General features: G+C 69.5%; 197 protein-coding genes and 9 pseudogenes (2 of these 206 cut by a window edge). 107 read left to right on the top strand and 99 right to left on the bottom strand.

Going from position 1 to position 227,037, the window contains the following annotated elements:
- Together ccrA and ABIE45_RS17545 are read left to right on the top strand one after the other, a co-directional pair.
- Positions 1-1,047: the 3' portion of a crotonyl-CoA carboxylase/reductase gene (ccrA, locus tag ABIE45_RS17550; protein ID WP_192710043.1), read on the top strand. 240 nt of this gene lie to the left of the window's left edge; the window shows 1,047 of its 1,287 coding nt (coding positions 241-1,287); the start codon falls outside the window, past its left edge; the stop codon is at positions 1,045-1,047.
- A 172-nt stretch (positions 1,048-1,219) separates the two neighbouring features.
- The gene (locus tag ABIE45_RS17545; RefSeq protein ID WP_192710042.1) at positions 1,220-1,519 is read left to right on the top strand and encodes an alkylphosphonate utilization protein; all 300 of its coding nucleotides are present in this window, start codon (positions 1,220-1,222) and stop codon (positions 1,517-1,519) included.
- A 36-nt stretch (positions 1,520-1,555) separates the two neighbouring features.
- Here the strand turns inward: ABIE45_RS17545 and ABIE45_RS17540 are convergent, their stop codons facing one another.
- On the bottom strand, positions 1,556-1,732 hold the full coding sequence (locus tag ABIE45_RS17540; protein WP_192710041.1) for a hypothetical protein: 177 nt from the start codon (positions 1,730-1,732) through the stop codon (positions 1,556-1,558).
- A gap of 195 nt (positions 1,733-1,927) precedes the next feature.
- Here ABIE45_RS17540 and ABIE45_RS17535 point away from each other — a divergent pair, with 195 nt between their 5' ends.
- Positions 1,928-3,406 carry a serine protease gene (locus ABIE45_RS17535; protein WP_192710040.1) on the top strand — a complete coding sequence of 493 codons (1,479 nt, stop codon included), beginning with the start codon at positions 1,928-1,930 and terminating at the stop codon, positions 3,404-3,406.
- A gap of 46 nt (positions 3,407-3,452) precedes the next feature.
- On the opposite strand, the gene ABIE45_RS17530 is transcribed toward ABIE45_RS17535, so the two are convergent.
- From ABIE45_RS17530 to ABIE45_RS17500, 7 genes are all read right to left on the bottom strand, one after another.
- Positions 3,453-3,608 (bottom strand): hypothetical protein, encoded by a 156-nt coding sequence (locus ABIE45_RS17530; RefSeq protein ID WP_007563230.1) that lies wholly within the window; start codon positions 3,606-3,608, stop codon positions 3,453-3,455.
- A 120-nt stretch (positions 3,609-3,728) separates the two neighbouring features.
- Complete coding sequence (locus ABIE45_RS17525; protein WP_192710039.1) at positions 3,729-4,778, bottom strand: cysteine synthase A; 1,050 nt, start codon at positions 4,776-4,778, stop codon at positions 3,729-3,731.
- Between the two features lie 39 nt (positions 4,779-4,817).
- Complete coding sequence (locus ABIE45_RS17520) at positions 4,818-5,801, bottom strand: sulfate/molybdate ABC transporter ATP-binding protein (RefSeq protein ID WP_373622890.1); 984 nt, start codon at positions 5,799-5,801, stop codon at positions 4,818-4,820.
- Between the two features lie 58 nt (positions 5,802-5,859).
- A complete protein-coding gene (cysW, locus tag ABIE45_RS17515) occupies positions 5,860-6,741 on the bottom strand; it encodes a sulfate ABC transporter permease subunit CysW (RefSeq protein WP_210331937.1) in 882 nt (293 codons plus the stop codon).
- Complete coding sequence (cysT, locus tag ABIE45_RS17510) at positions 6,734-7,588, bottom strand: sulfate ABC transporter permease subunit CysT (protein WP_192710038.1); 855 nt, start codon at positions 7,586-7,588, stop codon at positions 6,734-6,736. The genes cysW and cysT overlap by 8 nt, the downstream gene beginning before the upstream one ends.
- 11 nt (positions 7,589-7,599) lie before the next feature.
- Positions 7,600-8,637: a sulfate ABC transporter substrate-binding protein gene (locus tag ABIE45_RS17505; protein ID WP_192710037.1), complete on the bottom strand. Its 1,038-nt coding sequence runs from the start codon at positions 8,635-8,637 to the stop codon at positions 7,600-7,602.
- A gap of 412 nt (positions 8,638-9,049) precedes the next feature.
- Positions 9,050-9,235, bottom strand: a complete 186-nt coding sequence (locus tag ABIE45_RS17500) for a hypothetical protein (protein WP_192710036.1) — start codon at positions 9,233-9,235, stop codon at positions 9,050-9,052.
- Between the two features lie 178 nt (positions 9,236-9,413).
- On the opposite strand from ABIE45_RS17500, the gene ABIE45_RS17495 reads away from it, so the two are divergent.
- From ABIE45_RS17495 to fdhE, 5 genes are all read left to right on the top strand, one after another.
- Positions 9,414-9,764 carry a hypothetical protein gene (locus ABIE45_RS17495; RefSeq protein WP_373622422.1) on the top strand — a complete coding sequence of 117 codons (351 nt, stop codon included), beginning with the start codon at positions 9,414-9,416 and terminating at the stop codon, positions 9,762-9,764.
- Positions 9,765-9,917: 153 nt separating this feature from the next.
- Positions 9,918-12,998, top strand: coding sequence for a formate dehydrogenase-N subunit alpha (gene fdnG / locus ABIE45_RS17490; protein ID WP_192710035.1), 3,081 nt, complete (start codon positions 9,918-9,920; stop codon positions 12,996-12,998).
- 15 nt (positions 12,999-13,013) lie between these two features.
- Positions 13,014-13,949 (top strand): formate dehydrogenase subunit beta, encoded by a 936-nt coding sequence (gene fdxH, locus ABIE45_RS17485; protein WP_192710034.1) that lies wholly within the window; start codon positions 13,014-13,016, stop codon positions 13,947-13,949.
- A gap of 157 nt (positions 13,950-14,106) precedes the next feature.
- On the top strand, positions 14,107-14,829 hold the full coding sequence (locus ABIE45_RS17480) for a formate dehydrogenase subunit gamma (RefSeq protein ID WP_192710033.1): 723 nt from the start codon (positions 14,107-14,109) through the stop codon (positions 14,827-14,829).
- A gap of 3 nt (positions 14,830-14,832) precedes the next feature.
- Positions 14,833-15,828, top strand: a complete 996-nt coding sequence (fdhE, locus tag ABIE45_RS17475) for a formate dehydrogenase accessory protein FdhE (protein ID WP_192710032.1) — start codon at positions 14,833-14,835, stop codon at positions 15,826-15,828.
- A 33-nt stretch (positions 15,829-15,861) separates the two neighbouring features.
- Here fdhE and ABIE45_RS17470 read toward each other — a convergent pair.
- Positions 15,862-15,960: pseudogene (locus ABIE45_RS17470) on the bottom strand (flavodoxin family protein); the annotation flags it as partial.
- On the opposite strand from ABIE45_RS17470, the pseudogene ABIE45_RS17465 reads away from it, so the two are divergent.
- A pseudogene (locus ABIE45_RS17465) lies at positions 15,935-16,223 on the top strand (LysR substrate-binding domain-containing protein); the annotation flags it as partial. The pseudogenes ABIE45_RS17470 and ABIE45_RS17465 sit on opposite strands and share 26 nt — an antisense overlap.
- Here ABIE45_RS17465 and ABIE45_RS17460 read toward each other — a convergent pair.
- The 3 genes from ABIE45_RS17460 to ABIE45_RS17450 all read right to left on the bottom strand — a co-directional run bounded on the left by ABIE45_RS17460 (position 16,214) and on the right by ABIE45_RS17450 (position 18,033).
- Complete coding sequence (locus ABIE45_RS17460) at positions 16,214-16,558, bottom strand: hypothetical protein (protein ID WP_192710031.1); 345 nt, start codon at positions 16,556-16,558, stop codon at positions 16,214-16,216. The pseudogene ABIE45_RS17465 and the gene ABIE45_RS17460 sit on opposite strands and share 10 nt — an antisense overlap.
- A 199-nt stretch (positions 16,559-16,757) precedes the next feature.
- Positions 16,758-17,243 (bottom strand): SRPBCC family protein, encoded by a 486-nt coding sequence (locus ABIE45_RS17455; protein ID WP_192710030.1) that lies wholly within the window; start codon positions 17,241-17,243, stop codon positions 16,758-16,760.
- 151 nt (positions 17,244-17,394) lie between these two features.
- Positions 17,395-18,033, bottom strand: a complete 639-nt coding sequence (locus tag ABIE45_RS17450; RefSeq protein ID WP_192710029.1) for a L,D-transpeptidase — start codon at positions 18,031-18,033, stop codon at positions 17,395-17,397.
- A 252-nt stretch (positions 18,034-18,285) separates the two neighbouring features.
- Between ABIE45_RS17450 and ABIE45_RS17445 the strand changes: the two genes are divergently transcribed.
- Positions 18,286-19,578 (top strand): ArgE/DapE family deacylase, encoded by a 1,293-nt coding sequence (locus ABIE45_RS17445; protein ID WP_192710028.1) that lies wholly within the window; start codon positions 18,286-18,288, stop codon positions 19,576-19,578.
- 110 nt (positions 19,579-19,688) lie between these two features.
- Here ABIE45_RS17445 and ABIE45_RS17440 read toward each other — a convergent pair whose 3' ends face one another.
- Both ABIE45_RS17440 and ABIE45_RS17435 read right to left on the bottom strand, forming a co-directional pair.
- Positions 19,689-20,750 carry an SDR family oxidoreductase gene (locus tag ABIE45_RS17440; protein WP_192710027.1) on the bottom strand — a complete coding sequence of 354 codons (1,062 nt, stop codon included), beginning with the start codon at positions 20,748-20,750 and terminating at the stop codon, positions 19,689-19,691.
- Positions 20,751-20,868: 118 nt separating this feature from the next.
- Positions 20,869-22,203, bottom strand: a complete 1,335-nt coding sequence (locus tag ABIE45_RS17435) for an aspartate aminotransferase family protein (RefSeq protein WP_192710026.1) — start codon at positions 22,201-22,203, stop codon at positions 20,869-20,871.
- A 167-nt stretch (positions 22,204-22,370) separates the two neighbouring features.
- Here ABIE45_RS17435 and ABIE45_RS17430 point away from each other — a divergent pair, with 167 nt between their 5' ends.
- The 4 genes from ABIE45_RS17430 to ABIE45_RS17415 all read left to right on the top strand — a co-directional run bounded on the left by ABIE45_RS17430 (position 22,371) and on the right by ABIE45_RS17415 (position 25,202).
- Positions 22,371-22,931 carry a cupin domain-containing protein gene (locus tag ABIE45_RS17430; protein ID WP_012318079.1) on the top strand — a complete coding sequence of 187 codons (561 nt, stop codon included), beginning with the start codon at positions 22,371-22,373 and terminating at the stop codon, positions 22,929-22,931.
- A gap of 13 nt (positions 22,932-22,944) precedes the next feature.
- On the top strand, positions 22,945-23,580 hold the full coding sequence (locus ABIE45_RS17425) for an alpha/beta fold hydrolase (RefSeq protein ID WP_192710025.1): 636 nt from the start codon (positions 22,945-22,947) through the stop codon (positions 23,578-23,580).
- Positions 23,581-23,615: 35 nt separating this feature from the next.
- Positions 23,616-24,935, top strand: coding sequence for an MFS transporter (locus tag ABIE45_RS17420; RefSeq protein ID WP_192710024.1), 1,320 nt, complete (start codon positions 23,616-23,618; stop codon positions 24,933-24,935).
- Positions 24,936-25,004: 69 nt separating this feature from the next.
- Positions 25,005-25,202 (top strand): hypothetical protein, encoded by a 198-nt coding sequence (locus ABIE45_RS17415; RefSeq protein WP_192710023.1) that lies wholly within the window; start codon positions 25,005-25,007, stop codon positions 25,200-25,202.
- A 101-nt stretch (positions 25,203-25,303) separates the two neighbouring features.
- On the opposite strand, the gene ABIE45_RS17410 is transcribed toward ABIE45_RS17415, so the two are convergent.
- The 3 genes from ABIE45_RS17410 to ABIE45_RS17400 all read right to left on the bottom strand — a co-directional run bounded on the left by ABIE45_RS17410 (position 25,304) and on the right by ABIE45_RS17400 (position 28,095).
- Positions 25,304-26,173: an amidohydrolase family protein gene (locus ABIE45_RS17410; protein WP_192710022.1), complete on the bottom strand. Its 870-nt coding sequence runs from the start codon at positions 26,171-26,173 to the stop codon at positions 25,304-25,306.
- 2 nt (positions 26,174-26,175) lie between these two features.
- Positions 26,176-27,480, bottom strand: a complete 1,305-nt coding sequence (locus ABIE45_RS17405) for an MFS transporter (protein ID WP_192710021.1) — start codon at positions 27,478-27,480, stop codon at positions 26,176-26,178.
- A 129-nt stretch (positions 27,481-27,609) separates the two neighbouring features.
- Positions 27,610-28,095, bottom strand: coding sequence for a hypothetical protein (locus tag ABIE45_RS17400; RefSeq protein ID WP_192710102.1), 486 nt, complete (start codon positions 28,093-28,095; stop codon positions 27,610-27,612).
- 201 nt (positions 28,096-28,296) lie between these two features.
- Here ABIE45_RS17400 and ABIE45_RS17395 point away from each other — a divergent pair, with 201 nt between their 5' ends.
- Positions 28,297-29,049, top strand: a complete 753-nt coding sequence (locus tag ABIE45_RS17395) for a phosphodiester glycosidase family protein (RefSeq protein ID WP_192710020.1) — start codon at positions 28,297-28,299, stop codon at positions 29,047-29,049.
- Between the two features lie 203 nt (positions 29,050-29,252).
- On the opposite strand, the gene ABIE45_RS17390 is transcribed toward ABIE45_RS17395, so the two are convergent.
- Complete coding sequence (locus tag ABIE45_RS17390) at positions 29,253-30,371, bottom strand: NADH:flavin oxidoreductase/NADH oxidase (RefSeq protein WP_192710019.1); 1,119 nt, start codon at positions 30,369-30,371, stop codon at positions 29,253-29,255.
- A 187-nt stretch (positions 30,372-30,558) separates the two neighbouring features.
- On the opposite strand from ABIE45_RS17390, the gene ABIE45_RS17385 reads away from it, so the two are divergent.
- On the top strand, positions 30,559-31,029 hold the full coding sequence (locus ABIE45_RS17385; protein ID WP_192710018.1) for a hypothetical protein: 471 nt from the start codon (positions 30,559-30,561) through the stop codon (positions 31,027-31,029).
- A gap of 61 nt (positions 31,030-31,090) precedes the next feature.
- Here ABIE45_RS17385 and ABIE45_RS17380 read toward each other — a convergent pair whose 3' ends face one another.
- The gene (locus ABIE45_RS17380; protein WP_192710017.1) at positions 31,091-33,016 is read right to left on the bottom strand and encodes a propionyl-CoA synthetase; all 1,926 of its coding nucleotides are present in this window, start codon (positions 33,014-33,016) and stop codon (positions 31,091-31,093) included.
- Positions 33,017-33,217: 201 nt separating this feature from the next.
- Positions 33,218-33,400, bottom strand: a complete 183-nt coding sequence (locus ABIE45_RS17375; protein WP_192710016.1) for a YdcH family protein — start codon at positions 33,398-33,400, stop codon at positions 33,218-33,220.
- Positions 33,401-33,573: 173 nt separating this feature from the next.
- Here ABIE45_RS17375 and ABIE45_RS17370 point away from each other — a divergent pair, with 173 nt between their 5' ends.
- From ABIE45_RS17370 to ABIE45_RS17355, 4 genes are all read left to right on the top strand, one after another.
- The gene (locus tag ABIE45_RS17370; protein ID WP_238197202.1) at positions 33,574-33,792 is read left to right on the top strand and encodes a YdcH family protein; all 219 of its coding nucleotides are present in this window, start codon (positions 33,574-33,576) and stop codon (positions 33,790-33,792) included.
- A gap of 78 nt (positions 33,793-33,870) precedes the next feature.
- Complete coding sequence (gene purE / locus ABIE45_RS17365) at positions 33,871-34,368, top strand: 5-(carboxyamino)imidazole ribonucleotide mutase (RefSeq protein ID WP_192710014.1); 498 nt, start codon at positions 33,871-33,873, stop codon at positions 34,366-34,368.
- Positions 34,365-35,477 carry a 5-(carboxyamino)imidazole ribonucleotide synthase gene (locus ABIE45_RS17360; RefSeq protein WP_192710013.1) on the top strand — a complete coding sequence of 371 codons (1,113 nt, stop codon included), beginning with the start codon at positions 34,365-34,367 and terminating at the stop codon, positions 35,475-35,477. The genes purE and ABIE45_RS17360 overlap by 4 nt, the downstream gene beginning before the upstream one ends.
- Positions 35,478-35,809: 332 nt before the next feature.
- Complete coding sequence (locus ABIE45_RS17355) at positions 35,810-36,682, top strand: tetratricopeptide repeat protein (RefSeq protein WP_192710012.1); 873 nt, start codon at positions 35,810-35,812, stop codon at positions 36,680-36,682.
- A gap of 156 nt (positions 36,683-36,838) precedes the next feature.
- On the opposite strand, the gene ABIE45_RS17350 is transcribed toward ABIE45_RS17355, so the two are convergent.
- The 4 genes from ABIE45_RS17350 to ABIE45_RS17335 form a co-directional block, all read right to left on the bottom strand.
- The gene (locus tag ABIE45_RS17350) at positions 36,839-37,993 is read right to left on the bottom strand and encodes an acyl-CoA dehydrogenase (RefSeq protein ID WP_192710011.1); all 1,155 of its coding nucleotides are present in this window, start codon (positions 37,991-37,993) and stop codon (positions 36,839-36,841) included.
- Positions 37,994-38,132: 139 nt separating this feature from the next.
- Positions 38,133-39,329 carry an acyl-CoA dehydrogenase family protein gene (locus ABIE45_RS17345; protein ID WP_192710010.1) on the bottom strand — a complete coding sequence of 399 codons (1,197 nt, stop codon included), beginning with the start codon at positions 39,327-39,329 and terminating at the stop codon, positions 38,133-38,135.
- A 2-nt stretch (positions 39,330-39,331) separates the two neighbouring features.
- Positions 39,332-40,516, bottom strand: a complete 1,185-nt coding sequence (locus ABIE45_RS17340; protein ID WP_192710009.1) for an acetyl-CoA C-acyltransferase — start codon at positions 40,514-40,516, stop codon at positions 39,332-39,334.
- Positions 40,517-40,530: 14 nt separating this feature from the next.
- A complete protein-coding gene (locus ABIE45_RS17335) occupies positions 40,531-42,624 on the bottom strand; it encodes a 3-hydroxyacyl-CoA dehydrogenase NAD-binding domain-containing protein (RefSeq protein ID WP_209578404.1) in 2,094 nt (697 codons plus the stop codon).
- A 313-nt stretch (positions 42,625-42,937) separates the two neighbouring features.
- On the opposite strand from ABIE45_RS17335, the gene ABIE45_RS17330 reads away from it, so the two are divergent.
- Genes ABIE45_RS17330 through ABIE45_RS17315 form a run of 4 tightly spaced genes read left to right on the top strand, consistent with a single transcriptional unit; the run spans position 42,938 to position 46,721 of the window.
- Positions 42,938-43,954 carry a nitronate monooxygenase family protein gene (locus tag ABIE45_RS17330; protein WP_192710007.1) on the top strand — a complete coding sequence of 339 codons (1,017 nt, stop codon included), beginning with the start codon at positions 42,938-42,940 and terminating at the stop codon, positions 43,952-43,954.
- Positions 43,951-44,688 (top strand): enoyl-CoA hydratase-related protein, encoded by a 738-nt coding sequence (locus tag ABIE45_RS17325; protein ID WP_192710006.1) that lies wholly within the window; start codon positions 43,951-43,953, stop codon positions 44,686-44,688. Before ABIE45_RS17330 ends, ABIE45_RS17325 begins: the two co-directional genes overlap by 4 nt.
- Positions 44,689-44,705: 17 nt before the next feature.
- Entirely contained in the window at positions 44,706-45,512 is an 807-nt protein-coding gene (locus tag ABIE45_RS17320; protein WP_373622420.1) for an IclR family transcriptional regulator, read from the top strand.
- Positions 45,513-45,524: 12 nt separating this feature from the next.
- Positions 45,525-46,721, top strand: a complete 1,197-nt coding sequence (locus tag ABIE45_RS17315; RefSeq protein ID WP_192710004.1) for a CoA transferase — start codon at positions 45,525-45,527, stop codon at positions 46,719-46,721.
- 55 nt (positions 46,722-46,776) lie between these two features.
- On the opposite strand, the gene ABIE45_RS17310 is transcribed toward ABIE45_RS17315, so the two are convergent.
- Together ABIE45_RS17310 and ABIE45_RS17305 are read right to left on the bottom strand one after the other, a co-directional pair.
- Positions 46,777-47,736 (bottom strand): GDP-mannose 4,6-dehydratase, encoded by a 960-nt coding sequence (locus ABIE45_RS17310; RefSeq protein ID WP_192710003.1) that lies wholly within the window; start codon positions 47,734-47,736, stop codon positions 46,777-46,779.
- 65 nt (positions 47,737-47,801) lie between these two features.
- Positions 47,802-49,028: a complex I NDUFA9 subunit family protein gene (locus ABIE45_RS17305; RefSeq protein WP_373622419.1), complete on the bottom strand. Its 1,227-nt coding sequence runs from the start codon at positions 49,026-49,028 to the stop codon at positions 47,802-47,804.
- 220 nt (positions 49,029-49,248) lie between these two features.
- Here ABIE45_RS17305 and ABIE45_RS17300 point away from each other — a divergent pair, with 220 nt between their 5' ends.
- Positions 49,249-49,455, top strand: a complete 207-nt coding sequence (locus tag ABIE45_RS17300) for a hypothetical protein (RefSeq protein WP_192710002.1) — start codon at positions 49,249-49,251, stop codon at positions 49,453-49,455.
- Between the two features lie 20 nt (positions 49,456-49,475).
- Here ABIE45_RS17300 and ABIE45_RS17295 read toward each other — a convergent pair whose 3' ends face one another.
- The 3 genes from ABIE45_RS17295 to ABIE45_RS17285 all read right to left on the bottom strand — a co-directional run bounded on the left by ABIE45_RS17295 (position 49,476) and on the right by ABIE45_RS17285 (position 54,494).
- Positions 49,476-50,402, bottom strand: coding sequence for an MBL fold metallo-hydrolase (locus tag ABIE45_RS17295; protein WP_192710001.1), 927 nt, complete (start codon positions 50,400-50,402; stop codon positions 49,476-49,478).
- A gap of 205 nt (positions 50,403-50,607) precedes the next feature.
- The gene (locus tag ABIE45_RS17290) at positions 50,608-51,801 is read right to left on the bottom strand and encodes a murein L,D-transpeptidase family protein (RefSeq protein ID WP_192710000.1); all 1,194 of its coding nucleotides are present in this window, start codon (positions 51,799-51,801) and stop codon (positions 50,608-50,610) included.
- A 113-nt stretch (positions 51,802-51,914) separates the two neighbouring features.
- Positions 51,915-54,494, bottom strand: a complete 2,580-nt coding sequence (locus ABIE45_RS17285; protein WP_192709999.1) for an ABC transporter ATP-binding protein — start codon at positions 54,492-54,494, stop codon at positions 51,915-51,917.
- Between the two features lie 347 nt (positions 54,495-54,841).
- On the opposite strand from ABIE45_RS17285, the gene ABIE45_RS17280 reads away from it, so the two are divergent.
- From ABIE45_RS17280 to ABIE45_RS17215, 14 genes are all read left to right on the top strand, one after another.
- Entirely contained in the window at positions 54,842-55,501 is a 660-nt protein-coding gene (locus ABIE45_RS17280; RefSeq protein WP_192709998.1) for a cytochrome c3 family protein, read from the top strand.
- Complete coding sequence (locus ABIE45_RS17275) at positions 55,498-58,470, top strand: TAT-variant-translocated molybdopterin oxidoreductase (protein ID WP_192709997.1); 2,973 nt, start codon at positions 55,498-55,500, stop codon at positions 58,468-58,470. The genes ABIE45_RS17280 and ABIE45_RS17275 overlap by 4 nt, the downstream gene beginning before the upstream one ends.
- Positions 58,471-58,472: 2 nt before the next feature.
- Positions 58,473-60,470 carry a quinol:electron acceptor oxidoreductase subunit ActD gene (locus ABIE45_RS17270; protein WP_192709996.1) on the top strand — a complete coding sequence of 666 codons (1,998 nt, stop codon included), beginning with the start codon at positions 58,473-58,475 and terminating at the stop codon, positions 60,468-60,470.
- Positions 60,467-61,021, top strand: coding sequence for a cytochrome c (locus tag ABIE45_RS17265; protein WP_192709995.1), 555 nt, complete (start codon positions 60,467-60,469; stop codon positions 61,019-61,021). The genes ABIE45_RS17270 and ABIE45_RS17265 overlap by 4 nt, the downstream gene beginning before the upstream one ends.
- Positions 61,018-62,079 carry a hypothetical protein gene (locus tag ABIE45_RS17260; protein ID WP_192709994.1) on the top strand — a complete coding sequence of 354 codons (1,062 nt, stop codon included), beginning with the start codon at positions 61,018-61,020 and terminating at the stop codon, positions 62,077-62,079. Before ABIE45_RS17265 ends, ABIE45_RS17260 begins: the two co-directional genes overlap by 4 nt.
- The gene (locus tag ABIE45_RS17255) at positions 62,076-62,564 is read left to right on the top strand and encodes a hypothetical protein (RefSeq protein WP_192709993.1); all 489 of its coding nucleotides are present in this window, start codon (positions 62,076-62,078) and stop codon (positions 62,562-62,564) included. The genes ABIE45_RS17260 and ABIE45_RS17255 overlap by 4 nt, the downstream gene beginning before the upstream one ends.
- Entirely contained in the window at positions 62,561-63,550 is a 990-nt protein-coding gene (gene coxB, locus ABIE45_RS17250) for a cytochrome c oxidase subunit II (protein ID WP_192709992.1), read from the top strand. The genes ABIE45_RS17255 and coxB overlap by 4 nt, the downstream gene beginning before the upstream one ends.
- Positions 63,547-65,223, top strand: a complete 1,677-nt coding sequence (locus tag ABIE45_RS17245) for a cbb3-type cytochrome c oxidase subunit I (protein ID WP_192709991.1) — start codon at positions 63,547-63,549, stop codon at positions 65,221-65,223. The genes coxB and ABIE45_RS17245 overlap by 4 nt, the downstream gene beginning before the upstream one ends.
- Positions 65,220-65,879, top strand: coding sequence for a cytochrome c oxidase subunit 3 (locus ABIE45_RS17240; protein ID WP_192709990.1), 660 nt, complete (start codon positions 65,220-65,222; stop codon positions 65,877-65,879). Before ABIE45_RS17245 ends, ABIE45_RS17240 begins: the two co-directional genes overlap by 4 nt.
- A 1-nt stretch (position 65,880) precedes the next feature.
- The gene (locus ABIE45_RS17235) at positions 65,881-66,192 is read left to right on the top strand and encodes an oxidase (RefSeq protein ID WP_192709989.1); all 312 of its coding nucleotides are present in this window, start codon (positions 65,881-65,883) and stop codon (positions 66,190-66,192) included.
- A gap of 79 nt (positions 66,193-66,271) precedes the next feature.
- Positions 66,272-67,057: a class II glutamine amidotransferase gene (locus ABIE45_RS17230; RefSeq protein WP_192709988.1), complete on the top strand. Its 786-nt coding sequence runs from the start codon at positions 66,272-66,274 to the stop codon at positions 67,055-67,057.
- 162 nt (positions 67,058-67,219) lie between these two features.
- Complete coding sequence (locus tag ABIE45_RS17225) at positions 67,220-67,960, top strand: NepR family anti-sigma factor (protein WP_192709987.1); 741 nt, start codon at positions 67,220-67,222, stop codon at positions 67,958-67,960.
- 125 nt (positions 67,961-68,085) lie between these two features.
- Positions 68,086-68,499 carry a DUF1236 domain-containing protein gene (locus ABIE45_RS17220; RefSeq protein WP_192709986.1) on the top strand — a complete coding sequence of 138 codons (414 nt, stop codon included), beginning with the start codon at positions 68,086-68,088 and terminating at the stop codon, positions 68,497-68,499.
- A 134-nt stretch (positions 68,500-68,633) separates the two neighbouring features.
- Positions 68,634-68,909, top strand: coding sequence for a hypothetical protein (locus tag ABIE45_RS17215; RefSeq protein ID WP_192709985.1), 276 nt, complete (start codon positions 68,634-68,636; stop codon positions 68,907-68,909).
- Between the two features lie 4 nt (positions 68,910-68,913).
- Here the strand turns inward: ABIE45_RS17215 and mscL are convergent, their stop codons facing one another.
- The 3 genes from mscL to ABIE45_RS17200 all read right to left on the bottom strand — a co-directional run bounded on the left by mscL (position 68,914) and on the right by ABIE45_RS17200 (position 71,135).
- Positions 68,914-69,333 carry a large conductance mechanosensitive channel protein MscL gene (mscL, locus tag ABIE45_RS17210; protein ID WP_192709984.1) on the bottom strand — a complete coding sequence of 140 codons (420 nt, stop codon included), beginning with the start codon at positions 69,331-69,333 and terminating at the stop codon, positions 68,914-68,916.
- Positions 69,334-69,531: 198 nt separating this feature from the next.
- Complete coding sequence (locus ABIE45_RS17205; RefSeq protein ID WP_192709983.1) at positions 69,532-70,377, bottom strand: phosphatidylcholine/phosphatidylserine synthase; 846 nt, start codon at positions 70,375-70,377, stop codon at positions 69,532-69,534.
- Between the two features lie 8 nt (positions 70,378-70,385).
- Positions 70,386-71,135 (bottom strand): phosphatidylserine decarboxylase, encoded by a 750-nt coding sequence (locus tag ABIE45_RS17200; protein WP_210331941.1) that lies wholly within the window; start codon positions 71,133-71,135, stop codon positions 70,386-70,388.
- A 563-nt stretch (positions 71,136-71,698) separates the two neighbouring features.
- Here ABIE45_RS17200 and ABIE45_RS17195 point away from each other — a divergent pair.
- Positions 71,699-72,604 carry an NAD(P)-dependent oxidoreductase gene (locus ABIE45_RS17195; protein ID WP_192709982.1) on the top strand — a complete coding sequence of 302 codons (906 nt, stop codon included), beginning with the start codon at positions 71,699-71,701 and terminating at the stop codon, positions 72,602-72,604.
- Between the two features lie 123 nt (positions 72,605-72,727).
- Here ABIE45_RS17195 and ABIE45_RS17190 read toward each other — a convergent pair whose 3' ends face one another.
- A complete protein-coding gene (locus ABIE45_RS17190; RefSeq protein WP_192709981.1) occupies positions 72,728-74,656 on the bottom strand; it encodes an ABC transporter ATP-binding protein/permease in 1,929 nt (642 codons plus the stop codon).
- 87 nt (positions 74,657-74,743) lie between these two features.
- Positions 74,744-74,938, bottom strand: coding sequence for a DUF1127 domain-containing protein (locus ABIE45_RS17185; protein WP_192709980.1), 195 nt, complete (start codon positions 74,936-74,938; stop codon positions 74,744-74,746).
- Positions 74,939-75,043: 105 nt separating this feature from the next.
- Between ABIE45_RS17185 and ABIE45_RS17180 the strand changes: the two genes are divergently transcribed.
- Together ABIE45_RS17180 and ABIE45_RS17175 are read left to right on the top strand one after the other, a co-directional pair.
- Entirely contained in the window at positions 75,044-76,378 is a 1,335-nt protein-coding gene (locus tag ABIE45_RS17180) for a PLP-dependent aminotransferase family protein (RefSeq protein WP_192709979.1), read from the top strand.
- A 323-nt stretch (positions 76,379-76,701) separates the two neighbouring features.
- Positions 76,702-77,079 carry a hypothetical protein gene (locus ABIE45_RS17175; protein ID WP_192709978.1) on the top strand — a complete coding sequence of 126 codons (378 nt, stop codon included), beginning with the start codon at positions 76,702-76,704 and terminating at the stop codon, positions 77,077-77,079.
- Between the two features lie 1,128 nt (positions 77,080-78,207).
- On the opposite strand, the gene ABIE45_RS17170 is transcribed toward ABIE45_RS17175, so the two are convergent.
- Positions 78,208-79,413 (bottom strand): HNH endonuclease, encoded by a 1,206-nt coding sequence (locus tag ABIE45_RS17170; RefSeq protein ID WP_192709977.1) that lies wholly within the window; start codon positions 79,411-79,413, stop codon positions 78,208-78,210.
- A gap of 868 nt (positions 79,414-80,281) precedes the next feature.
- On the opposite strand from ABIE45_RS17170, the gene ABIE45_RS17165 reads away from it, so the two are divergent.
- The 4 genes and pseudogenes from ABIE45_RS17165 to ABIE45_RS17150 all read left to right on the top strand — a co-directional run bounded on the left by ABIE45_RS17165 (position 80,282) and on the right by ABIE45_RS17150 (position 85,618).
- Entirely contained in the window at positions 80,282-80,548 is a 267-nt protein-coding gene (locus ABIE45_RS17165) for a transcriptional regulator (protein ID WP_192709976.1), read from the top strand.
- A gap of 481 nt (positions 80,549-81,029) precedes the next feature.
- Entirely contained in the window at positions 81,030-82,343 is a 1,314-nt protein-coding gene (locus ABIE45_RS17160) for a UDP-glucose/GDP-mannose dehydrogenase family protein (protein ID WP_192709975.1), read from the top strand.
- A gap of 186 nt (positions 82,344-82,529) precedes the next feature.
- Entirely contained in the window at positions 82,530-83,552 is a 1,023-nt protein-coding gene (locus ABIE45_RS17155) for an SDR family NAD(P)-dependent oxidoreductase (RefSeq protein ID WP_373622414.1), read from the top strand.
- A 505-nt stretch (positions 83,553-84,057) separates the two neighbouring features.
- Positions 84,058-85,618, top strand: a pseudogene (locus tag ABIE45_RS17150) (ISL3 family transposase).
- A 290-nt stretch (positions 85,619-85,908) separates the two neighbouring features.
- Here the strand turns inward: ABIE45_RS17150 and ABIE45_RS17145 are convergent.
- The gene (locus ABIE45_RS17145) at positions 85,909-87,456 is read right to left on the bottom strand and encodes a hypothetical protein (RefSeq protein WP_192709973.1); all 1,548 of its coding nucleotides are present in this window, start codon (positions 87,454-87,456) and stop codon (positions 85,909-85,911) included.
- A 194-nt stretch (positions 87,457-87,650) separates the two neighbouring features.
- Between ABIE45_RS17145 and ABIE45_RS17140 the strand changes: the two genes are divergently transcribed.
- The 3 genes from ABIE45_RS17140 to ABIE45_RS17130 all read left to right on the top strand — a co-directional run bounded on the left by ABIE45_RS17140 (position 87,651) and on the right by ABIE45_RS17130 (position 90,287).
- Complete coding sequence (locus ABIE45_RS17140; protein WP_192709972.1) at positions 87,651-87,929, top strand: glutathione S-transferase N-terminal domain-containing protein; 279 nt, start codon at positions 87,651-87,653, stop codon at positions 87,927-87,929.
- Between the two features lie 460 nt (positions 87,930-88,389).
- On the top strand, positions 88,390-89,268 hold the full coding sequence (locus ABIE45_RS17135; protein ID WP_192709971.1) for an SDR family oxidoreductase: 879 nt from the start codon (positions 88,390-88,392) through the stop codon (positions 89,266-89,268).
- Entirely contained in the window at positions 89,268-90,287 is a 1,020-nt protein-coding gene (locus tag ABIE45_RS17130) for a polysaccharide biosynthesis protein (RefSeq protein ID WP_192709970.1), read from the top strand. Before ABIE45_RS17135 ends, ABIE45_RS17130 begins: the two co-directional genes overlap by 1 nt.
- 572 nt (positions 90,288-90,859) lie before the next feature.
- On the opposite strand, the gene ABIE45_RS17125 is transcribed toward ABIE45_RS17130, so the two are convergent.
- The 6 genes and pseudogenes from ABIE45_RS17125 to ABIE45_RS17100 form a co-directional block, all read right to left on the bottom strand.
- Positions 90,860-91,543: a hypothetical protein gene (locus tag ABIE45_RS17125; RefSeq protein WP_192709969.1), complete on the bottom strand. Its 684-nt coding sequence runs from the start codon at positions 91,541-91,543 to the stop codon at positions 90,860-90,862.
- A gap of 194 nt (positions 91,544-91,737) precedes the next feature.
- Complete coding sequence (locus ABIE45_RS17120) at positions 91,738-92,616, bottom strand: class I SAM-dependent methyltransferase (RefSeq protein WP_192709968.1); 879 nt, start codon at positions 92,614-92,616, stop codon at positions 91,738-91,740.
- 414 nt (positions 92,617-93,030) lie between these two features.
- Positions 93,031-94,078 (bottom strand): annotated as a pseudogene (locus ABIE45_RS17115) (integrase core domain-containing protein); the annotation flags it as partial.
- Between the two features lie 161 nt (positions 94,079-94,239).
- Positions 94,240-96,066 (bottom strand): glutamine--fructose-6-phosphate transaminase (isomerizing), encoded by a 1,827-nt coding sequence (glmS, locus tag ABIE45_RS17110; RefSeq protein ID WP_373622412.1) that lies wholly within the window; start codon positions 96,064-96,066, stop codon positions 94,240-94,242.
- 442 nt (positions 96,067-96,508) lie between these two features.
- Positions 96,509-96,996: pseudogene (locus ABIE45_RS17105) on the bottom strand (transposase).
- Positions 96,997-97,158: 162 nt separating this feature from the next.
- Positions 97,159-97,860: a hypothetical protein gene (locus tag ABIE45_RS17100; RefSeq protein WP_192711773.1), complete on the bottom strand. Its 702-nt coding sequence runs from the start codon at positions 97,858-97,860 to the stop codon at positions 97,159-97,161.
- 406 nt (positions 97,861-98,266) lie between these two features.
- Between ABIE45_RS17100 and ABIE45_RS17095 the strand changes: the two genes are divergently transcribed.
- On the top strand, positions 98,267-98,608 hold the full coding sequence (locus ABIE45_RS17095; protein WP_373622410.1) for a hypothetical protein: 342 nt from the start codon (positions 98,267-98,269) through the stop codon (positions 98,606-98,608).
- Positions 98,609-98,899: 291 nt separating this feature from the next.
- Here ABIE45_RS17095 and ABIE45_RS17090 read toward each other — a convergent pair whose 3' ends face one another.
- Entirely contained in the window at positions 98,900-99,982 is a 1,083-nt protein-coding gene (locus ABIE45_RS17090) for a class I SAM-dependent methyltransferase (RefSeq protein WP_192711775.1), read from the bottom strand.
- A 352-nt stretch (positions 99,983-100,334) separates the two neighbouring features.
- Here ABIE45_RS17090 and ABIE45_RS17085 point away from each other — a divergent pair, with 352 nt between their 5' ends.
- Positions 100,335-101,090: a hypothetical protein gene (locus ABIE45_RS17085; protein WP_192711776.1), complete on the top strand. Its 756-nt coding sequence runs from the start codon at positions 100,335-100,337 to the stop codon at positions 101,088-101,090.
- Between the two features lie 192 nt (positions 101,091-101,282).
- On the opposite strand, the gene ABIE45_RS17080 is transcribed toward ABIE45_RS17085, so the two are convergent.
- A complete protein-coding gene (locus ABIE45_RS17080) occupies positions 101,283-102,233 on the bottom strand; it encodes an IS481 family transposase (RefSeq protein WP_373622409.1) in 951 nt (316 codons plus the stop codon).
- A 153-nt stretch (positions 102,234-102,386) separates the two neighbouring features.
- Here ABIE45_RS17080 and ABIE45_RS17075 point away from each other — a divergent pair.
- Positions 102,387-102,521, top strand: a pseudogene (locus ABIE45_RS17075) (IS5/IS1182 family transposase); the annotation flags it as partial.
- On the opposite strand, the pseudogene ABIE45_RS17070 reads toward ABIE45_RS17075, so the two are convergent.
- Positions 102,522-102,800: pseudogene (locus ABIE45_RS17070) on the bottom strand (transposase); the annotation flags it as partial. It abuts the pseudogene before it with no gap.
- Positions 102,801-103,430: 630 nt separating this feature from the next.
- Between ABIE45_RS17070 and ABIE45_RS17065 the strand changes: the two are divergent.
- The 5 genes from ABIE45_RS17065 to ABIE45_RS17045 all read left to right on the top strand — a co-directional run bounded on the left by ABIE45_RS17065 (position 103,431) and on the right by ABIE45_RS17045 (position 109,248).
- Positions 103,431-104,732, top strand: a complete 1,302-nt coding sequence (locus tag ABIE45_RS17065) for a methyltransferase domain-containing protein (protein WP_192710238.1) — start codon at positions 103,431-103,433, stop codon at positions 104,730-104,732.
- Positions 104,733-104,836: 104 nt separating this feature from the next.
- Complete coding sequence (locus ABIE45_RS17060; RefSeq protein ID WP_209578408.1) at positions 104,837-106,063, top strand: glycosyltransferase; 1,227 nt, start codon at positions 104,837-104,839, stop codon at positions 106,061-106,063.
- A complete protein-coding gene (locus ABIE45_RS17055; protein WP_192710240.1) occupies positions 106,060-108,585 on the top strand; it encodes a hypothetical protein in 2,526 nt (841 codons plus the stop codon). Before ABIE45_RS17060 ends, ABIE45_RS17055 begins: the two co-directional genes overlap by 4 nt.
- 96 nt (positions 108,586-108,681) lie before the next feature.
- A complete protein-coding gene (locus ABIE45_RS17050) occupies positions 108,682-109,017 on the top strand; it encodes an IS66 family transposase zinc-finger binding domain-containing protein (RefSeq protein WP_373622407.1) in 336 nt (111 codons plus the stop codon).
- Positions 109,018-109,062: 45 nt separating this feature from the next.
- The gene (locus ABIE45_RS17045) at positions 109,063-109,248 is read left to right on the top strand and encodes a hypothetical protein (RefSeq protein ID WP_192710241.1); all 186 of its coding nucleotides are present in this window, start codon (positions 109,063-109,065) and stop codon (positions 109,246-109,248) included.
- Positions 109,249-109,345: 97 nt separating this feature from the next.
- Here the strand turns inward: ABIE45_RS17045 and ABIE45_RS17040 are convergent, their stop codons facing one another.
- From ABIE45_RS17040 to ABIE45_RS17030, 3 genes are all read right to left on the bottom strand, one after another.
- Positions 109,346-111,121 carry a glycosyltransferase family 61 protein gene (locus ABIE45_RS17040; protein WP_192710242.1) on the bottom strand — a complete coding sequence of 592 codons (1,776 nt, stop codon included), beginning with the start codon at positions 111,119-111,121 and terminating at the stop codon, positions 109,346-109,348.
- Between the two features lie 43 nt (positions 111,122-111,164).
- Positions 111,165-112,274, bottom strand: a complete 1,110-nt coding sequence (locus ABIE45_RS17035) for an aminotransferase class I/II-fold pyridoxal phosphate-dependent enzyme (protein ID WP_192710243.1) — start codon at positions 112,272-112,274, stop codon at positions 111,165-111,167.
- 127 nt (positions 112,275-112,401) lie between these two features.
- Positions 112,402-113,046: an acetyltransferase gene (locus ABIE45_RS17030; protein ID WP_192710244.1), complete on the bottom strand. Its 645-nt coding sequence runs from the start codon at positions 113,044-113,046 to the stop codon at positions 112,402-112,404.
- A gap of 270 nt (positions 113,047-113,316) precedes the next feature.
- Here ABIE45_RS17030 and ABIE45_RS17025 point away from each other — a divergent pair, with 270 nt between their 5' ends.
- Both ABIE45_RS17025 and ABIE45_RS17020 read left to right on the top strand, forming a co-directional pair.
- Positions 113,317-115,998, top strand: coding sequence for a DUF563 domain-containing protein (locus ABIE45_RS17025; protein WP_373622405.1), 2,682 nt, complete (start codon positions 113,317-113,319; stop codon positions 115,996-115,998).
- Positions 115,995-117,032 carry an NAD-dependent epimerase/dehydratase family protein gene (locus ABIE45_RS17020; RefSeq protein ID WP_192710245.1) on the top strand — a complete coding sequence of 346 codons (1,038 nt, stop codon included), beginning with the start codon at positions 115,995-115,997 and terminating at the stop codon, positions 117,030-117,032. Before ABIE45_RS17025 ends, ABIE45_RS17020 begins: the two co-directional genes overlap by 4 nt.
- 72 nt (positions 117,033-117,104) lie before the next feature.
- Here the strand turns inward: ABIE45_RS17020 and ABIE45_RS17015 are convergent, their stop codons facing one another.
- Both ABIE45_RS17015 and ABIE45_RS17010 read right to left on the bottom strand, forming a co-directional pair.
- Positions 117,105-117,638, bottom strand: coding sequence for an NUDIX domain-containing protein (locus ABIE45_RS17015; protein ID WP_373622404.1), 534 nt, complete (start codon positions 117,636-117,638; stop codon positions 117,105-117,107).
- 5 nt (positions 117,639-117,643) lie between these two features.
- Positions 117,644-117,916 carry a hypothetical protein gene (locus ABIE45_RS17010; RefSeq protein WP_192710246.1) on the bottom strand — a complete coding sequence of 91 codons (273 nt, stop codon included), beginning with the start codon at positions 117,914-117,916 and terminating at the stop codon, positions 117,644-117,646.
- A 196-nt stretch (positions 117,917-118,112) separates the two neighbouring features.
- On the opposite strand from ABIE45_RS17010, the pseudogene ABIE45_RS17005 reads away from it, so the two are divergent.
- From ABIE45_RS17005 to ABIE45_RS16985, 5 genes and pseudogenes are all read left to right on the top strand, one after another.
- Positions 118,113-118,748 (top strand): annotated as a pseudogene (locus ABIE45_RS17005) (DedA family protein); the annotation flags it as partial.
- A gap of 607 nt (positions 118,749-119,355) precedes the next feature.
- A complete protein-coding gene (locus ABIE45_RS17000) occupies positions 119,356-121,512 on the top strand; it encodes a glycosyltransferase family 4 protein (RefSeq protein WP_192710248.1) in 2,157 nt (718 codons plus the stop codon).
- Between the two features lie 51 nt (positions 121,513-121,563).
- A complete protein-coding gene (locus ABIE45_RS16995; RefSeq protein WP_192710249.1) occupies positions 121,564-122,619 on the top strand; it encodes a glycosyltransferase in 1,056 nt (351 codons plus the stop codon).
- 357 nt (positions 122,620-122,976) lie between these two features.
- The gene (locus ABIE45_RS16990) at positions 122,977-123,393 is read left to right on the top strand and encodes a hypothetical protein (RefSeq protein WP_192710250.1); all 417 of its coding nucleotides are present in this window, start codon (positions 122,977-122,979) and stop codon (positions 123,391-123,393) included.
- Positions 123,394-123,457: 64 nt separating this feature from the next.
- On the top strand, positions 123,458-125,851 hold the full coding sequence (locus ABIE45_RS16985; protein WP_192710251.1) for a glycosyltransferase: 2,394 nt from the start codon (positions 123,458-123,460) through the stop codon (positions 125,849-125,851).
- Between the two features lie 33 nt (positions 125,852-125,884).
- Here the strand turns inward: ABIE45_RS16985 and ABIE45_RS16980 are convergent, their stop codons facing one another.
- Positions 125,885-127,369, bottom strand: coding sequence for a LysM peptidoglycan-binding domain-containing protein (locus ABIE45_RS16980; protein WP_192710360.1), 1,485 nt, complete (start codon positions 127,367-127,369; stop codon positions 125,885-125,887).
- 223 nt (positions 127,370-127,592) lie between these two features.
- Here ABIE45_RS16980 and ABIE45_RS16975 point away from each other — a divergent pair, with 223 nt between their 5' ends.
- The 3 genes from ABIE45_RS16975 (at position 127,593) to ABIE45_RS16965 (ending at position 133,635) form a co-directional block, all read left to right on the top strand.
- Positions 127,593-128,189 carry a TIGR00730 family Rossman fold protein gene (locus ABIE45_RS16975; RefSeq protein WP_192710252.1) on the top strand — a complete coding sequence of 199 codons (597 nt, stop codon included), beginning with the start codon at positions 127,593-127,595 and terminating at the stop codon, positions 128,187-128,189.
- Positions 128,190-128,245: 56 nt separating this feature from the next.
- The gene (locus ABIE45_RS16970; protein WP_192710253.1) at positions 128,246-130,012 is read left to right on the top strand and encodes a methanol/ethanol family PQQ-dependent dehydrogenase; all 1,767 of its coding nucleotides are present in this window, start codon (positions 128,246-128,248) and stop codon (positions 130,010-130,012) included.
- A gap of 404 nt (positions 130,013-130,416) precedes the next feature.
- Complete coding sequence (locus ABIE45_RS16965) at positions 130,417-133,635, top strand: autotransporter domain-containing protein (RefSeq protein ID WP_192710254.1); 3,219 nt, start codon at positions 130,417-130,419, stop codon at positions 133,633-133,635.
- Here ABIE45_RS16965 and ABIE45_RS16960 read toward each other — a convergent pair.
- On the bottom strand, positions 133,632-134,537 hold the full coding sequence (locus ABIE45_RS16960; protein WP_192710255.1) for a LysR family transcriptional regulator: 906 nt from the start codon (positions 134,535-134,537) through the stop codon (positions 133,632-133,634). The genes ABIE45_RS16965 and ABIE45_RS16960 overlap by 4 nt on opposite strands.
- Before the next feature lie 92 nt (positions 134,538-134,629).
- On the opposite strand from ABIE45_RS16960, the gene ABIE45_RS16955 reads away from it, so the two are divergent.
- Complete coding sequence (locus ABIE45_RS16955; protein WP_192710256.1) at positions 134,630-135,499, top strand: aldo/keto reductase family oxidoreductase; 870 nt, start codon at positions 134,630-134,632, stop codon at positions 135,497-135,499.
- Between the two features lie 158 nt (positions 135,500-135,657).
- Here ABIE45_RS16955 and ABIE45_RS16950 read toward each other — a convergent pair whose 3' ends face one another.
- The 6 genes from ABIE45_RS16950 to ABIE45_RS16925 all read right to left on the bottom strand — a co-directional run bounded on the left by ABIE45_RS16950 (position 135,658) and on the right by ABIE45_RS16925 (position 142,088).
- A complete protein-coding gene (locus tag ABIE45_RS16950; RefSeq protein WP_192710257.1) occupies positions 135,658-136,887 on the bottom strand; it encodes an ABC transporter substrate-binding protein in 1,230 nt (409 codons plus the stop codon).
- 376 nt (positions 136,888-137,263) lie between these two features.
- Positions 137,264-138,148 (bottom strand): 3-keto-5-aminohexanoate cleavage protein, encoded by an 885-nt coding sequence (locus ABIE45_RS16945; protein WP_192710258.1) that lies wholly within the window; start codon positions 138,146-138,148, stop codon positions 137,264-137,266.
- An 18-nt stretch (positions 138,149-138,166) separates the two neighbouring features.
- Positions 138,167-138,925: an SDR family NAD(P)-dependent oxidoreductase gene (locus tag ABIE45_RS16940; protein WP_192710259.1), complete on the bottom strand. Its 759-nt coding sequence runs from the start codon at positions 138,923-138,925 to the stop codon at positions 138,167-138,169.
- Positions 138,922-139,872: a 3-hydroxyacyl-CoA dehydrogenase family protein gene (locus tag ABIE45_RS16935; RefSeq protein WP_192710260.1), complete on the bottom strand. Its 951-nt coding sequence runs from the start codon at positions 139,870-139,872 to the stop codon at positions 138,922-138,924. The genes ABIE45_RS16940 and ABIE45_RS16935 overlap by 4 nt, the downstream gene beginning before the upstream one ends.
- Positions 139,873-139,885: 13 nt before the next feature.
- On the bottom strand, positions 139,886-140,911 hold the full coding sequence (locus tag ABIE45_RS16930) for a cyclase family protein (RefSeq protein WP_192710261.1): 1,026 nt from the start codon (positions 140,909-140,911) through the stop codon (positions 139,886-139,888).
- A gap of 202 nt (positions 140,912-141,113) precedes the next feature.
- Positions 141,114-142,088: a transporter gene (locus tag ABIE45_RS16925; RefSeq protein WP_192710262.1), complete on the bottom strand. Its 975-nt coding sequence runs from the start codon at positions 142,086-142,088 to the stop codon at positions 141,114-141,116.
- 320 nt (positions 142,089-142,408) lie between these two features.
- Here ABIE45_RS16925 and ABIE45_RS16920 point away from each other — a divergent pair, with 320 nt between their 5' ends.
- From ABIE45_RS16920 to ABIE45_RS16880, 9 genes are all read left to right on the top strand, one after another.
- A complete protein-coding gene (locus ABIE45_RS16920) occupies positions 142,409-143,668 on the top strand; it encodes an ABC transporter substrate-binding protein (protein WP_192710263.1) in 1,260 nt (419 codons plus the stop codon).
- Positions 143,669-143,687: 19 nt separating this feature from the next.
- A complete protein-coding gene (locus ABIE45_RS16915; RefSeq protein ID WP_043386828.1) occupies positions 143,688-144,563 on the top strand; it encodes a branched-chain amino acid ABC transporter permease in 876 nt (291 codons plus the stop codon).
- Between the two features lie 301 nt (positions 144,564-144,864).
- Positions 144,865-145,785 carry a branched-chain amino acid ABC transporter permease gene (locus tag ABIE45_RS16910; RefSeq protein WP_192710264.1) on the top strand — a complete coding sequence of 307 codons (921 nt, stop codon included), beginning with the start codon at positions 144,865-144,867 and terminating at the stop codon, positions 145,783-145,785.
- Complete coding sequence (locus ABIE45_RS16905; protein ID WP_192710265.1) at positions 145,782-147,287, top strand: ATP-binding cassette domain-containing protein; 1,506 nt, start codon at positions 145,782-145,784, stop codon at positions 147,285-147,287. The genes ABIE45_RS16910 and ABIE45_RS16905 overlap by 4 nt, the downstream gene beginning before the upstream one ends.
- A 158-nt stretch (positions 147,288-147,445) precedes the next feature.
- Positions 147,446-148,681: an acyl-CoA dehydrogenase family protein gene (locus ABIE45_RS16900; RefSeq protein WP_192710266.1), complete on the top strand. Its 1,236-nt coding sequence runs from the start codon at positions 147,446-147,448 to the stop codon at positions 148,679-148,681.
- On the top strand, positions 148,678-149,736 hold the full coding sequence (locus tag ABIE45_RS16895; RefSeq protein WP_192710267.1) for a phosphotransferase family protein: 1,059 nt from the start codon (positions 148,678-148,680) through the stop codon (positions 149,734-149,736). Before ABIE45_RS16900 ends, ABIE45_RS16895 begins: the two co-directional genes overlap by 4 nt.
- Before the next feature lie 2 nt (positions 149,737-149,738).
- Positions 149,739-150,533, top strand: coding sequence for an SDR family NAD(P)-dependent oxidoreductase (locus ABIE45_RS16890; protein WP_192710268.1), 795 nt, complete (start codon positions 149,739-149,741; stop codon positions 150,531-150,533).
- A gap of 175 nt (positions 150,534-150,708) precedes the next feature.
- Positions 150,709-151,479, top strand: a complete 771-nt coding sequence (locus ABIE45_RS16885) for an SDR family oxidoreductase (RefSeq protein ID WP_192710269.1) — start codon at positions 150,709-150,711, stop codon at positions 151,477-151,479.
- On the top strand, positions 151,476-153,251 hold the full coding sequence (locus ABIE45_RS16880; protein WP_192710270.1) for a class I adenylate-forming enzyme family protein: 1,776 nt from the start codon (positions 151,476-151,478) through the stop codon (positions 153,249-153,251). The genes ABIE45_RS16885 and ABIE45_RS16880 overlap by 4 nt, the downstream gene beginning before the upstream one ends.
- Here the strand turns inward: ABIE45_RS16880 and ABIE45_RS16875 are convergent.
- Positions 153,218-153,802, bottom strand: coding sequence for a hypothetical protein (locus ABIE45_RS16875; RefSeq protein WP_192710271.1), 585 nt, complete (start codon positions 153,800-153,802; stop codon positions 153,218-153,220). The genes ABIE45_RS16880 and ABIE45_RS16875 overlap by 34 nt on opposite strands.
- A gap of 183 nt (positions 153,803-153,985) precedes the next feature.
- Here ABIE45_RS16875 and ABIE45_RS16870 point away from each other — a divergent pair, with 183 nt between their 5' ends.
- From ABIE45_RS16870 to ABIE45_RS16860, 3 genes are all read left to right on the top strand, one after another.
- Complete coding sequence (locus ABIE45_RS16870) at positions 153,986-154,231, top strand: ferredoxin (protein ID WP_192710272.1); 246 nt, start codon at positions 153,986-153,988, stop codon at positions 154,229-154,231.
- Complete coding sequence (locus ABIE45_RS16865) at positions 154,231-155,502, top strand: FAD/NAD(P)-binding oxidoreductase (RefSeq protein ID WP_192710273.1); 1,272 nt, start codon at positions 154,231-154,233, stop codon at positions 155,500-155,502. The genes ABIE45_RS16870 and ABIE45_RS16865 overlap by 1 nt, the downstream gene beginning before the upstream one ends.
- Before the next feature lie 343 nt (positions 155,503-155,845).
- Entirely contained in the window at positions 155,846-157,099 is a 1,254-nt protein-coding gene (locus tag ABIE45_RS16860) for a cytochrome P450 (protein ID WP_192710274.1), read from the top strand.
- A 387-nt stretch (positions 157,100-157,486) separates the two neighbouring features.
- Here ABIE45_RS16860 and ABIE45_RS16855 read toward each other — a convergent pair whose 3' ends face one another.
- The 5 genes from ABIE45_RS16855 to bchO all read right to left on the bottom strand — a co-directional run bounded on the left by ABIE45_RS16855 (position 157,487) and on the right by bchO (position 161,170).
- On the bottom strand, positions 157,487-157,684 hold the full coding sequence (locus ABIE45_RS16855) for a DUF6429 family protein (protein WP_192710361.1): 198 nt from the start codon (positions 157,682-157,684) through the stop codon (positions 157,487-157,489).
- Positions 157,681-158,277 (bottom strand): urea carboxylase-associated family protein, encoded by a 597-nt coding sequence (locus tag ABIE45_RS16850; protein ID WP_192710275.1) that lies wholly within the window; start codon positions 158,275-158,277, stop codon positions 157,681-157,683. Before ABIE45_RS16850 ends, ABIE45_RS16855 begins: the two co-directional genes overlap by 4 nt.
- 80 nt (positions 158,278-158,357) lie before the next feature.
- A complete protein-coding gene (gene gntA / locus ABIE45_RS16845) occupies positions 158,358-159,110 on the bottom strand; it encodes a guanitoxin biosynthesis heme-dependent pre-guanitoxin N-hydroxylase GntA (RefSeq protein WP_192710276.1) in 753 nt (250 codons plus the stop codon).
- 202 nt (positions 159,111-159,312) lie between these two features.
- On the bottom strand, positions 159,313-160,194 hold the full coding sequence (locus tag ABIE45_RS16840) for a gamma-glutamyl-gamma-aminobutyrate hydrolase family protein (RefSeq protein ID WP_373622401.1): 882 nt from the start codon (positions 160,192-160,194) through the stop codon (positions 159,313-159,315).
- Between the two features lie 76 nt (positions 160,195-160,270).
- Positions 160,271-161,170: an alpha/beta fold hydrolase BchO gene (gene bchO / locus ABIE45_RS16835; RefSeq protein WP_192710278.1), complete on the bottom strand. Its 900-nt coding sequence runs from the start codon at positions 161,168-161,170 to the stop codon at positions 160,271-160,273.
- 210 nt (positions 161,171-161,380) lie between these two features.
- Between bchO and ABIE45_RS16830 the strand changes: the two genes are divergently transcribed.
- The gene (locus tag ABIE45_RS16830) at positions 161,381-161,527 is read left to right on the top strand and encodes a hypothetical protein (protein ID WP_192710279.1); all 147 of its coding nucleotides are present in this window, start codon (positions 161,381-161,383) and stop codon (positions 161,525-161,527) included.
- Between the two features lie 19 nt (positions 161,528-161,546).
- Here the strand turns inward: ABIE45_RS16830 and ABIE45_RS16825 are convergent, their stop codons facing one another.
- The 16 genes from ABIE45_RS16825 to bchF form a co-directional block, all read right to left on the bottom strand.
- The gene (locus ABIE45_RS16825) at positions 161,547-163,250 is read right to left on the bottom strand and encodes a magnesium chelatase subunit D (RefSeq protein ID WP_192710280.1); all 1,704 of its coding nucleotides are present in this window, start codon (positions 163,248-163,250) and stop codon (positions 161,547-161,549) included.
- Positions 163,250-164,260 carry a magnesium chelatase ATPase subunit I gene (bchI, locus tag ABIE45_RS16820; RefSeq protein WP_192710281.1) on the bottom strand — a complete coding sequence of 337 codons (1,011 nt, stop codon included), beginning with the start codon at positions 164,258-164,260 and terminating at the stop codon, positions 163,250-163,252. The genes ABIE45_RS16825 and bchI overlap by 1 nt, the downstream gene beginning before the upstream one ends.
- A 176-nt stretch (positions 164,261-164,436) precedes the next feature.
- A complete protein-coding gene (hemA, locus tag ABIE45_RS16815; RefSeq protein ID WP_192710282.1) occupies positions 164,437-165,654 on the bottom strand; it encodes a 5-aminolevulinate synthase in 1,218 nt (405 codons plus the stop codon).
- 112 nt (positions 165,655-165,766) lie between these two features.
- Positions 165,767-166,561, bottom strand: a complete 795-nt coding sequence (puhE, locus tag ABIE45_RS16810) for a putative photosynthetic complex assembly protein PuhE (protein WP_192710283.1) — start codon at positions 166,559-166,561, stop codon at positions 165,767-165,769.
- A 1-nt stretch (position 166,562) separates the two neighbouring features.
- Positions 166,563-167,651, bottom strand: a complete 1,089-nt coding sequence (gene acsF / locus ABIE45_RS16805; RefSeq protein WP_192710284.1) for a magnesium-protoporphyrin IX monomethyl ester (oxidative) cyclase — start codon at positions 167,649-167,651, stop codon at positions 166,563-166,565.
- On the bottom strand, positions 167,648-167,944 hold the full coding sequence (locus tag ABIE45_RS16800) for a hypothetical protein (RefSeq protein WP_192710362.1): 297 nt from the start codon (positions 167,942-167,944) through the stop codon (positions 167,648-167,650). The genes acsF and ABIE45_RS16800 overlap by 4 nt, the downstream gene beginning before the upstream one ends.
- Entirely contained in the window at positions 167,944-168,429 is a 486-nt protein-coding gene (gene puhC / locus ABIE45_RS16795; protein ID WP_192710285.1) for a photosynthetic complex assembly protein PuhC, read from the bottom strand. Before puhC ends, ABIE45_RS16800 begins: the two co-directional genes overlap by 1 nt.
- A gap of 11 nt (positions 168,430-168,440) precedes the next feature.
- A complete protein-coding gene (gene puhB, locus ABIE45_RS16790) occupies positions 168,441-169,091 on the bottom strand; it encodes a photosynthetic complex putative assembly protein PuhB (RefSeq protein ID WP_192710286.1) in 651 nt (216 codons plus the stop codon).
- Positions 169,088-169,867 (bottom strand): photosynthetic reaction center subunit H, encoded by a 780-nt coding sequence (gene puhA, locus ABIE45_RS16785; protein WP_192710287.1) that lies wholly within the window; start codon positions 169,865-169,867, stop codon positions 169,088-169,090. The genes puhB and puhA overlap by 4 nt, the downstream gene beginning before the upstream one ends.
- Before the next feature lie 18 nt (positions 169,868-169,885).
- The gene (locus tag ABIE45_RS16780) at positions 169,886-171,313 is read right to left on the bottom strand and encodes a BCD family MFS transporter (RefSeq protein WP_192710288.1); all 1,428 of its coding nucleotides are present in this window, start codon (positions 171,311-171,313) and stop codon (positions 169,886-169,888) included.
- On the bottom strand, positions 171,310-172,173 hold the full coding sequence (bchM, locus tag ABIE45_RS16775) for a magnesium protoporphyrin IX methyltransferase (protein ID WP_192710289.1): 864 nt from the start codon (positions 172,171-172,173) through the stop codon (positions 171,310-171,312). Before bchM ends, ABIE45_RS16780 begins: the two co-directional genes overlap by 4 nt.
- A gap of 16 nt (positions 172,174-172,189) precedes the next feature.
- Entirely contained in the window at positions 172,190-173,083 is an 894-nt protein-coding gene (bchL, locus tag ABIE45_RS16770) for a ferredoxin:protochlorophyllide reductase (ATP-dependent) iron-sulfur ATP-binding protein (RefSeq protein WP_192710290.1), read from the bottom strand.
- A complete protein-coding gene (locus ABIE45_RS16765; protein WP_192710291.1) occupies positions 173,080-176,784 on the bottom strand; it encodes a magnesium chelatase subunit H in 3,705 nt (1,234 codons plus the stop codon). The genes bchL and ABIE45_RS16765 overlap by 4 nt, the downstream gene beginning before the upstream one ends.
- Positions 176,759-178,351: a ferredoxin:protochlorophyllide reductase (ATP-dependent) subunit B gene (gene bchB / locus ABIE45_RS16760; RefSeq protein WP_192710292.1), complete on the bottom strand. Its 1,593-nt coding sequence runs from the start codon at positions 178,349-178,351 to the stop codon at positions 176,759-176,761. Before bchB ends, ABIE45_RS16765 begins: the two co-directional genes overlap by 26 nt.
- A gap of 4 nt (positions 178,352-178,355) precedes the next feature.
- Positions 178,356-179,630, bottom strand: a complete 1,275-nt coding sequence (locus tag ABIE45_RS16755; RefSeq protein WP_192710293.1) for a ferredoxin:protochlorophyllide reductase (ATP-dependent) subunit N — start codon at positions 179,628-179,630, stop codon at positions 178,356-178,358.
- Positions 179,627-180,133, bottom strand: coding sequence for a 2-vinyl bacteriochlorophyllide hydratase (gene bchF, locus ABIE45_RS16750; RefSeq protein ID WP_192710294.1), 507 nt, complete (start codon positions 180,131-180,133; stop codon positions 179,627-179,629). The genes ABIE45_RS16755 and bchF overlap by 4 nt, the downstream gene beginning before the upstream one ends.
- 319 nt (positions 180,134-180,452) lie before the next feature.
- On the opposite strand from bchF, the gene ABIE45_RS16745 reads away from it, so the two are divergent.
- The 10 genes and pseudogenes from ABIE45_RS16745 to ABIE45_RS16700 all read left to right on the top strand — a co-directional run bounded on the left by ABIE45_RS16745 (position 180,453) and on the right by ABIE45_RS16700 (position 192,073).
- Positions 180,453-181,349: a cobalamin B12-binding domain-containing protein gene (locus ABIE45_RS16745; protein WP_192710295.1), complete on the top strand. Its 897-nt coding sequence runs from the start codon at positions 180,453-180,455 to the stop codon at positions 181,347-181,349.
- A 29-nt stretch (positions 181,350-181,378) separates the two neighbouring features.
- Positions 181,379-182,836 carry a transcriptional regulator PpsR gene (gene ppsR / locus ABIE45_RS16740; protein WP_192710296.1) on the top strand — a complete coding sequence of 486 codons (1,458 nt, stop codon included), beginning with the start codon at positions 181,379-181,381 and terminating at the stop codon, positions 182,834-182,836.
- A gap of 441 nt (positions 182,837-183,277) precedes the next feature.
- Positions 183,278-184,162 carry a chlorophyll synthase ChlG gene (gene chlG, locus ABIE45_RS16735; RefSeq protein WP_192710297.1) on the top strand — a complete coding sequence of 295 codons (885 nt, stop codon included), beginning with the start codon at positions 183,278-183,280 and terminating at the stop codon, positions 184,160-184,162.
- Positions 184,162-185,494 (top strand): annotated as a pseudogene (locus ABIE45_RS16730) (BCD family MFS transporter). Before chlG ends, ABIE45_RS16730 begins: the two are co-directional and overlap by 1 nt.
- 4 nt (positions 185,495-185,498) lie before the next feature.
- Complete coding sequence (locus ABIE45_RS16725) at positions 185,499-186,725, top strand: geranylgeranyl diphosphate reductase (RefSeq protein WP_192710299.1); 1,227 nt, start codon at positions 185,499-185,501, stop codon at positions 186,723-186,725.
- Positions 186,722-187,222, top strand: a complete 501-nt coding sequence (locus tag ABIE45_RS16720) for a TspO/MBR family protein (RefSeq protein WP_373622399.1) — start codon at positions 186,722-186,724, stop codon at positions 187,220-187,222. The genes ABIE45_RS16725 and ABIE45_RS16720 overlap by 4 nt, the downstream gene beginning before the upstream one ends.
- Entirely contained in the window at positions 187,222-187,566 is a 345-nt protein-coding gene (locus tag ABIE45_RS16715; protein ID WP_192710300.1) for a hypothetical protein, read from the top strand. The genes ABIE45_RS16720 and ABIE45_RS16715 overlap by 1 nt, the downstream gene beginning before the upstream one ends.
- A 35-nt stretch (positions 187,567-187,601) precedes the next feature.
- Positions 187,602-189,191 (top strand): c-type cytochrome, encoded by a 1,590-nt coding sequence (locus ABIE45_RS16710; RefSeq protein WP_192710301.1) that lies wholly within the window; start codon positions 187,602-187,604, stop codon positions 189,189-189,191.
- 406 nt (positions 189,192-189,597) lie between these two features.
- A complete protein-coding gene (locus tag ABIE45_RS16705; RefSeq protein WP_192710302.1) occupies positions 189,598-189,771 on the top strand; it encodes a YqaE/Pmp3 family membrane protein in 174 nt (57 codons plus the stop codon).
- Positions 189,772-189,910: 139 nt separating this feature from the next.
- Entirely contained in the window at positions 189,911-192,073 is a 2,163-nt protein-coding gene (locus ABIE45_RS16700; RefSeq protein WP_192710303.1) for a molybdopterin oxidoreductase family protein, read from the top strand.
- 206 nt (positions 192,074-192,279) lie between these two features.
- On the opposite strand, the gene ABIE45_RS16695 is transcribed toward ABIE45_RS16700, so the two are convergent.
- The 4 genes from ABIE45_RS16695 to ABIE45_RS16680 form a co-directional block, all read right to left on the bottom strand.
- Positions 192,280-193,764, bottom strand: coding sequence for a murein L,D-transpeptidase family protein (locus ABIE45_RS16695; protein WP_192710304.1), 1,485 nt, complete (start codon positions 193,762-193,764; stop codon positions 192,280-192,282).
- Between the two features lie 198 nt (positions 193,765-193,962).
- A complete protein-coding gene (locus tag ABIE45_RS16690; RefSeq protein WP_192710305.1) occupies positions 193,963-194,694 on the bottom strand; it encodes a papain-like cysteine peptidase in 732 nt (243 codons plus the stop codon).
- Positions 194,691-195,653 (bottom strand): acetyl-CoA carboxylase carboxyltransferase subunit alpha, encoded by a 963-nt coding sequence (locus tag ABIE45_RS16685; protein WP_192710306.1) that lies wholly within the window; start codon positions 195,651-195,653, stop codon positions 194,691-194,693. Before ABIE45_RS16685 ends, ABIE45_RS16690 begins: the two co-directional genes overlap by 4 nt.
- Positions 195,654-195,769: 116 nt before the next feature.
- Positions 195,770-196,978, bottom strand: a complete 1,209-nt coding sequence (locus ABIE45_RS16680; RefSeq protein ID WP_192710307.1) for a DUF2252 family protein — start codon at positions 196,976-196,978, stop codon at positions 195,770-195,772.
- 177 nt (positions 196,979-197,155) lie between these two features.
- Between ABIE45_RS16680 and ABIE45_RS16675 the strand changes: the two genes are divergently transcribed.
- Positions 197,156-197,374 carry a hypothetical protein gene (locus ABIE45_RS16675; protein WP_192710308.1) on the top strand — a complete coding sequence of 73 codons (219 nt, stop codon included), beginning with the start codon at positions 197,156-197,158 and terminating at the stop codon, positions 197,372-197,374.
- Positions 197,375-197,621: 247 nt separating this feature from the next.
- Here the strand turns inward: ABIE45_RS16675 and ABIE45_RS16670 are convergent, their stop codons facing one another.
- Positions 197,622-198,995 carry a PleD family two-component system response regulator gene (locus ABIE45_RS16670; RefSeq protein WP_192710309.1) on the bottom strand — a complete coding sequence of 458 codons (1,374 nt, stop codon included), beginning with the start codon at positions 198,993-198,995 and terminating at the stop codon, positions 197,622-197,624.
- Between the two features lie 135 nt (positions 198,996-199,130).
- The gene (locus ABIE45_RS16665) at positions 199,131-199,502 is read right to left on the bottom strand and encodes a response regulator (RefSeq protein ID WP_007560977.1); all 372 of its coding nucleotides are present in this window, start codon (positions 199,500-199,502) and stop codon (positions 199,131-199,133) included.
- Positions 199,503-199,576: 74 nt separating this feature from the next.
- On the opposite strand from ABIE45_RS16665, the gene ABIE45_RS16660 reads away from it, so the two are divergent.
- Positions 199,577-199,879, top strand: coding sequence for a DUF3572 domain-containing protein (locus ABIE45_RS16660; RefSeq protein WP_373622396.1), 303 nt, complete (start codon positions 199,577-199,579; stop codon positions 199,877-199,879).
- 242 nt (positions 199,880-200,121) lie between these two features.
- Here the strand turns inward: ABIE45_RS16660 and ABIE45_RS16655 are convergent, their stop codons facing one another.
- Complete coding sequence (locus tag ABIE45_RS16655; RefSeq protein ID WP_192710311.1) at positions 200,122-201,027, bottom strand: cell envelope integrity EipB family protein; 906 nt, start codon at positions 201,025-201,027, stop codon at positions 200,122-200,124.
- Positions 201,028-201,265: 238 nt separating this feature from the next.
- Complete coding sequence (locus tag ABIE45_RS16650) at positions 201,266-203,113, bottom strand: ABC transporter ATP-binding protein (RefSeq protein ID WP_192710312.1); 1,848 nt, start codon at positions 203,111-203,113, stop codon at positions 201,266-201,268.
- Positions 203,114-203,493: 380 nt separating this feature from the next.
- Between ABIE45_RS16650 and ABIE45_RS16645 the strand changes: the two genes are divergently transcribed.
- Complete coding sequence (locus tag ABIE45_RS16645) at positions 203,494-203,802, top strand: helix-hairpin-helix domain-containing protein (protein WP_192710364.1); 309 nt, start codon at positions 203,494-203,496, stop codon at positions 203,800-203,802.
- Between the two features lie 171 nt (positions 203,803-203,973).
- On the opposite strand, the gene trpB is transcribed toward ABIE45_RS16645, so the two are convergent.
- Positions 203,974-205,215, bottom strand: a complete 1,242-nt coding sequence (trpB, locus tag ABIE45_RS16640) for a tryptophan synthase subunit beta (protein ID WP_192710313.1) — start codon at positions 205,213-205,215, stop codon at positions 203,974-203,976.
- A 140-nt stretch (positions 205,216-205,355) separates the two neighbouring features.
- Between trpB and msrA the strand changes: the two genes are divergently transcribed.
- Positions 205,356-206,072, top strand: coding sequence for a peptide-methionine (S)-S-oxide reductase MsrA (gene msrA / locus ABIE45_RS16635; RefSeq protein WP_192710314.1), 717 nt, complete (start codon positions 205,356-205,358; stop codon positions 206,070-206,072).
- A 201-nt stretch (positions 206,073-206,273) separates the two neighbouring features.
- Here msrA and ABIE45_RS16630 read toward each other — a convergent pair whose 3' ends face one another.
- Both ABIE45_RS16630 and ABIE45_RS16625 read right to left on the bottom strand, forming a co-directional pair.
- Entirely contained in the window at positions 206,274-207,215 is a 942-nt protein-coding gene (locus ABIE45_RS16630) for a prephenate/arogenate dehydrogenase family protein (protein WP_192710315.1), read from the bottom strand.
- Positions 207,208-208,323, bottom strand: coding sequence for a histidinol-phosphate transaminase (locus tag ABIE45_RS16625; RefSeq protein WP_192710316.1), 1,116 nt, complete (start codon positions 208,321-208,323; stop codon positions 207,208-207,210). The genes ABIE45_RS16630 and ABIE45_RS16625 overlap by 8 nt, the downstream gene beginning before the upstream one ends.
- A 215-nt stretch (positions 208,324-208,538) precedes the next feature.
- On the opposite strand from ABIE45_RS16625, the gene ABIE45_RS16620 reads away from it, so the two are divergent.
- From ABIE45_RS16620 to cysC, 7 genes are all read left to right on the top strand, one after another.
- Positions 208,539-208,832 carry a hypothetical protein gene (locus ABIE45_RS16620; protein ID WP_192710317.1) on the top strand — a complete coding sequence of 98 codons (294 nt, stop codon included), beginning with the start codon at positions 208,539-208,541 and terminating at the stop codon, positions 208,830-208,832.
- 142 nt (positions 208,833-208,974) lie between these two features.
- The gene (locus tag ABIE45_RS16615) at positions 208,975-209,142 is read left to right on the top strand and encodes a hypothetical protein (protein WP_192710318.1); all 168 of its coding nucleotides are present in this window, start codon (positions 208,975-208,977) and stop codon (positions 209,140-209,142) included.
- A 109-nt stretch (positions 209,143-209,251) separates the two neighbouring features.
- Positions 209,252-209,431, top strand: coding sequence for a hypothetical protein (locus ABIE45_RS16610; protein ID WP_192710319.1), 180 nt, complete (start codon positions 209,252-209,254; stop codon positions 209,429-209,431).
- 150 nt (positions 209,432-209,581) lie between these two features.
- A complete protein-coding gene (locus ABIE45_RS16605) occupies positions 209,582-210,787 on the top strand; it encodes a homoserine O-acetyltransferase (protein WP_192710320.1) in 1,206 nt (401 codons plus the stop codon).
- A gap of 5 nt (positions 210,788-210,792) precedes the next feature.
- A complete protein-coding gene (gene metW, locus ABIE45_RS16600) occupies positions 210,793-211,497 on the top strand; it encodes a methionine biosynthesis protein MetW (RefSeq protein ID WP_373622394.1) in 705 nt (234 codons plus the stop codon).
- 467 nt (positions 211,498-211,964) lie between these two features.
- Positions 211,965-213,023, top strand: a complete 1,059-nt coding sequence (locus ABIE45_RS16595) for a hypothetical protein (protein WP_373622393.1) — start codon at positions 211,965-211,967, stop codon at positions 213,021-213,023.
- A gap of 82 nt (positions 213,024-213,105) precedes the next feature.
- Positions 213,106-213,753, top strand: a complete 648-nt coding sequence (gene cysC, locus ABIE45_RS16590) for an adenylyl-sulfate kinase (RefSeq protein WP_192710323.1) — start codon at positions 213,106-213,108, stop codon at positions 213,751-213,753.
- Positions 213,754-213,935: 182 nt separating this feature from the next.
- Here the strand turns inward: cysC and ABIE45_RS16585 are convergent, their stop codons facing one another.
- The 3 genes from ABIE45_RS16585 to ABIE45_RS16575 are packed head-to-tail and all read right to left on the bottom strand — an operon-like array spanning position 213,936 to position 216,274.
- Positions 213,936-215,279 carry a sensor histidine kinase gene (locus ABIE45_RS16585; protein WP_192710324.1) on the bottom strand — a complete coding sequence of 448 codons (1,344 nt, stop codon included), beginning with the start codon at positions 215,277-215,279 and terminating at the stop codon, positions 213,936-213,938.
- A complete protein-coding gene (locus ABIE45_RS16580; RefSeq protein WP_192710325.1) occupies positions 215,276-215,944 on the bottom strand; it encodes a response regulator transcription factor in 669 nt (222 codons plus the stop codon). Before ABIE45_RS16580 ends, ABIE45_RS16585 begins: the two co-directional genes overlap by 4 nt.
- 12 nt (positions 215,945-215,956) lie before the next feature.
- On the bottom strand, positions 215,957-216,274 hold the full coding sequence (locus tag ABIE45_RS16575; RefSeq protein ID WP_192710326.1) for a PepSY domain-containing protein: 318 nt from the start codon (positions 216,272-216,274) through the stop codon (positions 215,957-215,959).
- A gap of 112 nt (positions 216,275-216,386) precedes the next feature.
- Here ABIE45_RS16575 and ABIE45_RS16570 point away from each other — a divergent pair, with 112 nt between their 5' ends.
- Positions 216,387-216,965 carry a thermonuclease family protein gene (locus ABIE45_RS16570; RefSeq protein WP_192710327.1) on the top strand — a complete coding sequence of 193 codons (579 nt, stop codon included), beginning with the start codon at positions 216,387-216,389 and terminating at the stop codon, positions 216,963-216,965.
- An 88-nt stretch (positions 216,966-217,053) separates the two neighbouring features.
- The gene (locus tag ABIE45_RS16565; RefSeq protein WP_192710328.1) at positions 217,054-217,308 is read left to right on the top strand and encodes a hypothetical protein; all 255 of its coding nucleotides are present in this window, start codon (positions 217,054-217,056) and stop codon (positions 217,306-217,308) included.
- Between the two features lie 181 nt (positions 217,309-217,489).
- Here ABIE45_RS16565 and ABIE45_RS16560 read toward each other — a convergent pair whose 3' ends face one another.
- Positions 217,490-218,476 (bottom strand): catalase family peroxidase, encoded by a 987-nt coding sequence (locus ABIE45_RS16560; protein WP_192710329.1) that lies wholly within the window; start codon positions 218,474-218,476, stop codon positions 217,490-217,492.
- Positions 218,477-218,824: 348 nt separating this feature from the next.
- Entirely contained in the window at positions 218,825-221,164 is a 2,340-nt protein-coding gene (locus ABIE45_RS16555) for a transglycosylase SLT domain-containing protein (protein WP_192710330.1), read from the bottom strand.
- Positions 221,165-221,364: 200 nt separating this feature from the next.
- Between ABIE45_RS16555 and dapA the strand changes: the two genes are divergently transcribed.
- From dapA to ABIE45_RS16540, 3 genes are all read left to right on the top strand, one after another.
- Positions 221,365-222,264 carry a 4-hydroxy-tetrahydrodipicolinate synthase gene (gene dapA / locus ABIE45_RS16550; protein ID WP_192710331.1) on the top strand — a complete coding sequence of 300 codons (900 nt, stop codon included), beginning with the start codon at positions 221,365-221,367 and terminating at the stop codon, positions 222,262-222,264.
- 15 nt (positions 222,265-222,279) lie between these two features.
- Positions 222,280-222,753 carry an SsrA-binding protein SmpB gene (gene smpB, locus ABIE45_RS16545; RefSeq protein WP_020095208.1) on the top strand — a complete coding sequence of 158 codons (474 nt, stop codon included), beginning with the start codon at positions 222,280-222,282 and terminating at the stop codon, positions 222,751-222,753.
- Between the two features lie 136 nt (positions 222,754-222,889).
- Complete coding sequence (locus tag ABIE45_RS16540) at positions 222,890-223,465, top strand: peroxiredoxin (RefSeq protein ID WP_192710332.1); 576 nt, start codon at positions 222,890-222,892, stop codon at positions 223,463-223,465.
- Between the two features lie 4 nt (positions 223,466-223,469).
- Here ABIE45_RS16540 and ABIE45_RS16535 read toward each other — a convergent pair whose 3' ends face one another.
- The 3 genes from ABIE45_RS16535 to rpoZ form a co-directional block, all read right to left on the bottom strand.
- The gene (locus ABIE45_RS16535; RefSeq protein WP_192710333.1) at positions 223,470-224,111 is read right to left on the bottom strand and encodes an NYN domain-containing protein; all 642 of its coding nucleotides are present in this window, start codon (positions 224,109-224,111) and stop codon (positions 223,470-223,472) included.
- Between the two features lie 351 nt (positions 224,112-224,462).
- Entirely contained in the window at positions 224,463-226,712 is a 2,250-nt protein-coding gene (locus tag ABIE45_RS16530) for a bifunctional (p)ppGpp synthetase/guanosine-3',5'-bis(diphosphate) 3'-pyrophosphohydrolase (RefSeq protein WP_192710365.1), read from the bottom strand.
- A 205-nt stretch (positions 226,713-226,917) separates the two neighbouring features.
- A protein-coding gene (rpoZ, locus tag ABIE45_RS16525) for a DNA-directed RNA polymerase subunit omega (RefSeq protein ID WP_010685409.1) crosses the window boundary here: on the bottom strand, positions 226,918-227,037 show its final stretch. The gene runs 291 nt beyond the window's last position; only the last 120 of its 411 coding nucleotides appear in the window; the start codon falls outside the window, past its right edge — the gene reads right to left on this strand; it ends in the stop codon at positions 226,918-226,920.

The raw sequence follows: 227,037 nt of genomic DNA, 5'->3' as shown, positions 1-227,037 counted from the left end.
GCCGGCCTCGGGGAGCCGATCTCGCCGTTCGACGTCCACAAGGGCGAGTACCATATCGCGGGCTCCGACGCCTCCGGCATCGTCTGGAAGGTCGGCTCCAAGGTGAAGCGCTGGAAGGTCGGCGACGAGGTCATCGTCCACTGCAATCGCGACGACGGCGACGACGAGGAGTGCAACGGCGGCGACCCGATGCTCTCGCCCTCGCAGCGCATCTGGGGCTACGAGACCGGGGACGGCTCCTTCGCGCAGTTCTGCCGGGTGCAGTCCCGCCAGCTGATGACGCGGCCCAAGCACCTCACCTGGGAGGAGGCGGCCTGCTACACGCTGACCCTCGCCACCGCCTACCGCATGCTGTTCGGCCACGCGCCGCACACGGTCAAGCCCGGCCAGAACGTGCTGATCTGGGGCGCCTCCGGCGGCCTCGGCGTGTTCGGCGTGCAGCTCTGCGCGGCCTCCGGCGCCAACGCGATCGCGGTGATCTCGGACGAGTCCAAGCGCGACTACGTCATGAGCCTCGGCGCCAAGGGCGTCATCAACCGCAAGGACTTCGACTGCTGGGGGCAGCTCCCGAAGGTCAACAGCCCCGAGTTCCACGCCTGGACCAAGGAGGCGCGGAAGTTCGGCAAGGCGATCTGGGACATCACCGGCAAGCAGGATGTCGACATCGTGTTCGAGCATCCCGGCGAGGCGACTTTCCCGGTCTCGGCGCTGGTGGTGAAGCGCGGCGGCATGGTGGTGTTCTGCGCCGGCACGACAGGCTTCAACATCACCTTCGACGCCCGCTACGTCTGGATGCGGCAGAAGCGCATCCAGGGTTCGCACTTCGCCCACCTCAAGCAGGCTTCGGCGGCGAACCAGTTCGTGCTCGACCAGCGGATCGACCCGTGCATGAGCGAGGTCTTCCCCTGGGACAAGATCCCCCAGGCCCACACCAAGATGTGGAAGAACCAGCACCCGCCGGGCAACATGGCCTGCCTCGTCAACGCGCCTCGCGCCGGCCTGCGCACGGTCGAGGACGTGATCGAGGCCGGTCCGCTCAAGCGGTAAGGCACCCCGTCGGGCCGGCCCCGCCGCTCTCGCGCGGGGCCGGCCCGATCGGCTAAGCTCCCGGCGTCCCGCGCCGACTCGGCGACCGGTTCGGTGTGCCGGGACGCGCGCGGATGACGGGCCCACGCGATCCTGACAGGACCCGGCCCCGATCCGAACAGGGGGCACGGATTTGAGCGGCGACGACGAGGCTTACGTTTACGACGAGGCGACGGGCGAATGGCGCCCGCCGGGGTCCGCGGCCGCGCCCCCCGAGACGATTGCCGTCCGCGACGCGGCCGGCAATGTCCTCGCCGACGGCGATGCGGTCACGCTGATCAAGGACCTCAAGGTCAAGGGCGCGAACCAGACCCTGAAGCAGGGCACGGTCATCCGTTCGATCCGGCTCACGGACGACCCGGAGGAGATCGACTGCCGCCACGACACCATCAAGGGCTTGGTGCTGCGCACCGAATTCGTGCGCAAGCGCTGAGCGGACGGCCGTGCCGGGACGATCGCCGTCTGTCGGTTATCGCCGGCGCGACTCGTCCTGCGGCAGATGGCGTCCGTAGACCTCCTCCTTGTCCGCGCGCTGCTGGATCAGGTCGGCATAGGCCTGCCGCATCTCCGGAGAGACGCTGATGCTCTTGCCCTTGGTGGGCTTGCGCTTGGGCGCCTTCTTGAAGGTGTTGTTCGAGTCGCTCATGCCGGGCTCCGCGTCGAACCGGGGCGGCCTCGCGTGGCCGGTCGACCGATCCGGCGATCCGGCCGCCGCCCAGGGCCGGACATCCGCCCTGTAGCGCATTGCCGCTCCGGGTGCACCGGGGCGGAGAGGCGGTTTGATCTGGCCTGCCGCTGCGGCCTCTGCCAGGATCGGGACGACGACGGTCGGGGGGCGGAGATGGATTCGGGTGACTCGTCGCGGTGTCGGCCTCTGGGCGCGTCGCGCGGCCGCTCCCGGTGCGGGGCATCGCTCGCGATCCTGATCGCCTTCGGCAGCCTGCCGGTTCAGGCTCAGGATCGGCCGGTGCCGGCCCGGGCCGCACCGAGGCCGGCGCCGGTGGCCGGGGCTCCGGCCGATCCCGCCTTCGAGGCCGCGAAGGTGACCTTCGAGGCGCTGCCGGAAGCCGAGCGCAAGGCGGTCCAGGACGCCCTGGTCTGGACCGGCGACTTCAACGCCGTGGTGTCGGGGGCTTTCGGGCGCCGGACCTTCGAGGCGCTCAACGCCTACGGCGCCCGGACCGGCGGGGCCGACCCCCTCGATCCGCGCGTCCGGGCGGCGCTGCTTGCCGCCGGCGCGGCGGCGCGGAATGCGGCGCGTTTCCGCGTCTCGGTCGATCCCGGCACCGGTGCCCTGATGGGGGTGCCCGAGCGCCTGCTGGCGAAGCGCGCCGCCCTGCCCTCCGGAACCCGGTGGCAGAGCCAGGACGGCCGCGTGACCCTGGAATCCCGCGTCTTCCCGCCGGGGACCGAGACCCTGGACACCCTGTTCGAGAAGGCCACCGCGCCGCTCCCCGGCCGCAAGGTGACCTACAAGCTGCGGCGGCCCGACGCCGTGGTGGTCACCGCCGAGACCGGGCCGGGATTGTCCTACATCCGCTATGCCTCCGGACCGGAGGGCGTGCGCGGCTTCCTGCTCGGCTACGACCGCGCTCTGGCGCCGGAGGTCGACCGGCTTGTCATCGCCGTGGCGAACGCCTTCGTGCCGTTTCCGGACCCCGCCGCGGCGCCGGCCGCTCAGATCCCGGCAGGCCCGGGATCGGCTCCGGCGACCCGCGCTGCCGGCAACCCGGCACCCCCGCCGCAGGCCGCGGCACCCCTGAAGCCGGCGAGCCTGTCGTCCGCTCCGGCGTCGGGCGCGGGTCTCACGGTGGCGCCGGGACGCGTGCTGACCGCCGCCGCGGTGCTGGAGGGCTGCGCCCAGCCCCGGGTCGGGTCGGCGCCGGCGCGGGTGCTCGCCACCGATCCCGCAGGCCTCGCCCTCCTCGAAATTCCCGGTGCTCCTGCCCCGCTCCAGCCTGCGATCCGGACCGATCCCGTCGGCACTGAGGAGAGCCTGATCGCCCTCGCGCCGGGCCCGGACGGGGTCCAGGCCGCGCCCGGCGAGGCGCGGGGCGGGGATGTGATCGCCGCCCTCCAGCCGGGATCCGGCGGTGCGCCGGTGCTCGACCGGTCGGGGGCCCTCGTCGGACTCGTCGCCCGCTATCCCGCGGCGCCGCGGCGGGTCGCCGGGGTGGTGCCGCCTGCGCGCCTGCCGCTGGTGCCGGCGCGGGCCGTCGCGGCCTTCCTGGCGGCCCAGGGCCTCTCCGCGGCGACGCCGCGCCGGGATGGTGGTCCCGGCGCGGTCGCGCCTGCCGTCGTGGCGATCACCTGCCGCTGAGCGGGCTTGCGTCGGCGAGCCGACGCCCATCCGCGCAAGATCGGGCTTACAGCCGGCCGGTGACCAGCAGCACGATCAGAACGATCAGCAGGATGCCGCCGAGGCCGAAGCCGGGACCGCGATACGCACCGCCGCCGAGGAAGCCGCCGCCGCCGAAGGCCAGGATGATCAGGATGATGAGCAGGATGGTGACGAGGGACATGGTCGGGCTCTCCGAACGGCTGCGCTGATGCGAGCGTGACCGTTCAAACGCTGCGACAATCCGTTCCGTTCAACGCCCAGCCAAGCTTTTGTGTGAAAAGTCCGGATGCGGCCGCCGGCCTCAAGCGTGCCAGTCCGGCAGCGCCTCCTCCGGCGCGTCGAGCCAGCTCGGCACCGGCAGGTTGCGCTCGGTGAGGAAGGCCGGATTGAACAGCTTGGAGGCGTAGCGCGCCGCCCCGTCGCAGAGGATCGTCACGATCGTGTGGCCGGGCCCGAGGTCCCGCGCCAGCCGGATCGCTCCGGCGACGTTGATGCCCGACGACCCGCCCAGCGACAGCCCCTCCTCCCGCATCAGGCCGAAGACGATGTCGAGGGCCTCGCGGTCCGGGATCCGGAAGGCGCGATCGGGGGTGAAGCCCTCGAGGTTGCGGGTGATCCGCCCCTGGCCGATGCCTTCGGTGATCGAGGAGCCCTCGGCCTTCAGCGTTCCGGTCGTGTAATGCGCGTAGAGGGCCGAGCCTTCCGGATCGGAGAGCGCGATCCGCACCTGCGAATTCCGGGCGCGCAGGGCCTCGGCGGTGCCGGCGAGCGTGCCGCCGGTTCCGGCCGCGCAGACGAAGCCGTCGACCCGGCCGCCGGTCTGCGCCCAGATCTCCGGGCCGGTACCCTCGATATGGGCCTGCCGGTTGGCGACGTTGTCGAACTGGTCGGCGAAGAAGGCGCCTGCCGGCTCCGTGGCGGCGAGCTTTTCCGCAAGGCGCCGAGCCACGTGGACGTAATTGTTCGGGTTGGCGAAGGGCACGGCCGGGACCTCCACCAGCCGGGCGCCCGCGAGCCGCAGGGTCTGCTTCTTCTCCTCGGACTGGGTGACCGGTATGACGATCAGCGTCCGGTAGCCGCGCACCGAGGCTACCAGGGCGAGGCCGATGCCGGTGTTGCCGGCGGTGCCCTCGACGATCGTGCCGCCCGGACGGATCAGGGCCTTCGCCTCCGCGTCCCGCACGATGGAGAGCGCGGCACGGTCCTTCACCGACAGCCCGGGATTCAGGAACTCGGCCTTGCCGTAGATGGTGCAGCCGGTCTCCTCGGAGGCGCGGCGCAGGCGGATCAGCGGCGTCTCGCCGATGGCGGTCAGCACGTCGGCGGCGGGTTCGCGACTCGGTACGGTCATGATCGGGAGCCTAGGATGCTGCGCTGCCGCTGGCGAGCCTCACCCGAACACGTGCCCGCCATTGATCCGCAGGCCGACCGGGTGCCCGGCGGCGTAGCGCACGCCGTCGAAATCCTCCACGGCCAGCACGCGCCCTTCGGCGTCGACCACCTCGATCCGCTGGCGCCCCTGGGTTCGGTACGAGCTGCGCACGGTGCCGGACAGGTGCGCGGATTCGGGCTCGGCGAGCTGCAGCTGCCAGGGCCGCACGTAGAGCTTCACCGGGCCGATGATCCCGGCCGGCGCGACGACCGGTGTCTCGCGGCCCCGCACCAGGACGCGCCCGCCCTCGGCGATCGCCTCCACCTCGACGGAATCGCCGAGGAACTTCATGACCGTGGCCGAGGCCGGGTTCTCCTGGACCTCGTCGGGGGTGCCGACCTGTTCCAGGCGGCCCCGGTCGAGCACGGCCACGCGATCCGACAGCTCCAGGGCCTCGTCCTGGTCGTGGGTCACGAAGATCGTGGTCTGGCCGGTGCGGTCGTGGATCTCGCGCAGCCAGCGGCGCAGGTCCTTGCGGACCTGGGCGTCCAGCGCCCCGAACGGCTCGTCGAGCAGCAGGACCCGCGGCTCGACCGCGAGCGCTCGGGCGAGCGCGACGCGCTGGCGCTGCCCGCCGGAGAGCTGCGACGGGTAGCGGTCGCCGAAGCCCGAGAGCCGGATCAGGTCGAGCAGGTCGCCGACCCGGCGCTTGATCTCGGCCTTGGCCGGCCGGTCGGCGCGGCGCCGCGCGTTCAGCCCGTAGGCGATGTTGTCGGCGACGCTCATGTGCTTGAACAGGGCGTAATGCTGGAACACGAAGCCCACCGCCCGCTCCTGCACGGGCAGGCCCGTGGCGTCGTCGCCCCCGAACAGGATCCGGCCCCGGTCCGGCGCGTCGAGCCCGGCGATGATCCGCAGCAGCGTCGTCTTGCCCGAGCCCGAGGGACCGAGCAGCCCGATCAGCTCGCCCGCCCGCACGTCCAGCGACAGGTCGTGCAGCACCGCCGCCGTGTCGAAGGTCTTCGAGACGTTCTCGACCCGGATCGCCGTGGAGACCCGGTCAGTGAGCCCGGCCGTGCGCGAGGTCGCCTGCGAAGCGCCATTCGAGGGCGGATTTGAGGACGAGGGTGATGAGGGCAAGGACGGCGAGGAGCGAAGCGACGGCGAATGCGGCGACGAAGTTGTACTCATTGTAGAGGATCTCCACGTGGAGTGGGATGGTGTTGGTCAGGCCGCGGATGTGGCCCGACACCACCGACACCGCTCCGAATTCGCCCATCGCCCGGGCATTGCAGAGGAGCACGCTGTAGAGCAGGCCCCAGCGGATATTGGGCAGCGTCACCGTCCGGAACGCGTGCAGGCCCGAGGCGCCCAGCGTCAGCGCCGCCTCCTCCTCGGCGGTGCCCTGCTCCTGCATCAGCGGGATCAGCTCGCGGGCGACGAACGGGAAGGTCACGAACACCGTCGCCAGCACGATCCCCGGCAGCGCGAACAGGATCTGGATGCCGTGATCGACGAGCCAGGAGCCGAACAGGCCCTGGGACCCGAACAGCAGCACGTAGATCATCCCCGAGACCACCGGCGAGACCGAGAACGGCAGGTCGATCAAGGTGATCAGCAGCGACTTGCCGGGGAACTCGAACTTGGCGATGGCCCAGGAGGCGGCGAGCCCGAACACCACGTTGAACGGCACCGCGATCGCCGCCACCGTCAGGGTCAGGCGGATCGCGCTCCACGCATCGGGCTCCCGGAAGGCGTCCAGGAATGCGTCGATCCCCTTCGAGAAAGCCTGGATGAACACCGCGAACAGCGGCAGCACCAGGAACAGGGCCAGGAATGCCACCGCGATCCCGATCAGGACCGCGCGGACGCCGGCGCCCTCGGAGGCGGCCGGGGCCGGCTTGGCGGCGGACACGAAGGCGGGCGAGAAGATCTCAGACATAGCCGAACCGCCTCCGTGACCAGGCCTGGAGCAGGTTGATGGCGAGCAGCGTCAGGAACGAGATCCCGAGCATGATCGTGGCGATCGCCGCGGCGCCGCCGTAGTCGAACTCGGAGAGCTTGATGACGATCAGGAGCGGCGCGATCTCCGACACGTAAGGAAGGTTGCCGGCGATGAAGATGATCGAGCCGTACTCGCCGACGCCCCGGGCGAAGGCGAGGGCGAAGCCGGTGAGCACCGCCGGGATCAGCGGCGGCAGCACGACCCGGGTGAGCGTCCCGAACCGCGTCGCCCCGAGGGTGGCGGAGGCCTCCTCGATCTCCTTGTCGATCTCGGCGATCAGCGGCTGCACGGTCCGCACCGCGAAGGGCAGGCCGATGAACACCATGGCGATGAAGATGCCGACCGGCGTGTAGGCCGCCTGGATGCCGAGGCGCGCGAGCGGCGCGCCGAGCAGCCCGTCCGGGGCGTAGAGCGAGGCGAGCGCGATGCCGGCGACCGCGGTCGGCAGGGCGAAGGGCAGGTCCACCGCCGCGTCGACGAGCTTGCGACCCGGGAAGCGGTAGCGCGTCAGCACCCAGGCCACGAGAAACCCGAACACGGAGGCGACGAGCGCCGCGATGGCGGAGACGCCGAAGCTGATCCGCAGGGCGCTCGCCACCCGCGGATCGGTGGCGACGTCCCAGATCCCGGAGAGACCGAGCCCCGAGGCCTTCACCACCAAGCCGGCGAGTGGCAGGAGGACGATCAGGCCGAGGCAGGTCAGCGTGTAGCCGAAGCTGATCCCGAAGCCCGGGATCACGCTCGGCCGTCGGAAGGTCCAACGGGGGCGGGGCGTCTCGACCATGGTCTCAAGCCTCAGCGGCCAGCCCGGCTCAAACGGTCGAACAGGCCACCGGCGTCGAAGTTCCGCTTCTGGATCTCGTCCCAGGAACCCTGCAGATCCTCGATCTTGAACAGCTTGATATCGGGGAGCTGGGCGAGGTCGGCCGGCGCCGCGGCCTCACGCTTGATCGGCCGGTAATGGTGCTTGGCGAAGATCGCCTGCGCCCGGTCGGTGTACAGGAAGTCAAGATAGGCCTGCGCGGCCTTCGTCGTCCCCTTGCGCTCGGCGTTGACCGCCACGAGGGCGACCGGCGGCTCGGCGTAGATCGAGCTCGGCGGCGAGACGATGTCGAACTTGTCGGCACCGAATTCCTGAAGCACGAGGTAGGCCTCGTTCTCCCAGGTCGGGAGCACGTCGCCGAGGCCGCGCTGCGCGAAGGTCACCGTGGAGCCGCGGGCACCGGTGTCGAGCACCGGCACGTTCTTGTAAACCTGCCCGACAAAGGCGTCGGCCGCGTCAGCCTTCTTGTCCTGATTGTAGGCGTAGCCCCAGGCGGCGAGGAAGTTCCAGCGCCCGCCCGCCGAGGTCTTCGGATTCGGGGTGATCACCTTCACGTCCGGCTTGATCAGGTCGGCCCAGTCCTTGATGCCCTTCGGATTGCCCTTGCGGACGAGGAACACCACGGTGGAGGTGTAGGGCGTCGCCGTGTTCGGCAGCTTGCTGCGCCAGTCATCCGGGATCTTGTGGGTGAGCTTGGCGATGGCATCGATGTCGGACGGGATGCCGAGGGTGACCACATCGGCGTCGACGCCGTCGATCACCGTGCGCGCCTGCGCGCCCGAGCCGCCATGCGACGCCCGCACCGTGATGGCCTCGCCGGTCTTCGCCTTCCACTGCTCCGCGAAGGCGGCGTTGATGTCCCGATAGAGCTCGCGGGTCGGATCGTACGAGACGTTCAGGAGAGCCGTCTCCGCCGCGGCCGGCAGCGCGCAGGTCCATAGGCCGGCTCCGGCCAGCAGCGATAGCCCGATCGCCCGGGCGACCCAGCCCTGGCCTGAAGCGTTCTTCATCTCGTCCGATCCCCAGCCGTTCGCGGATGCGTCGCAGGGGCCCGCGCCCCAGGTGCCGGAAATTCGTTCTTTTTATCGAACGAAGTCAAGCTCGACGCGTGAGGCCACGCGAGTTCATGCCTGGAGCAGGATCGTCGGATTCGCCGAGAACGCAAGACCGATCAGGGATGTAGCTGCCCAGATGGCATGGATCTTCTCCCGGACCAACTCCACGGGGAAGAAACTTTACGCCTCGCAGGGTTTGGCGAAACGAACGATCTGGCGTGCGCCATCACACATGAATAAGTGTCTGGCGGTGTCCGGTCCGAACGTGCGCGGTGCGCACCGTGTCGGTCCATCGGCGCCCGTCGGTGTCGGGCGTCGCGTCGCTCATGTGCCCGAGCACAGGATCGCGCTGGGCCGTGGCGCCGGTTCAGCGCTTCGGCTTGCTGAGTTGGGCCACCAAGTCTTCGAGGCGCTGGTTGGCCGGCGCTGCGAGGGTGTCGGCATAGAGGGTGCGCAGGTTCTGGCCGAGATGGCGGCGCACGCCTGCTGTCAGGGTCGCGACGGCGGAACTCGGCGCCGTCTCGCCAGGACGCTCCGGAAGCGGTTTCGACATGATCCGGAAACCCTCGCGTCTGCTCCCGGCCAGAATGGCCACGCTTGGTTAAGGAGGTGTCACTGCGCGCGACGCAGGGCTGGCATGCCATGGTCAGGCGCGGCCGGCGTCGCAGGTCGGAACTGGCCGCGCGAGGGCGACGTTGCCCGGCTGATCCCGCCCTGCCCGGAGCCGCTCCTTGTCCCGCTCGCTCTCCTTCATTTCCTTGCCGATGCTGGCAATTCTCGCGGCGGTGACGGTCGGGTCGCCCGCTCGCGCTCAGACGAAGCCGGGGGAGATCAAGGGCATCGATGCCATGGGCGATAAGTCCCGCAGCGCCCAGGACGGCTGGAGCCAAGCGCCTGTCCCCCGGGAGCAATCTGCCGCCAAAGACGCTCCGGATCCGGGTGGCCACTCGATCCAGGAAAACGCGAACCGTCCGGTCCCGCCGGCCAATCCTAGCGGCTCCTCCGCCACCGAGCCGCAGGCTCCCCTGGAGCACCGCACGGCGAGCCCCTCGGGGACCAACCCGGCGAATCCAAGCAAGTAAAAAAATCGTTTCGCGGCAGGATGATAATGGCTTGGGTGAACGTATCGGTTCACCCGGGACAAAGCCGTTTGCTGTGTCACGCCACCGCACTTGCCTGGGGCACGATTTTTTGGGACACCCTGGAATTATACCAGATCGCTTTATGGAGCGGAGATGACGGTCCAGGTCTCAAGGCGTGGCCTGCTCAAGGGGGCCGGCGCCGGCCTCGCGGGCGGCTCGCTGGGCGCGCTCGGATTCGGCGGACTTGAGCCCGCCATGGCCGCCGCAGTGCGGCCCTTCAAGCTCGCGCAGATGCGCGAGACCCGCAACACCTGCCCGTATTGCTCGGTCGCGTGCGGCGTCATCCTGTACAGCCTGGGCGACCGTTCGAAGAACGCGCGCTCCTCGGTGATGCATATCGAAGGTGATCCGGATCACCCGGTCAACCGCGGCACGCTCTGCCCGAAGGGCTCGGCGCTGCTCGACTTCGTGCACGCCGAGACCCGCACCAAGTACCCGCTTCACCGTGCCCCGGGCTCCTCGGAGTTCAAGCGCGTATCCTGGGATTTCGCCCTGGACCGGATCGCGACCCTCCTGAAGGAGGATCGGGACAAGAACTTCGTGGCCAAGAACGGCGACCTCACGGTTAACCGGTGGACCACGATGGGCTTCCTCGGCGCCTCGGCCACCACCAACGAGACGGCCTGGCTGACCTACAAGACAGTCCGAAGCATGGGGGCTCTGGTCTTCGACAATCAGGCCAGAGTTTGACACGGTCCGTCGGTCGCCAGTTTGGCGCCCTCCTTCGGACGCGGTGCGATGACCAACCTCTGGATGGACATCAAGCACGCGGACGTGATCACCGTGATGGGCGGCAATGCCGCCGAGGCGCACCCCTGCGGCTTCAAGTGGGTCGTCGAGGCGAAAGCTCATAACAATGCCAAGCTGATCGTCGTCGATCCGCGCTTCACCCGCACGGCGTCGGTGGCCGATCTCTACTGCCCGATTCGGCAGGGGACCGACATCGCCTTCCTGTCGGGCGTGGCCAAGTACCTGCTCGACAACGACAAGCTGCAGCACCGCTACGTCTCCGCCTACACCAACGCCGGGTACGTGGTCCGCGAGGGCTACGACTTCAGCGAAGGCCTGTTCACGGGCTACGACGCGGACAATCGCGACTACGACAAGACCACCTGGGACTACGAGATCGGCCCCGACGGCTACGCCGTGGTCGACGAGACGATGCAGCACCCGCGCTGCGTGATGCAGCTTCTGAAGAAGCACATCGCGATCTACACGCCCGAGATGGTCGAGAAGATCTGCGGCTCGCCCAAGGAGACCTTCCTGAAGGTCTGCGAGATGATGGCGACGACGGCTTCCCCCGAGAAGTCGATGGCCTCGCTCTACGCGCTCGGCTGGACCCATCACTCCAAGGGCTCGCAGAACATCCGCTCGATGTGCATCGTGCAGACCCTGCTCGGGAACATCGGCGTGCTCGGCGGCGGCATGCAGGCCCTGCGTGGTCACTCCAACATCCAGGGGCTGACCGATATCGGGCTGATGTCGAACCTCATCCCCGGGTATCTCAACATCCCGGTGGAGAAGGAGCCCGACTACGCGAGCTACATCGCCAAGCGGCAGTTCAAGCCGCTGCGTCCCGGACAGACGAGCTACTGGCAGAACTACAATAAGTTCTTCGTCTCGTTCCAGAAGGCGATGTGGGGCGACAAGGCCACGAAGGAGACCGACTGGGCGTACGATTACCTGCCCAAGCTCGACGTGCCGACCTACGACGTGATCCGTGGGTTCGAGCTCGCCAAGCAGGGCAAGATGACCGGCTACGTCATCCAGGGCTTCAACCCCCTGCTGTCGTTCCCGAATCGTGCCAAGATGACGGAAGCCTTCTCCAAGATGAAGTTCATCGTGGTGATGGATCCGCTCAAGACGGAGACGGCCCGGTTCTGGGAGAACCACGGCGAGTACAACGACGTCGATCCGACCAAGATCCAGACCGAGGTGTTCGAGCTTCCGACCACCCTGTTCGTGGAGGAGGAAGGCTCGCTGTCGAACTCCAGCCGCTGGCTGCAGTGGCACTGGCAGGCGCAGGAGGCGCCGGGCGAGTGCCGCTCGGACATCGAGATCATGTCGGAGATCTTCCTCCGCGTGAAGGCGGCCTACAAGAAGGACGGCGGGGCCTTCCCGGACCCGATCGTCAATCTGAAGTGGGACTACGCGATCGCCGAGTCGCCGACCCCGACGGAGCTCGCCCGCGAGCTCAACGGCTACACGCTGGCGCCGACGCCGGACCTCAACGGCACCATCATCCCGGCGGGCAAGCAGGTCGACGGCTTCGCCCAGCTCAAGGACGACGGGACGACCGCCTGCGGCTGCTGGATCTACTCGGGCTGCTACACCGAGAAGGGCAACATGATGGCCCGCCGGGACAACACCGATCCCGGCGATCGCGGCATCGCGCCCAACTGGGCCTTCGCGTGGCCGGCCAACCGGCGCGTGCTCTACAACCGCGCCTCATGCGACCCCGAGGGTCGTCCGTGGTCGGAGAAGAAGAAGCTCATCGAGTGGAACGGCAAGCAGTGGATCGGCTTCGACGTGCCGGATTACGGCGTCACCGTCGCCCCCGATAAGGGCGTCGGGCCGTTCATCTTGAACCAGGAGGGCGTCGCCCGCCTGTGGACCCGGGGTCTCATGCGCGACGGGCCGTTCCCGGCGCATTACGAGCCCTTCGAGTCCCCGGTGGCCAACCTCGCCTTCCCGAAGATCAAGGGCGCGCCCGCGTCCCGCATCTTCAAGGACGATCTGGCCGATCTCGGCGACGCGAAGGAGTTCCCCTACGCGGCGACGAGCTACCGCCTGACCGAGCACTTCCACGGGTGGACCAAGCACGCCCGGATCAACGCGATCCTCCAGCCCGAGGCCTTCGTGGAGATCTCGGAGGAGCTCGCCAAGGAGAAGGGCATCGCCAAGGGCGGCTGGGTCCGCGTCTGGTCGAAGCGCGGCTCCCTGAAGGCCAAGGCCGTGGTGACGAAGCGGATCAAGCCGCTGATCTGCGACGGCAAGCCCGTCCACGTCGTCGGCATCCCGCAGCACTGGGGCTTCATGGGCCACACCAAGAAAGGATGGCACCCGAACTCGCTGACGCCCGTCGTCGGCGACGCGAACACCGAGACGCCGGAGTTCAAGGCCTGGCTCGTGAACATCGAGCCGACCACGCCTCCGTCGGACGCGGTCGCGTAAGGGGGAGCGGCAGACATGGCTGATTACAGCTCCCTCGACATCCGCCAGCGCTCCGCCTCCACGGAGACGCCGCCGGAGATCCGCCGTCAGGTGGAGGTCGCCAAACTCATCGACGTGTCGAAGTGCATCGGCTGCAAGGCCTGCCAGTCGGCCTGCGAGGAGTGGAACGACCTGCGCGACGACATCGGTGTCAACACGGGCACCTACCAGAACCCCCACGACCTCACGCCGAAGTCGTGGACCCTGATGCGGTTCACCGAGTACGAGAACCCGGAGACCAACAACCTCGAATGGCTGATCCGCAAGGACGGCTGCATGCACTGCACCGAACCGGGCTGCCTGAAGGCCTGCCCGTCGCCGGGCGCGATCGTGCAGTACTCCAACGGCATCGTCGACTTCATCGAGGAGAACTGCATCGGCTGCGGCTACTGCGTGAAGGGCTGCCCCTTCAACATCCCGCGCATCAGCCAGACCGACCACAAGGCGTACAAGTGCACCCTGTGCTCGGACCGGGTGGCGGTGGGTCAGGCTCCGGCCTGCGCCAAGGCCTGCCCGACCGGCTCGATCATGTTCGGCACCAAGCAGGCCATGATCGATCAGGCCCACGACCGCGTCGAGGACCTGAAGTCGCGCGGGTTCGACAAGGCGGGTCTCTACGACCCGGCCGGGGTCGGCGGCACGCACGTCATGTACGTGCTGCACCACGCCGATCAGCCGAGCCTCTATGCCGGCCTGCCGAACGACCCGAAGATCTCGCCTCTGGTCGCCTTCTGGAAGGGCGGGGCCAAGGTGTTCGGGCTCGCCGCGATGGGCTTCGCCGCGGTCGCGGGCTTCTTCCACTACGTGACGGCCGGCCCGAACGAGGTCGTGCCCGAGGAGGAGGAAGAGGCGGTCGAGTACGACGAGGCCAAGCGCCGCGAGAATGGCGGCGGCGAGGCCCGGCCGCACTGAGATGTGACGATCTCCCTTCCCCTCCGGGGGGAAGGGAGAAAGGCGGATCCAGGAGCCGACACGGTGGAGACGGCGCAGCCGTCCCACCCTATTTTTCGTTTCAGAGCCACCTCCGCGGCGATGCGGGGCCGGCACCGCATCAGGCGCGAGAAGGCCGATGACGATCCACAGCGACATCCGGGACGGCGATCCCCGCCCCCTCCACCACGCCAAGTCCGCGGCGCCGGAGGTGATGTACGTCCCGCGCTACACGGGCGTGCAGCGCGTGAACCACTGGATCACCGCGATCCTGTTCACGTTGCTGACCCTCTCGGGGCTGGCGATGTTCACACCCTACCTGTTCTCGCTCACCGGCCTGTTCGGCGGCGGGCAGGCGACCCGGGCGATCCACCCGTGGTTCGGCGTGGCGCTGGCCATCAGCTTCTTCTTCCTGTTCGTGCGCTTTTGGAAGCTCAACATCCCCAACAAGGACGATGTCGAGTGGACCAAGCACATCGGCGACGTGGTCACCAATCGCGACGACCGGCTGCCGGAGCTCGGCAAGTACAATGCCGGCCAGAAGGGCGTGTTCTGGGGCCAGACCGCGCTGATCGGCGTGATGTTGGTCACCGGCCTCGTGATCTGGAACACCTATTTCGGCGGCCTCACCTCGATCGAGACCCAGCGCTGGGCGCTGCTCGCCCACTCGCTCGCCGCCGTGATCGCCATCGCGATCATCTTGGTCCACATCTATGCCGGTATCTGGGTGCGCGGCACCGGCCGGGCGATGGTCCGCGGCACGGTCACGGGCGGCTGGGCCTACCGGCATCACCGCAAGTGGTTCCGGCAGATTGCCGGCGGCAAGGCGCGCCACGGCTCGGTGGACAAGCGCGGATCCTGAGTTGTGGCCAATTTCTTCAAGCGTAAACCCGCGGCTCCGGCCGCGGACAAGGCTCCGACGCCCGCCGAGGCGCCCAAACCCCGCCGCCGGGATTTCAGCGAGCTGAAGCCCGATCCCGACAAGATCGGGATCTCCGGCTCGGTCCCGTTCGTCCGCCTCCCGGACCCGACGACGCTGTTCGCCGACCGCGCCGCCCGCTTGGCCGAGGCCGCGCCCGGTCATCCGCTGGAGGCCTATCTCCGGTTCGTCGCCGAGGTCGCCCGGGCGCAGGCCGCGATCCAGGCGAACGGTCCGCCGGCCACTCTGCCGGAGGCCGCCGATCTGGCGCTGCGGACCGAGCACGGCATGCCGCCCCTGTCGCGGCACAGCCTGGAGTCCGATACGGGCTTCGACGTCACCCTCCTGGCGCTGCTCGATGCGCTGGACCTCAACACGGCGCCCGAAGCTTCGGCCGCGGCGCGCGAGTCCCTGCGTGCCGCCTCCCGGGAGGATCGCCTCGACCTCGCCCTGCAGGTCTTCGAAGGGGCGCTGCCGGTGGACCGGATCGCCGAATGCGTGTTCGTCTCGGCGGCACTGCAGGTCCGCCTCGCCCAGCAGGCCGCGCGCCTCGACACCAAGGCGCTGAAGCCGGTGGCCGACGGCGTCTGCCCCTGCTGCGGCGGCGCGCCGGTGGCGAGCGTCGTGGTCGCCTGGACCCCGGCCGACAAGGCTCGGTACCTGAGCTGCTCGCTCTGCGGCACGTACTGGAACCACGTCCGGATCCGCTGCACAGCCTGCGGCGACGGCGAGAACGTCAGCTATTACGGGCTCGACGAGGTCTCGAAGGACATCCAGGTCGAGACCTGCACGACCTGCCACAGCTACATCAAGCACCTGCACCAGCACCGGGCCCCGACGCTCGACCCGGTGGCGGACGACATCGCCTCCTACGGGCTCGATCTGAAGATCGCCGAGGAAGGATTCCGGCGCGCCGGGCTGAACCTGCTGTTCGTGATCTGAACGCCCCTCCCCGGCGGTCATGCGCCGACGCGGGAGGGTGAACACGTGCGTGCCCGGGGCCTCCAGCCCCGGCCGGAGCTGCATGCTCGGGATGCGGTAATCGCCGCCGTTCTGCGGCCGAAACGGGATTGGGGGCGTCGCGCGGGCGGCGGTCCTGGCGGGGCGCGGCATCGCCCCCCGCGCACCGCTGGCTGGTCGCGGACTGCCTCGCCGATGGGCGGCTCGAAACGGTCCTGCCGGACTACGCCGTGCCGTCCGTGCCGCTCAGCCTGCTGATCGTGCCGGAGCGGGCCGGGATCACGCGGGTCCGGCTGCTGGCGGATTGCCTCGCCGCGGAGCTCCGCGCGGTCCCGGGGATCGCGCCGGAGCCCGGCGCGACGCCGGCTCAGCGATAGCCGTAGCGGCTCTTGGCGGCGGCGAGCAGATGCAGGGCCTCGCCCGACTTGCCGGCCGCGCATTCCGCGGCGGCGCGCGCGAGGTCGGCGTCGAAACGCTCGCCCACCGGCGCGTTGAGGTTTCCGGTCGCCACGTCGCTGGCGACGATCGCCCGGGTGCGCGCGACCTCCGGACCGCAGCCACTCCCCGTGGGGAGCGCCAGCGGGGCCGGGACGACCGGCGCTGGCTCCATGACCGCGGGCGTGGCGCGCTGCTGGCAGGCGCCCAGCGCCGCGACGGCGAGGGCGACGAGGCTGAGGCGCATCGGGAGGCGGGACGCGGGCACGGCGATCATCCTGTTGGGGCGCGAGGGGCCGCGCCGCCGAGGTTTTGAGCCGAGCTTGGCAGTGGGTCAATCGCGCCGGCCACATGCCGAAGGGGCGCGAAACGCGGGGCGCAGAACGTCGGAAACGCACGATTCCGCTGTCGTCGGAAGGTCTTGGTGCGCGCCGCCGGCATCCGGCGTCGACGGCGCGCTCCGAATCGTGACGGGCTTACTTCGCCTTATCGGCGAGGGCCTTCAGGCCGGAATCGTAGATGCCCTGGATCGCGTCGGTGGCGACGGTGTCGGGCGCACCCTTCGCGTTGAATGTCCCGGTCCAGGTCACCTTCGAGCCGGAGCCCGCAGGAGCGACCGAGAGGGTCGACTTGTAGTCCGAGACCGGCAGCGGGCTCTCCAGGATCGTGTAGGTGTAGCTCATCACCTTGTCGTCCCGGGAGACCTGCTCCTCCTTGATGGTGCCGCCGCCCTTCAGGCTGAGGGTGCGGACCTTCATGCCGTCCTTGTCGGACAGGGCGCACTTCTCGATCGCCGGGTGCCAGTCGCCGATGCCGCAGAACTCGCCGATGGTCTGCCAGACCTTGGCCGGGGGCGCGGCGATGTCGGCCGAGCGCGTCACCTCCAGGGCGTAGCCCGGCACGGTGGCCGCGGCGAGCGCCAGGGCGGCGATGGGAAGGGACCGGCAGAAAGCGAGGGGCATCTTGGGGGTGTCTCCGTCCGTCTCAGGTCGCGGCAGGGGCCGCGCAGGCTCTGATGGCCGCGCAGGAGCTAGGCCGCCATCCCGCCCTCGGCAATGGGTCGCGTCGTCCGGCCATGACGTTCGCGGGCGGACGACGCGGTTCCGGGACGGGCTACCAGCTGTCCATCGCGTCGGTGTCGGCCGGGTAGCCGTAGACCGTCGCCGGCGCGTAGGCGGGCCGCGCGGCCGGGCGATAATAGGCCGGCAGCGACCGGCGGCCCATCTGGTCGCTGTCCGCCAGCAGATCGTCCGTCTCGTAGGGGCTGCGGTGCCGGGCGACGCGGACCCCGCGCTGCCCGCGCTCCGCGACCGGGGCATCCGCGCCGTCGATCACCACGCGGGTCCGGCCCATACCCTGGCTCTTCACGAGGTTGAACAGCGTCGCGGCGTTGCGCGCCGACAGGCGCACGCAGCCGTGCGACGCCGCCCGGCCGAGACTGCGCACGTGGTTGGTGCCGTGGATGGCGTGACCTTGGGTTGTGAAGAACATCGCGAAGGGCATGGGCGCGTCGTCCCATTCCTTCGAGAAATGCGTGCGCTCCATCCGGAACGGGCGGTAGGATCCGGCCGGGGTGTCGTAGCTCGCGACGCCGGTGGAGACCGGCCACGAATAGCGCGGCTGCCCGTCGACCGAGACCTCCATGCGCTGCGTGGTCTTGTCGACGTTGACGAGCACGTCCGCGTTGGCGGCGCCGGGCGCCGCGGCCCACAGGAGAACGCCGGACAGGATCGAGATCAGACCGATACGCATGAGCGACTCCGACTGCGAAACCTCGCGGGTTTGCCGACAGGCTAAGCCGTTGGCAACAGCGCGGTTCCGGCGGTTGCAGGCGGTGCGTAGTCACGCTTTGCTGAGCGGGTGCGCGGCGGGTTGTCATCCGCCGCATCGGAGGGGTGCCGCGAGCGCAGGGTCCGCGGCACGCGCCGTGCTCCCGACAACCGCCGGTTGACAGCTGCCCGAGCCCGGGCGCTTCCTCCCGGCCGCAGACGGTTCGGAGTTCCCATGGCCCTCGACCCCACCCTCGCCGCCGAGATCGAAGCCTCCGTGGCGGAGGGTTTTGCCGATCAGGTCGCTCACACGCAGGCGCTGGTCCGGTTCGCGTCCCTGCGCGGTGAGGAGCATGCCTGCCAGGATTACGTGTTCGATCAGTTCCGCGCCCGCGGCTACGCTACCGAGCGCTTCGCCATGGACCGGGACGCCATCGCGGACCATCCGGGCGGCTCGAAGATCGACGACGCGCACCATTCGGACGCGCCGATCGTCGTCTGCCACCATCGGCCGAGCACCGAGACCGGGCGCTCGTTGATCCTGCAGGCCCATGTCGACGTGGTGCCGCCCGGCCCCCTCGATCTCTGGACCCATCGGCCCTTCGATCCGGTGATCCAGGGCGACTGGATGTACGGCCGCGGCGCCGGCGACATGAAGGCGGGGCATGCCGCCAACCTGTTCGCCCTCGACGCGCTCGCTCGCCTCGGCCTCCAGCCGGCCGCCGCCGTGACGGTGCAGTCGGTTGTCGAGGAGGAATCCACCGGCAACGGCGCCCTGATGACCCATCTGCGCGGCTACCGGGCCGACGCCGTGCTGATCCCCGAGCCCGAGGACGAGAAGCTCGTGCGCGCCAATACCGGCGTGCTCTGGTTCACCGTCGAGGTGCGGGGCGTCCCGGTCCACGTGCGCGAGATGGGCGCCGGCGCCAACGCCATCGACGCCACCTACCGGGTGATCGGCGCGCTGCGCGCCGTCGAGGACCGCTGGAACGCCGAGAAGGCCGCGCACCCGCACTTCGAGACCGAGGACCACCCGATCAACCTCAACATCGGCAAGATCGAGGGCGGCGACTGGGCCTCCTCGGTCCCGGCCTGGTGCCGGATCCACTGCCGGGTGGCGCTCTACCCGGGCGTCACCGCCGCGCAGGCCGCCGCCGAGATCGAGGCCGCGGTGGCGTCCTTCTCCCGCACCGACCCGTTCCTGGCCAACAGCCCGCCGCGCGTGGTCTTCAACGGCTTCTTCGCCGAGGGCTACGTGCTGGAGGAAGGCTCGGAGGCCGAGGCCGTGCTCGGCCGCGCCCATGAGCGGGCAATCGGCGCGCCGCTCCAGAGCTTCATGACCGCGGGCTACCTCGATACCCGGGTGCATGCCCTCTACGATAAGGTCCCGGCCCTCTGCTACGGCCCGACCTCCCAGAACATCCACGGCTTCGATGAGCGCGTGAGCCTCGCCTCGGTGAAGCGGATCACGACCACCATGGCGCTGTTCGTGGCCGAGTGGTGCGGGACGGAGCGCAAGGCCGGGTGAGCCGCCGTCCTTGCGAGCGGAGCGAAGCAATCCAGGGGCGCGCTACGCCGACCGATGTCGCGCCGCCCTGGGTCGCTTCACTGCGCTCGCGATGACGGCGGTGATCCCCGTCAGGGGATCAGCCGGTCTGCGCGGAGCTGGCCGAACAGGTCGAAGAACGCGTCGTCCGTCGGCTGGTAGGCGGTGAAGCCGAGGCGGCGGCTCTTGCTCATGTCGGTGACGACCTCGATCGGCCGACCGAGATCGGCATCCGTGTGCCAGGCCGAGGCGAGCTTCTCGAGGTTCGGCTCGGCGAGGCCGTAGCGCTGCGCGATCTCCGCCCAGGCCGGGCCGTCCTGCGCCATCCGCGGTTCCAGGGGCCGGTGCGTGCCGTCGAACGGCACCGCCTCGATTCCGAACCAGGCGGCGATCCGGCCCCACATCCAGCTCCAGCGGAAGACGTCGCCGTTCACGACGTTGAACGCCTCGTTGGCGGCCTTCGGCTCCGTCGAGGCCCAGAGCAGCTGGCGGGCGAGAAGCCGCGCGTCGGTCATGTCGGTGAGCCCGTTCCACTGCGCGGCCGAACCCGGGAAGATGAAGGGCCGCCCCAGTTCCCGGCACAGGGTGGCGTAGCAGGCGAGCGTCGTGCCCATGTTCATGGCGTTGCCCACAGCCTTGCCGATGATCGTGTGCGGGCGGTGGACGCTCCAGCTGAAGCCGTCGCGCGCGGCGGCCGCGAACACCGCATCCTCCTGGGCGTAGTAAAAATTCTCGATGTCGAGGCGGCCCTGGTCCTCGCGGAACGGCGTCTGCGGGAGCTTGCCTTTGCCGTAGGCCTCAAATGGGCCGAGATAGTGCTTCAGCCCGGTCACCAGGGCGACGTGGCGGACGCTCGTCTTCGGGCGGAGCGCGTCCAGCAGGTTCTCGACCATCGCCCGGTTGACGCGGATCATCTCCGCCTCGGTGGGGCGCCGCTGCCAGGTCGCAAGGAACACGTGGGTCGGCGCGAGATCGGCCAGGGCCTTCTCCAGCGAGGCCGGATCCTGGAGATCGCCCGTCACCGGCTCGACGCCCGCCTGGGCCAGAGGATGGCGCGCGAGGCCCGCGACCCGCCAGCCCTCTTGGTGGAGCAGCGCCGCGGTGGCGCTGCCGACGATCCCGCTGGCGCCGACGATCAGGGCGGTGTTCGACATGGAAACCCTCGCTGCAAACCCTCGCCCCCGCGACCCGGCCTGAGGCCGGGCCCGGGGAGATGCGGCGGGGCGGCGCTCACCGCAAGGGCGCCCGGCGCCGGGCTTGCCTGCGCAGGGCTCAGGCGACCCGGTCGATCGCGGCGCCCAGGATGTCCACGATCTCGCCGATCTGGCCGCGCTCGATGATCAGTGGCGGCGAGAGGGCGATGATGTCGCCAGTGACTCGGGTGAGCAGGCCGCGCTCGAAGCAGTCCACGAACACCTCGTAGGCGCGCTTGCCCACCGCGTCCGGACGCGGCGCCAGCTCGATGCCGGCGACGAGGCCGATGGTGCGGATGTCGATGACGTTCTTGCGCCCGCGCAGGTCGTGCATCGCCGCCGCCCAGTCGTCGGCGATGTCGGCGACGCGGGTGAGCAGCCCTTCCTCCCGGTAGATGTCCAGCGTCGCGAGGCCAGCCGCGCAGGCGATCGGGTGCCCGGAATAGGTGTAGCCGTGGAACAGCTCGATCCCGTCCGGGCCCTGCATCAGCGCGTCGTGGACCGCGCGACTCGCGAAGACCGCGCCCATCGGCACCGTGCCGTTGGTCAGTCCCTTGGCGCTGGTCACGAGGTCCGGGACCACGCCGAAGAAGTCGGTCGCGAACGGCGCACCGAGGCGGCCGAAGCCGGAAATCACCTCGTCGAAGATCAGCAGGATGCCGTGCTTGGTGCAGATCTCGCGCAGGCGTTCCAGGTAGCCCTTCGGCGGGATCAGCACGCCGGTCGAGCCCGCCACCGGCTCGACGATGCAGGCCGCGATGGTCTCGGCCCCGTGGAGCGCCACCAGCCGCTCCAGATCCTCGGCGAACTCCGCGCCGTGCTCGGGCTGGCCCTTCACGAAGGCGTTGCGGGCCGGATCATGGGTGTGGCGCAGGTGGTCGGTGCCGTTGAGCTGCGGGAAGACCCGCCGGTTCGACACGATGCCGCCGACCGACAGGCCGCCGAAGCCGACGCCGTGATAGCCGCGCTCGCGGCCGATCAGCCGGGTGCGGGTCCCCTGCCCGATCGCCCGCTGGTAGGCCAGCGCGATCTTGAGGGCGGTGTCGACCGATTCCGAGCCGGAATTGGTGAAGAACACGCGGTCGAGCCGCTTGTCCGGACCGCCCGGGGCGATCTCGGCCAGCCGCTCGGCGAATTCGAACGCGATGGGGTGGCCCATCTGGAAGGTCGGGGCGAAGTCGAGGGTAGCGAGCTGGCGCTCCACGGCCGCCGCGATGCCCCGGCGTCCGTGCCCAGCATTGACGCACCAGAGCCCCGCGGAGCCGTCGAGGACCTTGCGGCCGTCATCGGCGGTGTAGTGCATGCCCTCGGCCGACACGAGCAGGCGCGGCGCCGCCTTGAACTGGCGGTTGGCGGTGAACGGCATCCAGAAGGCGTCCATCGCGGGCGTGTTGCGGAGCGGATGGTCGGTCATGGGGCGGTTCTCCGGAGCGGGCGGCGCGGATCGGGCGGCGGGACCAGGGGACACCTTCGCCGATCGGGCAACAAGTCCTTTTCTGGCCGCCGCCAACCCCTTGCAGGATCGGGGCCGCGGGTGGCACCGTTGCGGAATCCGCAACACCTGAAACGGGCCTGAGCCGGATGAGCATCGATGTCGGCGCGCGGCTGCGCTTCGTGCGCGCCCGCCACGGCCTGTCGCAGCGGACGCTCGCCAAGCGAGCCGGGGTGACCAATTCCGCGATCTCGCTGATCGAGGCCAACCGGGTGAATCCCTCGGTGGGGGCCCTGAAGCGGATCCTCGATGGAGTGCCGATCGGCATGGCCGAGTTCTTCGCTCTGGAGCCGGAGCCGGAGCGCAAGGCGTTCTTCGCCGCCGAGGAGCTGACCGAGATCGGCCGCCGGGCCGCCAAGGGGGCGATCTCGTACCGCCAGGTCGGCGACAGCCTGTTCGGGCGCAAGCTCCAGATCCTCAAGGAGCGCTACGAGCCCGGCGCCGATACCGGCCGGGTGCCGCTCTCCCACGAGGGCGAGGAGGGCGGCATCGTGCTCTCCGGCCGCCTGGAGGTGACGGTGGATGCCGAGCGCCGGATCCTCGGCCCCGGCGACGCCTACAGCTTCGACAGCCGCCGCCCGCACCGGTTCCGCTGCGTCGGTCCCAACCCGTGCGAGGTGGTGAGCGCCTGCACGCCGCCGAGCTTCTGATCGTCCCGAGCCCATGCCAACCGACAGCGTCGTCCTTCTGCACGGTCTCGGGCGAAAAGCCGCCTCGTTCGCGCGGATGCAAGCGGCCTTGACGGCGGAGGGCTACCGAGTGTTCGCGCTCGACTATCCCTCGACCCGTCACGACCTCCCCACCCTGACGGCGACGCTCCGTCCGCAGGTCGCCGCGATTGCCGGCGCGACGGCGGGCGCGCTGCACTTCGTCGGGCACTCGATGGGCGGTCTCCTCGCGCGGAGTCTGATCGCGGATGCGCGACCGGACAGGCTCGGCCGCCTCGTCATGCTCGGACCGCCCAACCGCGGCAGCGAGATCGCGGACCGGCTGCGGCATGTCGGGCTCTACCACCGCCTGCTCGGGCCGGCCGCGCTGTCGCTCGGGACCACGACGGTGCCGCCCTGGCCCGATCCCGATTACCCGGTCGGCGTCATCGCCGGCACGCGCAGCATCGATCCGGTCGGCTGGCTGATGCTGCCCCGGCCGAACGACGGGCGGGTGAGCGTCGCCCGGACCAGGATCCCGGGCCTGCAGGGGCATCTGGTGCTGCCCGTCAGCCACGCCCTGATGATGAACCATCCGGTCGTCATCGCGCAGACGGCGCGGTTCCTTGCGACGGGGGTCTTCGCCGCGTAACCGTGAATTCAAAATACCGATGCGCGCGAGGATTGATGGCCGTCACCACCGCAGCCCCGGCCGCCGGACCCGGACAGAACCAGTCGGCGCGCGCGGCGCTCGCGGCCTTCGTGGGCACCACGATCGAGTGGTACGATTTCTTCATCTACGGCACCGCGGCGGCCCTGGTGTTCGGGCCGCTCTTCTTCACGGCGGAATCGCCCTACATCGCCACGCTCTCGGCCTTCGGCACCTTCGCGGTCGGCTTCCTGGCCCGGCCGCTGGGCGGCCTGATCTTCGGGCATCTCGGCGACCGGTTCGGGCGCAAGCGCGCCCTGGTGGCGACGCTCGTGATGATGGGCATCGCGACCTCGTGCATCGGGCTTCTGCCGACCTACGCCTCCGTCGGCCTGTGGGCGCCGGTGATGCTGGTCGTCCTGCGGTTGATCCAGGGACTCGCGGTCGGCGGCGAGTGGGGCGGCGCCGTGCTGATGGCCGCCGAGCACGCGCCGGCCGGGCGCAACACCTTCTTCGCCTCCTTTGCGCAGCTCGGCAGCCCGGCCGGGCAGATCCTGTCGCTGCTGGCCTTCCGCCTCGCCGGCCTGCTCGACAAGGAGAGCTTCCTGACCTGGGGCTGGCGGGTGCCGTTCCTGGTGAGCATCCTGCTGCTGTTCGTGGGGCTGGCGATCCGCCTCGGCGTTGCGGAATCGCCGGCCTTCGAGAAGGCCCGGGCCGCCGGCGGACCGCCGCAGGCGCCCGTGCGCGAGGTCCTGACGACCAGCCTGAAGCCGGTGCTGCTGGCGGCGGGCGCCAACACCTTCGCGATTGCCTCGGTCTACCTGTTCAACACCTTCATGATCGCGTTCACTACGCAGTATCTCGGCATTGCACGCGCAACGATCCTCGACGCCCTGCTGATCGGCGCCGTGGTGCAGCTGGTGATGACGCCGGTGGGCGCCCGGATCGCGGAGCTGATCCGCAACGAGCGGTTGTTCCTGCAGGGGACGCTGGTCTGGGCGATGCTGGCCCCCTACCCGCTGTTCTGGCTGGTCGAGACCAAGTCGGTCACGCTGATCGTGCTGGGCCTCGCCCTCAACGTGATCGGCACTGGGACCTTCTACGCGGTGATCGCCGGCTATCTCGCCGGCGCCTTCCCGACGCGGGTCCGCTACACGGCGATCTCCATCGCCTACCAGTTCTGCGGCGCGCTCGCCGGCGGGCTGACCCCGATCATCGGCACCGTGCTGGCCGAGCGCTTCCAGGGCCATTGGTGGCCGATCGCGGTGTTCGGCACGGCGCTGGCCGGCGTGTCGTTCCTGTGCGTCACGGCGATCGGCGGCTACCGCGCGCGGCAGCGGGGCTTCCTGGACGGGTGAGTGCAAGCCGATCAAAGACGCCGGATCCGGGTAACGCCGGATTCAGACCGGCGGTCTAAGATCAGCGCCATGGATTCGATCGCCGCAGCCGCCGTGCAGATGCTGGGTTCGTCCCAGAACCAGCAGATCGGCATCGCCGTCGCCAGGCAGCAGCTCTCGGCCGACAAGGCGGTGGCCGGGCTCGTGGCCGACAGCGCGGCCCAGGCGGCGAGTGCCGGTCCGCCCGCGCCTCCCGGACAGGGGCTGAGCGTCGACCTGCGGGTCTGACGGAAACACCGCCCCCGCTTTCCGGGCCCCCCGCGGCCCTGGGTTGCTTCGCTGCGCTCGCGATGACGGCGGGCTCTTCAAGGCCTGTCGAACGCCCGCCCCTATCCGAAGCCGTAGAGCCGCCGCGGGTTGTCGACGAACACCATCCGGCGCCTGTCCGCGTCCGGCACCCAGTCGGCCATCAGGTCGAGGAGGTCCCGCGTCCGCGGCGGCCCGTCCCAGGCGGCCACGTGTGGCCAGTCCGAGCCCCAGAGGCAGCGTTCCGGCGCGGCGTCGTTGAGCGCCCGGGCAAAGGGGATCGTGTCCGCGTAGGGCGGGCCGGTCACGGAATCCCGGAAGGCCCCCGACAGCTTCACCCAGTTGCCGTCGGCGACGAGGCCGAGCAGCGCCTCGAAGCCCGGGTGGTCCAGGCCGGCCGAGGTCGGCATGTGGCCCATATGGTCGAACACCAGCGGCACCGGCAGCCGCGACAGGCGGCCGGCGATCGGCGGCAGCTCCCGGGCATCGAGCAGGAACTGGAGGTGCCAGCCCATCTCGCGGGCGAGCGCCCCGTAGGACTCGACCGCGTCGAGCCCGACCCCGCCGCCGAACAGCACGTTGAGGCGCAGGCCGACCACGCCGGCCTCCTTCAGAGCCGCGAGCTCCGCGTCGGGCAGGCCGAGCGGGATCACCGCGATGCCGCGCAGGCGCTGCCGGTTGGCGCGCAGCGTCTCGACCATCAGCCGGTTGTCGGTGCCGTGCACGCTGACCTGGACCAGCACGCCGTTGGCCATGCCGGTCCCGTCGAGCATCGCGAGATACCGCTCGGCCGGCGCCGCCGGGGGCGTGTAGCTGCGGTCCGCCACCAGGGGATAGTCCGGTGGCAGGCCGATGACGTGGGCGTGGGTGTCGACCGCGCCGTCCGGCACGGCGTAGCGGGTCGGGCCTTCCGGGTGCGGGTCCGGGGCGGGGCAGTCTCGGATCTCGGGCATGATCAGCTATCCGCGTGCAGGACCTTGCCGCGCGTCTCGGGCAGCGCGAAGGCCGCCAGGAAGAAGATCCCGTAGGCGACGGCCGCGAAGATCGCGATGGCGGAGGCCAGGCCAGCGCGCTCCGCGAGGTAGCCGACCAGCGCTGGGAACAGCGCGCCGATGCCGCGCCCGAAATTGTAGCAGAACCCCTGCCCCGAGCCGCGCAGGCGGGTCGGGTACAGTTCGGTCAGGAACGCGCCCATGCCCGAGAAGTAGCCGGAGGCGAAGAAGCCGAGCGGGAAGCCCAGCACCCACAGCACCCCGTTCGAGAGCGGGATCTGTGTGTAGGCGACGATCACCGCGATGGCGCCCAGCGAGAAGATCAGGAAGAGCGGCCGCCGGCCGAGCCGGTCGGCGAGCCACGCGCCCACGAGGTAGCCGGTGAACGAGCCGACGATCAGGGCCGCGAGGTAGCCGGTGGAGGAGACGATCGACAGGTGGCGCTCGGTGGTCAGGAAGCGCGGCACCCAGGTGGTGATCGCGTAGTAGCCGCCCTGGCAGCCCGCCGCTGCCAGCGAGGCGAGCAGCGTCGTCTTGAGGATCGGGCCGGAGAAGATCTCCCAGATCTGCGGCCGGTCGCCCGTGGCGGCGGCCCGGGCGCGGGATTCGGCGGCGACCTCCGGCTCCTTCACGTAGCGGCGCAGGTAGAAGACCAGCAGCGCCGGCAGGGCGCCCACCGCGAACATCCAGCGCCACGCGGTCTCGGGCGGCAGGATCGAGAACAGCACCGCCTGCGACAGGACCGCGAGACCCCAGCCGATTGCCCAGCCGGACTGGACGGAGCCGACGGCGCGGCCGCGATACTCGGCCCGGATCGTCTCGCCGATCAGCACGGCGCCGGCCGCCCACTCGCCGCCGAAGCCGAGGCCCAGGATCGCCCGGGCGACGAGAAGCTGCTCGAAGTTCTGCACGAAGGCGCAGAGCAGGGAGAACAGGGAGAACCAGAGGATCGTGATCTGCAGGGTCAGCACCCGGCCGATCCGGTCGGCGATGAAGCCCGCGAGCCAGCCGCCAACTGCCGAGGCCAGCAGCGTCACCGTGGCTGCGAGCCCGGCCGTGCCGGAATCGACGTGCCACAGGGCCATGATCGTCCCGATCACCAGCGGGTAGATCATGAAGTCCATGCCGTCGAGGCACCATCCGGCGGCGCACGCCCAGAACGTGTGCCGCTCCGGCGGCGTCATCGATCGGTAGAAGGCGGTGAGGCTGGCGTCGCGGATCTCGACCGCGTCCACGCCGGTGCTCCCCTGCCCGGTTGCTGTGCTCATCACCGCCTCCCGCCGTCCGATATCAGTATCAGCGTCCTAGGCTGAGCTGTCCAACGTCGGAGAGGTCCACGCAAGGAAAAGGCCGCCCGCAGGCGGCCTCTCCCCGTCTTTTCGCTTCCCGATCAACGCTCAGTAGCAGCGCTCGACGAGGACCCGGCGGTAGCCGTAGGGGGTCCAGCGCACGCGCGGGACCGTGTAGCAGCCGCCGCCATAGCCGTAATCGCCGGCGTAGCCGTAGCCGACCGGAGCGTAGCCACCGTATCCGTAGCCGTAGCCCGGATAGCCGTAGCCGCCATAGCCGCCGTAGAGGCCGCCGGCCGCGAGACCCAGGCCGACGCCGAGGCCCAATCCGCCGAGGCCGTAGCCGTAACCCCGGCCATAACCGTAGCCGCGTCCACCATAGAAGCCACGACCACCATAGAAACCACCCCCGCGGAAGCCGGCGCCGCGGAAGCCGCCACCGAAGCCGCCACCCCGGAAGCCGCCGAAGCCGCCGCCGTGGAAGCCGCCGCCGTGGAAACCACCCCCGCCGAATCCGCGCGCATCCGCGCTGGCCGGCGCCAGAGCCAGGGCACCCGCTGCGAGCAGGGCCGAGCCGAGCACTGCACCCTTCATCACGTCATCTCCGTGGAAAACCGCCCTCTGAGGCAAGAAACGTTTTAAGGCCGAAAACGGTCCAGTCGCCTCTTGCGGCGCGCCGCCGCTGCCGGCCGCGGCAAGCCCCGGCCTTGCTCCGGGCTCCAAAATCGCCGCTTTCCGAGGCGAGAGGCCCCGGTAACACCCCGCTCCAACCCTCCGAGCAATCCGGAACGAGTGATGACGATGCGCCCGGCTCACGCCCTGTTGATCGCGCTCCTCGCGCTGGCCGCCCCCGCCCGGGCTGGCGGGGCGCCGGCCGGCCCAACGCCTTGCCGCGCCGTCGAGGCGCAGGGCGAGACCTTCACGGTCTGTACGATCGACCTGCGGCGGCAGCGATTGAAGTTGTTCTGGCGCGAACAGGATGGGCGGCCCTACGGCTCGCTCGGCACATTGGCCGAGACGCAGGGCGGGCATCTCAGCTTCGCGATGAATGCCGGCATGTACGACAAGGACCAGGCGCCGGTGGGCCTCTACGTCGAGGACGGGCGCGAGATGAAGCGGGTCTCGACGGCCGATGGCCCGGGCAACTTCCACCTCAAGCCCAACGGCATCTTCTGGGTGAAGGGCGAGCGCGCGGGCGTGCTCGACACGGCCCGCTATCTCCGGGCGAAGATCCGCCCGGACTACGCCACGCAGTCCGGGCCGATGCTGGTGATCGACGGCCAGATTCACCCGAAGATCTCCACCGACGGGCCGAGCCAGAAGATCCGCAACGGCGTGGGCGTCCCGGAGGACGGGCACGTCGCGATCTTCGCCATCTCCGAGCGCCCGGTGACCTTCGGCGCCTTCGCGCGGCTGTTCCGGGACGATCTCGGCTGCCGGAACGCCCTGTTCCTCGACGGCTCCGTGTCGAGCCTCTACGCGCCGAATCTCGGCCGCACCGACATCAGCCGGCCGCTCGGGCCGCTGGTCGGGGCGCTGCCGCGCTGAGGACGGTTCAGAGCTTTGGGGGCGGCAGGGGAAGCCTGCCTCTCGCTCCCGGTCCGCGATCGGGCCGGCTCGAACGGCGGCAAGCTTCGGCACTCACAAGGGTTCTGGATTCCGGGCTCGCCTGCGGCGCCCCGGAATGACTGGGCCGTCGGCCGAGGACGGGCTTTCCGCCGCTGCCCGGACGTCGTGCGCGGCGCCCGCGTTCAGCGCTGCCCGAAGGCCGTGTCCTTGAACAGGTCCTTGTACTCCCGCGGCTGCGAGCGCCAGTACTGCTTGGGGGCCCGCACGCGCGCGCCGAGCTCGGCGGCCGCGTGCCAGGGCCAGCGCGGATCGTACAGCATGGCCCGGGCGAGCGAGATCGCGTCCGCCTTGCCCTCCTGCAGGATCGCCTCCGCTTGGCTGGCCTCCGTGATCAGCCCCACCGCGATGGTGGTGAGTCCGGTCTCGGCCTTGATCCGCTCCGCGTAGGGCACCTGGTAGCCCGGCCCGAGCTTGATCGCCTGCTTGGGCGAGACGCCGCCCGTGGAGACGTGGAGCGCGGGCGAGCCCGCCCGCTTCAGGGCCTGGGCCAGTTCGACGGTCTCGTCGAGATCCCAGCCGTCCTCGACCCAGTCGGTGGCCGAGACGCGCAGCCAGACCGGGCTGCCCGCCGGGACGACGGCGCGCACCGCGTCGTAGACCTCCAGCGGGAAGCGCATCCGGTTCGCGAGGCTGCCGCCATATTCGTCCGTCCGCTTGTTGGCGATCGGCGACAGGAACTGGTGCAGCAGGTAGCCGTGGGCGCCGTGCAGCTCCACCGCCTCGATGCCGAGACGCACGGCACGCTTGGCGGTGGCCACGAACTGGTCGCGGACGCGCTTCAGGTCGGCGGCGTCGAGGGCGTGGGGCGGGACCTCGCCCTCCCCGTGCGCCAAAGCCGAGGGCGCCTCCGTGCGCCAGCCGTAAGCGTGCTCCGGCGGGATCTGCTGGCCGCCGGCCCAGGGAGCCTCGCTGGACGCCTTGCGGCCGGCATGGGCGATCTGGATGCAGACCGGGATCGGCGCGTATTCGCGCACGGCGTCGAGCACGCGGGCCAGCGCCCGCTCGCAGCCGTCGTTGTAGAGGCCGAGATCCCAGGCGGTGATCCGCGCCTCGGGCGAGACCGCGGTCGCCTCCAGGGTGAGCAGGCCGGCGCCCGACATGGCGAGCCCTCCCAGATGCATCATGTGCCAATCGGTGGCCTCGCCATCCCGGGCCGAGTACTGGCACATCGGGGCGATCAGGATGCGGTTCTCGAGGGTAAGGGCATCAAGCGTCAGCGGTTCGAACAGGCGAGCGGTCATCAGCAACTCCCGGTGGTCGATCCACTCTGGCGCAGGATGGGCACGACGGCCAGTGCGGTGCGGCAGAGCACCCCTGCGACCTGGGATTGCGGGAACCTGCGGAGACGGACGGCCGTTTTTCGCCCTGTCGCCGCATCGCGGCAATCGACGCGAACCGCCTGAGGGGGCGAGATCGCCCGAGGTCCAGATGATGCTTACCAGACTCGCCATCCCGGTCGCCCTCGCCGCCGGCTGTGCCGCCCTCGCGGGCGCGGCGCAGGCCCAGCCCGCCGCCTTCGGCGGACCGAAGATGCTGATCCACGGCAATTACTGCGGGCCGGGCAACAATGCCCCGCTGCCGCCGATCGACGCCCTCGACGCGGCCTGCGCCCGCCACGACGCCTGCACGCCCGAGGGTGGCCTGCCCACGCAGGCCTGCAATCTCCGCCTCCAGCGGGAGGCTACCCTGATCTCCCGCGATCCGCGCCAGCCCCAGGAACTGCGCTCGATGGCCGGCCTCGTCGCGGCCACCGCGACCCTGATCCCGTCCGAGCCGGCCCCGCGGAGCATGCCGGCCTCGGTTACGACCAGTCCGGCGCCGGACGCCTTCGCGCCGGCCCCGGGAAGACCGGCCCCCGGGGCGCTGGACGAGGACGACGACGCGGCGGACGCCGACTGACGCAGCCTGATGACGGCGCGGCCAGACCCGCCGCGCCGTCCTGCCCGTCGTGCGCTGACGCTCAGACGGCGCCGATGCCCCTGCCCTTCAGGCTCTCGCCGATCTCGTCGAGGGCGGCTGCGTCGTCGATCGTCGCCGGCATCGTCCAAGGCTCGTCGTCGGCGATCCGCTTCATGGTGGCCCGCAGGATCTTGCCCGAGCGGGTCTTGGGCAGCCGCGGTACGGTCAGCGCCAGCTTGAAGGCCGCCACCGGGCCGATCTCGTCGCGCACCTTGGCGACGAGTTCCCGCTCGATCGCCTCGGTCGGCCGCGCGACGCCGGCCTTGAGCACCACGAACCCGCAGGGCACCTCGCCCTTCAGCGCGTCGCGGATGCCGATGACCGCGCATTCCGCCACGTCGGGATGGCCGGCGAGAACCGCCTCCATGCCGCCCGTGGACAGGCGGTGGCCCGCGACGTTGATGATGTCGTCGGTCCGGCCCAGGACCGTGATGTAGCCGTCCGCGTCGATCACCCCGGCATCCGAGGTGTCGTAATAGCCCGGAAAGGTGGCGAGGTAGCTTGACCGCATCCGTTCGTCCGAGCCCCACAGGGTCGGCAGGCAGCCCGGGGGCAGCGGCAGGCGGATCGCGATCGTGCCCATCGTGCCGGCCGGGACGGGCTTGCCGCCCTCGTCCAGCACCGCGACCCGGTAGCCCGGCATCGGCACGCAGGTGCTGCCGTGCTTCACCGGCAGGAGGCCGAGCCCCAGCGGGTTGCCGGCGATCGGCCATCCGGTCTCGGTCTGCCACCAATGGTCAATGACCGGCCGGTTCAGCACCCGCTCGGCCCAGGCGACCGAGTCGGGGTCGGCGCGCTCGCCGGCCAGGAACAGGCTGCGGAACGCCGAGAGGTCGTAGGCGCCGATCCGGGCGCCCGCGGAATCCTCCTTCTTGATGGCGCGGAGCGCCGTCGGCGCCGTGAACAGGCAGGTCACGCCGTACTCGGCGGCGACCCGCCAGAAGGCGCCGGCATCGGGCGTGCCCACCGGCTTGCCCTCGTAGAGCACCGTCGTGCAGCCGTGCAGCAGCGGCGCGTAGACGATGTAGGAATGGCCCACCACCCAGCCGATGTCGGAGGCGCAGAAATACGTCTCGCCGGGCTGGACGCCGTAGAGATTCGGCATCGACCAGGCGAGGGCGACGAGGTAGCCGCCGGTGTCGCGGACAACGCCCTTCGGCTTCCCCGTCGTGCCGGAGGTGTAGAGGATGTAGAGCGGGTCGGTGGCGGCGACCGGCACGCAGGCCGCCCTCTGCCCCGCGTCTCGGGCGGCCGAGACGGTCTCGGCCCAGTCGCGGTCGCGCTCCGGCGTCAGGGCGGCCGCGCATTGTGGCCTCTGGAGGATCAGGCAGGCCTCCGGCTTGTGGCGCGAGGCCGCGATCGCCGCGTCGAGGAGGGGCTTGTAGGCGACCACCCGGTTCGGCTCGATGCCGCAGGAGGCGGCGAGCACCACCTTCGGCGCCGCATCCTCGATCCGCACCGCCAGCTCGTTGGCGGCGAAGCCGCCGAACACCACCGAATGGACCGCGCCGAGCCGGGCGCAGGCCAGCATGCCGAACAGCGCCTCGGGCACCATCGGCATGTAGAGGATCACCCGGTCCCCCCGCCCGACGCCGAGCCCGGCCAGCACGGCGGCCAGCACCGCCACCTCGTCGCGCAGCGCCCGGTACGTGATGCTGCACTTGGTGCCGGTGACGGGGGAATCGTAGCGGATCGCCACCTGCTCCGCCCGTGCCCCCGCGGCGTGACGATCGACCGCGTTATGGCAGGCGTTCAGCGTGCCGTCCGGGAACCAGCGGCCGTAAGGGCCCGAATCCGGTGCGAAGGCCCGCTCCGGCGCGCGCACCCAGTCAAGCGCCCGGGCCGCGCCGAGCCAGAACGCCTCCGGATTGCGGCGGGCCGATTCGTAGATCTCCGGGTAGCGGCCCGGCAGGCTGGCGTTGGTCATCGCTTCGGCGTTTCCTCGCGGGCCGCTCTCCGGCGGCCGGCACAGAGTAGCCCATTCTCGCGCGCGGGGAGATAGAGCCTCGCCCCCGCGCGGCGGCGTGCGCGCCACAAGAAAGCCGCCGCACCGGGAGGTCCGATGCGGCGGCTTCTGTCATACGGGGTGTGCTATCGCGGGTGAGGTGTCAGGCCTCAGTGCCAGGCCTCAGTGCAACGTGTCGTTGCCCGCCTGGAGCCTGTTGATCTCGTCCTTGAGAAGGAGTTTCCGTCGCTTCAGCTCGGCGATGTGGAGGTCGTTCGCCGAAGGCCTGTGGGTCGCTTCCTGAATCTCGCGCTCGAGGGCTTCGTGCTTCCGGGCGAGTTGGTTCAGATGCGTCTGCAGCGACATGAGCCGAATCTCCTGTCATCGTTTCGACACGTCGAGATTGGCACAGGATGCCGGACCTGTCGAAGCGTTTTCTGCTGCTAAGTCTCACGAATGCTTACCGCGCCGTCTTGTCCGGCGCCCGGGCGTGACGCATGCTCCCGAGCCATGAACGAACTTCGGGTCCGCGGGTGACAATGGCGGAAGAGTCGGGTGAGAGTGCGCAGTCGGATCTCCTGGGCGAGCTGGCCCGGCTGCGCGAGGAGCACCGGGACCTCGACAGCGCCATCGAGGCGCTGGAGCTCAGCGTCGCCGGGGACCAGCTCCAGATCCAGCGGCTGAAGAAGCGCAAGCTCACGCTGCGCGACCGCATCTTCCACATCGAGGACGCGCTGACGCCGGACATCATCGCCTGATGCCGGTGGACGCCGCCGCGCCCCGCCTTGCCGCGGGCCTGCGCCGCCTGTAAGCGCCCTCTTTTGCCGGGATCAACGATGGTGTCGCCTCCGGTCGCGATCATCATGGGCAGCCAGTCCGACTGGGCGACCATGCGGCATGCCGCCGAGACGCTCGACGCGCTCGGCGTGCCCTACGACGCGCGGATCGTGTCGGCCCACCGCACGCCCGACCGCCTCGTGGCCTTCGCCAAGGGCGCGGTCGCGGCCGGTTTCAAGGTCGTGATCGCCGGCGCTGGCGGCGCCGCGCACCTGCCCGGCATGGCGGCGGCGATGACCCGGCTCCCGGTCTTCGGCGTGCCGGTGGAATCCAAGGCCTTGTCCGGCCAGGACAGCCTGCTCTCCATCGTCCAGATGCCCGCCGGCATCCCGGTGGGGACCCTGGCGATCGGGCGGGCCGGGGCCATCAACGCGGCCCTGCTCGCCGCGTCCGTCCTGGCGCTCTCCGACCCGCAGCTGGCGGAGCGACTCGACACGTGGCGCGCGGCCCAGACCGCCTCGGTGGCCGAGCGGCCGGTGACGGAAGAGAACGCGTGACGGACAAGACCCTCGGCCCCGGCTCCACCCTCGGCATCGTCGGCGGAGGCCAGCTCGGGCGCATGATCGCGCTGGCCGCGGCCAATTACGGCCTCAAGGTCCACATCTACGCCCCCGACCAGGACAGCCCCGCCTTCGATGTGGCCGCCCGCACCACCTGCGCGGCCTACGACGATGCCGAGGCGCTGGCCGCTTTCGCGCGCAGCGTCGACGTCGTCACCTACGAGTTCGAGAACATCCCGCACGCCACCGCCGACATCCTGGCCCGGCACGCCGCCCTGCATCCGAACGCGCGGGCGCTCTCGACCACGCAGGACCGCCTGTCCGAGAAGGAATTCATCAACGGTCTCGGCATCCCGACGGCGCCGTTCCGGGCGGTCGACACGCCCGACGACCTCGACCGCGCGATCGAGGTGATCGGCCTGCCGGCGGTGCTCAAGACCCGCCGCTTCGGCTACGACGGCAAGGGGCAGCGCATGCTGCGCGAGCGGGCCGAAGGCGACCGCAACGCCCTGTTCGCCGAGTTCGGCGGCGCGCCGCTGATCCTGGAAGGGTTCGTGCCGTTCGAGCGCGAGGTCTCGGTGGTCGGCGCCCGCGCCCGCGACGGCAGCTTCGCGGCCTTCGACCTGTGCGAGAACGAGCATCGCGATCACATCCTCGCGTTGACCCGGGTCCCGGCTCCCGGCGTGTCGCCCGAGACGCGCCGCGCCGCCCTGGACATCGCCAGGCGAATCGCCGACGCGCTGGACTATGTCGGCGTGCTCGCCGTGGAGATGTTCCTGGTGCGGGAGGATGGTGCCGAGCGCCTCGTGGTCAACGAGATCGCGCCGCGGGTCCACAATTCCGGGCACTGGACCATCGAGGGGGCGCGGACCTCGCAATTCGCCCAGCATGTCCGCGCCGTCTGCGGCTGGCCGCTCGGCGATTCCGCCCGGGTAGGCGGCCTGCCGGTGGAGATGCGCAACCTCATCGGCGCCCAGGCCGACGACTGGCACGCGCTGTTGGCCGAGCCCGGCGCGCATCTGCACCTCTACGGCAAGGGCGAGGCGCGCCCGGGCCGGAAGATGGGGCACGTCACCCGTCTCGGATCCGACCCGGCCGAAGCCTGAGGCTTCGGGGGCACACCCGCGCCGCCGCGTGCCGCGCGGAGGCCCCGACGCAGCGCCGGGGCAGCGTCGAGCCATACCTTCGCCACATCCCGCCGCTTCCACCAAGTCGTGGTCGGTGCCGAATGCTGTCGATCGATTCACCCGTGCCGCCTTTATCCTGTTGGGACAGGTGACGGGCCGGGTGACGAGGCGGCGCTTTCTTAAGCCGGCCTTCACCGTGATGCGCGACGGTGCCCCGGATCGGGTGTGCCCGGCGCGCGGCGCGGGCGCTTGGACGTGAGGGGCGAGGCGGGCACGCGGGATGCGGGCCGCGCCTCGGGGAGAGTGGGGCGATGATCGTACGCAACGGGCTGGTTCGGACGACGGCACTGATCGGCGCGGCCATAATCTCGGCCGCGGGCCTTGCGGGCTGCGAGACCGTCGGGAGCGCGGCCGGCCCGCGGCAATACGCCGTGCTGGAGACCGACACGACGGGTGCCACGAACGTGAACATCGCCTCGCTGACCGAGGTCGTGCAGCGCAACCCGAACGATGCGGCGGCCTACAACACCCGCGGTGCCGCCTACGCCCGTGCCGGCCAGTTCAGCGATGCCATCGCGGACTTCACCAAGGCGATCCAGATCGATCCGAACTCGGCCTCGGCTTACAACAACCGGGCGCTCGCCAGCCGCCAGATCGGACGCGACGGCCCGGCGCTGCAGGATTTCACCAAGGCGATCGGCATCGATCCGAATTACGGCCCCGCCTATATCGGCCGGGCCAATGTCGAGCGCGCCCAGGGCAACCTCGATCAGGCGCTCAATGACCTCAACGTCGCGATCCGGCTGATGCCCGAATCGGCCGAGGCCTACCATGCCCGCGGCCTCGTGCGGCAGAAGCAGGGTCAGGACACCCAGGCGATCGCCGATTTCGACGCCGCCATCGACCGCGACCCCTTCAAGTCGGCGCCCTACGCCGCCCGCGGCCAGAGCCTGATCGCCACGAACCAGTACCCGAAGGCGATCGAGGACTACAACGCGGCGCTCAACGTCAACAACAAGGACGCCACCTCCTGGGCCTATCGCGGCCTGGCCTACGAGAAGTCGGGCCAGCGCAAGGAGGCGATGGAGAACTACCAGCGCGCCTCGACGATCGACCCGAACAATTCCGTCGCCCGCGCCGGCCTCGGCCGGGTGCAGGGCGGGGTCGGCTCGCTGTTCAACTGATCGCGGCTACCCCAACCACGCCCTCATCCTGAGGTGCCCGCGTCAGCGGGCAACGAAGGAGGGCTTCGGGGATCGCGCGGCCGGCTGGAGGCCTCCTACGAGGCCTCCGCTGCGCTCCGGCACCCCAGCATGAGGGGACGGTCGGATGCACATCCCTCAGGCCGCCAGCAGCCCGTTCTCGTTCTGCGTGATCTGGCGCAGGTGGTGGGCGGTGTCGCCGAGCTGGTACTCGATCATGGCGAGCCGCTTGAAATGGTGGGCGCCGATATACTCCAGAGTCATGCCGATGCCGCCGTGGAGCTGGACTGCCTCCTGGCCGACATAGCGGCAGGCCTTGTTGATCTGCACCTTCACGGCCGACAGGGCCGCGGCCCGCGCCTTGGCATCCGGCGTGTCCACCATCATGGCGGCGTAGAGCGCCATCGAGCGGGCCTGCTCCAGCTGAATGAGCATGTCCACGGCCCGATGCTGCAGGGCCTGGAAGGAGCCGACACTGACGCCGAACTGCTTGCGGGTCTTGAGGTACTCGACCGTGAGCTTGTGGAGGGCGTCCATGGAGCCGACCGCCTCGGCGGCGAGCGCCGCGATCCCGTGCTCCACCACCCGCTTGAGGAGCGGCAGGCCGCCTTCGGGATCGCCCAGGGCTGAGTCGGCGGTGATCTGCACCTCCGAGAAGGACACTTCCGCGGCCCGGCCGCCATCCTGGGTCGGATAGGCTTCGATGGCGACGCCCGCGGCGTCGGTCGGGACTAGGAACAGGCCGATCCCGTGCGGATCGCGCCGCTCACCCGAGACCCGGGCGGAGACCACCATCAGGCCGGCCGCGTCGGCGTTGGGCACGACGCTCTTGGCGCCGCTCAGCACGAAGCCGTCGCCGCTGCGACGGGCCGTGGTGGCCACGTCGGCGAGGTCGTAGCGGGACTGGCGCTCGGTGTGGGCGAGGGTCAGGCGCAGGCCGCCGGCGACGAGGTCCGGGACGAGGCGTTCCTTCTGCGCCGCGCTGCCGCCGAGCCGCAGGGCAGTCGAGCCGAGGACGAGGCTTGCCAGCAGCGGCTCGACCACGAGGTTGCGGCCGACCGCTTCCATGACCAGCAGAGTCTCAACCGGGCCGCCGCCGAACCCGCCTTCCTCTTCCGAGAACGGCAGTCCGGTGACGCCGAGTTCGGAAAAAGCCGCCCAGCCCTCCGCGGGGAAGCCCAGCGGCGCCTTCAGCCGCGCCTGGCGGCTCTCCAGCGACGGGTAGAGGTCGGCGGCGAGCCGCTCGACCGAGTCGCGCAGGAGCGACTGGTCCTCGTTCAGGTCGAAATCCATGGTGGTGTTCCCCTGGCCCCTCTCCTCCCCCTTGCGGGGAGGAGGCGGAGGTGGGGGTGGTGCAGGAGGCACCGTGGCACTCAATCCTGAGCCACCCCCACCCCTGACCCCTCTCCCCGCAAGGGGGAGGGGAAATCGCTCACAACCCCAGAATGCCCTTGGCGATGACGTTGTGCTGGATCTCGTTCGAGCCGCCGTAGATCGAGACCTTGCGGTTGTTGAAGTAGCTCGGCGCCGCCGCGTCGACCCAGTCGAAGCCGCCCGGCAGGTTGTTGGCGCCTGCCCCACGCGCCGGAGCCGCGAGGGCGAAGGGCCCGGCGAGTTCCACCAGCAGCTCGGTCGCGGCCTGCTGGAGCTGCGAGCCGCGGATCTTGAGGAGCGACGAGGCGGGATCGGGCTCCACCGAATCTGCCCGGCCCTGCTTGGCCGCCACCCGCATCTGGGTGATCTCCAGCGCCTTCAGCTCGATCTCCACCTCCGCGACGCGGGTCCGGAAGGCGGGATCATCCCACATGGTGCCCGACCCGGCCGGCATCTCCCGGGCGAGACGCTTGATCCGGGCGATCCGCTCCTTGGTGAGACCGATCCGGGCAATGCCGGTCCGCTCGTTGGCGAGCAGGAATTTCGCGTAGTCCCAACCCCGGTTCTCCTCGCCGACAAGGTTCTCGACCGGCACGCGGACGGAATCGAAGAAGACCTCGTTGACCTCGTGCCGGCCCTCCAGCGTGAGGATCGGGCGCACGGTGATGCCGGGCGTCTTCATGTCGATCAGCAGGAAGGAGATGCCGCGCTGCTTCTTGGCCTCGAAGTCGGTGCGGACCAGGCAGAAGATCCAGTCGGCGTGCTGGCCGAGGGTCGTCCAGGTCTTCTGACCGTCGACGATATAGTGGTCGCCGTCGCGCAAAGCCTTGGTCTTGAGCGAGGCGAGGTCGGAGCCGGCGCCGGGCTCCGAGAAGCCCTGGCACCACCAATCGTCGAGATTGGCCGCGCGGGGGAGGAAGCGTTCCTTCTGGTCCTGCCGGCCGAAGGTCGCCAGCACCGGGCCGAACATGTAGCAGTTGAACTGCTGCGGCAGCGGCACCGCCGCCTGGAACAGCTCCTCGGTGTAGATGTAGCGCTGGATCGGGGTCCAATCCCGGCCGCCCCATTCCTGCGGCCAATGCGGCACCGCCCAGCCCTTGGCGTTGAGGATCCGCTGGCTCGTGACGTAATCGTCCTTGGTGAGGCTGCGCCCCTCCGAGACCTTGCGGCGGATCTCGGCGGGGATCTCCGTCCGGCAGAAGCTGCGGACCTCGTCGCGGAACGCGATTTCTTCGGATGTGAAGCGGAGATCCATCGTCAGCCTCCGATCTCGAACAGGCCGGCGCAGCCCTGGCCGCCGGCGACGCACATGGTGACCACGGCGTAGCGCGCCCCGCGGCGGCGGCCCTCCAGCAGGGCGTGGCCGACGAGCCGCGCCCCCGACATGCCGAACGGATGGCCGACCGCGATGGCGCCGCCGTTGACGTTGACCCTCGAAGGGTCGATCCCGAGCTTGTCGCGGCAGTAGACCGACTGGGACGCGAAGGCCTCGTTCAGCTCCCACAGGTCGATGTCGGCGACGCTGAGGCCTTGCCGCTCCAGCAGCCGCGGCACCGCGAAGACCGGGCCGATGCCCATCTCGTCCGGTCCGCAGCCCGCCGAGGCGAAGCCCCGGAAGGTGCCGAGCGGCGTGAGGCCGCGCCGCGCCGCCTCCTCGGCCGACATCAGCACGCTGGCCGAGGCCCCGTCCGAGAGCTGGCTGGCATTGCCCGCCGTGATGAAGGCGCCCTCCCCGCGCACGGGCTTGAGCTTGGCGAGGCCCTCCAAATTCGTGTCCGGCCGGTTGCCCTCGTCCTTGGCGAGCCGGGTCTCGACCTCCCGGGTCTCGCCGGTTGCCTTGTCGGTCACCGCCATGACGGCGCTCATCGGGACGATCTCGTCGTCGAACAGCCCGCGCGCCTGCGCGTCGGCCGTGCGGCGCTGGCTCTCCAGGGCGAATTGGTCCTGCGCCTCCCGGGAGATGCCGTAGCGCTCCGCCACGATATCGGCGGTCTCGATCATCGGCATGTAGATCGCCGGCAGGTGCGCCTCCAGCCACGCGTTGCGGGTCAGCTCCCGCTGGACCTTCGGCTGGACGAGGCTGATCGACTCGACGCCGCCGGCCACCGCCACCGGCACGCCGTCGAGGATGATCCGCCGCGCCGCGCTGGCGATCGCCTCCAGGCCCGAGGCGCAGAAGCGCGAGACGGTGACGCCGGCCGACTCGACCGGGATCCCCGCCACCAGGGCCGCGTGACGGGCGACGTTGCCGCCCGTGGCGTTCTCCGGATAGCCGCAGCCGAGCACCACCTCCTCGACGGCCTCCGGCTCCAGTCGCGCCCGGTCCAGGGCGCCGCGGATCGCGTGGGCCGCCAGGTCGGCGCCGCGGGTGAGGTTCAGGGCGCCGCGATGCGCCTTGCCGATGGGGGTGCGGGCGGTCGAGACGATCACCGCGTCGGTCATGATCTTCCTCCCGCTCAGGCGTTCTTCAGGCCGGCGAAGCTGCCGCCCGCGTCCGCGAGCTTCTTGAGGAGCGGCGCCGGCTCCTGGCTGTCGTCGCCGGTCTCGGCCGCGAAGCGCGACAGCGCCTCCGCGATCGTCTTCAGCCCGACCGTGTCGGCCCAGTGCATCGGGCCGCCGCGCCAGGCCGGCCAGTTGTAGCCGTTGATCCAGATCGTATCGATGTCGCCCGGCCGGGCCGCGACGCCCTCCTCCAGGATCCGCGCGCCCTCGTTGACCATCGGGTACATCAGCCGGGCGACGATCTCGTCGGGCGTGAAGCTGCGGCGGGCGACGCCGTGCTCGGCGGCGACGCGCGCGATCAGCGCCTCCACCTCCGGGTCGCGCGTGCCGGTGCGGGCGCCGTCCGGGTAGAGGTAGAAGCCGCGCCCGGTCTTCTGGCCGAACCGGCCCTGCTCGGCGAGCGAATCCGCGACCGGGGCCCGGCCGCCGAAATCCTTGCGCGAGCGCCAGCCGATATCGAGGCCGGCGAGGTCGCCCATGGCGAAGGGCCCCATCCGGAAGCCGAAACCGGTCACCGCCGCGTCGACCTCGTGGGGCAGCGCGCCCTCGAGCAGCAGGCGCTCGCCGGCCCGGCTGCGGCGCTCCAGCATGCGGTTGCCCACGAAGCCGAAGCAGACCCCCACCGTCACCGGCAGCTTGTTGAGGCGCTTGCCGAGATCGAGGGCGGTGGCGAGCACGTCTGGGGCGGTCTTCTCGGCGCGGACCACTTCGACGAGGCGCATGACGTTGGCCGGGCTGAAGAAGTGCAGGCCGAGCACGTCCTGCGGCCGGTTCGTGACCGCCGCGATGGCGTTCACATCGAGGTAGGAGGTGTTGGTGGCCAGGATCGCGCCGGGCTTGGCGATGGAATCGAGCTTCGAGAAGATCTCGCGCTTGACACCCATATCCTCGAAGGCCGCCTCGATGACGATGTCGGCCTCCCGGGCGTTCTCCAGCCCGAGCGCGCCGGTGATCCGGCCGATCCGCTCGTCGCGCTGGGCCTCGGTGATCGAGCCGCGCTTGGCCGAGCCGGCATAGAGGCCCTTCACCCGGTCGAGACCGCGCGCCAGGGCGCTCGCCTCCGTCTCGATCACCGTCACCGGGATGCCGGCATTGGCGAAGCACATCGCGATGCCCCCGCCCATCGTGCCCGCGCCGATCACCGCGGCCGTGCGGATCGGGCGGCGGGGCGTGTCCTTCGGCAGGCCGGGCACCCGGGCGGCCTCGCGCTCGGCGAAGAAGGCGTAGCGCAGGGCCTTGGAGCGCGGATCCTCCACCAGGGCGCGAAACTCGGCCCGCTCCACCGCCACCGCGGCGTCGAAATCCTGCTCCAGGCCGGCGCGCACGGCCCGCACCAGGGCATGGACGTTGGTGGCGTCGGGGTCGCGCTTCACCGCCTCGGCGGCCTGCGCCTCGAAGGTTTCGCGCGCCGCCGGCGTCAGCTTCTCAGACCGGTCGCGCACCCGCGGCAGAGCGCCGGAATCGGCGAGCTCCAGCGCCCGCCTGCGGGCCACCGCCACGAGGTCGCCCGGCACCACGGCATCGACGATCCCGAGCGCCGCCGCCTTCTCGGCGGAGACGGGCTCGCCGGTGAGCATCATCGGGAAGGCGGCGTCGGGCCCGATCAAGCGCGGCAGGCGCTGCGTGCCCCCCGCTCCCGGGATGATCCCGAGCTTGATCTCCGGCAGGCCGATCTTGGCGGACGGTGCCGCCACGCGGCCGTGGCAGGCCATGGCCAGTTCCAGCCCGCCGCCGAGCGCCGCGCCGCCGATGGCCGCAACCACCGGCTTCGGGCTGGCATCGAGGCGGTCCAAGAGGTCCGGCAGGCTCGGCGGCTGCTGCGGCTTGCCGAACTCGGTGATGTCGGCGCCGCCCACGAACACCTTGCCTTCGGCCGCCAAGACGATTGCCCGGACCGACGCGTCCGCGACGGCCTGCGCCAAGGCCCCGTCGAGCGCTGCCCGCATCGCTGCGCCGAGCGCGTTGACCGGCGGATTGGCGAGCGTGAGCACCGCCACGCCACCATCGACCTCCTGACGAACCACCCCAGACTCCGTGTTGTTCTGCATCGCAGAATGACTGTCTGCAATTGACTAGGATGTTGGTTAGATGAACCGGTTACGTCAAGGCAAACGGCTTGATGGTTGGCGCAGCCCTGTTCCTGTTCTGCATTGCAGACTTCTGTAACAGCGAGCGTTTGACCGGCCTCTGCCGCCCGTGTCATCAAAACCGCGCCCGGCGCGATCGGCCACCAGTGTCGCGGATGCGGTGCCGAGGGGAACCGGGGCCGGGGAAGGGGAGGAGCACGATGCGCAGCATCGATTTGAGCGAGCGACCCGGCCGTGCCCGATCGGCGCGCGAGCCCATGGCCGGACGTGGCCGATGAGCGACGGTCCCGAGCAACCGCAGGCCGGGCGCCTGCCCGCGGCTCTGCGCGGACGGCTCGCCCTGCCGGTGATCTGCGCGCCGATGTTCATCGTGTCCGGCCCGGAGTTGGTGATCGCCCAGTGCCTGTCCGGCGTGGTCGGTTCCTTCCCCGCCCTCAACGCCCGGCCTGCCGAGTTGCTGGACGAATGGCTCACGCGGATCACGGAAACGCTCGCACAGGCCCGCGCGGCGGATCCGTCGAGGAAGGTCGCGCCCTTTGCGGTCAACCAGATCGTCCATGCCTCCAACGACCGGCTGGCGCAGGACGTCGAGGCCTGTGTCCGGCACCAAGTGCCGATCATCATCACCTCGCTGCGCGCCCCGGACGCGGTGATCCGGCCGGTCCACGCCTACGGCGGCGTGGTCTTCCACGACGTCACCAACGTCCGCCACGCCGAGAAGGCGCTGGAGGCCGGCGTCGACGGGCTGATCCTGGTCTGTGCCGGCGCGGGCGGCCACGCCGGGACGCTGAGCCCCTTCGCCCTCGTCGGCGAGATCCGGCGGTTCTACGACGGGCCTCTGATCCTGTCGGGGGCGATCACCTCGGGCGCGGCGATCCTGGCGGCCCAGGCCATGGGAGCCGACCTCGCCTATATGGGCACCCGGTTCATCGCCACCCGTGAGGCGAATGCGGCCCCGGCCTACAAGGACATGATCGCCGGCAGCGCGGCGGCCGACATCCTCTACACCCCCTACTTCACGGGTGTGCCGGGCAACTACCTGACGCCGAGCATCCGCGCCGCCGGGCTCGATCCCGAGGCCCTTCCGGTGCGCGACAAGACCGCGATGAACTTCGGCAGCGCCAGCGTGAAGGCGTGGCGCGACGTCTGGGGCGCCGGCCAGGGGGTCGGCACCATCGCGGACGCACCGGCAACCGCCGATCTCGTCGCCCGGCTCGCGCGCGAATACGCGGCGGCGCGGGCGCGGATGGCCGGGCTGTCCGCGGATTACGCAGGCGGGGCCGCTTCGTGAGCGTCCGCGTCGCCGATCCGGAGCCCGGAATCCGGCTCGTCACCATCGACCGGCCGGAGCGGCGGAACGCCCTCGACCGGACGACCTATGCGGGGCTGACCGCCGCCTTCGAGGCGGCGGGCGCGGACGCGGCCGTGGGCGCCGTGGTGCTCACCGGCGCGGGCGGCTGCTTCACCGCCGGCAACGACCTCAAGGATTTCCAGGACGTGGAGACCGGGGGCGACAGCCCCGGCCTGACCTTTCTCAAGGCCCTGCGCGCCTGTCCGAAGCCGGTCGTGGCGGCCGTCGAGGGCCATGCGGTCGGCATCGGCACGACGCTGCTCCTGCACTGTGACCTTGCCTATGCGGGCGACGGCGCCCGGTTCCGCCTGCCCTTCACGGCGCTCGGCCTCAGCCCGGAGGGCGGGTCGAGCTACCTGCTGCCGCTGGTGGCGGGCGCGAAGCGCGCGGCTGAGCTCCTGATGCTCGGGGAACCCTTCACGGCTGCGGATGCTGCGTCGGCCGGCCTCGTCAGCGCCGCCGTTCCCGCGGGCGCGGCGCTGGAGACCGCCCTGGCCAAGGCGCGGGCGCTCGCCGCCCTGCCCCGGGCCTCGGTCGCCGCCACCAAGCAGGCTCTGCGGCGCGGCTACGACGACGGCGTCGCCCGCGCCATGGCCGAGGAGGCGGAGGTCTTCCACGCGCTCCGTCGCGGCCCGGAGGCGCAGGCCGCCTTCGCGGCGTTCCTACGCCGATGAGGGCCGGGGAGACGACGGTGCTGACCGAGGCCGGCGCGGCCGTCCCGGGTGCGGACGGCGCCAAGGAGGACCGGCACTTCGTCACGGCGCTGGCCCGGGGGCTGGCGGTGCTCGCCTGCTTCGGTCCGGGCCGGACGAGCCTCGCCAACCACGACATCGCGGAGGCCTGCGGGCTGCCGCGCTCCACCGTGTCACGGCTCACCTACACCCTTACCAAGCTCGGCTACCTGCAGCACATGCCGGAACTCGGCCGCTACCGGCTCGGCACCGCGACCATCGCGCTCAGCTCGGCGGCGCTCGGCGGGCTCGACGTGCGCACCATCGCGCGACCGGTCCTGCGGGCGGTGGCGGAGGCGGCGAACGCCTCGGTGGGGCTGGGCGTGCGCGACCGGCTCAGCATGCGCTACGTCGAGTGCCAGCGCGGCCCGGCCGCGATCTCGCTCAACCTCGACACCGGTTCGCGCATCTCGCTCGCCCGCAGCGCCATGGGCCGGGCCTACGTGGCGATCTGCCCGGAGCGGGAGCGCGAGGGGATCTACGAGGATCTGAAGGCGCTCGATCCCGTGGTCTGGCCCGCGCTCCGCGCCGGTCTCGACCGCGCGGTGGAGGAGCACCGGGAGATCGGCTGCTGCACCTCCTTCGGCGAGTGGCAGGAGACGGTCTGCGCCATCGCGGTGGGGTTCCATCCCGGCGGCGGCCTGCCGCCGATGTCGGTCAATTGCGGTGCCCCGACCGTCATCACCGATGCGCGCTTCCTCATGGAGGTGGCGCGTCCGAAACTGATCGACGCCGTGCGCAGCCTCGACGGCGTCATGGGAGCCTGAGGACCTTTCGCGATGGATGCCGTTGCCGACCTGCCGCTCGCGGGGATCCGCGTCCTCGACCTGTCCCGGGTCCTGGCGGGGCCATGGTGCGCGCAGGTCCTGGGCGATCTCGGCGCCGACGTGATCAAGGTCGAGCACCCGGAGCGCGGCGACGACACCCGCGACTGGGGCGTGCCGACGAGCCCCGGCAACACCTCGTATTTCGACAGCGTGAACCGCAACAAGCGCTCGATCGGGGTCGACCTCGCCACGCCCGAGGGGCTGGCGATCGTGAAAGCGCTCGCCCGCGAGAGCGACGTGCTGGTCCAGAACTTCAAGACCGGCGGCGCCGAGAAGCTCGGCCTCGGCTACGCGGGCCTGTCGGCCGAGAATTCGGGGCTGATCTACTGCTCGATCGCCGGCTATGCGTCGGACGGCTCGGAGGCCGGCCGGCCGGGTTACGACCTCGTCGTGCAGGGCGAGTCCGGCGTGATGGCGCTCAACGGCGAGGCCGGCGGGCCGCCCCTGAAGTTCGGGGTCGCGGCGGTCGATCTGTTCACCGGGCAGTTCGCCGCACAGGCCGTGCTGGCGGCCCTGTTCCAGCGGGAGCGGACCGGGCGCGGCAAGGCGATCGACCTTGCCCTGTTCGATTGCGGCGTGGCGCTGACCTCCTATTACGGCCTGGAGGCGCTGGCCCGCGGCATCGACCCGCCCCGATACGGGAACGCCCACCCGTCGATCGTGCCCTACGGGGTGTTCGAAGCCGGCGACGGGCCGGTGGTGATCACGGTCGGCAATAACGGTCAGTACCGCCGCTTCTGCGAGCAGGTGCTGGACCGTCCGGACCTCGTCGCCGATCCACGCTTTTCCACCAATCTCGACCGCTCGAAGAACCGCGCCGCCTTCATCCCGGTCCTGGAAGCCGAGCTCGCCAAGTGGGAGCGCGCACCGCTGATCGCGCGGCTGCGGGCGGCCGGCATCCCGTGCGGCGAGGTGATGGGCCTGCGCGAGGCGCTGACCTGTGCGCGCGCCGAGGAGGCCGGGCTCGTGGTCGCGGCGCCGGGGAACGCCCATGTCATCGCCCCGCCCTACCGGCTCGACGGTCGCCGGCTGCCGGTGCGCCGCATGCCGCCGAGCCTGGGCGACTCGAGCCGGGAGATCCTGACGGAGCGGCTGGATTATCCGGACGCGGCGCGGGACGCGCTCGTGGCGAAGGGTGTGCTCCGTTAGAGCGGGGCGCCGGTGTGCGCGCCTCTCCCGCGGAGAGGCGCGGGCTGAGGCAGCCTTATGCCTGTGTCGGTGCCGCGCGTGCCCGGGCATCGTCCAGCACCCGCGTCAACGACACGTCCCAGTCGACCCGCGGCCGCCAGCCGGTGGCGGCCTGCAGGCGGCCGGCATCGCCGGCAGCGAGCGGGATCTCGGTCGGACGCACCCGCTCGGGAGCGGTCCGGACCTCGAAAGGCACCTGCGCCCGGGCGCGCAGGTCCGCGAGCACGCTGGCGATCGTGCGCGGATGGCCCGAGCTGATGTTGAACACGCTTCCGTCCGCCAGCGACTCCGCCCGGCCGATCAAGTCGGCATAGGCCTGCGCCACGTCGGCCACGTCGAGGAAATCGCGGTGGGAGGAGAGATTGCCGACGGCGAGGCACGGCGGCACCAGCCCGGCCTCGATGCGGGCGATCTGACGCGCGAAGGAGGCCACGACGAAGCGCTCGTCCTGGCCCGGCCCGATATGGTTGAACGGCCGCAAGACGACGAGCTTCACGCCGATCCGGGGCAGCAGGTCGCGCAGCAGCTGCTCGCCGACCCATTTCGACCGGGCGTAGGTGTTGCGCGGCAGGGGCTCGGCCGCCTCCGTGAGGGCGTGCCCGGCCAGGAAGGCGCTGCCGTAGACCTCACCGGAGCTGACGAAGAAGAACGTGCAGCCCGGCACGGCCTCGACGGCGGCGACGAGGTTCATCAGGCCGTTGACGTTCACACGCCACGTCTGTCCGGGCCCGCTGGCGGAATCGGCCACCGAAGCGAGACCGGCGAGGTGCAGGATCGCGGTCGGCCGGAAGCGGGCCACGAAGCCGCTGAGCGCGGCTTCGTCGAGAAGATCGAGCGTCTCATAGGTGACGCCCGCCGGCAGGTTCGGCAGCATCCCCCGGCCGATTCCCGCCACGCGGTCGCCTGTCTCTGCCAGCAGCGGGAGGACATGGCCGCCGACGAAGCCCGCGGCGCCGGTGACCAGGATACGCCTCACGACCGGCCTGCCGATCCGTGCCGCGCGGGCGGAGCCGCCGCGCGGTCGAGGACAGGAGCCGTCACCTAGCCCAGGTTCCGGGAGCCCCAGCGGGCGCCCATGCTGCCCTGCCCGCCCCCCGGCGAACTGCCCGCATCGGCGCCGATCGCCGGGCCCGAGGCGGTCTTCGGCCTGTGCTGGGAGCCGGCCGCAAGCGGTTTCGACGCCATCGTGTCGGGCACCTCGGACAGGTTTTCCTCGTCCCGGTCGGTGTTGAATTGTCCCGCCTTGCGGAACGTCCAGAGATAGCCCGGAACCACGGCCTCGGCGGCCGTCGGGGTGATCCCGATGCCCTCGAACGTCCGTCCCTCGGCCTTGGCGGCTTCCGAGACGATGTTGTCGTTCTGGAGCAGGATGACCTGATCGCGGGTGAGCTTCAGCGTGTCGGGCAGGAGGCCGAAGGTCAGGGTGTCGGCGATCTCCAGCAAGCGGGCCTGGAGCTTGGCGGCCGGGAGCGGCAGGTCGACGACGGGGCGCTTCCGCCGGATCGTCTTGAGCATGTAGCGCACGAAATGCTCCAGCGTGCCCACCTCCGGGCCGCCGAGTTCGTAGACCCTGCCGCCGGCTAAGGTGCCGTCGACCGCGCGGGCGATCGCCTCGGCGACATCGCCCACGAAGGCCGGCTGGAAGCGGGACTGACCACCCGCCAGGGGCAGGACCGGAAGCGCCCGGGCGAGGCTGGCGAAGCGGTTGAAGAAGCCGTCGCCCGGTCCGAAGATCAGAGAGGGCCGGAACACCACCGCGTCCGGGCAGGCGGCGAAGACCCGCGCCTCACCGTCCGCCTTGGTGCGGGCGTAGAGCGAGGGCGAGGCCGGATCGGCGCCGATCGCCGACACGTGGATCATCCGGGCACCCTGCCGGGCGGCGGCGCGGGCGATCGTCTCGGCGCCGTCGACCTGCAGCTTGGCGAAGCTCTGCGACCCGGTTTCCTGCAGGATGCCGACGAGGTTGATCAGCACGTCCGAGCGCTCGGCGGCGCGGGTCACCGAGTCGGGGTAGCGGAGGTTCGCCTGGACGGCCACGATCTGGTTGACCTGCCCCAGCGGCTGCAGGAACAGCGCGAGGTCCGGCCGGCGCACCGCGACGCGGATCCGGTAGCCGCGCTTGGCCAGAGCCCGCACGACGTGCCGGCCGAGAAAGCCCGAGCCGCCGTAGATCGTCACGAGCTGGGATTGCGGGCGCAGCGGCCCCGACGCCGTGAGGGGCGCCGTGTCCCGGGACGTGTTCGCAGTCGTCGTGTCTAGGCCGGTCATCGCCGTGGTCTCGGTCCGCGCGCGCCCGGGGGCGCCCTCTTGCGGCCTACTTAGAGCGGGGGGTGCGGGCGTTGCAATCAGGGGCCATCCGATCTTTCTGTTTTGACACCCGCGCATGATGAGCGCGGGCCGGCTCCGGGAACGGCTGCCGGCTCCGCGCATTCCTCCGGACCCGTTCAACCCGCCGGACCCTGGACACGGGCCGCGCCGGAGAGGCCCGATGATTGTAGGGATGCTGATCTCTGCGGCGATCGCCGCGTTCGGGCTTCTGGTCGCCCTCGGCCGCATCGGCCATCCGATCGACGCCCAGCTCGTCAGCAATTACGGCTGGAGCATCCTGATCATCGGCGTCGCCCTGTTCGTGCTGTTCGCCGTCCGCTTCGTCACCCGGACGCGCCGGGCGCGATCCCCGCGCCATTCTGCCTGACGCGGCCGCTCCGGTGACGCTCAGGCGACCTTGACCCGACGGCGCATCTCCCGTGCGACGGCGGGGCGGCTCACCGTCCGGGGCGCGCCCACCGTGATGCTCTGGCGCTCCCGGGCGATGAAGGCCGTGGGCATCTCCGCCTGGAGATCGGCCTCCATGTCACGCAGGCTCGTATCGGAGTGCGCCGGGTGGAGGTGGATGATGGCCAGGGCCTTCACGCCCGCCGCCCGCGCCAGCTCGACGCCCTTCTGCCACGTGGAATGCCCCCAGCCCCGGCAGGTCGGGTACTCGCCGTCGGTGAACATGCCGTCATAGACCATCAGGTCGGCCCCGCTGACGAACCGAACCAGATCCGGATCCGGCCAGGGGTCGCTGTGCTCGATGTCGCTGATGAGGCACAGGCGCCGGCCCTGATGCTCGAACCGGTAACCGACCGAGCCCTGCGGGTGGTTCAGCGGGATCGTGTCGACCCGCGCCCCGTCCGGGAAGGTCAGCGTCTGCCCTGCCTCGAACCCATGATGGTTGAAGGTGCAGCACAGCTTGTCGAGCGTAACCGGGAAGAGCGGCGGCGCGAACAGGCGGTCGAGCGTCGGGCCGGCCGATTCGCCGCCGAGGTTGCCGCAATAGGTGTTGATCACCCGGTTGCAGTCGAGCACCGCCGGCTTGAAGAAGGGGAGACCGGCCGTGTGGTCGAGATGCAGGTGGCTGAACAGCAGATCGACTTCCTGGGGCAGGTCGGTCCGGTGGCCCTGGCCGAGGTTGTAGATGCCTGAACCCGCGTCGATGATGAACATGCGCTGGCCGCAGCAGACCTCGATGCACGGCGTGCTGCCGCCGAACTCGGCGTATTGCGGGCCGCTGACAGGGGTTGAGCCGCGGACGCCCCAGAAGCGGAGGACGAGGTCCTGGTCGGCCGCCGGGAGGATCGGCTCGGAACTGTTGGACATGGCGATCACGAATCTGCGGACAGACGGTCCCGATCCATTATGATCGAAACCCCGTCGCCGTTCCGGGAAGGGAAATGTGAATACGGCAGACCGACGGGACAGGAGTACCGCGCATCTCCTGCCGTACCATGAATTGGTGTGCCGCGAGCCGCTGTGATGTGCGGCCGCGCACACGGATGGGCCGCTATCGGGGGTCGCTGCATGCCTAAGGGCTCTCGGCCGAGGCCAGGAGTTCGGGGACCGAGCCGGACAGATTCGGGCGGCCGGCGAGAGGGCCGCCGAGTCCAGTCGCCAGCCAGGAGGGCAGTCCGTCACCGTAGCGCGCCGGCAGGCGGGCGGTGAGCGCAGCGAACGGGTCGGCGGCGCGCAGGTAGGATGGGACGAAGCCCGCCATCCAGCGCGGCGACAGGACGGAATCGGGCGCGGCCCAGGCGGCCCAGACGGTTTCGGGCACCGGCCGCGCGGCGCGGTGCCCGGGCACGACCACCACCTCCTGTCCGGCGAAGGCCAGGGCCTCCGGCCGGCTGATGTCGCCGACCGCCCCGCCCCGGGCCGTGTAGGCCGCCCAGAAGGCGTTCTGGCCGCCGTCCGAGTAGGTGGTGCGCACGGCGGGCTCCCCGGCCTCGGCGAGCGCCGCGATCCGCGCTTCCTCGACGGCTCGGCGCGTGGTCACGGCCGCCTCGATCACGGGGTCGCGGGAGGGCGCGAAGGCGTAGCGGCCGGCGACCACCGAGACCTGGAGCTCCTCGCGACTGGCCTCGAACCGGTCGGAGCCGGCCTTGAGCTCGCGCCAGAAGGCGATGTTCGGGTCGGTCCGGTGCCGGGCCATGTTCTCGGCACTCATCCGGAACGGGTAGGACTGGAACTGGAAAGCCGCCTGCCCGCCGTTCAGGGCGTCGCGGGCGATGGCGTAGATCTCGCCGACCGTGCCGTTGGTCATGGCGAAGCAGCCCATCGACGAGCAGATACCGTGCACCATCACGGCCGAACCGGTGCCGCCATGGGCACGGTCATAGGCGTTCGGATAGCCGACGTCGAAGGACAGGTAGTAATGCGAGTTCGGGTTCATCTGGCGCCGGGGCACCGTGTAGAACCCCTCCGGGGTCTGCCGGTCGCCGCTCTTGCGCTTGGGCCCGAGCTGGCCGGACCAGCGGCAGATCGGGAACGCCTTGATGAAGACGTAGCCGGACGGTCCCTTCTTCCAGACCTCGATCTCGGATTCCTTCTTGTAGGCCCGGAACAGGACCGGCGAGGCGGCCGTCACGCCCTTCTGCGCCATGAGGGCGAGGGTCGCGCCCGGGATCGGCGCCTCGGCCTTTCCGGCCTGCGCGGCGGCAGGGCCGGACAGGGCCAGGAAAGTGAGGATCGCGGCGCACGAGAATGAAATCGTTCGAGGCATGGACCGTCCGCGCTGGATCAGCCGGGATGGCGCCGGACAGGCACGGCCTCCCGGCCTGACCAAAGTATTGCGGCGGCCGTGAGGCTGCCGGCCGTGAGCGCGGAGGGCTGGTCTCAGGCCGGGGCGGGCTCCCGTTCGAGCGCCGCCGGCACGGGCGTGACCACCGCGCTGTTCTCCACGACGATCACCGCGTCGAACGGCTCGGCGCCCTCGGGCACACCGGTCTCGGGCAGGCAGACGATGAGGCCGCGCCCGGTCCGCGCCTGCCGCAGCCGGGCGAGGCGGTCGCGCAGGCCCTCGGCCTTGCGCTCGTCGGCGGCGATCGCGACGACGAGGATGTCGGGCTCGCGCGCGAGGCAGCGGGTCAGCTCGATCGCCACCCGCTCGCGGGCATTGATCGCGCCGTCCGCCAAAGCGCCGGTGCTGGGCTGGATCTCGACCTTGCTGTCCAGGCCGAGCCCGTAGACCGAAGCCTCGAGCCCCTCCTCTGCGAGCACCCGGCGCACCAGTTCCCGCACCCGCGGCTCGGCATTGGCCTCGCCGAGGCTGATCCGGCCGAACAGCAGATTCTCCTCCAGGCTGGCGGCGGGATTGACCCGGGACGGATCGTGAAACTCCACGGCGCCCGCGAGGTGGGACGGCAGCATCCGGGCGAAGGAGCGTCGCGCCTGGACCAGCCGCGCCTCGAAGGCCGCGTCGATCAGGCCAAAGCGGTGGCGCGTCTCGCTGTAGCGCAGCGCGAGACCGATCAGGCGGATGCGGTCGCGCTGGCCTGCGGGCCCCCGTCGCAGGGCCGCGGCGTTGGGCAGCCGCACCACGAGATCCTCGAAATAGCCGCGCTCCGAGGCCTGGAACAGCGAGTAGGCGTCGAACAGCGGGTGGTCGTTGGGCAGGTCGGCGAAGATCTCCACCGTGCTCCGGGCCACCGACAGGCCGATCTCGGTAAGCGGGCGCACGAGTCCCTCGGCCTCCAGCACCGCCCGGAGATAGGGATGGCGGGCGAAGCGCAGCGGCGCGAAGGCGCCGCCCACCGGCTCGCCGAACAGGATGTTCTCGCCGATGCTCGCCTGATGGTTGTAGCGGTCGGGGTCGAACGGTTCGACGAGGCGCTCGGCTCCCTTGGCGGCGAGCGCCTGCCGCATGGTCCGGCGGGCGGTGACGATCGCGGCCGCGAGCCGCGGCTGGGTCGCCGGATCGAGGCGGCCGGTCAGGCCGCGGGCGTAGACGAAGCCGTCGAGGCCCGTGAGCCGGCTGATCCCGATCAGCGCGATGTCGTCCGGGGCGCTCGCCGGGTCGGTGCCGTAGAGCAGGTTCTGCCGCAGGGAGCCCGCCATCAGGATCGCCTCCCCGGCCGCGAAGGCGATGCGGCGGGCGCGTTCTGCGGCGTCGAAGGCGCGCAGATCCGCCCCCGCATAGGTGACGGCGCCCGCGGTCGGCTCGACCTGCCCCGCCAGCACCGCCGCCAGGGCGCGGGCGCCGCTGCCGCGGCTCCCGGTGATCGCCACATGTCCCGGCATGGCCACCGCGACATCGACACCGGCCAGGCGCTCGCCCGTCGCCGGATCGAAGGCACCCACGCCCTGAGTCGCGAGGAGTCCGGATCGGGGCAGCGGCAGTGCGTCGCCGGTCCCGCCCGACCGCATCCTGCGGCCCTCGAGGGACGCGACGATGCGGGCGAGGTCGCGGAACCGCGGGCGGACGGCCTTGCGGACGGTCCAGAGACGCGCGCAGATCGCGGCGAGCCAGCCTGCGAGGCCGAAGGCGCCGACCGCGGCCACGAGGGCGGCCGGATCCACCGGCGGAACCTGCGGTCCCGCCTGTCCTGAGCGCCACAGGGCCGTGCCGGCCGCGATCGCCGGCAGGATCACCGCCAGGGCGAGCGCTGGCGCCCGCGCATAGGCCAGCCGCGCCTCGGAGCGCGCCACGTTGCTGCGCATCGCGGTGACACGGGCCGCGATGCGCGTCCGCTCCAGGGCGGCCGCCCCGTGACTGCGCACGGCCGGGAGCCGCCGGACGAGGTCGTTGAGGTTCTCCTCCGCCCGTGCGCTCGTGCGCAGGCGCAATTCCTGTCGGTCCCGGGCCCGCTCCAGCACCAGCCCGTAGGCGAGACCGACCGCCCCCAGGCCCACCACCGCGGCCGGGATGAGCCGGGGCGCGGCGAGGCCCGCGAAGCCCAGCGCCAGAACCAGGGCGGCCAGCGTCATCGCCGGCACCACGATACCGGCGGCGAGCAGCCGGTCGGCCCGCGCCAGAACCTCGCCGACGATCCGGGCGAGGTTGCGCGCCTCGTCCCGGGCGCCGGCCGGTGCGTCGAGGATCGCCTGCAGGACCCCCTCGCGGACCGCATCCGACGCCCGGTTCTGGGCCTTGAAGCACAGGCGCGCCACGCTCCAGCCGAGGACGGCCAGGACCACGGCGCAGACGGCGATGCACAGGAAGGCCGCGAGTTCGAGCTCCGTCGGGCGCATCGGAAAGCCGGGTGCCAGCACGAGTTCGTGGCCCGGCAGCGCCACGGCGAGGCGCAGGAAAGGCAGCGTCGGCGCCTCGTCGCGCGGCAGCACGGCGATCAGGTCGCGCAGGCACAGCAGGGCGAGGGCGCAGAGCGGCGCGCCGATCCCGACCGCGAGGGAAACCGCAGTGACGTGGAGACGCCGCGCAGCGCGCCAGGTCAGGACGAGGGGATCGGATTCCATGCGTCTCCGGACGGGATCAGCCGAGGGGCCGGCCGAGGGCATAGGCCTTCGGGGCCGCTGCGGGAAGGGTTGCGGTCCGAGGCCACCGCGCTGCGACATGTCGGCCCGCGCGAGCCACGTTCTGGTCCCGGTCTGGAAGCGCTCTAGGTTACGGAAAATGCGGTGCAGAGTCGTCCGGGCGCGGCGACCGCGCTTCGGGGCCACCTCGGGTCGCGCCGGCTGTGACGCGCGCGCGTGCCGGTGCGTCGCCTGAGTTTCGGCCGGGGGCAGAGGGTGGGGCGACGCTTGCGGCGAGGGGCAGAGCAGAACGGGCGGCGCCGGACCGACGCGACGCGCGGGGGCGCCTGATGGCGCAGCTGTTCACCCCCGGCGCCGACGCGCTCTACCGCCTCGCCCTGATGACCGGCGTGGCCTGCCTCGTCGGTCTGCCGGTCCTGGCGGCCGGGATCGTGCGCTCGAACTACGTCACGGGCGTCGGGGTCGCGCCGGCCCAGCCGCTGCCGTTCAGCCACAAGCACCATTCCGGCGAACTCGGCATCCAGTGCCGCTACTGCCACACCACGGTCGACCGGGAAGCCACCGCCGGCATCCCGCCGACCCACACCTGCATGACCTGCCACTCGCAGATCTGGACCGGCTCCGAGATGCTCAAGCCGGTGCGCGACAGCTACGCGCAGGACAAGCCGCTGGAGTGGAAGCGGCTGAACAAGCTGCCGCAATACGTCTACTACAACCACTCCGTCCACGTGACGAAGGGGATCGGCTGCTCGACCTGCCACGGCGACGTCACGTCGATGCAGATGACCTACCGGGCCAACGCCTTCGAGATGCAGTTCTGCCTCGACTGCCACCGGGCCCCGGAGAAGTACGTCCGCACGCCGGATCAGGTCTGGAACATGACCTGGACGCCGCCGGCCGACCAGGCGACCCTGGGCCCGAAGCTCGTGGCCCAGTACCATATCCGCGGCGGGGAGCGGCTGACCGAATGCGGGATCTGCCACCGATGACCGGCGCCCCCGACATCGCGGCCCTGCGCGAAAAACTCGCCGGCGGCGACGGACCGCGCTTCTGGCGCAGCCTCGACGCCGTGGCCGACAGCCCCGAGTTCCGCGCCTATCTGGCGGCCGAGTTCCCGTCGGCGTCCCGGCTCGCCGCCGCCCTGGAGCGGCGCGGCTTCCTGAAGCTGATGGCCGCCTCCTTCGCGCTGGGCGGCCTCACCGCCTGCGGCGGGGGCAGCGGCCGCGACTACGAGGTGCCCTACGTCAACCAGCCCGAGCGGATCGTGCCCGGCACGGACCTGTCCTACGCCTCGTCGGCGGTGTTCGACGGCTTCGGCAACGGCATCCTGGTCACCACCCGCAATGGCCGCCCCCTGAAGATCGAGGGCAACCCCGAGCATCCCTGGAGCCGGGGCGGGACCGACGTGCTGGCCCAGGCCTCGGTCCTCGGGCTCTACGATCCGTTCCGCTCCCAGGCGGTGCAGCATCTCGGCCGGCCGAGTTCCTGGGCGGCGTTCCGGGCGGACCTGCAGGCGCGGATGCCGGGCTGGCGCGAGAGCCGGGGCGAGGGTCTCGCCCTGCTCACCGGCCCGGTGACCTCGCCGGGCGTGGCCGCGCAGATCGCGCGGCTGCGGGCCGCCTACCCGGCTCTGCGCTGGTACACCGGCGCCGGCGCCGATCGCAGCGGGATCTACGAGGGCGCCCGCCAAGCCTACGGCCGGCCTTTGGAGACGATCCCGGATTTCGGCCGCGCCCGCACGATCGTGGCGCTGGACGGCGATTTTCTGGACCTCGGGCCCGGCCAGATCGGCCTGTCGCGGCGCTGGAGCGAAGCGCGGCGCGCGGCCTACGCCGAGGGCCGCCTCCTCACCCTCCACGCGGCGGCGCCGACCCCGACGCTCACCAGCGCCAAGGCGGATCGCGGCCTCGTGGTCCCGGCCGGCCGGCTCGAGGACCTCGCCCAAGCCCTGCTCGCCCTGGCCGCGGGCGGCGCGGCCCCCGCAGGCGACGATCCCGTCGCGCGCTGGACGCGGAATGCCGGGACGGCGCTCGACCAAGCCCGGGGCGCCGGCATCGTCACGGCCGGCCTGACCGCGAGTCCGGAGCTGCACGCCCTGGTCCACCGTCTCAACGGCGCCCTCGGCAATACCGGCACGACCCTGGTCCACACGGCGCCCGCGGTTGAGACCGGCGCCGGGACGCTCGCGGAGCTCGCGGAAGCGATGGATCGGGGCGCCGTCAAGGCGCTCGTCGTGCTCGGCGCCAACCCGGTCTACGAGGCGCCGGGCGCCCTCGATTTCGCCGCCCGGATGGGGCGCGTGCCGCTCAAGATCCACGCGGGGCTCTACTACGACGAGACCGGCGCGCATGCCGACTGGCACCTGCCCGCCGCCCACCCGCTGGAATCCTGGGGCGACATCCGGTCCCTCGACGGGACGGTGGGGCTGATCCAGCCGACCGTCGCCCCCCTGTACAACGGCCGGACGCTGCCGGAGATGCTGGCCTTCCTGGCCGGCGGCGAGGGCGGGGAGAGCGGCCAGGACGCCCTGGGCCTCCTCAAGGCGCAGGCGCGGAGCGCCGGCGAGGACGAGGCGGCTTTCGAAGTCCGCTTCACGGAAGCCCTGCGCCTCGGCTTCTGGGTGGGCAGCGCGCGCCCGGCCGAGACCGTCGCGCTGACGCAGGCCGCGGCCCCCGCGGCCGCTCCATCCCCCGCCCCTGCCGACGGGGTCGAGGTCCTGTTCCGTCCCGATCCGACGATCTGGGACGGCACCCACGCCGACCTCGCATGGCTGCAGGAACTCCCGAAGCCCCTGACCAAGGTGGTCTGGGAGAACGTGGTCGCGGTCAGCCCGCGCCTCGCCGAGCGCGAGGGGATCGCCACGGGCGACATCCTGCGGATCGACGCCGACGGCCGCGCCGTCGAGGGGCCGGCCTGGATCCTGCCCGGCCAGGCCGACGACACCGTCACCCTCACCCTGGGCTACGGCCGCGACGTGCCGGACCACCTCGCCCGCGGCCTCGGTTACGATTCCGCGCCCCTGCGCCCGGCGGGTTCGACCTGGCGGCTCGCCGGCGCCCGCCTGACGAAGACCGGCCGGCAGCGCAAGCCGGTGACCACCCAGCACCTCGGCACGATGGAGGGGCAGGACCTCGTGCGCGTGCAGACCCTGGGCGCGGCGCCCGCGGGCGACCCGAAGGGCAAGCCGACGCCGGCCTCGTTCTACCCGCCCCCGGAGAGCCAGGACCGATGGGTCGCGGCGCAATGGGGCATGGCCATCGACCTCGACGCCTGCATCGGCTGCAACGCCTGCGTCACCGCCTGCCAGGCGGAGAACAACATCCCGGTGGTCGGACGCGAGGAGGTCGCGCTCGGCCGCTGGATGGGCTGGCTGCGGATCGACCGCTACTACGCGGGCGACCTCGACGCGCCGACCACGCATTTCCAGCCGGTGCCCTGCATGCATTGCGAGCAGGCGCCCTGCGAGTTGGGCTGCCCCGTCGAGGCGACGCTCCACGACAGCGAGGGCCTGAACCTGCAGGTCTACAATCGCTGCGTCGGCACCCGGACCTGCCAGAGCTACTGCCCCTACAAGGTCCGGCGCTTCAACTACCTCGACTATACCGGCGGCATGACCCCGGTGGAGCAGCAGCAGCGCAATCCCGAGGTCACGGTCCGGTCCCGCGGCGTGATGGAGAAGTGCACCTACTGCATCCAGCGCATCACGGCGGCGCGGATCACATCCGCCAAGGACGCGCACGCGCCGATCCCCGACGGGACCGTCGAGACCGCCTGCCAGGGCGCCTGCCCGACCCGGGCGATCACCTTCGGCAACGTCGCCGACCCGGGGAGCGCGGTCTCGGCCGCCCGCCGGGACACGCGGGAATACGCGCTCCTCGGGCATCTCAACACGCGGCCGCGCACCACCTACCTCGCCGGGCTCGCCCCCGCCGCCGATCCCAACGGACGGGAGGGCTGAGCATGTCCGGCGCCCTGATCCGGCCCGACGCGACCCTCCCGGGCATCGGCGGCGCGGTCGCGGAGATCCCGCTGACGCATCCCGGCAATCGGCGCTGGTGGATCGCCTTCGCGGGCGCGGCTTCGCTCCTCGGCCTGTTCGCCCTCACCCTCGGCTACCTGCTCTACGCCGGCCCCGGGATCTGGGCCAACAACAACGCGGTCGTCTGGGCGCTGGACATCGCGAGCTACGATTGGTGGATCGGCGTCGCCTCCGGCAGCCTGCTGGTCTCGGCGATCCTGCTCCTTCTCGGCGCGGAGTGGCGCGGGGCGGTGAACCGCGTCGCCGAAACCCTGGCGCTGCTGGCCACCGCGGCCGCCGGGCTCTACCCGATCATCCATCTCGGGCGGCCGTGGTTCTTCTTCTGGAACCTGCCCTACCCCAACACCTACAATCTCTGGCCGCAGTTCCGCTCGCCGCTGCTCTGGGACGCGATCGACATCGTGTCGTTCCTGGTGATCTGTGTGAGCCTCTGGTTCATCGGCCTGCTGCCGGACCTCGCGACGCTGCGCGACCGGGCCCACAGCGAGGCTCTCCACCAGTTCGACGTGAAGGCGCCGACCCGCAGGCTCGCCCGGCTGCGCGCGCAGGTCTACGGCATCCTCGCCTCGGGCTGGCGCGGTTCGGCCGCCCACTGGCAGATCTGGGTCCAGGCCTACCGGACGGTGGCGCTGCTCGGCGTGCTGCTGGTGGTCTCGGTCCAGACCGGGGCCTCGGTGATGCTGGCGGGCTCGCTGATGCCCGGCTGGCACAGCACGCTCTTGCCGGTGAGCTTCCTGGTCAACGCGGTCTATTCGGGCGTCGGCGTCACGGCGGTGATCGTGATGCTGATCCGCCTCGTCTACGGTCTCGACGCCCTGGTGACCGACCGCCATCTCGACGTGCTCGGGCGGCTGCTGCTCTGCCTCGGCTGCGCCAGCGCCTATTGCTACGCGGCCGAGTATTTCGACACCTTCCTCAACGGCGACGCCGAGGGGCGTGGCGTCCTGGTCCGGCGCATGACCGGCGACCACGCGCTGGTATCCTGGACGGCGATCCTGTGCCTCGTCCTGCCCGCGCAGATCCTGTGGTCCGCCCGGGCCCGCACGGCGCCGCTGGCGATCGCGACGGTCGGTCTCCTCGTGGCGATCGGCGCCTATGCCGACCACGTCATGGTCCTGGTCGTCACCCTGACCCAGGACTTCCTGCCCTCCTCGAGGCTGCCCTACACGACCGATATCTGGGGCATCGCCACCTTCGCGGGCTCGATCGGGCTGTTCCTGACCCTGCTGCTCCTGTTCCTGCGCTACCTGCCGGCCGTCTCGATCGTCGAGAGCCGCCGCCTCGCCCTGACGGTGTCGCCGGCCGCCCAGGAGGCCGCCCGGATGGCGGCGTCCCGGGCCACGGGCCGCCCGGAGGAGAACCCGGTCACCGCGCCCCTGTGGGGCGTGTCGGCGACCTTCGCGAGCCAGGGCGACCTCGCCGCCGCCCTCCAGGCGGTCTCCGGGATCAGCCCGGATCAGGTCCATCTCGACGGGCACGGCCCGGTGCCGATGCCCCGTACCCTGCGGCCCCTTGGCCTGGAGGGGCGCTCGATCCTGCCCTACGCCCTCGCCGGGGCCCTGCTCGGCGGCTTCGGCTTCTTCGCGCTATGCGTCTACGCCACGGCCTACGACTACGTGTTCCTGATCGGCGGCCGCCCACGCCTGTCCTGGCCCTCCTTCGTGGTCCCCAGCGTCTCCTTCGCGATGATGGCGGGCTGCGTGGCGATCCACCTCGCGCTCCTCGTGCTCAACCGGCTGCCCCGCCTGAACCACCCGGCCTTCAACATCCCGGGCTTCCTGCGGGCCTCGGAGGACCGGTTCTTCCTCTCCGCGGAGGCGCGGGGCGACCGGTTCGACGCGGCGCGGATCGAGCGGCGGCTCGCGTCCCTTCCGGCCGAGGCCGGTCGCCCCCTCGAGATCCGGCGGATCCCGCGATGAGGCGCGCCGCTCCGCGCACCGGGCCGCGCGCCCTCCTGGCCTGTCTGGCCCTCGCACCCCTGGCGGCTTGCGGCGAGGCCGACATGGCCGATCAGGCCCGGGCCAAGACCTGGGACAAGAACCCGTTCTTCCCCCGCGAGATCACCATGCGCCAGCCGGTGGCCGGCACCGTGCCGCGGCTCGATCCGGCCCGCGCGGCGCCGCAGCCGCAGACGATCAGCCGGGCGCTGCTCGACCAGGGCCGCGAGCGCTACGGGGTGTTCTGCACCCCCTGCCACGGGCAGGACGGCTGCGGCGCCGGGATGATCGTGGCCCGGGGCTTCCCGCACGCCGGCGACCTCACCGCGGGGCCCGTGCGCGCGGCCTCCGCGTCCGACCTCTACGACGCGATCTCGAACGGCCGGAAGGCGATGTTCGGCATGGCCCAGATGATCCCCTCCACCGACCGTTGGGCGATCGTCGCCTATGTCCGCGCTCTCCAGCTCAGCCAGGACGCCCCGGTGGCGAGCCTGCCGGCGGCGGATCGCGCGCGGCTGGAGGCGACGCCGTGAGTCGCCCCGCCCTGCTCGGCCTCGCCGGCCTCGTCTTCCTGGCCGTCTGCCTGATCGCGGGCGGCTGGCGCGGGGCCGCGGCCTCGTATCTCGCGGCGTGGCTCGTCCTCCTCGCCCTGCCGGTCGGCGCCCTGCCGGTGGTCATCGTCGCCGAGCGCTTCGGCAAGCGGGTCCGCGAGCGCGGCGGCATCGAGATGCTGGCGGGTCTGCGCCGGCTGACGGCGCTGATGCCGGTTGCGGCCGTGCTGGCGCTGCCGCTCCTGGCCGCCGCGCCCCTGCTCTATCCCTGGGCGAGCGGCCCGGCGCGCACGCCGCTCGCCGCCCTGTGGTTCACGATGCCGTTCTTCGTGATCCGGGTGATCGTCTACCTCGCGGCCTGGACCTGGCTGGCGCTGCGCTTCGCCCGCCCGTTCGAGGCGCCCGGCGAGGGGCGGACCGTGCCGGCGGTGGGGCTGCACGCGGTCATCGGCACGCTGTTCGTCACCGACGTCGTCGCCTCCCTGGATCCGCGGCTCGACTCCACACTCCTGGGTCTCCTGGTGATGACGGCGTGGAGCGGCCTCGCTTTCGCGGCGGCGATCCTGCTGGCCTGGGAGGAGCCGGAGCCCGTGGGCCGCGGCCGCACCGCGCCCGGACGGGGCCGGCTGGTGCCCCTGGTCGTGCTCCTCGCCCTCTGGGCCTACCTGCACTTCGTGCAGTTCCTGATCGTCTGGTCGGCCAACCTGCCGCCCGAGGTGGCGTGGTACTTCGCCCGCGGCGGCTGGGTCGGGCGGGCGCTGGCGATCGTGGCTGGCGCGGTCGTGGTGCTGGCCGGGCTCGCGACCCTCCGGCCCGGGCGCCCGACCACCCGGATCCTGGCCGGCGCGGCCCTCGCCGTCCACGCCCTGGAGATGTTCTGGCTGGTCACCCCGGCGGTGCGCGACCGCTTCGTCCTCCGGCCGAGCGACGTGCTGGCCGCCGGCGCCGTGTCCTGCCTCGCGGCCGCGCTGCGCCCCCTGATGCGTCCGCGCGCCGACCGCGCGGCCTCCGCCGCCCGCCGCGCCGGGAGGCCGGCATGAGCGCGAATGGACCTTCCGGGCTGATCCCCGCCATCCTCGCCGGGCTGACTTTGCGCGGGAGCAGCCTGCTGAACGGGCGCCCGCCGCGTCCGGCGGCCAACACCCAGCGCGATCCGAACGATCCCGGCCACGAGACGCGCGACGTCAACGTCCGCAACACCGTGATGGTGATGGCGGGCCTCGCGCTCACTGTGCTGGCGATCGTCGGCACGATGGTCTGGATGATGACCACCTTCGCGGCGAGCCAGCGCCGGGCATTGCCCGCCCTGACGCCCCAGCAGACGACGCGGCTGGCGCCGCCGCCGCCGAACCTGCAGGCCGATCCTTTCGCCGATCTCGACCGCGAGCGGGCCGCGACCGAGGGGCACCTCGCCGGCTACGGCTACCGGGACGAGGCCCGCACCCGCGCCCGCATCCCGATCGGGCGCGCCATGGACCTGACCGTCGGCCGCTCCCTCGAACCGGCGGAGCCCGCTGCGCGATGACGCCGAGCCACGATTCCCTCCAGCTCTGGCCCGCCGCGGTCTCCGCCACCGCGACCGAAACGGACCTGCTCATCCTGGCCTTCACGGTGCTGACGCTGCTGCTGACCGTGCCGGTCTTCGTGGCGATCACCTACTTCGCCGTGCGCTACCGCGAGGGCTCGGAGGCGAACCGGAGCCCGTCCGGCATCCGTTCGAACCTCATCGAGATCAGCTGGATGCTGATCCCGTTCCTGCTGACGCTGATCTTCTTCGTCTGGGGCGCGCGGCTGTACGTCCACTCGAAGAACCCGCCCCCCGACGCCATGGTGGTCGAGGCGATCGGCCGGCAATGGATGTGGAAGTTCCAGCACCCGACCGGCCAGTCCGAGATCAACAACCTGCACCTGCCGATCGGCCAGCCGATCCGCCTGCACATCATCAGCCAGGACGTGATCCACGCCCTCTATCTGCCGGCCGTGCGGATGCAGGTGGCGGCCCTGCCCGACCGCTACACCGACCTGTGGTTCAAGGCCGACAAGGTTGGCACCTACCACCTCTACTGCTCGGAATATTGCGGCACCGACCATTCGGTGATGGGCGGCGAGGTCACGTTCATGAACCCCGGCGACTACCAGGACTGGCTGACCCATGCCGGCGCGCAGCAGGGCAAGGTCGCGGCCGGGCGCGCCCTCTACGAGGCCTATGGCTGCGCCGGGTGCCACGAGCCCGGCTCGGCCGTGAAGGCGCCGAGCCTCGCGGGCCTCTACGGCAGCCAAGTGAAGCTCGCCGACGGCCGCACCGTCACGGCCGACGAGGGGTGGTTGCGCGAGAAGATCCTGAACCCGAACGGCGACCGGCTCGCCGGCGGCGGCAAGCAGGTGATGCCGAGCTTCGCCGGCCGGATCCCGGCGGACGAGCTCGGCACGCTGATCGATTTCCTGAAATCCTACGCGGCCCCGGCCGCCGGCAAGGCCGCGGACGCGACGCCGCCGGGAGCGACACGATGAGCGCATCGGGCAGCATCGGCGGCACCGCCCGCCGCGAACCCCACGCCCCGGAATCGACGATCGGGCGCAAGGCCGATTACCTGCACGCGGAATCGACCCTGCGCTCGTGGTTCCTCACCACCGACCACAAGCGCATCGCGCTCCTCTACCTCGCGTCGATCACCGGCTTCTTCGTGATCGGCGCCCTGGCGGCGGGCGTGGTGCGCCTCGCGCTGATCGTGCCGAACGGCGCGATCATGACCAACGACACCTACAACAAGGCCTTCACCATCCACGGGGTGGTGATGGTCTGGTTCTTCCTGATCCCGTCGATCCCCGCGACCTTCGGCAATTTCCTGATCCCGCTGATGATCGGGGCCAAGGACCTGGCCTTCCCGAAGCTCAACCTGACCAGCTGGTACGTGTTCATGGCCGGCGCCCTGTTCACCCTGGTCTCGGTGGTGCTGGGCGGGGTCGATACCGGCTGGACCTTCTACGCTCCGCTCTCGACGGCCTTCTCGAACACCTGGGTCCTGCCGGCGCTGATCGGCGTGACCATCGTGGGCTTCTCGTCGATCCTGACCGGGCTCAACTTCGTGGTCACGATCCACACCATGCGGGCGCCCGGCATGACGTGGTTCAAGCTGCCGATCTTCGTCTGGGCGCACTACGCCACCAGCCTGATCTTCCTGCTCGCCACACCCGTCATCACCACCGCGCTGATCCTGTTGATCGCGGAGCGCGCGTTCCATATCGGCGTGTTCGATCCGGCCTATGGCGGCGACCCGGTGCTGTTCCAGCACCTGTTCTGGTTCTACTCGCACCCGGCCGTGTACATCATGGTCCTACCCGGCATGGGGGTGATCTCCGAGATCGTCCCGGCCTTCGCGCAGAAGAAGCTGTTCGGCTACCGTTTCGTCGCCTACGCGTCGATCGGGCTGGCCTCGGTGACCTTCTTCGTCTGGGGCCACCACATGTTCGTCAACGGCCAGAGCGACCTGGCCTCGCTGGTGTTCTCGGCGCTGTCCTTCGCGGTCGCGGTGCCCTCGGCCGTGAAGGTCTACAACTGGACCGCCACGATCCATAAGGGCGCGCTCCGCCTCGACACGCCGATGCTCTACGCGATGGGCTATATCGGCCTGTTCGTGCTCGGCGGCCTCACCGGCCTCTACCTCGCGACGCTCGCCATCAACCAGCACATCCACGCGACCTACTTCGTGGTCGCGCATTTCCACTACATCATGGTCGGCGGCACGGTGCTGGCCTTCCTCGGCGGCCTGCACTTCTGGTGGCCCAAATTCACCGGCCGGATGTACAGCGAGCCCTGGGGTCGGGTCTCGGCGCTGCTGATTTTCCTCGGCTTCAACGTGACCTTCTTCCCGCAGTTCATCCTGGGCTACCTCGGGATGCCGCGGCGCTACGCGACCTACCCGGCCGAGTTCCAGCTCCTCAACGTCCTGTCGTCGGCGGGCGCCACGATCCTGGCGGCGGGCTACATCTTCCCGATGCTCTACCTCGTCTATTCCCTGTGGTTCGGGCGCAAGGCACCCGCGAACCCGTGGAACGCGAAGGGGCTCGAGTGGGAGACGTCGTCCCCGCCGCCGACGCACAATTTCCTGTCCCCGCCCGAGGTGCCGCGCATCCCCTACGACTACCCGATCCAGGCTCAGGAATCCCGGGACCAGCACGGATGAGCGAGCGGCTGGCCGACGGCGTCGGGGTCGCCCGCGCCGAGCATTTCGAGACCGTCGCGCAGCAGCGCGAGGCGGCGACGCTCGGCATCTGGGCGTGGCTGATCACCGAGCTGCTCCTGTTCTCGGCGCTCTTCCTGGTGGCGCTGATCACCCGGATCCAGCACCCCGAGGCGACGGTCGCGGCCGCCAAGCACCTCAAGTTCTGGATCGGTGCCACCAACACCGTGGTGCTGATCTGCTCCTCGCTCACCATGTCGATGGCGATCGAGTTCTCGCGCATGGGCTGGCAGCGCGCCATGGTCCGGGCGATGCTGGCGACCGCGGCGCTCGGCGGCCTGTTCCTCGTGCTGAAGGGCTACGAGTACTACGCCGACTGGGACGAGCACATGATGCCGTTCCTCAGCAACCGGCCGTTCGCCCTCGCCGAGACACCAGCGGCGCGGCTGTTCGTGAACCTCTACTACGTCGCGACGCTGCTCCACGCGCTGCACCTGTTCACCGGCATCGCGCTCCTGCTCGGCATGACCTGGATGGCTGCCAAGGCCGGGTTCCTGTCGCGCCACCAGAACTGGATCGAGGTCTACGGCCTGTACTGGCACTTCATCGATCTGGTCTGGATCCTGGCCTTCCCGATCCTCTACGTGGTGAACCGGTAGGATGCGGAGCCCCCTCGCGACCTTGAGCGCCGACGACCGCGCCCTGCTCCGGAAGCGCCTGCGCACCCCGGTGCTCACCTTCCTGGCGCTGCTCGCCCTGCTCGCCGTCAACGTGACTCTCGGCGCCACCCTCCCCTTCGCGCAGGTCTGGATCGTCGAGCTCGCCGTCGTCGCCGTGATGGTGGCGCTGATCCTCCTCGTCTCCATGGAGGTGATCCACGAGCCGCCGCTGATCCGGCTGTTCGCGGGACTCGGCTTCTTCTGGGTCGCCATCTTGGTCGGCATGACACTGACCGACTATCTCGCCCGCTGAGCCGGCGCGAAAGCCGTTGTCGGGATCGCGGAACACTCCTAAACGTCGCGGCTTCCCCGCAGAGCCCGGCTGAAACACGATGTGCGAACTGCTCGGCATGAGCGCCAACGTGCCGACCGACATCCGCTTCTCGTTCGCGGGCCTCGCCCGGCGCGGCGGCGAGACCGGGCCGCACGCCGACGGCTGGGGCATCAGCTTCTACGACGGCCGCACCTGCCGCAGCTTCCACGAGCCGGAGCCGAGTGCCCGCTCGCAGCTCGCCCGGCTCCTGCGCGACATGCCGATCAAGAGCCGGATCGTCGTCGCCCATGTCCGCAAGGCCAATCGCGGCCGGGTCAGCCTGGAGAACACCCATCCGTTCGCCCGGGAATTGTGGGGGCGCCGCTGGACCTTCGCGCATAACGGCCAGCTCAAGGGCGTGAAGCGCCTGCCGCTCGGCGGCTTCATGCCGATCGGGTCCACCGACAGCGAGCACGCCTTCTGCTGGATGCTGGGACGGCTCCAGGCCCGGTACAAAGCCTTGCCCCGGCCCGAGACCCTCGACCGGGCGGTGGCGGACCTCGCGGGCGAGCTGCACGCGCTCGGCGTGTTCAACATGCTGCTGACCGACAGCCGCACCCTCTACGCCCATTGCGGCAAGCGCCTCTGCTATCTCACCCGCCGTGCCCCCTTCGGGAAGGCCACCCTGATCGACGAGGACTGGCAGGTGGATTTCTCCGAGGAGACCACCGAGCACGACGTGGTGACGGTGATCGCAACCCAGGCGCTGACCCGGGACGAGTGCTGGACCGACCTCGCCCGCGGCGACGTCCTGACCCTGCGGGACGGGGCGATCCGACTGTTGCGGCCGGCCAACTTAGCTTAAGTGTAGTTTGCCCGAGGGTGCATGCCCGCCCCCGATGCGCTAGAACCCCGGTAACAGGGGCGCATCGGCCGGACTTCCCCCCGGTTCAAGCCGGCAAGCGCTCCGCCTCGACCTTCTCGGGACCGCAGGTCGAGCCACGATGAGCTGACGAGCGCGATACGCATGACCCGCGACGACACCGATACCGTCCTGTCCCAGGAGGACGGGACGCGGGATGGCCGCCCGAACCTGGCCCCCGGCATCCGGACGCATCTTGGGGAGCACCTGCGCACGGTCTACGACCGGATCGGCGAGGAGACGCTGCCGTCCCGGTTCGCCGAGCTGATCGAGAAGCTCGAGGCGGCGCTCCGGGCCCGCGGCGAGGCGATCGAGCCGGAATTCCGCAACGGCCTGCTCGCCGCGGTTCCGTCCCTGCGCGCCTTCGCGCTGTCGCTGACCTCGAATCCGGCCCGCTCGGACGACCTCGTCCAGGACACCCTGCTCAAGGGCTGGCAGCACCGCGCCCGGTTCCAGCCGGGGACCAACCTGAACGCGTGGCTGTTCACGATCCTGCGCAACATCTTCTACTCGGATCACCGCAAGCGGGTCCGCGAGGTCGAGGATCAGGACGGGTCCTATGCCGCCCGCCTCGCCACCGCCCCGCACCAGGGCGACCGGCTCGACGTCGAGGATCTGCAATCGGCGCTGGCCAAGCTGCCGCCGGACCAGCGCGAGGCCCTGGTCCTGGTCGGCGCCGAGGGCGTCTCCTACGAGGAGGCCGCGGCGATCATGGGCTGCAAGGTCGGCACCGTGAAGAGCCGCGTCAGCCGCGCCCGCGGCCGGCTCGCGGAGCTGTTGGGCTACGACGAGGAGGATCTCGGCTCCGACCGGTTCATCCAGTCGGCAATGCCCAAGGACGCGTAGCCGCTCCCCGGCCTCGGGCCGGCGCATTGTAAAATAGGATGCATCCGAAACCGGGGATCGGGCGTTACCGGCCCGAGCTTCGCCGCGTCTCCGCGGCGGAACACCACGGAACGGAGCAACCCCGTATGACCTTCAAGACCCTCATCGCCGCCTCGGCCCTCGCCCTGTCGCTGCCGCTGGCCGCCCAGGCCCAGGGCACGATCCCGGGCGCCGAGCGCGGCGCGGCCGCAGGTGCCGATGCGGCCGGCCCGATCGGCGGCATCGTCGGCGGCGCGGTCGGTGCGGCCACCGGCACGGTGGGCGGCATCCTCGGCGTCGACATGGCCCCGCGCTTCCGCAGCTACGTCCGCGAGCGCAACGTCCGCTCGTACGATTATGACGGCCGCGTCGCCGTCGGCTCGACCCTGCCGGCCTCGGGCGTGACCTACTACGACGTGCCGAGCGAGTACCGCGTGCAGCCGGGCTACCGCTACACCGTGGTGAACGACCGCCCGGTGCTGGTCGACCGCGGTCACCGCATCGTCGAGGTCATCGACTAACATCCCGGGCCGGTCCAGTACCGGCCCACAATCCCCCGGAGCCTGCGCTCCGGGGGCCTTCCCCCAGAAGCGGCCGTCGGCGCAACGCTTCATCCGTCCGGCCGTTGATAGGCGGTCCGACCCGTGAGGCGATCATGAACGACGATCCCAACATGCCGAGTAAATCGCTGCCCGAGCCCGTGCGCGACCATCTCGGCCAGCAGCTTCGCGGCGTCCTGCCCGTCGAGGCCGACAAGCCCCGCTTCCTCGGCGACGATCCGGTGCCGGAGGTGTTCGAGCCGCAGATCCGCCGGCTCGAGACGCGCCTGAAGACTCACGAGGAAGGCACCGGCGCCGTCGGTCAGGCCCTGGACCAGATCCTCGACGCGTTCGGCGTCAGGCCCGAGGACACCGACAAGCGCGCCGGCTGAGCCCTCAGATTCGAGGCTTCGTCGCCAGGAGGTCGCGGATCTCCGAGAGCAGCTTCACGTCGGCCGGCATCTCGTCGGGCTTCTTGGCCTCGGCGTGCTGCAGCTTGTTCATGGCGCGGATCACCAGGAACAGCACGAAGGCGACGATCAGGAAGTTCAGGGTCAGCGTCAGGAACTGCCCGTAACCGATGACGGCACCTTGCTTCTTGGCATCCACGTAGGGCAGGCCAGCCTGCACCTTGGACGAGAGCGGGATGTAGTAGTTCGGGAAGTCGAGCCCCCCGGTCGCCGCGCCGATTACCGGCATGAAGACGTCTTGGACCGCCGAGTTGACGATGGCCCCGAAGGCCGCGCCGATGATCACGCCGACCGCGAGATCGACCACGTTCCCGCGCAGCGCGAATTTTTTGAATTCTTCGAGCATCCGCCAGCCCCCGCCGATTGCTGCCAAGATAGGGGCCGGTGCCGGGACGGCCAGGGTCCAGCATGAGGCCGGCCGCATCACCGTCGACGGCTTCTCGTCTTTGCGCGCGGGGGCGAAGCACTCCAGCCGCGCGACGCTGCCCGATGGTGTGCGGCCCCGGATTGCTTCGATCCGCGCGCAAAGACGGCGCGCGGTCCGCTAGGCTGGGTCTGCCGGATTGGTCATCGGCGGCCCCTCCCCGGTCGCGGCGGCGAGCTCCGCCTTGGCCCGGCGGCGGTACTGGGCGGCGACGACCGGGATGGTCAGCAGGTAGCCGGCACTCACCGTGACCAGCGCCTCGAAGGGATAGCTGATCAGGATGCCGAAAGCCGCGACCCCGAACAGGAAGATCGGCAGGACCAGGCTGCGCGGCACCCGCTTGCCCATGGTCTTGCCCGAATAGGTCGGCACCGTGGAGACGACCATGAGGGCGATGCACAGGACGTAGATCAGGATCGCCGGCGCGGCCCACTTCTCCAGGCCGAACCCGAGGAAGTGCAGGTAGAGCGGCAGCATCGCGGTGAGCGCCCCCGCCGGCGCCGGCATGCCGACGAAGAAGTCCTTCTTCCAGTCCGGCCGGTTCGGGTCGTCCAGCATGGCGTTGAAGCGGGCGAGCCGCAGCGCCATGGCGATCGCGAAGATCAGCGCGACGATCCAGCCCACCGACTTCAGGTGGAAGAGCACGAAGCCGTAGAGGATCAAGGCCGGGGCGCAGCCGAAATTCACGAAGTCGGCGAGCGAGTCGAGCTCGGCCCCGAAGCGCGAGGTGCCCTTGAGCAGCCGCGCCACCCGCCCGTCGATGCCGTCGAGGACGCCCGCCGCCACCACGGCGATCACCGCGGGCTCGAACTTGCCCTCGAAGGCGAGCCGGATCGCGGTCAGCCCGAGGCAGAGCGCCATCAGGGTGATCATGTTGGGCGCGATCATCCGGAACGGCACCGGCTTGAACCGGCGCGGGCGCGGCTCGTTCGGATCGGGCGCGAAGGGCGGGAAGAGCTCGTCCATTGTCCGCCTCAGATCCGCTTGAACACCCGGTCCGGGCCGCCGCCGAGATCGGCCAGGACCGTCTCGCCGGCCACCGCCTTCTGGCCGAGCCCGACCAGCACGGTCGCGCCCGCCGGCAGGTAGACGTCCACCCGCGAGCCGAATCGGATCAGCCCGAACCGCTCGCCGACGCCGAGCACGTCGCCCGCCGAAACGAACCCGACGATCCGCCGGGCCACGAGGCCGGCGATCTGCACCACGCCGACGCGCTTCGGCTGGCCGGCATGGCTGGTCTCGATGACCATGCCGTTGCGCTCGTTGTCGTCGCTGGCCTTGTCGAGCTCGGCGTTGAGGAACAGGCCCGGCGTGTAGTGGATCTGGCCGATCCGGCCCGCCACCGGCACCCGGTTCACGTGGCAGTCGAACACGTTCATGAACACCGAGACCCGCAAGGTCGGCACCTGCGGCAGATCGAGCTCGGGCGGCGGCAGGACGGTGGCGATGAGGTTCACGCGCCCGTCGGCGGGCGAGACCACGAGCCCGTCCGCCACGGGGGTGACGCGTTCCGGATCGCGGAAGAAGTAGCAGACCCAGAGGGTGAGGATCAGGAAGATCCAGCCGAAGAACTGGGAGAAGTAGCCGGCCAGCACGGTCAGCACGATGCCGATCAGGATGAAGGGATAGCCCTCCTTGTGAATCGGCACGAGCGTCCGGCGGATCGTCTCGATCAGGTCGGTCATTGTTTTTTCGGACTCACGGGGCCGCGGGCTGGCGGACAGGTCGGACGCGCGGATGGCAGCCCGTCGGGCCGCCGTCAACTTTCCAAGGGTCGCGGGCGACCCCGCATGTCGGCGGCCTGGGACAGGGAACCGGGCTCCGGGCCGCTTCAGCGCCGCCGAAGATCGAGGGCGCATGCCTGGGAGCCGCAAGGCAAGGAGGGTCTTTACAGGCCTCCCGTCATCCCGGGGCCGCGCGGCGGAGCCCGGGATCCAGACACGCCGACGCGGCAAGGTCTGCACCGCCGGCGATTGTGGATTGCCCGCCTCCGGCGTGCCCCTTCGGGTCCGTGCTCGCCTGCGGCGCCCCGGAATGACTTGGCCAGAACCGAAAGGGCGCCGCATCGCCCCCATACGGCATCGTCCCGCGCGCCTTTGGCGCCGAGGGCATCGGCCGGGGCGATGGCGGTTGAGAGCCACCGATGCGGGCTGCCACAGCCGCCTCGACGCCGCTGTGGCGGAGGCCTACGGGTGGCCGAACGATCCCGCCGACGGGCGGATCCTGGCGCGGCTCTCGCCCCCGATTCGAGCGTGCGGCGGCCGGGCGTTAGAACAAGGACACCGCCATGGTCGTACGCATCGCCCTCCTCGGTCTCGGCGCCATGGGCCATCCCATCGCCCGCAATCTCGCGGCCAAGCGCGCCTCCGAGGCCGAGACGATCGTCGCGGTGGATTCCGATCCGGCGCGCCTCGCCGGCCTCGACGCGCCGGGCCTCGTCGCCACGGCGGATCCGGCGGCCATCGACGGCGCCGAGGTGCTGTTCCTGTGCCTGCCGAACGGCGACGTGGTCGAATCGGTCCTGCTCGGCGCGGGCCGGCTCGCCGAGCGGTTGGCGCCCGGAGCGGTCGTGGTCGATCTCAGCACCATCGCGCACGCCAAGGCCGTGGCGATCGGCCGGGCCCTGGAGGCGACCGGGCGGCGCTTCATCGACGCCCCGGTCTCGGGAGCGCCCGCCGGCGCGGAGGCCGCGACGCTGACCGTCATGTGCGGCGGCGAGACCGAGGCCGTCGCGCAGGTGCGCCCGCTGCTGGAGCGGATCGGCACCCGCATCCTCCACATGGGACCGGTCGGGGCCGGCCAGCTCACCAAGACGATCAACAACGTGCTCTACGACATCAACATCGCGGCGCTCGCCGAGGTGCTGCCGATGGCGGTCGCCATGGGGCTCGATCCCGATCAGGTCGCCGCGGTGGTCACCACCGGGACGAGCCGGAGCTACGCGTCGCAGTATTTCGTGCCCCGCATCCTGCAGGGGCGCTTCGACGAGGGCTACCCGCTGGGCGCGGCCTACAAGGACTTGGTCGCCGCCGCGGCGGTCGCGGCGGAGAACGGCTTCCCCATGCCGGTCACGTCGGCCGCCACCGCCACCTACCAGACGGCGCTCCGCCAGGGCCACGCCGACAAGGACAAGGGCGCGATGGTGCTGCCGTTCGAGGACCTGCTCGGGGTCAGGGTGCGATCGGGCCGGTAGGGCCGGATCCAACCCTGGCCGTCCCCGATAGGGTGGTAGACGTGCGGCCTGACCGGCAAGCCGGACCCGCCGCTCCGGGTCTCGTCGCGATGAGGCGGGAGCGGCGCAGCTCTGGCCTTCCCGTCACTCCGCCGCCGCCGTCTCCGGCACGGCGCCGCGCCCGCGCACCGGCACAACAGGGGCATCGGCCCGCTGGAGCACCTCCAGGGCGGCGTCGGCTTCCCGCTGGCGGTCCCAGAGCGCCGCGTAGACGCCGCCGGTCTCCAGCAGCTCCGCATGGGTGCCGCGCTCGACGATGCGGCCGTGGTCGAGGACCAGGATCGCGTCGGCGTTGACCACCGTCGAGAGCCGGTGGGCGATCACCAGGGTGGTGCGGCCGCGGCTGACCCGGTCCAGAGCCGACTGGATCTCCGCCTCGGTGAAGGAATCGAGGGCCGAGGTCGCCTCGTCGAGCACCAGGATCGGCGGTGCCTTCAGGATTGTTCGGGCGATGGCGACCCGCTGCTTCTCGCCGCCCGAGAGCTTCAGGCCGCGCTCGCCCACCGGCGTGTCGTAGCCCTCCGGCAGGCTCGACACGAAGCCATCGATCTGCGCGAGCCGGGCCGCCTCGCGCAGCTCGGCGTCGGTGGCGTCGGCGCGGCCGTAGCGGATGTTGTAGCCGATCGTGTCGTTGAACAGCACCGTGTCCTGCGGGACCATGCCGATCGCGGCGCGCAGGCTCGCCTGCGTCACCGCGGCGATGTCCTGCCCGTCGATGCTGATCCGGCCGGCCGAGGGCTCATAGAACCGGAACAGCAGCCGCGAGAGCGTCGACTTGCCGGCCCCCGAGGGCCCGACCACCGCCACGGTCTGCCCCGCCTGGATCGTGAAGGAGACGCCCCGCAGGATCGGCCGCTCGGGATTGTAGGCGAAGCGCACGTCCTCGAACCGCACCGTGCCGCCCGCAACCGCCAGCGGCGCGGCGCCGGGCCGGTCGGCGATCTCGGGGTTCTGCCCGAGGATGCGGAACATGTCGTCGATGTCGATCAGCGCCTGTTTGATCTCCCGGTAGATCATGCCCATGAAGTTGAGCGGCATCGAGAGCTGCACCAGCATGGTGTTGGCGAGCACGAAGCCGCCGATCGTGGTGCGCCCGGCCATGATATCCCGGGCTGCGAGCCACATCACCACGGTCATGCCCAGCGTGAAGATCACCGCCTGCCCGGCATTGAGCACCGCCAGCGACACGTAGGTCTGCGTCGAGGCCTTTTCGTACTTGGCCATCGACTCGTCGTAGCGGGAAGCCTCCCGACGCTCCGCGCCGAAATACTTCACCGTCTCGTAGTTGAGCAGCGAGTCGACCGCCTTGGTGTTGGCGTCGGTATCCGACGCGTTCATCCGGCGGCGGATGGCGATCCGCCACTCGGTCGCCTTGTAGGTGAAGGCCAGGTAGGCCGCGACCGTCAGGAAGGCGGTCGCCGCGTAGGTCCAGCTGAACTCGTAGGCCAGCACGCCCAGCACCAGCACGAACTCGACGATGGTCGGCACCAGGGTCAGCACCATCAGGCGCGACAATTCCTCGATGCCGGCGCGGCCGCGCTCCAGAACCCGGGTCAGGCCGCCGGTCTTGCGCTCCAGGTGGAAGCGCAGGGACAGGCGGTGCATGTGCTCGAAGGTCTGGAGCGCCAGCCGCCGCACCGCGTGCATCGCCACCTTGGCGAACAGCCCGTCGCGCACCTGGGTCAGCGCCGACATGGCGATCCGCGACACGCCGTAGAGGGCGATCAGCAGCATCGGCGCGGCGAGCAGACCCGTCGGCACCGGCGCATGATCGCCCCCTTGGCCGCCGACCGCCGCGACCAGCGCGTCGGTGATCCACTTGAAGGTGAACGGCGTCACCATGGTCACCAGCTTGGCGGCGAGCAGCAGGCCGAAGGCCAGGAAGACGCGGCGCTGCAGGTCGGGCCGGCCATGGGGCCAGAGATGCGGCCAGAGCCGCCGGTAGGTGGCGATCAGGCCGGGGCGCTCGGCCGGGATCTTCGGCCCGGCCGCGGGCGCTGTGTCATCGGTCATGCGGGTTCTGTCGGGAGGAGCGTTACGAGACCCGCATATAGGCGTGTGACCGCGCCGGATCACCCGCGTTGCGTGCATGTCCCGGTCTCACGCCCGCCAGAACGGCTTGTCGATCTCCGCGCGCAGATCCCACGGCTCGAGGCCGATATCCCGGAGCTGGTCGGGATGGAGTGCCGCGAGGGCGCGCCGCGTGCGGATCCGGCGCAGCCAGAGCCGGAGCACGGACGGGCCCGCGGCGGGGCGGAGGGAAGCGGGTGAGGCTGACAGCGTGACGGTGGGCATCGCGGACGATCCGGTGGCAGGGGTTGCAGTCCGGCCGGGATTGCTGGCGGAGGATTGATCCGATACATAGCTCGGATCAATCGAAACATTGAACTCGGAGCAATAATGCGGTCCGCGGATTACCGGTCCGTCGCCGACGCCATCGCGGCCGAGATCGCGGCGGGCCGGATGCGCCCCGGCGAGCGGCTGCCGCCGCAGCGCGACTTCGCCTATGCCCGCGGCATCGCGGTCTCGACGGCGAGCCGGGTCTACGCGGAGCTGGCGCGCCGGGGGCTCACAACCGGCGAGGTCGGGCGGGGCACCTATGTCCGGAGCGATGCGGGCTCCGTCGGGCCGCTCCAGCCGGAGCCGCCCCCGGCGGCGGTCGATCTGCAGCGGACCCATTCGCGGCTGCCCGAGCAGGAGACCGTGCTGGCGGAGACGCTCGCGGCCCTGGCGCGGAGCGGCGGCGAGATCGGGTTCAGCCAGTACGGGCCGGCGGGGACGCCCCGGGCGCGGGCGGTCGCGGCCGGGTTCCTGGCTCGCGACGATTACGCGCCCGAGCCGGCCGACATCCTGTTCACCGGCAACGGCCGGCAGGCGCTCGCCGCCGCCCTGGCGGCGCTGGCGGCGCCGGGGGCGCGGATCGGCTGCGAGCCGCTGACCTATCCGGCGGTGCGGGGCATCGCCGCCCGGCTGGGGATCACCCTGGTGCCGGTCGCCATGGACGCGGACGGGATGTGCCCGGAGGCCCTCCTCCAGGCGCATCGGACGGCGCCGCTGAGCGGTGTCTACATCCAGCCGACCCTGCAGAACCCCCTGGGGGTCACGATGGGGCCGGCGCGGCGCGCGGACCTTGCGGCGTGCCTCGACCGGACGGGGCTCACCGCCATTGAGGACGCGGTCTACGGCTTCCTGGCCGACTCGCGGCCGCTCGCCAGCTTCGTCCCGGACCGGGTGATCCTGATCGACAGCCTCTCGAAGCGGGTGATGCCGGCGCTGACGGTGGGCCTGATCGCCGCGCCCCCGCACCTGACCGACCGGCTCGCGGCCTCGGTCCGCCAGGGCGCCTGGACGGCGCTCGGCCTATCGCTCGCGGCCGGGATGCACTGGATGGCCGGAGGCTCGGCGGCCGCGCTCGCGGAGGCCAAGCGCCGGGACGCCACCGCCCGGCAGGCCGTCGCCCGGGCGGCGCTCGCGGACCTGCAGGTGGTCGGCGATCCGCACGCCTATCACCTGTGGCTCGAACTGCCCGAGACGTGGCGGGCCGAGGCCTACGCGGCCGCTGCCCTGCGCCAGGGCATCGCCCTCCTCCCGGCCTCGGCCTTCGCGGTCCATCCCGGCCACGCGCCGAACGCGGTCCGCCTCGCGCTCGCGTCTCCGTCGCGGGAAGAGCTCGACCGGGCGCTGCGCAGCCTGCGCCGACTCGCCTTCGCGGGGGACGATCAGGTCGTGGAGTGAACGGGGCGCGACGCCGGGTCCGACACCTCTCGGCAGCGAGAACGCCTCGACAGGACAGCGAAGGGCATCTGCCGTCCGTAGTGCTTCTTTCTACCCTACATCAGGAAGAAGAACAGGGAGGGTGTCCGCACTACAAATAACCACCTTCCGGTTGATCGATTCCCTGATCCGGCCACTCATGGCTTCGTCTTGGCTCGAGCAGAATTGGGTATCAGCGTGGGAAATGGATCCGGCTAAGGAACTGATCTGCGTCCAATAGGGATCCACCCCGCCCCCGTGTATCTCTTGCTCCCTACCACTGGCCATCAGGAGGCCAGCCGGGGTTGTTGGTTGTGAAGACCATCTCCAAGATCCAGCGTATGTTCTGGGGCCATCACAGCATCCGGGAGATCTCCCGCCAGGTGCGCCTGTCCCGCAAGGTCGTGCGCAGGGCGCTACGCTCGGACATAATCTCCTTCGCCTACAAGCGCCAGCATCAGCCCTGGCCCTGGCTCGACGGACACATCGCGCGCCTCTACGCCCTACCGGCCGAGGAGCTTGCCAAGCCCAAACGCGAACAGTTGAGCCTCAGTCAGTTTAAATGGCTTCGTTCTGCCAAACCATTTGGATGGCGCTTTGGTGCGGCCTGCGCTTTTACCTCCCCACGACCATGCCGTTGCCAGGGATGCGAATCGTTTAAGGCAATCGTTGAACCTCGATGATTCGCCGATCTGGTTCGGCATGCTGTGGCTGCTGCCACCGATCGAGAGGAGGTCAACGTCTCCGCTTGACTTTTCAGCGTGAGCAGGGCGGCGAACGACACTGCGGGCTGTGGCTCGGGCTTTCCGACAGAGGCGGCCTCCGAGACGATCCGTGACGTAGTGTTGTGCAGGCGACGTTGGCGACGCTGTCTAGCCAAGTCCGAAGCCGAATGTTCAGGTCTACGAAGTCGCGGGAAAAGCGGGTGAGAGATGGCCGTTCAGTAGTAGCCTCATTGTTTAGGTTTTTCTTACCGCTCGAGGTTAATTAATGCTCGCACGCTACTGCGTTGGCTCGCCGAGTCGGCCGAAGATTCATCTTATTTAAATTAAAATTTCGCGGATCGATAATGTCCCTTATCTTGCACTGTCTTGTGGTTGATGGATTGATAGCATCATTTCAACTAGAGGTTTGCCTGAAATGACAACGTTCGAACCACAAAATTTGTAAGTAGAATGCCGCCGACACTGAAAAATACCCCGCGCCGCAGTGCCGGCTGGCTGAAGGCACCTGTAAATCACCGCACTGATTCGGACATGACAGGATAAGAAATTTACTTAATGATTAATAATCTAGCCCACATCAACGTGCGTGGAGTCGGTCGCCATCTTTGGTGCCCGGTTGACTACATCGTAAAATCGACGGATTGCGAACTTTCGACGCGATAGAGCTCGACGTTCGTACCGCTCGAGGTCAGCAAGGTGTGGGAGAAGTTCCTCCAAGATTTCGATGTGCGCGCGCGTATCCGCTCCCGCTTCCCGCCCAGGTGTCAGGGATCCATTGTGCAGCACGGCCACCTTGTACGCCGAAACCCGCTGAATATGTAGCTGTGCTTCGGCTACGGCTCGCGCAGCCTCCAGAATAGTAGCATCGCGGTGGCGGTCGCCCGCGATGAGCTCAGCGAGTCGGTCAACTTCCACCTCCGTTTGAGGGTTGGGATCCACCGCTGAGAGACCATGTTTACGGGCATTCTGCCCCGAGCGCACTTTACCCGCCGGAGTGCGTGGGCCGGTGCTGGCCTGAGCGTTGCGACGATTGGCTTGACTGGCATGCTCGGAGGTCATCGCAGCCTAAGACTTCGGAACGACAGCCTATCGGGATTCCATATGCTCGACATCAAGGACGTCTGCAGTGGCAGACCGTACTTGCTGGGCGAAGTGCGCCCGCTTGCGTTCAATCTCACGCAAGAGCGTATCCCGGCGTTGATCTACTAACGATGCCAGCCTGTCGATACGCTCGATGGCCGGGAGATTCATGAGGAAACCGTGAGCCGTCACATTCATCGCCGTAAGGCCGCGCTTCTGAAGCAGTGCGTCGACCCGCTCTTTCTCGACCTGGCTATCAATAACCCAGCCTGCCGCAAGTGCATCGGGGGACGGACCTCCCAGCCTATCCAAGCCAAAAGGATCTGCATTCTGTAGAGCAGGACGTATCAATTCCTCTGCAGCCTTTACTCTGGCCTGTTCCAGGATCTGTCCGCGCCAGCGGCGAAGCCGTTTTGCCTCCCAGATGAAATTGACGATGTCTTTGACCCATATCGCTTCGATTACATCAGTCGGTTCGACATGCTGAATGATACTGCGTAGGAGCGCGTCGTATTGCTCCGTGTTCTCGCCAGATAGAAGGGGGCGCTCATCAAACAGGAAGTCGAGATGAGCTGGGACCGGCGGCAACAGCTCGCCCGACGTGGAAGTGTTCTCACGCCCAACATCATTCATTCGCTGCCTAGCCGGCCTTGGTCGGTTCGCCATCAGATTCGCCGTTCCTGCCTCGTTCTCCTTAGCGGAAGGTGCAGGGGTTGGGCAGAGCCGGCCAGCTCTATCGAGTGGGTCACTCACCGGAAATGTCGTCTGTTTTGGGCGCGGTGCCCTACCCTGCCCAGCGTCCGGCCCTGGACTGGAGCCCGAACGAGTATGGGTTTCGCGCAAGACCACGGTGCCGTTGATTTTGCGCTTGAGAGCACACTTTCTTGAGCCCGGCAACGGACGAGCGGGGCCGACAACGGCCCCCAGATGACGGATCTTCTGCCGCTTGGCCTCGGCGGTGCGGGCGTGATCGTGCCGCGTCTTTTCCCGACCACAAGCTTCGTGCGCCGGTCCCATGTTCTCAAGCGAATCGACTCCGCCGAGCTCGAGAGCCCGGATGTGTTCGACGATCCAGCGCTCGCGCACACCGTCGATACGTTGGCTGCAGACGACACAGGTGCCGGCTGTGCGTTCCCAAGCTTGGAGCCGCCGGCGTCCCGATAAGGACCGTCGCTGCTTTGTGCCGACGTCCTCAGGAACGACGAAGGGCATCGTGGGGGTCCCTTCGTGAGAGCGAGCAGTCAGTCAGGGCGTTGAGTGCCCGGTGAGTAAGGTCCTCCCAGTCGCACAGGAGCTGCTCATAGCGCTCGATCAGTGTCCTGAGTTCCGCGTCCTGCTCGCGAGGCACGAGCTTCACCTGGAGACTCAACGAGGCCACAGTCGGGCATGCGGGATCCGCCGCGCTCCTGCGCGAGCTGTTTCGGGGCATTGTGTGCCTCCACGTTCGATTGATGACGACGAGTTTAGTTGGAGCGGGCGCTTCCGCCGTCGCGCACTGTTGGTTCAGCGATCACGGCGCCGAGATCAGATTGCCTAACAAGTCCGACAAAGGCCGCCGCCTGGGTAAAGCCGTACGAGCGTTGTAGGAGATTGCGATGATGGACCGACCCACCGCATGGTCCTCCCCGCCCCTTCCGCCGCTCTCAAGTGCGGAAACCCGCCACGAGGCGCATCCTTTCGTCCGGGCTCGATGAGACTCTGCCCTCGTGTCACTATCAGGTTTCGAGCAGCCTTGGCGGCCTGCCATGCGGCAGTGAGGCCGACCGACATACTGGCGGACCAAGCGGCGCCGGTGCGAAGCTGATGGGCCTTCGCTGCTTCAGCGGCTGCCGCCATAATTGCTGCGCGGTCGAAGAGGCCGTTCGGAATGACGAGGCACGTGCGACGGATGCGGGCGAGCCCTTGGATCAGGGAGCGGGCTGAGACGACGCCGAGGGCGACATGTGCTCGGTCGCTATGTGCGTCGCGGAGAGCGGCATTCCAACAGATACGGCGCTGGAGAGGCATGGCGTTGAACCCTGCGGCTTGGCTTGATACTTATGGATCGTCTCGCGTCTGTCGTCAATCTCTATAGCCCTAAATGAGCCAAAAAGATCAAAACCTAGTGACGGGCAGGCAGATCGCTGCGGCGCGCTCACTTCTCGCAATTGGTCAAGCTGAACTCGCCACGTCGGCCTCGATTTCAGTGCCAACTCTCAAGCGTATGGAAGCGAGCGAGGGCCGAGCGACTGGTATGGCGAACAATGTGCGAGCGGTGATCACTGCCTTGGAAGCGGCAGGCGTCGATTTCATCCCGGCAAACGGCGGCGGGCCAGGCGTGCGGCTTCGGGACAACCGCGATGCCTGAAGAGCCGGACGAGCCGATCAGCCCGGGGAACGCCTGCGCGCCTATCGCTGTAGCGCCGCCGAGATCACGATGGTTAGGCAATGATCGGCACAGACTGCACGGACCTTCGCGCCCGGGCCGACGATGCCCCGGCTCGGCCCGGGTCGGACGCGCCGACATCTGTGACCTGAACGCTCTTTTCCGCGTTCTCCACTGGCATGGAGCACGCGACTTCATCGAAAGGTCAGCTTGACAGCCGAATCGGCGGCCCGCTCTGCGTCGAGGGAACTTGTGTCATGATCACGTTTTGACTTCGCCTGCGATGAAGCAATTAGCAGCGATGCTCTGCTCGTATTTAATCGTAGCGCAGATCCTGCTCCAAGTCTCGTAGATCTGCTGCCGTTCGAATATAGTGTGGACGATCGACCCGTCTGCCGATCCCTTGTCGATCGATCGATCGATCAGATCAGGGATACGGGAGGCGCAACTTGCGGAAGATCTTATGAAGATTGCGATGATTGGGGCCGGCTATGTCGGCTTGGTCTCGGGGGCGTGCCTGGCCGATTTCGGCCACACCGTGGTCTGCATCGACCGGGAGCCCGACAAGATCGCCAGCCTGAACGCCGGCCGCATGCCGATCTACGAGCCGGGCCTCGACGCGCTGGTCGCCGAGAACGTGCGGCAGCGCCGGCTCGCGTTCAGCACGTCGATGCGGGAGGCCGTGGCCGAGGCCGATGCGGTGTTCATCGCGGTGGGCACGCCCTCGCGCCGCGGCGACGGCTTCGCCGACCTGAGCTTCGTGTTCGACGCCGCCCGCGAGATCGCCGGGGCCTTGTCGGGCTTCACCGTGGTGGTGACCAAGTCGACGGTGCCGGTGGGCACGGGCGACGAGGTCGAGCGGATCATCCGGGAGGCCAACCCGGCCGCGGAGGTATCGGTGGCGTCGAACCCCGAGTTCCTGCGCGAGGGCGCGGCGATCGCCGACTTCAAGCGGCCCGACCGGATCGTGGTCGGCACCCAGGACGCCCGCGCCGAGGCGGTGATGCGCGAGGTCTACCGGCCGCTCTACCTCAACCAGGCGCCGATCCTGGTCACCGACCGGCGCACGGCCGAACTGACCAAGTACGCCGCCAACGCGTTCCTGGCCGCCAAGATCACCTTCATCAACGAGATCGCCGACCTGTGCGAGGCGGTCGGCGCCGACGTCCAGCAGGTCGCGCGCGGCATCGGCCTGGACAAGCGCATCGGCCCGAAGTTCCTGCATGCCGGGCCGGGCTACGGCGGCTCGTGCTTTCCCAAGGACACGCTGGCGCTGGTCAAGACCGCCCAGGATGCCGGCACGCCGCTGCGGCTGGTCGAGACCGTGGTGGCGGTCAACGACCAGAGGAAGCGCGCCATGGCCCGCAAGGTGATCAAGGCCTGCGGCGGCTCGGTGCGGGGCAAGACGGTGGCGCTGCTCGGGCTGACGTTCAAGCCCGACACCGACGACATGCGCGACGCACCCTCGCTGGCGATCGTGGCCGGGCTGCAGGATGCGGGCGCGCGGATCGTGGCCTACGATCCGGAGGGCATGGACCACGCCCGCGCGCTAATGCCGGAGGTGACCTACGCCGAGGACGCCTATGCCTGCGCCGAGGGCGCCGACGCCCTGGTCATCGTCACCGAGTGGAACGCCTTCCGGGCGCTGGATCTCGACCGCCTGCGTCAGACCATGGCGTCCGGAGACGCCGCCCCCGTCCTGATCGATCTCCGCAACATCTACGATCCCGAGAGCGCTGCACGCCACGGATTCACCTATCGCGGCATCGGACGCTGAGGCGGCTTGCTGCCGGGCGCCTACGATCGGCGCTCGATATCGGGCGCGAGGCGGTGCCGGTTCGGCGGCGGGCGTCTATAGGGGCCTGCGCCGGTCGCGGGAGCGGGAAGGATTAAAGCCGCACGGCATGCCGGGATTCGGCTGCCGGTGCAATGAGCGTGATCAATTCGGGCGCACGAACAGTGCTTGCCGAGCGCTGGCTACGGGGAGTTGCCGCAAGTGTCATCGATCCTTGTCACGGGTGCAGCGGGCTTCATCGGCCACCATGTCTGCCTGCAGCTCGCGAAAGCCGGTCATGCCGTCGTCGCGGTGGACTCGTTCACCGAGTACTATGAGCCCGGTCTGAAAGAGGCGCGTTCGGAGCGTCTCAGCAGGCTGACGGGCATCGATGTGCGGCGCCTCGACATTGCCGACCGGGAGACGCTGGGGTCCCTCGTCAGGGAGAGCGGCGTCGAACGCGTGGTGCATCTCGCCGCGCAAGCCGGTGTCCGCTACTCGATCGATCATCCTTTCGCGTACGAGCACGCCAACCTGCTCGGCCATCTCGCGGTGCTCGAGGCCTGTCGCCACGCACCGAACGTGCGCCATCTTGTCTATGCGTCCTCCTCTTCGGTCTACGGCGACCGTCCCGCCTCGGGCTCGGCCTTCACCGAGGCGGATCCCGTCAACCACCCCGTCTCCCTGTACGCGGCGACGAAGCGGGCCGGCGAGCTGATGAGCGACACCTACGCGCATCTCTACGGGTTACCGCAGACGGGACTCCGCTTCTTCACCGTGTACGGCCCCTGGGGACGGCCCGACATGGCGTATTTCTCGTTCACGCGCCGCATCCTGCGTGGCGAGTCGATCGAGATCTACGGCGAAGGCCAGATGAGCCGTGACTTCACCTATATCGACGACATCGTCAGCGGCATTCTCGGCATCCTGGATCGGCCGCCGGAGAACGGCGGTCACCGGATCTTGAACATAGGCGCCAACAAACCCCGCAGCCTCGCCGACTTTGTGGCGGCCATCGAAGCCGCCTGTGGACGCCCTGCCGAGCGCGTGATGCGGCCGATGCAATCCGGCGACGTCACGATGACCTGGGCCGACGTATCCGAGCTTAAGGCCCTGACCGGTTACGCGCCGACGACTGACCTAGAGACCGGCCTCGGTTATTTCGTGACGTGGTATCGCTCGCGCTACAGCGACGACGGCACGGTCCGCTGAAAATTTGCTTCCGACTTTCGCTCAAGCGGGTAGACCGCATCGTGGTCCGGTTCTGCAATCCAGGCTTCATAGATCGTCGTGTCCGTCGTGAGACGGCGCAGCATTTCGGGTCGGCGTCCAAGTTCGCAGGAGGCGCCGCAGCTAAGCTTCTGCCCGACGCTGACCGCATTCCGGTCAGATCAAGCCGATTGATCGAAGCTCCCGCAGCAGACCAGAGACGCGACTGAGCCGTTCAGGATCCTGGGACCTGTTCGTCGAGCACATTTCTCGCATTCGCCAACAGGGCCTCGTGCTGAACCGATGCCGGGCCGGAGTTTGGAACATCTGCGGAGCGCGTTCCGCCTCGCGCTCGCCGCTCCATCGCAGGAGGAGCTCGGCCTAGCGGTGCGCAACTGTCAATCGGCGCCGAATCGGGACCCGGGATCGGCGTCCAAAAGGGGCTCTGACTCACTCCCGCTGATGCCGGCGGCGTTGAGTTTGCGGATATCCACGATGGAGCCGCAGCATGCGCCCCTGCTTCAGGCCGTCGAGCCTCGTACCTGCCGGATTCGTCGTCGATCACCCCGATGTCGGCATTGATCAGATCGGTCTGGACGTGAGGTCCGGATCTACGACGGCGACTTGCCCAGACTGCCGGACCTCTTCACGTCGCATCCAAAGCCGCTACCAGCGCCGTGCCGCCGACCTGCCGCTCGGTGGTCGGCGCGTCGAACTCCAAGTCATGGTGAGACGCTTCTGGTGTGACGCAGCGGCCTGTGTGCGGAAGATCTTCGCCGAGCGCTTCTCCGACGACGTCCTGCCTACCTTCGCGCGGCGCACTTCGCGGCTGGAGCAGATCGTCCATCACCTTGGGCTCGCACTCGGTGGTCGGCCCGGTGCGGGCCTCGCTCAGCGCCTGATGCTGCCCGTCAGCCGAGACACGCTCCTGCGCGTGATCCGCCGTCGGGCGACTACACACTCCGATCCGCTCAGCGTCATCGGCATCGACGACTTCGTCTGGCGGCGCAACCACCGCTACGGCACCCTCGTCTGCAATCTCGAGCGCCGCCGCATCGTAGCGCTCCTGCCGGACCGCGAGCAGGCCACCGCACAGACTTGGCTGAAGATGAACGGCTCGATCCAGATCGTCGCCCGCGACCGCGGGGGCGGATATGGCGAGGCCATCGCCCGCGCTCTGCCTCAGGCCATCCAGGTCGCCGACCGGTGGCACCTCATGGAGAACGCCAGCCGTGGCTTCCTCGATGCAGTGCGCAGATCGATGCGACAGGTTCACGAGGTCGTCGGCGCAGCCACGATCGATCCGGCGCTGCTCACTGCAGCTGAGCGCATCCAGTACGAGGGTTACCTGCGGCGGGAGGAGGCGGACGCAGCCATCCGCTCGCTCGCCGAGGCGGGGCGTTCCGATCCGCCGGATCTGCCAACGTCTTGGCCACAGCCGTAGGGTGGTGCGTGCGGTCCTGCGTGGAGAGCGCACCGACGTCTTCCGGGTCCGCCAGAGTTCGCTCGATGCCTATTTGCCCTGGCTCGATGCCGAGTGGGATGCTGGCAGCCGCAACGCAACCGAGCTTTGGCGCAGGGCGAAGGGCCAAGGCTTCCGAGGATCGCTGCGCGTGGTCGGGGAATGGGCAACGCGGCGCCGACGCGCGGAGCAGGCCAAGATCGAACGGCTGCAGCGTGTGCCGTCGGCACGAACCCTGGCGCGATGGCTGACGACAGGTCGTGACCGCTTGACCAAGGCGGAGACGCTGACGGTGGCCGCCGTCGAGGACGGTGTGCCGGCGCTGGTCGAGGCGCGCGAGGTGGTGGGCGCGTTCCAGACGATGGTCCGGGCGATGGCGCCGGACAAGCTCGAAGGGTGGCTCTCGCGTGCTGGCCCAGGCCTCGTCGCCTCGTTCGCCCGCGGTGTCGGTCAGGACCGAGCTGCGGTTCTGGCAGCGATCACGCTGCCATGGTCGAACGGCCAGACAGAGGGGCAGATCACCAAACTCAAGCTGGTCAAGCGCCAGATGTACGGCCGTGGCAAGGTTGACCTTCTGCAAGCTCGCCTGATCGGCCTCACCTCCTGATGATCAGCGAAAGTGCGCCAGAGCCCTTTTTCCATGCCGATCCTCACCCAGGGTGCACTCCATCACCATCGTGGCAGCTGATAAGGACGGCAGCACGACGGATTGCCGACGTTCACTGCACGGATCTTCTGTCGATGTGGCCGCCGTTGATGTATGCCTGGGTGGGAAACTGCGATCCGCTTCTCTCTGCATGCCCCTGCGTTTGCACGCGCGGCACTCCAGAAGGCCGGCCCTCGATGGAACACTGCGGACGCCAATGGGGATTAGACGGTCGGTGCGGCGGGATCAGATCAGAATGCAGCGTGCCAGGGTGCAATGCTTTCGAGATGCACGCGACTGACGTTCGAATAAGTTCCGAGAATGAAATCGCCACTTGCATTAACCGAGCAAGGAATAGCTGCCTCGACGCCATTCACCGTCGCCCGCACGAGCGCGTAGTGCGTGAAGGCCGGTCGGTATGGAACAGGCAAGCTGAAGAGAGCTTTTCCGGACGATGGCGATACCTTGATGAGGATCGCGCCTGCCATGGAAACGCTGCCGAGCCTTGACTTCGTATACGTCGGCGGTTGGAAGCTCCCGTCGACGCTGCTCGCCGGGATCGCGTTGGCGATGAGACCGGTCACCAGGCGGGGTCGACCACGCGTGCCGATGCCGTTGTCGCGCACACCGATCGAGAACGCGGCGGTATCCTGCGACGTGATCTCCCCGATGTATGTGTTGACCGCCTGTGCAGTGATATTGAGGCCGATATCCGTAATGGAACGGCGCGCGCCACTGCTCAGCTCGACCTGCTCGATGTTGACGTTGACGGCGTTGCCTACGCGGATCACGTCCGACGCCATCGTATCCCCGAAGATCGAGAACACGTTGCGCCCGATGAGGCTGACGCCCACGACTTGGCCCACGTCTCCCATTATGTCCAGGAGAGCGTGATTGACGCTGCCCGTCGATCCGCTCTCATTTCCGAGCTCGGCGTTCGCCCCCAGGATGATGTAGTTCCGGCCCGCGTGAAGAACGATCGCGCCGAGCCCGCCGATGTTCGGGGCTTCGAAGTACTGAATGCTCGCCGCACCGCCCGCCGCATCGATCGGCGTCATGTCGATGATATTCCGGGCGACGCTTGAGTTGCGGAAGACGCAGGAGCGCCAGACGTTGCTATCCCCGCAGCCAACCGCCTGGAATCCATCGAGGAAGGTGCAGTTGTCAAAGACGGAATTGGCGAAGTTGCCCTGTGCGTTAACGGCCGGATCGTTGATGCTCGCGAACGAGTAGTCGTTGCCCTGATGAAGGTAGACGTTCCTCATCATAAGCTTTCCGACATTCGTCCTGTTGGGCGTCCGGAGGTGGATGGAATGTTTCCCGCGCTTCGTGCCGGACTGGCCTGGGTAGATCAGGAGGTCGGACAAGGTGAGGAACTCGGAGGCTCCATTGGCCGGTGGCGTAATCTCAAGGATCGAGTGCGCAGGACCAACACCGCCGAGGGGTGTGATAATGGTCCGGTTGTTGCCCTCGCCCTCTATCGAGGTGCCATTGCTTACAACGCAGGCCGTCGCAGTCGAGGGGTTCACACCGTACAGGCCGGCCGCGAGGCGGAGCCGCTTGCCGCTCTGCCAACAGGCGCTCAGGGCCGCGTTAAGCCCGGCCGTCTGATCGCTACCATCGCCGGTCAGGCCGAACTTGCGTCCAGTTACAAACTCCTCGCGCAGGTCGCCGACATAGGCAGGCGCCAAGCCCACGAAGCGCGGCTCCGCCCGCGCGTCGTGCGCCGCGAGGAGCGCGCCTGCACCTGCTGCGGCGATCGAGGTGGCGACATGACGGCGGGTCGGATCTGGAGTCATGAGTGTCCTTGTATCTGTCTCGAGTGCGGCGTCACGACCGCCGGAGACAGAGTCAGCGGCGGCCTGCGGGCCCACCTGCGTAGCATGCGAACAATGCGAGTCGGAGCTCGACAGTAGACATCGCGGGGCGGCGGTTAGGCCTTCATGTCTGAAAGGCCGCGAAGCTTTTAGAGCACGGATTGGGGATCAAAAGCTTGACCGTTGATCAGAGCTTGCAACTCCTTATCGCGCCGCGCTCGCCGTTTTGCCGGAAGGTGATGGCCTGTATCGCTGAGGCCGCGCTACACAATCGCGTAGCTCAACAGATTGTAGATCCCTGGACCCATGAGTCGTTGCGTGCGGCCAACCCGCTTTGCAAGGTTCCGACGTTGCGACTGGCCAACGGGACTGCACTGATCGATTCCGCGGTGATCATCCAATATATCCAGGATTGGTCGGGTTCCGCGCTGACCCCTCAGGGCAAGGAGCAATAGGACGTCCTTTGCTGCGAGGCGCTAGCCGACGGCCTCGCCGATGCGGTCATACGCAGGTTCGTGGAGCGGACTGGCTCAGAGAGTAAGCGAGCTTCAAAGGTTGTTCGACGCCAGGAACAGGCCAAGCCATAGATGCAGCCCTGGAGCGCTTCGAACGGACGTCAGGCTGGATGGACTTGCCCGTCGATGTCGGTCACATAGCCCTGGCATGTGCGATCGATTACCTCAATCGGCGCTCCCCCGAACTAGAGTGGTGCCGCAACCGGCCCTTGCTCGCGAAGTGATTTTATGATTTCCGTACGCGCCCCTCGTTCATGATCGCCAGTTCGTCAGGCCTCGAGCAATTTGGCTCGACCGCCTAAGGATGACGTCGCAGCCGGTTTCGCGGCACACGTGGGAGCGAGCTGGAAGTCGCAAATCTTGGGATAGAAGCTCCGGTTGCCCAGCGAGGATACTTGTAGTGAAGGTTGCAGTTCTAGGCGTTTCCGGCATGCTCGGAAGTGCCGCGTTTCACATACTCTCGGAGCGGTTTCCCGGCGAAGTCTGCGGTACGGCGCGCTCGTCGGCGATCCGCCGGCTCTTCCCACCGGAGGCAGCGAAGAACATCGCTATCGGTCTCGACGTACAGGATTTCGATGCCCTGGCGGGATTTTTGCGCGATACTCGACCATCGATCATACTGAATTGCATCGGTGTCGTGAAGCAACTCGCCTCCGCCGATGATCCGCTGACCGCGATACCGCTCAATGCTCTTCTGCCCCATCGGTTGGCTCGCCTGGCTGACCTCATCGGGGCACGGCTGATCCATATCAGCACGGACTGTGTGTTCACCGGCGAGAACGGTAGCTACGTAGAGGACGACCGCCCTGATGCGAAGGACCTGTACGGGCGCTCGAAACTTCTGGGCGAGGTCGACTACAAGAACGCAATCACGCTTCGGACCTCCATCATCGGGCATGAACTCGGTAGCCACAACGGCCTCGTTGAGTGGTTCCTCGCGCAGCATGGGCATGTCAAAGGGTACCGGAAGGCAATTTTCTCCGGCCTTACCACCGATGAGCTTGTGCGGGTCATCGTAGATTACGTGATTCCGGTTCCCGACTTGCACGGCGTGTACCACGTCAGCGTCGACCCGATCAGCAAGTACGATTTGCTCTCGATGGTCAAAGACGTCTATGGTCGGACGACAGACATTGAGGCCGACGACAGTGTCGTCATCGATCGGTCGCTGAATTCGAGCAAGTTTCGCTCCGCTGTGGGATATGCTCCTCCTCCCTGGCCAGATCTCATCAGGCGTATGCGCGCTCTCGACAAATCGTTCTTCTCACAGGTGCGGTAATGTTCGCTGGCAAAACGCTCCTCATCACCGGCGGCACTGGCTCGTTCGGCAACGCCGTCGTCCAGCGGTTCTTGGCGACGGACATCGGACAGATCCGCATCTTCAGCCGGGACGAGAAAAAACAGGAGGACATGCGCCTACTGCTCCGAGACCCGCGCGTACGGTTCTTCATCGGGGATGTCCGCGAGTACGGATCGATCGTTCAGGCGACGAAGGGCGTGGACTACATCTTCCATGCTGCCGCACTCAAGCAGGTTCCCTCTTGTGAGTTCTACCCGATGGAGGCGGTTCGAACGAACATCCTTGGTGCCGAGAATGCACTCAACGCTGCCGTACAAAATGGGGTTGAGCGCATGGTTGTGCTCTCCACCGACAAGGCAGTTTATCCTATCAATGCGATGGGTCTCAGCAAAGCCATGATGGAGAAGCTGACAATCGCCAAATCGCGGATGCTGAACAGAAACGATACGATTCTCTGCGCGACCCGCTACGGCAACGTGATGGCCTCCCGCGGATCTGTCATACCACTATTCGTAAATCAGATTAAAGAAGGAAAAGACATTACTATCACTGATCCCATGATGACACGTTTCCTGATGTCGCTTGAAGATTCGGTTGATCTGGTGCTCTTCGCCTATCAGCATGGCAGCCAAGGAGATATTTTTGTTCAGAAGGCCCCGGCCTGTACCGTGGCGGATTTGGCGGAAGCGTTAAGGACGGTCTTCAAGGCGCGCAACGAGATAAAGATAATCGGCACGCGCCATGGCGAGAAACTGTTCGAATCTCTGGTCTCACGCGAGGAAATGGCGCGTGCGGATGATATGGAGGGCTTCTATCGTATTCCGGCCGACGATCGGGACCTAAATTATTCGAAATTCTTTACGGCCGGCGAGACCGCTATCAGTGCGGCAGAAGACTACACATCACACAATACCACTCGTCTTGATCAGAAGCAGGTCGTGGATTTGCTGTTGAGCTTGGATTACATTCAGCGCGAAATGAAGGCATATGAGCGGTGAGTAAGCTGGGCTGATCCGACCGGCTGGTTTTTGGACCGCGCCGACTTGGAGGACCTGCTTGGACCGGTGGAGTCGACGATGAGGCGAGATCAGTAAACGAGCGCGGAGCAGGTTGTCCTCAAGCTGCGACAGATCGAGGTGCAGACGGCTCAAGGCAGGAGCTTGGCGCTGGCAAGCAAGGAGGCCGGGATCTCGGAGCAGTGCTCTAACCGCTGGCGCGAGGAGCCCAGCGGCCTGCATATTGACCCGAGCCAGGAATATGGGGTTTTGAGCGCGAGAACGCGCGGCTGTGTCGTCTCCTGGCTTGATCTGTCCCCGGGCAGTAGGTTCTGGCGGTCGTCGCCTCGAGACCCGACGGGCAGCGCCAGCAGAGCTTATAGCCTTCGAGCGATGCCAGCGGGCGATTGCGGGAGTCCGAGCGAAGTGCAGCGATGGACGAACCTTAACTGTCAAGGCTTTGTTCAGGTCGAGTTACGCGTTAATCATCACGCTATACGCGCCAGACTATTATTGTCTTCCGCGGGGCATTCTTGTTCTGTTGAATTCTGTGCGCCAGCTTAGATCTAGGTATGTCACTCTATATTTTCCTGTTGCCAGACTATACCTAACTGGATTGCTTCCGCTGGATTGCCTTCGCACAAAGCGTTTGAAGGCAGTGGATCAACCACGACGGATCTCGCTCTTATCACAGAATCGGATCCAATCGTCGCACCGCCATTTATAACCGATTCTGTGCCGAGCCATACTCTGCTTCCTATGTGTATTTCTTTATTGATTTTCGTGATCCTGGTCCTTGATTCGATTTCAAAAATTGGATTTATATCGAGCGTCGAGATCTCAACACGTAGTTCTGCAATACAGGATTCGCCTATATGTAGAGATCCTCCATTCCGTAAATCGATCTGAAGATCTGCATCACATTTGAAGCCGCGACCTATCGTGATCTTCCCGCCGCCGCAACGGATTTGAGCATATTCAAGGACGCAATCGGGACCAATCAGAATTTCAGATCCCTCGCCTGAGATGGTCAGAGCGTAGGTTCCGCCAGAGCGAAAAACCACAAGGCTGTTCGTCGGCATGTTTTTATTCGACGGCGGGATAATCGCAGGCATCGGCTGCCATTCGGGGGCGAGGACAGCATTTTGATGCTCTGTCCACCAGTCTGGAACATCTCTGCGATATACCAATCCTGCCAAATCAACGCCCTTTACTTGTGCTCGAGCAAATGAAATATCCTGCAAGGTTTCTGCGACCATTGCTTGACTCCGGCTAAAAACGCGACTGATGTAACTTTTTATTGCTCGAATGATAAAGCCCTCACTGACTGTACTGTGGAACAATCACTCAGAAATCCGTCTAAGTGGCTCAAGACTTCGATGGTGAAGGTAGATGTGTCCCGATGCGACGCCTCTGACCTGACTCATGGTGATGAAACCAAAAAAAATTCTTATTAACATAATGGCTTCCGCGCCCTCATTTGAATGCAAAGAGTTTTTAGATCTTGCTCATTGTGCCAATGTGGCTCAGACAGTAGCTCTGGAGGTACTTCATTTGGAACCGACATTCGATTAAAAATCTCGATGGCGAAACCGGCTTCGATTGTGAATTGTTTTAGTTGAAAAGGCGTGATTTTGTTTAGGCCCGAGCCATTACGACCAGTTGAGAAGAATCTATTCTTAAATACAGTGCAAAACTCTTCCGCATATAGCAAATGAGCCCACGGGCGTGCACGCTTGAAGAAAGGGCACGCAGTGCAATCCTCCGGCGTTTTAGACCGTTCATCTTCCTCTCCCCAGGCCCATGGACCAGAAGCCGCTGCCTGGGATCTGAATTCTTCTGACGTGGCGCATTTTGCTTCGGTTTCCCAGCATCTCGGGCCATAATACCCGGCGCCATCTGTGCCGTATGTAACAATAAATCCGTCGTGGGCTCCAGATGGTTGATAGTAATTGTCGTGGGACGTAAAGAAAAAGCCGCCGGGCTTTATCATGTCTCGGAGAACGTAGAGCGCCTGTGGTAGGTCAAGGACATGCTCCGTAACCGAAAACGCAACGACTAGATCGAATGGAGGTTCTGTTGCGCCCTTTTTCCTTCGTTCCTCGGCAAAATCTTGAATTGTACCTTTAAAAGTGTTTAAACCAGGTACTTTACTCATATGCTTATCGATAAACGGTGTGAGTAAATCCGGATCAAGAACAGTGACAGATCCGGCGCCGAGTTCCAACAGTATCAGTGCTAGTGAACCGTTCCACCCTCCGAAATCCAGTATGTGAGCGCCTTGAATGGTGTCTTCCGGAAGTAATCCTTCGGCGATGAATTGGCGAAGCACGAGTCCAAGATTCTCGTGATTCTTGCTGAAGCGCGCATCGTTTCTGAGGGCTTCCGGTATAATCGAGATCTCAGACGGATGATTCAATTTTACACCCTTTGGTCAGTGACGCGCCTTTCGCGGTTGCGGAATGCGCTTGAGATTTAGTCTCGCGGAGCTGCGGTTTCGATTAATAAAGTTGGGAGGCACGCGTCGGCATCATAAGACGTCTTTCGTGGCATGAGTCGGCCATATATCGAGGCAGCAATGAGCCTGACCGCAGCCGTGGAGGCCCCCAGATCTTGATCTGGCCAAAAGGCAAGCTCCGGGTCTCATTCTGCGGCCTAGCGGACCGCTGCCAAGACGGCTTCTCAGGCATCCGCCGCGCCAGGGCTGGATGAGACGACACTCATCGTACTGCCACTGTCATATCCCAATCTTGCTCCTCGCTCCAGCCGACGGCAAGAACCAGTTCGCGTTCAGGCGCTCGTCGTCCAGGCAGCCGTTGATCGACTCGACCATCGCGTTGCCAGCCGGCTTACCAGGTTGCCAGAAGTGCAGCGTAACGGCATTCTCGGACGAACCTAGGCCGGTTATCGACCTGAATCGCATGCGGGGCTCCGGGCAGGAGGCGCAGAATGGCGGCGCCATTCACGGCCTGCTCGTCTTTAGCGCTCTGGTGACCTCAATCGCCAGAGCCTCGCGCGTGAATGCATCCACGCCTCTCAGGGCGCGCAGTCGGCGCGAAGAGCGCGTCGGAAATAAATTCCTTAGACCAGCGCTCGTTCGGCCGCAGCACGACGGGCTGACGCTCGTAGTTTGGCGCACTGACGTGCCGGCGCATCCGCTTGAGCCGCAGGCTCAAGCCCTCGTCCCGGTAGAAGCGGCAAGCCCATTTATGGCTCATCCGCCAGCCCTCTCAGCGTAGGATGTGGTAGATCCGGAAGTGGCCGTAGCGTAGCCGGCTCTTGGCCAGATCCCAGATGCGCATCCGCAGCGTTGCCGCCGACGTCCGACTAGAGCCGTTCCCGATCGGGTTGCACCGTTCGAGAACATGGGCGCCCCCGGCCGCGACAGCGGCGGCGTGCCCCCTCTCCCGCGTGGGAGAGGAGACTCGCGCTCCGTCCGGCACGTCCATCGTTCCCGTCCCAACCCGATCGGTAACGGCTCTAGTGGACGCCGCGCGCTACTTGATCACCCCGTGCGCTTCCTGAACCTGATGCATGAGTTCGCGTCGCCAAGCGGACATCAGATTTTTTTTGCGAGCACGTCCTACAGAGTGTGCTTGTCGAGGCTGAGATCGGCCACGAGCTGCTTGAGCTTGCCGCTCAACTACTCAGCTGTCGTATAGCCCGCAGCTCGCCGTGCGCAGACCGCCGTAGAGCTTGTTTCAGCGGTAAAATATCTGCTCGCAGATGCCCGTCGATCGCAGTATCTCCGCAGCCGGCAGTCTAGTCTCGAAGTGCGTTGGCGCGAAGGCGATCTTCTAATCGGTAAAAATGCTCTTTTTCACTGTTTGCTCTTCTCGTTAAGGCCTCATAAAACGAGAAGAAGCGTATTCACGCGGGGCCAAGGCGACGGGGGTGCGTCAAAAGCAGGTTGCTTTGGCAGTTTTTATCACAAAGGAGGCGCAGCTGGCTCATTTCACTCCACGGTGACGGATTTGGCGAGGTTTCTGGGCTGGTCGACGTCTTTGCCCATGATCACGGCGGTGTGGTAGGCGAGCAGCTGGATCGGCACCGCGTACACGATCGGCGCCACGGTCGGCTCCAGCGCCGGCATCGTCACCGTCGCCAGCGTCTCCAGCCCGTGCTCGGCCGCGCCCTTGGCGTCCCCGATCAGCACGATCCGCCCGCCGCGCGCGGCCACCTCCTGCATGTTCGACACCGTCTTCTCGAACACCCCGTCGTGCGGCGCGATCACGATCACCGGCACGTCCGCGTCGATCAGCGCGATCGGCCCGTGCTTCAGCTCGCCCGCCGCGTAGCCCTCCGCGTGGATGTAGCTGATCTCCTTCAGCTTCAGCGCACCCTCCAGCGCCATCGGGTAGCTCGTCCCCCGGCCCAGATACAGAACGTCGCGCGCCTTCGCGACCTCGCGCGCCAGCCCCTCGATCGCGCCCTCGTGGCTCAGCGCCTCCGCCATCAGGCCCGGCACCCGGATCAGCGCCTCCACCAGCCGCGCCTCGCCCGACGCGTCCAGCGTGCCCCGCGCCCGCCCCGCCGCGATCGCCAGGCACAACAGAACCGTCAGCTGGCACGAGAACGCCTTCGTCGAGGCCACCCCGATCTCCGGACCCGCCAGCGTCGGCATCACCACCGACGATTCCCGCGCGATCGTCGAGCTCGGCACGTTGACCACGCTCAAGGTGTGCTGGCCCTGGCTCCTGGCGTAGCGCAGCGAGGCCAGCGTGTCGGCGGTCTCGCCCGATTGCGAGATCACCAGCGTCAGCCCGTCCCGCTCCAGCGGCGCCTCGCGGTAGCGCGCCTCGGAGGCGACGTCGATCTCCACCGGCAGCCGCGCCAGCTGCTCGAACCAGTAGCGCGCCACCAGGCCGGCATAGTACGCCGTGCCGCAGGCGGTGATGTACACCCGGCTGAGCCGGGCGAAGTCGAACGGCAGCGCCTCGGGCAGCACCACCCGGCTGCTGGCCAGGTCGACGTAGTGGGCGAGCGTCCGGCCGACCACCTCGGGCTGCTCATGGATCTCCTTGGCCATGAAGTGGCGATAGGCGCCCTTGTCGATCCGGTAGGCCTGGGTGGCGATCGTCTGGCGCGGGCGCTGGACGACCGCCCCGGACGCATCGCGGATCTCGGCGCCGTCGCGGGCGAGGATCGCCCAGTCGCCCTCGTCGAGATAGGTGATCGCGTCGGTGAAGGGGGCCAGCGCCAGGGCGTCGGAGCCGAGATACATCGCGCCCGCGCCGAAGCCGATCGCCAGCGGCGCGCCGTGGCGGGCGCCGATCAGCAGGTTGTCCTCACCGGCGAACAGGAAGGCGAGCGCGAAGGCGCCGCGCAGCCGCGGCAGGGCGGCTTCGACCGCCGCCACCGGCCCGAGGCCCCGGTCGATGGCGCGGCTGACCAGCTGGGCGACGACCTCGGTGTCGGTCTCGGTCTCGAACACGACGCCGTCGGCCTCGAGCTCCTGCTTCAGCGCGCGGAAGTTCTCGATGATGCCGTTGTGCACGACCGCGAGGTTGTGGGTGGCGTGGGGATGGGCGTTGGTCTCGTTGGGCCGGCCGTGGGTGGCCCAGCGGGTGTGGCCGATGCCGATCGTGCCGGTGAGCGGCTCCTGCGCGAGCCTGGCCTCGAGGTTGGCGAGCTTGCCGGCGGCGCGGCGGCGCGCCAGATGGCCGTGCTCCAGGGTGGCCAGCCCGGCGGAGTCGTAGCCGCGGTATTCGAGCCGGCGCAGGGCCTCGATCACCTGCCCCGCCACCGCGTCGCGCCCGACGATGCCGACGATGCCGCACATGCTTGTGTCTCCTGCTCTTATACCAGCACCCGTGGTGCTGAGCGCTTTCGATGGAAGGATCCGGCCGCGGCTGAAGCGCTCGGGCGCGAACGAGCAGCAAGGGGCTCCGGCTCCTTTCTTTAGGAAGGCCAGATCGAGATTGTACCTATCACTACGCTTCAGAGCCAGCGCCCGCTGTCGCAGGAGTGTCATAATCGAGGGTGTCCTGATTGCTCTGGATTTCGGCTCTGCTATCACTACTTTGGCAGGTTAAGGTCAGGGTGAGTGGCTGACGACGACATCACAATGTGGGCGGCGCCACGTTGGGGACCTGTCGAACCAGCCGAGGACGGTTTGTTGGACCGCCAGCATCGTGGGACGAGGGGGCGGATAGCCGATTCTTTTTTCCGCCCTGCCGCATCAAGATGACCGGACTGAAGGAAGGCGTAAACCATCATCGCCATCAGCGCGCACTTGCGGCGCGAACTCGGTCGATCTCGAGGAATGCGATTTGTGACTTGGTCGGTGCGCGGCGCAGATGCTCCGGCACACCGGGCCGTGCCATTCGGTCGAGATTACCCGTCCAGACTTCGGGCAAGAACAGCCTCAGCCCCATGGCGAGGGGCGCCTCACCACGCGCCAGCGTGAGCGAGACCAGCGTCCGGCAGGTGGCGTTTTTGCCGAGCGTGGTGGCGTATTGTGGCGCGATCCCGACTGAGTCCCGCCCTTCTTGGGCAGAGTCGTGTCGTCGACCACCATGATCGCATCCGGAGCGCCGACAGGCGATCGGCATCGGCAACGAGCGCCTGCTCCAGAGGCTGCATCCCAGATCTCGGCGCCGATGAATTCACGCAACCTATCGTAGGAGCCGCCCTCGGCGTGCGCCATCATAGGCTGGACTCTCTTGCGCTCTCCCAGCCCGATCAAGCCGGCGACATAGAGCGGACCCATCGCACGACGCGCCACGTGGGACAACGCCGTCAGGAACGTCTGGCGCCAGCGGGACAGCTCTGCTTGCCCGTCACCTTCTGCTGCCATCGCGACCGTCCGCGCAGGATCCACCTACCGCGCGAAGCAACCTCGTTCCACCAACCTGCCAAAATAGTGCTAGTGTCAATACGTGCTGCTTCGAGAATGGTTTGGCGCTAGGGCTGCTTCGACAATCTGGGTCATTCTCCCATTCTTCGCCATCTCGTATGCGCACCCGTGGCCGCCGTAGCCGACGTCCTCGACCTGCACGTTCGAGAACGCTGCTAAGCGGTCGGCATGCTGGCCATCGTCGGAGCACGCGGCGTCATACAGGATGTGCGTGCGCTGGGGGCCGCCGGTCGCTTGGTACAAGTCGCGTAGGTCCGCATGCGGGTACCCGACGTTGTTGATCTCGGACGTCTTCTGAGGCCAGCGGCGATCGCCGATGCTCTTCAGGAATGCGCCGTCGACACTGGTCTGTGGCGCGATCGCGATCGCAAGGTCGGCCCTGGTGATGGCCCCGAGCAGCATCGTACCAAACCCGCCCATCGAGGATCCGATAAAGATTAGGCGCTGTGCGCCCAGGCGCGCCTTCGTCTCAATGATGCGCGCGGCAGTCTGATCAACGGAGTGGCTGAAGCCGAGAATCGGCCCGAGATACCAGTGCTGGAAGCAATCGATCAGAAACAGGCGATGGCATCGCGAGGATCGCAGGAAGTAGCGCCACTCAAAGGCATCGGGCTTGGGTGGTGCACCGAGGGCGTTACCGAGGCTCGTTAAGCCAACAACTAGGTCTTCGCCCTCTCCCCCCTCGTCGAGCGCAAAATCGCATCGCGTCGCCAGCAACTTGTTCTCCTCGGCTTTATGACAGCATGCGCACGCTGCTAGCGTAGCTATATTACTTTTAGAATGGCAGCTGGCCGGCTGAGTGATAGCGTCGCGTGTCAGCACCGGGCTCGCAAGCGTCCCAGACAAAGATCGCCTACCATGTAGAAGTCCCGGAACAATGACGCCGCTGGCGGGCCGACCAACGTGATCCAAGCTTTGCATAACACAAGCAGGGAGCGTCCGATCTCACCAGCGCGGGGGCCAAGCCGACGATTGCTGGGTAATCGGAGCACCATATGCGCTGTCCGCTCGCCGCAAGCCGGCGTGCTCGTTCTTAGGCGGTGGCCGCCTTCGATCTGCCTCGGCCCCTGTGTTATCAGCGCTGTTCGCCCTGCGGCTTATGGGACCGATCAACATGCGCGCTATGATGCTCGCCGTCACACTGCTACTCCTGCCCGTACCTGCCTCGGCGCTGTGCCGATGCACCTGCGTGAAGGGCGTCATGACGCCCGTCTGCCAGCCGACGGACCTTATGGTGCCAATCTGCCAAGGCTTCTGCGAGACCCAGATCCGGCCCGAGCGGGTGATCACGCCTTTAGCGGGCGGCAAGCAGGTATTCGATCCGGCTCAGTCGACAAACCCATCCCCCGGAGGCCTGGAGGCGCCGGTTATAGACCTCAACAGCAATCCGAACGGGACGCAGTTGGGCCTGCCAAGCCAATTTTCCGGCAGCGTGGGCTCAAGCCTTTCGGCTGGCGGACGATGACCTACGGAAAAGCGCGCGCTGGCGGACCGGGCGGGCCACCTCGAAATTCGGTCTCCAGCGACGGTAACAGTCGGAATTTGGCGGCCTGATCTCCAAGTTCTGACGCAAGTCGCCCGCAGTTGCTGCGGGCGATAAATCTTCAATATGACATCGGGTGTTCACTCGCTGAATTGGGCTACCCGACTCCGAATTTTGTATAAGCGGCCTTGCAGCCCCATGTATCGTCATCTTCGCGGGCGGCCTCACCAAACCTTGCTCTCCCGATTTACGGTCTGGCTTCAGCCGACAGACCTACATTCTCGTGAACGTCACCGCGGCTTCCACGGGAATATCAGCATGCCCCCTTTCGGAGAATGCAGAATCAAATCGATTGAAAACTTCGATCGCTTCTTGAGGTAGAGACAGCGAGGACTTCAGTCCGCCATAAGATTCCAGCGATTGGATGGCTATCTTTGTGAACTGCGTATTGCCGCTATAGAGCGGCAGCAGGCCAACCGTGCAGTCAAATTTCCGAGCAATTTCCTCCAGATAAGAGCGCGGAAACACCCACTTATCATCCAAGTTTTCCCAATTTACATAATCACCTTGTTTACCGTGATGCGTGCGAGCTTCAATGTCTCTGATAATCCCGCGAATATGGTTCGCCGCCGGATGGTACCTTTCGACGACATGCATAACGGGCAGGCGTAGCACCTCTTCCATAGCGAGGCGCAGAATAGCGTGTCCGACTTCCATGGGTTCGATGAAGATCGCGGTGCCACCAGGCTTCAGCGCTGACAAGGCCGTTGAAATTGTAAGCGACGGATCAATCATGTGATGCAGGGCCGCTCCTCCGACGACTAAATCAGCAGAACTCGGCGACCACAACGTCGTATCCTGCCCATCGACGACGACAGCTTGTACGCGGGCACCGACCCCCTCCTTATCTGCTTCTCGAAGCAAAATTCGGAGTATGCTCTCAGACAGGTCTGAAGCTACAACGTTACAGCGTTGAAAATCTTTTAGGAGCGGTATTACAGTGTTGCCGAAACCGCTAGCCACGTCAATGACGACGGCGCCATCCATTGAGATTTTCTTGTCTTGAATGATCTTTCTAACTGCCCAGTAGGGGTGCTCGTAATTGATAAACCGCTCAAAATCCTGCTCAGCATTAGCGAGATAGCGTTCAGAGATGCCGATCAATGCTGGCGGATTCTCTAAGTGGAAGAGCCCCCGGGTTATAGAGTCTTCAATAACATTTTGACGGACGACGCCTTGAATCATATTGTCCACCCCAAGGTTAATACGGGCGTGTTTTTCGCACAACGCGGATTGAAATGCATCCTCAAACGAAGAAGCGCCACGTGACGGCCCCGGCAGGGCTGAGGGTGTCATGGAAGGAACGGCGGAGCTTCGCAACCGGCGCGCCACCGTAGGGCTAGAGCCGTGCACGAAGCAGGCGGCCGCGTCGTGGCGGGACGCTCCCTCCGCCATCGCGGCGACGATGCGCTCGCGTACATCGATCGGCGGGGCTGACGGTATCGAAGCCTCCTCGGCCCATCAACGCCTCACGCCAAACCATGTTGCAGATCGGTCGGGCGCAGCCCGAGTCGGAGCCGACTGCGCTTGTCAAAGCTCGGTGCGGAGATAAGATCGTCGCCCCGCTGATCAGGCCAACGACGATCATAGGTGGCCTCGTTCGTGCCGAGTTTATGTTTTGGCTCAATCAGCGGCGGGGTCGGAGGATATGTTGGAAAAAACCTGTGACGTCAAAGTCAGCTCTCGCACAATTGCAAGTGTACGAGAGGCGTTATCAGCCAATGAGGGCGCCCTGGGACTTTCAGAAGCTCTCAACATTAAAAACTTTTACGACAAATCAGCCGATTTGGGCAATGAGTGGATGGAAAGCGGTAACATCCTTATTTCTGCTGAACCAGATTTGCGTCTTAATATCGTTGCTCATCCCGGTGGGGCTGTGCCGAGGTGCGCGACAATAATAGTTGGCAAAAATCAGATACCACCCGGCGTTATAATGGTGTGGGGATACGGGGCCATAGTCGTCCTGGGTGATGAAGTATGCCTGCCGACAAGCGGATTATACTGCGGAGGAAGGTCTTCTATTTTGATCGAGGGGCACATTTCGTGCGCGGGTGAGGCTCGGCTGAACGCGCGGAATGGGGGAAGCATCGAGATCGGAAAAAGCGGCCTATGGTCGAACAAGGTGTACATGTCGACGGACGACATGCACGCGATCCTGGACCAAAAGACAGGCAAGCGCATCAATCCATACGGCGGTCGTATCTCTATAAAGCAGCATGTTTGGCTCGGGCTAGAGACGATGGTACTCGGCGGAGCTCAGGTTGGGGTCGATTGCGTGATTGGTGCACGATCGGTAGTAAAAGGATCGATCCCAGATGGATCAATCGCTGCTGGTTCTCCGGCAAGAGTCATCCGCCAGGGAGTGACATGGTCACAAGATGATATTATTCCAGAAGTCGTATGACGTTGTTTGAGATTGTATCAGAGTGTTTTGTAAAAGATTCGGTGTGCAGATTCTGGTCGGCGGCATGTCATCTCGCGCTTTCTATCACGGACTAATTACGGCGCCGGAATAGGGCGTTCAGCGATCGATGTCATTGGCCACAATGTGGCCCGCACCTGGTTTGACCGGACAGGTGGTATAGCTTGCGAAGGGCTAGGTGTATGGTCCCGGGATGAGGTGTGACGGGTCGATCCTGAAGCGATTAGGCTCTTTCGTCCAGGCGTTCAGGATGAACTCGGTGGGTGTCAGGCCCCGCAGGGTCTTGAGCCGACGAGCGTGATTGTAGGCATCGACGAACAGGTGCAGATGCGTTCGAAGCTGGTCGTGGCTGTCGTAGTGGTAGCGCTTGACCGTCGCATCCTTGATGGTGCGGTTCATCCGCTCGACCTGCCCGTTGGTCCAAGGATGGTTCACCTTGGTCAGCCGATGCTCGATGTTGTGCTCGTCGCAGACGCGGTCGAAGATGTGCTTACTATCGTAGATGTCCTGTCGACGTGATGTGAACTGAACGCCGTTATCTGTGAGCACGGTGTGGATGCGGTAAGGCACCGCCTCAATGAAGTCGCGCAGAAACTGGGCGGCCTCCATCTTGCCGGCGCTCTCCACGAGCCGCACGAAGGCAAATTTGCTGGTTCGATCGATGGCTACGAACAGCCTGGGCTTACCTTCGGCCGTGCTCACCTCGGCGATGTCGATGTGGACGTAGCCAATGGCGTAGGTCGCAAAGCGCTGCTTCTTGGGTTTGTCGCCTTCGATCTCGGGTAGTCGGCTGATGCAGTGCCGTTCCAGGCAGCGATGCAGCGAGGATCGCGTCAGGTGCGGGATCGTCGGCTGCAAGCCATAGAGGCAGTCGTCAAGCGGCAGCAGGGTATGCCGGCGGAAGGCGACAATGATCGCTTCCTCCTCGACGGTGAGCACGGTGGAGCGCGGTTCCTTGGGGCCCATCCGGGCATCCGCTGTGCTCGTCCGTTTGCGCCACTTCTGCACCGTCGTCGGGCTGACGCCGTAGCGCTTGGCCAGCGCTCTTACGCTCTCTTCACGTAGCTGGATCGCGCGACGGACTGCCTCCGTCGTGGTGGCGCTTCCATGAAGAACCTGGCCCATAGCGCATCCCTCGCAGCATGGTGGTCAACCGTACCACCACACCGCGGGATCAAACAGCTAGGGTCTTTCGTCGCCTGAACGATTTGGCAGAGCCCGCGCTGTGTCCGTCCTAACCGAGGAGGGACGATGCCAGGCGACAGGCAATAGGCTGTTCTGGAACCGCTGGTTGAGGCTTGCCGACCGAGGGCGAAGACGCCGCCGCAGGACCTGCGACGCACGCTCTCGGCCATCCTGTGGCGGCAGCAGAACGGTGCCAAGTTCCGCGCGATCCCGCAGGAGCTGGGACCCCGGGTCTCCGGTCCAGACGAAGGGCTTCGGATCCCCGCTGCTCTCGGCGATGAAGCGCTTATGACGACCTGAATTTCGACGAGAGAGCCAAACAGGGCCCGCCGCAACCCGCGTTTCGTGAACTGGGCGAAGAAGCCCTCGACGGCGTTAAACCAGGAGGCGGAGGTGGGCGTGAAGTGGACGGTGAGGCCACGGGTGTCGGTCGAGCCAGGCGCGGACCTTCGGGTGCCTGTGAACGGCGCAGTTGTCCTAGATCGCGTGGACGACCTTTCCGGACGGGGTAGCGAGCGTTGCTCAACGTTGCGCCCAATTTTCGACAAGGCACAAGTGCACAGAGCCCGGCGAAATCGCTGTTGACAGCGGCAGGGTGATTGCAGCCAATCACTTCGATGGCCGCTCGAGCGGCGCCCTTTAAACACGGCCGCGTTGCAAGCAGATGGCGCCACAGGATCGGTTGTGTGTTCGTGTATTTTTAAAACTTGCTGCCCGTCGCCACACACTACGATCGCGGGGCTTGCCACAACTCGGCTGCTGTCGCACTCGCCGCTGACGTCGTTGCGAGAACCTCAACCAGGCCCCCATTCGGACCACACCCGGCCCACACCTTAAAAGCATGCCTATCAGCATCAGACGAAAGAGCCCGAACGCTTCAGGGACGAATCGTCGAACCGGAACCCGGAGCTTCACATGTACGCATACGAAAATACAAAGACTTTGCAGCGCGGATGAATGATGACAGCACAGCAGCCCTTGCGCTAGGCAAGCAGCTAAGCGTGACGAGCGACTCTCAAACAAAACCTGGCGTGGCTGCTTCTCAAAGTCAAGCGGCTGGGCAGTAGGCAATTGGGTCAGGATAGGTCGAGTGACGTCGCACTTTCGACTTCCTTAGGCTAAATGAATGGTGACCAAATGGCTCGTATTTTAAACTGCTCAAGCGACGTGATCCACCAACGTGCATCGGAGATGATTGAACAAGTTGGTGTCGTGCTCGATATCGGCTGCGGCGTTCGTTCGCAGCAGTTTGTCCTACCCAAATTTCTTATCTGTGTTGAGCCTTTCCATGAATATAGAGGCATCCTCAAGCGCAATTTCAAAGATTGCGATTGCGTCATAATTCCCACGGACGCACTCACTGCTTTGGAGGCTATGCCCAATCAATCTGTCGATACCGTGTTCCTGTTGGACGTCATCGAACATATAACGCGAGATGAGGGCCTTCGCGTTATTTCCGAGTGCGAGAGGGTCGCCAGAGCCCAGATTGTCGTCTACACGCCTCTAGGCTACATGCCGCAGGAAATAAAAGATGGCGAGAAGGACGCGTGGAATCTGAACGGCGGTAGTTTCCAGCAGCACAAATCAGGTTGGACCCCCGAAGATTTTCCAGAGTATGACATCTTAGTTTGCGAAGATTTGCATAAAAGCGATTTCAAAGGACAAGCCATGGATGATGCATTTGGAGGATTCTACGCGATCAGACGGCAACCGACTTCAATCTTTAATTCCACCGCGGATTGCTCGACGTATGGGAATATTATGCGGCCTGCCGTATATGGCTTGAAAGAAGTCGTGAAAGAAGTGGCGCGTATCAATAGTCGAAGGGCGCTGCTGGAAGCTGCGATTAAGAGCTGCCAATATACAACAGAAAGACTTATATCTTCGACCGATGGCCTGCCACTCGAGACCCTTTACACCGAAGTAGAAACATGGAGAGACCAAAAACGAGCAGAGCTCAAAAATATTATCGACGCGCATTACAGTACAGTTGAGCAAGATCGGAGCGAGAGTGCGACCGATCTGATCAACTATGACGCGCTGGAGGCTGCTCTGCGCGAGCGCGAGTCGCGGCTAACTGAAAGAGAAGCGCAGTTAAGCGGGCACGAGCGCAATCTGAGCAGCTGGGAGAAGGACATTCGCAAGCGGGAGGCTTGGATCGCTGAGAAGAATATTCAGTTCAGCGGACATGAAAGCAATTTGAAGAATTGGGAGAATGATGTTCGCAGGCGGGAGGCTTGGATCGCTGAGAAGGATATTCAGTTCAGCGGACATGAAAGCAATTTGAAGAATTGGGAGAATGATGTTCGCAGGCGGGAGGCCTGGATTGTTGAGAAGGAGGCTCAGCTTGCAGGTCACGAGAATAATTTGAGTAATTGGGAAACCGATATCCGCCGCCGCGAAGATATATTGTCTCAAACATATTCACGGAAAGAGTGAAATTGCGCGTGACGGCTTTCTTGATCTTTTGAGCAAAACCAAATGTGCCGGGAATCTATAGGGTTATGAGAGTCTTGCAAGTAAACGGCTACGAGCTGCCAGGGATGCGTTTCAATGGACTAACATTGGCTCCATTGTTGAGGGGCCATGGAATCGATTCGACCCACATGATTTGGAAGAGAGATACTTCGGACCCTGTCATAAGAAGTTTTTCCGCTCCATATACTTCTGAGATAAATGCGCTTTACGCGAAAATTGAAAACATCACGTCGATGCAATCTGTTCTGTACCAGAATGGAGAACAGATCCTTCGCGATCAGAGTTTTGCCGAAGCTGATCTCGTGCACTTGCATTTGATCCATACGGGATATTTGAATCTCCTCGATCTCAGGATGATCACTCAAGCCAAACCAACTGTTTGGACTATCCACGATCCTTGGGCATTCACAGGACATTGCGTTTACCCACTCGAGTGCGAGCGATGGAAAATCGGATGCGGACACTGCCCTGATCTTGATATTAATTTTCCGATGCGTTATGATAATACGGACATCATGTTTGATTACAAGAAATTTGCTTACTCGCAAGCGAATTTTGAAGTGATAGTTGCGTCCGAGTGGATGAAATTGATGGCGGAGGCGTCTCCTCTTTTTGAAAACGTTCATGTTCACAAGGTCCCGTTCGGGTTGGATCTGGAATTTTTCGCACGCTCAGCGGGTGCTGAGATACGACGCGCCCACGAGATCGCTGATGATGAAATCGTGCTGTGTTTCCGCGCGCAAGAAGAATTTAAAGGGCTCGAATATATTAGAAAAGCATTACGGCAACTTCAGACGACAGCTAAGATTTGCCTGCTCACCGTTGGCAACATCGGACTTTTAAACGAGTTCGCGGACAAATATCGGTTGGTTGAATTTGGCTGGGTGAACGACCCTGCGCTCCTCCGTGACATCATGGACGCTTGTGACATCTTCCTTATGCCATCGATCGCTGAGGCATTCGGCGTTATGGCGATCGAGGCAATGGCCTGTTCCAAACCGGTGATATGCTTCGAAGGCACCTCGCTGCCTGAAGTTACTAATGCGCCCGAAATCGGCGTCGCTGTTCCCATGAAGGATCATCATGGCTTATCACGTGCGATATCGTTCCTGATCAACAATGAGGACGAGCGGCAAAAGCGTGGAATAAAAGGGCTTGAATTTGCGAAGCGGAACTACGACGAACGCCAGCATGCCATCCGTATGGCCTCGTTGTATCGTGGAGTCTTAAGCAGGGCTGGTCAGCGGCGTCGGAATTTTTCGCAAGTTGATAATGCCAGGGTTTCATCATGAAAACATTGTTGCTGACTGATATACCTCCGAGTCACAGTTATACAGCCGGATTAGTCACCGCGCAGATGTGTCGCGCGTTGAATCCGGGCGAGCTCGTTGCCTTCGTGATAATAAATAAAGATCTGCAGCCGACGCCTACAGCGGATTTGCGTGAACTTCAAATTTCATTCGCTTTGAAGCCGAACGAGCAAGCGATCAAAAGTCTCGGTGGCCGCGATTTTGGAGAGTTTGCCTCGTTTCTCCATGAGGCTCGTAATCGCTATAGCCGAACGCCTGAGCTCATTGACGAAGCTGTAAACTTCGGTCTGAAGCATGGCGTCGACCAAGTCTGGGCAATCCTTCAAGGTCAGACGATGGTCCGAGTATCCCGGCGCGTCGCGATTAAGCTGAATGTGCCGCTTAAAACCCAGATTTGGGACCCGCTATCTTGGTGGCATCAAGCGCGTGGTGTGGACCGGATAAACCGGCTGTTAGATAACATTGAATGGAAGAAGACGCTGAGAGCAAGTCGGATCGTTGCGTCCGCCTCGCCTGCGATGTCCGAACATATCACGCGTCTCCACGGTACACCGAGCATCCCTGTCATCGCCGCGGTGGAAAAAGAACACTCCTTCGAGCCGCTGGGAGGTTTTGTCTCCAGCGACAACTTTGTCATTGGCATGGCGGGGCAATTCTACGCGGCAGAGAGTTGGGTTGCGCTTTGTGACGCGTTAGATAAGTGTGATTGGAAGATTAGCGGACGTCGAGTTTTGCTCAAGATAATGGGAGCATCTCCGCCGCCGAATCAGATTGCAGCTGCGAATTACGAGCATCTCGGCTGGATGGAGCAGTCAGATGTAATCCGCGTCCTGTCACAAAGTTGTGATATATGTTATTGTCCATATCCCTTTGGGGCGGGGATGGAAGAGGTGTCCCGATTAAGCTTTCCCTCTAAAATCGTCATTTATCTCGCTTCGGGGCGGCCCATTCTCTTCCATGGCCCGGAATACTCGTCTCCAATTTCGTACATCTCTCAAAATGGAGTGGGCCTCTGCTGCACTTCGACGAGGCTTGATGACATAACCTCTGCTCTATCAAATTTCGTTGATCCACGGCTGTACGGGCAATTCTGCGGTGCTGCTCGAGCCGCTTTTCTTCGAGATTTCACGACAGAACAGCAGCGCTCCGTCGTTCGCGAGTTTCTTAGCTTAGATAACGAGCCGGCTTCGGGCGCCAACCAAAATGCGAAAAAGAGCTACAGGCGAATTAGGTCGAGTGAGCGTAATAGACGTCATCTGGTTGCCGATGCGTTTGACTCTTGGTTCTATTTTGACAAATCGAAACAGTTGCTGTCTCCTGCGCAAGACATGCTAAGTCATTACTTAAATTTTGGCTGGAAGAACAATTGTGATCCGAATCACTGGTTTTCAGTCAAATTTTATTTGGATTCGAATCCTGATGTTCGAGAACGGAACATCGAACCATTCTCTCATTATCTCGAACATGGATGGCGAGAGGGGCGACGGCCTAACCCGTGGTTTGATCCCACCTACTATCTTGAGCGCTACCATGATGTCCGTGATGCCGGGAAGGAGCCGTTCCTACATTACCTGAGGTACGGTCAATATGAGAACCGGAATCCTACGCCTTGGTTTTCTACAAAATATTATCGCGCCTTGCTTGGTCTCGGAGGGTCGGTTCGACTGGATCCTTTAATGCATTACTGTATTCAGGGTTGGCGGTCGGGATTAGATCCGAGCCCGTGGTTTTCCGCTGTCTGGTATCTCAACCGATATTCGGAAGCTCGAGAGCAAGATATTGAGCCGTGGCTTCATTATGCCACTCGCGGAAGCCTTCGGTCCGACGACCCGACGTCATGGTTCTCGGTCGCCTTTTATCGTGCAAACAACCAACATGTGCCGCAAGATGGGATAGGGCCCTTTGTCCATTATCTTAGCGTCGGTTGGCGCGAGGGGAGGGATCCAAATGGATTTTTCTCTACTCGTCATTATTTGAATTCGCTCGAACATTCAGACTTGGATGACTTCGAGCCTTGCTCACATTACTTTGCGGATGGTTGGAAGCAAGGGCTAGATCCGAATGAGTGGTTCTCGACAAAGTATTATCTCAGCAACAATTCCGACGTTGTTGCTTTAGGACGGGAGCCGTTTAGCCACTACTTATCTGAAGGGTGGCTAAACGGTAGGGATCCGAACGATTGGTTCTCGACGAAGTTTTACCTAGCATGCAATCCTGACTTAGTGTCTGCAAGACAGGAACCCGTCACCCATTATCTATCGGTAGGGCGGTCGCTCGGTCAGCCGACAAATGCGCGGGGAATTAGTTTTAGAGATCGGTGTACAACTTTGGCGGAAGGCATCCTCATAAATGCGGTCAATCTGACTCAGGAGCGGATCAGGGAGCAGGATTCACATGCGACGCGGCGAAAGGCTTTGTATTTCGAGTTGATTCACTCCTTGAATGGGGCTGTTCATAAATGGTTGGAGGCGGTTTATCGGGAGTCGGAAGAGGAGAGACATTAGGTTATAGGTTCGCCGCCTATGTTACGATCGAGCTGTTTCAATCCTTTATCTTCTCGGGGGTGAGTCGTTCGTCAGGATCTAACGCCTTGGATGTTGATGGTGGCATCCCAGGCGGACGAGGAGATCGCCGATTCCGCCAAGCGCGTGGGAAGGGCTGCGCGCCGCACCAACCGCTGCGCCCTTCCAGCTCATCTGCCGCCTATCGAGCGGGTTATTGACCTCGACGACCGCACCTGCTCCTGTTGCCGCGGCAACCTGCGCGTGATCGGCGAGGACGTATCCGAGCGCTTCGACACGGTGCCGGCGCAGTTCCGCGTGGTTCTCACCGGCCGGCCGAACTATGCCTGCCTGGCCTGCGCGGCCCCTCCCCGGACCGTGCTCATCGCGCGCAATCCGACAGGGTTCGGTCGTCCTGCGGTCGGCGGATTTTGATCAAACGGTCCCTGAGCGCCACTGTGACCAGGGACGGGATCGATCATGGACGGCATCTCACGGAACGCGGCCGCCCCGGTCCCGTTGTCACGGGAATCCTTCATCCGCGAGGCCGCCATGAATGCCGACCTGATCGAGACCCGTGCGCAAGCGCTCGACCTGCTCGATGCCGAGATGATCACCTTTGGGATGTACGTCGCCCTGTGCCGGTTCAAGGGCTGGCAGACCTGACGTTCAGTCAGCCCTAATGGTCCGGCGGATGCCGCTGGGAGAGCCCGTGCGGCGACACGATACCCGGCCGATCGGAGCGCGCCGCGGCGGAAACCCGTCACGGTGCGCTGCGTTGGAGGGTCTCGAGTCCGCGGAGAACCAGCGTGGGAGCCACGGTGTAGTTGGCGTGGAACGCGTGAACCGCCTCGCCGGCAACGGTCTTGCCGCGAATAAACAGTAGCTGCGCGCCACTCGACTCGATCATGCTGGTATAGCCGCGGAAGTTGAACGAGCGCTCCTCGTGGATCATCGCGATGATCTTGGCGTGCGGGTTGCAAAAGATGCAGTTGGTGAGCGCCGAGCTGGCGGATCCGACGATCACGTCGGCGGAGTGGTAGATCGCGACCTGCTCCGGGAAGGTGAGTTTCTCGGGATAGACCACTTCGAAGCCGTGTGGGGCCAGCGCGGCGATGATCTCGGCCTCGTTGACGAGCTGGCGCTGCGCGAAGCCGCGCCGGGAGAGGATGATCCGCCGGCCGTTGCGCTGCAGATCGGTCCCCTGCTCGGAAAGCCGCTCCAGCACCTTCCGGCGCATGCCTGCGAGGACATCCTTCGGCCAGACCGCGTCGTAGACCGGCACGCCGGGCCGTGAGTCGAACGGGAAGAACGTCGGCACCGGGGCGACGCCGAGTTCCCGGAAACGCGCGGCCCTGGCCGGCAGCGGCAGGATTTGTCGTCCGCGCTCGTCGAGCAATGCGACGATCTGCCGATGGCTGTCCGGCATGTGGTCGTCGATGCAGATCGGGAAGTCCGAGGGACAGGCGCGGTCGTTGAACCACAGCATCCGAGGCACGAACTCGAGGAGCCAGTGGCCGTAGTTTTTGCTCTGCAGCCCGAACATCATCAGCCCGGCATCCAGGCTCTGGGTCTCAGCGGGCTCTTCGACGAGCGCGCGCCCGGCACCGTAGACGGCCGTCATCACCTGGTCGGGGTTCACCCCGTCCTTGATGTCGGCGATGCCGCTGAGTGGGTGGGCGGCCAGATCGTAGATCAGGCGGCTTCCCTGCAGCACGAGGTTGCTGCGCGGGAACGTCAGGCAGTCCTTGAACCGGGCAACGTATTGCGGCGGCGCGTCGAGGGATCCGCAGGCCGAGGTCAGAGCCACCGGGCCTTCGAGGAAGGCGATCGTCGGCTCGGCGATCCGGCGGGGGGCGAGCAGCTCGTGGTATTCGCCCTCCCCCGTCGCGGCGGCCTGGCGGGCGGAGACGATATCGTAGATCCGCAGCGGCCCGAGACCCAGGACGTGCCGCGTCCGCTCGTGGAGCGCCTGTGCCGCCTCGTGCCGGCCCTCCTCGGCCAGCGCGTTCATCTGCAGGATACGCAGATTCCGGATCTTACGTTCGAGGGTATCGCCGTCGATCGTCAGCGCCTGGCCGCCCAGCAGGTCCCGCGCGAGCCGCGCGAGGAGGTAGCTGCGCACCGCACCCTCGGCGTCGCCGGCGAGCTCGTAATCCCAGGCGATATGGACGAGCGACGGGTCGTTCTGCCCGCGGTCGCCGACGGCTGCCTTGGCCTCGCGCAACTCCTGCAGCAGCCCCTCCACCGGATCGAACGCGCCGCGTCGGCAGAAGTCGAGGATGCGCGTCCGGATGGCGGCGAGACGATACGGTGCCGCCTGGGCGGGCGCCACCCGAGCGGCCAGATCGTAGGCGCGCGCGGCGAGGTCGAGCCTGTTCTCGCCCTGAAGCCGGAAGGCCAGCGTGGCGAGGTGCTGCGCGGCGACCTGCGGCCGGCCGTTCACCAGCGCGGGAAGGTCGTGCTCGATGGCGTCGAGCGCGGCGGAACCGTTCGACCGGTTGGCCTGCGTCAGGATCCGCCGGAAATCGCCCTGCATCGTCCTCGACCGTTCCTCTCGGCAGCCCGCTCCGCGCGGCGCCTCAGCGGGCCGCCAGGGACCGCTCCGCGCTGGCGCACACCGCCGCGATCTGCTCCGGCGTGATCGTCGGGAAGAACGGCACGCCGATCGTCCGCGCGGCCACCGCCGCCGTCCGCGCCAGGCCGTCGTGCCGGCAGGTCTCGAAGGCGGGATGCGCCTGACAGCCGGTCCCGTACCAGCGCCGCCACTGGATCCCATCCGCGTCGAAGCCCGCCGTGACCGCGTCGACGTCGGCGGGCTCGAACAGCGCGCTGATCGTCATGGTCAGCCACTCCCGGCCGAAGCCCGGCTGCATGCGCACGCCGATCCGCTCGAACCCCGCGACATAGGCGAGCGACGCGGCCCGCAATTGGGCAATGCGCGCCTCGAGGCCGTCGAACACCGCCAGACCGACCGCGGCGGCGTATTCGGAAATCCGGTAATTGCCGCCCCGGACCTCCGAGGCACGGCTGTTCGCCGAGAAGCCGAAGCCCGTCATGGCGGTGGCCCGGGCGACCAGATCGGTGTCGGTGGTGAGGATCGCCCCACCCTCCCCGATTCCGAGCGCCTTCGTGGCGTGCAGGCTGACGCAGATTGGCTGCGCGCCCACGCGGCGCAGGTTGAGCGTGGCGGCGGCGGCGTCGAACACCACCGGGATCTCGTGCGCCGCCTCGAACGCCTCCCAAGCCTCCACGTCGAGCGGCGCGCCGTAGGGGCTCACCACCACGATGGCGGCGACATCGCCCGCGGCCGAGGCCAGGGCTTGCGCGGCGATGGCGGGCGTGAGCGCCAGCGTCTCGGGATCGACATCCGCGAAGAACGGCTCCAGGCCGACATTGACCGCCGCATGCGCGGTGGCCGCGAAGGTGTAGGCGGGCATCAGGCAGAGCCGGCCCTTCCGGCCGGCGATCCGGCAGCGCAGGGCGACCTCAATGGCCGTGGTGCCGCTGCTGGTGATCGTCGCCGCCACCGGTGCGTCGCCGGCACGCTCCGACACGAAGCGGCAGAGCCTGGCGGTGAACTCGCGGGAGAGCGGCCCGTAATTGCTGTAGATGTGCGACTGATCGATCCGGCGCAGATACGGGACGATCGCATCCGTCTCCGGCAGGCTGGGGATGAGCACGGGGATCATTGTCGAGACACGTCCTAACTGTCGGCCGCCACCATCCTCATGCGCACGCCCGGTGACGGCGTCCGCTATACATGGCCCGGCAGGCGCGCAAAAGGCGCCGATCCGAGGGCGGGCCGTCTGCCCCCGGCTAGCCGCGGCGCAGGGGCCGGGCCGGATTGCCGAACACCGTCTGGCCCGGCGCCACGTTCCGGATCACCACGGCGCCCGCGCCGACCACGGCATGCGCGCCGATCCGGATCCGCGGGATCACGCAGGCCCCGGTGCCCAGGAACGCCCCCTCCTCCACGCGGACATGCCCGGCCAAGTGGACGCCGGGGCTCAGTGTCGCGAAGTCGTCGAGGACGTCGTCGTGAGCGACGGTGCAGCCCGGATTGATGAGGACGTGCTCCCCGAGCCGCGCATCCGCCGTGATGGAGGAATGGCCGAGGATCACCGCGCCCGCGCCGATCCGGCTGCTGGCGCCGACCAGCACGCCAGGATCGATGATTGCGGTGAACTGCGCGCCGATCTCGGTCCGCAGGTGGGCGACCGCCCGGGCCCGGGCCGCGGGCTCGCCCAGGGCGACGACGAAGCGCAAGCCCGGATCGCCCGCGAAGGCGCGAACATCCCGCACCACGGGCCGCCCCCGGAACGTCTCCGGCGCGTCGATCCCCGGATCGACGATGCTCGCCTGAAGCTCGATCGCGGTGCCCTGCGCGTTGAGGCGTTCAAGGGCATCGACGATCTCGCGCGCGAGCGCACCCGCGCCGTACAGGACGAGGCGGATCGTCATCGCGCCGAAAACCGCGATCCGGTCCGGCTGAGGCTCCGTCCCGATTGCGGCGTGTCGCTCCGGTCGTCGTCCATGCGCGGGATTCCCTGCCTGTCCGGGGCTCTGCCCTACACGAGACGTCAGGCGCCCTCCAGCGCCGCGCGCCGGCCGTGAGCCGACAGGATGCACCGGATCCCTCGTCACGGCGCGTCCGTTCCAGTACACCGCCCGCGAGCACGCGCCGCCCGGCCGGCGCGCGGACGGGCAGGCTTGATCAGGCGCGCAACCGATATGAGGCCGACGCAGACCTTCATCGACCTGATCCGGACGGTCAAGGTCGACAACGCGTCGGACGTGATCGCACGGCTCCGGGCCCTCGCCGCCGCGGATCGCGAGCCGGGGCGGCGCGGCGCGATGCGCCGGCACCTCGAGACCCTCGCATTCCGGTTCGAGGGCGACGATCGGCTCGGCGACGCCGCCGAGATCTACGACCTGATCGCGACGCTCGCTCCCGGCGACCAGGCGCGCTGGACGCGGAAGGCCGGCGCGGCGCGCCTGCGCGACCTGTGCGCGCGCGGCCGGTTCGATGAGGCCGAGACCTATGTCGCGCAGCTGCGCGCCGACGGCGACGCGCCCGCCCTGATCCAGGACGGGCTCGCGACCCTGCTGCGGCTCGGATGGGCCCACGAGTGCCGGAATCAGCCCGAGCCGTGCCTCCACTGTTACCGCCTCGCCTACGACCTCAACGGCGGCGATGCGGGCGTGACGACCGAGGACGGCGATCGGCTCAGCACCAAGGTCAAGAACCTGCGCCGCCTGCTCCTCGATACGCTGCTGGAGGACGGGCGCTTCGAGGCGGCGATCGCGCTGCACGAGACGACCCGCCACGTCACCGGCTCCGGTCCGCTGGAGGCCTACGACATCGTCTCCGTCCAGGACCTCGCGGCGGCGGGCGGCGCGCGCTCCATCACGATGCTCCCGGAGCGCCGCATCGCCGCGCCCGAGCTGCGCTTCTGGGAGAAGCCCCCTGCCCTGCGGTCGGAGCCCGGCAGCCTGGACATCCCGGCCCAGTACCTCGCCTTTCTCGACGACGCGCGCGCCTATCCGCGCAGCAACGTCGTCATCGCCGGCGGCAAGCTCGTCTACGACCTCGCCGCCCACCCGCGCCGCCCGGACATCCTGCTGCAGGACGGCCTCAACCCCGATCAGATCATGACCGCGGCCTTCGGCGCCGACCGGGCCCTGGTGGAGGTGCCCGAGGACGCGCTGGCGGTCGAGGCCGGCCTCATGATGTTCGGCCTCCAGAGCCGGAATTACGGGCACTGGTTCTGCGAGTTCGTGCCGCGGATGCTGGCCTACAACGATCCGCGCTGCCCGGACGGAATCCCGCTCTGCATCGACGACCACATGCCGGGCTCCCACGCGGAGATCCTGGGCCTGCTCGATACGCGCGACCGCCCCGTGATCACGCTGCCGCCCAAGCCGGTCGCGTTCGGGCTCCTCGGGATGGCGCCGGTGCCGGCCTTCTTCCCCTTTGACATGAAGCCCGGGCGCCCGTTCTACGACACGGTCTGGCCGGCCGACGTCTTCGCGGCGGTGCGCCAGCTGATCCTGGACCGCGCCGCCGCGCGCGGGATCCTCTCGGGCCGGACCGACCGGCGCCTGTTCATCTCCCGCAAAGCCTTCAGCCAGCGCGCCCTGGTCAACGAGGCGGAGATCGCCGAGCGGCTGCGCCCTCTGGGCTTCGACGTGATCTACCCGGAGACGATGTCGTTCCTCGAACAGGTCGAGGCCTTCCATTCAGCGGCGCTGGTGGTCGGCTCGTCGAGCTCAGCGCTCAGCAATGCCCTGTTCTGCCGGCCCGGGTGCCGGATCCTCGGACTGATCCACGAGGAGCTGTCCTTCAACTTCCGGGGCTATACCAGCTTCATCGAGGCCGGCGGCGCGCGGATCCTGTTCCTGCGCGGGCGCACGCTGCCGCGTCCCGGCGTGCACGCCTTCCACGTGAGCTACACGGTCGATCCCGGTCAGGTCGTGGCCGCCGTGGCGGCTCTGGAGACCGAGACCGCTACCGGGGCGCCGGCCGGGTTCGCGGTCCAGGCTGCGGACGACCGGCCGATCCGGGTGCCGGATCGCGAACCCGCCCGGTCCCGGACCGCTGCGAAGGCCGGGGCCGCGCGCGTCGATCCCGACCGGCTCGCGCGTGTCGGGACGCTGGCGGCCGGCCGGCATAAGGGCGCGCAGGCCGGCCTGTGCGCCCTCGAGGCGGTGGCCTACGTCGCGGGCGAGCCCCACTCGGATCAGCCGGCCTGCGCGTCGCCGAGCCTCGCCGCCTTCATCCGGACCTTGAGCGACCGCCTGCCCCAGGACGCGCGCGACGCCCTGATCCTCCCGCTCGTCCCGCGGCTCGTCGGCACGCGCGGCTCGGAGGCGCTGGAGCGCCGGCGCGTCGCCCTGGTCGTGGATTGGCTGGTGCGTACCCACGTGCCGGCGTGGTTCCGCCTCGCCAAGCTGAACGTCGAGGCGGACGAATTGGCCGACCGGCCGGCGCTCGCGGACGTCGCCGATCTGGCCGCCTGGTGCGATCACCTGAAACGGGCGCGCAAGCGGGCGGCGGTCGCGAATCCCACCCTGCGCCAGACCGGGGCCGGGGTCCGGGCCGCGGCCTGGGACGCGGCCCATCAGGCCGCGTGGGCCGCCATCCGGGACGATCTGGACGCCGCCGGTCCGCGGATCCTCGCGGCCGGCTGGGACGCGGCCTACGCGGCCGCCTACGCGGCGGCCCGGGCCTGGGGTAAGGCGCCGCTGGAGCCGACACGGCGCGCACTCCAGGACTCCGTTCTGGCCCTGGTCGAGCGCATGATCGAGCTACCCGAGGCGGACCTGCGTGAACCCGAAGCGGGTGAAGCGGACCCGTCGTCGGATGCGGCCACTCACCCGCCGGTCTGCTACGACGCCGAGGCGCGGGCATGAGCGCGGACCGGCAGACCGGGCTGGCGGATCCCGCCGCGTCGAGCCGGCCGACCGTGTCGCTCTCGGGAACCCGCTGCCTCGTGCTCGGCGGCGGCGGATTCCTCGGCCTGAACCTGTGCAACCGTCTCGCGGCGGCGGGCGCCGAGGTCACCTGTTTCAGCCGCAGCCACCCGCAGCCCGAGGTCCTCGACCGGCGCGTGAGCCGGGTCACCGGCCAGTTCGCCGACCGCCTCGCCATCGCCAACGCCGTCGAGCGTCAGGACATCGTCTTCCACCTGATCGCCGGGTCGATCCCGGAGAGCTCGAACCGGGATCCGTCGGCTGAGCTCGCGGCCGCGCCGATCGCCACCCTGCACCTGCTCGAGATCTGCCGCTCGGCCCGGATCAAGAAGCTGGTGTTCTCGTCCACCGGCGGCGCGATCTACGGGATCCCCCGCATCATCCCGATCCCCGAGCAGGCGCCCACCGACCCGATCTCGGCCTACGGCATCAGCAAGCTGATGATCGAGAAGTCGCTCTACCTGTACCGCCACCTCCACGGCATCGACTACCAGATCCTCCGGATCGCCAACCCGTACGGCCGGTTTCAGCTCGGCACCAAGCATCAGGGCCTGATCGGGAGCTACATCCACCGCGTGCTCTCGGGCCTGCCGCTGGAGGTCTGGGGGACCGGCGAGGTGGTGCGCGATTTCCTGCATGTCGACGACGTCAGCGACGCGTTCCTCGGCGCCGTGACCTATGAGGGACCGCACAAGATCCTGAATGTCGGCAGCGGCGTGGGCCTGAGCGTCAACCAAGTCATCGCCGAGCTGGAGGCGGCCTTCGGGTTGGAACGCCTGCCCTGCCTCTACAAGCCGAGCCGCGCCGCCGACGTGCCGGCCAACGTCCTCGACACCGCGCTGATCCGGTCCGAGCTCGGCTGGCAGCCACGCGTCGCCCTGCGCGCGGGGCTCGTCGGCACGATCGCGTGGATGCGCGCGCACCTGGCCGAGGCGCCTCCCGGCGCACCACGGCATCCGGCCCGTGAGGGCTGAGGCGCCTCCGATCGGCGAACATCGAATAGACAAGGCCTGTCGCGCGGACCTCCCCCGGCGGGCGTCCCGCGTTCAGCGCTCGTCGAGTCCGGCGGCGGCAAGGCACAGCTTGACGTAAGGGTGCAGGCCCGGATCGATGTGATCGATCCAGACCCAATCCTCATGATGGCTGTCGAGATTTACCGCGACGGATTGCTGGCGGCTGAACAGAAAGAAGCATGTGTTGACGCTGTGGACGGCAATGCCCTCCGGGCCGTCCTCGAAGATGGTCTCGTCCGTGTGAATGATCGGCCCGACATGGCAGTCGATCCCGGTCTCATCCAGCGCCTTGCGGGCCGCGGCCTGGCGAAGGGTCTCGCCTTTGTGGACCCGGCCGCCGGGGAGCCAGAGCTGGCCTTTCGCCGGGGCATCGCGCCGTCTGACAAGAAGGACACAGCCGTCATTGACGATGGCTACGTCGACACAGACGATCGGGATCGCCTCCAGGATCTGGTTGTACAGGTGCTGGGGGATGAAAGACATCGAACGGGTGTCCTGATTATGGGCGCGCCGGTGATGGTCGGGCGCGCCGTCACGAGTCGGGTGTGGCCGAGCCGGCCGTCGCACGGGCGTCAGGGCCGGTGATCCTGCCGCGGCCAGACCGGCCGGGTCTTCGGATCCGGCGTCCCGCAGGCATCGCACCGGAGCGTCATGCCCGCATCCGGGACGAAGCTCGTGGAGGCCCAGCGCCCGACATGGATCGAAACCTCGGCCTCGTGTCCGCACGCACAGATGGCCCGGAGCGCCGTGACCCCGCGATCCATGGCGTTCTGCAGGGTCATCGGGGTGATCGCGCACCCGTCGGCATCGTAGGCGCGGCGCGGGTTGCGGGCGTGCGCGGGCACCGGGCCTCGACCTCCGGGCATGGATGGGTTGGCCACGGTCAATCCTCTCGCTCTCCGGACATGAGCACTGCCCGAGGGTCACGGCCGACGCCGCAATCTCCTGCCGCCCGCGCGCAGCCAGGAGCCCTGTCTCCGCCGCCCACGCGTGGCCACGTTTGCCTGCGAGTGCGTTGTGCACGATTCGCGAGGAGACCGCATGTCCTTCCTGCACGACCTGCCGATCGCCGACCTGATCGCGCATTACGGCTATCTGGCGATCTTCGTCATCATCACCCTGGAGAGCGCCGGCCTGCCCTTGCCCGGCGAGACGGTCCTGCTGACGTCGGCGGCCTATGCCGGCAGCACCGGCAACATCAACATCGCCGTCGTGGTGGCGATCGCCGCGACTGCCGCCATTCTGGGCGACAACGCCGGCTACTGGGTCGGCCGCCGGTGGGGACTGCCCCTGCTCCTGCGCAAGGGCCACCTGATCGGGCTCGACCACGGGCGCCTCAAGCTCGGCCAGTACCTGTTCCGCCGGCATGGCGGGAAGATCGTGTTCTTCGGCCGCTTCACCGCGATGCTGCGCGCCTACGCGGCCGTCCTGGCCGGCGTGAACAAGCTCGATGCCCGCCGGTTCTTCGCCTTCAACGCGCTGGGCGGCGTCGCCTGGGCCTCGATCATGGGCTTCGGGGCCTATCTGTGCGGCCGCTCGATCGAGAACGTCATGGGACCGGTCGGCCTCGGGCTGCTGGCCTTCGTCCTGCTCGGGGCCGTCGCCCTGTGGATGTTCATGCGCCGCCACGAGGCGCGCCTGATGGTGGATGCCGAGGCCGCGATCCCGGGCCCGCTCGCCGAAGGGCTGAGCGTGGAGACGCCGCGGCGCGAGGAGGCCCGGAGCGTGGCCGCCGGTCCTGCGGCGCGACGCGCGGACCTTCCGGAGCTTCAGAGCCAGGTCGAGGCGTTCCTGGCGCAGCGGGAGGCTGATCGGGCGCACGCCGACGCTCCGGCACGGGAGACGCGCCCGCCCACGCCCCTGCCCCTGTGGTTCAAGGTTCTCGCCCTGCTCCTCGTGGCCGCCGCCGGCATGACGCTCGCGTCGTGGCATTACGGCGTGACCGGCGGCGCCTACGGGCGCTTGGTGGGTCACGTCGGGATCGTCGGCATTGGGCTGGTCCTGCTCGGGGGCGCCGTCCTGCTGACGCTCATCCGTCGGCGGCTGCGGAATCCGGGGCCGTCGATCCCCGGCGGGCGGGCCGAGGACGCCATCGGGCTGGCGGCCTGAGCCGGCGTCGCGCCCCGTCCGACGCCTGGACCTGGGGTAGGCATGCCCGGCCCGCTATGCGAGAAGCCACGCCGCGCGGAGGCTCGGCGGGACGTGAGCGCGCCGGCCCGGGCGGCCGCACGTCCTGCCGCTCTGCGCCGGCCTGGCGGGCGCGCCGAGAGGGACGGACGACGGCATGCATCCGGATCTGCCTGGATTGTTCGATGCGGGCTTCGTGGCCCGACGCAATGGCGAGGCGCGCGGCATCGACACGGCGGCGGCCTACGCGGCCGCGGGCTGGCACTCCGATCTTGATCCGAATCCCCTGTTCGACACGGCCTTCTACCGCGCGCAGGTCCCACCCGCGGACGCGACCGGGCTCGGCCCGGCCGAGCATTACTGCGCCCACGGCGCCGCGATCGGGCTCGATCCCGGGCCGCTGTTCAGCACCCGCACTTATCTGACGCTCTACCCCGACATCGCCGAGGCCGGGGTCAACCCGCTCGGCCATTATCTCCATTACGGCGCCGCGGAAGGCCGGCTGCCCAACCTCCTGGAGGGGCGCGCCCTCGCCGAGGCGGCCGGGGCGGTGCTGGCGCGCGATCCGGCAAATCCCTACGCGCGGGTGCAGGCCGCGACGGAGCGGCTGCACGCCAACGATGCCGCGGCGGCGCTGGCGCTGCTGGACGGGGGGCCTGTCGCGGGGCTCCAGGCTCTTTTGGTGCGGGTCGGGGCCCTGCTCGCCCTGGGCCGAAGCGAAGCGGCTGATGCGGCCGCCCAGGCTGCCGTCCAGGCTGAGGGCGACAGCCTGGTCGCCCGATGCGCTCTCGCCGCCTATCAGGCCGAGACCCTGGGCCGGCTGGGGACCGCCGCCGCGGCCTACGCGATCGCGCTGGCTGTGGGCTGCGAGGATCCGGCCCTGTTCCGCTTCCGCCTGGCGGTCATCTTCCGGACCTGGGGCCGGCTCGTGGAAGCTGAAGAGCAGGCGCGCCGCGCCCTCGATCTCGGCGATGCCAGTCTCCACACGCGAACCCTGCACGATCTGCTGGCACGCGATCGCGGCCAGGCCAAGCAGCTCCAGGCCGAGAGCCGCGCCGTGCCGGATTTCGCCCCCGAAGCCTGGCAGGCCGCCAACCAGGCCCGGGCCGTCTACCCGCAGGTGGCCGGGCCGGGCCGACCGGCCCGGGGGCGCGGGGCCGGCCTCCTCCTCGTCGATTCGAGCTTCCCGTCCCGGTTCTCGGCGTTCCGCTACGGCGAGCTGCTCACCTACCTGTACGCCATTCCGGAGAGCCGGGCCGCCTCGTCGCTGCGCGACATCGACCGTTACCGGCCGGATCGGACCTTCCTCGACGAGCTGCGCCAGTTCGAGGCGGAGCATCCGACCCTTGCGGGCCGGGTGCACGCCCTGAACACCGGCCACGACCTCAGCGCCGAGGTCCTGCACACGACCTTCCTGCACAACGCGGCCGTGCTGCTGGCCTCGAACCCGGACCTGCGCGCCGATCGCTTCGTCTTCACCCTGTATCCGGGGGGCGGCTTCATGCCGAACGATCCGGTCTCGGACGCCAAGCTGCGGCGCGTGCTCGGCGACCGCCGTTTCGCCAAGGTGCTCACGACCCACACCCTGCAGCGCGACTACCTGCTCGACCGGGGCTGGTGCGACCCGCAGCAGATCGCTTTCATCTTCGGCGCCGTCTCGCCGGATTGCTGGGATGTCGCGGCGAGCACCCGCTGTTCGCGGGTCGAGCGCCCGCTGCCGGACACGATCCGGATCTGTTTCGTGGCCCAGCGCTACACGGAGCTCGGCATCGAGAAAGGCTGCGACGTGTTCACCGACCTCGTCCGGCGCTACGCGGACGACCCGCGCTTCGAGTGGCACTATGTCGGCGACTGGAATGCGGAGCTTCTCGGCCTCACGGAGGTCGACCGGGTCCGTTTCCACGGCGTGCAGCCGGCCTCGTTCTTCCCGGATTTCTATCCCGGCATGGACATCGTCATCTCGCCGAACCAGTCGCCGATGGAGCGCGACGGCGGTCGCGGATCCTTCGACGGCTTCCCCACCACCTCCTGCGTCGAGGCGGGCCTGCGCGGCGTGGCGATGTTCCTCACCGATTCCCTCGCGCTGAACCGCCGGCTCGACGGGACCCACGCCATGGTGCCCGGCGCGGAGTTCGAGCTGATCACGCGCGACGTCGACGGGATCGCCGACCGAATCGAGTTCTATGCCGGCGACCGGGAGGCGCTGCGGCGGCTCAGCGAGGCCGGCCGCTTGGCGATCTTGCGGGAATACAGCTTCGAGAGGCAGATGCGGCCGCGCCTCGACCTGCTCCGGGCGCAGCTCGATGCCGCGTAGATCCGCGGCACGGCAGCCCCTGGGGATCATCGGAGAGAGGTGCAAGCGCCGATGTTGCGGTTCCTGACCAAGTCCGCGCGCCCGCAGCCCGCGTCTCAGCCGCCGGCCGGGCGGCGGATCTCGGTCGTCATCCCGTCCTACAACCACGCGGCCTATATCGGGCAGGCGATCGGCTCCGTGCTGGAGCAGGACTGCCCGGTCGACGAGCTGATCATCGTCGACGACAACTCCACCGACGCGTCGCGGTCCGTCATAGCCAAGGCCATCGAGGGTTATGCCGGCCCGGTCCGCATCCTGTGCGACCTGCTCGACCGCAACGGCGGCGCCCACGCGGCGATCGCGCATGGCCTGTCGAAGGCCAGCGGCGACGTGCTCACCATCCTGAACTCGGACGATGCCTACGCGCCGGACCGGTTCCGCGCGATCCACGCGGCGCTGCCGCCGGACGGCGACTTCATCGCGTTCACGGGCGTCGACTTCATGGACGATGCCGGCGCCCGGCTCGCCGAGGACGATCCGGTTCGTCTCTGGTACCGCGACGTGCTCGGTCAGGCCGGCGCCTGCCCGACGATCGGCTTCGCGCTGCTGAGGGCCAACGTCGCGGTGACGAGCGGCAACCTCGTGTTCTCGCGCGGTCTCTACGAGCGGGTCGGCCCGTTCGCGGACTACCGCATGTGTCACGACTGGGACTTCCTCATCCGCTGCATGGTTCACGTGGAGCCGATCTTCGTGCCCGGTGCGCATCTCCGGTACCGGACACACCCGACCAACACGCTCAAATCCACCGGCGACCTGATGCAGGGCGAGGGATCGGCGGCGCTGAAGACCTATCTGGCGCTGATCGCCCGGGGACCGACGGCCAACCGGCTGGCGCCCACGCCGGAGAACTGGCCGGTCTATTTCCGGTTCTTCACCGCGACCTACGCGCCCTGGTTTACCGGGCAGCCGATCGAGGTGGTCGCCCGGCAGCTCTTCCCGGATCCCGAGACGCTCCCCGCCTGGCTGTCGGCGCCGCCGGCGGCGCCGGGCGGCTTCCTTACGACGCCCGCCCCCGAGCAGGACGCGCTGGCCCTGCGCCGGGTCGTCGACCTGCTGATGCCGCGCTGAGGCGCGGCCGGAAAGGACTCTCGGGACCGGGCCGCGACGGGCCTGGTCAGCCCCGTCATTCCGGGACTGCGCAGCAGGACCCGGAATCCAGATCCGCACCGCCCGCTCAGTAAGGCTCCGTCGGCGGTTCTGGGTTCCGGGCTCGCCTGCGGCGCCCCGGAACGACGATGCGGGTGTCGCAAACCGCTTCGCGCCTCGGAGGCGGCATCAGTCTTCAACCCGACCCGTTGCCATGGGGCGCAGGGTTGACCGGTCCGGGACCCGACCGTATCACCCCGCCTCACCCGGCAGGGGCGCCCTGTGGCGCGGCCATGGGCGCGAGCCTCGTCGGACGTCGTGACTGAGACGGAGCCGACCTTGGGCGAGGACGTAGAGGCGCTGCGGGCCGAGCTCGCCGAGACCCAGGCACGGCTCAAGGAGGCGCAGGGCGAACTCGCCCGTCTGGTGCGCCTGGCCGAGGCCGATCTTCAGCGCCGGCGTCCCGGTGAGCAATCGAGCGTCGTCGCGTCCTCGGTCCGCCGCCCGGCCGCCAAGGAGGTCGCGGCCCGCATCGCCCGGTTCGCGCATCTCTATCGGGAGGCCGCGTCCGCCGCGCCTGATCGCGCGCCCGTCGTACCCGAGGCGACGATGCTCGGATGGCTCGAAACCTCCGGCCTGTTCGACCGCCAGTTCTACCTGACGTGCAACGACGACGTCGCGGGTGCCGGTGCCGACCCGACGCAGCACTATTACAACCATGGCTCCGAGGAAGGACGCCTCCCCAGCACCCTCTGAGGGTCCGGTCTGGGGAAGCGGCCGGCTGATTGCGCGTTCGAGGGATCTGCGAGGGATCGGAGTGATGCAGGACGGGGCAGGAGAGGCCGCACCCGCGCTCGAGCCGTGGCAGGACGATTTCGCGACCATCTACGCGAGCGGCCTGTTCGACCACATCTGGTACGCGACGCGCTATCCCGAGGTCGGCCTGACCGACCTGTCGCCCCTCGAGCATTACGTAAAGTACGGCGCCCGCCTCGGCCGCCAGCCCCGGGCCGACTTCACCGCCCCGCCGGACGAGACCTTCGACGGCAGCTTCGTCAATCCTTTCGCGGCCTGGATCCGCGCGCGGGCCGAGACCGAGCCGGCGCCGGCCTGGAACCGGCCGGTCGTCTCCGTCCTGTGCATCACCTACAACCAAGCGGCGTTCATCCGGCAGACGCTCGACAGCATCCTCGGCCAAGCCACGGACTTCCCCTTCGAGCTGCTCGTCGGCGACGACCGCTCCACCGACGGCACCGCCGAGATCATCGCCGAGTACGCCGCGCGCCATCCCAACCTCGTGGCGGTGCTGCGGCCTGAGAATCTCGGGCCCAACAAGAACTTCGCCGACCTCACGGCGCGCGCCCGCGGGGAATTTGTCGCGATCTGCGAGGGCGACGATTACTGGATCGATCCGCGCAAGCTCCAGCGCCAGGTCGCGTTCCTGCGGGCGCGGCCGGAATTCACCCTCTGCTTCCACCCGGTGCGCGTCGTCTACGAGGAGATGCCGGGGATCGAGGAGATCTACCCGGAGCAGTGCAGCCCGCAGCCGTCGCTGTCGGACCTCGTCGCCCACAACTTCGTCCAGACCAACAGCGTGGTCTATCGCTGGCGCTACCACGGCGCCGAGGCGTTCGTGTTCGACGAGGGCATCGCGCCGGGCGACTGGTACGTCCACCTGATGCATGCCGAGGTCGGGCGCATCGGCTTCCTGCCGGAGGTGATGGCGGTCTACCGCAAGCACGCGGCCGGGATGTGGGCGACCTACGCCACCGAGCTCGCCCGGCACAAGAAGCTCGGCAATGCCGAGATCGCGTTCTTCCGCAAGCTGCGCGGCCATTTCGGCGGCCGCTACGCGGTGGGCTACGAGGCCGCGCAGAAATCAATCTTCCGGCGGCTCGCCGAGGCCTATCTCGACGAGGAGGACGTGCCGAGCCTCGGACGGCTGATCGAGGCCAATCCCGACATCGCCCGGACGGCCCTGCGCGACATGGGCCTCGACGCCCCCGAGGCGCTCTCCGGCAATCCGGACGCCTTGCGCGCGTGGCTGCTGGAGCAGCTCACCGTCAGCGTCATCGTCACGGCCTACAACCACGCCGCCGATATCGGCCGCTGCCTCGACGCGGTGCTGGGCCAGCGCGGCCTGTTCCGGATGCAGGTCGTGATCGGCGACGACAAGTCCACCGACGGCACCGCCGCGATCGTCGAGCACTACCGTGCGCGCGACCCGGAGCGGATCGTGGTGCGGCCCCGGCCGCAGAACCTCGGCATGCTGCGCAACATGCAGGACTGCCTCGCCGCCTGCACGGGCCGGTACGTCGCCTTCTGCGAGGCGGACGATTACTGGCTGTCCGACCGCAAGATCGCCCTGCAGATGCGGATGCTGCGCAACGACCGCGCGCTCGACATGTGCTTCAACTGGGTGCTGCTCCACTACCCGGCGACCGGCTCCTACGTGCCGCACGACGAACAGGGCCGCTATCCCACCGGCACGATCAGCTTCCCGGTTCTGGCCAATTCGCCGCTCACCGCGAACTTCTCCTGCTGCTTCTACCGTGCCGAGGCCCTGCGCCGGGTGCCGGAGGCGTATTACGAGAACGCCGCCGCGGCCGACTGGCTGATGAACCTCTACATCGCCGACAAGGGGCGCATCGCGTTCCTGCGCGAATTGCTGTCGGTCTACACGATCCAGGAAAAGGGCCAGTGGTCGGGCCTGCCCGAGAACATCAAGAACGCCCGGATCGCCCAGTACCAGAAGCAGTTCGCCGGCATCTTCGGCGAGGGGCGCGGCTTCGAGAAGTACGAGGTCGGCTGCACCGTGGCCGAGCTCGACGGCGAATTGCCGGATTCCTTCGCCCGGGCGAACCTAGAGGCCCCACAGGACCGGGTCTGGGCCGAGATCCAAGACGGGCAGGTGGTGCTGGCCGGCTGGGTCGTCTCGGCGAGCCGCGCCAAGGCGACGCTGGTCGCCGAGGTCGACGGCGAGGTCCAGCGCATCCCCGTGGACGTGCACCGGCCCGACGTGATCGCGGCGGTGCTCGGCGACATGCCGACCACCATGGAGGAGGCCCGCTGCGGCTTCCGCTTCACCCTGCCTTACGCGCTCCACCTCGAGGTGCTGCTCTCCATCGAGGTCGAGCACGAGGTGGTGCCCTGGCTCTCGGTCATCTTCACCCACCGGGTGAAGCGGACAGCAGAAGCCGCGCTGACTCCGTGAGCGGACTGACGGGGCAGCCGGGACGAAGGCCGGTCAGCCCCGCTTGTCGGGTGGAAGCACGAAGATCTGGCCGGGGTAGATGAGGTCCGGATCCCGGATCTGGGTCTGGTTCGCGTCGTAGATCACCGTGTAGCGCTCGCCGCGGCCATAGGTGCGCTGGCTGATCCGCCAGAGGTTGTCGCCGCGGGTGATCCGGGCCGTGCTGATCTCCGGCACGAACACAGCCCCGGCCCGGGCCGGGGTGCCGGTCTCGGCCGCCAGTTGGCGCGTGTCGGGATTCGGATCGGGCGCCGGGGCCATCCCGGTGGCGGGCACTGAGGCGGGCGCGGCGGGCTGGCCGGGCGCCGCTGCCTCAGGGGCCTGCGCGTGCTCCCTGGAGACCGTTCTGGAGGCCTCCCGGGCAATGCCCTGGCCGCCGGACGGCGCCGCGGGCTCGCGGGCCGCGACCGGCGACGGCTCGGGCACGGCCAGGGGCACCTCGGCGCGGGACGCCACCTTGCCGGTCGCCGGATCGATCTGGTCGATCCGCACGTGGTACTGGCCGGGCTTGACCCCGCGCCCGATGGTGAAGCTCGCCCGGCCATCGGGGCCGATGCTGCCGGGCGCGATCAGCGTGTCGTTGAGGTAGAGCCGGAGCGTCGCACCGGGCGTGCCGGCCGCCGTCACGAACAGGCGCCCGTTGCCCTGCACGTCGACGCTGACGATGCGGGTGGGCTGCGCCGGGCCGGGATGAGCCGCCGCGTGTCCTTCCGAGGCCGCTTGCTTGTTGGGCGTTAGCGGCTGTCCGGGCGCCGCGTTGGCGATCCTGGCGGGCGCGGCCGGTCCGGCGGCGCCGGGCTGCGACAGGACCACGGTCGCCGCGTCCGGGGCCGTCAGGGCGACCAGCGGCTGGCGGTCCCGGCCCGGGGCGACGCTCACCGCCACGCTCTGCTGCGAGCTGGCCGCCTGCCCGTCTTTGGCCGTCATACGCAGCCGGATCGTGCTGGAACCCGCGGGTAGCGCCGGCGGCACGATCGCGAACTGCCCGCTGGCGTCGGCCATTGCCTTGGCCACCGGCTTGCCATCGACCAGCATCTCGACCTCGGCATGCGGCGCCCCGCGCCCGGCCACCACGGCGTCGCCGTTCGGCTCGACCCGGACGATGTCGAAGCGCGGCGCCTCGGCGGCTCCGGGCTTCGCAGCCGGCCGGCCGGATCCGGCGGATCGGGCGCCGGGCGTGGGCGATGCGGGCGCCCCGGGCTCGATCGGGTTGGGCCCGGTCGAACCGGGTCTGGCAGCCTTGGGTTGATCGTTGCGGAAATCGATCGCGGGGTCGGCGCCCTTCGCCATCGTTCCGGGATCGGCGAGCCCGCGCAGGCTGCCCTGCGGCACGGTCGTGGCCGCGGCCGGCGGCTCCGCCGCATCCCGACCGGTCAGCCGGCGCAGGGACTCGCCGCCGAACAGGGCCGCCACGAGCCCGAGGCCACCGAACAGGCCGGCGAGCGCCAGGGCGAGACTGCGCCGCACCTGTCCCGACATCGCCACGAAGGCCTCCCCTGATCCTGTTGCCGCCCGCTGCGGGCTTTGGGCCGCGCGAAAACCGTCGACGGCGTGGGCCATAATACCGTACATGCTCCCGACACCAAGCCGTCCCGCCGCCCTGGCGGGTGAATCCCACGCGATGTCAGCACTTTGGCGCGGGAAGCGCCGGGCGCGGGACTCTTTCTGGACGGCTCGCAACGGACGCGCAGGAGGGCGCCGGATGGCCCCGGTGAGGACAGTCTGTGTCTATTGCGGCTCCGGCTTCGGCCGCGACCCCGCCTTCCGCGAGGCCGCGGAGCTGCTCGGGACGGCGCTGGCCGAGGCCGGGATGCGCCTCGTCTACGGCGGCGGCGATGTCGGCCTGATGGGCACGGTCGCGCGGGCGGCGCTCGACGCCGGCGGCCACGTCACCGGCATCATCCCGGAGTTCCTCCAGGCGCGCGAGCACATGCTGGCGGACATCCAGGAGACCGTGGTGGTGCCCGACATGCACACCCGCAAGCGCCTGATGTTCGAGCGCTCGGACGCCTTCGTGACCCTGCCGGGCGGGATCGGCACTCTGGAGGAGCTCGTCGAGCAGCTGACCTGGGCGCAGCTCGGGCGGCACCGCAAGCCCGTGGTGCTGGTCTCGGTCGCCGCGTTCTGGTCGCCGCTGCTCGCTCTGTTCGAGCACATGCGCGGCCACGGCTTCATCCGCGAGGGGCTCGATCTCAGCTACCTCGTCGCCCGCGAGGCGGCCGAGGTTGTGCCGATGCTCCGCGAGGCCGGCCACGAGCCGGATCCTCAGGCCGAGGAGATCGTCCAGCAGCGGATGTGAGCCGGCTCGCGCGGGATCCCGCGCGTCGGCCGCCGCGCGGCGACAGGATGTCCAGGATGCGCGCTTCCCCCCTCGCGGCCCTACCGCTCGCCTGCCTCGCCGGTGCGGCCGCCGCGGCCGAAACACCGGTCCTCCAGACCCTGGACTACGCCAACACCCGCTATTCCGACCTCGACCAGATCAATGCCGGCACTGTCGGCCGCCTCAAAGTGGCCTGGACCTTCTCCACCGGCGTGCTGCGCGGCCACGAGGGTGCGCCGATCGTGGTCGGGCACGTCATGGTCGTGCACACGCCGTTCCCCAACGTGGTCTACGCCCTCGATCTGGACCAGGGCGGGAAGATCCTGTGGCGCTACGCGCCGCGGCAGGATCCGAGCGTGATCGCCGTGATGTGCTGCGACACGGTCTCCCGCGGGCTGGCCTACGCGGACGGGCGGCTGTTCCTGCAGCAGGCCGACACCACCGTGGTGGCGCTCGATCCGGAGACCGGCCGGGTGCTGTGGTCGGTGAAGAACGGCGATCCGGGCCGGGGCGAGACCAACACCGCCACGGTCCTGCCGGTGCACGGCAAGCTGATCGTCGGGCTCGCGGGCGGCGAGTACGGGGCGCGCTGCCACGTCACCGCGTACGATCAGGCCAGCGGGAAACGTCTCTGGCGCGCCTACGCCACCGGGCCGGATGCCGACATGCTGGTCGATCCGGAGAAGACCACCGCGCTCGGGCGCCCGGTCGGCACGGACTCCTCCTTGAAGAGCTGGGAGGGCGACCAGTGGCGGACCGGCGGCGCCTGCAGCTGGGGCTGGTTCTCCTACGACCCCGATCTGAACCTCGTCTATTACGGCACCGGCAATCCCGCGACCTGGAACCCGGCCCAGCGCCCGGGCGACAACCGCTGGGCCCAGGCGATCATCGCCCGCGACGCCGATACGGGCATCGCCCGCTGGGTCTACCAGATGACCCCCCACGACCAGTGGGATTATGACGGCGTCAACGAGATGATCCTCACCGAGCAGGTGATCGGCGGCCGGCCCCGCAAGGTGCTGACCCATTTCGACCGCAACGGCTTCGGCTACACGCTGGACCGGGCCACGGGCGAACTGCTGGTGGCGGAGAAGTTCGATCCCACGGTGAACTGGGCCAGCCGGATCAGCGTGGATCCCGCCGCGCCCGATTACGGGAAGCCAGTGGTCGACAAGCGCTATGCGCCGGGCGAGGCCGACGAGGACGAAACAACCAAAAATATCTGTCCCGGGGCGCTCGGCGCCAAGAACCAGCAGCCGGCCGCCTACTCGCCCCGGACGCGGCTGTTCTACGTGCCGACCAACCACATGTGCATGGATTACGAGGCGTTCCGGGTCACCTACACGCCCGGCCAGCCCTATGTCGGCGCGACCCTGACCCTGCACCCGCCCGAAGGCACCGACCGGACCGGGGCGTTCATCGCCTGGGACGGGGCGAAGGGCCGGATCGCCTGGACGATCCCGGAACCGTTCTCGGTCTGGTCGGGGGCGCTCGCCACCGCGGGCGACGTGGTCTTCTACGGCACGCTCGAAGGCTACCTGAAGGCGGTCGATGCCCGGGACGGGCACGAGCTCTACCGGTTCAAGACGCCGTCGGGCATCGTCGGCAACGTCACCACCTACCTGCACGCCGGCAAGCAGTACGTGGCGGTGCTCTCCGGAATCGGCGGCTGGGCCGGGATCGGCCTGGCGGCCGGGCTGACCGACCCGGCCGACGGTTCGGGGGCGGTCGGCGGCTACGCGGCCCTGTCGCAGTATACGGCGCCGGGCGGGCAGCTCACGGTGTTCGAACTGCCGGAGTGAGCCGGTCCACGGCAGCGTCTGCTCGTGCCGTCCCGCGATTCGCACGGCCTCCCGCCGAGGTGCTCCCGCGCGGCATCGGCCGAGACCCATCCCGGGCCGATTTCCCGTCCCGCCTGGCCCCGCCATCGGCGCCGGCAGCCGGCCTCGGGCACGTCTATTCAGGCACAGCCACGCCATGCGCGGCAATTGATGGTCGCGATTCAACGCTGTTCAGAGAATTTATATAATAAATAATTCAGACTTACGAAGTGCATGCCTGATATTAAGTCGGCTTACAGAGTGTTGCGTCGAGGCTACGAATCAAAAGGACGTTGACGTCTGAACGAACTATGACGATCCGCCATCGATAATCTTGGTTAAAGGGCGCGCGACCGGCCGGATGGGGCGGCTTTGGGGAGCGCGTCATGAAACGGGGATATGGGGTCTCAATCGCCGCTCTGGCGGTCGCGCTGCTCGGTTCGGGCGCCCAGGCGCAGACGCCGGGTGCCGGCAACGGCGTCGACATCCTGTCGGGCTTCAGGCGGATCTGGATTCCGGGACGGACCTACGACACCGGATCGCCCACGGGCCTCGGGGCGCCCCTCCTGCTGCGCAACATCCAGATCGTCGCCGAGCGGGCGCGGGAGCGGACCCGCGCGCAGGAGATCGCCGCCTATTACGACGACCGCCGCAACCAGAGCTACAGCGTCATCGACGGCCTCGGGCCGCTGACCCAGGCCTATCTGGCGGGATCGGGGGCGACCACCACGATCCCGGCCTTCGACGCGACCACGGCGCGCGTGCAGTACGTCGACCAGGGCACCGGCGCCGGCGTGGCGACGTCGCCCCTCGGGAAGGTCGTGCAGCTGGTCAACGCGTTCCGGACCAACGCCTCCACCAGCCCGGCCAAGGACGCCTACAGCTATCCGCGCCCCTGGCGGCAGAGCCTGGACGGCCAGAGCCTCGGCTTCGTCGTGCCGCCCTCCCTTGGGCCGGAGAAGAGCCCGACCCCCGCGACGGATGGCGGCTTCCCGAGCGGCCACACCAACGCCGCCTATCTCTCGGCCCTCGCCCTGGCCTACGCGGTCCCGCAGCGGTTCCAGGAACTGCTCACCCGCGCGAGCGAGCTCGGCGACAACCGGATCGAGGCGGGCATGCACTCGCCCACCGACGTGATCGGCGGCCGCGTGCTGGCGACCTATTTCGCCATCCGGGCGCTCAACGACCCGGCGAATGCGGCCCTGCTGGGCGAGGCCTTCGCGCAGGCGCAGAGCTACCTGAGCCAGGCCTGCGGCGGCCCCCTGGAGCGGTGCGCCCACGCGCCCGTGGATCCTGCCACCGACCGGTTCTCCGATTACGCGCGCAACAAGGCCGCCTACACGGCGCGCCTGACCTACGGCCTGCCGTCGATCGGCCCCACGGACCTGCCGCCGGTGGTCCCGACCGGCGCCGAGGCGCTGCTCGCGACCCGCTTCCCCTACCTCACCGCGGCGCAGCGCCGCGACGTGATCGCGACCACCGAAGCGCCGTCCGGCGGCTTCCTCGACAACGGGCTGGGCTACGACCGCATCAATCTGTTCGCCGCCGCGGACGGCTACGGCGCCTTCAACGGCACGGTCACCGTCACCCAGGACGCGGCCAAGGGCGGGTTCTCGGCCTACGACGTCTGGCGCAACGACATCGGCGGCGCGGGCGGCCTCGTGAAGCTCGGCAGCGGGACGCTGGTCCTGACCGGCGCCAACACCTACGCGGGCGGCACGACGATCGGCGGGGGAACGCTGATCGGCCATGCCGGCGCCTTCGGCACGGGCGGGATCGTCGACAATGCGGCCCTCGTCGTGGATCAATCGACCGACGGGACGCTGGCCAACGCCGTCTCGGGCTCCGGGACTCTGACCAAGACCAATGTGGGCACGCTCACCCTCACGGGGCTCGGCACGCTGAGCGGCGCCACCGAGGTCCAGGCCGGGCGGCTCGTCGTGAACGGCGCCCTCGCCAATTCGCCTGTGACGGTCTGGCAGGGTGCGGACCTCGGCGGCACGGGCACGCTGGGCGGGATCCGCGCGCTGTCGGGCGGCACCGTGTCGCCGGGCAACGCGATCGGCACGCTCTCCGTGACCGCGAATGTCGGCTTCGCGCCGGGTTCGACCTACCGCGTCGAGGCCAACGCCGCCGGCCAGGCCGACCACATCACCGCCGGCGGCACCGCCGCGCTCGGCGGCGGCATTGTCCAGGTGCTGGCTGCCTCAGGCGCCTACAACCCGCGCACCACCTACACGATCCTGTCGGCCACCGGCGGCGTCTCGGGCCAGTTCGCGGGCGTGACCTCCAACCTGGCGTTCCTGTCCCCGGGCCTGCGCTACCTGACCAACGCGGTCGACCTGACGCTCACCCGCAACGACGTGCCCTTCGCCGCCAGCGCCACATCGCGCAACGGCGCGGCCGCCGCCAACGCCATCCAGGCGGCCGGCGCCGGCCGGCTCACCGACGCGGCGGTGGGCTTCACCGCCGCCGAGGCGGGCGGCGCCTTCCGGGCGCTCGCCGGCGACATCCACGCCGGCACCGTCTCGGCGGCCTACGAGACCGCCTTCTTCGTGCGCGAGGCCGTGCTCGACCGGCTGCGCTGGGGCCATCCCGGCACCGGTTTGAATTACGGCACCCTGCCCGCCGCCTACACCGCCGACCTGCCGGGCCGCCAGCCGGCGGTGGCGAACGTGCCGGTCCGCACGCTCGACCCGCAGGTGTTCGGGCTGTGGGGCCAGGGTTTTGGCGCCTTCGGCACGGCCGGGGGCGGCGGCAACGCGTTCGACCTCGACCGGCAGATCGCGGGCTTCGCGGCGGGCGCGGATGTGCGCTTGTCCAGCGGGCTGCGCTTCGGCGTCGTCGGCGGCTACACGGAGGCGTCTCTCGACAGCGCCGGCCGGGTCGGCGGAACGCGCCGGGCGGAGAGCGCCACGCTCAAGAGCGGCTTCGGCGGCGTCTACGGCGGCTATGAGCTCGGCCCGCTGTCGCTGCGGCTGGGGGCGATCTACGCCGACACGGACGCGCGCACGCGCCGGGCGGTGCTGTACGGGGTGTCCGACACGCTGAGCGGCCACGGCGGCGGTGGCACGGTGCAGGGCTTTGGCGAGATCGGCTGGACGATCCCGTTGGGTGAGCCGGCCGTGGCGGCGCCGGTGTCGAAGGACGGGGCGGCGGTCACGGCGCAGCCGGCGGCCTCGTATGTCGAGCCGTTCGTGGGCGGGGCCTATATCGGCATCCGGCGGGACGGGTTCGGCGAGACCGGAGGCGCCGCGGCGCTGGTGAGCTTTGCGCGTGACTACGATCTCGGTGCGGCGACTGTGGGTGTGCGGGCGCAGACGCGCCTGGACCTGGGCTTGGGCCTGCCGGTGACGCTGCGGGGTCTCGTCGGCTACCGGCGGGCGTTCGGCGACGTGGTGCCGACGGCTTTGCTGGCCTTCGGCGCGGGCGGCCCGGCGTTCCTGAGCGCGGGCGTGCCGATCGATCGGGACGCGCTGGTGGCGCAGGTCGGGCTGGATCTGGCGGTGGCGCCGAACGCGAGCCTGGGTGTGGCCTATACGGGCCAGACCGGCGCCCGCGCGCAGGACCAGGCCGTGAAGGGCAGCCTCACCATCCGGTTCTAGCGCGCCCCCTGCGCGCCGATGAAGTCCACGAAGGCGCGCAGCGGCGCCGGCAGGTGCCGCCGGCCGGGGTAGTAGAGGAACGGGCCGGAGAAGTCCTGCCACCAGGGTTCCAGCACCGGCTCCAGGGCGCCGCTGTCGAGATGCGGGCGCAGCCAGTCCTCGAACAGGTGGACGATCCCCGTGCCGGCGACCGCCGCCGCCACCGCGAGGTCGCTGGCGCCGACGCGTACGATCAGCGGCCCGGACGGATCCACCCGGACGATGTCGCCGTCGCGCTCGAATTCCCAGGGCGCCGTCAGCGCGCCGCTCGGGAAGCGCCCGAGCAGGCAGGCATGGCCCAGGAGGTCCCGCGGATGGTCCGGCCGGCCGCGCCGGTCGAGATAGGCCGGCGCCGCCGCGGTGGCGAAGCGCTGCCGCCGCGGGCCGATCGGCACGGCGATCATGTCCTGCTCCAGCCGCTCGTCGTAGCGGATGCCGGCATCGCAGCCCGCCACCAGCACGTCCACGAACCCGTCCTCGACCACCACCTCCAGGCGGATCTCCGGATAGGCCGCCAGGAAGGGCGGTACGAGCGCCGGCAGCACCAGGCGGGCGGCGCTGAGCGGCACGTTGAGCCGCAGCGTTCCCGCCGGCCGGTCGCGGAACCCGTTCACCACGTCGAGGGCGGATTCCACCTCGGCGAGCGCCGGGCCGAGCCGCTCCAGCAGGCGGGTCCCGGCCTCGGTCGGCGCGACGCTGCGGGTGGTGCGGTTCAGGAGGCGCACGCCGAGTCCCGCCTCCAGCCGGCGTACCGCCTCGCTGAGGCTCGACGCGCTCCCGCCGCCAGCGCGGGCGCCCTCGCGAAAGCCGCCGGCCCGCGCCACGGTCACGAAGGCGGCGAGGTCCGTGAGATCCTGGGTCATCGTTCGAGAATCCGCACAGGCCGTGCCGATTGTCACGGCTTATCGGCGCAAAACCGGGCGTCTACATCCGGGGCGCCAACAGGAGATACGTCATGACCGACATCGCGCAGGCCGGGACCTTCCGACTCGGCGACCGCACCGTGAAGCGGCTCGGCTACGGGGCCATGCAGCTCGCCGGGCCCGGCGTGTTCGGGCCGCCCAAGGACCGCGCCGAAGCGGTCGCGGTGCTGCGCGCGGCCGTGGCGGCGGGCGTCGACCACATCGACACCAGCGACTTCTACGGGCCGCATGTCACCAACCAGATCATCCGCGAGGCGCTGCACCCCTACCCGGACGGGCTCGTGATCGTCACCAAGGTCGGCGCCAAGCGCGGGGCCGACGCCTCGTGGAACCCGGCCTTCTCGGCCGAGGAACTCACCCAGGCGGTGCACGACAACCTGCGCAACCTCGGCGTCGACGCCCTCGACGTGGTCAACCTGCGCCTGATGTTCGACGTCCACGGCCCCGCGGAGGGCGCGATCGAGGCGCCGCTGACGGTGCTGGCGCAGCTGCAGCGGAAGGGGCTGATCCGCCGGATCGGCTTGAGCAACGCCACGCCCCGGCAGGTCGCGGATGGGCGCCGGATCACCGACATTGTCTGCGTGCAGAACCAGTACAACCTCGCGCACCGGGACGACGACGCCTTCATCGACGATCTGGCGGCGGACGGGATCGCCTACGTGCCATTCTTCCCGCTGGGCGGGTTCAGCCCGCTCCAGTCGGGCACCCTGTCGGCGGTGGCGGCCGGGCTCGGTGCGACGCCGATGCAGGTGGCGCTCGCGTGGCTGCTGCGCCGGTCGCCCAACATCCTGCTGATCCCGGGAACGTCGTCCCTCGGCCACCTGCGCGAGAACCTCGCGGCGGCCGAGCTCGCGCTTCCGGATGAGGCAATGGCGGCGCTGGATCGGATCGGGGCGGCGTGAACGGCTTCCGTTCGGACGCTTCGGTTGCGGTCTCCCCTCCCGTCATCACGAGCGTAGCGAAGTGACCCAGGGCAGCGCGACGACGGTCGGCGTCGCGCCGTCTGGATTGCTTCGCTCCGCTCGCAAAGACGGCGGTGCCGCCATGATCGACCCGACGCCTACTTCGCCGTCATGCCGGCCAGCATCGGGCAGCCGCCCTCGCTCATCGGGCGGAACGCCTGCTCGGCCGGGATCGTCTCCAGCACCTTGTAGAGGTCCCACTCGCCCTTCGACTCGGAGGGTGCCTTCGCCTCGAACAGGTACATCGGGTGGATCTTGCGTCCGTCCGGCCGGATCGTGCCCTTGCCGAACAGGGGGTCGTCGGTCGGCAGCTCCTTCATCTTGGCGACCACGGCGGCGCCGTCCTTGGCCGAGTGCAGGGCCGCCACCGCCTTCAGGTAGTGCAGCGTGCTGGCGTAGACGCCTGCCTGGTAGGAGGTCGGCTTCTTGCCGGGCATCCGCTTCTCGAACCGCTCCGCGAAGGCGCGGGTGCCGTCGTTGAGGTCCCAGTAGAACGAGGCGGTGAAGGCGAGGCCCTGCGCCACGTCCAGGCCGAGGGAGTGGATGTCGGTGATGGCGATCAGCAGGGCGGCGAGGGTCTGGCCGCCCTGGCGGATGCCGAATTCGTGCGCCTGCTTGATCGCATTGGCGGCATCTAGCCCGGCATCGGCGAGCCCGATCACCTGCGCGCCCGAGGCCTGGGCCTGGAGGAGGAACGAGGAGAAGTCCGGGTTCGGGAACGGCGTGCGCACGCCGCCGACGACCTTGCCGCCGTTCTTCTCCACCACCGCCTTGGTGTCGCGCTCCAGGGCGAGGCCGAAGGCGTAGTCGGCAGTGATGAAGTACCAGGACTTGCCACCGCGCTTGAGGATGGCCTTGCCGGTGCCGTTGGCGAGCGCCGCGGTGTCGTAGGTCCAGTGCACGGTGTTGGGCGTGCAGGCCGGGCCGGTCAGGTCGGCGGTGCCGCCGCCCGAGTTGATGAAGGCCTTGTTCTTCTCCTTGGTGATCTGCGCGATGGCGAGCGCCACCGAGGAGGTGGGGACGTCGAACACCGCGTCGACCCCGTCGCGGTCGTACCATTGCCGGGTGATGGAGGCGCCGACATCGGGCTTGTTCTGGTGGTCGGCGGCGACGACCTCGACCTTCAGCCCGTGTTCCTCCGGCTTGAAATCCTCGACCGCCATGCGGGCGGCGACCACCGAGCCCTCGCCGGTGGAGTCGAAATAGACGCCGGAGCGGTCGTTCAGCACGCCGATCTTCACCGGCACGAGGTCGGCCGCGAGCGCCGCGCCGGCACCGAGCGCGCACAAGCTCCCGAGCAGCGCCGCGGCGCGGTGGCGGAGCGTCATGTCTCTCTCCCTATTTTTTTGGATGCGGCGCCGTTGATCGGCGCTCGCGGCCTTCGAAGACAGAGTATCCGTGGGCGTTAGCGGCTGATACCGGCGCGGGTGAGGATGTCGCTAATCCGTAAGCGCTACGGCTCCTCCCTCCCCCGCAGAGCTACGATGTTCACACATCGCTCGCCGAGGCGCCCTCTCCTCCCCCTTGCGGGGAGGAGTTGGAGGTGGGGGTGGCGCAGAATGAGGCGTTGCGGTGCCTTCTGGACCACCCCCACCCCTGACCCCTCCCCGCAAGGGGGAGGGGAAACGCGCTCGATTTCCGAGCCCTTGGCGTCCGGCAGAGAAGTATGAATCTGCTAGCCCGCGAAGGGGGGAGCGCGGGTCATCACCCAAGCGGCGCCAATCCAAAAATCGCCCGCGCCTGGTCGGGCGTGGCCGGCTCCCGGTCGAGATGGGCGAGCAGGCTGACGGCCTTCTCCACCAGCGCGGCGTTGCTCGGCGCGAGCTGGCCCCGGGACAGGTACAGGTTGTCCTCCAGGCCGACCCGGACGTTGCCGCCCATCCCGGCCGCCACCGCGAGGATCGGGAACTCCTCCCGGCCGATGCCGAAGGCCGACCAGATCGCGTCCTCCGGCAGCCGCGCCCGCATCGCCACCAGCGCCTCGGGTGTCGCCGGGGCGCCCCAGGGGATCCCGAGGCAGATCTGGAACAGCGGCGGGCGCGCCAGATGCCCCTCGGCGATCAGGTGCCGGGCCAGCTCGATCTGGCCGAGGTCGAACACCTCGATCTCGGGCTTCACGCCCGCATCGCGGATGTGACCCGCCATCGCCCGCAGGTGGCCGGGGGTGTTGAGGAACAGATGCTCGCCGAAATTCATCGTGGCGATGTCGAGGGTGCAGATCTCCGGCCGCAGCGCGCCGACATGCCGGGTGCGGGCCTCCGGTCCCACGAAGGTGGTGCCCGAACCGGCGACCGACGGGTCGGGATCGCCCGGCACGAACCGGCCCCCCGCCCCCGTGGTCAGGTTGAGGATCACGGCGTCGTTCTTCTCGCGGATCCGCTCCACCACCTCGCGGTAATGGGCGAGTTCCATGCTGGGCGCGGCGGTTTCGGGGTCGCGGACATGGATGTGGACCACCGCGGCCCCGGCGGCGGCGGCCTCGAGCGCCGACTCGGCGATGGCCTTCGGGCTCACCGGCACGGCCGGGTTCTTCTTCGGCGTGTCGAAGGAGCCCGTGAGGGCGCAGGTGATGACGGTGGTGCTCGACATGTGTGTGCTCCCCGAGCGTCAGATCGCTCCGCCGTCGACCGTGATCGTCTCGCCCGTGATGTAGGCCGCGCCGGCACTCAGGAAGAAAATCGTCTCGGCGATGTCCTCCGGGCGGGCCATGCGGCCGAGCATGGTGCGCCCCACGGTCGAGGCCTTGCGCTCGTCCGACCAGGGTTCGGTCCAGGGCGTGGCGACGAGGCCCGGCGCCACGGCGTTGACCCGCACGTCCGGCGCCAGCGCCCGGGCGAGGCTGCGGGTGAGGTTGATCAGCCCAGCCTTGCTGGCCGAGTAGGCCACCGAGGATCCCCGCCGCCCGAGACCGGCCACCGAGGCGGTGTTGACGATGGCGCCGCGGCTCGCCTTGAGCGTTGCGGCCGCGGCCCGGGCGCAGCGGAACGGTCCGAGTAGGTTGGTCGCCAGGATCGTCTGCCAAAAGTCCTCGGTCATCGCGTCGAGGTCCTCGAAGGCGATCGGCGTGGTCGTGCCCGACGTCCCGGCGTTGTTCACGAGCACGTCGAGGCCGCCGAGCCGGTCGATGCCGGCCGCCACCATGGCCTCGGCGGCGCCGGCGGCCGACACGTCCCCGGGCAGGGCGATCACCGAAAGACCGTCCCCAGCGAGCCGCTCGGCCTCGGCGGGGCCGCGGGGATCGTCGGGCAGATGGTTCAGCGCGACCGTGGCGCCGTTGCGCGCAAACATCTCCACCGTCGCGAGCCCGATGCCCGACGAGGCTCCGGTGACGAGGACGCGCTGTCCCGACAGGTCCGCCCCAATCATGTGCCCTCCATCCGGCCGATCCCGGCCATGGCCGCCTTCAAAGCCAGGAGCTTGCGGTCGCGCTCGCGGAACAGCTCTTCGGGCGGCCGACCGCCCCAGTCGAAATAGCCCTTGCCCGCCATCACCCCGGTCCGGCCTTCGGCGCAGAGGGCGTCGAGGGTCTCGGAGCGGGTGCGCGGGGGCGGCGGCGCGTAGCTCCCGTTGGCCAGCGCCCGCTGCGTCAGCTCCAGGCCTGTGAAGTCGGCCTTGGCGAGGTGGCCGAGGATCGGGATGCGCAAGGAGAGCCCGTGGATGATCGCGTCGTCGATGTCCCGGGGCGCGGCGACGCCCTCGTCGAGGAGCCGGAACACCTCGGCGCTGATCGCCTGCTGGATCCGGTTGGCGACGTAGCCGGGGATGAAGCGTTTCAGCACGATCGGCACCTGACCGAGGCCGCGCACGAGATCCGCCATCGCGGCGACCACCGCGGGGTCCGTGCCGGGGCCGGGCACCACGTCGACGAGGTCGACGATGTAGGGCGGCGTGTACCAGTGCAGGATCAGCGCCCGCGCCTGCCGCGCTTCGGGGATCAGCGGGAAGACGTCGAGGTAGCTGGTGTTGCTGGCGAGGATCGTCTCGGCAGGGCAGAGCCGGTCGAGCTCGGCGAACAGCGCGCGCTTGGCCTCCGGGTTCTCGGTGATCGCCTCGATGACGAGGCCGGCGCCGGCGACCGCCGTGTCCAGATCCGCCTCGACCCGGACGGCCTGCCCGAGCCTTTCGGCATCCCAGCCCTCCGGGGCGGCTCCGGCTTCCCTCAGGGTCGCGAGCGCCGATGCCATGAGGCCGGGCACGCGGGCGCGGGTGTCAGTCGACGTGTCGGTGATCCGCACCGCGTGTCCGTGGAGCGCCAGCACCAGGGCGATGCCGTGCCCCATCAGGCCGCCGCCAATGATCGCGATCTCGCTCATGTTCCCCCTCCCCTCACACCGTGGCGATCGGCGTCGTCGGCGAGCCGACCGCCCCGGGCAGGCGGAGCGGCGGGGCGGTGAGCAGGAAGCGGTTGCGGCCGTTCGCGCGCAGCCACTCGGCCAGCGGCGTCAGGTGCCACAGCTCCCCGAGATTGACCCCGAGCTTGAACAGGCAGTGCTCGTGGAGCGGCAGCGTCGCGCAGCAGGCGGGTCCCAACCCGGCCGGGTAGGATTCCACGGCGTAATTGTCGGCGATCAGCGCGCACAGGCCCGTGCGGGTGATCCAGTCGAGCAGGCGCGGGTCCCGGCCGTCGAGCCCGGCGCAGAGGTTGTGGACGAGCTTCGGGTCCGGATCGCCGCCCATGGCGATCAGCCGCTCGGCGAAGCCCGTGTGCAGGCAGACCATGTCGCCGGGCTCGATCACGACGCCGTCGGCCTCCAGGATCCGGGCGAGCTGGTCGTAGCCGACTTTGGCTTTGGCATCGCCGAGATGGGCGCGCAGGTCGATCATCACCGCCCGGCCCTGCATGCCGGTCTCGGCGAGCCGCTCGATCCCGAGCCTTTTCGCCCGGGACGGCTGGTCGGCGGCCTCCGGCGTGCTCGGCCCGACGATGTCGCGGCCGCCGCGGAAGCCGTTGTAGAAGGTCGGCGCCGCCCCTGTGCCGTCCGCGTCGAAGAGCGACCCGACATGGGCGAGCGAATCCCACTGCGTCGAGTATTGCAGGTGGATCAGCGCACGGTCGTCGCAGATCACGTCGGTGGCGCCGTCGACCTCCTCGCAGACCGGGAAGTTCATGTTCGGCCGGCCGTTGGCACGGCGGGTCGGGGTGATCTGCGGCGGGTGGCGGCGCGGGTTCAGGACGTTGCCGCCCGGAAGATCGAGGGGCAGGCTGAGACAGAAGGTGAGCCCTTCGCGCACCTCGGCGATGCCCTGCAGCACCTTCTCGGGGGTGAGCAGGTTGAGGCGCCCGCGCTCGTCGTCGGGGCCGAAATCCCCCCAGGTCGAGCCCTCGGGCCGCCGGCTCCAGCGCAGGCTCACCGATGTAAATCCCGGCGTGGCCGGAGGCCGCGGCCCGGGAGGCTCCCGGGCACGGCCGCGCGTGCGTTCCTCACCTGTCTGCGCCCTTCTTCGAGGCCGTCCGGTCCGCTTGGCGCGGGATCTCCCGAAGCCTAGGCCGGTCGCACCGGGTCCGGAAGCCCGGGGGCGGACAGGGCGGCCCGCGTGAAACCCGCCGCGCGCCTCAGTTCTTGCGGATCAGCGGCTCGGGCGCTGCCGCGACCGCCAGCGGGAAGGGAACGATCACCCGAAACCAGCCCCGGGTCTCCTCCTTGTGCTGACGGTGCCCCGCATGGTCGATGGTGTCGCGGTCCACGATCTCGCGGGTGACGAAGGTCTGCAGGATGACGCGCCCGAAATCGTAGCCCAGCAGCCCGCCGGCGGCGATGGAACCGTCCCGCTGGAACCGGCTGAACAGCCGGTCGCGGCGGTTCACCGGCAGATCCGTGTAGCCGTACGCCACGGCCCCGACCTCGAGATGCCCGAACTTCCTGGTGGCGGTCAGGTCGAGGTTGATCTGGTCCGCCAGCGGCAGCGGGCCGATCGCCGCCCCGACCGGGCCGCCGAAGCGTCCATGCACGTCGAACGGCCGGTTGTAGGTGAGGACCGCCGAGAGGTTGAGGCTGCCGTCGCCCACATAGGTGGCGGCGACGCGCTGGCTGAGCGTCCCGGAAGCGGCCGCCGGGATCAGAGGCGTGCCCCGGAGCCCCAGGCCCAGCGATCCGCGGTCGCCGTAGGGCAGGTAGGCGCCCGCGATGTACGACACACCGATGCCGCCGCCGAGGTTCCAGGCGAAGATGTTGCCCAGGAATGGCGTGTAGAAGGTGCTCACGGTCTTGTTGGGGACCGGGGCCGGGGCGTGGGTGTCGATGAACACCGACGGGAACGCCACCACCGGCTCGATCCGCGCTCCGAAGACCTTGAGCGGCGACGCATAGATCAGGAACGGGATGTTGACCCCGATCTCGGCGGCGTCGCGGCGGTCGGCCCGTCCCCAGCTGAACGTGTCGAAGGCATAGAAGCCCTCCGGCAGCGGCAAGCCCGGTGCAAGGCCGACCTGTTCTCCTGGCTGGGTCACGGCGGCGGCACGGGCTTGGCCCGTCGCGGCCAGCAGCAGAGTGCCCACCGTTAGAATCGCGGCGGTCATTCGTGTGAGCATGGCGTCCCCCCGATCCGATGCCGCACAGCGCACCTGCGTCCGGGCTCGGTCGGGAGGGGACGCGACACCATCGCGCTGTGCCGAAGCTGGACTCCGGTGGACCCACGCGCGCCGCACGCGACGGCAGGCATCCGGCGCCGCTGGAAACGGAGCGCGTATTGTCGGGGCGCAACAGGCCGGGCGCGGCCATGCGCAGCCAACGACTGGCCGGAAACGTCACCCGCCCCGCGCCGCCGACCCCTTGTGATCCGGCAGGCGCCGGATACAGTCGTCGCCAAGCCTGCGAATAAAGAATGCGGGCACGACCAGAGGAAACGCCGATGTCCGAGCCCGCGCGCGCCGTTCCCCGGCGCGTTCAGAACCGGCGCTTGCTGCCCGCGCTGCTGGCCGCGGGCTCGCTGCTGGCGGGGCCTGCGCACGCCGCCGACCCGATCAAGATCGGGGTGATCGCCGAGGCGCAGTCGGTGGCCGGGGCCTCGATCCCGCAGGCGGTGCAGCTCGCCGCCGACGAGATCAACGCCAAGGGCGGCATCGACGGCCGCCAGATCCAGGTCGTCACCTACGACGACAAGTCCTCCGCCTCCGACGCGGTCCGCGCGTTCCAGCGAGCGGTTTCAGAGGACAAGGTCAACTTCGTCATCGCCAGCTACATTTCGGAGGTCGTGCTGGCCCTGATGCCCTGGGCGGCCCGGCTCAAGACGCCGATGATCACGCCCGGCGCGGCCTCGAACGAGATCAGCGTCGCGGTCCACAAGGACTACGCCCGCAACAAGTACACCTTCCACGGCTACCTAACCTCGCACGCCCTGGCGCAGGCGGTCTGCGATTCGGCCAAGGAGGTGCTGGTCGAGAAGCTCAAGGCCAAGACCGCCGCGATCATGAGCGAGGATGCGGCCTGGACCCGGCCGCTGGACGCCGCCTACCAGGAATGCCTGCCGAAATCCGGGCTCAAGGTGGTCGAGCATGTCCGCTTCTCGCCGGACACGGGCGACTTCACGCCGATCTACAACAAGATCGAGGCGGCCAAGCCCGACCTGATCGTCACCGGCATCGCCCATGTCGGCGTGCAGCCGACCGTGCAGTGGCAGAACCAGCAGGTCCCGATCGCCATGACGGGGATCAGCGGCCAGGCGACCTCCTCGACCTTCTGGGCCAACACCAACGGCGGCACGCAGGGCGTGCTGTTCGACAGCGTGGCGCTGCCGGGCGTGGCGCTCACCGAGAAGACGATCCCGTTCGCCGAGGCTTTCACCAAGCGCTTCGGCGGCGCGCCCTCCTACGCGGGCTACATGGCGTACGACGCCGTCCACTACACCGCGGAGGCGATCAAGCGCGCCGGCTCCACGGAGGCCGACAAGCTCGTCGAGGCCCTGGAGAAGACCGACTACGTCGGCACGGTCGGGCATCTCAAGTTCTACGGCAAGGACGACCCGTTCACCCACTCGATCCAGTACGGGCCCGGCCTGATGACCAGCGTGCTCGGGCAATGGCAGAACGGCAAGCAGGTGGCGATCTGGCCGGCGGCGACCGCCAACGGGGCCATGATCCTGCCCCCCGCCGTCAAGCCGGCGGTCCAGTAGGCCGGGGCGGGAGAGCGCGGTGATCGGCCTCCAGATCCTCGTCGATGGCTTCGCCATCTCGGCCCTCTACGCGCTCGGCGCGATGGGCTTCACCCTGATCTTCGGGGTCTCGGGCGTCCTCAACCTGACCCACGGCGCCCTGATGGTCATGGCCGCGGTGGCGGCCTGGGCGGCCTCGGCCCTGTTCGGGCTCGGCTCCTACGCGGGGGCGGCGATCGGCGTGCTGTGCGGGCTCGCGGGCGCCCTCGTCACCTACTTCGCCGTCGTCGCGCCGATCGAGCGCAGCCGGGCGATCCCGCGGGAGGAGAAAGAGATCTTCGTGCTGACCGGGACGCTGCTCTGGGGGATCATGATCCAGGAGCTGGTGGCCTACTTCTTCACCGACAACCCGAAGACCGTGCTGCCGCTCATCGAGGGCGTGGTCGAGATCGCGGGCGTCCGCACGCCGAAGAACGAGCTGTTCACCGCGCTGATCTGTTGGGTGGTGATCGGGCTGCTCTGGCTGTTCGTGAACCGGGCGCGGGCCGGCAAGGTCCTGCTTGCGGCCTCGATGAACCCGCGCGGCGTGACGCTGCTCGGCCACGACATGGCGAAGATCTACGTGGCGGTCTGGGCGATCTACGGCCTGCTCGCCGGCATCGCCGGGGTCTTGCTCGGGATGTTCCTGGGGGTCTCGTCGTATTCCGTGGGGCCGCTCACCGCGAGCGCCTTCTCGATCGTGGTGCTGGGGGGCTTGGGCAGCGTCACCGGCTCGCTCATCGCGGCCTACGTGGTCGGGTATCTGGAGACCGCCACCGCCTACCTGATCTCGCCCGCCTACCGGGTGATCCCGGCGCTGCTCCTGCTGGTCGCCGTCATGTACCTGCGCCCGCAGGGTCTGCTGGGGCGGCGGTGATGGTTTTTTTCAAGGCTGTTTCGAGCCGCGGCTTTCCCTCCCCCCTCTACCGGGGAGGGTATTCACGCATCGCTGGTCGCTGGGCTCTCTCCTCCCCCTTGCGGGGAGGAGCCGGAGGTGGGGGTGGTGCAGGATGGGGCGGTGCGGTGCCTTCTGCACCGCCCCCACCCCCTACCCCCTCCCCGCCAGGGGGAGGGGAAAGCGCTTTTTTTTCAGGGCGTTGCTCTCAGACCCAGACGTGTGAATCCGGCAGCCTCCCCCGCAGAGGGGGGAGGGAAAGTCCCGCCCGCAGCGAGCAATCATGAAGCTCCTCACCACCCCCGGCTTCTGGATCGCGGTCCTCGCCGTCCTGGCCGCCGCCACCCTGCCCTGGTGGGTCTCCGGCTACATCCTCGGCCTCCTGACCATCGCCTACTATTTCGGCGTGTTCTCGATGGCCTGGGACCTGCTCTTCGGCTTCGCCGGCGAGGTGAATTTCGGCCCGACCTTCCTGATCGGCCTCGGGGCCTACGGCGCCGGCATCCTCAACAACCGCTACGAATTGCCGATCCCCTACTGCCTCGCGGTCGGGACCGTGCTCGCCGTGGTCGGCGGCCTCGCCCTGGCGCTGCCGGCGCTGAAGGTGCGCGGCCCCTATTTCGGCCTGATCACCCTGGTGGCGGTGCTGCTCCTGCAGAACATGATCGTGGTCTTCTCCGGCCTCACCGGCGGCGAGATCGGCCTGACCGTGCCCGACGTCATCTCGATCGACGCCGACACCAATTACTGGCTGGCGCTGGGCTTCATGGCAGTCTCGGGCCTGATCCTGACCGCCATCGCGCGCTCGCCCGCGGGGCTGATCCTCCAGGCCGCCGGCCAGGACCCGGTGGTGACCGGGGCGCTCGGCTTCAACGTCGCCAAGCACAAGCTCGCGGCCTTCGCGGTCAGCGCCGCCTTCTCGGGCCTCGCGGGCGGGCTGGTGGTCTTCTACATGGGCACCGCCTCGGTCGGCACGCTGATCAACACGTCGGTGGGCGTGCAGGTGATCATCGCGGCGGTGCTCGGCGGACGGCGCACCATCGTGGGCGCGGCGCTCGGCGCCGTGTTCCTGATCGCGGCGGGCGAGCTGCTGCGGCCGCTCGGCGGCCTCTCGACCTTCGTGGTCTCGGCGGTGGCGCTCCTCGTGATCCTGTTCGTGCCCTCGGGGCTGCTCGGCCTCGGATCGCTCCGGAGAGCCCGATGACCGTCGCCGTCGCGCCCCCGCCGGCCGTGTCGCCCGTCATGGCCGAGCCCTGCCTCACCGTGCGCGGCCTGACCAAGCGCTACGGCGGCCTCGTCGCTGTCAAGAACATCGACCTCGACCTGCGCCCGGGCGAGATCCTCGGGCTGATCGGCCCCAACGGCTCGGGCAAGTCCACCGTGATGAAGCTGATCATGGGGCTGGAGCGGCCGAGCGCCGGCTCGATCCGCCTCGACGGCACGGAGATCGGCGGCATGCCGGCCCACCGGGTCGCCCGCTCCGGGATCGGCCTCGTGTTCCAGCACGCGCGGCCGCTCCAGCGGCAGACCGTGCTGGAGAACATCAGCCTCGCGCTCCTGCCCGACAGCCTGATCCGGCTGGCGGCCGACCCCCACGTGGCGCGGCGCGCGAGAGAAATCGCCGAGCGCGTCGGCCTCGGCGCGGTCGTCGACCGGCGCCCCGGCACCCTGCCCTTCGCGGATCTCCGCCGGCTGGAGCTCGCCAAGGCCATCGCCCGCGACCCCCGGGTGGTGCTGGTCGACGAGCCCTTCGCGGGCCTGACCGGCGGCGAGGTCGCGGCCTTCTCCGAGCTGATCCGCGGCTTCCGCGACGAGGGCAAGGCCGTGCTCCTCGTCGACCACAACGTGAAGAGCGTCGCGGCCATCGTCGACCGGGTCTTCGCCATGTATCTCGGCGAGCGCATCGCCGAGGGCTCGGCCGAGTCGGTGATGGCCGACCCGACCGTGCGCCGGGTCTATCTCGGCGGCAGCATCGAGACGGCGGCCCGGCCCGAGGCGGCGTTCAAGCCCGACTCGCTGCTCACCGTCGAGGGCGTCGACGTGCTCTACGGCAAGGCGCAGGCCCTGCGCTCCGCCTCGATCCACGTCCACGAGGGCGAGTTCGTCTCGGTGGTGGGCCTGAACGGCGCCGGCAAGACCACGCTGTTCAACGCCATCTCGGGCCTCGTCCCGCATACCGGCGCGATCCGGTTCGACGGCCAGGATCTCGCCCGGATGAAGCCCGCCGCGATCGCGCGCGCCGGCATCGTCCAGGTGCCGGAGACCCGCGAGCTGTTCGGCGATCTCAGCGTGCGCGAGAATCTCGACCTCGGCGGCCAGCACTTCCCGAAGGCCGAGAGCGCCAGGCAGCGGGAGTGGCTCTACGAGCTGTTCCCGATCCTCAAGGCCCGCGAGGGCCAGACCGCCCGCACCCTGTCGGGCGGCGAGCAGCAGATGCTGACCATCGCCCGGGCGCTGATGATGCGGCCGCGCCTCCTGATCCTCGACGAGCCGACGCTCGGCCTCGCCCCGGTGATCCTGGAGCTGCTGTCGAAGGCGCTGGAGAAGCTGCGGCAGACCACGCCGATCACGGTGCTGCTCGGCGAGCAGAACGTCACCTTCGCGCTTCCCCACGCCGACCGGGTCTACGTGCTGGAACAGGCGCGGATCGTCTGGGAAGGCCCGCCGCAGCGCTTCGCCAGCGAGATGGGGAAGAAGTATTTGTGAGAGCAAGCGTTTCCCCTCCCCTTTGTGGGGAGGGGCAGGGGTGGGGCGGGTGAAGACGGCACCGCGCCGCTCGATCCTGAACCACCCCCACCTCCAACGCCTCCCCACAAGGGGGAGGAGGGTGGCCCGCAGCGACGGACGTGAGCGGAGTTGACGGCGTGGACTTCAACCTCTCCCAGTCCCAGACGCACTGGCTGACCCGCGTCCGCGCCTTCATCGCCGACGCGATCCTGCCGGCTGCCGCCGCGGTGGCAGCCGAGCGCGCGGAGAGCCGCGAACCGTCCCCCACCATGGAGCGCCTGAAGGAGAAGGCCCGGGCCGAGGGCCTGTGGAACCTGTTCCTGCCGCCCTCCCCCGAGCACGACACCGACGATTATCGCGGCGCCGGCCTGACCAACCTCGATTACGCCCTCTGTGCCGAAGAGATGGGCCGGGTCGGGATCGCCTCGGAGGTGTTCAACTGCGCCGCCCCCGACACCGGCAACATGGAGGTGCTGCACCGCTATGGCACCGCGGCCCAGAAGGACCGGTGGCTCAAGCCCCTGATGGCGGGAGAGATCCGCTCGGCCTTCCTGATGACCGAGCCGGAGGTCGCCTCCTCGGACGCCACCAACATCAGCACGTCGATTCGCCGGGACGGCGACCATTACGTCGTTGACGGCCGCAAGTGGTGGTCGACCGGCGTCGGCGATCCGCGCTGCCGGATCGCGATCCTGATGGGCAAGACCGATCCGGAGGCCCCCCGCCACCGGCAGCAATCGCAGATCCTCGTGCCCATGGATACGCCGGGGGTCCGGGTGGAGCGCCTGCTCCCGGTCTTCGGCTACGAGGACGCGCCCAAGGGACACGGCGAGGTGGTGCTGGAGAACGTTCGCGTCCCGGCCGAGAACCTGATCCTCGGCGAGGGTCGCGGCTTCGAGATCGCGCAGGGCCGGCTCGGGCCCGGGCGCATCCACCACTGCATGCGCACCATCGGGGCGGCCGAGGTGGCGCTGGAGGCGATGGCGCGACGCCTCGTGTCCCGCGTCGCCTTCGGCAAGCGGATCTCCGAGCAGTCGGTCTGGGAGCAGCGGGTCGCCGAGGCGCGGATCGACATCGAGATGACCCGCCTCCTCTGCCTGAAGGCCGCCGACATGATGGACAAGGTCGGCAACAAGGGCGCCAAGCTCGAGATCGCCATGATCAAGGTCGCGGCGCCGCGGGTGGCGCTCAAGGTGATCGACGACGCCATCCAGGCCCATGGCGGGGCCGGCGTCTCGGAGGATTTCGGGCTTGCGAAGATGTACGCCCATATCCGCACCCTGCGGCTCGCCGACGGGCCCGACGAGGTCCACAATCGCTCGATCGCCCGGCTCGAATTCGGGCGCTACACCAATGCCCGAGAGGGGGTATGAGCGAGCCCGAAATCTTCTCCGGCGTGAAGCCGGTCGAGCCGCGCCACCGGATCGACGAGGCGAAGCTCGCCGCCTGGATGGCAGGCCACGTCCGCGGCTATGCCGGCCCGCTCACCGTGCAGCAGTTCCGCGGCGGCCAATCGAACCCGACCTACCGGCTCGACACGCCGGGCCAGGCCTACGTGCTGCGCCGGAAACCCTTCGGCGCGCTCCTCCCCTCCGCGCACGCCGTCGACCGTGAGTTCCGGGTGATCGGCGCCCTCTACGGCGAGGGCTTTCCGGTCCCGCGCCCCTTCGCGCTCTGCGAGGACCCGGAGGTCATCGGCGCGGCCTTCTACGTGATGGAGGCGGTCGACGGCGCCGTGCACTGGGACGGCGCCCTGCCGGGCCTCGACCCCCATGCCCGCCACCGGCACTACGCGGGCATGATCGCCACGCTGGCGCGCCTCCACGCCATCGACCCGGAGGCGGCGGGGCTCGCCGATTACGGCCGGCCCGGCAACTACTTCGCCCGGCAGGTCGACCGCTGGACCCGCCAGTACCGCGCCGCCGAGGACGGGCGCCTGGAGGATGTCGAGCGGCTGATCGCGTGGCTGCCCAAGACCGTGCCGGAGCAGCAGGGCGCCTGCGTGGTCCACGGCGATTACCGCCTCGACAATCTGATCTTCTCCAGGGATGGCGGCGTCAGCGCGGTGCTCGACTGGGAGCTGTCGACCCTCGGCGATCCGCTGGCCGATTTCAGCTATCTGCTGATGCAGTGGGAATTGCCGGCCGACGGGCGCAGCGGGCTCGGCGGCCTCGACCTGCCGGCACTCGGCATCCCCACCCGGGACGAGGCGTTGGCGCTGTACTGCCGGGCGGCGGGCCGCAAAAGCTTGCCCGACCTCGACTGGTACTTCGCCTACAACCTGTTCCGGCTGGTCGGCATCCTCCAGGGGGTGGCGGCCCGCGCCAAGGCCGGCAACGCCGCGAGCGAGCACGCCTCCGCGATGGCGGCGCGCGTGCCGAAGCTCGCCGCCGCGGCCTGGGGCTTCGCCGAGCGGGCGGGGGCCTGAGCATGGAGTTCGCCGGCCGGGTCGTCGCCGTCACAGGGGCCGCACGGGGCATCGGCCGGGCGCTCGCGGTCGCCGCCAGGGCCCGGGGGGCGACGATCGTGGCCCTCGACCGGGACGGGGCAGGGGCGGAGGCCGTGGCGGCGGAACTCGGCGGGCGGGCCTTCGCGCTCGACGTCGGCGACGCGGAGGCGGTCAGTGCGGTCCTGGCGCGTATCGAGGCCGAGATCGGCCCGATCGCGCTCTACTGTTCCAACGCCGGCATCCTGGAGCGCGACCCCGATCCGGATCTCGCCACCTCCGCCGACCCGGAGAGCTGGGCGCGTGCCTTCGCGGTGAACGTGATGGGCCATGTCCACGCGGCGCGGGTGCTGGTCCCGCTCTGGCGCGCCCGGGGCGGGGGCGCGTTGCTCGGCACGGTCTCGGCGGCGGGGCTGCTCAGCCAGATCGGCAGCGCCACCTACTCGGCCACCAAGCACGCGGCGCTCGCGTTCCTGGAGCATCTCGCCATCGCCCATGCCGAGGACGGGATCCGGGTCGCCGCCCTGTGCCCGCAGGGCGTCGACACCGCCATGCTGGGGGAAGCCAGCGCCGCGTCGCGCGACGGCGTGCTGGCACCGGAGGCCGTGGCCGTGGCCGCCCTCGACGGGCTGGCCTTGGGGCGCTTCCTGATCCTGCCGCACCCGCAGGTGGCCGAATACGCTCGCCGCCGGGCCGAGGACCCCGAGCGCTGGCTCGCCGGCATGGCGCGCCTGCGCCGGTCGATGCGGGTGGAGCGGGGCGCGGCCGATGATCTGTGATTCGCCCCCTCCCCGCCCGTCATCCCGGGGCCGCGCAGCGGAGCCCGGGATCCAGGCGCGCTGTCCGGCCTCGTTCTGGCGCCGCGGCGGCACTGGGTCCCGGGCTCGCCTGCGGCGCCCCGGGACGCCGGGGCCGGTGCGGGATCCGCGCTTCTCCGGTGAGAGGGTCTAGCCCATGTCGCTGTTCGACCTCACCGGCAAGGTCGCTCTCATCACCGGCTCGTCGCGGGGCATTGGGCGGGCGATCGCTCTGCGAATGGCCGAGCACGGCGCCCGGGTGGTGATCTCCTCGCGCAAGCGCGAGGCCTGCGAGGCGGTCGTGGCCGAGATCGAGGCCGCCCATGGGGCCGGCCGCGCTGTGGCGATCCCGGCCAGTATCTCGGTGAAGGAGGAGCTGGAACACCTCGTCGCCGAGACCGAGAGCCGGCTCGGGCCGGTCGACGTGCTGGTCTGCAACGCCGCCAGCAACCCCTATTACGGGCCGCTCGCCGACATCACCGACGCGCAGTTCCGGAAGATCCTCGACAACAACGTCCTGTCGAACCACTGGCTGATCCAGAAGGTCGCCCCCGGCATGGTCGCGCGGCGGGACGGCGCGATCATCCTCGTCTCGTCGATCGGGGCGCTCAAGGGTTCGCCGGTCATCGGCGCCTACAACGTCTCGAAGGCCGCCGACCTCCAGCTCGCCCGCAACTACGCGGTGGAGTACGGGCCGGCCAACGTCCGGGTGAACTGCCTGTGCCCGGGGCTGATCCGGACCGACTTCGCCCGGGCCCTGTGGGAGGATCCCGCCATGCTGGCCGCCACCACGGACGCCGCCCCTTTACGCCGGATCGGCGAGCCCGACGAGATCGCCGGCGCGGCCGTGTTCCTGGCCTCCGCGGCGGGCCGGTTCGTCACCGGCCAGGCGCTCGTGATCGACGGCGGGGTGACGATCGCGCGATGAGCCCCGATCCCCGCATCCCCGCCGGCTGGCCGGCCCTGCCCTTCCGCGAGGCCGAGGCGCGGCTCACCGCCTCAGGGGCGCCCTTCGCCATCGCCACGGTGCCGATCCGGGGCGTGCCGACCCGGATCTGGGAGAAGGCGCCGCCGACGCTCGGCGACCTGTTCCGGATCGCGCGCGGCCACGGGGACAAGACCTTCGTGGTCTATCAGGACGAGCGCGTGACCTTCACGGGCTTCGCCCGCGCCGCCACCGCCCTGGCGCGGGCTCTTGTCGAGGCCGGATTGCGCAAGGGCGACCGGGTCGCCATCGCGCAGCGCAACCTGCCCGAATGGCCGGTGAGCTATTCCGGTGCGCTGCTCGCCGGGGCGATCGCGACGCCGCTCAACGCGTGGTGGACCGGGCCCGAACTCGCCTACGGGCTGCAGCATTCGGGCGCGCGGGTGCTGATCGCCGACGGCGAGCGCTTCGACCGCATCGCCCCGCACCTGCCCGAATGCCCGGCCCTGGAGCGGGTTCTCACCACCCGGATGGCGCCGGATCCCCGGGCGACGCCGCTCGCCGACATCGTCGGGCCGGTCCGGGACTGGGGCGCCCTGCCCGACCTGCCCCCGCCGGACATCGCCCTCGATCCGGAGGACGACGCGACCCTGTTCTACACCTCGGGCACGACCGGCAAGCCCAAGGGCGCGGTCGGCACCCACCGGGCGGCCGCGACGACCGTGATGGCCTATCCCTACTCGGCGGCGCGCAGCGCCCTGCGCCGGGGCGAGGCGCCGCCGAAGCCCGACCCGGCCGCGCCGCAGCGGGCGGCGCTGCTGGTGATTCCGCTGTTCCACGTCACCGGCTGCCACGCGAGCCTCGGGGCGGCCCTCTACGGCGGTCACCGGCTGGTGATGATGCACCGCTGGGACGCGAACGCGGCCCTCGACCTGATCGAGCGGGAGGGCTGCACCAGCGCGGGCGGCGTGCCGACCATCGCGTGGCAGCTCGCCAATGCGGCCCGGGAGGCCGGCCGGCCGCTGCCGACCCTCGAGGGCGTCACCTACGGCGGTGCCCCGGCCGCCGGCGACCTCGTGCGAGCGCTGGGCGAGGCCCTGCCGCGGGTCGTCCCGGGCACCGGCTGGGGCATGACCGAGACCTCGGCGACCTTCACCCACCACCAGGGCGAGGATTACCTCGCCCATCCGGAATCCTGCGGCCCGCCCCTACCGGTCTGCGAGGTGCGGATCCTCGATCCCCTCGGGCAGGATCTGCCGCCGGGCAGCGTCGGCGAGCTGTGCGTGAAGGGTCCGAACGTGGTCCGCGGGTACTGGGACGACCCGGCGGCCACCGCGGAGGTTTTCTCGGACGGCTGGCTGCGCACCGGCGACCTCGCCCGGGCCGATGCCGAGGGCTTCCTGACCATCGTCGACCGGATCAAGGACATGCTGATCCGCGGCGGCGAGAACATCTATTGCTGCGAGGTCGAGAACGCCCTCTACGCCCATCCGGACGTGATCGACGCCGTGGTGCTGCCGGTGCCCCACCCGACGCTGGGCGAGGAGCCGGGCGCCATCGTGGTGCTGGCCGAAGGCGCCGAGGCCGGGCCGGAGGCGATCCGCGCCTTCGTGGCCACGCGGCTCGCGGCGTTCAAGGTGCCGGTGCGGATCGTGGTCTGGGACGGGCTCCTGCCCCGCAACCCGGCCGGGAAGGTCCTGCGCGCGCCGCTGCGGACGGTCTTTGCAGGGTCAGAGGAGAATCAGAACGGCTCGCTCTCGTCGTCCGGGCGGTAGTACCGCAGGGTCCGGCCGTCCGGGAACTGCACGGTCCGGCGGCGCACGACGAGGTAGCCGGCGGCCTCCGCGCTGCTCAGCCGGTCGAGGCGCTCGTCGGCGTAGCCCGGGCCGTAGCCGGGTCCGTACCCGTAAGCGCGGTAGCGCGCGTAGCCGTCCAGTGGCGGCGGCGCGACGGCGACGACCTGCGGTTCGCGGAAGGTCCGCGCCGGCGTCGCGGCGACCCGGGTCCGGCGCGACGTGGCGACGACCCTCTTGGTCGCCGGAACCCTGCGCGTTGCCGTCCGCTCCGGAGCGCGCCGCGCCGCGACGGCCTTCCGCTTGGCGCGCGGCGGCCGGGCCTCCGGCGACGCCGCGGCCGGAGTCGATGCGCTCACGGCTGCCGGCGCCGGCGCTGCGGCCTTCTTGTCGGCGGCCGGCGGCGGCTCGGCGGCCGGCTTGTGGGCGGGCGGGTCCGTCCAGGTCGAGCCCGCGGCGGGCTCGGCGGTGGCGCCCCCGACGCCGAGGAGCAGGATGAGGGCGGCGAGGCTCGTGCGTGCGCCGTGCGGCATGGTGCCCTCCTGAGATCGCGGTGCATCGGCTCGGTCCGCGGGGCGGTGCAACAATAGAGCGAACGGCGACGCAAGGGAATTCCGACCTTCCATTTCCGCGGGGATCGGCGAGTACATGGTTATACCGGTGATGCACCGCTTCGGCGGTGCGGAACCCGCAGCGCTCGCGGGGGTTGCCTCGCCATGTCCGCCCCCGCCGATGCGTCTTCCGGCTCCCCGCCCGGCCTGCGGGTGAGCGTCGATCTCAACCTGTGCCAAGCCTATGCCCAGTGCTGCTACGCGGCGCCGATGCACTTCCGCATCGAGGGGCACGAAGCCCTGTTCTACGATCCGGCCCCCGCCGCCGAGCACCGGGCCGACATCGAGCGGGCGCGCGTCGCCTGCCCGGTCCAGGCGATCCGGGTCGAGGATCCGGGGCAGACCGCCTGATGCCGCAGATGTCCGAGCGGGCGGTGATCGTGGGCGCCGGTCTCGCGGCCTTGCGCGGCGCCGAAGCCATGCGGGCGGCCGGCTTCTCCGGCCCGCTGACCATCGTCGGCGACGAGCCCTACCGGCCCTACGACCGCCCGCCGCTCTCGAAGCACGTCCTCACCGGTGCGACGCCCGCGGACGCGACGACCCTGCCGGGCAGCCTCAGTCTCGACGCGGACTGGCTCCTGGGCTGCCCGGCCACCGGCCTCGACCGGGAAGCCCGCGCCGTCCGGCTGACCGACGGGCGCACCCTCCCCTACGACCGCCTGCTGATCGCCACCGGCACGCGCGCCCGTCCCTGGCCGAACCCCCATGAGGGCCGGCTCGCCGGCGTCTTCACCTTGCGCGGGCGGGACGACGCCGCCGCCCTGCGGCAGGCCCTGGCCGCCGGCCCCCGGCGCGTGCTGGTGATCGGTGGCGGCTTCATCGGCTGCGAGGTCGCCAGCCTGTGCCGGCAGCTCGGCCTGCCGGTGACCCTGGTGGAGCCCGGCCCGACGCCGCTGGCCCGTGTCCTCGGCCGCACCGTCGGGTCATTCATCGGCGCGATCCACGCGGGCCACGGCGTCGAGCTGCGCTGCGGCAGCGAGGTCGAGTGGCTGGAGGACGAGCACGGACGGCTGGTCCGCGCCCACCTCGTCGACGGCACCCGGATCGAGGCCGACCTCGCCGTGGTCGCCCTCGGCGCGGTGCGCAACACCGAATGGCTGGAGGGTTCCGGCCTGTCGGCGGATCCGGGCGGGGTCGATTGCGACGCGCGCGGCTACGCCGTCGATACGGACGGAACAGCAGATCCGCGCATCACAGCGGCCGGCGACGTGGCGCGCTTCCCGCACCCGCTCTACGACGGCCGTCGCGTCGCACTGGAGCATTGGAGTCAGGCGGTGGCGCAGGGCATCCATGCCGGCCGGCTGCTCGCCGGCGCCGTGCCCGAAGGCCCCTATGCCGAGATGCCGACCTTCTGGTCGACCCAGGGCGACCTCGTGGTCAAGTCGGCCGGACTGACGGAGGGGGCGGACGCGGTGGCGATCACGCAGGGCGATCCGGCGTCCGGCCGCTTCGTCGCCCTCTACGGCCGTGAAGGCCGGTGCATCGCGGCGGTCTCGGTGGATTCGGCCCGCTGGCTGCCGGCCCATGCCGAACTGGTCGCCGCCCGCGCGCCGTTCCCGCCCCGCGGCGGCGCCACCGACCGGCCGAAGGAGATCGAGATCTTCGCGCCGGACTTTCCCTAGCGCACGGTCCTCCGGACACGATGTGCGTGCCGTTCGCCGCGGTGAACGGCTCCGTCAATCCGGGACGCCGAGGGCGAGCCTGGAAGCCGGAACTACAGGTTCCGCAAAGGCTTGGCGCGCCGGCGGCTCTGGATCCCGGGCTCCGCTGCGCGGCCCCGGGATGACGGTGCGGGGGGCGGAATCCCGGTGCATCGCGGCCGGCAACCGAGGCCCCCCGACCGCACCGCCCGGGTGGCGAACACCCGGAAGCGGAACCGCCACGATGCGCGAAGCCTTTGCTGTCGCGGCATCGTTGCCCGAAGGCCGACGGCCGCCATTCGGGCTGATGCGCCAAGGAGACCGCATGCCCGACGCCACCCTCCTCGATCAGGTCAAGGATATCGCGAACCGGCCGAATCCCTACCCGGTCTACGCGAAGCTGCGGGCGAATCCCGTCTCGCGCCAGGACGACGGCACCGAGGCGGGTACATGGGTGGCGGCCACCCACGGCACCATCGCGCGCCTGCTGCAGGATCCGCGGGTCAGCTCCGAAACCCTCCCGCCGGCCGACCGGCCGCGCACCGGCAACCCCCTCACCGACCTGATCGTCAAGCCGCTCAAGGATTGGATGATGGACCGCCACCGGGTCTTCATCTTCCGCGACCCGCCGGCCCACGACGCCCTGCGCTCGGCCGTGATGCACCAGTTCAGCCGCGAGCGCGTCCAGGCGATGCGCGCCCGCTCCGACCGGCTGGTGGCCGACCTGCTCAACGAGAAATGCGGTGCCCGGGAGATCGACGCGGTCGACGACCTCGCCTACCCGCTGCCGGTGACGGTGATCTGCGAGCTGTTCGGCGTGCCCCGCGAGGACGAGCCGAAGTTCCACGGCTGGGCGACGCAGCTCGCCACCGCGCTGGAACCCGACAGCCTGTCCGACCCCGAGATCCGCGCCAAGAACAGCCGGACCTTCGACGCGATCGGCGGCTACATGGCTGACCTGATCAAGGAGAAGCGCAGGCACCCGCAGGATGACATGCTGTCGGGGCTCGCCAACCACGCGACCCCGGCTGGTGTGAAGATGGGCGATTACGACCTGATCGCCACCTCGATCCTGATGCTGGTGGCGGGCCACGAGACTACCGTGAACCTGATCACCAACGGCCTGCTGACCCTGCTCCGGCACCCAGAGGAGCTGGAGCGCCTGCGGCAGGATCCGCTCCGGGCGCCGCGGCTCATCGAGGAACTGCTGCGCTACGAGCCGCCGGTGCAGTTCCGGACCCGCCGGACGCTCGCGGCCATCGACATCGCGGGGGTCACGATCCCTGAGGGCGCCGACCTCCTGCTGCTTCTGGCCGCCGGCAACCGCGACGAAACCGTGTTCCCGGATCCCGACCGGTTCGATCCGGACCGCACCGGCACCCGCCATCTCGGCTTCGGCGGCGGCCTGCATTACTGCGTCGGCGCGCCGCTCGCCCGGTTCGAAGCCGAGGCGGCCCTGACCGCGCTGGCCGCCCGCTTGAAGGCGCCGCGCCTGATCGAGGATCCGCCGCCCTACCGGCCCGGCGCTGCCCTGCGCGGCCCGAAGCACCTGCGGGTGGCGATCGACGGAATCGCCTGAGGGTGGCCGTGTTAGCGCTACCCCCTCGCCTGCGCGGATGCGGACTATTCAGGTTTGTCTAGGCGGATCTGTCGGAGCAGAGGCGTGACGCCCTCCGCCTCTCCAAGAGAGCTTAGGACGACACGCCTTCGTTCCATCTCCACGTGGGTGTTCCGCGAACGGTAAGCCGTGCCGTCATTCCGGGGCGCCGCAGGCGAACCCGGAATCCAGAACCCCTCTTGATGCAGGATCGTGGCACGTCGATGCTTCTGGATACCGGGCTCCGCTGCGCGGCCCCGGAATGACGGGGTCGAGCGGATGCGATGCCTCGACACCGAGATGTCGATGGCGTGCTCGATCCTGAACTCTCTCGTGCCCCACCCCCACCCGCCCGCAGCGCCCGACCAGTCACGCGGGCCGCGTGAACAGGCGCTCGAACAGTTCCTCGGTCAGCTGCAAGGCGTCCGCGGTGAACGCCACTGACTTGGCGCGGCCGACGGGATCGTCGATCAGGCCCCTGTCGTGCAGGCGGCGGAGCACGCCACAGTCGAACCTCTTCCAGGCCCGATCCTCGTCGTGAAGGTCAGCTCTGCGTGTTTTGACTATGTCTCGACACGGTAATGGATCGGCTTGAAGCTGCCGTTATTCGATTGCAGGGCCGAGCAGGCTGTCAGGCCGATGATCAGGTCGGTCTCGGCCACGAAGACGATGCGGTCCCCGGCCCGGCTCAACGGCGGCTCGACGGTGAGGGCTCCGGTTTTGCCGTCGATCGGCACGTTCATGAAGCAGTTGAACGCCACCGGAATGGCGTCCGGCGCGACGCCGTAGGAGGCGAGCGCGGCCGCGAGGTTGCCGAAGCAGCCGCGATGCGGGTTCGTGTCGCCGTAGATGATGCGGAACGTGTCGGCCGAGCACGGGGTCAGCAGGAAGTCGTGACGCCCCACCGTGTCCTCGACGATGCGCAGGAGCACGTTCGAGCGGTTCGAGTAGAGCGGATCGCCGGTGGTCAGGTAGATCCGGCTGGCATAGTCGAGGGTCCGCCCGGACGAGATCACCTCGCCGATGTCGTGACGGTTGTAGGCGACGAGGTCGGCGACCTGCTCGCCGCGCGGGTCGATCACCGTGAGCCGCTGGCCCCGGTCGAGGGTGAAGGCGACACCCGAGCGCGGCTCGATCTGCTGCACGTCCGCTTGGCACATGATGGATTGGCTCACTCCGTTGAGGGGCGCAGCGGGCCCGCGTCCGGGAACGCGCCGGCCGGCCCCGCGATCCGCGGCGCTTACGCTCCGGTTCCGGGCAGCGTCCGGTCCAGGGGCAGGACCGGCGGGTGCCAGTCGTCGGACTCGGCGGCGGGCGCCGGACGGCCCTGCATCGGGCAGCGCCAGTCCGCATCGACCACGCGGCCGCTGTACTGGCGCGCCTCCGATGCCTCGCCGTGGCGCGCCAGCATCGGATTGACGCTGCCGGCCAGAGCCTCGTCCCGCTCCAGGATCGAGGCGCGCAGCTTCTCGTAGCGGCCCTCCGCGCGCAGCCGCTCGAACTGCGCGTGCAGGTTGAAGACCAGCACCGGTGACGAGAAGCGTCGCGCCGGCCGGCTGGCATGCGGGTGGAGGCCGACCACGAAGAACGCCTCCCCGCCGAAGCTCAAGGAGAAGTGCGGGTTCTCGGGGTCGTCGGCCACGCGGGCATCGTGGGGTTGGCCGAGCCACGCGTCCTTGTCGGTCAGGGATTGCGCCCGGGCCCAGAGGTTCTGCTCGAAGGCTTCCTCGGACAGATCACCCGGCCCCTCGAACACGACCGCGAAGCTCTGGAACAGGTCGGGCTGCTGGCGATAGCGCGCCACGAAGGCGAGCAGCGCCGGGTAGATGCGCATGTCGTCCCAGCCCGAGGTGATGTCCCGGGCCACCACGATCTGCATGCGCCCGCGCGACAGCGCCGATTTCGCGCCGACGCAGGGGAAAGGCGGATTTCGGATGAAGTCGCGGAAGGCCTCGGCGCGGGGGTGCTCGCTGTCGTCGCGGGGAAGTTGCATGCGGTCTCTGCCCGTCTCCTGCGCAGGCCGCCCGGGATCGAGGCGGCCGCTGTTCGGGACTCCGGCAACTGAACCGCGATGGCCCTGTTCCGTCCTGCGACAGGTCGTCCGGGGATGATGGTGAATCGCGCGGGGCTGAAGAAAGATCTGTCCAGCGTCCGCGAAGATGCGAGGCAGATTTTCCGGCGCAGATAAACATAGGTTAAGTCACGAACGACTCGTCCGGCCGGTCATGCCGCCGCGCTGTGCTGGCCCGGCGGCTCGGCACGATCACGAAGGCGAAGCGAATGCCGGGGATCAGCCCCGCCCGCCGCTCCGCGCACGGCGATGCGCCGCGCGCGGCGGACCCGAAAGCCTCGAACAGGGCGCGGTTGATCGGGTTGGTGGCCGGGTCGTGCTCGGCATGCCACTGGACGCCGAGCGCGAAACCCGCGGCGTCGCGGATCCGGATCGCCTCGACGGTCTCGTCCTCGGCCACGCCCTCGATCACCACCCGGGCTCCCGGCTCGAGGATGCCCTGGCCGTGCAGCGAGTTCACCCGGATCGTCTCGCGCGCCAGGAGCCGGGCGAAGGCACCGTCCGGGGTCAGGCGGACCTCGTGACGGTCGGCGAAGATCACCTCCAGGTCCGGATGGATCTCGCCATTCGCGAGCCGCGGCATCCGGTGATTGAGGCGCCCGGGCAGGTTGCGGATCTCCGGGTGCAGGCTGCCACCGAAGGCGACATTCATCTCCTGGAAGCCGCGGCAGATGCCGAAGAGCGGCACGCCGCGGGCCACGCAGGCCTCGATCAGCGGCAGCGCCACGGCGTCACGCGCCTCGTCGTAGGGCTCGTGCGCCGCGCAGGGTTCGGCGTTGAAGCGGGTCGGGTGGACATTGGCGCGGCCGCCCGTGAGCAGGATGCCGTCCACCGTGTCGAGGAGGTCGCCGAGATCGGTGATCGCCGGGTCGGCGGCGAACATCAGCGGCAGGGCGCCGGCCACGGCGGCCACGGCCTGCATGTTGTTGGCGCCGACGATCTGCGCCGGGAACCGATTGTCGATCAGACGTGCGTTGCCGATGACGCCGATCACGGGTCTCGCCATCGTCTCGACTGCTCCTCGTCCCTGCCCCCGCGGCAGGCTCTAAAGCCCAGGCAAGGCCGGCGCCAGTCCCGGCGGCTCAGGGCAGGCCGAGGGTCCGCGCCTCCGCGAGCAGAACCTCGGCCACGCGCTCCGGCGCCTCCTCGTGGGCGAGGTGGCCGAGCCCGCGGATCAGGGCCACGCGGGCATCGGGCAGGCGATCGCGCAACGCGAAGGCGGTGTCCGGCAGGATCGCCTTGTCGTCGCCGCCGACGATCAGCAGCGTCCGGGTCGCGAGGCCGGGCAGCGCCCGGTGCAGCCCGGCAAGATCCCAGTTCGCCATCATGCCGAGCGCCCCGCGGACATGGCCGGACCGGGCGAAGAGCCGCCGATAGAAATCCACGCCCGCCGGATCCAGACGCGAGCCCGTCCCCTCGATCAGGCGCTTGGCCGCCGACCGGTCGGCCGTCCAGGCGAAGATCCGCGGGGTGAACGGGTTCAGGAACAGCAGCCGCGCCATGCTGGGAAACAGGAGATTGGCCGCCCCCGGCAGCGGCGCCAGGGCGCCGTTGAAGGCCGCCAGCAGACGGGGCGCGATCGAACCGTCCAGGCACATCCGCGCCAGCACCGCCGCGCCGGCCGAGTGGCCGGCCGCCAAGACCGGCGGGCGGCCGAGCGCCGCCACGAGACCCGCCACGGCCCGCGCCATGCCGGGCAGCGACAGGTCGGCATCGGCTAGGGGATCGGTGAAGCCGTGGCCCGGCAGGTCCGGGGCGATGACGAAGAAGTCCTGGGCGAGCAGCGGCGCCAGCCCGCGCCAGGAATGGGTCGCCGCTCCAGTCCCGTGAAGGAGCAGCAGCGTCGGAGCCTCCGCCCGGCCGAATTCCTGGATGTGCCAGCGCAGGCCCGCCGCCTCGACGAAGCGGCTCGCCTCCCGATGCGGCCAGTCACGGCCCTCGACCGCCCAGTCCGGCCGATCGGCGTCGAACGGGCTCACCACGCATCCGCCTCCCGCACTGCACCGAAGCCGCGGCCGGCAGGCAGGGATGCGGCGCTATCATTCAGGACCGGAAGTATTTCGTAATGCTGAAGAATCCCATGCGGCAACCGCATGCCACCGCTGATCCAGGCCCGATTGCTGCGACGCAGCACAACCCGCATATCCGGGTCGAACAAGAGCAAGACACGTCCCCCAACTTCGGAGCAGGCCATGATCCTCTTCACCTCCTCGACGCAGAACATCGCCGCCCCGACCACCGGCGGCTGGAGCTTCAGCGCCATCGTCCGCGAGATGCTGAACTCCTGGCTGGCCCATCACCAGCGCCTCGCCGATCTCGGCATCAGCGGCGACCTCTGAGCCAGACCCGTCGCGGCGCTCACAGCGCCGCGCGCACCGCCGCGCTGAGCTGCCCGGCCTCGACGCGCGGCAGCTTCAGGTAGCGGGCACCCATCGCCTCCGCCACCGGCCGGGCTTCCTCGCCCCGGCTGCCCGTATCGATCACCAGTGCCGGCAGCCCGGCGGCCCGCAAGGTTCGGGCCGCCTGCAGGGCGTCCGCGCCGGCTCTGCCGCGACCACCCTCCCCCGAGCGCGCGACATTGGCCCGGCCGTCGGTCAGCAGCACGATCGCCGGCCGGCTGCCGCCCCGGCGCACGCCGAGCGCCACCGCGATCGCCGCGTCGATCCCCGACGCCAAAGGCGTCCCGCCCCCGCCCGGCAACCCCGAGAGGCAGCGCTTGGCCCGGGTCAGCGAGCGGGTCGGCGGCAGGACCAGCTCCGCGCCGGCACCGCGGAACGCCACCAGCGCCACCCGGTCGCGCCGGACATAGGCCTCGGCCAGCAGCAGCTCGACCGCGCCCTTCGCCTCGGCCAGCCGCTCCAGCGCGGCCGAGCCCGAGGCATCGACGCAGAACACGGTGGTCGTCTCGGTCCGCTGCTTGAGGATCCGGATCCGTAGGTCGTCCCGTCGCACCGCGATGCGGCGCGTCTCCTCCCTGCCCCGCCGCAGGGCCTGCCAGGGTGCTGCCGCCCGCAGGGTCGCGAGCAGGTCGAGCCGACCGCGGCGTGGATCGCCGCGCCGGCTGCCGACCGGGCGCCCGGTGCGGGACGCCGCGGCCTGCCCGACGCGGCCGGCCTTGGCGGCGGCGAGTCGCGGCTGTCCCGACAGGATCTGCTCGAGGAGATGCGGCGGGATCGCGGCGCGCACGGCCTCCAGCACGACATCCTCCGGCGCATCCGCGGCGCCCGGCTCCGCGGCGTCCGTGGGCGGTTCCGCGGGCGGATCGTCCGGAGGGACTTCCGCGGTCTCGGGCTCGGCCTCCGCGGGGGCTGGCAGGCGCGTGGCGCGCGGCGCTAGGACAAGGCGCGCGGCCGCGGTGATCTCCGCTTGGCCGACCGGTCCCGCCCCGGCGAGCGCCCGCGCCAGCCGGGCCGCCAGGATCGGGCCGCGCAGGGACGCGACGCCGAAGGCTTCGGCCAGGGCGCAGAGGCTGCCGACCGGATCCGGCTCCGCGGTCTGCGGGGCGGGTTCCGGGTCGGGCGGTGTCGCCTGCGCGTCCGCGGCGCCGAGGCCGGTCAGGTCGATCCGGAAGGCGAGGCGGTCGGCCAGGGTGTCGGCGACGGCCTCATCCGCCACGCCCTCATCGAGCAGGATCAGGCCGAAGCGGGCGCTGCGCTCTGAGGCCATGCCGGTGTCGAGGGCGGCGGCGAGGCGGGACGCGGTGCCGGGGGCGAGGCGCTCGGCCATGGGCGCGACGATGAGGCCGCCATCGGCTTCCGCCAGCAGGCCGGCGCGCGCGACGGGGCGGCCGGCCGCCAGGGTCGCGGCAAGGTCGAGCCCGCCGAGCAGGCTGTCGTCGCCGATGCCCGGCGGCAGGCGCCGCCAGGGCGTTCCCGGGGGCAGCGCCGCCCGCACGACGTCGAGCCAGCGCTCGCGCACCGGGCCGGCGGGGGCCCGCAGCACCGCGCCGCCGAGCCCGTGCGGGTCGGCGGCGAGAAGCCGGGCGGCGAGGCAAGCATCGGCCCAGCAATCTGGCGCCCTCCCTCCCCCCTCTGCGGGGGGAGAGACAAGCGGCTGCGCCATCACGCAAACACCTCCGCCAGCGCCCGCTCCACCCGGGCGGTGGAGCCGGATTCGTCCAGCGGGTTGCGGCGCAGGCGGTGGCGCAGGGATGCCGGGGCGATGCGGCGGAGATGGTCGTCGGTGACCGCCGCGGCGCCGTCGAGAGCAGCAAGCGCCCGGGCGGTGCGCATCAAGGTCAGCTCGCCGCGCAGCCCGTCGGTGCCGAGCGCGAGACAGAGCCGCGCCGCACGCTCCAGGGCGGCATCCGGTACGGTCACGGACGGCAGGCGCTCCCGCGCCAACAGGATTCGTTTTTGTATCTTCCGCTCTTCGCCTGCACGTTCAGCATAGAATGCCGCCGGGTCGCGCTCGTAGGCGTCGCGGGCGCGCACCACCGCGATGCGGGTCGGGATGTCCTTCGGGGTCACGACCTCGCAGGCCAGCCCGAACCGGTCGAGAAGCTGCGGGCGTAATTCCCCCTCCTCCGGGTTGCCGGAGCCGACGAGCACGAACCGCGCCGGGTGGCGCAGGGACAGCCCCTCGCGCTCGACGGTGTTGATCCCTGAGGCCGCCACGTCGAGCAGCAGGTCGACGAGGTGGTCCTCCAGCAGGTTGACCTCGTCGATGTACAGGAAGCCGCGGTTGGCGCGGGCGAGCAGCCCCGGCTCGAACGCCTTCACGCCGGCGCCGAGCGCCCGCTCCAGGTCGAGGGTGCCGACGACCCGGTCCTCGGTGGCGCCCAGCGGCAGGTCCACGACGGGCACCGGTGTCTTGTGACTCTTGCGCGGGCCCCCCTCGGCGCAATGCGGGCAGCTCTCCGCCGGGCTGTCGGGATCGCACTTGTACGGGCAGCCGATCACCGCCCGCATCGGCGGCAGCAGGGCGGCCAGTGCCCGGATCGCCGTGGACTTGCCAGTGCCGCGGTCGCCGAAGACCAGCACGCCGCCGACGGCCGGGTCCACCGCCGCGATCAGCAGCGCCTGGCGCATCTCGTCCTGGCCGACGATGGCCGAGAAGGGGAAAGTGGGCACGCGATGACTCGATGCTGCGGGGGGCGTCCAACCCAGCCCCCTCATCCTGAGGTGCCGCCGCGCAGCGGAGGCCTCGAAGGAGAGCTCCAGGGATCGCGCGGCCGGCTGGAGCCCTCCTTCGAGGCCCGCTGACGCGGGCGCCTCAGGATGAGGGTGCGGGTGGGGGAAGGAAAGCCCTACTCCGCCGCCTTCTGCCGGAGCCCGATCCGTCCCCAGATCGTGGTGAGCGCCGCGACCAGATGCGCGATGTCGGCATCGGTGTGCAGCGGCGACGGGGTGATCCGCAGGCGCTCGGTGCCGCGGGCCACCGTCGGGTAGTTGATCGGCTGCACGTAGATGCCGAACTCGTCGAGCAGGGTGTCGGAGATCCCCTTGCACAGCACGGGGTCGCAGACCATCACCGGCACGATGTGGCTGTCGTTCGGCATGGTCGGGATGTCGGCGGCCTCCAGGGCCTGCCGGACCTTCGCCACGCGCTCCTGATGCCGGGCGCGCTCGACGCCGCTCGTCTTCAGATGGCGGATGCTCGCCGCCGCGCCGGCCGCCACCGCCGGCGGCAGCGAGGTGGTGAAGATAAAGCCCGAGGCGAAGCTGCGCACGAAGTCGCAGAGCTTCTCCGAGGCCGTGATGTAGCCGCCATGGACCGCGAAGGCCTTGCCCAGCGTGCCCTCGATCACGTCGAGCCGGTGAGCGACGCCGTCCCGCTCCGAGATGCCGCCGCCGCGCGCGCCGTAGAGGCCGACCGCGTGGACCTCGTCGAGGTAGGTGAGCGCCCCGTGGGCCTCGGCCACGTCGCAGATCTCGGCGATCGGCGCGATGTCGCCGTCCATCGAGTAGACCGACTCGAAGGCCACCAGCTTCGGCCGGGACGGGTCGATCAGGCCGAGCTTGCGGTTCAGGTCCTCCGGGTCATTGTGGCGGAAGATGTGGCGCTCGGCCCGCGAGAACCGGATGCCCTCGATCATCGAGGCGTGGTTCTCGGAATCGGAGAAGACCGCGCAATTGGGCAGGCGCGACGCCAGGGTCCCGAGCGCCGCCCAGTTCGACACGTAGCCGGAGGTGAACAGCAGGGCCGCCTCCTTGCCGTGGAGGTCGGCGAGCTCACGCTCCAGCAGCACATGGTAGTGGTTGGTGCCCGAGATGTTGCGGGTGCCGCCGGCGCCCGCGCCGCAGCGGTCGATCGCCTCGTGCATCGCCCCGGTAACGGTCGGGTGCTGGCCCATGCCGAGATAGTCGTTCGAGCACCAGACCGTGACCGGCCGCGTGCCGCCGGCATGGTGGTGGGTGGCGTGCGGGAAGTTGCCGGCATGGCGCTCGAGGTCGGTGAAGACCCGGTAGCGCCCTTCCCGATGGAGACCGGCGATCTCGGCTCCGAAGAAGGTCTCGTAGTCCATGTCGCCTCTCCCCGAACAAACCCTGCGGGTTGATCCCGCCTGTGACACCGGACTTCGCACAAGACCAGTTCCAGACTGGTGGACGTGCGTCGCCCGGATCTGATCCCTCGCCCTACACGCGATCCCGCGGCGGGGCCGCCTCCCCGGGCGCCCGCCCCGGCAGGCTCCAGCGCCACAGCTCCGCCGAGGGCAGCGGCAGCATCAGGAACCAGTGCTCCAGGGTGGCGAGCGCGGTCAGCGTCGCCAGGACCGTGAAGCCGATCAGCTCATGCTCCAGCAGGTCGGCGCCGAGCGCCGCGCGGCCGAGCAAAGCCGCCGCGATGGTCCCGAGGCTCACCGAGACCGGGAACAGCAGGTTCATCGGCTTCCGGGACAGGTAGCAGGCGAGGTAGCCGAGATGGTCCGGCAGGAACTCGGCGTGGAGGTTCCGCACCCCCAGGAACAGGTTGAGCCGCGCCGAGAGGTTCATCACCACCAGCGTGCCGTAGGTCCACAGGGCGAAGCGGTTGGGGCTGCCCCAGACCAGCGCCAGGATCGCGAGGCCGCCGATCACGATTGCGAATTCGTGCCACAGGCTGGTCGCCAGTGCGGCGAGGAATCGGTCGAACCCCCGCACGCTCGGCGCGCAGGCCACGGGCCGCGGGCCGGACAGGAAGCCCATGTAGTAGCTCATCTCCTGCCAGCCCCAGACGACGAGCGCGGCCGTGAAGGCCGTGTAGGCCCCCGTGGCGCTCGTGTCGGCGGCGCTGGCGCGGATCGCCACCAGGGCGCCGGCGAGCAGCAGCGTCGCCCCGGCCATGCTCCACGGATGGGTCCGCCGCGGGGCGTGGTCGAGCAGCAGGATCAGCCCGGTGGAGAACCACCAGAGCAGGACCGCGTACAGGACCGGGGCGGCGTAAGTCGCCATGCTACCAGACCGGCTGGAGGCGGATGTCGGCCGGCAGGGCGTTGGCCTTGACGGGCAGGAGATAGAGCCGCGCGAAGGTCACCGCCGCCCGCGCGGCGTGGAATCCCTGCAGGGCCTTGCCGGCGAGGCCGCCCCGCGCCTTGGCGTCGGCGATCGCCCGGGAGCAGACGAGCAGCCGATCGAGCCCCGCCTTGAACTTCGGGTTGTCGAGGTCGAGCTCCAGCGGGAAGGTCTGCCGGGAGATCTCCGAGGTGATCCGGAAGACCTTGAAGTCATAGTCGCTCGGATCGACGCCCAGCGCCTTGTGGAAGGCCGGCCGGTGATGGTCGCGGACGTACATCGTGGCGAAGACGGCGAGCAGGAAGAACCGGATCCAGTAGCGGTTCACGCCGCTCGTCAGCTTCGGATTGGCGCGCATCAGCAGCGCGAAGGCCTCGCCGTGGCGGAACTCGTCGTTGCACCACAGCTCGAACCACTTGAAGATCGGGTGGATGCGCCGCTCCGGGTGCCGCTCCAGCTCACGGAAGATCGTGATGTAGCGGGCGTAGCCGATCTTTTCGGAGAGATAGGTCGCGTAGAAGATGAACTTCGGCCGGAAGAACGTATATTTCTTGGATTTCGTAAGAAATCCTAAGTCTACGCCGATGCCGAAATCCTTGAGCGTGTCGTTGATGAAGCCGGCGTGGCGGGCCTCGTCCCGGCTCATGAAGCCGAACAGCTCCTTGATGTCCTTGTTCTTGGCCCGCTTCCGCATCTCCGCGTAGAGCACGCAGCCGGAGAACTCGGCGGTGATCGACGAGACCAGGAAGTCCAGAAACTCCTTCCGCAGCTCGGGCTCCATCTGCGACAGGTCGCAGTCGAACTCCTCGTTGCGGGTGAAGTGGCGCTTGTTCGGGTCGGCGCGCAATTCGGCGATGAGCACGTCCCAGTCGCGCCGCACAGGCTCAACATTCGTGCGGTCGAGTTCGACGAAATCGGTCGTGTAGAACCGGGGCGACAGGAAGGTCGTCTCCTGGGCCGCCTTGGTCGATTCGTTGACCGGATTCTTCGGGATCGGCTGGCCGGAGGGCGGCGGGACGGGTGCGTTCACAGCTTCCTCCTCTCGGAAAAGCTGACCTCGTAGAGTTCGGTCAGCTCGAGATGGGCGATGAGCTTGGTCCAGGCCCGCTCCAGCGGGCCGGCCCGGGTGATGGTGGCGGTGCGGCGCACAGTAAGCCGCTCGCCGTAGGGCACCGAGGTCGGCGCGTCGTGGACCTGAACCGCGTCGCCGGGCTCGATCTCGAAGCCGGCATCGAGGGTGACGTGCGCGTGCAGGCTCTCGGGGGTCTGCTCGATCTCGACCGTGCAGGGCACGGTGACGGTGCGGCTGCCGAACAGGCCCATCACCGCGTCTCCGTGGCGGGTGCACCCGGCCCGGGCATCAGCCGGGCGAAGGCCCCGGCATTGGTCGATCCGAAGGCCTCCAGGGGCACTTGGCGGCCGGTGGCCTCGTCGGCGAGCGCGAGGCGGCCGTCGTCGTAGCGGGTCAGGCTGAAGGGTTGCTCCGGCCCGAGGCCCCCACGCTGCCGGGCCTGGGCGAGGCCCCGCAGGGTCCCGCGCAGGAAGCCGTCCTCGCCGGGGCGGATCCAGGCGACGATGTGCCGGTCGGAGACGTCCCGCAACGCGATCGAGCCGTCGACCTGGTCCTCGGCCCGGAATTCGAGCCGGGCCACCGCCTTGGCGGCCGGCAGGGCGACGAGGCCGACTCCTTCGCTGCGGCCGATCAGGACCGCCAGCATGGAGAAGCCCATCAGCGCTCCCGCACCGATCATCAGCAGCGCCGGCGCCGGTCCGGTCGTTCGGCCGGCCTTCTCCGCCCGCTCGCCCATCGCGCTCCTCCCTATTCGGCCGCGACGAGGCGGCCGGGATTTTCGTCCGCCTGCGGCAGACGGGCCACCCGCACCGGCAGCGCGGCCCCGGCGGCGTGCGCTTGGAGCGCCCGCGCCAGGATCGCCGCCACCGCGTCCGCCTCCGGTACGGAGCGCAGCATCGGCTCCGTCCGGGTCAGACGCCAGGGCCGGGCATGCGGCCAGAGCTGAAGGTAGGCGATGCGCAGCCCTGGCCGCAACTGCAGCGGTAGATCCCCGCTGCCGTCCGTGAACGCGCGCAAAGCCGCGCTGTCGAGCTGCGCGAAGGGCAGGTTGTGGGTCACCGGCAGGGCGATCCCGGCCTGCAGCACGATCCGGCGGTTGGTCACGGTGTAGAGGGTCGTGCGGTGGGTCAGCCACGCGAGCAGCCAGAGCAGCGCGACGGCACCGGCGCCGACCAGCAGCGTCGGTCCGACCTTGGCGAGCGCCGCCGCGGGCGAGCCGGCGGCGAGGCCGAAGGCCAGGGCGCAGACCGCGAACCACGCGATCACCAGACGGGCGTGGAACACCCGCACCAGCAGGCCGGCGGTCGTCGGCGCCCCCTGCCAGAGGATGCGCTCGCCCATTGGCAGCGGGCCGGGCAGCCCCCGCAGGGTGCCCTCGGGGAGGAAATCGCCGCTCACAGGATGGGCTCCGCGCGCTCGGGCGTGGCGTAGAGCGTGCCGGCGCCGAAATACGAGACGATCCGCTCCTCCTCGAGGAAGGTCACGCTGTCGGGGTCGCGGGTGGCCGGGATGTCGGCGAACTGGCTGGCGAGCAGCGCCTCGGTCGTCACCGTCTTGGTCAGGCCGCCGGCCCGGCAGAAGGTGGTCGGCATCAGCCGGCGACCGCCCGTCGGGAGTTCCACCTCGTAATAGCGGATCAGCGACTCGCCGCGATCGACCCAGACGTCACTGATGACACCCGCCAGGGCGTTGTCGGTGCCGAACACGCTCATGCCGATCGGGTTCGGGCCGTCCTCGTGGATGATGAAGTTCTTCGCCACCCGCAGGGGCACGATGCGGATCTCCTCGTCCCAGGTCCGGTCGTGCACGTCGTGCCGCAGCACCCAGGAGCCGGGGCCGACGCCGGCCTGGAGCGAGGAATCCGTCCGCTCGTAGGGCGCGCCGGGCCAGGGCTCGACCTTGCGGGCCGGGATGCCGGTCTCGATGTCGTTCCGGCCGTGCACCGCCTGCGGCGCGTAAGTCGTCTCGCCGCCGGGGAGATAGAAGGCTTTGGACCGGGGGATCAGGATCGGATCGTCCGCCTTGCGGCGGCCGACGGCCTCGTTCTCCAAGGGGTAGCCCTCGCGCCGGTCCTCGCGGCGGAGCCAGAACACCAGCCCCGCGAAGAAGAGGAAGAACGCGTAGAGCACGACCTGGGCGACGTCGACATAACCCGTAAGTGCGCCGGTTGGCATGGCAGTCCTCCCCGAGTCTCAGGCCGTCCGGCCGGCAAGGCCGTCGGCAATGCGGTCTCGAACCTCTGTTCGCGTGTCCTCACGCACCAGCGGTCCCAGCGCGAGGAGCGCGGCGAACAGCAGGGCGATCTCGATGTGGTAGACGATGAGGTAGCCGATGGCGGGCTCGTTCATGCCCTCGCCGAGCACCCCCGACTGGGCGATGGCGCCGCCGACATCGCGCACGAGGCCGCTCGCCGCGATCGACAGGCCGGCCGCGGTCGCCTGAACGGCGCCCCAGGCGCCGAGCGCCAGCCCGGTATCTTCCGGCCCGGCGCGGTTCATCGAGGCGGTGAGCGTGCCGTGGGCGAACAGGCCGCCACCGAGCCCGATCAGGCTGACACCCGCGGCGAACAGGTCGGCGGAGGCCAGCGGCGCGGCGAAGACCACCGCCGAGAAGGCCATGATCCCGATCCCGACGCCCACCGCCGACACCCGGAACGGATCGCCGCCGCGCCCGAGCCAGCGCGCCGCCACGATAAGGCCGAGGCCGCCGCCGGCCGCCAACAGGGCAGTCAGCGCCGTGGTCGCCCCCACGGAGAGGTGCAGGATCTGGCCGCCATAGGGTTCGAGCAGGATGTCCTGCATCGAGAAGCCGGCCGTGCCGAGGCCGATCGCCACGAGGCGCCGGCGGGCGGTGCCCTGCCCCGCATAGGCCCGCCAGGAGGCACGGAAGTCGCGTTGGGGCGCTTCCTGCGCCCGGTTGGGGTCGCGCGGCTCCTGCTTCCACAGCGCGAAGCCGTTGAGGATGATGGTGACCAAAGCCGCTCCCTGGATCACCTGGATCAGCCGTACGGGCGAGAAGTGGGCGAGGAACAGGCCGAACAGCACCGCGCTCGCCATCATGCCGAACAGCAAGGCCGCGCAGAGCAGCGCCACCACCTTCGGCCGCGCGTGGGCGGGGGCGAGGTCGGTGGCGAGCGCCAGCCCGACGGTCTGGGTGGTGTGCAGGCCTGCGCCGACCAGCAGGAAGGCCAGCGCCGCCGCGAGGTCGCCGACCCAGAGCGGGCCGGTCGTGTCGCCCGACAGGATCAGCAGGGCGAACGGCATGATCGCCAGCCCGCCGAACTGGAGCAGCGTGCCGAACCAGATATAGGGCACCCGCCGCCAGCCCAGCACCGAGCGGTGCGTGTCCGACCGGAAGCCGACCAGCGCCCGCAACGGCGCGAAGATCAGCGGCAAGGCCAGCATCACCGCGACGATCCAGGCCGGGACGCCGAGTTCGACGATCATCACCCGGTTGAGCGTTCCGATCAGCAGCACCGCCGCCATGCCGACGGTGACCTGGAACAGGGCGAGGCGCAGGAGGCGGCCCAGCGGCAGCTCGACCGTGGCAGCATCCGCGAAGGGCAGGATCGCCGGGCCGAGGCGCATGAGGGCTGCGGTGAGGGTACGGCCGGACTTCATGGGGCGGATCCTTCCGTCCCATCCATCCCCCTTATCCTGAGGTGCTGCGCAGCAGCCTCGAAGGAGCCCTCCCGGGATCGCGCGGCTGGCTGGAGCCCTCCTTCGAGGCCACCGCTGCCCTGCGGCACCTCAGGATGAGGGCATGGTTTGGAGGCACCGGAAACGCGCGTCAGCGCGATCGCGTTCGACAGGTAGAACCCGCTGTTGATCCGGTGACTCCGCGCCCAGGCGAAGCCGTCGAGCGCGTGCTCGGACGAGATCTGCCGCCGCAGCGCACGCTCGGTCACCGGCACGATGGAAGGCGAGCGGTCGCCCCGCGGAAAGAACTGTCCGGCCGCGTGCATCAGCGTCAGCAGGGCCGTGCGCGGCGCCACGGTGAACAGCACCGACCGGTCCGTGCGCGCGCCCAGCACCGCCAGCGCCCGGGTAATGTCGGCGGCGCGGTAGTGGATCAGCGAGTCCATCGCCACCACGTGGTCGAACCGGCCGAGCGCCGGGTCGAGCATGTCCCCGACCCGGAAGTCGATGCGGCCGGCGCCGGAGATCGCCGGCAGCCGCTCCTGCGCCAGCCCGATCAGCGTCGGCGAGACGTCGATCGCCACCACCTCCGCGCCGCGCCGCGCTGCCTCGACGCTGAGCGCCCCGGTGCCGCAGCCGGCATCGAGCAGCCGCAGGCCGGTCATGTCGGCCGGCAGCCAGGAGAGCAGGGTCGCCCGCATGGCGTCACGGCCGGCGCGCACGGTGGCGCGGATCCGGCTCACCGGGGCATCCGAGGTCAGGCGCGACCACGCCTCAACCGCGGTGCGGTCGAAGTAGGTGGTCAGCTCGCCCCGGCGGGCGTCGTAGCTGGCGCTGGCCATCGGTCGAACCCCAAACTCAATCGAAACCGAGGAACTCGAACAGGTCGCGGTCCTTCATGGGAATCCCCTCGCAGGGTTCGCCCCCGGCCCAGAGCGTCTCGGCGAGCCGCATGTACTCGGCGGTCACGGCGTCGAGCTCCGGCGAGGAATCCATCTCGAACAGGGTCGACTTCTTGAGCCGCGAGCGGCGGACCACGTCGAGATCGGGGAAATGCGCGAGACGCTTCAAGCCGACCGCGTCGTTGAACCGGTCGATCTCGTCGGTCTTGGCCGAGCGGTTGGCGATGACGCCGCCGAGCCGCACGCCGTAATTCTTCGACTTGGCGTGGATCGCCGCGACGATCCGGTTCATGGCGAAGATCGAGTCGAAGTCGTTGGCGGTGACGATCAGCGCCCGGTCGGCGTGCTGGAGCGGCGAGGCGAAGCCGCCGCAGACCACGTCGCCCAGCACGTCGAAGACGACGACGTCGGTGTCTTCGAGGAGGTGGTGCTCCTTGAGGAGCTTCACCGTCTGGCCGACCACGTAGCCGCCGCAGCCGGTGCCGGCGGGCGGCCCGCCGGCCTCGACGCACATCACGCCGTTGTAGCCCTCGACCACGAAATCCTCGACGCGCAGCTCTTCCGAGTGGAAGTTCACCGCCTCCAGGGCGTCGATCACCGTGGGGGCGAGGCGCTTGGTCAGCGTGAAGGTCGAGTCGTGCTTCGGGTCGCAGCCGATCTGCAGCACCCGCTTGCCGAGCTTCGAGAACGCCACCGACAGGTTCGACGAGGTGGTCGACTTGCCGATCCCGCCCTTGCCGTAGACCGCGAAGACCTTGGCGGTCTCGATCTTCAGATCGGGATCGAGGGCGACCTGAAGGCTCCCCTCCTCCTTCCGGGCCATGACGGGGTTGCGGATCGCGATGTTCATGCGGCCACTCCTGCGGTGACGCCTTCCAGGCGGTCCTCCAGCTCCTCCTCGGCCCGGTCGAGGGCGTCGCGCATCGCTGCGTCGGGGGTCCAGAAGCCGCGGCGGTGCGCCTCGATCAGCCTTTGGGCGACCTTGGCGGAGGCGGTGGGGTTCAAGGCGGCCATGCGCTCGCGCATGTCCTTGTCGAGGACGTAGGTCTCGGTGATCCGCTCGTAGATCCAGGGCTGGACCGCGTTGGCGGTGGCCGACCAGCCGACCGTGTTGGTCAGGTGGGTCTCGATCTGGCGCACGCCCTCGTAGCCGTGGCCGAGCAGGCCCTCGTACCATTTCGGGTTGAGCATCCGGGTGCGGGTCTCCAGCGCCACCTGCTCCTCCAGGGAGCGGACGCGTCCCTCCCCGCGGGTCTGGTCGCTGATGTAGATCGGCACCGACTCGCCCTTGGCCCGGGCCACCGCCCGGCCCATGCCGCCGAGCCCGTCGAAGTAGTGGTCGACGGAGGTGACGCCGACCTCGACCGAATCGAGGTTCTGGTAGGCCATGTCGACGGAGGCGAGCACCGCCTGCATCAGGGCGCGCTGCGGCGCCGGGCGGCCGGTGCGGCCGTAGGCGAAGCTCTTGCGGCGCGAGAAGGTCTCGCAGAGTTCCGCGTCGTCGTCCCAGTTCCCCGAATCGACCAGGTGGTTGACGTTGGCCCCGTAGGCGCCCTCGGCGTTGGAGAAGACGCGGAGCGCCGCCGTCTCCAGATCGCAGCCCTGCGCGGCCTGGATCGCCAGGGCGTGCTTGCGGACGTAGTTTTGTTCGAGGGGCTCGTCGGCGATGGCGGCGAGGAAGGACGCTTCGGCCAGCAGCTTCGTCTGCAGGGGCAACAGGTCCCGGAAAATGCCCGAGAGGGTCACCACCGCGTCGATGCGCGGGCGGCCCAGAGTTTCCAGCGGGATCAGCTCGGCGCCGCTCAAGCGCCCGTAACCGTCGAAGCGCGGGGCGGCGCCGATCAGCGCCAGGGCCTGGGCGATCGGGCCGCCCTCGCTCTTGAGGTTGTCGGTGCCCCACAGGACCAGGGCGACGCTCTCCGGGCAGGGTTTTCCGTCCGCCGCAAAGCGTTCGAGGATCCGGGCTACCTGCCGGGCACCGTCGGCCACCGCGAAGGCCGAGGGCAGGCGGTAGGGATCGAACCCGTGGAGATTGCGGCCGGTCGGCAGGATCGCGGGGTTGCGCAGCAGGTCGCCGCCGGCCACCGGCGGCACGAAGCGGCCGTCGAGTGCGCGCAGCAGCGCCGGAACTTCGTGGTCGCGGGACAGCAGCCGGTCGGTCTCGGCGAGGCTCGCGAACGCGGCGCGACCCGTGTCGTCCGCGGGCAGGCCGGAGAGTTTCAGCGCCGCTTCGATGCCCTGGCCGGCCGCAAGCGCCTCGATCCCGGCCCGCTCCGGCCGTACGCCATGAGCCGACTCGGCGAGCGCCAGGAGCAGATCGACCCGCTCTTCCTCCGGCGTCCCCTGCCCGACCACGTGCAGGCCGTGCGGGATCAGGGTCTGCTCCAGTTCCTGAAGGGCGGTCCAGAGGCCGGCGACGTGGGTGCCGAGATCGCCGTTCCAGGCCGGCTCGGCCGCCACGAGATCGACCGCCACGCCCTGGTCCTGGATCAGGCGGGCCAATGCCTCGCGCTCGCCCCCCGCCTCGGGGCCGAGGCCGCGCCAGCGCTCGATCGAGCTCTTCAGGTCGATCAGCCCGCGATAGAGCCCGGCCGCCGCGAGGCTCGGGGTCAGGTAGCTCACCAGCGTCGCCGCCGAGCGGCGCTTGGCAAGCGTCCCTTCGGACGGGTTGTTGGCCGCGTAGAGGTAGACGTTCGGCAGCGCCCCGATCAGCCGCTCCGGCCAGCAGGCTTCGGACAGACCGGTCTGCTTGCCGGGCATGAATTCGAGCGCGCCGTGGGTTCCGAAATGCAGCACGGCGTCGGCGGAAAAGTCCTCGCGCAGGTAGCGGTAGAAGGCGCTGAAGGCGTGCGTCGGCGCGAAGCCGCGCTCGAACAGCAGCCGCATCGGGTCGCCCTCGTAGCCGAAGGCCGGCTGCACCCCGACGAAGACGTTCCCGAACTGCGCCCCGAGCACGAAGATCTCGCCGCCGTTGGTCTGGTGGCGGCCCGGTGCCGGGCCCCATTGGGCCTCGATCTCGGCGAGGTAGGGCTCGCGCCGCAGGTGATCCTCGGCCGGGATGCGGGCGTGGACGTTGGCCTGGGTCCCGTAGCGCTTGGCATTGCCGTCGAGGATCCGCTCGCGCAGGGCACCGACGCTCTCCGGCACTTCCACCGTGTAGCCGTCCGCCGCCAAGCCCTTCAGGGTGTTGAGCAGCGAAGCGTAGACCGACAGGAACGCCGCCGTGCCGGTGGCACCGGCATTGGGCGGGAAGTTGAACAGCACCACGGCGAGCTTCCGCTCGGCCTTCGCGGCCCGGCGGAGCGACACCAGCCGGGCGACGCGCTCGGCGAGGCGGGCGGCGCGCTCAGGGTGGACCCGCATGTCCCGGGCGTTGTCGGCGCCGGAATTCGCGGAGCGGCCGCCGAACACCATCGGGGCCGTGGCGCCGTCGAGTTCGGGGATCGCAACCATCATGGTCGCCTCGACCGGCGACAGGCCGCGGTCGCCCGCCTCCCACTGCTCGAGGGTCTGGAATTCCAGCGCCTGGGCGGCGAGGTAGGGCACGTCGAGCCGGGCCAGCATCAGTTCGGCGGCGGCGGCGTCGTTGTAGGCGGGGCCGCCGACCAGCGAGAAGCCGGTGAGCGAGACCAGCGCGTCGATGCAGGCGCGCCCGTCCTTCATGAAGAAGGAATCCACCGCCGGACGGTTGTCGAGGCCGCTGGCGAAGGCCGGCACCACGTCGAGGCCCTGCGCTTCCAGAGCGGCGATCACCCCATCGTAATGGGCGGTGTTGCCGGCGAGCACGTAGCTGCGCATTACCAGCAGGCCGACCCGGCCCTTGGCGCCCGTGAGGCGCGGCAGCCGCGACGGGTCGGCGCCGATCCGGGCGGGCAGGCGCGGGTGGTAGAGGCCGGTCTCGGGGTAATCGAGGGGCGCCGGGGCCGCCGGGCCCTCACGCCACGCGGCGCGCTCGCCCGCCGCGTAGCGGTGCACGAGGAAGCGCACTAGGGCGGCGACGTTCTCGTCCGAGCCCGCCAGCCAGTATTGCAGGGTCAGAAAATAGGCGCGCACGTCCTGGGCCGAGCCCGGGATGAAGCGCAGGATTTTCGGCAGCTTGCGCACCAGGGCCATCTGCCGGCCGGCATTGCCCGGCTGGCCGGGCTTGCCGCGCAGCTTCTTGAGGAAGTCGAGGGCGCTGCGCTTGGTGCCGCTCATGTCGAAGCGGCCGAGCCGCGTCGTCTTCACCACCTCGCTGGCCGATAGGCAGCCGATCATCGCGTCGCAGGCCTCCCGCCGCGCCGCCAGCGCCGGCAGGATCGCCCGGACATGCTCGTCCATGAACAGCATGGCCGAGAGCACGATGTCGGCTTGCGCGATGTCGGCCCGGCAGGCCTCCAGCGTCGCGGGATCGTTGTCCCACTCGGCGGCCGCGTGGAAGCCCAGCACTAGCCCGGGCATCTCGGACCGGAGGCGCAGGCGCGCCCGTTCCACCGCGCTCGCCAAGTGATTGTCGAGCGTGACGATGACGACGCGGATCGGCGGCCTAGCGGCCGTAATGCGCTTTGGCATCGTAGAGGGTCTCGAGGGTGATGAGCGGCAGGTGCCGCTCCCGGGCGAAAGTCTCGGTGTTGGTGCGTGCCTTGCCCCGCACGAAGAACGGGATCTTCTTCAGTTCCTTCTCGGCTTCCGGCGACCAAGGGGCCGCACGGTCCAGCAGAATCGGAACGGGCGCCGGCGTCGGAGGGGTGTCGGCCGGCGCCCGTTCCGCGGCCTCGAACGCCCCGTCCGCCGGAGTCTCGAAGGACTTGCCGCCGAGATGCGAGGGGCCGACGCCGTCGTGAAATTCGGGATCCTCCCGGAACATGCCGAGGAGGTGCTCTTCGAGGCCCATCATCAGCGGATGGACCAGGGTGTCGAACAGGACGTTGGCGCCCTCGAAGCCCATCTGCGGGGCGTAGCGCGCCGGGAAATCCTGGACGTGGACCGGCGCGGAGATCACCGCGCACGGAATGCCGAGCCGCTTGGCGACGTGGCGCTCCATCTGGGTGCCGAGGACGAGTTCCGGCGCGGCCGCGCGGATCGCGGCCTCGACGTCGAGGTAATCGTCGGTGATCAGCGCCTCGATGCCGTGCTCGGCCGCCTCGGCGCGGACCTCGCGGGCGAATTCGCGGCTGTAGGTCCCGAACCCGACGACGGTGAAGCCGAGTTCCTTGGTAGCGACCCGGGCGATGCCGATGGCGTGCGTGGCGTCGCCGAACACGAAGACGCGCTTGGCCGTGAGATAGGTCGAATCGACCGAGCGGGAGTACCAGGGCAGGCGCGAGCCGGCACCGTCGAGGACGGGCGCCGGATCGATACCGGCCAGCGCCGCCACCTCCTCGACGAAGCGGCGGGTGCCGCCGACGCCGATCGGCAGCTCCTTCGTGAACGGCTGCCCGAAACTCTTCTTCAGATAGTCCGCGGCCGACCGGGCGGTCTCGGGATAGAGCACGACGTTGAAGTCGGCCTCCCGGAGCCGGCCGAGATCGGCGGGCGTGGCCCCCAGCGGCGCGACGACATTCACGGCGATGCCGAGGGTGTCGAGCAGCCGGCGGATCTCGATCAGGTCGTCCCGGTGGCGAAAGCCCAGTGCCGTCGGCCCGAGGATGTTGCAGAGCGGGCGCTGCCCGGGCTCCCGCGCAGGACGGGGGCCGGGGGCTCCGGCGAGCGCGCGGACGAGCCGATAAAACGTCTCCGACGCGCCCCAGTTCTCCTTCTTCTGGTAAGCCGGCAGCTCCAGCGGGATCACCGGGATCGGCAGGTCCAGCGCCTTGGCCAGCCCGCCCGGATCGTCCTGGATCAGCTCGGCCGTGCAGGAGGCGCCGACGATCATCGCCTGCGGCTGGAACCGCGCGTGGGCGGCCGAGACCGCCTGCTTGAACAGCTCGGCAGTGTCGCGGCCGAGATCCTGGGCGCGGAAGGTCGTGTAGGTCACGGGCGGGCGGGCGTCCCGCCGCTCGATCATCGTGAACAGCAGGTCGGCGTAGGTGTCGCCCTGCGGCGCGTGCAGAACGTAGTGCAGCCCGGACATCGCCGTGGCGACGCGCATCGCGCCGATATGGGGCGGGCCCTCGTAGGTCCAGAGGGTGAGCTGCATGGCGCTACACCTCCAGCAGGGCGCGGCGCCGGAGCGGGCGCACGAACAGCTCGGCGAGGTCGCCGGCCTGCTCGTAGCCCTGCACGGGCGTGAACAGCAGCTCGATCGACCACTTGGTCGACAGCCCCTCCGCCTCCAGCGGGTTGGCCAGCCCGAGACCGCAGACCGTCAGATCCGGCCGGGCCGCCCGGCAGCGGTCCATCTGGTCGTCGAGGCTCTGGCCCTCGGTCACCCGCGTGCCCGCAGGCAGCAGCTCGATCTCGGCGGCGAGGTGCCCCCGGTGTAGGTAGGGCGTCCCGACCTCCACGAGCTCCGCGCCGAGTTCCCGGGCGAGGAAACGGGCGAGCGGCACCTCCAATTGCGAATCGGGGAAGAAGAACACGCGCTTTCCGCCGAGTTTTTCGCGCTGGGGCGCCAAGGCGGTCTCGGCGCGGGCGCGACCCGGGGCGGTCGCAGCCTCGAAGGTTTCGTCCGAGACGCCGAACGACTCGGCGGCCGCCCGCAGCCAGCCGGTGGTGCCCTCGGCGCCCAGCGGGAACGGCGCGGGCAGGCGGCGGGCGCCGCGCTCCTCAAGGGCACGGGCGGTGTCGGTCAGGAAGGGCTGGGCGAGCAGGTAGCGGGTAGCCCGCCCCACCGCTGGCATCGCGCCGGCCCGGCGGGCGGGCAGGAACCGGACATCCGCGATACCCATCGCGGCGAAGATCCGGAGAAACTGGTCCTCGACCACGTCGGCCAGCGCGCCGATCACGAGGAGCGACGGCGCGGCCGTCTCGATCTCGCGCGGCAGGTCCGGCACCAGGGCGGCGAGGCAGGCATCCTCGCCCTGCGTGAAGGTCGTCTCGATGCCGGAGCCCGAATAGTTCAGCACCCGCACCGGGGCGAGCCGGCCCGACAGGCGCTGCGCCGCCCGGGACAGGTCGAGCTTGATCACCTCGGACGGGCAGGAGCCCACCAGGAACAGGAGCTTGATGTCCGGCCGTCGCTCGATCAGCCGGGTGACGACGCGGTCCAGTTCCTCGTTGGCGTCGGCGAGGCCGGCGAGATCGCGCTCGTCGATGATCGCGGTCGCGAAGCGCGGCTCGGCGAAGATCATCACCCCGGCCGCAGACTGGATCAGGTGCGCGCAGGTGCGCGAGCCGACCACGAGGAAGAAGGCGTCCTGGATCTTCCGGTGCAGCCAGACGATGCCGGTGAGCCCGCAGAACACCGCCCGCTGGCCCTGCTCCTGATGCAGGTCGATGCCGCCGCAGGAGGCCGCGTGCGCCAAGGGGGCGTTCATGACAGCGCCTCGGCGAGGCGCGCCGTGCGGCGATCGCCGCCCTCCAGGCGGGCGGCCCGCAGCTTCAGCAGGAACTGGCCGGCATTGACCACGTAGCTCGCGTAGGCGGCCAGCGCGAGGAGGAGGAGTGTCCGACCATCGATGGCGTGCGTGGCGAGGGCGGCGAGGTAGGCGGTGTGGAGGGCCAGCACCAGCATGCTGACCACGTCCTCCCAGAAGAAGGCGGGCGCGAACAGCCAGCGGCCGAACACGACTTTTTCCCAGACCGATCCGGTGATCATGATCGCGTAGAGCGCCAGGGTCTTGAGCACCACCGAGGCTTCGGCGGCGAACAGGCCCGCGCCGGTGGTGAGGGCGCGCAGCACAAGGATCAGGCTGACGAGGAAGATTGCGAATTGCAGGGGCGCCAGGATCCCCTGGACCAGCGTCCACGGCGTCGCGTCGCGCCGCTCCCGCTCGGCGGGCGTGTAGAGCGGTCGTGCCGATCGGTCCCTGGGACCCATGCATCCGCCCCCCATGCACCCGGCGGCGCCTGCGGCTCCGTCGTTGACAGAGGCTAGGGCGTCGTTCCCAGAAGTGTCAAGTGCGCTTGACGGTATCCTGCTCTGACAGGGGGTGCGATCTTTTTTCTTCGTCTAAGATCATTGCCAAGTTCGTCAGGAAGCGTATCGTCGCGCTGCCGCCGGAGACTGTGGCGACTTGGCTGGTCAGATTTAGGGACCAACGAAGACGAAGAATAGACAGGCGAGCAACGCCGCACCCGATTCGCAAGCGGGGGCGCCGGACCTTTGATGGCCGGGGCCGTTTCAGGGAGGGATGCCGATGGGAGACTGGAGGCATTTCGGTGAGCGCCTGGAATACGGCCCGCCCTCGGCAGGCTGCGGACCCGCGTGCGATGCCCTTCCCCTCTACCGTGATGTGCCCGCCGCCTGGCCTGACCGGCAGTCGCCTCTGCCCGAGGCGCTCGCGCGGGTCGTCGAAGCCGAGATCCTGCCCCGGCTGATGCTGGCCCACCGCCCGGTCGCCGGGCGTCGGGCGCAGCAGGCCGGGCGTGCACCGAGCCTGCATGAGATCGCGGCGTTCAGCGCCCTGCTCCTGGCCCCCGGACCGGTCGATCTCGACGCCGAGGTGGAGGCTCTGCGGGACGGCGGTCTGCCGCTGGCGCGCCTGCTCCTCGACCTGCTCGCCCCGGCGGCGCGGCACCTCGGGGCTCTCTGGGAGGAGGATGCCTGCGACTTCCTGGCCGTCACGGAGGCGCTCGGCCGGCTCCAGACGATGAGCCGGCACCTCTGCGCGGAGCTGGAGAGCGAAACGGTCTCCGCGAACGGGCGCAGCGTCCTGCTGCTGCCCTGCCCCGGCGAGACTCATCGATTCGGCCTGTCGATCGTCGCGAGCTTCTTTCGGGAGGCCGGCTGGGACGTGACCACGGCGGCGCCGGGACCCGATCTCGATCCCCTGGACCTGCTCGGCATCGAATGGTTCGACGTGGTCGGGCTGTCGCTCTCCTCGGATGTCCTCCTGCCGGCCCTGGCGACCGCCGTCGCGGATGTGCGCCGCGTCTCGCGCAATCCGGGAATCCGCGTGCTCGTCGGCGGCCCCTATTTCGCGCGCCCCGGCGGCGATGCCGGGATCGTCGGCGCCGATGCCTGCGCGGCCGATGCCTGCCTCGCACCCGCCGCGGCGGAAGCTTTGCTGGACAGACAGGCATTGGCCTGCTGAAAGGGTTGTAACCCGAACATCACATTACGGTGACCGTGACTCTCCAGCCTCGCCCCACCCCGCAGCAGCCGCCCGCGGCCCTGCAGCAGGTGGCCGGTCACCTCGACGGAGAGGTGGCCGGGCGCATCGTCGCGGCTTCTGCCGACCTGTCCCTGGTGATCGACGCCGACGGCGTGATCCGCGACGCGACGGTCGGCACGGATCTCGATGCGGAGAACATCCCCGGCTGGCTGGGCCGGCGCTGGGTCGACACCGTGACGGTGGAGAGCCGGCCCAAGGTCGATGCCCTGCTGCGCGACGCCCGGCCCGAGGGCATCACGCGCTGGCGCCAGATCAACCATCCTTCCCCCAGCGGCATCGACCTGCCGATCCGCTACGCCTCGTTCCGTCCGGCCGAAGGCGGTCCGATCCTGGTTCTCGGGCGCGACATGCGGGCCGTATCGGCGCTCCAGCGCCGGCTGGTGGAAACCCAGCAGGCGCTGGAGCGGGATTACGACCGGCTCCGCGCGGCCGAGACCCGCTACCGACAGCTGTTCCAGATCTCCGGTGAGCCGGTTCTGGTGGTCGATGTCGGCACGCGGCGGGTCGCCGAGGCGAACCCGGCTGCCGCACGCCTGCTCGGGCGCCCCGCCAAACGCATCGTCGGCCAGGACGCGGTCGACCTGTTCGATGCCGCCAGCACCCGGGCCATCGAAGCCCAGTTCGCCGCCCTTCGGGCAACCGGGCAGGCCGGGGAGATTCGGGCCACCCTGCCGCACGGGCGCGGCGAGGTGACCGTCTCGGCCTCGCTGTTCCGCGGCGAGGGCGGCGCCAGCGCGCTGATGCGGCTCGTGGCCGATCCGGTGGCCGCCGAGGCCGGGGCCGATCAGGAGGCGCCCACCCGCGCGGTGATCGAAGCGATGCCAGAGGGCTTCGTGGTCACCGACCCGTCCCGGCGGATCCTCACCGCGAACGCGGCCTTCCTGGAATTGGCGCAGCTCGCCACCGAGGGGCAGGCGCGGGGGCGGACCCTGGACCATTGGCTCGGCCGCGAGGAGACCGAGGCGCAGGCCCTGTTCGCCACTCTCGTCGACCACGGGGCCGTGCGCCGGTTCGCCACAGTGATCCGCGGCACGTTCGGCGGAATCGAGGACGTGGAGGTCGCCGCCGTCTCGGTAGCGGGCGCGCGGCCCTGCCTCGGCTTCGCGATTCGGCCCGCACCACGGCGGATCCCCGAAGGACGGTTCGAGGGCCGCATGCCGGGCGGGCGGGAGGTGCCGCGCTCGGTGGAGCAGATGGCCGAGCTGGTCGGGCGGGTCTCGATGAAGACCCTGGTGCGCGAGACGACCGACCTGATCGAGAAGCTCTGCATCGAGGCGGCCCTGCGGATCACCCGGGACAACCGGGCCTCGGCGGCCGAGATGCTCGGCCTCAGCCGGCAGGGCCTCTATGCCAAGATGCGCCGCTACGGCGTCGGCGATCTCGACGGTCCGGTCGAGGAGGACTGAGGCCTCCGGCGGCGATCTGCGCCTTCGCCCGTCACCCCGGGGCCGCGGAGCGGAGCCCAGGATCCAGATCTACCAACATGCCTGGAACCTGCACTCACGGCGGCTCTGGATTGCCCGCCTCCGGCGTGACCCTCCGGGTCCGGGCTCTCCTACGGCGCCCCGGAAGGACGAAGTCCATATCGGCGCGCAACGCAGGCCGCATCCGCAAGGCAGCGCATTGCCGACAAGGGTGCGCGCCGCAGGCCCTGTCGAGGAACGCGCCCCGCCCCGATCCCGCATTGCATCGAGGGTAGCTTCCTGCCCTGCGGCCCGCCACTCCGCGGTGCGCTGGATAATGTATTTTCAACTCGCGGCTGTATTCGCGAGACAAATGACGCGCACGCCGAAACCGGATATGTAAATCTCACTTGACACTCGGTGCCGCGCCGGTAGCCTCCTGCCATGGCCGCCACGCCCGCCCCGAGCGCAGTCATCGAGCTGCTGAAGCCGCTGACATGGTTCGCACCGATGTGGGCGTTCGCCTGCGGCGTGATTTCGTCGGGTCAGCCGGCGCACGGCCAGTGGCCGGTGATCGCCGCCGGGGTGCTGCTGGCCGGGCCGCTGGTCTGCGCCACCAGCCAGGCGGCCAACGACTGGTTCGACCGCCACGTCGACGCGATCAACGAGCCGAACCGTCCGATCCCCTCCGGGCGCATCCCCGGCCGCTGGGGGCTCTACCTCGCCCTCGGCTGGACGCTGCTATCCCTGGTGGTGGCCGCGGCTCTGGGTCCCTGGATCCTCGGGGCCGCCCTGTTCGGTCTGGTGCTCGCCTGGATATACTCGGCGCCGCCGGTGCGGCTGAAGCGGAACGGCTGGTGGGGCAACGCCGCGGTGGCGCTCTGCTACGAGGGGCTGCCCTGGTTCACCGGAGCCGCCGTCATGGCCGCCGCCCTGCCGGACCGGCGGGTGCTCGCGGTCGCGCTGCTCTACGCCGCCGGCGCCCACGGCATCATGACCCTCAACGACTTCAAGTCGGTGGAGGGCGACCGGCGCATGGGCCTGCTGTCGCTGCCGGTGCAGATGGGCTCCGAGCGCGCCGCGCGGTTCGCCTGCCTGGTCATGGCCCTGCCGCAGGTCGCGGTGATCGCGCTCCTCGTCGGCTGGGAGCGGTACTGGCATGCCGGCCTCGTCGCGGCGCTGCTCGCCGGCCAGTTCGCCCTGATGGCCCGGTTCCTCGAGAATCCGCGGGAGCGGGCGATCTGGTACAACGGCACCGGCACCACCCTCTACGTCCTCGGCATGCTGGTCGCGGCCTTCGCGCTGCGCCCGCTGGTGGGAGGGTCGTGATGGCGCAGGATCGAAGCGCGGGCCTCGGCTGGCCCCAGATCGTCCGCCTCGGCCTCGTCCAGACTGCGCTGGGCAGCGTCGTCGTGCTGATGACCGCCACCCTCAACCGGGTGATGGTCGTGGAACTGGCGCTCCCTGCCTTCGTGCCGGGCCTGCTGGTCGCGCTGCACTACGCCGTGCAGGTCCTGCGCCCGCGCTGGGGCTACGGGTCCGACCGCAGCGGCCGGCGCACCCCCTGGATCGTCGGCGGCATGGCGGCCCTCTGCCTCGGCGGGTTCGGCGCCCGCCTGCGGCACCGCGCTGGCGGCCGAGAACCTCGCCCTCGGGTTGGGACTGGCCGCCCTCTCGTTCCTGTGCGTCGGCATGGGCGTCGGAGCGGCCGGGACGTCTCTCCTCGTCCTCTTGTCGGGCGGCGTCGCGCCGGCGCGGCGGGGCGCGGCCGCCACCGTCGTCTGGGTGATGATGATCGTCGGCTTCGCCGTCACGGCGCCGCTTGCCGGGCACTTCCTCGACCCGTTCTCGGGCCTGCGACTCGTGGCGGTGTCGGGCACGGTCTCGCTCGTCGCCTTCTGCGTAGCGGCGGTCGCGGTCGCCGGCGTCGAGCGCCGCCTGCCGGTCCGGGCCCCCGAGGCCGCGGAAATGCGCCGGCCGTTCTTCACCGTGCTGGCCCAGGTCCTGGCCGATCCGGTGGCCCGGACCTTCACGATCTTCGTCTTCGTCTCGATGCTGGCCTACAGCGCCCAGGAGCTGATCCTGGAGCCCTATGCCGGCCTCGTCTTCGCGATGACCCCCGGCGCCACCACCAAGCTCGCCGGCCTCCAGCACGGCGGCGTGCTCGCCGGCATGCTGCTGGTGGCGGCGGTGACCCTCATCGCCCGCGGCACCGCCCTCGCCTCCCTGCGGCTCTGGATCGGGATCGGCTGCGCCGGCTCGGCGGCCGCCCTGTTCGCCCTCGCGAGCGGCGCGGCGTCGGGCGCGGACTTTCCGCTCCGCGCAACGGTGTTCGCGCTGGGCGTCGCCAACGGCGCCTACGCGGTCGCCGCCATCGGCTCGATGATGGCGCTCGCCGGCCGCGGCGACGCGCGGGAGCGCGGCACCCGCATGGGCGTCTGGGGCGCCGCGCAGGGCGTCGCCTTCGGGGCCGGCGGCTTCCTCGGGGCCGTGGCGGTGGATGCCGTCCGGCTCGTCACCGCCGAACCCATCCAGGCCTACGCGGCGGTGTTCGCCGCGGAGGGCGTGCTGTTCCTCGTCGCGGTCGTCCTGGCGGCGCGGCTCGACTCAGCCCCGGCACCGGATCCGGTGCCGCTCGATCCTGCCTTCAGCGTGAGGTGAGGCCATGGCGCGGTTGGATGATGGCGGCTCCGGTCGCGACCGCTACGACGTCGTCGTGGTCGGCGGCGGTCCCGCCGGGGCCACGGCGGCGACCGACCTCGCCCGGGCCGGGCACGCGGTGCTGCTCCTCGACAAGCCCGGCCGGATCAAGCCCTGCGGCGGTGCCATTCCGCCCCGGCTGATCCGCGACTTCGCGATCCCCGATGCGCTCCTCGTCGCGAAGATCCGCTCCGCCCGGATGGTGGCGCCGAGCGGCAAGGCCGTCGACATGCCCGTCGGCGAGGGCTTCGTCGGCATGGTCGACCGCGAGCATTTCGACCCGTGGCTGCGCGCCCGCGCGGAGACGGCCGGTGCGAACTTGCGCGATGCCGCGTTCGAAACGATCACCCGGCCCGATGACGGACCGCCGCTGGTCCATTTCAACACCGGCGCGGGCGAGAGCCTCGCCCGCCACGCCGTCCGGGCGCGCCTCGTCATCGGGGCCGACGGCGCCTGCTCGCCCGTCGGCCGCGCGGAGGTGCCGGGCCACGCCAAGATGCGGCAGGTCTTCGCCTATCACGAGATCCTGCAGGTGCCGGAGGCCGGCGCCCCCGGGGCCGAGGCGGTCGAGGCGACGCGCTGCGACGTCTACTACCAGGGCCGCCATTCGCCGGACTTCTACAGCTGGATCTTCCCCCACGGCGACACGCTGAGCATCGGCACCGGCAGTGCGAAGAAGGGCTTCTCCCTGCGTTCCTCGATCCGGGCCCTGCGCACGGCGACCGGGCTCGACCACGCGAAGACCCTGCGCCGCGAGGGCGCGCCCCTGCCGCTCAAGCCCCTGAAACGCTGGGACAATGGCCGGGACGTGCTGCTGGCGGGCGACGCCGCCGGCGTCGTGGCGCCGGCCTCCGGCGAGGGGATCTACTACGCGATGCTCGGCGGTCGGCTCTCGGCCGAGGCCGCCGCCGTCTTCCTGAAAACCGGCGATGCCCGGGCGCTCGCGGGCGCGCGGAAGCAGTTCATGAAGCTGCACGGCCGCGTGTTCTGGATCCTCGGGATGATGCAGTGGGTCTGGTACCGCAGCGACGGGCTGCGGGAGCGCTTCGTCTCGATCTGCCGGGACAAGGATGTCCAGCAGCTCACCTGGGACAGCTACATGAACAAGGAGCTGGTCCGCGCCAAGCCCGCCGCCCACGCGCGGATCTTCTTCAAGGACCTCGCCCACCTGTTCCGCTGGGTCTCGCCGTGACCGTCTTGGCCGGCTCCGGCTGGGGGCCGCCCGCGGTCGCGGCCGTGGCCGCCGTGCTGGTGGCGATTGCCGGCGCCGTCGCGACCACCACGGACGGCTGGTACCGGGGCCTGCGCGTGCCGGCCTGGAAGCCGCCGGACTGGGCCTTCGGGCCGGTCTGGACCGTGATCTTCGCGCTCACCGCCACCTCCGGGGTGCTCGCCTGGACCGGCGATCCCGACCCGATTGCCCGAGGCGTGCTGCTCGCCGCCTTCGCGGTGAACGGGGTGCTCAACATCGCCTGGAGCGTGCTGTTCTTCCGGTGCCGCCGGCCCGACTGGGCGCTCGCCGAGGTCGCGGCCCTGTGGCTGTCGATCGTCGCGCTGGTGCTGGTCACCGGCCGGGTCTCCGGCGCGGCGGCGCTGATGAACCTGCCCTACCTCGCCTGGGTCAGCACCGCGGCCTGCCTGAACCTGCGGATCGTCCGCCTCAACGCGCCCTTCGGGAAGCCCGCGTGATGGAGGCGCCGATCGCCGCCGCATTCGCCTCGGGGCGGATCATCGATGCCATTCTCCTGCTCGTCGCCTGCGAGGCGCTCGCCCTCGCCTGGATCGGCCGCCGGCGCGGGCTGCCGCTGCCGTCGCTGCTGACGAATCTCGCCTCGGGCGCCGCGCTGATGCTGGCCCTGCGGGCGGCGTTGGTGGGGGCCGGCTGGGTCGCGGTCGCCGGGTGGATGCTGGCGGGGCTCGTCGCCCACCTGGCCGATCTCGGCCTGCGGTTCCGGGCGGCCACGGCACAACGCCGCAGCCCGGCGCCGGCCGGAACAACGCCGCAAACGGTCGCGTTCACGCGCGTCACCTGATTGAAGAAACTCTAAAGTTGCCTCGGGAGGTTGCCATGAAGCGCACGAACGCCCTCCCGTCCGGCTGGGCCTCCGCCCCGATCCTGGCGAGCCTGTTCCTGGCCGCCCCGGCCCTGGCGCAGGACGGGTCGTCCGACCAGATCGAGCGCGGCAAGTACCTCGTCACGATGGGCGATTGCGCGGCCTGCCACACGGCGCCGGGCGGCAAGTTCCTCGCCGGCAACTACGCGCTGAACATGCCGTTCGGCGTGATCATGACCCCCAACCTTACCCCCGATAAGGACACCGGGCTCGGCAACTGGAGCTACGACGACTTCGATAAGGCGTTCCGGCACGGCTACAGCAAGAATGTCGGCTACCTCTACCCGGCCTTCCCGTTCGGCTGGTTCACCAAGGTCACCGACGACGACACCAAGGCGATCTGGGCCTACCTGCAATCGGTCCCGGCGGTGAACGAGAAGCGGCAGGAGAGCCAGATCCCGTTCCCGTTCAGCGTCCGCACCGCGCTGGTGACGTGGCGGACGGCCTTCTTCACGGATGAGCGCTTCAAGCCCGACCCGAACGCCAGCGCCGAGGTGAACCGCGGCGCCTATCTGGTCGAGGGCCTAGGCCACTGCGCCATGTGTCACAACGAGAACAAGCTCGTCGGCAATTCGAGCTTCGCGGGCCGGTTCGGCGGTGGTGTGATCGACGGGTGGTACGCCCCGAATATCACGCCCGACGGCCACCAGGGCATCGGCGCCTGGACCGACGAGCAGGTGGTCACCTATCTCAGGACCGGCACCGCCCCCGGCGACCGGCCGGGCGTCGCCGCCGGCCCGATGCGCCAGACCATCATGGAATCCCTCTCCAAGGTGAAGGAGGAGGATCTGAAGGCGATGGTCGCGTATCTCCGCACCGTGCCGGCCAAGCAGACCTACAAGCCCAAGGACCTCGCGGCCTTCGACAAGCCGGACGCGCCGGGCGCCTCGACCTACCTGACCTACTGCTCCTCCTGCCACCAGCCCGACGGCAAGGGCATCCAGGGCGCGGTCCCGGCGCTGGCCGGCAACACCTCGGTAATGTCGGAGGGGCCGGAGACGGTGCTGCGGGTGATCTACGGCGGGCTCGCCGCCCAGAGCGGCCTCGCCCCGATGGTGGCGATCGGCCAGCAGATGACCGACGTCGAGGTTAAGAACGTCACCGACTACATCCGCAATTCCTGGGGGAACAAGGCGCCGCCGGTGACCGGCGACAAGGCCTCCGAGGCGCGGGCCGCCACCAAGACCATGCTGGCCGGCACGGCGCCCTGCGCGGAGATCGAGCAGGACAAGCTCAAGGCCGCCTTCGACCAGCTCGGCGTCCAGAACACCCTCAAGGGCGTGAAGCAGCAGGACTTCGTCCCGACGCTGGTTCGGCTGGTGCCGCAGATCAAGGCGGCCGATACGGGGGCCAACGACGACGATGTGGTCAACGCCCTGACCACGGCTTTCTGCAAGGTCGGCCGCGACGACCCGCAATATGGCAGCCCGAGCTGGCCGGCGGTGATCGGCACCTTCGCCAACGTGGCCTACAGCCAGGTGAAGCATCCGGAGAAGCAGGCGGCGAACGTGCCGTCCGCGACGACGCCGCCGATGAAGAACTGAGAGGCGCCCCGTCTTTCCGGAGCGCATCGGCTGCCGGACGAGACGGGGTTGCCGATCTCATCCTGCCCCGTCGCGGTTCTGGGTTGCCCGCCTCCGGCGTGCCCCTTCGGGTCCGGGCTCCGCTGCGCGGCCCCGGAAAGACGGGTCGGGCTGCGGGCCGGTCCGGCTCCCAGGGTCCCGCAGAGATCCGACCAGCGCCGTCTTTCCGGGGCGACGCAGGCGAGCCCGGAATCCAGAGCCGCAACGCCTGCCGGATTGGGTCAGGCCGCGTAGGTCCAACCTGCCGATGCGGCGCGCCCGGAATCCGGGCCCTGCTGCGCAAGCCCAGGATGACGGGCTCGGTGGAACGCGGACGGTCGCGCTTCGTTTGAGGGTCGGCCCTTAGATCCCCAGACCCGGAGCCGCCGTGTCCAGCCTCATCCGCATCCTGCTCGCGATCTTCTTCCCGCCGATCGCCGTGCTCGTCACCACGGGCTTCGGCCTGCAGTTCCTGCTCAACATCGTCCTGTGGATCCTGGGTTGGCTGCCCGGCACGGTCCACGCCCTGTGGCTGATGAACCGCGACCGCCCGCTGGTCTGAGCCATCCCCGGCGACACCCGTGCGGAAAATCCGCGCGGGACCGATTAGAACTTTTATTCCTTACCCTGTACGCTATCGACGCGTGAGACCGGGATGCCTGAACAATAACAGGCCTCGAAACCCCGGCCAGGGAGGAAACATGAACGAGATCGTCAAGCCGGACTCTCTGATCGTCTCCGAGGCCGAGAGCCTGACGGAGACCTTCTTCGGGGGGTGCCCGCACGATTGCCCCGACACCTGCTCGATGCTGTTCGACGTCAAGGACGGCCAGCTCCAGGGCGTGCGCGGTAACCCGGATCACCCGATGACCCGCGGCGGTCTCTGCGTGAAGCTGAAGGATTACGAGAAGCGCCACTACCACCCGGACCGGCTCCTCTACCCGATGAGGCGGGTCGGCCCGAAGGGCTCGAAGCAGTTCGAGCGGATCACCTGGGACGAGGCGCTCGACACCATCGTGTCGCGCTGGAAGGCGATCATCGACCAGTACGGGCCGCAGGCCATCGCGCCCTACAGCTACCTCGGCAACCAGGGCCTCGTGCACGGGCTGAACGGCGGCGACGCGTTCTTCAACCGCATGGGCGCCACCGTGACCGAGCGCACCTTCTGCGGCGAGGGCTCGTGCACCGCGTGGCTCCTCACCGTCGGCCCGACGGCCGGCCTCGACCCGGACAGCTACATCCACTCCAAGTACATCGTGATCTGGGCCTGCAACTCGGTCAGCACGAACCTGCACCACTGGGCGATCGTGAAGGACGCCCAGAAGAAGGGCGCCAAGGTCGTGGTGATCGATACCTACGCGTCGCGCACCGCCAAGGCCGCCGACTGGCACATCGCGCCGAAGCCCGGCACGGACGGCGCGCTCGCCATGGCGCTGATCAACGCGATCATCGCGCAGGGCCTCGTCGACCAGGACTACGTCGACAATTACACGGTCGGCTTCGAGGAGCTGAAGGAGCGCGCCGCGGACCGCACGCCCGAATGGGCCGCGGAGATCACCGGCGTCTCCGCCGACGACATCCGCAAGCTCGCCCGGGAAATGGCCACCGAGCAGCCGGTGGGCATCCGCATCGGTGTGGCCCTTGAGCGGCACTATGGCGGCGGCCAGACCATCCGGGCGGTCGCCTGCATCCCGGCGCTCACCGGGGCGTGGCGCCATGTCGGCGGCGGCATCACGCAGTTCGGCGTCTGGGAGCACCCCTACAAGTTCGACGTCATCTGCCGCCCGGACCTGATCCCGGAGGGCACACGCGTCGTCTCGAACCTCCAGATCGGCCGCGCGCTCACCGGCGAGATGAAGCTCGACCCGCCGATCATGTCGATGATGTGCTGGAACTCGAACCCCGTCACGCAGGCGCCCGAGACCGACAAGATCGTCGAGGGGCTCATGCGCGAGGACCTGTTCATGGTCTCGGCCGAGCACTTCATCTCGGACACGGCCTCCTACGCCGACATCCTGCTGCCCGCCACCATGGGCGCCGAGATGGAGGACATGATCCTCTCGTGGGGCCACCTCTACCTGACCTACAACACCAAGTGCGCCGAGGCGCCGGGTGAGGCGATCCCCAACAACGAGATCTTCCGCAGGCTCGCCGCGCGGCTCGGCTTCGAGGAGGAGAACTTCAAGTGGAGCGATGCTGAGTGCCTTGAGCACTACGTCGACTGGAACGCCCCCGCCTGCGAGGGGATCGACCTCGCCTACATGCGCGAGCACGGCTTCGCGCGCCTCAAGGTCGGCACGCCGGACGACCGGGCGCCGCATCGGGAGGGGAACTTCCCGACGCCGACCGGCAAGTGCATGCTGAAGGTCGAGGGCGCCACGAACTTCGTCGCCCCGCCCTTCCGGCAGATGTACGAGGGCTTCCAGCCCGGCGAGGCGCTGGACCCGCTGCCGGACTACCTCGGTCCGCGCGAGTCGCACACGAACGATCCCGAGCTCGCCAAGCGCTATCCGCTCAACATCGTCTCGCCGAAGAGCCACTACTTCCTGAACTCCTGCTACGCCAACATGGAGGACAAGCAGAAGGGCCAGGGCGAGCAGTTCGTGATGATCAGCCAAGCCGATGCCGATGCCCGCGGCATCCGGGACGGCGACCGGGTGAAGGTCGGTAACGACCGCGGGGCGTTCAAGGGCGTGGCGCGGATCACCGACGACGTGAAGGCCGGGATCGTGGTGGCGACGCTGGGCTACTGGCGCCAGCTCAACGAGGGGACGGTCAACAGCATCTCGTCCGGCGCCTTCACCGACATGGGCCACGCCCCCTCGTTCTCCGACAACCTCGTCGAGGTCTCACGGGCGAACTGAGGCTGCGGGCGACGACCGGCGCGAACGGCTCGGCTTCGGCCGGGCCGTTCGTGCATAGCGGCACGGTGCAGCGCACGCTCATCGTGAGGAGTCCGCAGGGATCACGGCACCTTTCGGCGCCCGCCTTCGAGGCCGACGCCGCGCGCCGGCCGCTCGGAACGACGAGGCGGACGGGATCCCGGGCCCTGGCGCGATCGGAACGCGCCTTACGGCTTGGCCTTGTCGTCGCCCTTCCGGAGGGCGGGCTTCGCGTCGACCTTCGACTCCGTCTTGGCCTCCACCTTGGCCGTCCTGACCGCATGCGCCTTGGCGGCCGGCTTCGGCGAGGCCGTCTCGGCGTGCGCGAGCTTGACCGGCTCGGGCACGACCGCCGCGTCGACCGCCGGGGTCGGCGGGGCGGCCGGAGTCGGATTGTCCTTGGCGAACAGCTTGCCGAACAGCTTCTGGTAGGCGCTCGGGTCGCCATCAGCATCCGCCACGGCGATCCGCGCGGGCTTCTCCGGCAGCGCCGCGGTGGTCTCGACCTTGGCGTCGACCTTGGGCTCGGGCTCGACCCGGTTGGCCATGAGGGTCGTGGCCGCCGGCTTGGCGCCCTTGACGGCCCCCGCCTTCGCGGCCTTCGCCGGCTCGGCGCCGGCCATCATCACTGTCTGGCCCTTCGGGCTGACCTCGATCTCCTGCGGCCCGGCCGCCAGGGTCTCCGGGCGGCTGACGTCGCCGAGATTGTGCCGGCCGTATTCCTTGGCATCGTAGGGCAGCACCGTCTCTGTGCCGCCGAGGCTCGCGAAGGCGCTGGTGTTGGCCGGCGGGCGGAAGACCGGGTTCTGGCCGCCGTCCTGGTAGACCACCCGCACCGCCGGGGTGCCCTTGGCGACGAGCTCGGCCACCGCGTGCGCGTCGCGCTCGCTCTTCTCCGCGACCTGCGGATCGACCTTCGGCTTGCACGAGCCTGCCGCCGCGTCGGCGCCGCCGAACACGTACTTGGTCCCGCACTGGCCGACCTTCGGCTCCTCGCGCAGGGCCTCGAAATAGTCCGAGCCCTCCTTGAGGTTCTGCCAGAACCCGATGTTCGGGTCGTTGCGGAACTTGGCCATGTTCTCGGCCGTCATGCGGAACGGGTAGGACTGGAACTGGAAGCTGCGCTGCCCGCCGATGAACGCCTCGCGGGCGATGGCGTAGATCTCCGCGATGGTGGCGTCGGTCATGGCAAAGCAGCCCGCCGACGAGCAGGTGCCGTGCACCATCAGGTACTTGCCGGTACGCCCGTTGGCCCGGTCGACGGCGTTCGGGAAGCCGGTATCGAACGAGAGATAGTACGAGGAGTTCGGGTTCATCAGGCCCGGGGTGATCGTGTAGAACCCCTCCGGCGCCTGCCGGTCGCCCTCGCGGGTCTTGGGGCCGAGCTGGCCGGACCAGCGGCAGATCGGGTAGGTCTTCAGGAGCGCGTAGCGGCCGTCGCCGCCCCGCTTCCAGACCTCCATCTCCGCTTCCTTCTTGAAGGTGCGGATCAGGATCGGGTCGGATTGCTGCATCCCCTTGGTCTGCATCAGGGCGACCGTCTGGGGGGCGATCGGCGCGAGGCTGCGCGCGCTCGGGCCGTTGATTCCGGAACCGTCCTGGCAGGCGGCGAGCGACAGGGCCAGCAGGGACGCCGCCGCCAGCAGTCGCGCGGTCGCGAGACGCGCCGTCATGGGGAACCTCGATGTCCTATGCGCGCCCGCGGGCCTTATTGGCCATCGTCGGGCGCCACTCCCCAACCCAATAGGCTCGTTAAGCTTGCGCCTTCCTTACCGCAAGGACCCGGTTGCAACACTGGATTGTTCCCACATGCGCCGAGCCCGCGAATGCGCGCTTTCCACAGGCGGCCCCGGGATGGCGACAGGGCTCGCTCAGCCGAGCACGGCGGGCCGCCGGGCCGCCTCGGCGCGGATGATCTCGACGAGCCGGGCATCGTCGGCCGGGTCGGCGAGGCGCATGCCGACCGGCTCCGAGGGGGTGCGCACCGTGAGCCAGCGGAGCGTCGGCCGCAGGTCGGTGGCTTCCGCGACCTCCATGCCCGGGTGCCCCGGCTCGAGCTGAAGGAAGGTCAGATGGTTGCGGCTTGCCCGCGGTCCGAGGAGGTCGTCGATCGCCTCGACCACGTCCCGGGGCGTGTGGAGATGGGTCATCATCCACAGGCGGTTGTCGGTGCCGGGCGTGTCGAGTGCCTTGCGGATCCGGCGCACGCCCTCGGTGAGGAAGGCGTAATCCGCGTCATTCGCCGCCGGATCGTGGTGGTTGAACACGCATTCGAGCCCGTGGCGCTCGCGATAGAGCCGGTGACGCCCGCGCCAGATGCCGGGCCCGCGCCGCTCCGCCTCCGGGATGGTCTCCAGCTGGCTCCGGTCGACGAGCGCGGCGAAATCGTCCGCGAGGCAGTCCCGGGCCATGCCGGGCATCGAGAAGATCCAGTCGAGCGGGCCCGACCACTGGCGCAGATCCAGGGTCTTGAGCACGTGCGCCATCTGGCAGTTGCAGCCCAGCGAAATGTGGTTGTGCGAGCCCGGCTCCCGGGCGTCGCGCCGGCCGATGAGCCGCCCGAGGGCGCCCAGCAGGCCCCCGGTCGCCCCGGGCGCGGTCACAGCGTCCGGCCGATGGCGAGGAACTTCTCGGCGCGGCGGTCGCGGATCTCCTCGGGCGTGAGGCCGTCGAACGGGGCGAGCGACTCGGCGATGGCGTCGCCCGCGGCGCGAATCGCGCCCTCGCGGTCGCGATGGGCCCCGCCGGTGGCCTCCGGGATGATGGTGTCGATCACGCCGAGGCGCAGCAGGTCCTGGGCGGTGATCTTCATGGCGGTGGCCGCGTCGGAGGCGCGGCCCTGGTCGCGCCACAGGATCGAGGCGGCGCCCTCGGGGGAGATCACCCCGTAGATCGCGTGCTCCAGCATGAGCACCCGGTTGGCGGTGGCCAGCGCGATCGCCCCGCCCGAGCCGCCCTCCCCGATCACCACGGCGACGTTGGGGACGCCGAGGGCGAGGCAGGCCTCGGTCGAGCGGGCGATGGCCTCGGCCTGGCCGCGCTCCTCCGCCTCGATGCCCGGATAGGCGCCGGCGGTGTCGACGAAGGCGATGACCGGCAGGCCGAACCGGTCGGCGGTCTCCATGAGGCGCACCGCCTTGCGGTAGCCCTCGGGGCGCGCCATCCCGAAATTGTGGCGCAGCCGCGCCTCGGTGGTGGCGCCCTTCTCCTGGCCGAGCACCAGGACCGGCCGCCCGCGGAAGCGGCCGAACCCGCCCAGGATCGCCTCGTCCTCGCCGAAGCTGCGGTCGCCGGCGAGCGGCGTGAATTCGGTGATCAGCCCGCCGCAATAATCCACGAAGTGCGGACGCTGCGGGTGGCGCGCCACCTGGGTCTTCTGCCAGGGGGTCAGGTTCGCGTAGATCTCGGCGAGCGCCTGGCCGGCCTTGGCCTCGAGCCGGCCGACCTCCTCGGCGATCGAGACCGCGCCGTCGCGCGCACTCACGGCGCGCAGTTCCTCGAGCTTGGCCTCCAGCTCGGCCACCGGCTTCTCGAAGTCGAGGTAGGTGCGCGTCACCGCCATCGTGTCACAGGTCTTCCCGGAGTCCGCCGCGCGAAGGGCGGCGGGCGCGAGGTGTTGGCGATGGCGGGATTGGTGTCAACCGGCGTCGTGGCCGAAGGGCCCGCGCCGGCCGCCCGTCACCCCCGCGTCAGGTCCTCGCGAGCGATCCGGTGACAATGCTCCAGGTAGCCGCGCTGGTGCTCGCCCATCAGGTCGGTGACCACGGTCCAGAGCCAGCCCGGCGCGTCCGGTCCCGGGCCGGAGGCGCGGACCGCTGCGATCCAGCTCCGGCGGGCGTCCCCGTCCATCTGGCGGCCGTGGGCCCGGCCGAGGATCGCCGCGAGGTGACCCGAGACGCGCACCGCCTCGCTCCGCGAGAATTGCTCGGCGTCGATCTTGAGATCCTGCGGCATCAGCTCGCGGACCGTGACCGGCGTGCCCTGGAAGTGCGCGGCCACCATCCGGTCGCCGAGGTTGGGCGACAGCGCCCGGGCGCCCGCGACGACCCGCTCGGCATGGTCGGCCGGCATGGCGGCGCCCGGGGCGGCGGGCGCGAGATGCGGCACCGCCTCCTTCACGTCGAGGAGCGCGAGGTGCGGACGGTCGCCGCCCAGGACCTCCACCAGGCCGGCATAGCGCAGGCGTCCGAGGGAGCTGCAGCCCTTGATCCAGTAGGCGGCATCGAGCAGCCGGATCTCGGCATCCGAAGCCGCGCCGCCGAGCGCCAGGACGAGCCGCCGCACCTCCGGATCGCGGCTGAGGGCGTCGAAGGCCGCATGCTCGTCGGGGTCGAGGTCGAAGAACCGGCTGCCGCGCGGAAGGCGGCCGGCCTTGCCCTTCAGGCGCTCGCGGGACAGGTGGCGCCAGCGCCGCCCGAGCGCCCGCCGCTTCGTCGTGGCGACGATCTCGGATTCGGCGATGTCGCGCTCGGCGCCTTCGGGGTCGGCGATCCCGTCGGCGTAGCCGTCGGCCATGGCATCCATCATCCGGGCGGTGACGATGCCCGGCAGCGTCGCGTTGAGCGCGGCGGTGACCAGGGAGAGCGCCAGCCGGACGAGGTCGAAGGCCGGGTTCGCCACCACGGTCTGGTCGAGGTCGCGGACCTGGATGTCGATCTGCCCGTCCGGGCCGGCGAGCGCACCGAGATTGCCGAGATGGGCGTCGCCGCAGATCCAAACCGGCGGCCCCTCGGGCAGCGCCCCCGCCGGCATGCGGGCGAGGAGCTCGTAGAAGTGGGCCGTGCTGCCGCGGACATAGGCGTGCGGCGAAGAGGCGATCTTGCACAGGCGGCGGTGCTCCAGCACGCTCGCGTCGCGGCCGGTCTGTGCCGGCACCTGCATGTCCATCCGGGTCGTCCGATTCTCTGCCGGCGCCGAACTGGCACCGGGCTGTCCTGGCACGGCTATCCTAGGGTTTTCATCCCTAAGCAGGGGTAAGCGATTTGACGCGCCCCGCCTTGAAGGGCCTGCGATGATGCCGCGCTCCGAACGCCCCGCACCCCGTCCCGCTGCCGGGTCCACGCGGTGATCGGCGAGCCTACCCTCGAGATGGTCGCGATCCGCCCCGGCCTCTGCTTCCCGGCGGCCTTCGCTGGGCTGGGACCGGGAGGAGCTCGGCCATCCGGCCTGCGGACCATGGTGCCGATCTGCGTCTCGGCCGGCACGGCGATGCTGCTGGCCGACTGGCTGCTGACGCTGCAGCGCCTGCGGCGGCTCGAGACGGTGCTCCGGCGGCGCAGCTAGGGCACCGTGACCGTCGCATTCGGGCCGGACGCGGATCTGGCCACGCTGCTCGACCTGCGCGCCACGATGGGCTTCCGGGTGAAGGCCAGCACGCTGGTCCAGGGCAGGACGGCGGCAGCCTGCGCTGCATCGGATCCCGCCGCGGGGTCTCGCCGGCCTGGGCGCTCGACGCCGTGGCGCGGTTGTGGGCGGCGCGGGCGGGCAGGCCGGCTGGGAGGATCTGAGCTGAGCGGACCGCTCGCGGCGCTCAGGCCGCCTGCGGCTCGACCCGGTTCCGTCCCGCCGCCTTGGCCCGGTACAGGGCGAGATCGGCACGCCGGAGCATGTCTCCGGCGCTGGCATCCTCCGTGTGCCGCACGGCGACGCCGATCGAGACCGTCACGGGGACCGATCGGGTGCATCGCTGCACCGTGAACGGCACCGCTTCGACCCGCTCGCGGATGCGCTCCGCGATGATCTGCGCCTCGACAAGGCCGGCCTCCGGCAGGATCACCACGACTTCCTCGCCGCCGTAGCGCGCCACGATGTCGACCGGCCGCGTGTGCTGGCGGACCCGCTCGGCGAAGCCGCGCAGCACTTCGTCGCCGGCCTCGTGGCCGAAGCTGTCGTTGATGCCCTTGAAGTGGTCGATGTCGAGGATCAGCGCGGCGAGCGCCGGTCGCCGCGTGGCCTCGTCGGCGAAGAGCGCGCCGAGATGGTTGTCGAGGTAGCGCCGGTTGTGCAGGCCGGTGAGGGCGTCGGTCACGGCCATCTGCAGGGAGGCCTGCATCGCCCCCCGGAGCGCGTCCGTGAAGCGCTTGCGCTTCACCTGCGTGCGGACACGGGCCGTCAGTTCGTTCCGGTCGACCGGGCGCATCAGGAAGTCGTGCACGCCGAAATCGAGGCCGCGCACCACGCGGGCGCGGTCGTGCTCCTCCGCCAGCATGATCAGCGGCGTGGCGCGGGTCCGGTCCAGGGAGCGGAGCTGGCTGCACAGGCGCAGGCCGTCGAAGCCCGCGAGGTCGAGGCTGACCAGGGCGAGGTCGAACCCCTCCTCGGCGGCGCGCTGGAGGGCGGCGTGCGGGTCGGGCTCGATCGTCACCGCGTGGTGCTGGCGCAGCGCCCCCGCCATCCGGTCCGCCGCGCCGGGACGGTCCTCGATCAGCAGGATCCGGGCGTCGAGGCCGGTCTCCGCGGTGGCGAGCGCCAGGGGATCGCCGATGCCGAACTCCCGCGAGGCCAATGCCCGCTGGCGCAGCTCGTCGGTGACCGCCTTGAGGCGCACGAGGCTGCGGACCCGGGAGAACAGGGCGGTGTCGTCCACGGGCTTGGTCAGGAAGTCGTCGGCGCCGGCGTCGAGCCCGCGCAGGCGGTCCGAGGGCTGGTCGAGGGCCGTGACCATCACCACCGGGATGTGGGCGGTGACCGGGTTGCTCTTGAGGTGGCGGCAGACCTCGAACCCGTCCATGCCGGGCATCATCACGTCGAGCAGGACGAGGTCGCACAGGCCCTTCTCGCAGATCGCGATGGCGTCAGGGCCGTTCATGGCGGCGAGCGTGTCGAAATATTCCAGCCCGAGCTTCGTTTCCAGAAGCTTCACGTTCGGGAACAGATCGTCGACGATCAGGACGCGGGCCGACATGGTTCCTCGCTGACACGCGGCTGGGCGGCCCGGATCGGGCGGGTCGGCGTACGGCCGCGCATCGGGGGGACGGTTGAGGAGGCGACCCGGTCCGGCGCGGCCGGGTCGCCTCCTCAACGGTGCGCCCCTGCGGGGTCACCGCGGCTCAAGATACGCGCGAACCGTTGCTAAAAACTTCGCGACCGAGATGGGCTTCGACAGGTAGGCCTCGCAGCCGCCCTCGCGGATCCGCTCCTCGTCGCCCTTCATGGCGAAGGCCGTGATGGCGATCACCGGGATGCTCTTGAGATCGTCGTCCTCCTTGAGCCACTTGGTCACCTCCAGCCCGGAGACCTCCGGCAGCTGGATGTCCATGAGGATCAGGTCGGGATGGTGTGCCCGCGCGAGCTCGATCGCCTCGATCCCGTGGGCGGTTTTCAGAGTCGCGTAGCCGTTCGCTTCCAGGAGGTCGTTGAACAGCTTCATGTTCAACTCGTTGTCCTCGACGATCAGCACCGTCTTCTTCATGATCCGTTGTCCCGGTGCGCGCCGATCATGATTAGTGGGCGGTGAAGCCCCTCCGTCGCCTTTGTAGCGTTCACATGTTGATGAATGGCAAACCTCTTCAAGGGGATGAAGCCGCCGAACGGCTCGCCCTGGACGTTCTTTTGTGGATCACGGCCGAGGATGACCGCCTCTTGCCGTTCCTGGCAGCGAGCGGACTCGGCCCCGAGACGCTCCGGGAGAGCGCCCGGGAGCCGGCCTTTCTGGTGGGCGTTCTCGACCATGTGATGGGCGACGAGAACGTGCTCCTCGCCTGCGCGGCGGCACTCGGCGTCAAGCCCGAGCGGATCGCCGCGGCGTGGCACAGGCTGTCGCCGCGCCCCGACGACGAGTGGGCGTGAGGGGCTGAACGCTCGGGACGTTCGTTTCCGGAGGCGTCGATCCGGCCATCATTCCGGGGCGCCGCAGGCGAGCCCGGACCCGGAGGGGCACGCCGGAGGCGGGCAATCCAGACGCACCGATGTGCCGGGCCTGGCCGCGTCGGCGGATCTGGATCCCGGGCACCGCTGCGCGGCCCCGGGATGACGGTGCGCACCGGGTCGCCCCGGTTCCTGCGGGAGACAGGCCCGGGTGGTCCGGGCCCTCAGGGCGTGCAGCCCTTGCCCGAATCCTTGTCGCCCCGCCCCGCCTTGGCGTCGATGTCGAGGGCGGTCATGTCGCCCAGGATGGCGAAGTCGCCGTAATCGAGCTTGAGCGCGCCGCTGACGCCGTTCTCGTAGAGGTCGAAGCCGAGGGTGTAGATCGGCGTGCGCTCCCCGGCGCCCTCCGTGTAGTAGCTCAGGCGCACCGGCCAGTGCGGCATCCCGGCGAGCGGCCCGTCGCGCAGGGGCTTGTCCCGCGCGCCATCGGCGGCCGGGGCCGGGCCGGTCGCCGTATGGCCGATCACCGCGAAGGTGTCGTAGACCTTCTTGCCGTCGTCCGAGCCGTCATAGACCTTGACCGAGACGGTCGACTGACCCGCCCGCGCCGCGTCGATCAGCCGGCGCATGTGCTCGCTCGGGAACAGCACCGGCCCCGTCACGGTGAACGGCTTGGGACCGCCCTTCAGCTTCACCGTGAGGGCGTCGCCCTGCTCGGAGGCGGTCCCGTCCACGGGGGCGGCGGGTTGGTTGTTGGTGAGCGTCGTCGTCTTGAACCGGAACTCGCGGCCTTCCCCGCCCTCAAAGGTGGTGCTGCGCATGTCGGACAGGCGCGTGCCGGACTCGCCGGAGGAGAGTTCCGTCACCTGGCGGGTCAGCATCGTGTAGCCGCGGCAGGCATCGCCCCGGAAATCGATGACGATGCGCCCGCGGGCGCTCTCCACCGAGCGGGTGCCGCTGCCCTCGGCGAGCGACAGGTCGTAGACCGCGCGATGGTTGGCCAGCACGATCGCGGGGGCCGCGGTCGGCGCCCCGGGCGCGGGGGGCTCGGAGACGGCGGGGGCCGCCTGCGCCCCCCACGCGGAGACGAGAAGGCCGGCCGTCAGGAGTCGGGAGAAGCGCAGGCGCATGGACAACCTCGGTTCGGTCCGCCGCAGATAGCAGGCTCAGGGAATCGGGCAATGGTTGGGTGACGGTGCGTCCGGTGATCCACGCCGTCATTTCGGGGCGCCGCAGGCGAGCGCGGAAACCGGAAAACGCCCCCGGTGCAGATGCTTGCCGCGTCGGCGGCTCTGGATTGCCCGCCTCCGGCGCGCCCCTTCGGGTCCGGGCTCCGCTGCGCGGCCCCGGAAAGACGGCGGGGCTTGCCTACCGGTAGCCCTCCGCCTGCAGGGTGAACAGCGCGGCGTAGCGGCCGCCCCGCGCCATCAGGGCGGTGTGGCTGCCTTCCTCCAGGAGGCGGCCGCCCTCCAGGACCAGGATCCGGTCGGCCATGCGCACCGTGGAGAAGCGGTGCGAGATCAGCACGGCCGTCCGCCCGGCCGACAGCTCCCGGAAACGCGCGAAGACATCGTGCTCGGCCTGGGCGTCGAGGGCGGCGGTCGGCTCGTCGAGGATCAGGATCTCGGCCTCGCGCATGTAGGCCCGGGACAGCGCGACCTTCTGCCACTCGCCCCCCGAGAGGTCGAGGCCGCCGGCGAAGCGCTTGCCGAGCGGCTGGGCGTAGCCCTCGGGCAGGCGCTCGATCACCGGGGCGGCGAGCCCCCTTGCCGCCGCGGCCGCGATCCGGTCCGCGTCCGCGGCGGCCTCGATCCGGCCGACCGCGACGTTCTCCCCCGCGGTCAGGTCGAAGCGGACGAAATCCTGGAAGATCGCCCCGATCCGCGCCCGCAGGTCGTCAAGGTCGTAGGCCGGGAGCGGCACGCCGTCGAGGAGGACGCGGCCCTCGTGCGGATCGTAGAGCCGGGTCATCAGCTTGACGATCGTGGTCTTGCCGGCGCCGTTGCCGCCGACCAGCGCCACGGTCTCGCCGGCGCGGATCGCGAAGGAGAGGTTGCGCAGCGCCCAGGTCTGCGTGCCGGGGTAGCGGTAGCCGACATCCTCGAAGACCAGCCCGTCCCGGATCGGGCGCGGGATCGGGACGGGCCGAGCGGGCGCGCGGATCTGCGGCCGGATCGCGAAGAAGGAGTAGAAGTCGTCGAGGTACTGGGCCTGGCCGGTGATCTGCGTGAAGCCGAGGAGCAGCCCCTCGATGCCGCCGCGCAGGCGCTGGAAGGCGCCGGCCAGAAAGGCGAGGTCGCCCACCGAGAAGGATCCCGCCACCGTCCGCCAGACGATGACCGCGTAGGCCGCGTAATAGGCGAGCGTGCCGAGGCTCGCGAAGGCGAAGCCCCAGCCGGCGCGGGCCGTGGCGAGGCTGCGGCTCTCGGCCAGCATACGGCGCGCCACCGTCGCGTAGAGGTCGGTGACATAGCCCGAGAGGCCGAACAGCTTGACCTCCTTGGCGGTCTCGACGCTGGCGCCGAGATAGCGGAGGTAGTCGAGCCGGCGCCGCTCGGGACTGCGCAACCAGGCCAGCCGGTAGCCGGCCTTGGTGAAGTGCCACTCGTTGAGCAGGGCCGGGACCAGGGCCAGGGCGATCAGGACCACGAGCCAGGGGGTGAAGGCGGCGACGCCCGCCGCCAGGGAGGCCAGGGTGACGAGCGCCTGGACCTGCCCGAGCACCGTCCCGATGAGGCTGGTCCGGCCGCTGACCTGCCGGCGCGCCCGCTCGAGCCGGTCCTGCTGGGCGCTGTCCTCGAACTGCGCGAGGTCGAGGGCGGCGGCATGCGCCATCAGCCGCAGGGAGGCCGTGTTGGCGTAGAGGTCGCCGATCAGGGTCTCGGTCAGGCTCGAGAGCCGGCCGGTGAGGTCCGAGACCAGGGCGAGGCCGAGCTCGGCCGCCACCAGAGCGGCAAGCCGGGCGCGTCCCGGATCGGCGAGCCAGTCCGCGAGCCCGCCCCCCGGCGCCGGACGCGCATGCTCGGCCACGATCCCGTCGAGGATCAGCTTGGCGAGGTACAGGGTCAGGACCGGCAGGCAGGCCGCCACGAGCCGCAGGGCGAGGCTCGCGGCGAAGAGGCGGGGGCTGGCCGCGGCAATCTCGCGGAACAGGGCGGGCAGGTAGCGCAGGGCCCCCAGACGCGCGCTCTGGCCGGGCCCCCGGCTGGTGGTCATCGCCGCCCGATCCCACGCTGAAGAGACGCCGCCGGTTGGCCGAAAGGCGAAGAAAGCATAAGCTGTAGCATTATCTAGACTTAGATCTTGTCGAGTGGTGCGTGCTCAGCGGCCCTGCAATCCTGAGAATTTCGGTCTTACTCATTATCGCCGGCCTGCTCGCCGCGGTGGTGCAGTTCCTGTTGCCGAGCCCGGCGCCCGAGCCGGAATCCCGGCCCGCGTCGCCGGCCGCATCCTCTCCCAAGCCTGCGCCCGTGGCCGAGTCTCCGACCCCCGTCCAGCCGACCGAGCCGCTATCCCCGCCGGCCGCGTCGGCCGAGCCTGTCCGGGCGCCGCCCGCCCCGCCCAGGACCGCCGCGGCCCCCGCCGCCCCGACCCAGATGCCGTCCGACGCCCTCGCCGTCCCGCCCGATCCGGCCGCGCCGCCGGAGGCGCAGGCTCAGGTGCCTGACTCCGCGGGCCAGGCCGAGATCGATCGGGCCGAGGACAATGCCGGGCCCCGGGCCGTGGCCGTGGTCGACCTGAACACCGCCTCGGTGGCGGATCTCAACCGCCTGCGGGGCGGCGGCGCCATCGGCCGGGCGATCGTCGCCAAGCGTCCCTACACGTCGGTGGACCAGCTTCTGTCGAAGCGCGTGCTCAGCCGGTCGGTCTACGAGCGGATCAGGGATCAGGTCACGGTGCGGTGAGGCTTGGCGAGGCCTGTCCTCGACCGGATCGACACGGGGCCGCGTCATCCCGGGTCCGCGCGGCAGGGCCGGGCATCCACGCCCGCCGACGCATGAACGCCCTGCGCCGGCAGGAATGATGGGTTCGCCGGCGGTGACCCGGAGCCACGGCGCGGCTCCGGCTTTGCGGCCTCAGAGCTTCGTCCCGAAGATCTCGGCCACCTGCGGGATGTCCTTGTCGCCGCGGCCCGACATGTTCATCACCATGAGGTGCTCGGCCGGGCGCTGGGGCGCGAGTTCCAGGACCTTGGACAGGGCGTGGGCCGGCTCCAGGGCGGGGATGATCCCCTCCAGCATCGAGCAGAGCTTGAACGCGTCCAGCGTCTCGGAATCGGTCGCCGACAGGTAGGTGACCCGGCCCATCTCGTGCAGCCAGGCGTGCTCCGGCCCGATGCCCGGATAGTCGAGGCCCGCCGAGATCGAGTGGGCGTCAGAGATCTGGCCGTCCCCGTCCATCAGCAGGTAGGTGCGGTTGCCGTGCAGCACGCCCGGCTTGCCGCCGGTGAGCGAGGCCGCGTGCAGGCCGGACTGGACGCCGTGGCCCGCCGCCTCGACGCCGAAGATCTCGACCTCGCGGTCGTCGAGGAACGGGTGGAACAGCCCCATGGCGTTCGAGCCACCGCCGATGCAGGCGACGAGGGAATCCGGGAGCCGGCCTTCCTGGGCGATCATCTGCTCGCGGGTCTCGCGGCCGATCACCGACTGGAAGTCGCGCACCATGGCCGGGTATGGGTGCGGGCCCGCCACCGTGCCAATGCAGTAGAACGTGTCGGCGACGTTGGTGACCCAGTCGCGCAGCGCCTCGTTCATGGCGTCCTTGAGGGTCTTGGTGCCGGATTCCACCGGGATCACCTCGGCGCCGAGCATCTTCATGCGGAAGACGTTGGGCGCCTGCCGGGCGACGTCGACCGCGCCCATGTAGACGACGCACTTGAGGCCGAAGCGCGCGCACAGCGTCGCGGTGGCGACGCCGTGCTGGCCGGCGCCGGTCTCGGCGATGATCCGCGGCTTGCCCATGCGGCGGGCCAGCAGGATCTGGCCGAGCACGTTGTTCACCTTGTGGGAGCCGGTATGGTTCAGCTCCTCGCGCTTGAAATAGATCTTGGCACCCTGCCCCGCCGGCGCCTTGGCGCGCACGTGCTCGGTGAGGCGCTCGGCGTAGTAGAGCGGGCTCGGTCGGCCGATATAGTGGGTGCCGTAGCTCTCCATCTCGGCCTTGAAGGTCGGGTCCTGCTTGGCCGTCTCGTAGGCCGCCTCCAGCTCGAGGATCAGCGGCATCAGCGTCTCGGCGACGAAGCGGCCGCCGAAGATGCCGAAGCGGCCGCGCTCGTCGGGGCCGGTGCGGAAGGAGTTGGGCTCGGGCGCGATGGTCACGGGACGGATCCTGCGGGCGAAGCGATGATTTGCGCGGTGCCTAGACCCATGTGGGCGACACCGCAATGCGGCCTCGCGCCCGCGTAACCGGATCGGGCGTCGGCGCGAACACGCTGTCAGCATCCGGCAGGAGGTTGACCATGGCCCTTCGCGACACGATCCGCCCGGTTCTCGGGGCCGCTCTCGGGCTGGGCCTCGCCGCAGCCGTCTTGCTGCCGCGCCTGCCGGCCTTCGCCGAGGAGGCGCCCCGGCGCCTGCCGGAGGCCGTCACCCGTGTCGCCGAACAGCCGGGGCCGCACGTGGCCGTCTTCGCCGGCGGCTGCTTCTGGGGCGTGCAGGGCGTGTTCCAGCACGTCCGCGGGGTCAGCAGCGCGGTGTCGGGCTATGCCGGCGGCACCCGCGCGGAGGCCGATTACCGCACGGTGAGCGGCGGCGGGACCGGCCATGCCGAGGCCGTTTCCGTCACCTACGACCCGGCCCTGATCCGCTACGACGAGCTCCTGCGGATCTTCTTCTCGGTGGCGCTGGACCCGACCCAGGTGGATCGCCAAGGACCCGATTCCGGGCGCCAGTACCGCTCGGCGCTGTTCCCGCAGGATGCCGACCAAGCGCAGGTGGCGGGGGCCTACATCGCCCAGCTCGACGCGGCCAAGGCCTACGCGCGGCCGGTCGCCACCCGAATCGAGCCGGGGGCCACCTTCTACCCGGCGGAAGGCTACCACCAGGACTTCATGGCCCTGCATCCGGGGCACCCGTACATCGCCGCCAACGACGCGCCGAAGCTCGAGGCGCTGCGGGCCCTGTTCCCGGAGCGGACGGCGCCGCAGCCGGTCCTGGTCAACCGCCCGCCGGCGTGAGTCTGGGCGGCTGTTTGACCAGCCAAACCCGTCTTTCCGGGGCGCCGCAGGCGGGCCCGGAATCCAGAGCCGCTGTCGCTGCAGGTTCCGGGCACGTCAGTGGTTCTGGATTCCGGGCTCCGCTTCGCGGCCCCGGAAAGACGGGTTTGCTCATCGGCCGACCGGGCGTTCGCCACACGGGTCGGCCTGCGCCGCCTTCCCCTATTCCTCCGGCGGACGCGGCCGGCCGAAATCCGGGGCCGCGGTCTCCTGACCCGAGGCCACGATGCTGCGCCGGATCGCCCGGGTGCGGGTGAACATCGCGTGGAGCGCCTCGCCGTCGCCCCAGCGCACGGCCTTGGCGAGCGCCGACAGGTCCTCGTTGAACCGGCCGAGCATCTCCAGCACCGCCTCGCGGTTGTTGAGGAAGATGTCGCGCCACATGGTCGGGTCGGACGCCGCGATGCGGGTGAAATCGCGGAATCCGCTCGCCGAGAACTTGATCACCTCGGATTGCGTCGCCGATTCGAGGTCGGCGGCGGTGCCGACGATGTTGTAGGCGATCAGGTGCGGCAGGTGGCTGGTGATCGCCAGCACGTGGTCGTGGTGCTCGGCGCTCATCGTCTCGACGTTGGCGCCCATCCCCTCCCACAGGGCGCGGACGGTCTCGATCGCCGCCGTGTCGGTGTCCTCGGGCGGGGTAAGGATGCACCAGCGACCGTGGAACAGGGTCGCGAAGCCGGCATCCGGCCCCGAGAACTCGGTTCCGGCGATCGGGTGGCCGGGAACCAGGGCGACGCCCTCGGGCAGGTGCGGCCGGATCGCCGCCACCACGGCGCCCTTCACCGAGCCGACATCCGACACGATCGCGCCGGGTTTCAGATGCGGCGCCATCTCGGCCGCCGCGGCGCCGATCGCGCCGACCGGCACGCACAGGATCACCAGATCCGTATCGGCCGCGCCCTCGGCCGGGTCGCCCGTGACCACGTCGGCGATCCCGAGTTCGCGGACCCGGTCGCGCACGGACTCGTCCCGGTCGACGGCCACGATCGTGCGGGCGAGGTTGTAGCGGCGCGCCGCCCGGGCGATCGAGGAGCCGATCAGCCCGAGGCCGACGATGGCGAGGCGGTCGATCGCCGGCACGCCCCCGGATGTCTCAGGCATGGTGGCTCCGCACGAAATCGCCGAGCGCCGCCAGGAAGGCTTCGTTCGCCTCGGCGCCGGCCACCGTCACCCGCAGGGCGTTCGGCAGACCGTAGGCGGTGACCCGGCGGGTGATCAGCCCGCGCTCGGTCAGGAACGTGTCCGCGTCTTCCGCCGAGCGGCCCGGCGCGTCGGGGAAGTGGATCAGCACGAAGTTCGCGACGCTCGGCGTCACCTCCAGGCCGAGCGCGCGGGCGCCCTCGGTGAGCTTCGGCAGCCACTCGGCATTGTGGGCGGCGGCGGCCGCCATATGCGCCTCGTCGGCGATGGCCGCCGAGCCGGCGGCGATCGCCGGGCCCGAGACGTTGAACGGCCCGCGGATGCGGTTAACCGCGTCCGCCACGTGCGCCGGCGCGACCATCCAGCCGATCCGCACGGCGGCGAGGCCGTGGATCTTCGAGAAGGTGCGGGTCATCACGACGTTCTCGGCCTCGAGCGCCAGCTCGAGCCCGGCCGAGTAGTCGTTCGCCCGGACGTACTCGGCGTAGGCGCCGTCGATCACCAGCAGCACGTGCGGCGGCAGGCCGGCGTGGAGGCGGCGGATCTCGTCGAACGGCAGGTAGGTGCCGGTCGGGTTGTTGGGGTTGGTGACGTAGACGATCCGCGTCCGGTCCGTGACCCGGGCCAGGATCGCGTCGACGTCGACGGTCAGGTCGCGCTCGGGCGCGACCACCGGCTCGCCGCCCGAGGCCAGGATCGCGATCCGGTAGACCAGGAATCCATGCTCCGAGTAGATCCCCTCGGTGCCCGGCCCGCCATACGCGTAGGCCAGCAGCGAGAGCAGCTCGTCCGAGCCCGCGCCGCACACGATCCGCTCAGGGTCGAGCCCGTAGCGCTTGGCGATGGCCGTGCGCAGCACCGTGGCGCGCCCGTCCGGGTAGGTCTCCAGCTTGGCGGTGGCCTCGTGGAGCGCGGCCAGCGCCACGGGGCTCGGGCCGAGCGGCGTCTCGTTGGACGAGAGCTTGTAGACCTTGCCGCCGCCGGGCCGACTGCTCTTGCCGGGCACGTAGGTGTCGATCGCCAGGACGCCGGGGCGCGGTTCCGGACGGGCGGGTCGGGGGGCGGACATTGCGGGGCGACTCGGGATGGGCGGGGTTCGGTCGGTTCCGCGTCCGTCTACAGCATTTCCCCGGCCGGTGAACCCGGGGCTGCCGCAGGGCCGCCGGCCGGCGATCGCGGCTGGCGCGCCGGTCCGCCAGTCGATTGCGCCCTGCCGATCGATACAAGCCCGTCCGCGCCGCCCTACCTGTCGGAACATCACCTTCCGAAGCACGGAGCGGTCTCATGCCCCTCGAACGGTACCTGGACGGCGGCGCCCATATCCTGCCCGCCGACGACAGCCTGATCCGCTTCGCCATGACCAACGGCGAGCGGGTGATCGGGATCGACGTGCCGATCCCGGTGCTGCGCCAGCATTTCGGGGGCGGCGATCTCGCGCCCCTCGATCTGTTCGCCCGCAACCAGGCGGTGATCGAGGCGGCGGCCAGCCAGGCCTACGACCGGACGCCGACGCCGAACGATCTCCTCGACATGGGACCGGAGGATTTCGACACGCGGCCAGCTCCGGGACAGCTCTGAGGCGTAGGTCCATCCGCACCCGCCGCGGCAAAACGGCGAAGCGCAAATGCCGCGGGGCACTCGCCACGTTTCGGCCTGTTGAACCCGGAGAAAGGGGCGCGTCGGGCGTGCCGCGCCCCGCGTGCTCCTGGATGGTTCGACAATGCCCGGTGACCTGATCCCCTGCAGCCTGTTCCTGATTGGGATCCTCATCTCGGTGGCCGCGGATTGCCGCCTCCGCCGCGTGGACGCCGCCTCTTGGTCGAACGGGTGCATCACGGCGGCGGGCGCCGCCCTGGTCTTCGCCGCCTGCGCGACGGCGATGCGCTGAGGCGGGGCGCCGAGGAACCGTCCGGCACCGGGCGGACTTCTCCACGCGGAAGCGGGCGCCGCGCGGTCATGCGCGGCGCGGCATGGCGCGACCGCTGGGTGAGGTATTCATGGTTTCGTTGCAGGCCGCCATCGGCTGTGCGCTCGTCCTCACCGGGCTCGGCATCGAGAGCGCGGCGAGCCGGCACTGGCGTGCGGGCGCCCGCGCCGACCGGATCGACGCCCGCGCCGCCCTGGCACTCGGCCTGCCGGCCCTGGGCCTGGCGGTGATGGCCGCGCCGTTCGCCTGAGCGGAGGCCGACGGCCTTCCGCGTTGACGCTCGCCGCCGGGAGCATTACCTCCGGAGCCTGCTGGCCGCGTCGGGCGAGTGCGGCGCGTCAGGCGGCCCTGTGCTCTCCCGGTCCGGATCCGAACGGATACACGGTCGTCAAGACCCGCCATGGACACCCAACCGGACACGGCCCTGCGGCCTGACCCGATCGACGAGCCGTCGCGGCGCGCGTCCGAGCGCTCGCAGGCGCTCGACCCGAAGAGCCCGGTGGCGCGCTTCTCCGCGGACACGCCGCTGCTGACCGATGCCGGCGTCGAGCTCGCGCCGTTCCAGATCGCCTACCAGACCGCCGGCACGCTCAACGCCGCGCGCTCGAACGCGGTGCTGATCTGTCATGCGCTCACCGGCGACCAGTACTTCGCCCACACCCATCCGGTCACCGGCAAGGGCGGCTGGTGGGAGACCCTGGTGGGCCCCGGCAAGCCGATCGACACGGACCGCTACTTCGTCGTCTGCTCGAACGTCATCGGCTCCTGCATGGGCTCCACCGGCCCGGCCTCGATCGACCCGGCGACGGGGCGGCCCTACGGGCTGAACTTCCCGCTGGTGACGATCCGCGACATGGTCCGGGCGCAGGCGATGCTGCTGGAGCATCTCGGCATCCGGGACCTGTTCCTGTGCATCGGCGGCTCGATGGGCGGGATGCAGGTGCTGCAATGGGCGGCGCTCTATCCCGAGCGCGTCTTCGCCGCGATGCCGATCGCCACCGGCGCCCGCCATTCCGCGCAGAACATCGCGTTCCACGAGGTCGGCCGGCAGGCGATCATGGCGGACCCCGCCTGGGCGGACGGGCGCTACCTGGAGGCCGGCACCCGGCCCGCCAAGGGGCTCGGCGTCGCCCGGATGGGCGCACACATCACCTACCTGTCGGAGCCAGCGCTCCACCGGAAGTTCGGCCGGCGCTTCCAGGGCGGCACGGCGCCGACCTTCTCGTTCAACGCCGATTTCCAGATCGAGAGCTACCTGCGCCACCAGGGCCTGAGCTTCGTCGAACGCTTCGACGCCAACGCCTACCTCTACCTCACCCGGGCGATGGATTATTTCGACCTCGCCGAGGACCATGGCGGCGTGCTCGCCAACGCCTTCCGGGGCACCAAGACCCGCTTCTGCGTGATCTCGTTCACCTCGGACTGGCTGTTCCCGACCCGCGACTCCCGGGCGATCGTCCACGCGCTGAACGCCGCCGCGGCGCCGGTGGCCTTCGTGGAGGTCGAGAGCGACAAGGGGCACGACGCCTTCCTCCTCGACGAGCCGGCGATGTTCTCCGCGGCCCGCGGCTTCATCGACGCCGCCGCCCGGGCGCGCGGTCTGTGATGCGGATGGCGTTCGGCAAGCTGCCTCTGGGCAAGGCTCAGCATGGGGCGCCCTGGGAGAGCGCGGACGCCCTGCCCCACGCGGCCGAGGGCAACGGCGCCCGCGTCGACCACCTCGTGGTGCTCGGCCTCGTGCCGGCCGGCGCCCGGGTGCTCGACATCGGCTGCGGCGACGGCTCGCTGCTGGCGCTGCTGCGCGACCGCCGCGGCATCGACGGGCGCGGGATCGAATTGTCCCGCGAGGGCGTGAACGCCTGCCTCGCCCGCGGCCTGTCGGTGATCCAGGGCGACGCCGACACCGACCTCGCCAACTACCCGGACGGCGCCTTCGACGTGGTGGTCCTGTCCCAGACCATCCAGGCGACCCGCAATCCCCGGGTGGTGCTGGAGCACCTGCTGCGGATCGGCCGGCAGGTGATCATCTCGTTCCCGAATTTCGGGCATTGGCGCGTCCGGTCCGAGCTGGCCTTCCGCGGGCGGATGCCGGTCACCGAGATCATGCCGGACGCGTGGTGGGAGACGCCCAACATCCACCATTGCACGATCCGCGACTTCGTCGGCCTGTGTCGCCTGATCGGCGCCCGGATCGAGACCGCTACGGCGCTGGACGCCCGCGGCCGGCCGATGCGCTTCGCCATGCCCTGGTGGGTCTGGAACCTGTTCGGCGCGCAGGGCGTGTTCCTGCTCCGGCGCGAGGGTGCCGGGCACTAGCGGACGCGGCGAGCCGCTTCACCCTGTCATCCCGAGGCCGCGCAGCGGAGCCCGGGATCCAGACACGCCGACGCGACAAGGTCCGAACCGTCAGCGGTCCTGGGTTGCCCGCCTCCGGCGTGCCCCTTCGGGTCCGGGCTCGCCTTCGGCGACCCGGAAAGACGGCCGGGATCGGCCGACGCGGGACATCCCGGCCAAACGTCCGGCATCCCTGCCCGCGGCGCGCCGAAATAGATCAGAAACGGAGCTTGGCTATTCCTGGTCGCGTTCCCGTGATCGGACCGTGATTACGGATTCGTTTGGCGTTTTCCAAAGACGTGCTCGTTCACGAGGGGTCGTGGACTGTGTCCGGCTGGGCGGAAGACTTGCCGCAACCACGAATTCCAGCAGGGTCGACAGGACACGTGCGCCGCGCAATCGTTCACATCGGCATGCCGCGAACCGGCTCCACCTCGTTTCAGGAGGTGATGGCCCGGCTGCGGCCGCACCTCGCATCGGTCGGGATCTGCTACCCGAACCCCGCTCCGCCGGGCTCTTCGGGGAGTGACGACGTCAACCATTACCGGCTCGGTCAGGCGCTGGACCGCCGCCGCAGCGCGGCCGAGCGGCGCGAGGCCCTCGCGCGCCTCGATGCCGTCCTCGCCGCCACGCAGGCGGATACGGTCCTGCTCTCGTACGAGGACTTCGCCGTGCAGCGGCCGCTCTGGCGGGTTCCCGAGATCCTGGCGGATCTGTTCGCGCGGCGCGGCTTCGCCCTGGAGACGGCGCTCGTGGTCAAGCCGCAGGGGGAGCAGCTGGCCTCGGCCTATGCCCTGCGCACCCAGGTCGTCGCCGAGGGCCGCACGTTCCGCGGCTTCCTGCGCTCCGAGGGCGCGTCCGGGCGCTACGACTACGCGGCCCGGCTCGAACCCTGGCGCCGGGCCTCGGCGGGGCGCGTCACGGCCGTGCCGTTCCGCGACCGCCGGTCCGACGCGCCGCTGCTCGAGCGACTGATCGACGGGCTCGGCCTGGGCGGCCGCCTCGCACCCCTGCTCGCGCCCGCCGACCTTGCGTACCGCACGAACCGGAGTTCCGGACCCATCGCGGTCGAGGCGTCGCGCCGCCTGTACCGGCTCGGCGTGCATCGTCAGGTGACCGGGCATCGCCGTCTGCTCGGCCATGTGGTCGACGACTGGGCCTGGGCGCGGGGACTCGATGCGGAGCGGTTCCGGGGCGACGCGCCGGACGGTCTGGCCCGCGTCGCCGCGCGCTTCGCGGAGTCGAACGCGCGCTTCGCCGCCGCCTGCTGGGGGAAGGCCTGGGACGCAATCGTCGCGCCCGCGCCCGCCGCACCGCCGAACGAACTCGCCGCCGGGCCGATCCCGCCGGAGACGGAGGCTTTGGTCGAGCAGCTCGTGCGCGCGGCGGCCGCGCAGGCCGCCTTCCGGTCCCCGCCCGCGTGGCGGCGCCGGACGGCTCACATCCTGGAAGAAGGCAGGGAGCGGCTCGGCGAGGCCCTCGGCTACCCGATCTGGCGCGTGCCCTAGCGGCCAGCGCCGATCTCCCGAACCCGCATCGATGTCCGGACTCCGGCAGCTGCGCCCGCGGACGCTGCCTCAGGCGGTGGATATGCACGTCTCTCAGAAGATCCCGACCGACCTCCCTCCTGGCCCCGTGACGTGGCACCCCCTCCAGGCCCGCGAGGCGCGATGGGCGCGCCTCGGTCAGGTGCCGGTGATCGCGTGGCTGACCGGCCTGTCGGGGGCCGGGAAGTCGACCCTCGCGGCGGCGGCAGACCGGACCCTGGTCGCGGGCGGTCGGCACAGCGCGGTCCTCGACGGCGACAACCTGCGCCACGGGCTGAACGCCGATCTCGCCTTCTCGGCGGAGGACCGGGCCGAGAACGTCCGGCGCACCGCCGAGGTGGCGCGGCTGATGGCGGAGGCGGGGACGGTGGTGATCGTCTCGCTGATCTCGCCCTACCGGGCTGACCGGGCGCTGGCCCGCCGGATCGCCGGCGACATCCCGTTCCTGGAGGTGTTCGTCGATACGCCGCTCGGCCTGTGCGAGGCCCGGGACCCGAAGGGCCTGTACCGGCTGGCCCGCGCCGGCCGGATTCCGGACTTCACCGGCATCTCGGCGCCCTATGAGGCGCCGGAGCGGCCGGACCTGACGATCGCCACCGCGGGCCGCAGCACCGGGGCCTGCGCCCGCGCCCTGAGTGCGCGGCTGATGCGGCTGAGCCGGGCGGCCGCGGGAGGGTCGGGCCGGCGGTGAGCGGGACGGTCCCCGACGCGCGTGCCCGGTCCTCCCCGCCATCCCCTCATCCTGAGGTGACCGCGAAGCGGGCCTCGAAGGAGCCCTCCAGCCGGCCGCGCGATCCCTGGCGCCCACCTTCGAGGCTGCTGCGCTTCGGCACCTCAGGATGAGGGCGCGAATGGGGAGGCGCCCGGCCCGCCCTACCCGCCCGGCCAGCTCAGCTCCGCCCGCAGGCCGCCCATCTCCGAGCGGCCGAAATCCAGCTGGGCGCCCGCGGCCTCGGCGACGTCGCGGGCGATGGCGATGCCGAAGCCGGTGCCCGGCCGGCTCTCGTCCCAGCGCTTGCCGCGCCCGATCCGCGCGATGGCCGCGGCGCTCATGCCGGGGCCGTCATCCTCGACGGCGAGGCCCGGGCGGCCGGCGTCCGTCCCGGTGATCCGGACCCGCCGGTGCGCCCATTTGCGGGCATTGTCGAAGAGGTTGCCCAGCACCTCCATCAGCTCGCCCTCCTCGCCCGGATAGGCGAGGGTCTCGGGCACCGCCACATTCCATTCCAGGGAGTCGGCCTCCGGCAGCCGCTGCAGGATCGCGACGAGGCGCTCTGCCACCGGGGCGACCCGGCAGGACCGCCGCCGCAGATCGCCCGCGGCCGCGACCCGCGCCCGGGCCAGCGCCCGCTCCACCTGACCGCCCATGGCCCGCGCCTGCTCGGCGATCTCGGCCGCTAGCGCCGGCTCGGCCGATCCGGTCCGGCGCGCCAGGGCGTCCAGCACGGCCAGCGGGGTCTTGAGGCCGTGGGCCATGTCGGCGGCGGCGTCGCGGGCGCGGACCAGGGCCCGCTCCTGCGCGTCGAGCAGCCGGTTGAGGTCGGTGACCAGCGGCCGGACCTCGTCGGGAAAATGCTCCGGCAGCCGCGCCCGCCGGCCCGCATGGACCGCCAGGAGCTCCGCCTGCAGCACCCGGAACGGGCCGAGCGCCCGGTGCACGAACAGGCCCATCGCCAGCGTCAGGACGAGGAACAGGGCGATCAGGGCCGGGATCAGCAGGTGCAGGAACGTGCTCCGGCTCGCCGCGAGGCCGCGCCGGTCCTCCGCCACCGCGACCCGCAGCGCGGTCTCGGAGCCCTCCGCGCCAATCTGGACCGGCCGCACCACCGCGATGAGCCGGCCGCCATCGGGCCCGGTCGTGTCGAGGGTGGCGGGAGTCTGCGCGCCCGTTCCGGCCCGGCTCAGGTCGAGGCTCTTGTCCCAGAGCGAGCGCGAGCGCAGCAGGTGCGATCCCGCCTCGACCTGCCAGTACAAGCCGCCATAGGGCGTGGCGAAGCGCGGGTCCGGCAGGTCCCGCGAGAGCGTCGGCGCCCCGTCCGGCGCGAGGCCGACCCGCCCGGCGATGAGCTTGGCGGTCCGGTCCAGCTCCTCGACGGTGCGGGCATCGAGCACCCGGTCGAGGATCACCGTGAGGCCGATCCCGGCGAGAACCAGCGCCAGCGCGATCAGCGCGGCCGCCGCAAGGCCGAGCCGCAGGCGGAGGGAGTCGCGCCTCACGATCCGCCCGGTCCGGCAATCAGGTAACCCTGGCCGCGCCGGGTCTCGATCACCCCCGGCCCGAGCTTGCGGCGCAGGCGGGTCAGGAGCGCCTCCAGGGCGTTGGCCTCGCGCTCGGTCCCGACCCCGTGGAGGTGGTCGAGCAGCTCGCCCGCCGGAACGATCTGCCCCGGCCGGTGCAGCAGGAAGGCGAGGAGCCGGTACTCCAGGGCGGTCAGCTCCGTGGGCCTTCCGTCGACGCTGACCGCGCGGGTGCGGGTGTCGAGCTCCACTTTGCCGGCCCGGAGCACCGGCGAGGCGTGCCCGGCGGTGCGCCGCAGGATCGCCCGCAGACGCGCGACCAGTTCCTCCATCCGGAACGGCTTGGCGAGGTAGTCGTCGGCGCCGGCGTCGATGCCCTCGACGCGCTCACGCCAGCCGTCGCGGGCGGTGAGGATCAGGACCGGCAGCGCCACCTCGGCGGCGCGCAGGCGGCGCAGCACGCCGAGCCCGTCGAGCCGCGGCAGGCCGAGATCCAGCACCATTGCGTCGTAAGGCTCGGTCTCGGCCCGGAACCACGCCGCCTCGCCGTCCGCCACCACGTCGGCGACGTAGCCGGCCATCTCCAGCCCCTGCCGGATGTCGGCGGCGATGCGCGGCTCATCCTCGACGATCAGGACGCGCACGGCCCGGCCTCCTCAATCATCGTCGTCCTCGTCCAGGATCTTGAGGCTGCCGGCATCGACCTTCACGGTCCGGCGCTTCCCGTCGGTGCCGAGGATGCGCAGCTTGTACAGCCAGCGCCCGTCGTCGTGCTTGAGATCGACCGACACGACGTCCCCCGGCACCGCCGCCCGGGCGGCCGCCAGCACCGCGTCGAGGGGGCGGATCTCGCCGCTCTCCAGGGCCCGGCGAGCCCGGTCGGCATCCTCGGAGGCGTGCACGGGCCCGCCCGCGAGGGCGGCCAGCAGACCGAGGGCGAGAACGAGGGCGCGGCGGGGCGGGAGCGGGCTCATGCGGGCGCAGGCTAGTCGGCGCCGCCTGACGGGACGCTGACAGGCGCCGTCAGGGTCGCGGGGCGGGGCTTCGGCACAAGGGCGGCCATAGCTCTTCCGGAGACCTGAGACCATGTCGCTCTTCGTCGGTATCCTCCTCGCCTGCGCGGCCGGCCTCGCCGGCACCCTCCTCTGCCCGGACGACAAGGGAGGCCGCTCGCGCCTGCCGCTCCTCGCCGCGCTCCTGATCGGCGGCCTGTCCTGGCACGCTCCCGCTCGGGCCGGCGAGATCCTGCGCGGCCCCGCCCAGGTGATCGACGCCGGAACCCTCCGCGTCGGCGCACGCCAGGTCAGCCTGTTCGGGATCGCCGCGCCGGACGGCGACGCGACCTGTTCGGATGCCCAGGACCGGCCCTACCCGTGCGGCCGGGACGCCGCCCGGGCCCTGGCCGAGCGGATCGGCGGCGCTGCCGTCGCCTGCGAGCCGCGCGGTGACGCGAACACGGCGCTCTGCCGGGTCGGCGAGGCGGATCTCGGGGCCTGGATGGTGGCGCAGGGCCTCGCCCTGCCCGATCGGAACGTCGCGCCGGACTACGCGCCCGCGGCGGACCGCGCCTGGGGGCGCCGCCTCGGCCTGTGGTCGGGGGTGTTCCAGGATCCCGCCGAGCGGCGGGGCCGGCGTGCCGCCGCCGCGCTCGGCGCCGCCGGGTGACAGGCCGGTTGTCAGCGGGAACGCTGCCGGACGCACCCGGTTGGACCGGCAAGCCCGTCCGGGGCGCACGAGGACTCGCGGAGGCTCCATGACGATCCTGAACCGTACAATCCTGCTCGCCGCCCTGCTCACCTGCGTGGCGGGTGCCGCGGGTGCCGCCGAGGGCCAGGGCAAGGCCGAGGGACGCAAGGATGCCGGCGCGCCCACGACCAGCATGGGTGCCGGTGGCCTCAGCGGCACCGGCTCCACCCAGGACGGTGCCCGCACGGGCTCGGTCGAGAGCAAGGGGCCGCCGGGCGGCACGACAGCGCCGTCCGCCCCGAAGGCCGGGACGGGCCGCTGATCCGCCGAGACGCGGGCGATGTCCCACCCTGGACCTCATCCTGAGGTGACCGCGTCAGCGCGCTTCGAAGGAAGGCTCCAGACATCGCGCGTGTCGCTGGAGGCCTCGTTCGAGGCCTCCGCTGCGCTCCGGCACCTCAGGATGCGGCGACGGGTTGGAGATTTCGTCCGGCCGGACCGCGCTACTGCGAGCGGCGGCTGAACGAGACCGCGTAGGCTTGCACGCGGGCATCGATCAGCGGATCGTCCGAGACCTCGATCCCGTCGGTGAGGTTGTTGGGCATGAACAGCAGCGCCTTCTCGGCCTCGGCGCTGTCGGGCACGACCTTGCTCACCGTCACCGTGCCGAGATCGACGGTCTTGCGGTCGTCCGGCCAGGGCTTGGTGGCGTCGTTGGTCGGGTCGCCCGGCTCGGCGAGCTGGGCCAGCATCCGGAACTTCGCCGGAGTCTTGGCGACCCGCGGGCCGATCTCGGCCATCAGGAAGTTCGGGTCGCGCTTGGCCGCGTCCTCGGGCGCGAGGATCTCCTCGCCCTCCACGGGCACGAAGCGGAACCGGAACGGCTGCCGCTTGCCGGCGGCATCCACGAGGATGAAGGCGTTGACGCCGTTGTAGGTCTGCCGGGCGAGGCTCGACGGCGTCTTGGCGGTCGCGCCCGCGGTCGCGGCAGCCGGGTGGGCGGCGGCGAAGCGCTCCAGCGCGGTCGGATGGGCGGCCTTCGGGCCGCTCTCGGCGGCGGCCTTCAGGAGGTCGCGGAACTCCTCGCCCGTGGCGACGGGGAAGTACTTCAGCGCGTTGGTGACGACGTCCATCTCCGAGCCGTCGCTCAGCTTGAACTTGAGCGAGAGGCCGTGCGGGTTGGCGTCGGCGACGCCGTCCGGGATGGTCGGGACGCCGGTGGAATCCGAGAACCGGATCGTCACCGGCACCGCCGACCCCTTGAACAAGGAGGCCTTGCTGATCTTGGCCGCCTCGGGCGACGGGGTGAAGCTGCCCTCGGCGACCACGCCCTTGGCGTGGTTGGCCCGCGCGCCCGGATGCTTGCCGAACAGCGTGTTCATCACGTCGATCGTCTGCTCGGCGGTGGAGGCCTCCTGGGCTAGGGCCGGCGCGCCGGCCGCGAGCCCTGTGCTCAGCAGGAGGGCGAAACCCAATCTCGAACGCAGCATGGGGAACCTCTCGGCAGCGCGGGCTCTCGGGAGCCGGTCAATGCGGACCGGTCCATCTTCTAGGGAGCCAACCGCCGGAGGTACAACCAAAAGCTATGCCGTGGCGGAGCGGGAGGCGGGGAAAACCGGAAGGCGCCGACGTCTCGCCGGTCCACGGGGTCTCCGTCATCCCGGGGCCGCGCAGCGGAGCCCGGGATCCAGAACCGCCGACGCATCATAGTCTGGCACCCGCGGCGATTCCGGATCGCCCGCCGGCGTGCCCCGTCGGGTCCGGCTCGCCTGCGGCGCCCCGGGATGACGACCGCAGCCCGGGTCCGCGGCGGCAGACGGGTGACCCGATTAGGTGTCCTACCGCGCGCCGCGGTGGAGGTCGCCCTCGATCAGCAGGGCGCTGCGGCTGTCGAGCCGCGAGCGGTAGACCTGCAGGTTTTCCATGACCCGCTGCACGTAGTTGCGCGTCTCCGTGAAGGGGATGCGCTCGACCCAGTCGATCACGTCGACGTCGCCCTTGCGCGGGTCACCGTAGGCGTCGATCCACTTCTTCACGTTGCCGCCGCCCGCGTTGTAGGACGCGAAGGCCAGCACGTAGGAGCCGCGCCAATCCTCCATCAGCTCGCCGAGATGGGCTTGGCCGAGCTTCGCGCAATAGGCGGGATCGCTGGTCAGACGCTCGACGTCGAAGGCGGTCGAGACCCGGCGGGCGGTGCGCTGGGCGGTGGCCGGCATCATCTGCATCAGACCGCGCGCGCCGACGCCCGACTGCGCCCGCGGGTCGAACTGGCTCTCCTGGCGGGCGATGGCGTAGACCATGGCCCGCTCCACCTGCGGCACCGCCGTGAAGGTCTCGTAGCTGGGGATGCCGATCGTCGGGTAGGCGTGGGCGTCGAGCGGCAGGCCGCGCTGGACCGCGAGCTTGCCGATCGCCACCAGGGCGCGCGGATCCTTCATGTCGGTGGCGAGGTCGCCGAGCGCCTGGAGCTCGCGCGGGTCCGACAGGTCCCGGGCGGCGTCGATGTAGAGCGGCAGCGCCAGCTCCTTGATCCCGGCCTCGCCGAGGAGGCGCAGGGCGCGGATCGAGAGCCGCCCGTCGAACGCCTGGCGCTCGGCGCCCTCGAGGTCGGCAGGCGCCCGCAGGGGCAGGCTGGTCTGGCCGAGCCGGGCCCGGGCGACCTGGCCGTAATAGGCGATTGGCTGCAGGGCCGCGCGCTCGTAGAAGCGCTTCGCCTCCTCGGCCTGGCCCAGCGCCTCGGCCGCCCGGCCCTGCCAGTAGGCGGCCCGCGCCACCGAGATCGGGCTCTCTGCGATCGCCGCAACTTGCGCGAAGTGCTGCGCGGCGGCCGCCGGATTGCCGGCGAAGCGCAGGGCGATCCATCCGGCGTGGAACTCGGCCTCGATCCGCTTCTCGGGCGTGCGCGCCGCCTGCTGGCTCGCCACCGCGTAGGCGGTCTTGGCGTCGCCGAGGTCGAGGAGCTTGCGCGCCACGATCCGGCGCTCGATCCACCACTCGTCGCCGTCGACCAGCACGTCCGGGTTGCTCGGCGCCGTTGCGAGCACGGCGGCGGCGGCCTCGGGCTTGTCGGCCCGGCGGAAATACTGCGCCCGGGAGAAGATGTAGGACGCGTCGCTGCGCAGCGACGGCGGCACCGCGGCGAGCGCGGCCGCGGCGCCGGACGACTTATCCTCCACGGCCCGGCGGGCGCGCACGAGGCTGGCATAGCCGCCCCCCGCGTAGCCGGCCGCCCGGCCGGCGCTCTCCCAATCGTCCTTCAGGAGCGCCCGCTCCATCCGGTAGCGGTGGTCGACCCGGGTGAGCACGTCCGGGAAGGCGTCGAGCACCTTGGCCTCGAGGCTGCGGCCGAAGCTTTCGGTGCGCCAGAGGTCGCGGATCATGTCGGCGGCGTCGGTCTCGCAGCCGTCGGCGCGCAAAGCCAACGCCAGGGCGAACTTGCCCGGCGCGCTTGACGGCTTCGCCGTGGCGAAGAAGGCCCGGACCGTCGCGGGGGATTTCCGCTCGGAGAGCAGCGCCTCCTCGGCCCGGCGGCGCAGCAGCGGACCGGCCGGCCAGTCCGGATTGGCCCGGACGAAGGCGACGGTGCGGTTGAAGCCGATGCCGGCGCCCGCGCGGATCGCCACCCATTCAAGCAGCGCCCGCGCGGCCGGGTCGGTGAAGCCGTCGCGCATCCGGTCGCCGTCGGCGACCCGGCCCTTGCGGTAGAGGTCGATGGCGCCGCGCAGCAGCGTCGGGTCGGTGTCGCCGGAGATCTTGGGCCGCGCCGGATCGGGCACCTCCGGCACCGGGGCCGCCGGGGTGACGGCGGCGTCGGGCAGCGGGAAGGCCACGGGGGCGTCGGGATCGGCGGAGGCGTAGGCCGAGGCCGCGGCGGGCAGCGTCCGGGCGGGCTCCTCGCCCTTGTCGTCGCTGCCGGAGGCGTGGACCGGGTCGAGCTTGAGGGCGTCGGCCGCGACCGGGTCGGCGGCATTTTCGGCCTGCGCGCCACGGACCTGGGCGGTCGAGAGGGCGGCATCGCTCGCCGGCGGTGCCGGCTGCGAGGCTGGCGGCGTCGTCGGCGCCTCGGTGCCGGCTTGGCCGACCTGACCGGCCAGCGCGACGCCGACCGTGGCGATGAGCGCGGCGGCGGTGAGGGACGTGCGCTTCGAGGCCGGAGACGAGGCCGCGGGTCGGATCACGATTCCCCCCTACTGATCATCGGAGCGGGAAAGGCAGAGGATCGGGCTGGGACCATTAAGATCGCGTTAACCGTCGCCACGATCTGTTTGCGCGCCGTGACGCGACCGCCTATGTCTGCCGGTCCGTGCCCGTACGATGCGGACCACGCGCGGCGCCGAGACCGCCGAAATCCCAGCTGGGACCCTTTGGGACGCCTGAGATGACCGAGATGACCGGGAGCCGCCTGCGGGGCTCGCTCACCGCGCTTGTGACGCCCTTCCGCGACGGGGCCTTCGACGAGGCCGCGTTCCGAAAGTTCGTGCGCTGGCAGATCGAGCAGGGCAGCCACGGCCTCGTGCCCACCGGCACCACCGGCGAGAGCCCGACCCTGACCCATTCCGAGCACGACCGGGTGGTCGAAGCCTGCATCGACGAGGCGGGCGGACGCGTGCCGGTCGTGGCCGGCGCGGGCTCCAACTCCACCGCCGAGGCGGTCGAGCGGGCGCAGCACGCCGAGCGCGCGGGTGCCGACGCCGTCCTGGTGGTGACGCCGTACTACAACAAGCCGACGCAGGCGGGCCTCTACTCCCACTTCAAGGCCGTCAACGATGCGGTCGGCATTCCGATCATCATTTACAACATCCCGCCGCGCTCCGTCGTCGACATGAGCGTCGAGACGATGACCCGGCTCTTCGAATTGAAGAACATCGCCGGCGTGAAGGACGCGACCGCCAAGATCGATCGCGTCAGCCAGCAGCGTCAGGCCATGGGCGAGAGCTTCATCCAACTTTCGGGCGAAGATGCGACGGCGCTCGGCTACAACGCCCAGGGCGGCCACGGCTGCATCTCGGTGGTGGCGAACGTCGCCCCGCGCCTCTGCGCCGACCTGCAGGAGGCGACGCTGTCGGGCGACTACGCCAAGGCGCTGACCCTCCAGGACAAGTTGTTCCCCCTCCAGACCGGTCTGTTCGCCGAGGCCAACCCGGCGCCGGTGAAGTACGCGCTGTCCCGGCTCGGCCATATGACCGACGAGCTGCGCCTGCCGCTGGTGCCGGTGACCGAGCCCACGAAGCGCATCGTCGACGACGCCCTGCGCCACGCCGGCCTGCTGGTGGACTGAGGAAAGTCACGCATCATGGCCCCGAAACCGGAGCCCAGTCGGCGCATCGTCGCCGACAACCGCGCCGCGCGCTATCACTACACGATCGAGGACACGCTCGAGGCCGGCATCGCGCTGACCGGCACCGAGGTGAAGTCCCTGCGCGGCGGCAAGGCGACGATCGGCGAGGCCTATGCCGGCCCTTCCGGCAACGACCTGATGCTGTTCAACGCCTACATCCCGGAATACCTGGAGGCGAACCGCTTCAACCACGACACCAAGCGCCCGCGCCGCCTGTTGCTGCACCGCCGCCAGATCAACAAGCTGATCGGCGCGACGCAGCGCCAGGGCTACACCGTGGTGCCGTTGAAGATCTACTTCAACGACAAGGGGCGCGCGAAGGTCGAGCTGGGCCTCGGCAAGGGCAAGCAGGCCCACGACAAGCGCGAGGCGGTCAAGGAGCGCGATTGGCAGCGCGACCGGGCGCGGCTGCTGCGGGACCGAGGCTGAGGCCGGGCCGTCATCGCGAGCGGAGCGAAGCGACCCAGGGTGTCGCGACGTCGGCGAGCGGTGCGCTTCTGGATCGCTTCGCTCCGCTCGCAAAGACGGATGCCGAAGCCGGGCGCCGAGTCGGGAGGAGATGTCCATGCCATCCACCCACGATGTCCTCCCCGACAACCTGCCGGTCCCGGTCGACGACGGCGCGGCCGATCATCTCCGCGGGATGCGCCTGCCCGACGTGGCGCTCACCGCCACGGATGGTCGCACGGTCTCGCTGGCGCGGCTGACCGGCCGGACCGTGGCCTACGCCTACCCGCGCACCGGCGAGCCGGGACAGCCGGGCCTGACGCCCGACTGGGACGCGATCCCCGGCGCCCGGGGCTGCACGCCGCAGGCCTGCGATTTCCGCGATCACCACGCCGAGCTGACGGCGCGGGGCGTCGCCCAGGTCTTCGGCCTCTCGACCCAGACGAGCGCCTACCAGCGCGAGGCGGCCGAGCGCCTGCGCCTGCGCCTGCCCTTCCCGCTGCTGGCCGACCCGCACCGGGCCTTCGCGATGGCGGCGCGCCTGCCGGTCTTCGAGGCCGGCGGCCAGATCCTGCTGCGCCGCCTGACCCTGGTGATCGACGACGGCGTCGTGAGCCAGCTGTTCTACCCGGTCTTCCCGCCGGACCGGAGCGCCCGGCAGGTTGTCGACTGGCTCACCGGAGCGGCCGCCTGAAGCGCTACTCCTCCTCGGCGTCCGGCTGGCGGATGCCGTAGCGGTTCTCCAGGCCCGGATTCGCCCGGGCCTCGCCGCGGTAACGGGTCGGCGCCTCGCCGGAGGCCCGGGCCGGACGCTCGCTGGGCTCGCGCCCGATCCGGCCCGCGAGGCTCGCGAGGTCGACGAACTCATCGGCCTGCCGCCGCAACTCGTCGGAGATCATCGATGGCTGCGTCTGGATGGTGGAGATCACCGTCACCTTGACGCCGCGCCGCTGCATCGCCTCGACCAGCGAGCGGAAATCGCCGTCGCCGGAGAACAGGATCATCTGATCGATATGGGGGCTGAGTTCGAGGGCGTCGATCGCCAGCTCGATATCCATGTTGCCCTTGTACTTCCGCCGCCCCATCGAATCCGTAAATTCCTTCACGGGCTTGGTCACGACCCGGTAGCCATTGTAGTCGAGCCAGTCGATCAGCGGGCGGATCGACGAATATTCCTGATCCTCGATCATCGCGGTGTAGTAGAAAGCGCGAAGAAGGTTGTCCCGGGACTGAAACTCCTTCAAGAGCTTCTTGTAGTCGATATCGAACCCAAGGGCCTTGGTGGTCGCGTAGAGGTTTGCGCCGTCAATAAAGATGGCGCTGCGCTGGGTCGCTGGCATGGACAGGTTGAATCCTGAAAAATATCGGGCGACGGGAAATCGTCAGATGAAACGGACTTGCTCCGTCCGATCGGCGAGGCCGGAGACGGGTTGCCGCGATGGATCGTCGATCTGGTCTGCAATCCGGGGCGAAAAGCGCGGCCCCTTTCCATGAACCGCCGCCCCAGCCGAGGAACCATTCGTGTCAAATGCGGCTGTGTCAAGCAGAGCTGAAGACTTTCGATCGTGAAGACCGACACTTTCGGGCGCGACCGCCGCATTAGCACGTCACGACGACGTCCACGACAATGGTGGGACAATTTACCGAGGTCTTCCTCATAAACCTGAGGTCATACCATCTGCCGGGGAACCTCAGCCGTTCACGCGCTCCACGCTATTGACCGGACGCTTGCCGCGCAGCTCCGCGATGATCGCGTTGAGATGCTGCAGGTCCCAGACCGACAGGTCGATCGTGATGTCGGTGAAGTCCTGCGTGCGCCGCTTCATCGAGATGTTGTCGATGTTGCCGTCGTGGTCGGCGATCACCTGAGCGATCTGGGCGAACACGCCCGGCTCGTTGATCGACTTGAGCGCCAGGCGCGCGGGGAAGCGCTCCCCGCCCAGCGCCTCCGTATCCCAGCGAACGTCGAGCCACCGCTCCGGCTCGTTGTCGAAGGCGGCAAGCGCCGCCGACTGGATCGGGTAGACGGTGACGCCAACTCCGGGGGTCAGGATGCCGACGATGCGGTCCCCGGGGACCGCGCCGCCGTTCGGCGCGAAGGTCACCGGCAGGTCGCCCGCGAGGCCGCGGATCGGGATCGCGTCGCTCCGGTCCCCGGTGCCCTCCTTGCCTTCGGCGCCCGGGAAGGTGAGCCGCATGGTCTGGTCGGCCGAGCGCACGAGGCGGCCGGCGCCGCTCGCGGCCCCCTGCGCGGCGGAGGGCCGGCGCTCGTCGCGATGGTCGGGGTAGACGGCCCGGACCACGTCGCCCGAGAACATCTCGCCGCGCCCCACGGCGGCGAACACGTCCTCGGTGGTGGCGCGGGCGAGCCGCGGCAGGGCGCCCCGGAGCTTGTCCTCCGAGAAGGTCTTGGCCGCGCGCTCGAAGGCTCGATCCAGGATCTGGCGCCCGAGCCCGGCATATTGCCGGCGCACGGCCGCCCGGGTCGCTCGCCGGATCGCCGCCCGGGCCTTGCCGGTCACCACCAGGGATTCCCAGGCCGCCGGGGGCGAGGCCCCGTCGGAGCGGCTGATCTCGACCTCGTCGCCGTTGGCGAGTTCGTGCAGCAGCGGCGCCATCCGGCCGTTGATCTTGGCGCCCACCGCGGTGTTGCCGACGTCGGTGTGCACCGCGTAGGCGAAGTCGATGGGGGTTGCGCCCCGCGGCAGGGCGATCAGCCGGCCCTTCGGGGTGAAGCAGAACACTTGGTCCTGGAACAGCTCCAGCTTGGTGTGCTCCAGGAATTCCTCGGGGCTGTCGCCCTCGGCGAGCAGCTCGATGGTCCGGCGCAGCCATTGATAGGCGCCGCTCTCGGCCGCCAGCTTCGGGTGGACGCTGCCCTCGCCCTCGCGGCGGCTCAGATCCTTGCCCAGCTCCTTGTACTGGGCGTGGGCCGCGATGCCGTACTCGGCGATGTCGTCCATGGCGCGGGTGCGGATCTGCAGCTCGACGCGCTGGCTCTTCGGCCCGATCACCGTGGTGTGGATCGAGCGGTAATCGTTCTGCTTCGGCGTCGAGATGTAGTCCTTGTAGCGGCCCGGGACCATCGGCCAGCTGGTGTGGACGATGCCGAGCGCCGCGTAGCAGTCCTGTACGGTGTCGACGACGACGCGGAAGCCGAAGATGTCGGAGAGCTGCTCGAAGGCGACCGACTTGCGCTCCATCTTCGACCAGATCGAGAACGGCCGCTTCTGCCGTCCGCTCACATCGGCGGTGATGCCCTGCGCGCCGAGCTTGTCGGTGAGCACCTGCGCGATGGTCTCGACCACGCTCTCGGACTTGGCGGTGAGCCGGACGAGCCGCTGCGTGATGGTGGCGTAGACGTCCGGCTCCAGGTTGCGGAAGGCCAGATCCTCCAGCTCCTCGCGCAGCTCCTGCATGCCCATGCGGCCGGCGAGCGGCGCGTAGATGTCGAGCGTCTCCTGCGCGATGCGGTGGCGCTTGTCCTCCCGCATGTGCTGGAGGGTGCGCATGTTGTGCAGGCGGTCGGCGAGCTTGACCAGCAGCACGCGGACATCCGCCGCCACCGCAAGCAGCAGCTTGCGGAAGTTCTCGCCCTGCGCGGCCTGCTTCGAGACGAGGTCGAGGCGCTTGAGCTTGGTCAGTCCGTCGACCAGTGCGCCGATCTCGGGCCCGAACAGGCGCCGGATCTCCTCCAGCGTCGCCTCGGTGTCCTCGACGGTGTCGTGCAGGACCGCCGCCACGATGGTGGCGTCGTCGAGGTGGAGGTCCGTGAGGATCGCGGCGACTTCGAGGGGGTGGGCGAAGAACGGGTCGCCCGAGGCGCGCTTCTGCGTGCCGTGCGCCTGCATGGCGTACACGTAGGCGCGGTTGAGCAGCGCCTCGTCGGCGGCCGGGTTGTAGCGCTTGACCCGCTCGACCAACTCGTACTGGCGCATCATCCGCCGGGACGGGGCCGGTGCTTCCTGGGTGGTACGCGGGGTCGGGATCACGCGCGATTGTTTCGCAACCGCCGTGCCGGCGCCAGCCCCCGGCGGCGGTAAAGCGCCGGTCGCCGACGCGTCGGCCTCGGAACGAGAGAACCCGGCGTCTCCGCCGGGTCCGGTCTCGGTCAGGTCGTGCGCGTCCAGGCCCACGGTGTCAGGCTCACTCGCCCTCGTCGTCGGTCTCGACCGGCGGGGCGAGGTTCTCGAGGCCGCGCAGGAGGTCCTCCTCGCTCATGCGGTCGAACTGGACCGCCGCATCGTCGCTGGAGGATTGCGGTGC

It is taken from the genome of Methylobacterium sp. OAE515 (assembly GCF_041806315.1).
Lineage (GTDB): Bacteria > Pseudomonadota > Alphaproteobacteria > Rhizobiales > Beijerinckiaceae > Methylobacterium > Methylobacterium tardum.
This window is presented reverse-complemented; position numbering and strand designations above follow the sequence as displayed.

Coding starts and splice junctions, on each gene's coding strand:
- ABIE45_RS17540 (WP_192710041.1), bottom strand. CDS start 1,732: ATGAGCGACTCGAACAACACCTTCAAGAAGGCGCCCAAGCGCAAGCCC.
- ABIE45_RS17535 (WP_192710040.1), top strand. CDS start 1,928: ATGGATTCGGGTGACTCGTCGCGGTGTCGGCCTCTGGGCGCGTCGCGC.
- ABIE45_RS17530 (WP_007563230.1), bottom strand. CDS start 3,608: ATGTCCCTCGTCACCATCCTGCTCATCATCCTGATCATCCTGGCCTTC.
- ABIE45_RS17525 (WP_192710039.1), bottom strand. CDS start 4,778: ATGACCGTACCGAGTCGCGAACCCGCCGCCGACGTGCTGACCGCCATC.
- cysW (WP_210331937.1), bottom strand. CDS start 6,741: ATGTCTGAGATCTTCTCGCCCGCCTTCGTGTCCGCCGCCAAGCCGGCC.
- cysT (WP_192710038.1), bottom strand. CDS start 7,588: ATGGTCGAGACGCCCCGCCCCCGTTGGACCTTCCGACGGCCGAGCGTG.
- ABIE45_RS17505 (WP_192710037.1), bottom strand. CDS start 8,637: ATGAAGAACGCTTCAGGCCAGGGCTGGGTCGCCCGGGCGATCGGGCTA.
- ABIE45_RS17500 (WP_192710036.1), bottom strand. CDS start 9,235: ATGTCGAAACCGCTTCCGGAGCGTCCTGGCGAGACGGCGCCGAGTTCC.
- fdxH (WP_192710034.1), top strand. CDS start 13,014: ATGGCTGATTACAGCTCCCTCGACATCCGCCAGCGCTCCGCCTCCACG.
- ABIE45_RS17480 (WP_192710033.1), top strand. CDS start 14,107: ATGACGATCCACAGCGACATCCGGGACGGCGATCCCCGCCCCCTCCAC.
- ABIE45_RS17460 (WP_192710031.1), bottom strand. CDS start 16,558: ATGATCGCCGTGCCCGCGTCCCGCCTCCCGATGCGCCTCAGCCTCGTC.
- ABIE45_RS17455 (WP_192710030.1), bottom strand. CDS start 17,243: ATGCCCCTCGCTTTCTGCCGGTCCCTTCCCATCGCCGCCCTGGCGCTC.
- ABIE45_RS17450 (WP_192710029.1), bottom strand. CDS start 18,033: ATGCGTATCGGTCTGATCTCGATCCTGTCCGGCGTTCTCCTGTGGGCC.
- ABIE45_RS17445 (WP_192710028.1), top strand. CDS start 18,286: ATGGCCCTCGACCCCACCCTCGCCGCCGAGATCGAAGCCTCCGTGGCG.
- ABIE45_RS17440 (WP_192710027.1), bottom strand. CDS start 20,750: ATGTCGAACACCGCCCTGATCGTCGGCGCCAGCGGGATCGTCGGCAGC.
- ABIE45_RS17435 (WP_192710026.1), bottom strand. CDS start 22,203: ATGACCGACCATCCGCTCCGCAACACGCCCGCGATGGACGCCTTCTGG.
- ABIE45_RS17430 (WP_012318079.1), top strand. CDS start 22,371: ATGAGCATCGATGTCGGCGCGCGGCTGCGCTTCGTGCGCGCCCGCCAC.
- ABIE45_RS17425 (WP_192710025.1), top strand. CDS start 22,945: ATGCCAACCGACAGCGTCGTCCTTCTGCACGGTCTCGGGCGAAAAGCC.
- ABIE45_RS17420 (WP_192710024.1), top strand. CDS start 23,616: ATGGCCGTCACCACCGCAGCCCCGGCCGCCGGACCCGGACAGAACCAG.
- ABIE45_RS17415 (WP_192710023.1), top strand. CDS start 25,005: ATGGATTCGATCGCCGCAGCCGCCGTGCAGATGCTGGGTTCGTCCCAG.
- ABIE45_RS17410 (WP_192710022.1), bottom strand. CDS start 26,173: ATGCCCGAGATCCGAGACTGCCCCGCCCCGGACCCGCACCCGGAAGGC.
- ABIE45_RS17405 (WP_192710021.1), bottom strand. CDS start 27,480: ATGAGCACAGCAACCGGGCAGGGGAGCACCGGCGTGGACGCGGTCGAG.
- ABIE45_RS17400 (WP_192710102.1), bottom strand. CDS start 28,095: ATGAAGGGTGCAGTGCTCGGCTCGGCCCTGCTCGCAGCGGGTGCCCTG.
- ABIE45_RS17395 (WP_192710020.1), top strand. CDS start 28,297: ATGACGATGCGCCCGGCTCACGCCCTGTTGATCGCGCTCCTCGCGCTG.
- ABIE45_RS17390 (WP_192710019.1), bottom strand. CDS start 30,371: ATGACCGCTCGCCTGTTCGAACCGCTGACGCTTGATGCCCTTACCCTC.
- ABIE45_RS17385 (WP_192710018.1), top strand. CDS start 30,559: ATGATGCTTACCAGACTCGCCATCCCGGTCGCCCTCGCCGCCGGCTGT.
- ABIE45_RS17380 (WP_192710017.1), bottom strand. CDS start 33,016: ATGACCAACGCCAGCCTGCCGGGCCGCTACCCGGAGATCTACGAATCG.
- ABIE45_RS17375 (WP_192710016.1), bottom strand. CDS start 33,400: ATGTCGCTGCAGACGCATCTGAACCAACTCGCCCGGAAGCACGAAGCC.
- ABIE45_RS17370 (WP_238197202.1), top strand. CDS start 33,574: ATGGCGGAAGAGTCGGGTGAGAGTGCGCAGTCGGATCTCCTGGGCGAG.
- purE (WP_192710014.1), top strand. CDS start 33,871: ATGGTGTCGCCTCCGGTCGCGATCATCATGGGCAGCCAGTCCGACTGG.
- ABIE45_RS17355 (WP_192710012.1), top strand. CDS start 35,810: ATGATCGTACGCAACGGGCTGGTTCGGACGACGGCACTGATCGGCGCG.
- ABIE45_RS17350 (WP_192710011.1), bottom strand. CDS start 37,993: ATGGATTTCGACCTGAACGAGGACCAGTCGCTCCTGCGCGACTCGGTC.
- ABIE45_RS17345 (WP_192710010.1), bottom strand. CDS start 39,329: ATGGATCTCCGCTTCACATCCGAAGAAATCGCGTTCCGCGACGAGGTC.
- ABIE45_RS17340 (WP_192710009.1), bottom strand. CDS start 40,516: ATGACCGACGCGGTGATCGTCTCGACCGCCCGCACCCCCATCGGCAAG.
- ABIE45_RS17335 (WP_209578404.1), bottom strand. CDS start 42,624: ATGCAGAACAACACGGAGTCTGGGGTGGTTCGTCAGGAGGTCGATGGT.
- ABIE45_RS17330 (WP_192710007.1), top strand. CDS start 42,938: ATGAGCGACGGTCCCGAGCAACCGCAGGCCGGGCGCCTGCCCGCGGCT.
- ABIE45_RS17315 (WP_192710004.1), top strand. CDS start 45,525: ATGGATGCCGTTGCCGACCTGCCGCTCGCGGGGATCCGCGTCCTCGAC.
- ABIE45_RS17305 (WP_373622419.1), bottom strand. CDS start 49,028: ATGACCGGCCTAGACACGACGACTGCGAACACGTCCCGGGACACGGCG.
- ABIE45_RS17300 (WP_192710002.1), top strand. CDS start 49,249: ATGATTGTAGGGATGCTGATCTCTGCGGCGATCGCCGCGTTCGGGCTT.
- ABIE45_RS17295 (WP_192710001.1), bottom strand. CDS start 50,402: ATGTCCAACAGTTCCGAGCCGATCCTCCCGGCGGCCGACCAGGACCTC.
- ABIE45_RS17290 (WP_192710000.1), bottom strand. CDS start 51,801: ATGCCTCGAACGATTTCATTCTCGTGCGCCGCGATCCTCACTTTCCTG.
- ABIE45_RS17285 (WP_192709999.1), bottom strand. CDS start 54,494: ATGGAATCCGATCCCCTCGTCCTGACCTGGCGCGCTGCGCGGCGTCTC.
- ABIE45_RS17280 (WP_192709998.1), top strand. CDS start 54,842: ATGGCGCAGCTGTTCACCCCCGGCGCCGACGCGCTCTACCGCCTCGCC.
- ABIE45_RS17275 (WP_192709997.1), top strand. CDS start 55,498: ATGACCGGCGCCCCCGACATCGCGGCCCTGCGCGAAAAACTCGCCGGC.
- ABIE45_RS17270 (WP_192709996.1), top strand. CDS start 58,473: ATGTCCGGCGCCCTGATCCGGCCCGACGCGACCCTCCCGGGCATCGGC.
- ABIE45_RS17265 (WP_192709995.1), top strand. CDS start 60,467: ATGAGGCGCGCCGCTCCGCGCACCGGGCCGCGCGCCCTCCTGGCCTGT.
- ABIE45_RS17255 (WP_192709993.1), top strand. CDS start 62,076: ATGAGCGCGAATGGACCTTCCGGGCTGATCCCCGCCATCCTCGCCGGG.
- coxB (WP_192709992.1), top strand. CDS start 62,561: ATGACGCCGAGCCACGATTCCCTCCAGCTCTGGCCCGCCGCGGTCTCC.
- ABIE45_RS17245 (WP_192709991.1), top strand. CDS start 63,547: ATGAGCGCATCGGGCAGCATCGGCGGCACCGCCCGCCGCGAACCCCAC.
- ABIE45_RS17240 (WP_192709990.1), top strand. CDS start 65,220: ATGAGCGAGCGGCTGGCCGACGGCGTCGGGGTCGCCCGCGCCGAGCAT.
- ABIE45_RS17235 (WP_192709989.1), top strand. CDS start 65,881: ATGCGGAGCCCCCTCGCGACCTTGAGCGCCGACGACCGCGCCCTGCTC.
- ABIE45_RS17230 (WP_192709988.1), top strand. CDS start 66,272: ATGTGCGAACTGCTCGGCATGAGCGCCAACGTGCCGACCGACATCCGC.
- ABIE45_RS17225 (WP_192709987.1), top strand. CDS start 67,220: ATGACCCGCGACGACACCGATACCGTCCTGTCCCAGGAGGACGGGACG.
- ABIE45_RS17220 (WP_192709986.1), top strand. CDS start 68,086: ATGACCTTCAAGACCCTCATCGCCGCCTCGGCCCTCGCCCTGTCGCTG.
- ABIE45_RS17215 (WP_192709985.1), top strand. CDS start 68,634: ATGAACGACGATCCCAACATGCCGAGTAAATCGCTGCCCGAGCCCGTG.
- mscL (WP_192709984.1), bottom strand. CDS start 69,333: ATGCTCGAAGAATTCAAAAAATTCGCGCTGCGCGGGAACGTGGTCGAT.
- ABIE45_RS17205 (WP_192709983.1), bottom strand. CDS start 70,377: ATGGACGAGCTCTTCCCGCCCTTCGCGCCCGATCCGAACGAGCCGCGC.
- ABIE45_RS17195 (WP_192709982.1), top strand. CDS start 71,699: ATGGTCGTACGCATCGCCCTCCTCGGTCTCGGCGCCATGGGCCATCCC.
- ABIE45_RS17190 (WP_192709981.1), bottom strand. CDS start 74,656: ATGACCGATGACACAGCGCCCGCGGCCGGGCCGAAGATCCCGGCCGAG.
- ABIE45_RS17185 (WP_192709980.1), bottom strand. CDS start 74,938: ATGCCCACCGTCACGCTGTCAGCCTCACCCGCTTCCCTCCGCCCCGCC.
- ABIE45_RS17180 (WP_192709979.1), top strand. CDS start 75,044: ATGCGGTCCGCGGATTACCGGTCCGTCGCCGACGCCATCGCGGCCGAG.
- ABIE45_RS17170 (WP_192709977.1), bottom strand. CDS start 79,413: ATGCCCTTCGTCGTTCCTGAGGACGTCGGCACAAAGCAGCGACGGTCC.
- ABIE45_RS17165 (WP_192709976.1), top strand. CDS start 80,282: ATGAGCCAAAAAGATCAAAACCTAGTGACGGGCAGGCAGATCGCTGCG.
- ABIE45_RS17160 (WP_192709975.1), top strand. CDS start 81,030: ATGAAGATTGCGATGATTGGGGCCGGCTATGTCGGCTTGGTCTCGGGG.
- ABIE45_RS17145 (WP_192709973.1), bottom strand. CDS start 87,456: ATGACTCCAGATCCGACCCGCCGTCATGTCGCCACCTCGATCGCCGCA.
- ABIE45_RS17130 (WP_192709970.1), top strand. CDS start 89,268: ATGTTCGCTGGCAAAACGCTCCTCATCACCGGCGGCACTGGCTCGTTC.
- ABIE45_RS17125 (WP_192709969.1), bottom strand. CDS start 91,543: ATGGTCGCAGAAACCTTGCAGGATATTTCATTTGCTCGAGCACAAGTA.
- glmS (WP_373622412.1), bottom strand. CDS start 96,066: ATGTGCGGCATCGTCGGCATCGTCGGGCGCGACGCGGTGGCGGGGCAG.
- ABIE45_RS17095 (WP_373622410.1), top strand. CDS start 98,267: ATGATGCTCGCCGTCACACTGCTACTCCTGCCCGTACCTGCCTCGGCG.
- ABIE45_RS17090 (WP_192711775.1), bottom strand. CDS start 99,982: ATGACACCCTCAGCCCTGCCGGGGCCGTCACGTGGCGCTTCTTCGTTT.
- ABIE45_RS17085 (WP_192711776.1), top strand. CDS start 100,335: ATGTTGGAAAAAACCTGTGACGTCAAAGTCAGCTCTCGCACAATTGCA.
- ABIE45_RS17080 (WP_373622409.1), bottom strand. CDS start 102,233: ATGGGCCAGGTTCTTCATGGAAGCGCCACCACGACGGAGGCAGTCCGT.
- ABIE45_RS17065 (WP_192710238.1), top strand. CDS start 103,431: ATGGCTCGTATTTTAAACTGCTCAAGCGACGTGATCCACCAACGTGCA.
- ABIE45_RS17060 (WP_209578408.1), top strand. CDS start 104,837: ATGCGTTTCAATGGACTAACATTGGCTCCATTGTTGAGGGGCCATGGA.
- ABIE45_RS17055 (WP_192710240.1), top strand. CDS start 106,060: ATGAAAACATTGTTGCTGACTGATATACCTCCGAGTCACAGTTATACA.
- ABIE45_RS17050 (WP_373622407.1), top strand. CDS start 108,682: ATGGTGGCATCCCAGGCGGACGAGGAGATCGCCGATTCCGCCAAGCGC.
- ABIE45_RS17045 (WP_192710241.1), top strand. CDS start 109,063: ATGGACGGCATCTCACGGAACGCGGCCGCCCCGGTCCCGTTGTCACGG.
- ABIE45_RS17040 (WP_192710242.1), bottom strand. CDS start 111,121: ATGCAGGGCGATTTCCGGCGGATCCTGACGCAGGCCAACCGGTCGAAC.
- ABIE45_RS17035 (WP_192710243.1), bottom strand. CDS start 112,274: ATGATCCCCGTGCTCATCCCCAGCCTGCCGGAGACGGATGCGATCGTC.
- ABIE45_RS17030 (WP_192710244.1), bottom strand. CDS start 113,046: ATGACGATCCGCCTCGTCCTGTACGGCGCGGGTGCGCTCGCGCGCGAG.
- ABIE45_RS17025 (WP_373622405.1), top strand. CDS start 113,317: ATGAGGCCGACGCAGACCTTCATCGACCTGATCCGGACGGTCAAGGTC.
- ABIE45_RS17020 (WP_192710245.1), top strand. CDS start 115,995: ATGAGCGCGGACCGGCAGACCGGGCTGGCGGATCCCGCCGCGTCGAGC.
- ABIE45_RS17000 (WP_192710248.1), top strand. CDS start 119,356: ATGCATCCGGATCTGCCTGGATTGTTCGATGCGGGCTTCGTGGCCCGA.
- ABIE45_RS16995 (WP_192710249.1), top strand. CDS start 121,564: ATGTTGCGGTTCCTGACCAAGTCCGCGCGCCCGCAGCCCGCGTCTCAG.
- ABIE45_RS16985 (WP_192710251.1), top strand. CDS start 123,458: ATGCAGGACGGGGCAGGAGAGGCCGCACCCGCGCTCGAGCCGTGGCAG.
- ABIE45_RS16980 (WP_192710360.1), bottom strand. CDS start 127,369: ATGTCGGGACAGGTGCGGCGCAGTCTCGCCCTGGCGCTCGCCGGCCTG.
- ABIE45_RS16975 (WP_192710252.1), top strand. CDS start 127,593: ATGGCCCCGGTGAGGACAGTCTGTGTCTATTGCGGCTCCGGCTTCGGC.
- ABIE45_RS16970 (WP_192710253.1), top strand. CDS start 128,246: ATGCGCGCTTCCCCCCTCGCGGCCCTACCGCTCGCCTGCCTCGCCGGT.
- ABIE45_RS16965 (WP_192710254.1), top strand. CDS start 130,417: ATGAAACGGGGATATGGGGTCTCAATCGCCGCTCTGGCGGTCGCGCTG.
- ABIE45_RS16960 (WP_192710255.1), bottom strand. CDS start 134,537: ATGACCCAGGATCTCACGGACCTCGCCGCCTTCGTGACCGTGGCGCGG.
- ABIE45_RS16955 (WP_192710256.1), top strand. CDS start 134,630: ATGACCGACATCGCGCAGGCCGGGACCTTCCGACTCGGCGACCGCACC.
- ABIE45_RS16950 (WP_192710257.1), bottom strand. CDS start 136,887: ATGACGCTCCGCCACCGCGCCGCGGCGCTGCTCGGGAGCTTGTGCGCG.
- ABIE45_RS16945 (WP_192710258.1), bottom strand. CDS start 138,148: ATGTCGAGCACCACCGTCATCACCTGCGCCCTCACGGGCTCCTTCGAC.
- ABIE45_RS16940 (WP_192710259.1), bottom strand. CDS start 138,925: ATGATTGGGGCGGACCTGTCGGGACAGCGCGTCCTCGTCACCGGAGCC.
- ABIE45_RS16935 (WP_192710260.1), bottom strand. CDS start 139,872: ATGAGCGAGATCGCGATCATTGGCGGCGGCCTGATGGGGCACGGCATC.
- ABIE45_RS16925 (WP_192710262.1), bottom strand. CDS start 142,088: ATGCTCACACGAATGACCGCCGCGATTCTAACGGTGGGCACTCTGCTG.
- ABIE45_RS16920 (WP_192710263.1), top strand. CDS start 142,409: ATGTCCGAGCCCGCGCGCGCCGTTCCCCGGCGCGTTCAGAACCGGCGC.
- ABIE45_RS16910 (WP_192710264.1), top strand. CDS start 144,865: ATGAAGCTCCTCACCACCCCCGGCTTCTGGATCGCGGTCCTCGCCGTC.
- ABIE45_RS16905 (WP_192710265.1), top strand. CDS start 145,782: ATGACCGTCGCCGTCGCGCCCCCGCCGGCCGTGTCGCCCGTCATGGCC.
- ABIE45_RS16895 (WP_192710267.1), top strand. CDS start 148,678: ATGAGCGAGCCCGAAATCTTCTCCGGCGTGAAGCCGGTCGAGCCGCGC.
- ABIE45_RS16890 (WP_192710268.1), top strand. CDS start 149,739: ATGGAGTTCGCCGGCCGGGTCGTCGCCGTCACAGGGGCCGCACGGGGC.
- ABIE45_RS16885 (WP_192710269.1), top strand. CDS start 150,709: ATGTCGCTGTTCGACCTCACCGGCAAGGTCGCTCTCATCACCGGCTCG.
- ABIE45_RS16880 (WP_192710270.1), top strand. CDS start 151,476: ATGAGCCCCGATCCCCGCATCCCCGCCGGCTGGCCGGCCCTGCCCTTC.
- ABIE45_RS16875 (WP_192710271.1), bottom strand. CDS start 153,802: ATGCCGCACGGCGCACGCACGAGCCTCGCCGCCCTCATCCTGCTCCTC.
- ABIE45_RS16870 (WP_192710272.1), top strand. CDS start 153,986: ATGTCCGCCCCCGCCGATGCGTCTTCCGGCTCCCCGCCCGGCCTGCGG.
- ABIE45_RS16865 (WP_192710273.1), top strand. CDS start 154,231: ATGCCGCAGATGTCCGAGCGGGCGGTGATCGTGGGCGCCGGTCTCGCG.
- ABIE45_RS16860 (WP_192710274.1), top strand. CDS start 155,846: ATGCCCGACGCCACCCTCCTCGATCAGGTCAAGGATATCGCGAACCGG.
- ABIE45_RS16850 (WP_192710275.1), bottom strand. CDS start 158,277: ATGTGCCAAGCGGACGTGCAGCAGATCGAGCCGCGCTCGGGTGTCGCC.
- gntA (WP_192710276.1), bottom strand. CDS start 159,110: ATGCAACTTCCCCGCGACGACAGCGAGCACCCCCGCGCCGAGGCCTTC.
- ABIE45_RS16840 (WP_373622401.1), bottom strand. CDS start 160,194: ATGGCGAGACCCGTGATCGGCGTCATCGGCAACGCACGTCTGATCGAC.
- ABIE45_RS16830 (WP_192710279.1), top strand. CDS start 161,381: ATGATCCTCTTCACCTCCTCGACGCAGAACATCGCCGCCCCGACCACC.
- ABIE45_RS16825 (WP_192710280.1), bottom strand. CDS start 163,250: ATGGCGCAGCCGCTTGTCTCTCCCCCCGCAGAGGGGGGAGGGAGGGCG.
- hemA (WP_192710282.1), bottom strand. CDS start 165,654: ATGGACTACGAGACCTTCTTCGGAGCCGAGATCGCCGGTCTCCATCGG.
- puhE (WP_192710283.1), bottom strand. CDS start 166,561: ATGGCGACTTACGCCGCCCCGGTCCTGTACGCGGTCCTGCTCTGGTGG.
- ABIE45_RS16800 (WP_192710362.1), bottom strand. CDS start 167,944: ATGGGCCTGTTCGGCAGCCGCACCGTCACCGTGCCCTGCACGGTCGAG.
- puhC (WP_192710285.1), bottom strand. CDS start 168,429: ATGGGCGAGCGGGCGGAGAAGGCCGGCCGAACGACCGGACCGGCGCCG.
- puhA (WP_192710287.1), bottom strand. CDS start 169,867: ATGCCAACCGGCGCACTTACGGGTTATGTCGACGTCGCCCAGGTCGTG.
- ABIE45_RS16780 (WP_192710288.1), bottom strand. CDS start 171,313: ATGAAGTCCGGCCGTACCCTCACCGCAGCCCTCATGCGCCTCGGCCCG.
- bchM (WP_192710289.1), bottom strand. CDS start 172,173: ATGGCCAGCGCCAGCTACGACGCCCGCCGGGGCGAGCTGACCACCTAC.
- bchL (WP_192710290.1), bottom strand. CDS start 173,083: ATGAACATCGCGATCCGCAACCCCGTCATGGCCCGGAAGGAGGAGGGG.
- ABIE45_RS16765 (WP_192710291.1), bottom strand. CDS start 176,784: ATGCCAAAGCGCATTACGGCCGCTAGGCCGCCGATCCGCGTCGTCATC.
- bchB (WP_192710292.1), bottom strand. CDS start 178,351: ATGCAGCTCACCCTCTGGACCTACGAGGGCCCGCCCCATATCGGCGCG.
- ABIE45_RS16755 (WP_192710293.1), bottom strand. CDS start 179,630: ATGAACGCCCCCTTGGCGCACGCGGCCTCCTGCGGCGGCATCGACCTG.
- bchF (WP_192710294.1), bottom strand. CDS start 180,133: ATGGGTCCCAGGGACCGATCGGCACGACCGCTCTACACGCCCGCCGAG.
- ABIE45_RS16745 (WP_192710295.1), top strand. CDS start 180,453: ATGGGAGACTGGAGGCATTTCGGTGAGCGCCTGGAATACGGCCCGCCC.
- chlG (WP_192710297.1), top strand. CDS start 183,278: ATGGCCGCCACGCCCGCCCCGAGCGCAGTCATCGAGCTGCTGAAGCCG.
- ABIE45_RS16725 (WP_192710299.1), top strand. CDS start 185,499: ATGGCGCGGTTGGATGATGGCGGCTCCGGTCGCGACCGCTACGACGTC.
- ABIE45_RS16715 (WP_192710300.1), top strand. CDS start 187,222: ATGGAGGCGCCGATCGCCGCCGCATTCGCCTCGGGGCGGATCATCGAT.
- ABIE45_RS16710 (WP_192710301.1), top strand. CDS start 187,602: ATGAAGCGCACGAACGCCCTCCCGTCCGGCTGGGCCTCCGCCCCGATC.
- ABIE45_RS16700 (WP_192710303.1), top strand. CDS start 189,911: ATGAACGAGATCGTCAAGCCGGACTCTCTGATCGTCTCCGAGGCCGAG.
- ABIE45_RS16695 (WP_192710304.1), bottom strand. CDS start 193,764: ATGACGGCGCGTCTCGCGACCGCGCGACTGCTGGCGGCGGCGTCCCTG.
- ABIE45_RS16685 (WP_192710306.1), bottom strand. CDS start 195,653: ATGGCGGTGACGCGCACCTACCTCGACTTCGAGAAGCCGGTGGCCGAG.
- ABIE45_RS16680 (WP_192710307.1), bottom strand. CDS start 196,978: ATGGACATGCAGGTGCCGGCACAGACCGGCCGCGACGCGAGCGTGCTG.
- ABIE45_RS16670 (WP_192710309.1), bottom strand. CDS start 198,995: ATGTCGGCCCGCGTCCTGATCGTCGACGATCTGTTCCCGAACGTGAAG.
- ABIE45_RS16665 (WP_007560977.1), bottom strand. CDS start 199,502: ATGAAGAAGACGGTGCTGATCGTCGAGGACAACGAGTTGAACATGAAG.
- ABIE45_RS16660 (WP_373622396.1), top strand. CDS start 199,577: ATGTTGATGAATGGCAAACCTCTTCAAGGGGATGAAGCCGCCGAACGG.
- ABIE45_RS16655 (WP_192710311.1), bottom strand. CDS start 201,027: ATGCGCCTGCGCTTCTCCCGACTCCTGACGGCCGGCCTTCTCGTCTCC.
- ABIE45_RS16650 (WP_192710312.1), bottom strand. CDS start 203,113: ATGACCACCAGCCGGGGGCCCGGCCAGAGCGCGCGTCTGGGGGCCCTG.
- ABIE45_RS16645 (WP_192710364.1), top strand. CDS start 203,494: ATGCCGTCCGACGCCCTCGCCGTCCCGCCCGATCCGGCCGCGCCGCCG.
- msrA (WP_192710314.1), top strand. CDS start 205,356: ATGGCCCTTCGCGACACGATCCGCCCGGTTCTCGGGGCCGCTCTCGGG.
- ABIE45_RS16630 (WP_192710315.1), bottom strand. CDS start 207,215: ATGCCTGAGACATCCGGGGGCGTGCCGGCGATCGACCGCCTCGCCATC.
- ABIE45_RS16625 (WP_192710316.1), bottom strand. CDS start 208,323: ATGTCCGCCCCCCGACCCGCCCGTCCGGAACCGCGCCCCGGCGTCCTG.
- ABIE45_RS16620 (WP_192710317.1), top strand. CDS start 208,539: ATGCCCCTCGAACGGTACCTGGACGGCGGCGCCCATATCCTGCCCGCC.
- ABIE45_RS16615 (WP_192710318.1), top strand. CDS start 208,975: ATGCCCGGTGACCTGATCCCCTGCAGCCTGTTCCTGATTGGGATCCTC.
- ABIE45_RS16610 (WP_192710319.1), top strand. CDS start 209,252: ATGGTTTCGTTGCAGGCCGCCATCGGCTGTGCGCTCGTCCTCACCGGG.
- ABIE45_RS16605 (WP_192710320.1), top strand. CDS start 209,582: ATGGACACCCAACCGGACACGGCCCTGCGGCCTGACCCGATCGACGAG.
- metW (WP_373622394.1), top strand. CDS start 210,793: ATGGCGTTCGGCAAGCTGCCTCTGGGCAAGGCTCAGCATGGGGCGCCC.
- ABIE45_RS16595 (WP_373622393.1), top strand. CDS start 211,965: ATGGCCCGGCTGCGGCCGCACCTCGCATCGGTCGGGATCTGCTACCCG.
- cysC (WP_192710323.1), top strand. CDS start 213,106: ATGCACGTCTCTCAGAAGATCCCGACCGACCTCCCTCCTGGCCCCGTG.
- ABIE45_RS16575 (WP_192710326.1), bottom strand. CDS start 216,274: ATGAGCCCGCTCCCGCCCCGCCGCGCCCTCGTTCTCGCCCTCGGTCTG.
- ABIE45_RS16570 (WP_192710327.1), top strand. CDS start 216,387: ATGTCGCTCTTCGTCGGTATCCTCCTCGCCTGCGCGGCCGGCCTCGCC.
- ABIE45_RS16565 (WP_192710328.1), top strand. CDS start 217,054: ATGACGATCCTGAACCGTACAATCCTGCTCGCCGCCCTGCTCACCTGC.
- ABIE45_RS16560 (WP_192710329.1), bottom strand. CDS start 218,476: ATGCTGCGTTCGAGATTGGGTTTCGCCCTCCTGCTGAGCACAGGGCTC.
- dapA (WP_192710331.1), top strand. CDS start 221,365: ATGACCGAGATGACCGGGAGCCGCCTGCGGGGCTCGCTCACCGCGCTT.
- smpB (WP_020095208.1), top strand. CDS start 222,280: ATGGCCCCGAAACCGGAGCCCAGTCGGCGCATCGTCGCCGACAACCGC.
- ABIE45_RS16540 (WP_192710332.1), top strand. CDS start 222,890: ATGCCATCCACCCACGATGTCCTCCCCGACAACCTGCCGGTCCCGGTC.
- ABIE45_RS16535 (WP_192710333.1), bottom strand. CDS start 224,111: ATGCCAGCGACCCAGCGCAGCGCCATCTTTATTGACGGCGCAAACCTC.
- ABIE45_RS16530 (WP_192710365.1), bottom strand. CDS start 226,712: ATGATGCGCCAGTACGAGTTGGTCGAGCGGGTCAAGCGCTACAACCCG.